The organism is Phenylobacterium sp., from assembly GCF_041919955.1.
Taxonomy (GTDB): domain Bacteria; phylum Pseudomonadota; class Alphaproteobacteria; order Caulobacterales; family Caulobacteraceae; genus Phenylobacterium.
Map to the genome: position 1 here is coordinate 53,699 of NZ_JAYRSU010000002.1, position 219,964 is coordinate 273,662.

Sequence of the window (219,964 nt, forward strand, 5' to 3'; positions counted from 1 at the left end):
CCATGGTGAAGGTCTTGCCCGAGCCGGTGACGCCCAGCAGCACCTGGTCGTTCTCGCGCCCCTCCAGACCGGCGACGAGGTCGGCGATGGCGGTCGGCTGGTCGCCGGCCGGTTGGAAGTCGCTGACCAGCTTGAACCGCTTGCCGCCTTCGGATTTCTCCGGACGGGCAGGCCGGTGCGGCTTCCACAGCATCGGCATGGCGGTTTCGTCATAGTCGAACGACGCCGACATGTCGGCGACGCCGGGACCGGGATCAGCGGAGCGGGGCATGGACGCCAAGGTAGGATCGATCATGCCCCGATGCTAGCGGCGCGGAGTGTCAGATCCTGTCAGTAGGCTGGCGGGAGGGTCATGCCAGCCGGTCAAGCGCTCCTGCGGCCAGGTCCTGGATCAGGGTTTCGACCTCGGCCGGGGTCCGGCCGGGCGCCAGGGCGGCGTAGGTCGCCGCGCCGGTCAGCATGAAGAGCGCGTCGGTCAGTTCGGCCGGGCGGCGGGCGGCCATCCGCTCGACCAGCCGGCGCAGGCCGATGCGGCGACGCTCGTTTCGGGCCCGCAGGCTCTCGGCCATCTCGGGGTCGAGGTCACCCGCCACGTTCAAGCCGCGCATGCCGGCGGCGTCCGCTCCCCAGAAGTCGCAGAAGATCGAGACGACGTGGCGCACGCCTTCGCGCGGGTCGTCCGCGCCGAACGCCGCGGGCGCCTCGGCGGAGATCCGCGAGCGGGCCGCGCGGCGGTCGAAGGCGGCTTCCAGCAGGCCGCCGCGCGAGCCGAACTGGTAGTAGACGGTCATCCGCGCCACCCCGGCGCGCCGGGCCACCGCTTCGAGCGAGAAGCCGGGGCCTCCGCCCTCCGCCAGAATGTCCGACGCCGCGTCCAGGATGCGCTCGCGGGTTCGTTCGGCGTCGGCGCGGCGTTTTCCGCCATCGTAGGGGCGCGGGCTCACTTGACTTCCTAATTTGGTCGTACAGTCTGTATAAAATACATGATCGGTCCAGCGGAGTAAGCCCCATGACCGCGCTTCTCGTCATTCTCCTGATCGTCCATGCGCTTTCGGCCCTGTTCTGGGCCGGTACCACCCTGACCCTTGCGCGGATGGGCGCGGCGGGGGCAGGCCTGTTGCAGTTCGCCAGGCCTCAGGCCGGGGCGGCAGCAGTGACCATCCTTGCCGGGATCGGCCTCTGGGGCGTGGCCCATCGCGGGCCGCCGTCCGGCGGCGAGTGGGTGCTGAGCATCGGCGCCCTCTGCGCCCTGGCGGCGGCGGGCTTGCAGCACGGCATGGCCTGGAGGGCGGCGCGGCGAGCGCCTGCGGATCCTGGAGCGGGCGCGGCCTTCGCGCGCGGCCAGCGGCTTGCGGCGGTGCTGTTGTCGCTGGCGATGATTGCGATGGTGACCTTCCGCTACGCCTGACGCCGCACGCCGAGCGCCGGCAGCCCGGCTTCGAGCGCGGCAAGGAAGGGTGCGGGCGTCATGAACACCGCGTTGTGGCCGCCCCCCGGCAAGGTCGCCCAGCGCTTGGCCGGCGCCTGGAGCTTCTCGAAATAGGCCGCGGCCAGGGAGGTCGGGGTCTGGATGTCCTCGTCGCCCTGGACGATCAGCACGGGAACCGGGATCGCCGGGCAAGGGCCGTCGTCGCTGTAGGCCATCAGATCGGCCAGCATGGCCGTCGCGCTGGATTGTCCGGCGGCCAACCAGTTGCGGATGTCGCGCAGGCCGTAGCCCGGCGCCAGCAGCAGTCGTTTCAACACCGCTCCAACCAGGCCGCGCTCGCTAGCGGGAGGGTGGGCCATCAGGATCTTCCGCTCGGCTAGAAGGGTCCGGATATCAGAATAGGGCGGGGCGCCGATCGTGCGCAGGCGGGCGAGGGCCTTGTGTTCGCCGCGGGCTTCGAGCCGCTCGGCAAGGGCCTGATAGCCGACGCGCTCATTGGCGTGCATGTCCACGACCTGACCGGCGCCGACATAGGCCTCGAAGAGGTCGGGGCGGCGCCGAGCCATCTCGACGCCGAGGACCGAACCCCAGGAGACGCCGAGCAGGATGGCGCGCTCGCGGCCCAGGCGGCGCAGGGCGCCCTCGACCACCTCGATCCCGTCGCGCGCGATACGGTCCAGGGTCAGGTCGCCGTGGCCTGCGCGGCGGTTGGCGCCGAAGGTGCGGCCCGCGCCGGGCTGGTCCCACTGGACGAGCGTGAAGCGCGCCTCCCAAGGACGAAAGGCCTCGTAGCCGAGCGGCAGGAAGGCGGTTCCCGGCCCGCCGTGCAGCAGAACCAGCACGGGGTTGGCGCGATCCTCCCCGCGGATCGACACCCACTGGTCGACGCCGCCGACGGCGACGAAGCCGGCCTCGTCGATCCCGCCCGGCGTGCGGATGGCCATGCGGGCGGCGACGGCGCGGCGCAGCAGCACGCGCCAGAGAGCCAGGCCGCCGGCGACCAGCGGCACAAGCAGGATCAGGCCCAAAGCCACGAGGCGCCTCCCATCGGTGAAGCGCCACTATGGGGCGAGGGGGAAGGCGCGGCTATCGGATATCCGGCGTCGCGCGCTCGACGCGGCCGGTCGCAATGGTCATCGTGCGGCCATGAGTGATTTGCGCGAGGTCTTCATCACCGGAACGGGCGCGTTCCTGCCCGGCGCGCCGGTGCCGTCGGCGCGGATGGAGGACCATCTGGGACGGATCGCCGGACGTGGCAGCCTGCTCGGTCGCCGGGCGCTGCGCTGGAACGGCGTGGAGACACGCCACTATGCGTTGGATCAGCAGGGGCGGGCCACCCATTCCAACGCCGGCATGTGCGCCCTGGCGGTGCGGGCGGCGCTGGAGAACGCCGGGCTGGGCGTCGAGGATCTCGGCTTCCTCGCGGCGGCGACGACTCAGGGCGATTATCTGGTGCCCGGCCATGCGGCCAATGTGCATGGCGAACTGGGCGGCCGGCCGATGGAGATCGCCAGCTTCCAGTCGGTCTGCGGATCCTCGCTGATGGCGGCCAAGGCGGCCTGGCTGTCGGTGCGGGCGCGCGAGCATGATGTGGCCGTAGCCGGCGCGAGCGAGTTCTCCTCCCGCTGGTTCCGGCCAGCCTTCTATGAAGGCACTGCGCTGGTCGACGCCAAGGGACGGCTGCGCGCCGAGGCGGACTATCTGCGCTTCACGTTGTCTGACGGCGCGGGCGCGGTGGTGATGGAGCCGGCGCCGAGGCCGGGCGGCCTGTCGCTGAAGGTCGAGTTCATCGATCTGGTCTCGCTGGCCGACCGCTTCGATCCCTGCATGTGGGCCGGCGCCTCGGTCGAGGGGCGGACCGATCCGCTCGCCACCTGGGCCTTCGAGGGGCCGGCGGCGGCTCATGCGGCCGGGGCGGTGGCGCTGCTGCAGGATTTCGAGCTGTTGAAGCGCGTGATCCGCGCCTGGGTCGGGGTCTATCTGCGTAAGGTGGACGAGGGGCGGATCGTCCCCGACCGGGTCGATCACCTGCTGTGCCACTATTCGGCGCGTTCGCTGCGCGACGAGATCGTCTCGCTGCTGGAGGCGACGGCGGGGATGATCCCCGAGGAAAAGTGGTTCTCGAACCTGCCGACCGTGGGCAATGTCGGGGCGGCCTCGATCTGGGTGATGCTCGACGCGTTCCTGGAATCCGGGGGGCTGAAACCTGGCGATAGGGTGCTGTGCGTCGTGCCGGAAAGCGGCCGGGCGTTCGTGGGGTTCATGATGCTGGAGGCGGTCGGATGAGCGCGGTGCCCGATGTGCTGCGCCAGCTGACGGTGGTGTTCACCGAGTTCGAAGGGCGGCTGGAGCAGACGCCGCTGATCCGGAGGCTGACCCGCGGGCGTTTCACCCTGGCCGATTACCACGCCTTCCTGATCGGCCTGCGCCAGCAGGTGAAGGACGGGGCGCTGTGGATGTCGCGGGCCGCCTCGAATATCGACGAGGATCACCTGGAGCTGCGCTCGCTGCTGATGCGGCATGCGGTGACCGAGCATCGCGACTTCCGCCTGCTGGAGGCCGACTTCACCGCCTCGGGCGGGGCGCTGGCCGATATCCAGGGGGCGGAGAAGAACATCGGATCCGAGGCGCTGTCGGCCTGGATGTTCCATGAGGCGTCCAAGCCCAATCCCTTCGGACTGCTGGGCGCGATGTGGATCATCGAGGGGCTGGGCTCGATCAAGGCGGCGGAGTGGGGCGCCCTCGTCCGCCAGCGGCTGGACCTGCCCGACCACGCGGTGCGCTTCCTGCTCTATCACGGCGAGAACGACGCCGAGCACATCAAGGAGTTCGAGCAGATGCTGGGCATGGTGCTGCCCGACGAGGCGGTCGCGGCCCGCATCGTCAAGACCGCGCGGGTGACCGCCCGGCTCTACGCGCTGCAGCTCGAGGAGATGGCGGGGTGAGCACGGCCGACTTCGATCTTTCGCGGTACGATCCACGCGACCCGGACCCCTGGCTGGCGCTCTATCTGGACCAGGGGCTGCCGATCGCGCCGGAGGCCAAGACGGCGCTGCTGCGCGGCAACCGCTCGTGGTCGCGGCGCTGGCTGTTCCCGATCGTACGGCCGGCGGTGTTCGCCTTCTTCATCCTGGTGAAGATCCTGCGCGGAATCTCACCGCACCATCCGAACCTGAACGGCGCGCTGCACCGGCTGATCCACTGGGGCCTGCGCAATTTCGCAAGTCCGGACGCCAACATGCTGATCTTGCGTCACTTTCATGTCGGAACGGAGTTGCTGGCCTTCATCAAGGCGAACGCCGGGCCCGTCGAGGTGGAGACCATGCCGCTGCGGCCGCGGACGCTGAAGGACCTGGAGGACAACGTCTTCCTCCAGCACGATCTCAACATCTTCAACTTCATCATCCAGCTCAACGCCAGCCTGAGGGCGCAGGGGCGCGACCTCGCGCCGGTCGAGCGGCCGGACTTCTCGATGATCTCGGACGCCCCGTTCGAGCTGGCGCCGCTGCCGGACGGGCGGTTGAACTTCGCCGACGTGCAGACGGCGATCGAGGCCTATACGCCGCTCTATGCCCTGATGCTGCCGCGGGCGGACTTCGTACGGGCGGCCCAGTCGCTGCAGCTGGACGAAACCATTGCGATCTATATCGGCAAGATACTCGGGACCGATTACCACATGTCGTTCGTCAAGAACGGCCACCCGATGGTGCCGCTCTCGACCCTGACGGCCGGGCACCGGTTGATGATGCACGGCCTGGATTGCGAGGCGTTCCACGGCTGGTTGCGGCTGCTGAAGGCGAGGCAGGCGCAGGGCCTGGGCCTCGATCCACGCAATCCGATCGGCGGCTAGCGCTGGGCCGACAGGGCCCGGCGTTCAAGCGCCTGACACTTGGCGGCGGTCACTTCGGGCCAGGGACCCGGGTCGGCGCCGATCCTGCGGAAGGCCTCTTCCTGGCTGATGCGTTCGCGCACGGCGAGCTGCTCGGCGGCGCGGTCGGCGAAGGCGCGCCCCGAGCGCATGGCGTGATCGAACTGGGCGCGGGCGGCGACGTCTTCGGCGCGATTTACGGCACGACCCTGGCCGCCCAGGGAGACATTGGCGCTCTGACCCCAATTGGCTTGGGGGAAGGCGGGCGTGGCGCGCAGATAGCGCTGCAGGGCGCATGCCTGCTGGACCCGCCATTGCGGTGCGGCCGCGAGCGCGCTCGCGGGCATGATCAGCCCGGCCGCGAGGGTCAGCAAGATGGCGTGTGTGCGCATCGGCGTCAGCTTCGCATCAGAAATGAGGCGCGCCCGTGGCGATCACGATGACCGCGACCAGCAAGGCAAGGGCGAAGGTGGCATGAACCATGGCGGCTCCGCTAGACTCCTGTTCGTCGAACGTGAGCCTGGCGGAGCGCTGGGCCGCGCGCATCGTCCAATTGGACTATGCCCTGGGTGCGCGCGATGCGGTCCCCGCGGGGACCCTGTCTCTTACTTGTCGGCCGCCTTGCTGACGACCGTGCCGGCCGCGGCGCCGGCCGCAGCGCCCACCGGACCGCCCACGACCGCGCCCGCCACCGCGCCGGTGGCGGCGCGCTGTTCGGCGTTGTGGCCGCAGGCCGCAAGCGTGACGAGCAGGCCGGCGACGGCGATCAGGCTGAAGGTCTTGCGCATCATTTTCTCCCCGCAATTCAAGCGTTGCGGTGGGAACGACGGGGCGCGGCCAAGGTTCCCCGGCGGTCGTCGGCGGTTAACGAAACCTGAAAAAATTCCATGCTGCGACGCAATATCGCCTTGCGAATCTCCTCGGTGATCGGCATAAACCAGCTCAACTTCGCCGTAGCCTGTCACTCTGCGTGTACATGACAGGCTCTCAGCCGCGACGCCGCCAGCATGAGCAGGGGCGCCCCGCGGCGACGATGTCGGGGGGCGCTGTCGCCCTCGCCACACGGGACACGAGCTTCTTGAAATTCGCATCCAAGGTTCGCGCCGATTGGCGTGCGCCCACATGCGCCGCATTGATCGGTTCAGGCATCGGCCTGGCCCTTGGCGCAGCCTATATGGCCGGCGGGATGGCCCGTGCGGCCTCTGACCACGCGCGCGCCGCGCGGATCGCCGACGCTGCCGAGGGCGGCTTCGCCGAAGAGGTGCTGACGCGCCAGGCGGCCTATGATCCCGGCGTCGCGCGCATTGCGCGCCGCCATGACCCCTTCACCGTCGCCGGCTCGGCCGAACGGGACCGCCAGAGCGCCCTGCTGGCGTCGCGCCTCGAAGGCGCGCCCCGGGGCGGCGATGCGGTGCGCCTGCCCGCCGTTGGACTGGCCGCAGCCGCGCCGTTCCGCCTGGTCGGGGCGCTGGAGAGCTCGCGAGAGCTCGAGTGCCTGACCCAGGCGGTCTATTTCGAGGCTCGTGGCGAAACGCCCTCGGGCCAGGCCGCCGTGGCCCAGGTGGTGCTGAACCGCGTGCGCCACCCGGCGTTCCCCAAAAGCGTCTGCGGCGTGGTCTTCCAGGGCGCGGGCAAGCGAGTCGGCTGCCAGTTCAGCTTCGCCTGCGACGGGTCGATGCGGGCGCGTCGCGAGTCCGCCGCCTGGAACCGCGCGCAGCGCGTGGCCACGCGGGCGTTGGGGGGCTTCGTGATGGCCTCGGTCGGCGAAGCGACCCATTTCCACACGACCAATGTCGCCCCGAATTGGGGGCCGCGCCTGATCCGCACCGCTGAGGTGGGAATGCACGTGTTCTACAAGTTCGGGCGCAGCGTCGCCGCGCCCAAGGCGCAGGACCGCGTCTACTACGCCAGCTTCACGGCTACCCCGCCCCCGGCGGTGGACGTCAGCCCCGACCTGCGCGCCGCCGTCGTGAAAGCGCCGGATGCGAGCGCGGCCGCCGAGGCCAAGCCGGCGGCGCCGGAGGTGGTCAAGGAGGCCGAAAAGGCTCCGGCCAAGTTGCTGCCGGTCGCCAATACGCCCGCCAAGCCGGTCCCGGCCCACAAGGTCGAGGTCGCGGACGCCATGGTCGGCGAGGACTGATCGGCCTGTTCTCCTGATCGCCGGCTTGGGTCATGCTCGCGATTGCGGGCGTGACCGCGCATGTCGAGCGAGACACCGAGATGACCGAAGCCGTAGCGCGTGACGAGCTGTCACACGGCCTGCTGAACTGCAGCTATGACGAGCTCAACGCCGTCCAGCGCAGCGTCATCGACCTGATGATCACCGAGGCGCCCAGCGCGGGCCCGGGCCTGGCGAAGGACGACCGCTCGTTCGGCGAGCGGTTGGCCGACCGGGTGGCCTCGTTCGGCGGATCCTGGGCTTTCATCATCGGGTTCACCGTCGCCCTGATGATCTGGATGACGTGGAACTGGGTCGGCAAGGGCCTGCACCTTGCCTTCGACCCCTATCCCTTCATCTTCCTGAACCTGTTGCTCTCGATGCTGGCGGCGCTGCAGGCGCCGGTGATCATGATGAGCCAGAACCGCCAAAGCGCCCGCGACCGCAAGGCGGCGGAGTATGACTACGTGGTGAACCTGCGGGCCGAGCTTGAGATCCTGCGGCTGCACGACAAGCTCGACGCGTTGCGCGGGGAAGAGATCATGAACCTGCTGCTGGCCCAGAACGAGCGCATCGAGCGCCTGAACCGCCAGGTCGAGGCGCTGTCGCCCCGCAGTTAGGCTCTCGCCGCGCGACGCAGCGCCTGGGGGGGCTGGCCAAAGGCGCGCAGGAAGGCGCGGCGCATCCTTTCCTGGTCGCCGAATCCGGTGGCCTGGGCTACCCGGTCGATCGGATCGGCCGAGCTTTCGACCCGTTCGCGGGCCGTCTCCAGCCGCAGCCGCTCAACCGCCTTGGCTGGCGTCATGCCGGTCTCGGCGGCGAAGGCGCGGGCGAAGTGGCGCGGGCTCATGGCGGCCTTGTCGGCCATCCGCTCGACGCTCAGCGGTTCCGCCAGGCGCTCGCGCATCCAGTCGAGCAGGGCGGCGAAGCGCCCGCCCTGGCCGCCCATCTCCAGCAGGGCCGAAAACTGCGACTGTCCGCCCGGGCGGCGGTGATAGACGACCAGTTGCTGGGCGACCGCCCGGGCGATCTCCTCGCCCAGATCCTCGGCGATCAGCGCGAGCGACAGGTCGATGCCGGCGGTGATGCCGGCTGAGGTCCAGATGTTCCCGTCCCGAACGAAGATGCGGTCCGGCTCCAGCCGCACCTGCGGGTAGCGCTTGGCGAAGTCGGGGCAGCGCTGCCAGTGGGTGGTGGCGCGGCGGCCGTCGAGCAGGCCCGCCTGCGCCAGGAGGTACGCACCTGAGCAGATGCTGGCCGTTCGGCGGGCGGCGGCCGAGGCCATGCGAACCCAAGCCAGGGTCGGCTCGTCGGCGGCGGCCGCGCGCGTGCCGTCGCCGCCAGCGATCACCAGGGTGTCCATCGGCGCATCGATCAACGGCTGGGCGAGCATCTGGGCGTGGGAAGACGAAGCCACCGGCCCGGGCTCGGTGGCCACAACCCGCAACTCGTAGGCGCCGGGCGCATACCGCTCGGCGATCTCGAACGCCCCGATCGGTCCGGCCGCATCGAGGATCTGGAAGCCCGGAAAGATGAGTACGCCGACGATGCGGGTCATGGCCTGAAACGAGGGAAGATTGTCATTTCGGACGGAAGGTAAGCCGCGCATCCTGCGATCGTCAACAGGGGAGCATCCCGCCATGAAGATCATCATTCCGCTCTATCCGAACGTCACGCACCTGGATTTCACCGGACCGCACCAAGTGCTCTCGCGCCTGCCCGGCGCCACGGTGACCGTCGCCTCGATGGGCGGCGCCGACATCGAGGCCGAGGGTCTGGTGTTCACCCGCCTGGCCGATCTTTCGAAGATCGAGGCCTGCGACATGCTCTGTGTGCCCGGCGGACTCGGGACCACCGACGCCATGCTGGACGACGACTTCATGGCGGAGATCCGGCGGTTAGGGAGCGGCGCCAAGTACCTGACCAGCGTCTGCACCGGATCGCTGATCCTGGCGGGCGCGGGCTTCCTGCGCGGCAAGCGGGCCGCCTGCCATTGGGCCTGGCGCGACCTGCTGGAGCCGTTCGGAGCGATCGTCGACGAGAGCCGCGTCGCGCGCGACGGGGACGTCATCACCGGGGGCGGCGTGACCGCGGGGCTGGACTTCGCCTTCGTGATGCTCGCCGAGCTGGCGGGCGAAACCCTGGCTCAGTCGGTGCAGCTTGGGCTCGAATACGCCCCGTCGCCGCCGTTCAATTCCGGTCGCCCCGAGCTGGCCCCGCCGCAGGTTCTGGCCGCCGTGAAGGCGAGGATGGCGCCGCTGGCGGCCGAGCGCAGAGCCGCCGTCGAGGCCATGGCTGCGCGCCTGGAGGCCGTCCAATGATCCGCAAAATCATCCTCGCGCTCGCCCTGGCCCTGACAGGAGCGGCCGCCGAAGCCCGGCCGGTGGTTGCGATCCTGGCCGATCCGTCGGGCGTGGAGACCACCGACCTGACCGCGCCCTATGCGATCATGGCCGCCTCCGGCGCGGTCGATGTGCGCGTGGTCTCGCCGAGTCTTGCGCCAGCGCCACTGATGCCCGGCATGGCCTGGGTGAAGCCCCAGGAGACCTACGCCTCGTTCGCCAAGCGCTATCCAGCCGGTCCCGACATGATCATCGTGCCGTTCCTGATGGACGCGAAGAACCCGGAGCGCGCGGCGTGGCTGAAGGCGCAGGCGGCTCGCGGGGCCCGGATCGTCTCGATCTGCGACGGGGCGATGGTGCTGGCCGAAGCGGGCCTGCTGGACGGGCGCTCGGCGACCGCGCACTGGGCCTCGCTGGGCGCGCGCGAGCGGAAGTTCGCCAAGGTGAAGTGGCGTCAGGACGCGCGCTGGGTCACCGACGGGCAGATCACCACCACGGCCGGGGTCAGCGCCTCGGTTCCCGCTTCGCTGGCGATGCTGGAGGAACTGGCGGGGCCAGCGGTGATGCAGGACACCGCGCGACGACTCCGGCTGACGCCGGAAGGGCGGCTGCACGACGCCAGCGTCTACCGGCTCAATGGTGAGGCGATGTCGACGGCGGCAGGCGCGGCCGTGGCGTTCCTGGGCCGCCAGCAGGTGGCGGTCGAACTGAAGGACGGGTTCGACGAGTTGGCCTTCGGATCGGTGCTGGACGGCTGGACGCGGACCTATCGGGCCAAGGCCTGGGCGGTGGCGCCGGCGGGTGGGGCGACCTCGCGCGGGGGACTGACCATCCTGGCGGCCGAACGCCTGCCGCGCTTCTCGCGTCAGATCCCGCTGCCGGCGACTGACCCGATGGACGCGATGCTGGGCCAGGTGCGGGCGGCCTACGGCCCGGCCAGCGCCCGTTTTGTGGCCTTGCAGCTCGAACACCCGCTCTGGCAGGCGGCGCGCTGAGGCTAGCTCAGGCGCAGGCGCGGTGCGTCTGCGCCTGCTGCCGATCCGGGATCAGGGCGGCGGAGAGGGCGCGGATCATCTCGGCCGGGTCGATCGGCTTGCTGAGATAGCCGTCAAAGCCCAGGCCCAGCAGACGCTCGCGCTCGCCGGTCATGGCGTCGGCGGTCAGGGCGACGACGGGCAGGTCCGAAAGGCCGCGGGCGCGGATCGCCGCCAGGGTCTCGATGCCGCTGATGCCCGGCATGTGGATGTCCATCAGCACCAGGTCGAACTCGGCGGCGGCCAGCATCTCCAGGCCCTCCTCGCCGCTGGAAGCGGTGCTGACGGTGACGCCGATGGCGCCGAGCAGGGCGCGGGCGACTTCCTGGTTGGTGGGATTGTCGTCCACGACCAGGACCTGGAGGCTGCGTTCCAAGGCGGCGTCGTCGCGATCATCGGCGCTCGCCTGGGCCTCGACCGCGTCCAGCGGCAGGCGAAGGGCGAAGCGGGCGCCATGGCCGAGGCGGCTTTGGACGGTCACGTCGCCGCCCATAAGCCGCGCCAGTTCGCGCGAGATCGCCAGGCCCAGGCCGGTGCCGCCGAAGCGTCGGGCGATGGTGGAATCGGCCTGGGTGAAGCCCTGGAACAGGCGGCCTTGGGTTTCCTGGTCCAGCCCCGGACCGGTGTCGATCACGGCGAACTCGACCTCGCCCTCGACCGGCGCGACCAGCAGGCGCACCGTGCCGGTCGCGGTGAACTTGACCGCGTTGGAGAGCAGGTTCTGGAGAATCTGGCGCAGGCGTGCGTCGTCGCCGCGCGCCCAGTACGGGGTGTCGGGCGCGATCTCGCACGCAAAGGCAAGGCCCTTCTCCCGGGCGGCCGGAGCCCAGAGATCGCAGGTGCGCGACAGGGTCTGACGCAGATCGAAGGCGCGGGTTTCGATGTCGAACTTGCCGGCCTCGATCTTCGCAAGGTCCAGGATGTCGTTGAGGATAGTCATCAGCCCGCCGCCGGAGCGCAGCAGGGTATCGACATAGCCGCGCTGCTGGGGCGAGAGCTCGGTGCGGTCGAGGGCGTGGGCCATGCCAAGCACGCCGTTCATCGGAGTGCGCAGTTCGTGGCTCATCATGGCCAGGAAGGCCGACTTGGCTTGGCTGGCGGCCTGGGCGGCGCGGGTTTGGGCCTCAAGGTCCCGCTGGGCGGCCGCGTACTCGTTCGAGGCCCGCATTCCGCGTTCGGCCGAGAGGATCGCATAGCCCACATAGATCACCACCCCGATCAGGACGAAGGCCTGCTGGGCGCCGTCGAAGCGAGGGAAGACGAAGGGCGTCAGCAGGATGCAGAGCGCGCTCGGCGCTCCGAACACGAGGCTGGCCAAGGGCGAGCGATAGGAATGGCTCATGCCGTTGAACAGCAGGGCCGACCACAGCAGCAGCGCGAAATAGGGCGCGCCAGCGAAGTCCTGCATCCAGTAAACGAGGCCGAGGCCCACCCAGACGAGATTGGTCGCGAGCGCCGAACCCAAATGGGATACGCGGTCGGTGCGGGTCAGCGGCCGGCCGGCGGCGTGCGGGTTGGTCGACAGCCAGGACCAGAACTCCGCCAGGACGAAGCACCCCGCCCAGAGCACCGCAATCCGCCGCGATGCGGTCGCGGCGACCAGCAGGGAATAGACGCTGACGGTGATCCAACGCGACAGCGCCATCTTGCGCGCCGATCGCGCAACGCCGTCAAAACCATCATCGAACGCGAAAACTGGGAACTTCATTGCGCCGCCGACCCACAACGGGGCGCAATGTCCATGCGATTGGGCAAAATTGGCTTAACGCCTGTAACGCACGGTAAAATTGTGCGTCAACGGTCCTGGGTTCGGGCGTGAACGGTGTCGACGTTCTGGTGGATATTGCCCTGACGGCCCTGGTTCTTGAGGTTCACGTCGCCGTCGCCGCGATCGGGCGACTGGAGGCCGGTCTTGGCGTCGCGCCGGTCCTGGGCGCCGCCCTGGATGTCGGGACGCTCGCCGCGGAACGAGCGCTGTTCCTTCGGGATCGGGGGGATCTTGGTCATCTCCTGCTCCTTTCGGGTGACAGGAGATGAACCGGCAGGCGAGCGGCTTGTTCCGGCCTCAGGCGGCGTCGAGGCCGATGTCGAGCACGGCGGCTGAGTGGGTGAGGGCGCCGACGCTGATCACCTGGACGCCGCTTTCGGCGATGCCGCGCACGGTTTGCAGGTTGACGCCGCCGGACGCCTCGAGCGTCACCTCGCCGCCGGCCATGCGGACCGCTGCGGCCAGGTCGTCGAGGTCGAAATTGTCCAGCATGATCACGTCGGGCCGGTGCGGCAGGGCTTCTTCCAGCTGGGCCAGGCTATCGACCTCGACCTCGATCTTCATCAGGTGGCCGGCGGCCGCGCGGGCGCGCTTGAGCGCCTCGCCGACCCCCCCGCAGGCGGCGACGTGGTTGTCCTTGATGAGGATGGCGTCGTCGAGGCCGAAGCGGTGGTTGAGGCCCCCGCCGCAGCGCACGGCGTACTTCTCCAGATGGCGAAGGCCAGGCGTGGTCTTGCGGGTGTCGGCGATGCGCGCCCCCGTCCCTTCTATGACGTCGACATAGGTCCGGGTCAGGCTGGCGACGCCCGAGAGACGGCCCAGCAGGTTGAGGGCGGTGCGCTCGGCCGAAAGCAGCGCGCGGGCGTTGGCCTCGACGCGGGCCAGCACCTCGCCGGCCTCGACCCGGTCGCCATCAGCGGCCAGGACCTCGAACCGCGCGGAGGGGTCGAGGGCCAGCACCGCCAGGCGCGCGCAGGCCAGGCCTGCAACGGTTCCGCTCTGCCGCACGCCGAAGGTCGCCGCGAGCCGGGCATCGGCGTCGATGCAGGCCTGGGCCGTCACGTCGCCGGCGCGCCCCAGATCCTCGGCCAGGGCGGCGGCGACGACGGGCTGGATCAGGACGTCGGGAATGGGGGCGATCATGCGGGGCGTTCCGGGACTTGATACGAGGGGGCGGCCTGTTCCGTGGGGCGGAAGCGGCAAGGAGGCTCGATTGACGGCAGGCCGGGCCGGCGTGCGTCCATCGCCCCCAGACCAAGGGGGAAACGGGGATGCGGATCGAGACGCGGACGATCGTCGTCGGCTCGGCGCTGGTCGCGGCGGGCCTGGGCCTGGCCTTCACGGCGGCGGGCGGCGGCTATACCAAGGAGGGGCTGATGGCCGGGGCGCGGATCACCGCGCGCTGGAGCTTCCTGTGGTTCATGGCCGCCTGGACCGCCTCTGCCCTGGCCGGGCTGTGGCCGGGCGGCTGGCGCACCGTGCTGCTGCGCCGTCGGCGGGCGGTGGGCATAGCTTTCGCGGCGGACCACTTCGTACATCTGGGCTTCGTGCTGGCCTGGGCGTCCCATGAGCAGATCAACCTGGTGAAGATCGGGCTGCTGGACGGCTGGATCTGCTACCTGCTGATCGGGGCGATGGCGGTGACCTCGCACAACGCCGCCCAGCGCTGGATGGGCATGGCCCGCTGGCGCTGGCTGCAGCGGATCGGCGGCTGGCTGGCGCTGTACGTCTTCTTCCACCTCTACAGCGGCCGCCTGGCCGACCAGCCCGCCACGGCTGGGCCGGCGGTGGCGCTGATCGTGGCCGCGGTCGCCCTGCGCGCGGCGGCCTGGCTGAAGAGCCGGCGGTCGCAGGCTCAGGCGGCCTGACACGCCGGCTCCCGCAGGGTGACGAAAGTCCGCTCGGGCGCGGCGTCCTGTGGCCCGTCGCTGCGGAAGTGGGCGCCCAGACTGGCGGGCCGCGCCAGAGCGGCGGCGGCGACCAGGCGCGCGGCGACCAGAGGCGGAGCCTTGCCGTGCGCAGCCTCCAAAGCGTCGATTTCGGCGAGCAGGCGGGTGAGGCCGGCGGCGTCGCGGACCACGCCGGCGTCGCGGCTCATGCCGATGCGCAGTTGCTGCAGGGCCTTGGCGGGCAGGTCGGGGGCGGGGACGCAGCGCTCGGGCCGCGTGCCGGGATCGGACGCCTGGGCCGCCGCGCGGCCGGCGCGGGCGCCGAAGACGGCCGCTTCCAGCAGCGAGTTCGAGGCCAGGCGATTAGCGCCGTGCACGCCGGTGGAGGCGCATTCTCCGGCCGCGTAGAGCCCGGGCAGGGTGGTGGCGCCGTCAACGTCGGTGACGATCCCGCCCATGTGGTAGTGGCAGGCCGGCGCGACCGGAATGGGCTGCACGCGCGGATCGACCCCGCCCGACAGGCAAGCGGCGAAGACGGCCGGGAATTCGTCGGGGAAATGCGCGCCGACCGCGGCGCGGGCGTCGAGGAAAGCCCCGTGGCCCGCCTGACGCTCGGCATGGATGGCGCGGGCGACGACGTCGCGGGGCGCCAGCTCGGCGTCGGGATGGTAGCGGGCCATGAACGCCTCGCCCTGGCCGTCGATCAGCTTGGCGCCTTCGCCGCGCAGGGCCTCGGTCGCCAGCGGGGCCGGATCGCGGCCGATGTCTATGGCGGTCGGGTGGAATTGCACGAACTCGGGATCGGCAATGGTCGCACCGGCCAGGGCCGCCAGGGCCAGGCCCTCGCCCTTCAGCTCGGGCGGGGTGGTGGTGACGGCGTAGAGGCCGCCGACGCCGCCGGTCGCCAGGATGGTGGCGGGGGCAACGAACTCGACGAGCTGGCCGTTCTCCTCGGCCAGCACGCCGCGCACCCGGCCTTGCGCGTCGCGCAGCAGGCCGCGCAGGCGGCAGTCGGTGCGGACCTTGATGTGGCGCGAAGAGAGGGCGGCCGCGATCACCGCGTCCATGATCGCACGGCCGGCCTGGTCGCCCTTTACCCGGGCGACGCGCGAGCGGGAATGGGCCGCCTCCAGGCTGGTGGCGAACTCGCCGTCGGCCCTGCGGTCGAACGGCGCGCCAAGCTCCGCCAGGCGCCGGACGGCGGCAGGACCTTCCTGCGCCAGGACCGCGGCCATGGCGGGATCGACCAGACCCGCGCCGGCCGCGACGGTGTCGGCGGCGTGCAGTTCGGGGGCGTCCTCGCCGCTCAACGCCGCGGCCATGCCGCCCTGCGCCCAGGCCGAGGAGCAACCCTGGGCCAGGGGCGCGCCGGTCAGCACCAGCGCCTTGCGCGGGGCGGCGGCGAGGGCGGCCGACAGCCCGGCCAACCCTGCGCCCACGACCAGCACGCCGTCGTGGTTGACGCGTTCCATGATCAGATCAGTTCCACATCCACATGGTGGCGCGCCTTGACTAGGTCGTAGCGAGCCGGAACGGCGGGCGGCGGCAGGTCGACCATGCGCTGGACCGCCAGGCGGGCGCGCTCGGCGATGGCCGGATCGACGGTCACCTCGTAGCGCTCGTGAAGCAGGGCCTCGTAGATGTTCTCGAGGGTGATTTTCTTCATGTGCGGGCAGAGGTTGCACGGGCGTACGAATTCGGTTTCCACCGCATCGGCCGCGACGTTGTCGGCCATCGAGCACTCGGTGATCAGCACCACCTGCTTGGGCTTGCGCTGCAACACGTAGTCGTTCATCGCCGCGGTGGAGCCGGCGAAGTCGGAGACTTCCAGCACCTCGGCCGGGCATTCCGGGTGCGCCAGGATCTCGGCGTTCGGATAGGCGGCCTTGAGGTCCAGGATGTCCTGGGCGTTGAAGCGCTCGTGCACTTCGCAGCGGCCCTTCCAGGCGATGATCTTGACGTCCGTCTGGCGTGCGACATTGCGGGCCAGGAATTCGTCCGGGATCAGGACGACCCGGTCGACGCCCCATTCCCTGGCGACATGCTCGACCACCTGCACGGCGTTGGCGCTGGTGCAGCAGACATCGGTCTCGGCCTTCACGTCTGCGGTGGTGTTGACGTAGGTCACGACCGGCAGGCCCGGATAGCGCTGCTTGATCAGGCGCACGTCGGCGCCGGTGATCGAGGAGGCGAGGGAGCAGCCCGCCGTCAGGTCCGGGATCAGGATCTTCTTCTGCGGCGAGAGAATCTTGGAGGTCTCGGCCATGAAGTGCACCCCGGCCTGGACGATGATCGCCGCATCCGACTTCGCCGCTTCCTTGGCCAGGCCCAGGCTGTCGCCGACATAGTCGCCGACCCCGTGGAAGATTTCGGGCGTCATGTAATTGTGGGCCAGGATGACCGCGTTCTTCTCGCGCTTCAGGCGATTGATCTCGGCGATCAGGGGGGCGTAGGCGCGCCATTCCATCGGCGTGACGTGATGCTTCACCTTCTCCCACATGGGCAAGGTGGCGGCCTCGACAGCGGGCGTGAACGCAAGTTGCGAACCGTCGGCCATGTATCCCTCCTTATGCTCAAATTGAGCATTTCTTCGGCCTCAAAAAACGCCGCGGGATGTCTGCAGCGCCCCGTCGGCGTCATGATTATGCTCAAAACGAGCAAAACCGATGGATTGTCATATAGACCCGCGTTCGGGGGCGCACAAGCCCACATTATCTTGAAGGAACCTCAGGCCGCCTGGATTTCGGGATCAAGCGCCGAAGCGATGGCGCGGGCGAGGGCCTCGGCCGAGTAGGGCTTGCGCAGCAGCGGCCAGGGCGCGTCGGCCACCGCGGCCAGCGCCTCGCCGGTGAAGCCGGACGACAGCACCACCGGCAGGCCCGGCCGGGCGGTGGTCGCAGCCCGCGCCAGGTCGAGGCCGGAGCGGCCGCCAGGCATGACCAGATCGGTGAGCATGAGGTCGATCCGCTTGCGGCGACCCAGCAGTGTCAGCGCACGATCGACCCCGTCCGCGCGGGCGACACGGTGGCCGAGCTCGCTCAGCATGGCCGCGATCATGTCGCCGACCGCCGGGTCGTCCTCGACCAGCAGGATGTCGAGGGCGCGGACCGGCGCGTCGGCGGGGGCGGGCGGCGGTTCGGCGTCGGCGGCGAGGCTGGCTGTGCACGGCAGGTAGATGCTGACCGAGGCGCCGGCGTGGGGCGCGGCGTCAATGGCGACTCCCCCGCCGCTCTGGCGGGCGAAGCCGTAGACCTGGGAGAGGCCAAGGCCGGTGCCCTTGCCGATGTCCTTGGTGGTGAAGAAGGGCTCGAACACCCGCGCGAGCACCTCGGCGTCCATGCCGACGCCGTTGTCGCGGACGGTGACGCGGACGTAGGGGCCCGGCGCGACGTCGGGAACCTCGCCATCGGCCAGGTCGCAGACCGCGGTCTCGATGCGGATCTCGCCGCCGGCGGGCGTGGCGTCGCGGGCGTTGACCACAAGGTTCATCACTGCGGCGTCGAACTGGCCCTGGTCCAGCATGGCGACGGCGCCGGGCGCGCCGGGGGCCAGGACCATGGCGGCGGCCTCGCCTGCCGCGCGGCGCAGCAGCGGCTCGCTCTCGGCCAGCAGGTCGTCGATCCGGAGGGGCTCGGGCTTGAGGGCCTGGCGGCGCGAGAAGGCCAGGAGCTGGTGGGTCAGGCGCTCGCCGCGCCGCGCGGCGCCGAGAGCGGCCTCGATCATGCGCTCGCGCCGGTCCTCGTCCGCTGGGCGGCGCTGGATCAGGTCGAGGGCGCCGATGATGACGGTGAGGAGATTGTTGAAGTCATGGGCGACGCCGCCGGTCAGTTGGCCGACGGCCTCCAGCTTTTGGGCGTGGTGCAGGCGGGCCTGGGCCTCGTCGCGCTCGGCCAGCGCCGCCTGCACCCGCTCGGCCAGGAGGTCGTTGATCCGCATCAGGTCGCGCTCGGCCTGCTTGGCGTCGGTGACGTCCACCCCGATGCCGATAAAACCCACGAACTCGCCGCCCGGGCCATAGCGGGGCTGGGAGACCGAGCGGATCCAGCGCCAGGCGCCGTCGGCCCGCATGTAGCGCGCCTCCAAGGTAAAGAGCTTGCGCGAGGCCTCGCCGGCGATCTGCTCCTGAAGGATGCGCGAGAGGTCCTCGCGGTGCAGGCGCTCGCGCCAGTCGAAGCTCAGCGCCTCTTCGTAGGACGCGCCGAGATAGTCGACATAGGCCTGGTTGACGAACTCTCGCCGGCCGTCGGTCTTGGAGACCCACAGGAGAACCGGGGCGCTGTCGGCCAGGGCGCGGAATCTGGCGTCGCTTTCCCGAACCTTTTCAAAGGCGTGGCGGCGTTCGGTGATGTCGATGTTGACCCCGACCGCGCGGACCACCTTTCCCGCGCCGTTCTGCAGCATCTCGCCGCGCGACAGCACCCAGCGCACCTCGCCGTCCGGACGCAGGATCCGGTACTCGATGGGCGCCATCTTGCCGGAGCGGATGGCCGCGACGTTGCTCTGGCGCACCCATTCGCGGTCGTCCGGGTGCACGGAGCGAAGCAGAGCGCGAATGCTGGCGTCGGTGTCGGGGGCCAGGCCCAGGATGCGGTAGAGGGTCGGCGACCAACGACCTTGTCCGGTCGCGACGTCCCAATCCCAGAGGCCGACTTCGCCGGCCTTCTGCGCCATTTGCAGGCGGGTCTCGCTGCGGTCGAGGGCGGCCTGGGCCTCGTCCAGGCGCAGGACGATCTCGCGCAAGGTGGACGCGACCATCACGGTCACCGCGCCGGAGAGGGCGTAGAGCAGCACGCCGGCCCGGGTGGTCGCCTCGGGCGGCAGGCCGCCGCGCGCCGCGAGCGAGCCGACCAGCGCCCCGAAGAGGCTGGCCCATCCCCAGCGCGAGCCGGCGAACAGCGTCGCGACCACGAAGGCGGGGAAGTGGGTGACCGAGAGGGCGAACGCCGTGCTCCATCCGGCCAGCAAGCCGCGAATGCAGATCGCGACGGCCATGGCGGCAAGGCTTATGGCGAGGGCCGCCAGGAACGGCGGCGATCGCCTCGGGATGAAACGCAGCGACGAGCCGGCGGGGATCATTCGCCTCGGACGCTCCCGTGGGGCCGGCCGCCGAACGGCCGGTCAGGCGAGCATGGAAGCGCGAGCCCGCGCGTGCAACACTCGATTCTCGGGCGCTTGGCCCCTATTTTGCCCGCTTGCGGCTGCATGGAGCCGAGCCGGAGCCGACGTGGGACATTGCGACTGAGCCTTTCCCAGATCTTCGCGGGCCGCGCCGTCGTCGCGGCGCTAGCGGCGACGTGCGGCCTGGCCGTCGTGCTGCTGGCCTGTGCGAACCCGCGCCATACGCCGGGGGAGGGCGGCCGTTCACAAGGCCTGGCCATGATCGCACGCTCCTTTTCGGACCGCGGCCTGGCGCGTCTGACCGCAGATATGGACCCCGCCATGCTGGCGCTGGCCAAGCGCCACGACCCGCTGCTCCGGCAGGCCGATCCGTGGGGACGGACAGTGGGCTGGACCAGCCTGGACATCAGTCAGATTCCCGACCTTGGGCTCGACACCACGCAGGTCGAGACCGCCGAGGAGATCAACGCATCGCGGGCGTTCTCGAAACTGCCGATCCGCCCGATGCGACCCTTTGTCCTGCACGCCGGCGGCCAGGACGCCTCGCGCGCTCTGAAATGCCTGAGCGAGGCGGTCTATTACGAGAGCGCGCGCGAGCCGCAGCTCGGGCAGGAGGCCGTGGCCCAGGTGGTGCTGAACCGCGTGCGACACCCGGCCTATCCGAAATCGGTCTGCGGCGTGGTCTATCAGGGCTCGGCGCGCGAGACCGGCTGCCAGTTCAGCTTCACCTGCGATGGTTCGCTGCGTTACGCGCCCGAGCCCAGTCTCTGGCGACGGGCCCAGGATGTCGCGCGCAAGGCCCTGGCCGGGCATGTCAACAAGACGGTCGGCTCGGCGACCCACTATCATGCCGAATACGTGGCGCCGTATTGGGCCCCGACCCTGGTGAAGATGAAGCAGGTCGGCCTCCACATCTTCTATCGCTGGACCGGCCCCTGGGGCGAGCCTCCGGCCTTCACGGGGCGCTATGCGGGGGGAGAGGCCTTTATCTCGCCAGCCATCCTGGGCGGGCTGGACGCGCGCACAAACGGCCTCGACCCCGAGAACCAGGGCGTCGGGCCGGGGCGGCAGGTGACGCTGGCGGTGGCCGGCGAGGTGCGGACCTACAACGTCGCCGACGCGGCTGCGGCGGGCGGCGCGCGCACCCGCGTGCTGGGCACGCTTTACGCGCCGCGCCGTAAGCCGACAGCCGAGGAGATCCGCGAGATCAACGCCTCGCTCGCGGCGATGGAGGCGGGCGAGGAGCATCACAGCGCCGCTGCGCTCAAGACCGCGCCCCTGGACGGCGCGGGCGGGGCGACGCAAGACTAGGGCCCATGGCCCAGATCCTGGCGATCCACGCGCATCCCGACGACATCGAAACCCTGGCGGCCGGAACCCTGGCGCTGCTGGCTGCGGCGGGCCACCAGATCCGGATCGCCACGGTGACTGGCGGGGATCTCGGCTCGGCCCGGACCGCGCCGGACGAGACCGCCGCCATCCGCAAGGCGGAAGCCGCGCAGGCCGCGGCGCTGATCGGGGCGGAGTACCGCTGCGGCGACGTGCCGGACCTCGGCGTCTTCAACGACGACCCGACGCGCAGGACCGTGACCGAGCTGCTGCGCTGGGCAGGGGCGGAGATCGTGCTGACCGCCTCGCCGGCCGACTATCATCCCGACCACGAGGCGGTGAGCCAACTGGTCCGCGATGCGTGTTTCGCCGCTTCGGTGCCGAACTACCGGTCGGGCCAGGCTGCGCCGCTCGCGGCGATACCGCACCTATACTTCATGGACCCGATCGGCGGACGCGACCGCGAAGGACGCTGGACGGTTCCCGACTTCGGCGCGGACGTCGGCGCTGTGTTCGAAACCAAGCGAGCGATGCTGGCCTGCCATGTCAGTCAGGACGACTGGGTCGCTCGCCAGCACGACATTCCCAATCACCTGGCGTCGATGGAGGCCTGGACGCGCCGTCGCGGGCGCGACTTCGGGATCGAGGTGGGCGAAGGGTTCCGGCAGTACCGGCATCACCCCTATCCGCGCACGCCGCTGCTGCAGGAGCTGTTAGGCGCGGCGCTGGCCAAGGTGGTCGATCAGGCGCCGCGCGCGGCGTCGTAGCGGGCCCACATCGGGGCGCAGTCCAGCATCTCGCCCAGGGTCAGGGCCTCGTCGATGGCCATGACGGTCAGGCCCGCCTCCATCGACTCGAACGGCGTGACCGGGAAGGGCGCGCCGGCCTCCAGCGTGGCCAACAGGTCGCGGGCCATGGCCTGGTCGGCGCCGTTGTGGCTGTCCTCGGTGCGCCCGCCGTAGTCGATGCGCTCGGGCTTGCCGCGGTCCATGGCGCGCCGGACCATCAGCTTGTTGCGGACGAGGTCGGCGATCAGGGTGCCGTCCGTGCAGGCGACGTACCAGCGCCGCTCAGGCAGGGCGACGTGGCTGTTGGCGTGAAAGGACAGGCGCACGCCGTTTTCGTACTGCACGAGGGCGTTCTGGTGGTCGGTGACGTCCATGTCGGAATGGAAGGCGTCGTTGGCGCTGGACCAGCCGGCGTCGCGCAAGGCGTAGGCGGGCTGGCCGTCGCTGTATGCGTATTCGCCGGCGCGGGCGGTAGTGAAGATCTCGCGGCCGCCGAAGCTGGCGACCTTGGCGGGGCGAGAACGGGCGAGGCGGCCGAAAATATCGAAATCGTGGCAGACCTTGTCGAGCAGGTACGAGCCGCCGAACTCCTGACGCCGCCGCCAGTTGCGGGCGAGGTAGCCGCCGTGCTCAGGCGGCAGGTGCTCGGTGGCGTCGATGGAGACGAGGCCGCCCAGCTCGCCGGAGTCGATCCGCGCGATGGTCTCGCGCACGATCGACATCGAGCGCATGACGAGGCCGATGAAGAGCGGCGGGCCGCCTCCGGCCGCCAGGCGTGCGGCCAGGGCGAAGGTCTCGGCCTGGGTCCGCACGATGGGCTTCTCGGCGAAGATCGGGAAACCGGCGTCGAGGGAGAGGTTCAGGTGCTCGAAATGCAGGTGGTTGGGCGAGCCGATCATCACCAGGTCGTACGGGCCGGCGGCGAGCAGGTCCTGCGGTGTCGCAAAGGCGCGGCCCATGGCGATGTCTGCGTCCGCCAGGATCGGCGCACCGACCGGGGCCGGGTCGCAGTACGCGGCGAGCTCCAGGCGCCAGCCTACCTCCTGCATGGCGGCCAGGACGTGGGCGATGCGCTGACCCAGGCCGATGACCCCGATGCGATAGGTCTTCATGGAGCTGCTCCGAACGCGTCCGGATAGGCGATCAGCACCGGCGCATCGAGGGCGCCCTCTTCCAGGGCGAGAGCCATGAAGGCGGGGCTGCCGGAGAAGGGCGACTTCACCTTGGCGGCGGCGTCCGGCCTGAAGCCGAACTTCGGGTAGTATTCCGGGTGGCCGAGCACGATGACCGCACAGGCCCCGAAGTCCTTGGCGGTCTCGAGGGAGGCGGCGACCAGCCGCTTGCCGATCCCGTCCTTCTGGCGCGCCGGCAGGACGGCCATGGGGGCGAGCGCCGCGTAGAGGCTGACGCTGTCGGCCCATAGGCGGCTGTAGAGGATGTGGCCGACGATCTCGCCCCCGTCGTCATCGACCAGCTCGAACATGACGTCGCCGTCCGCCCGAAGCCGTTCGACGAGGTCGGCTTCGTCGGCGCGGCCAAACGCCGCCGCGTTGACTGTGCGGATGGCGGCGTGGTCGCCGGGGCGGGCATGGCGGATCATGCCGACAGACTAGGCCGCCGCCTACTCCGCCGCCAGGGCGATGGGCGCCGCCTGCGGCCCGCGGATCAGCTTGCCGGGCATCTCGCCGGTCGCCTCTCCGTCTTCGAAGGTCACGACACCGCTGACCACCGTGGCGCGATAGCCGCTGGCCTTCTGGATCAGCCGACGCCCCTCGGCGGGCAGGTCGAAGATCATCTCCGGCGCCTGGATGGACAGGGCCTCGAAGTCGATGACGTTGAGGTCGGCCTTCATGCCCGGGGCGACGACGCCGCGGTCATGCAGGCCGTACAGGGCGGCGGTCTCGCGGGTCTGCATGGAGACGACCTTTTCCAGCGGCATGCGGCGGCCGCGGACCCGGTCGCGGACCCAATAGGTCAGCATGTAGGTCGGGAAGCTGGCGTCGCAGATCACTCCGCAATGGGCGCCGCCGTCCGACAGGCTGAGCACGGTGTTGGGGTCGTCCATCATCTGGGCGATGTGGTCGAAGTTGTGCTCGGCGTAGTTCAGCAGCGGCAGGTAGATGTAACCGCGGCCGTCGTTCTCCATGAGCATGTCGTAGACCACCGCTTCAGGCGTGCGGCCCTCGCGGGCGGCCTGGGCGGCCACCGAGTCCTCGACCCGTGGCTCGTAGTCGAGCTGGCCGTCGCGCTCCAGGCGGAACATGTTGCCGAAGTCCTGCAACAGGGCGCCCATGGCCGCGGCGGGCGGCGTGACCTCGCCGATGATCGCCTCGCGGACCGCGGGGTCTCGCAGATGTTCGAGGCGCTGGGCGAACGGCAGGTGGGCGATCTGGCGATAGGCGCTCTTGCGCATGAACGGATGCACAGTCGACTGCCAGCCCAGCACCATCCCGGTCGGGCGGCAGGCGATGCCGGCCTTGATGTTCGCGCCTTGCGCCTGAGCCTGCGCGGTGAGGGCCAGCATGTCGCGCCATTTGTCCGGCTGGAACGGCGACTGCAGAAGGCTGAAGTTGACCGGCAGGCCGGTCTCCTTGGCGAATTCCGCCATCCAGGCGAATTCGTCCTCGGGGATGGTCATGTCGGAGGCGAGTTCGAACACGCCGTGGCCAGCCGCACCCAGGGCGCGGCCGATGCCGATCATCTCGTCGGCCCCGGCGAAGGTGCCGGGGATGACCTCGCCGTCCTTGGTCCGGTGCAGGGCGGTGCGGGAGGTGGAGAAGCCCAGCGCGCCGGCCTGCACGGCCTCGCGGGTGATGCGCGCCATCTCGGCGATGTCCTCGGGGGTGGCGACCTCGTTGCGGGCGCCGCGCTCGTCCATGACATAGGCGCGGATGGCGCTGTGTGGAGCCTGGGCGGCGACGTCGAGCACGCGCGGCTTCTTCTCCAGGCTGTCGAGGTACTCGGGGAAGGTCTCCCAGTCCCATTTCATGCCTTCGGCGAGGGCCGAACCGGGAATGTCCTCGACCGCTTCCATGATGCCGATCAGCCATTCGTGGCGGTCGGGACGAGCGGGCGCGAAGCCGACGCCGCAATTGCCCATCACCACGGTGGTGACGCCGTGCCAGCAGGACGGGCTGAGATAAGAGTCCCAGGTCACCTGGCCGTCGTAGTGGGTATGGATGTCGACCCAGCCGGGCGTGACCAACAGGCCTTTTGCGTCGATTTCGCGCCGCCCTAGCTCGGGAACCGCGCCCACCTTGGCGATGACGCCGCCGGACACCGCCACGTCGCCCTGCTGCGCTGGCGCGCCCGTGCCATCCACCACCAAGCCACCACGAATGACCAGATCGTACATGGTTCCCTCCCAGGGATTTTTTAGAAGTCTAGGTACGCTGACCCTCCGTCATTCAAGCGGGAAATCGGGGGTGAAATGGCGCAAGCTGAACCGCGGGGGACCGGGCGCGTTCCTTTAGGGCAGCACAACTCGGGAGGAGCGCGATGTCCATCAGCAACCGCCGCGAACTGAGCCTGCTCGCCCACGACGAAGCCGAACTCGTGCGGGCCACGCACCATCCGGCTCTCGCCGGCCTAGATCTCAAGACGCTGGACGACGCGCGCAGGCGGCTGCGCGAACTGCGCGACAAGGAGCGGACCCTGAAGCGGCAGCGGGTGCGCGAAGCCCGCGGCAAAGGCGAACCGCGCGGCGGCGGGACGACGGAGCATCGTCAAGCCCGCAAGCAGGTCTTCGCGGGCGCCCTGCGGCGCGCCAACAAGCAGGCTCATCGGCTGCGGGTTCAGGAGGCCAAGGCCGCGCATGTGGGGGCGGCGCGCAAGGCCCTTGCGATGCGCATGGCGGCGCCCTCCGCTGCACGGCCCTCATCTGGCAAGACAGCGGACAAGGGAATGAACCCGGTCGAAAGCGCGAAAGCCGAGAGCAAAGTCGCGCCGGCCAAGGTCGGCAGCGTGTCCCAGGCCAATAAGAAGGCCCAGGCCAAGAAGGACAGCTAGAGGTTCAGTCGCCGGCGACCCAAGAGACGTCTGCGCCCAGGGCGTTGAGGTTTTCGACGAACTTCGGGTGAGCGCGCTGAATGGGGCTGGCGTTGAGGATGGTGCTTTCGCCCTCGATGCTGGCGGCCAGCATGAAGAGGGCGATCGCTACACGGATGATGTAGGGGCTCTCGACCTTGGCCGGCGTGAGCGGCTTGCCGCCCCAGGTGATCAGGCGGTGCGGGTCGCACAGCAGGGCGTGGGCGCCGAACTTGCCCAGTTCGGAGTGCCAGCCGAGCGCGCCGTCATAGACCTTGTTCCAGAACATCACCTGACCTTCGGCGCGCACGCCCAGGGCCACGAAGATCGGCAGCAGATCGGCCGGGACGTAAGGCCAGGGGGCCGCCTCGACTTTGGTCAGGATGTTGGAAGTGAACGGCTCGCGCACCTTCAGCTTGCCGTCGACGTGGGCGCGGCTCCAGCCGTTCTCGTGCGTCACCTCGACGCCGAACTTGGCGAATGTGCGGTCCAGTAGCGGGAACTGCTCGACCGAGCCGTTGCGCACGGCGATCTCGCCCCCGGTGATCGCGCCCATGGCCAGGAAGGTCGCGACCTCGTGGAAGTCGTCGGCAAAGGTGAATTCCAGGCCGCCGAGGCTGTCCACGCCCGCCACGGTGATCCGCGAGCCCCCGACGCCCTGGATGCGCGCGCCCATGCCGGCGAGGAATTCGCAGAACTCTTGAACGTGCGGCTCGCAGGCCGCGTTGGTCAGGCGCGAGGTCCCCTTGGCCGTGGCCGCGCAGAGCACGAAATTCTCGGTGGTGGTGACCGAGGCGTAGTCCAGCCAGTGCTGAGTGGCCGAAAAACCCTTAGGTGCGGTGATCACCGTCGCGCCCGGTTCGCTGGTCACTTCGGCCCCGAAGGCGCGGAACACTTCGATATGCGGGTCGATCTCGCGCGATCCGAGGGTGCAGCCGGTGACATCTTCCTCGAGGCTGGCGCGGCCGAACCGATGCAGCAGGGCGGGGATCAGCATGATCGACGAGCGCATGCCCAGCGGCAGGTGCGCCGATTTCGGATCGAGATCCCGGCCGTGATGCAGGGAAAGCGTGCCGGTGGCGTAGTCCATCTCCACCGACGAGCCGAGCTTTCCGAAGAAGTCCAGCAACTTGCGTACGTCGGTGATGTCCGGCACGCGGTGCAGGACGATCGGCTCGTCGCTCAGCAGCGTGGCGCAGAGCACCGGCAGGACGGCGTTCTTGTTGGCGGACGGGGTGATGGTCCCACGCAAGGCGCGACCGCCTCGCACGATCAGGTTCGTCATGGCGGCGCGCGGCCTCGTATCTCAAAGAGGAGGGCGGGGACCGCCCGGTCGTAAGTGTTGTTCGGGTTCGGTCGGCCGTAAAGCCTACCAGGCGCCGATCCGCTGGGCCTCGTGCTGGCTTATCGGATGGTGAGCCTTCTCATGGTCTTCCTCGGCCAGCAGGCGGACGGCCTCCAGCGCGGCCATGCAGCCCATGCCGGCGGCGGTGACCGCCTGGCGGTAAACGTCGTCGGTGACGTCGCCGGCCGCGTAGACGCCCTTGATCGCGGTCGCCGCGCTGCCGGGGACCACCTTCAGATAGCCCGAGCCGTCCATGTCGAGCTGGCCCTTGAAGAGCTCGGAGGCCGGCGCGTGGCCGATGGCGATGAAGACGCCATCGGCCGGGACCTGGCGGGTCTCGCCGGTCTTGACGTTCTTCAGCCGCACGCCGGACACGCCGAGCGGGTCGGTGGTTCCGACCACCTCGTCGATGGCGTTATCCCAGATCACCTCGATCTTGGGATGGGCGAAAAGGCGTTCCTGCAGGATCTTCTCGGCGCGGAACTCGTCGCGGCGGTGCACGACCGTGACCTTGGCGGCGAAGTTGGTGAGGAACAGCGCTTCTTCCACAGCGGTGTTGCCGCCGCCGACCACGATGACTTCCTTGCCGCGATAGAAGAACCCGTCGCAGGTGGCGCAGGCCGAGACGCCGAAGCCCTGGAACTTCTGCTCGCTCTCCAGGCCCAGCCACTTGGCCTGGGCGCCGGTGGCGATGATCAGGGTCTCGGCCAGCCAGACCTGGCCGCTGTCGCATTCCAGGCGGAACGGGCGCTGGGACAGGTCGGCCTTTATGACGATATCGTTGATGATTTCCGTGCCGACATGCGCGGCCTGGGCCTGCATCTGCTCCATCAGCCAGGGGCCCTGGATGACGTCGGCGAAGCCCGGATAGTTTTCGACGTCGGTGGTGATGGTCAGCTGGCCGCCCGGCTGGATGCCGGCGATCAGCACCGGTTTCAGCAGCGCGCGGGCGGCGTAGATGGCGGCGGTGTAGCCGGCCGGGCCGGAACCCAGGACAAGGCAACGGGTGGTGCGGGGAGCAGCGTCGGACATGGGGTCTATGTAGGTGAGATTCTGGCGTCTTGCGACAGGCGCGCGGCGCGGTTGGTTAACGCACGCTTCAAGACGACGCGATAGGCTGCCAGCCAAGTTTCGAGGCGCGCCATGTCCAAGTCACCCGAGATCGAGATCGCCGGCCGCAGGATCGGGGCCGAGCATGAGCCCTATGTGATCTGCGAGCTGTCGGGCAATCACAACGGCAGCCTGGACCGGGCCCTGGCCATGGTCGACGCCGCCGCCGACACCGGCTGCGACGCCATCAAGATCCAGTCGTACACCGCCGACACAATCACCATGGACGTCGACCGGCCCGAGTTTCGCATCCACGGCGGACTGTGGGACGGGCGTAGCCTCTATGAGCTGTACCAGGAGGCCTACACGCCGTTTGAATGGCATGCGGCGATCTTTGAGCGCGCCAGAAAACGGGGCGTCACGATCTTCTCCAGCCCCTTCGACGAGACGGCGGTGGATCTGCTGGCCGGGCTGGACGCGCCGGCTTACAAGATCGCCTCGTTCGAGGCGGTGGACCTGCCGCTGATCCGCTACGCCGCGGCCAAGGGCAAGCCGCTGATCATCTCCACCGGCATGGCCAACCTGGCCGAGATCACCGCGGCGCGTGACGCGGCCCTGGAGGCGGGCGCGGCGGGCGTGCTGCTGCTTCACTGCGTGTCCAGCTATCCGGCCACGTTCGAGGACGCCAATGTGCGGACTGTCGCCGACATGGCGCAGCGGTTCGGCGCGCCCATCGGCCTTTCCGATCACACGCCTGGAACCGCGGCCTCGGTCGCCGCCGTGGCGACCGGAGCCTGCGCGGTGGAGAAGCACTTCACCCTGGCGCGGGCCGACGGCGGGCCGGATGCGGCGTTCAGCCTGGAGCCGGCCGAGTTCGCCGCCCTGGTCCGCGACTGCAAGGACGCCTGGAAGTCGTTGGGCCGCGCGCACTACGACACCCTGGGGTCGGAGCGCGGCTCCCTGCAGTTCCGCCGCTCGCTCTACGTCACTGCTGACGTGAAAGCGGGCGAGCCGCTGACCCGCGCCAATGTGCGCTCGATCAGGCCCGGCAATGGCTTGCCGCCAGTTCACCTGGACGAGGTGCTGGGCAAATCCGCGACCCGCGATCTCGCTCGCGGCGAACCTCTGGCCTGGGAAATGGTGGCGAAATGAGCCTGCGCCTGCGCCTGTTGGCCCCCGAAGACAGCGCCCGGGTCCTGGCTTGGCGCAACTCGCCCCAGGTCTCGGCCTACATGTATTCCGATCACCAGATCTCCCAGGACGAGCACGACCGTTGGCTGACCGCCGCTTTGGGCGCGCCCGACCGGCGCTACTGGATCATCGAGGCGGAGGACGCGCCGGTGGGCCTGGCCAACCTGGCGCGGATCGACACGGCGGCGCAGCGTTGCGAATGGGCCTATTACCTGGGCGAGGCCTCGACGCGGGGCCAGGGTCTGGGCTCGCGGATCGAGTATATCGTACTGCGTCACGTCTTCGAGGCGCGCGGGCTCAACAAACTCTGGTGCGAGGTGCTGCTGGAGAACGAAGGCGTCTGGAAGCTGCACGAGTCCTTCGGTTTCGTACGCGAGGCGCTCTATCGGCAGCACGTGTTCAAGGGCGGGCGGTTCCAGGATGTGGTCGGGCTGGGCATGCTGCGCGGCGACTGGGAAACGGCGCGGCCGGCGATCGAGGCGCGGCTGCGCGACAAGGGCCACGACCCCGACGCCTTGCCGCCGGCGCCCTAAATCCGGCGATCGCCGCCGTAATTCGCCAGGTCCGGGCGACTGCGCACGAAGGCCCTGATGTCGTCTGAAGTGAACGCGGGGTCGACCGGATAGAGCGCGTCATAGACGGCGCTGACGAACTCGTAGTCGTCGGACCGGTCGACCGTCCAGCGTATATGACCCTGATCCAGCGGCGGCTCCAGGCGCTCGATCCTGTACAACTCGGGATGGTTCCAGACGCCCCAGGTGACGTGTTCGCGCTCTTCGGAAGTGCTGGCGGTCGCAGCGGCTCGCCGCAGGGCGGCGGCGGTGATGACTTCGACGTCCTGGCCCTTGGGGAAACCCTTGTCCGCCACGCGATTTGGCGAATAGTCGGCGCCGGTGCGCAGGTGCAGGTCGATGGTGGCGTCGATCAATTGGGGATCGATCAGCGGGCAGTCGCCAGTCAGCCGCACGACATGGTCGGCCGGGAACGCGTCCAGCGCTCCGACGAAGCGGGCAAGGACATCTTCGAGCGAGCCGCGATAGACTTCCACCCCCGCGCCGGAGAGCGCGTCGGCGAGGCGATCGTCGTCCGCCCGGTCGCTGGTGGCGACCACCAGCCGGTCGATCCGCGCAGCCCGGCGCACCCGCTCCACTTGGCGCAGAATCATCGGCGCGCCGGCGAGCGGCATCAGCACCTTGCCGGGCAAGCGGCTGGAACTGAGGCGGGCCTGGAGGATGGCAAGGATCATGGGCAGGCTTTCCGTCGTGCAGCCCCAGCTTCGCCGCTCATGGGTAATCGGAGCTTAACTCGACGCGGCCGTGCTTGCCGACGCGCACAAGGGCCTGGCCGGCTTCAACGGGCCGGCGGGTGGGAGATGGCGTCCAGGAAGGCCTCGGCCACACGCGGCGCGCCCAGGCCGTCGCAGACCTCCAGGCTGGCGGCGGTCAGGCGGGCGCGTGTCGCGGCGTCGGTCATGAGGCGCACGGCGGCTCGATCGAAGGCCCTGTCGAAATCGCCGTCTGCGGCGTCGATCACCAGGGTCGCGTTGCGCGCCGCCAGCTCGAACGCGGCCGCCCGCTGGTTTTCCGCCAGGACGATGGTGAGCGTCGGCAAGCCCAGGGTGCAGCGCTCCCACGAGGTGGAGCCGCCCGCTCCGATGGCGATGTCGGCTTGGAGGATCAGTTGCGCCATGTCCTGGGCGTCCACGTGCAGGCGCAGGCGCGGGTCGTGAGCAGCTACGCGACGCAGGCTGGGGAGGCTCGGCGCGCCGCCGCCCAGCACGACGTCCAGCACGACCTGGCCTACGCGTTGGCGCAGGCGGTCGACCACCCGCGCCGTGACGCCGCCGACGTCGGTCATGCCGAGCGCGATCAGCACCCGCTCGACCGGGCCGCCGCGACGAGCGAGCGCCGTCTCGCGCAGGTCGGCGAACTCTGGGCGCAGCGGCGCATAACGCGGCCCCAGCAGCAGGCGCGCGCCGCCCGCGAGCAGCGCGTAGTCGGCCTCGGTGCGCGCAGGCCCGGAATCGAGGATGACATCGGCGGCGAGCGGGCGATCAGCAAGATCGTCGATGACCAGCGCCGGCCTGCCGCGGGCGACGGCCTCGTGCTCCTCGCGGCCGAGGCCATAATGATCGAAGACCACGGCGTCGAACTGGACGCCGGTCGCTGCATCGGCCACAGCCTCCGGCTCCAGCGAGGTGGCGTCATCGCGGCCCATGTCCGGGGCGAAGGCGTCGAGGATGGCCGCGACCGGCGGCGGGGCGAGAAAGAGGCATTCGGCGCCGTGCTGCTCCAGCGCGCGCGCCAAGCTCAAGGAGCGCATCACATGGCCGCCGCCGACCGCCGGGCCGGCGTTGGCGATGAAGAGGATGCGAGGCCGCAGAATCATCTGGGACCCATGGGAAGCCCAAAATGGGGTTTTGGGAAGGGACGGCTCAGACAGGCAGACGTACGAAGAACAGTTCCGGATCGCCGGGGTCGAGATGGTCGACACGGCCGGCCGGCAGATAGCCGCGGGCGGGCAAGAGCGCGCGCATCAAGGTGTTGGAGGCGTTGGTCGAGACGAACAGCTTCCGGTCCGCATGAGCGGCCTCGACGGCATCCAGCAGGGCGCTGGCGACGCCGCGCCTGCGGAACGCTTCGCCGGTGACGAGCAGATCGAGGAACGGATTGCTGAAGAACGCGCCGACTACGGCGAAGCCGGCCGGCTGGCCGTCGAGGAGGGCCAGCCGGGCGATGCGGCCGTGGTCGCCTGCGAAGGCGGCGCGCAGCCACTGGGCGCGGTGAGGGCTTGTCGCGGCGACCGGGTCGATGGCGAGGGCGAGGCCGGCGTCCTGCGGGCCGGCGAGCCGGATCGCCAGCGCCATGGCTCAGGCGCTCCGGGCGTCGTAGCGGCGCAGGACCTCGGCGGCGGCGCGTTCGGTCTCGGCCAGTGGCTGGTAGGTCCAGCTGTGGAAGGCGCCCCCGAAGGGACGCGCCGCGCCGAGGCGCTCAAGATCCTCGTGGAACAGCCGCAGCTTCAGGCTGTCGCCGTCCATTTTCATGATGAAGACCGGCTTGCCGGTCGACGCGGCGTCGGTGGCGAGGTTGGTCGAGTCCTCGGTGACCAGGATGTAGTCGGCCGCCGCCAGGTAGGCGAAGTAGGGATTGTCGCCTTCGCCGTTCCAGACGACGCCGGGCAGGGTCTTCAGCCGAGCCTCCAATATGGCCTTGGCGCGTTCGGGCGTGCGGCGGGTGAACGACACCATGACGGAGCCGCCTTCCTGGACGAGCGGCAGCTCGATGTCGCGAGCCATGGCCGCGGCGCGTTCGGGCGACAGATCGTGGGCCTTGGACTTGCCGCCGATGATCACCGCCACGCGAGGCCGGGGCAGGGCGTCCAGGGCGCCGCCGAAGAGAGCCAGGTCCTGGGCCAGGCGATCGGCGTTGACGCGGCCGGGAGAGCCGGTGATCGGGAAGACGTTCTCGCCTTCCAGCCGGTCGTGCTTGGGCGGAACGACCAGGTCGAACAGCCGCGTCGGCATCCGCGGATCCTGAAGCTGGACCACGTAGGACTTGCGGGCCGACCAGCGGCGCACGCGAATGGAGAGAGGCAGGGTGGCGCGTCCCGCTGCGACCCAGATGTCGGGCCAGGGCGGGGCGATGTCGCTGTCGGGCGTAAGCAGGCGGCGCGGAACGGGAAGCAGCCACCAGGGCAGCCGCCCGAACCAGCTTTTCCAGGCGATGCGCTTGACGACGACCTGGGCGGTTCGCTGGCGGGCGATGGCGTTGGCGAGGCCGACGACCTGGGCCTCGATGCCCGCGCGCCCGTCGGACACCGCCCAGATCGTGAGCGGCCGCCCGGCGGACGACGGGTGCGAGGCGGTCAAGGCCAGGTCCGGACTAGAGCCACTCGACCTTGAGGATCTCGTAGGCCTTGCCGCCGCCGGGGGTGTTCACCTCGACGACGTCGCCGGTCTCCTTGCCGATCATGGCGCGGGCCAGCGGCGAGACGATAGAGATCTTGCCCTTCTTCACGTCGGCTTCGTGCTCGCCGACGATCTGGTAGCGAGCCTCTTCCTCGGTGTCCTCGTCGACGACCGAGACGGTGGCGCCGAATTTCACCTGGGTGCCGCTGAGCTTGGATACGTCGATGACCTGAGCGCGGGCCATCTTGTCCTCGATCTCGGCGATCTGGCCTTCGATCCAGCCCTGCCGCTCCTTGGCGGCGTGGTACTCCGCATTTTCCGAGAGGTCGCCATGCGAGCGCGCCTCAGCGATCGCAGCGATCACAGCGGGCCGCTCGACGGTCTTCAAACGCTTCAGTTCATCGTCGAGAGCTTGCCAGCCCTCGGCGGTCATCGGGACTTTTTCCATCGTGGATGAGGACTCGATTCGCCCTTTTAGGAGTTCGTTGCCGGCCGCGGGCGCAGGCGTCCGGGGGGGTAGAGATTAGATGCCGCGGCGCAAAAACTCAAGGGTGCGCTACGGAAGCACGGCCCTCGGAACGTGCGAAACCTGTTGGCGATCCCGCCGGAGCGCCGATTTTCAGGCGCTTTCGGAAACGATCGCGCCGGCAAGCTCCTGGGCGTCGGGAGCTTCGTAGACGCCTTCGATGAAGTCGAACATCTCGGGCGTGACCCCGATGGCGAAAGTCTCGCCGCGCACTTCGTTGCGCTCCAGCACGCGGGCGCGGCGCACCGCCTGCGGGGCGGTGACGAAATGGAACTGCAGGGGCAGTTCGACCGCCTGGGCGATCTCGGCCACGCGCGCGCGGTCCGAGCGGCGCATCAGGCCGAGGTCGAGCACAACCGAGGTCCCGGCGGCGATGACGCCCGCCGCCGTGGACCAGATCTGCGCCTCGCAGCGCTCCACCCGCTCCATCATCCATTCGAACTCGATGGGGTCGGGCATGTCGGCCGCGAACAGGCGCGCCATCCAGTCGTCGATGGCGAAGTGGACGGCCGGCTCGCGGCGCGCCAGTTCCTTGGCGTAGGTGGACTTGCCGGCGCCGGAGGGGCCGTAGATGACGTGGAGCGTAGCGACCATCCGCGCCCCGTAGAGCATTTCCGGGAGCTCGGAAATGCTCGAGGCGGTTATTTTCGCCGCATCTTCCCGTCGGCGAACCGTGGCCACTTCGGCGGAAGATGCGCCCGTTACTTCACCGAGAGCCCGCCGTCGATGACCAACTCGGCGCCCGTGACATAACGGCTCTCGTCCGAGGCCAGCCAGAGCACGCCGTTGGCGATGTCCTCCGGATATCCCTTCACGCCCAGGGGCACGCCCTCGGCGCTCATGGCGTCCAGCGCCGCGCCGCGGGGCGGGCGGGCGTTGTCCCCGACCTCGCCGGTGCCGACGATGGTGTCCCAGATCGGGGTCTCGATGATGCCAGGGTGGACCGAGTTCACCCGCACCCCGTCCTTGGCGGCCGCGCATTCCATGGCCACGGCCTTGGTGAAGAGGCGCACCCCGCCCTTGGTGGCGCAATAGCCAGCGAGGATGGCCGAGCCCTTCAGCCCGGCCACCGACGACATGTTGATGATCGAGCCGCCGCCGTTCTCGCGCATCAGCGGGATCGAATGCTTCACCCCCAGGAAAACGCCGTCCAGGTTCACGGCGGTCTGCTTCTGGAAGTCGGCCAGGGTCATGGTCAGGACCGAGCCGCCGATGCCGATCCCGGCGTTGTTGACCAGCACGTCAAGACGGCCGTGCTTGGCCTTGATCGCGGCGACCACGTCGATCCAGGCCTGTTCGGAGGTGACGTCGTGGTGCAGGTAGCTGGCCTGGCCGCCCATGGCCTCGATGGCGGCGACTGTCTCGGCGCCCTTCTGATCCTGCAGGTCGGTGACGACGATCGTCGCGCCTTCCTGAGCCAGGCGCTCGGCGCATCCGCGGCCGATGCCGCTCGCTCCGCCCGTGACCAGCGCCACCTTGCCCTCGACCCGTCCGGCCATGCTTCTCTCCCTGATGATCTTCTGAGTGATCGTTGTTTAGTTGGGCTACGCCTAGCTCAGGTCGGCGTTCGAGACCAGCGCTCGCACGCGCTCCACGGCGAAGCGCCGTACGCCGATGGGCCGGCGAGGCCCGATCACGTCCTGCGGGGCGGCGGAGGTGGAGGAGGAGGGTGGCGGCGCGCCGAAGACTGCTGAGCGTTCAGCGCCAAATCGCTATCAAGTTTATCCCCGGCAGAGCGACGCCGAGGCGGCGCGCGCGCACATTCACGCGGGCGCCAACGAGTACGACGACCTGATCCTGGCTAAATCTCTCTAGAGAGGCCGTCGCACCCTGATGTGGCGTTGTGACGGTCTACCAGGTGACCTTGCCGTTGGCGGTGAGAAGTCCGATCAGCATGGCCGCGCCGAGAGCGATGATCAGACCGACGACGATAAGGTCTGTGTACCCCTCGAAACGTTCAAGCAGATGTTTGTTCTTGTGGTGGTGGACCTCACCTTCGTGGTGTCCGGTTTGCATGGCGTTTCCCTTCGCACGCTGTTTTAGAGGACACGTCCTCCGCCACACCGCAACAGGCGCCCATGCGGGCCGACCGGCAGGTCATCAGGGGCCGCCGGAACGCGCCCACTACGCGCCTGCCGAAGCAAGGCGACGCTCTGAGGTTGCGCCCCGATTCCAGGGCGGTCAATCAGCAATTATACCTAAGTGGTTCAGAGACTTGAGTTTGCGAGGCGATGTCAGGCTTGAAATTCGCCCTCAGGTGGTGCTGGGCAAGGAGGCGTGGTGAAGGCGTACTTGGTGCAATGGGCGGTCGGCGGTGATGACGAGGCCGAGCGTCTGGCCGCGGCCTTGCTGGAGGAAGGCCTTGCGGCCTGCGTCCAGCTTTCCCCGATCCGCAGCCGCTATGTCTGGAAGGGCGCGGTCGAGGCCGCCGACGAGGTGATGCTGTCGATCAAGACCCGCGCCGACCTGTTCGAGACGGTGCGCATCCGCATCCGGCAATTGCACAGCTACGAAACGCCGGAGATCCTGGCGATCCCCGCCGAAGCGGTGGATGCGGACTATCTGGCCTGGCTGGAGGCGGCGACCACCGCCTCCAGCGCCTGAATCAGGCGTAGCTTTGCAGCGGGCGTACGTCGAGGGTGTCCTCGACGGTCGCCACGATGGCCTGGGCGGCGGCGAGCGCCCCGGCGGCGGTGGTGAAGTACGGGGTCTTCATCATCAGGGCGGTGCGGCGGATCTCGAAGCTGTCGGCCAGGGATTGCTTGCCTTCGGTGGTGTTGAAGACGAGCTGGATCTCGCCGTTCTTCATCGCGTCGACGATGTGCGGGCGGCCTTCCAGCACCTTCTTGACCAATTCGACTTCCAGGCCCTGTTCGGCCAGGTAGCCGCCGGTGCCGGCGGTGGCGACGATCTTGAAGCCCTGGCCGATCAGCAGCTTCACCGGTTCGAGGATCCAGGGCTTGTCCGCATCCTTCACCGAGACGAACACCTTGCCGGCCTTGGGCAGCTTCACGCCGCCGCCGAGCTGGCTCTTGGCGAAGGCGCGGGCGAAGGCGGGGGCGGCGCTCTCGCCGGGGCGGATCCAGTCGAGGCCCATGACCTCGCCGGTCGAGCGCATTTCCGGGCCCAGCACCGTATCGACGCCGGCGAAGCGGGCGAACGGGAAGACCGCTTCCTTCACCGCGATGTGGTCGTAAGGCTTTTCGGTCAGGTTGAAGCTGGCCAGCTTTTCGCCGGCCATCAGCTTGGCGGCGATGGAGGCCAGCGGCCGGCCGATCGTCTTGGCGACGAACGGGACGGTGCGGCTGGCGCGCGGGTTCACTTCCAGCACGTAGATGCGCGGGACGTCCGAGTGCGGCTCCTCGATGGCGAACTGCACGTTCATCAGGCCGCGCACTTCCAGGGCCTTGGCCATGGCTTCGGTCTGGCGCTTCAGCTCGGCGATGGTTTCGGGCTTCAGCGAGAACGGCGGCAGCGAGCAGGCGCTGTCGCCCGAGTGCACGCCGGCTTCCTCGATATGCTCCATCACCCCGGCGACGAAGACCTGGCCGGCGTCGTCGCAGAGGGCGTCGACGTCCACCTCGGTGGCGCGCGACAGGTACTGGTCGATCAGCACCGGGCTGTCGCCCGACACCTGCACGGCGGTCTTGATGTAGCGGTCGAGTTGCTCGTCGTCGCGGACGATCTCCATCGCGCGGCCGCCCAACACGTAGGACGGGCGGATGACGACCGGGTAACCGACCTTGTGGGCGGCGGCGAAGGCCTCTTCGCCCGAGCGGGCGATGGCGTTGACCGGCTGGGCGATCTTCAGCTTGTGCAGCAGTTGCTGGAAGCGTTCGCGGTCCTCGGCCAGGTCGATGGCGTCGGGCGAGGTGCCGAGGATCGGGATGCCTGCGTCCTCGAGCGGCTTGGCCAGCTTCAGCGGGGTCTGACCGCCAAACTGGACGATAACGCCCAGCAGTTCGCCGCGGGCCTGCTCGACGGCGATCAACTCCAGGACGTCCTCGGCCGTCAGCGGCTCGAAATAGAGGCGGTCGGAGGTGTCGTAGTCGGTCGAGACGGTCTCGGGGTTGCAGTTGACCATGATCGACTCGACGCCGAGGTCGTCCAGGGCGAAGGCCGCATGGCAGCAGCAGTAGTCGAACTCGATGCCCTGGCCGATCCGGTTCGGGCCGCCGCCGAGGATGATGGCCTTCTTGCGGTCGCTCGGCTCGCTTTCGCACTCGGGAATCTGGCCCAGAGCGCCAGTCTCGTAGGTCGAGTACATGTAGGGAGTGGCGGCGCGGAACTCGCCGGCGCAGCTGTCGATGCGCTTGAACACCGGGCGCACGCCGTGGGCGCGGCGCTGTTCGCGGACCTCTGCCTCGGTCGTGTGGGTGAGCTTGGCCAAGCGGGCGTCCGAGAAGCCCAGGGCCTTGATGGCGCGGAACTCGGCGGCGGTGGCCGGCAGGCCCTTGTCGCGCACATTCGCCTCGGCCTGGACCAGGGCCTGCAGCTGGCGCAGGAACCACGGCTCGTAGGCGCAGGCGGCGTTCACTTCCTCGACGCTGAGGCCGTGGCGGAAGGCTTGGGCGATGACCAGCAGGCGGTCAGGCGTCGGCCGGCCCAGGGCGCGGACCACCGCGGCCTTGCCCGTCTCTGCGTCATGCGCGCCCTCGATCTCGACCTCGTCGAGGCCGGTCAGGCCGGTCTCCAGGCCGCGCAGGGCCTTCTGCAGGCTCTCGGCGAAGGTGCGGCCGATGGCCATCACCTCGCCCACCGACTTCATGGCGGTGGTCAGGGTCGGCTCCGAGCCCGGATACTTCTCGAAGGCGAAGCGCGGGATCTTGGTGACGACGTAGTCGATGCTGGGCTCGAACGAGGCCGGTGTCGCCCCGGTGATGTCGTTCATCAGTTCGTCGAGCGTGTAGCCGACGGCCAGACGCGCGGCGACCTTGGCGATCGGGAAGCCGGTGGCCTTCGAGGCCAGGGCCGACGAGCGCGACACCCGCGGGTTCATCTCGATGACCACCATGCGGCCGTCGGCGGGGTTCATCGCGAACTGGACGTTTGAACCGCCGGTCTCGACGCCGATCTCGCGCAGCACGGCGATCGAGGCCGCCCGCATGCGCTGATATTCCTTGTCGGTCAGCGTCAGGGCCGGGGCGACGGTGATGGAGTCGCCGGTGTGCACGCCCATCGGGTCGATGTTCTCGATCGAGCAGACGATGATGCAGTTGTCCGCCTTGTCGCGGACGACCTCCATCTCGTACTCCTTCCAGCCGAGGACGCTTTCCTCGATCAGGACCTCGGTGGTCGGGGAGAGGTCGAGGCCGCGCTCGACGATCTCCTTGAACTCCTCGACGTTGTAGGCGATGCCGCCGCCGGTGCCGGCCAGGGTGAAGGACGGGCGGATGATCGCCGGAAGACCGACGAACTCCAGGCCTTCCATGGCCTCGTCCATCGAGTGGGCGGCCTTGGAACGGGGGCTTTCCAGACCCAGCTTGTCCATGGCGTCGCGGAACTTCTGGCGATCCTCGGCCTTGTCGATGACCTCGGCCTTGGCGCCGATCATCTCGACCCCGTACTTGGCCAGCACGCCGCGTTCCTCGAGGGCGAGGGCGGTGTTCAGGGCCGTCTGGCCGCCCATGGTCGGCAGCAGGGCGTCGGGGCGTTCCTTGGCGATGATCTTCTCGACCATCTCCGGGGTGATCGGCTCGACATAGGTCGCGTCGGCCACGTCCGGGTCGGTCATGATCGTGGCCGGGTTCGAATTGACCAGCACGATGCGATAGCCTTCGGCGCGCAGCGCCTTGCAGGCCTGGACGCCCGAATAGTCGAACTCGCAGGCCTGTCCGATCACGATCGGCCCGGCGCCGATGATGAGGATCGAGGAGATGTCTGTGCGTTTCGGCATGTCTACTCGCGCGCATGGGCGGTCGCACTCTTCAAGCGCGCCCGGTCCCGGTCAATCTGCAGGTTAAGCGGGCCGTTTAGAGGGGGAGTCGCCGCTGTGCAAGCGGCGTATCGCGCATACGAAAACGGGCCGGCGTTTCCGCCGGCCCGCAGCCGTTTCGATGCAAGGGTTTTGAGGCCCTTTGCGGAACTGCTTAGACCTGCAGGTTGCCGGCGGCCATCTTGCCGCTGCGACGGTCCTGCTCAAGTTCGTAGGTGATCTTCTGGCCTTCGTTCAGGCTGCGCAGTCCGGCGCGTTCAACGGCCGAGATGTGAACGAAGATGTCCGCCCCGCCATCGTCGGGTTGGATGAAGCCATAGCCCTTGGTTCCGTTGAACCATTTAACAGTGCCGGTAGCCATAGAAGTGTCGTCCTTGGGTAAGTCATTCCGCAACCCAAGCCTTTTGAGCCGCGCATCAAAGATCGGGGTGGGTCGGGGAGCAGGTTCGGTGCGCCGGAAATCTGGAGCGTCGAAAATCAGCCGAACCATACGAGTTTGACGGGCGGGACGGTATCGCGGTTCCGCGGGCTCCGCAAGGCGATCTGTGGGGCGCCGAGCGCGCTCTCGGAGGGTGATCGGACGGCCGCTCGGCGGCCGCGTCACAGGCGAATTCAAGCGGATCGGTCGCATTATGGTTGCATAAATGTCACGAGCGCCCTGCGGTCGTCCTGAGGGCCGGAACCCGGCCGGCCCCATTGCTCTTTCGCATTCGGGCGATCGGGGCGGCCTGCTCCTACGCCCCTTCGCGTCCATTTGAGGGGTGGGAACTCATGGGGTACTCCAAGGCCAAGCTCTTGGCTTCGACGCTGCTCGGCGGCGTCATCGCATTCGGTTGGGCGGCGTCGGCGGCCGCACAGACTGAAGACGGAACCGTTCAGGAACTGGTCGTCACCGGCTCGCGCATCCCGCGGCCCAATCTTGATCAGCCGACGCCGGTCTCGACCGTCACGACGGCGCTTATCCAGAACGCCGGCACGTCCAATCTGGGCGACGTGATCGCCCAACTGCCAGCGCTCAGCTATTCAGGCACCGTCCGCGGCAACGGCAACAGCTTCGGCGACGCCGGCGGCCTGAACTTCCCGGACCTGCGCGATCTCGGCACGTCGCGCACCCTGACCCTGGTCGACGGCAAGCGCCACGTCGCGGGCGACGCCGGGGACTCGGCCGTCGACCTCAACTCGATCCCGACCGCCCTGGTCGAGCGCGTCGAGGTGATCACCGGCGGCGCGTCGGCCATCTACGGTTCGGACGCGGTGTCGGGCGTCATCAACATCATCACCAAGAAGAACTTCGACGGCGTCGAGGCGCAGGTCGAGTACGGCCGGCCATGGGAAGGTGATTACGGCCGCAACACCTCGGCTTATCTGACCGTCGGCAAGAACTTCGACAACGACCGCGCCAACTTCACCTTCACCGGCTTCTGGGACCAGACCAAGGGCGTGAAGGCGACGGACATCCGCTCGCTCAAGAACTACGGGGCCATCGTCGTGTCGCCGCCGTTCGACGGCCAGCCGGATCGGCGGCTCGTGCCATACCTGCTGTCTGAATTCATCGATGAGAACAGCGTGCTGCTGGGTCTCGACCTCAATTCGGGGGCGTTGTCGCCCATCGCCGGCTTCACGACGAACGGAACTCCGGTGACCCAGCCAACGCGGCTCGGCACCAACTCGACGGCCTTTGGCGCATTCTCAGGGCCGTGCGCGACCTGCTTCCAAGGCGAGGACTGGGTTCTGCTCTCGCCGCCGACCAATCGGCGCGGGCTGGCCTCGACGTTCCGCTATGCGATCACGCCGAACCTGAACTTCACCATGGAAGGCAAGTTCGTGCAGACGAAGGTCGCCGACTACGTGCAGCCGTCGTTCTCGTTCGGCGACTATGCGCTGGAGCCGGACAACGCCTTCATCACCCCCGCGATCCAGGCGCGGCTGGATGCGGCGGGGCCGGACGTCCTGCCGCTCATTGCCCGGTTCAACGGCGACGTCGGCGCACGCACGAACAACATCACCCGCGAGACCTGGCGCTTCGTCACCGGGCTGGACGGCAAGTTCGAGACTGGCTTCGCGGACGTCACCTGGGAGTTGAGCTACAACCGCGGCCAGACCAGCAACATCATCAAGTCACGCAACAGCCTGATCCCGGGGAACTTCGAGGCGGCGCTCGACGCGGTCGTGGATCCAGCCTCCGGCCAAATCCGCTGCCGGGTCGATGTGCCCGCGGCGCAGTACGCCGGCTACGCAGCGCCGCAGAAGATGACGGACGAGACCTGCGTTCCGTTCAATCCCTTCGGACAGCAGAACAGCCAGGCCGCGCTCGAATATGTCCGGCACGAGGCCTATCGGACCCACAAGATCGACCAAGAGGTCATCAGCGCCACGTTCGGCTTCGACACGAGTAAGTTCTTCAACCTGCCCGGCGGGCCGGTCGGCTTCGCCGGTGGCTTCGAGTACCGCAAGGAAGACAGCGAGAATATCAACGACCCCTTCATCAAGGCCGGTTTCTCGGACACCGCGCCGCAGCCGGACGCCAGCGGCGGCTTCGATGTGAAGGAAGTCTTTCTCGAAACCCGGCTGCCGCTGTTCGCCGACCGGCCATTCCTCGAGGAACTGACGCTCGACGCAGCGGTCCGATATGCCGACTACTCGACGGTCGGCGACGCCACCGCCTGGAAGGCAGGCTTCGTCTATGCGCCGGTCCGCGACCTCAAGTTCCGGGGCACCTATTCCGAGGCGGTGCGCGCGCCGAACATCACCGAGGCGTTCCTGCCCTCGACCTCCGCCTTCTTCTCGGTCGAAGATCCCTGCGACGCCGCCGACATCGGGCGCGATCCCGACCGCGCCGCCAACTGCCGGGCGCTGGGCGTACCGACGGGCTTCGTCGCCAACGACAACCAGTCGATCCTGGGAACGTCGTCGGGGAACGCCAGCCTCAAGCCGGAGAAGGCGACGAGTTGGACCGTCGGTCTGGTGGTCCAGCCGCGCTGGACGCCAAACCTGTCGATCACCCTTGATTACTACAATATCGAGATTGAGGACGCGATCACCTTCATCGATCCGCAGGACATCGTGAACAATTGCGTCGACGCTTCGGGTGGACCCGATCAGTCGTTCTGCAGCCTGTTCACGCGCGATCCTGGCACGCACGACGTCGATTTCGTGGCGTCGACCTATCTGAACGCGTCCAAGCTGGCGACAAGCGGTTGGGATCTCACCGTCGCCTACCAGCGCGGCATCGACGACCTGACCGCGAGGTTCGGTCCGCTTCGCAGGCTAGACGGGAACGTGACGGTCTCAATCACGGCCAACCACCTCGACAAGCAACGGCTCTTCGCGTTCCAGGACCGTCCGGACGAAGAGCAGATCAACGAGCTGTCGCTGGGCAATCCAGAGTGGAAGCTGCTGTCGAACATCACATACGAACAAGGGCCGGTGCGGATCGGCTGGAAGAGCCGATTCGTCAGCCGTTCCGTGCGCTTCAACCGCGACCCCGAACGCGACGGGGCCGAGGCGCTGTCGCCCTCGCAGATCGAGCCGGTCTGGTATCACGACGTGATCGTGCGCTGGAAACTGCCGAGCCGCTTCGAGGCCTTCGAGCTCTACGGCGGGGTCAACAACGTCTTTGACGAGGAGCCGCCGCTGGGCGTCGTGCAGGGCCTGGGCGACGACGGAATCTATGATCTCAACGGCCGCTACGCCTTCGTCGGCCTGAAGGCGCGGTTCTAGAGAGCCAACGGGGGCGGGAGATAATCTCCCGCCCCTTTTCGCTTTCCTGGCCCGGCGCGGTAGGGCAGCTTGGCCGCCCCCTCCGCCTCGAAGGGCTCCCGTGCCGCCGACGTCTCCAGACCCGCTCGCCGAGTTGATGCCGCGCATTGCGTCAGGCGACCGTGGCGCTCTGAGGCGGCTCTACCAAGCCACCTCCGCGAAGCTATTCGGCGTCTGCCTGCGTATCCTCTCCGATCGAGACGAGAGCGAGGACGTGCTGCAGGAGGTCTACCTGACGATCTGGCGACGAGCGGACCGCTTTGAGGCGAGCCGGGCCAGCGTCATGACCTGGATCTCGACCATCGCCCGCAATCGCGCCATCGACCGGCTGCGGGCCCGCGGGCCGCTGGCCCATGCCGAGACGGTGGACGAGCTGGAGATCGAGGACGGCGCGCCGCGCGCCGAGGCGCTGCTGGAGGCCGCTCAGGACGGACGGGCTCTAGGCCGGTGTCTGGGCGAGCTCGACGAGCGCACCGAGACGGTTATTCGCATCGCGTTCTTCGAGGGTGTAACCTACGAGGCGCTGGCTCATCGGCTGGACGCGCCGCTGGGCACGGTGAAGAGCTGGATCCGGCGTGGTCTCCTGAAGCTGAAGGCATGTCTGGAACGATGAGCGACATCGGCCCCGAATTGCCCGAAGACGAAGCCCTGGCGGCCGAACACGCGCTGGGCGTGCTGAGCGAGTCCGAGCGCGCCGCGGCAGAGGCGAAGATGGCGCGCGACCCGACATTCGCGGCACAGGTCGACGCTTGGCGGCTGCGGCTGGCGCCGATGGCGCTGGCGATCGAGCCCGTGGCTCCGCCTCCGGGCCTGTGGGAACGCATCGAGCGCGTACTGGCGGCGAACGACAACGGCGCGGGCGTGCGCCGCCGGCTGCGGTTCTGGCGGGGCGCCACCCTGGCCGGCATGGCGATGACCGCAGCCAGTCTGGCCGCCGTGGTTTTGCTGGCCGTCCAGCCGCCACAGGCGCCGCCGCGTCCGCCGATGGCGCCGATGATGAACGCACGGCTTATGGGCGCGGGCGGCGAGCCGATGTTCCTGGCCGCCTACGATCCGGAGCGGAAGGCGATCATGGTCGCGTCCCTGGCGCCGCCAATGGACGATCCGGGCCATACTCACCAGCTGTGGCTGATCCCGGCCGACGGCCGCCCGCGGTCGCTGGGCGTGATCGGCGCGGGCGTCTCCAAGGCCATGCCGATCTCCGAGCCGATGGCGCAGATGACGGTCGAGGGCGTCTCGCTGGCGGTGACGGTTGAGCCGTTGGGCGGTTCGCGGCTGGACCGCCCATCGGGGCCGATGGCGGCTGTGGGCAAGCTGGCGCGGCTGTAGCGCACGGGTGGCGAAGCGCCGTAAAGTGCCGCCCTACGAGTTCAGAGGGCTGTTCATGAAATCGCTGCTGGTGGCCGCTGTCGCGGCCTGCGTCCTTGTGGGCGGGAGCGCCCAGGCCACGCCGCTGCATGCGGACGGGATGACGCTGAAGGAGGTCCAGACCTGGCTGCTGGACAGCGGCTACAAGGCCGAGAAGGCCAAGGATAAGGACGATGAGTACCTCAAGAGCGCCGCCGACGGCGTGACGTTCGAAGTGCACATGTACGACTGCAAGAAGGACCGTTGCGCGTCGATCCAGATGATCGCGGGCTTCGATCTGGACCAGAAGCTGTCGATGGAGAAGGTCAACGACTGGAACAGCGGCAAGCGCTTCGTCGATTGCTTCATCGACGAGGAGGGCGATCCCTGGTTCACCTATGACATCAATCTGAGCCCCGGCGGCACGCGCGAGGCCCTGGACGACAATTTCGGCGTCTGGCTGATGTTTCTGCCGGACATGAAGCAGCTGGCCGGCTGGGAGTAGGGGACTACTTCCGCGCCGCGTCCATGTAGCCGGCGAACCGCTCGAAGAGGTAGAGCGAGTCTGTCGGCCCTGGCGAAGCCTCGGGGTGGTGCTGGACCGAGAACACCGGGCGGTCCTTCACCGCGATGCCGGCGTTGGTGCCGTCGAACAGCGAGACGTGAGTCTCGACCACCGCCTCGGGCAGGCTGTCGCGATCGACGGTGAAGCCGTGGTTCATCGAGACGATCTCGACCTTGCCGGTGGTGACGTCCTTCACCGGATGGTTCGCGCCGTGGTGGCCCTGGTCCATCTTCACGGTCTTGGCGCCCAGGGCGAGGGCCATCATCTGGTGGCCCAGGCAGATGCCGAACACCGGCGTACCGCTGGCGACCAGCTTCTGGATTTCCGGCACGGCGTACTCGCCGGTCGCGGCGGGGTCGCCCGGACCGTTGGACAGCAGCACCCCGTCAGGCTTGCGGGCCAGTACGTCCTCGGCGCTGGTCTTGGCCGGGACCACGGTCACGCGGGCGCCGATAGAGGTGAGGGCGCGCAGGATGTTGCGCTTGACGCCGTAGTCCAGGACCACGACGTCGTACTTCGGCTCGGCCGCCGGCCCTTCGTAGCCTTCCGGCCAGTTCCAGAGGCCTTCGTCATAGACGAACGGCTGCAGGCACGAAGCGTCCTTTGCGAGGTCCGCCCCCTCGAGGCCGGCCCAGGCCTTGGCCTTTTCCAGCAGGGCGGGAATGTCGAACTTGCCGTCCGGCGAGTGGGCGATGACGCCGTGCGGCATGCCGTTCTCGCGGATCGAGCGAGTGAGGGCGCGAGTGTCGACGCCGGCGATGCCGATGACGCCGCGGCGCTGCATCCAGGTGTCGAGGTCGCCGTCGGCGCGCCAGTTGGCCGGGGCGGTCGGCACGTCGCGGAAGATCGCGCCGCGCGCCGCCGTTTCGGCCGAGCCCGACATCTGCTCGATGTCCTGCACGTTCACGCCGACATTGCCCATGTGCGGGAAGGTGAAGGCGACGATCTGGGACATGTAGGACGGGTCGGTCAGGATCTCCTGATAGCCGGTCATGGCGGTGTTGAAGCACACCTCGCCGACCGCATCGCCGGTCGCGCCGACGCCGATCCCCTGCAGGACGGTTCCGTCGGCCAACACCAGAACGCCGGTGACACCAGGGAGAAGTTCGGTGGTCATCGTTCAGGCTCCTTCGGTTGGCGCATGCTCTCACACCCGAGGCCCGGCCCCGAGTGCAAAATCCTGTCCGCATTTCGGCAAACGGCGGCGTAGGTAATGAGTCACGGCGGGCGGGTCAATGCGTCCGCTTGGACGAGGGAGGAATGAAGTATGGGCGGACACGTCGATCCCGACCGCGAGGCCTGGGCGATCTTCAAATCCCTGCCACGCGATACGCCGATCCAGATGCTCAATCTGGTCCGGCTGAAGCCCAGGGCGGAGTACCCCGCCGGCCATCCGGACCACGGCAAGGACCTGACCGGCCTGGACGCTTATCGCGCCTATGGCCGCACCACTGCGGCAATCTTCCGGCGCCTGGGCGGACGACAGGTCTGGGCCGGCCGGCCCCAGGTGATGGTGACAGGTCCGCAGGACGAGGCCTGGGACCTGGCCTTCATCGCCGAGTACCCGAACGCGGCGGCGTTCCTGGCCATGGTCTCCGATCCCGAATACCGTGAGTTCGTGCAGCACCGGACGGCCGGCGTGGCCGACAGCCGCCTGCTGCGGCTCGATCCGCTGGAGCCTGGCGAGGGCTTCGGCGAATAGGTCAGGATGCGAGCACGCCGCCGATCGCTTCGAACAGAGCCTCGGCGCGGATCGGCTTGCCGATGTGGCGATCGGCGCCGGCGGCGGCCGAAATCTCGACGTCCTGGGGCGAGGTATTGGCGCTGATCACGATGATCGGCGCGCGCGGCAGGCCGGGCGGCTCGGCCGCGCGGATGGCGCGGATCGCATCCAACCCGTCCATGACCGGCATCCGCAGGTCCATCAGCACCAGGTCAAAGCCGCCCGAGCGCCAAGCCTCGACCGCCTGGGCGCCGTTCTCTACGCTGACCACCTCGGCGCCCGCCGCCCCCAGCATGAGCTCCAGCACCCGCCGGTTGGTCGGGTTGTCGTCGGCGGCCAGGATGCGCAGGGGCGGGGCCTCGGCGTCATGGATCGGTGCGGGCGGGGCGAGGTCGGCCTCCTGCGCGGCGTCGCCGTAGTCGAGCAGGCCGCCGACCAGACGGTCGAGCTGACGGGCCGAGCCCAGAATTTCGTCGACCAGACCGCGCTGTTCCCCTGTCAGCTCGGTCCGCTCCAGGGCATGGATCAGGCCCATCACTCCGTTGAGCGGTGTGCGGAGTTCGTGGCTCATATCGGCGACGAACTCGGTCTTGGCGCGGCTTGCGACCTCGGCCCGGTGGAGCGCGTCTTCCAGCGCGGCGGCCTGGCGCTTCATCTCGGTGATGTCGACGCGCAGGCCGATGACGCCACCGTCGGCGGTGCGTCGCTCCTCGATCATCAGCCAGCGGCCGTCCGACAGTCGCTGTTCGTGCCGCTCGCCGCTGGGGTTCTTCAGCTTCTCCAGCCGTGCGGCGAGCCATTCCTCCTCCCGACCGACGGCGTCGGGATAGTCGCCGCGCGTCACGCCCATCCGCAGCGTATCGGCGAGCCGCGCCTGGGACGAGAAGAGGTCGGCCGAGCGGTGATAGATCTCGGCGTAGCGCTTGTTCCAGAGGATGTAGCGGCCGTCTGCGTCGAGAAAGACGATCCCCTCGGGCAGCAGATCGAGCGCCTCGCGCAGGCGATCGCCTGCGCGGCGCGCCTGCGCCTCCGCCTCGGCGAGCGCCCGTCCGCCCAGCCAGCGGGCCAGCCGGTCGCGAAGCCCGGATTTCGGCATGACCTTCCCCAACGAATCGCCCGCCCCACGGACGAGCGAAGGAAAGCCCGCTAAGATTGCGTGCGCTCTACCGGCGCCCGGAAAGGGCGCAGATTTTGCGAAACGCCCGCCGATTGGGCGCCAGGGCTCGCTTTTCCGGCGCCAGCGGCTATTTCAGCGGCCATGAGCATCACCACGGTCGGCCTCGATGCCGACGACACGCTTTGGCATAACGAGACGATCTTCCGGCTGACCCACGATCGGTTCTGCGACCTGTTGTCCGACGTCGCCGACAAGACCGTGCTGGAGCAGCGCCTGGCGGAGGTCGAGAAGCGCAACCTGCGGCTCTACGGCTATGGGGTGAAGGGCTTCACCCTCTCGATGATCGAGACCGCCATGGAGCTGACCGGCGGCGAGGCGCCCAGTCGGGTGATCCGCGAGATCCTCGCCGTCGGCCGCGAGATGCTGACCGAGCCGGTCGAGCCTCTGCCCGGCGTCGACGACACCCTGGCGGCGCTGTCCAAGCGCCATCGCCTGGTGCTGATCACCAAGGGCGACCTGCTGCACCAGGAGCAGAAGCTGGCGGCGTCGGGCTTGGGCGACCTGTTCGCGGCGGTCGAGATCGTCAGCGAGAAGGACGCCTCGACCTATGCCCGCGTCTTCGCCCGCTACGGCACCGGGGCGGAAGAGGCGGTGATGTGCGGCAACTCCATGCGCTCGGACATCCTGCCGGCCATCGAGGCCGGGGCCTATGCCGCGCACGTGCCCTATCCCCTGACCTGGGCGCACGAGATGGCCGACGCGCCGGAGGGGCATCCCCGCTTTGTCGAGCTGGCCTCGATCCGCGACCTGCCGGACTGGATCGCGAACCTCGGCTGATTTTTTCCACGGCGCGTGTCACAGCCGCCGGCTCCGGTCCGTCCTGCTTCCAGTTGGACCGGAGAAAGCCCATGTCGCGCATCCTCGCCGCCGCCTTGGCCCTGATTCTGGGGCTCAACGCGCTGGCCATGCTGTTCGCTTCGTTCTGGTGGTATGGCGCCGTGCCCGGCGTTACGGCCACAGGCCCCTACAATCCGCACTTCGTCCGGGACATCGGCGCGGCCTATCTGGTCGCGGCCAGCGGGCTGGGCTGGTTCGCCGCGCGGCCGGTGCAGGGCTGGCCGGCTCTGGTCGCCGGGGCGGCCTTCCTGATGCTGCACGCCGCTATCCACGTCTTCGACGCCAGCTGCTCAGCCGATCCGCTGGCCAATGCGATCCGCGACCTGCCGGGCGTCTACGCGCCGGCCCTGATCGCCGCCGTCATCGCCGTCTTCCATCGCCCGAAAGCCTGAGGGTTCGTTCCATGCTGAAAGCCATTCTCGCCCGCCAGATCGACCGGTTCGAGCGCCTGTGGGGCTACGACGCGGGCTACATGCGCCAGCTCCTGGCCGCCAGTCCGGGGAGTTTCATCCGTTTCGGCCTGGTCTCCGGAATGGTCGACGCCAAGGCCGCACCGGTTTCCGCCGTCGCCGCGGCCAAGCTGGTCGGGACCTTGGCCGAGGATTGCGGGCCTTGCACCCAGCTCGTGATCGACATGGCCGCCGCGCAAGGGGCTCCGCCGGACGTTCTGCGCGCTCTGCTGGCGGGCGAGGAGGCGGCGATGGGCGCGGACGCCATGCTGGCCTGGCGGTTCGCACGGGCGAGCTTGGCCCGCGACATGGAGGCCGCCGATCCGCTGCGCGACGAGATCGTGGCGCGGTGGGGACAAGCCGGTCTTGCCGCCCTGGGCTTGGCGCTGACGACTGGCCGGATGTACCCGACGCTGAAATACGCCCTGGGTCATGGCAAGGCCTGTTCCAAGATCACGGTCGGCGGCGTCGCCGCGCCGGTGGCTCCCGCTCCGCTGGCCGCGTAAGGATGGGCGCCATGACCGCAGACGTCGAAGCCTTCGAGGCCCAGCGCCCGCGCCTGATCCGGCTGGCCTACCGCATGCTCGGATCGGTCGCCGAGGCCGAGGACGTGGTGCAGGACGCCTGGCTGCGCTGGACGCGCACCGAGGAGGCGGTGCGCGACCCGGCCGGCTGGCTGGTGCGCACGGTCAGTCGCCTGTGCATCGACCGCTTGCGTTCGGCCAAGGTGCAGCGCGAGGCCTATCGCGGCCCCTGGCTTCCCGAGCCGCTGATCGAGGAACTGGGCGTTGATCCGCTGGAGCGCGCCGAAGACGTGTCGGTCGCCTTCCTGCTGGCGCTGCAGCGGCTCTCGCCGCTCGAGCGTGCGGTCTTCCTGCTGCACGACGTTTTCGACGAGGACTACGCCGCCATCGCCGAGACCCTGGGGCGCAACGAGGCCGCCGTGCGCCAGTTGGCTGTGCGGGCCCGCGCCCACGTGAAGGACAGCAAGCCGCGCTTCACAGTCAGCGAGGAGGAGGCGGCCAAGCTCGCAGCGGCGTTCATGGCGGCGGCCGCCCAGGGCGACATGGCGGCGCTGTCGGCGGTGCTGGCCGAGGATGCGGTGATGATGACCGACGGCGGCGGCAAGCGCATCGCCTCGCTGCGTCCGCTGATCGGGCGCGAGGACATCCTGCGGCTGCTTGAGGGCATCTCGTGGCGCTCGGGCGGCACGGCGCTCTGGCCGCTCAGCTTCCGGGCCGTGCGCATCAACGGCTATCCCGGTGTGATCATGGAGCGTGACGACGGCCCGATGACGGTCGCCTTTCAGCCGGGGGAAGGGGGCAAGCTCGCTGCGATCTACATGGTCCGTAACCCCGACAAACTGACGCGGCTGCCAGCGATCTGGACGCAGTGAAGTATCCGGCGTGAATTCGGCCGATTGTGCGGGTTCAACCCGCGCGTGTTGCGATTGGGCGCTTGATCGGCTTCGTGTTTTACTTGCCTCATGAGCGGGCTGGTCGGAAGAAGGCGGTCTGTACCTTGCGCGGCCGCTTACCGGAGCCGCCTTTCGCGCTTGCCTGACGCGGAGGTCTTCCGATGAAGCCGGAAGACCTCCTGCAGGTTCTGGCGCTGGCCGTGATCTTCACGCCGCTGGAGCAACTGCTGCCGGCCGGGACCCGCGACTGGTCGCCCCGCAGGCTGTTTACGGATGTCCTGCATCTCCTGGTCAGCGGCGCGATGATCCGCTGGGGGTGCGTCGCCGCCGCCGTCGCCGTAGGGTGGGCGATAGGCCAGGCGGCGCCCGGCGGCATGGGCCAGGCCGTGCGCTCTCAGCCGACGTGGCTGCAGTTCGCCGAGTTGTTCGTCCTGTCCGACCTTTGCTTCTATGCGGCGCATCGGCTGGTCCATTCCGTCCCCTGGCTCTGGCGCTTCCACGAGATCCATCACAGCAGCGAGCACCTGGACTGGCTGGCGACCTATCGCGTCCATCCGGTCGACCAAATCCTGAACAGCACCATCATCGCCCTGCCCAGTCTGGTGTTCGGATTTGCGCCCCTCGCTCTGCTGATCTACGCCCTGGTCTATCGCGCCCATGCCTTGCTGCTGCACGCGAACATCCGGCTCGACTTCGGGCCGCTGAAGTGGGTGATCGCCTCGCCGCACTATCACCACTGGCATCACGCCAACGAGCCAGCCGCCTATGACCGGAACTTCGGCGGGCAATTGGTGATCTTCGACTGGCTGTTCGGCACGTTGAACATGCCCGCTCATCGACCGGCGGCCTTCGGAGTGGTCGCGCCGGTGCCGGTCACATTCCTCGGCCAGTTGGCCCATCCGTTCCGCCGTGCGGAGCGGCCGAGACCTGCGATCAAGGAGACGGCATGAAGGGCTTCCTGCTCGACTGGGGGGAGCGGTTGATCCTGCTCGCGCTCTTCGGCCGCTTCGCTATCCTCAACATCGCGAGCGGCGACTGGTCGAACTACCTGCTGGTCTTTCTGGAGGGCGTCACGGCCCTCTTCGTCCTGATCCGGCGCGATGCGCGTAGCGTCAGTGAAAGTCCGATCGATTGGAGCCTGGCGGTGCTCGGGACCATGCTGCCGCTGATGGCGCGTCCGGGCGAGCCTTCAGGGCTGGGTGTGGCGACGGTGCTGATCGTGATCGGCACGGCCTTCAGTTTTGCGGCCAAAGCCAGCCTCAACCGGCGGTTCGGCATGGCGCCGGCGAACCGCGGCGTCCAGGGCGGCTGGGCCTACGCCATCGTCCGCCACCCGATGTATCTCGGCTACATCGTCGCCCAGGCCGGCTATTTGCTGCACAACCCGACCGCCTGGAACATGGCGGTGTACGCGGGCGCCTGGAGTCTGCAGATCGCCCGCATCCACCGCGAGGAGCGCCACCTCTCGCTCGACCCCGCTTATCGGCGCTATGCCGAGCGGGTCAGGTTCCGGCTGTTGCCAGGCGTCTACTAGTGCGCCTTGGCCTTCTTTTTCGGGAGCAGGTGCAGCACTCCGGCGATGACGCCGCCCACGACCATGCCGACCGCGGCTGAGGCGAGCGCCATGGCGGTCCAGCCGGTGATCGCGCCGACGCCTGGGACCTGGCCCGCCCAATGCGAGAAGGCCTCCGCCCAATGCGGGATGGGAGTGAGGCCGAAATGTTCCAGCCCATGGACGATGATGCCCCCGCCGACCCACAGCATGGCTGCGGTGCCGATGGTGGTCAGCCAATCCATCACCACCGGCATGGCGCGCACCATCAGCCGACCGAGCGCGCGGCCGCCGGCCGTCCGGGCCTTGGCCATGTGCAGGCCGATGTCATCCATCTTCACGATCAGACCGACCACGCCGTAGACGCCGATGGTGATCGCCACCCCGACCAGCACCAGGGCGCCAGCCTGGACGGCCAGCGGCTTGTCGGCGACGGTCGCCAGGGAGATGGCCATGATCTCGCCAGACAGGATGAAGTCGGTGCGGATGGCGCCGTCGACCTTCTGCTTTTCCAACTCCTTGGCGCTGAGGGCCAGTTCCTCAGGCTCGTCGACCTCGTCGTGCCCGCTGAACGCTTCGATGATCTTCTCGGCCGCCTCGAAGCAGAGGTACGAGCCGCCCAGCATCAGCAGCGGCGTGATCCCCCATGGTGCGAAGGCGCTGAGCAGCAAGGCGCCAGGCAAAAGGAACAGCATCTTGTTGCGCAGCGAGCCGATGGCGATCTTCATCACGATCGGCAGCTCGCGGTCGGGCGTGAAGCCCATGGCGTAACCGGGCGTCACCGCGGTGTCGTCGACCACCACCCCGGCGGCCTTGGCTCCGGCCTTGCCGGCCGCGCCCGCTACGTCGTCCAGCGACGCCGCGGCGATCTTCGCGATGCCGGCGACATCATCGAGCAGCGCGACAAGACCGGAAGCCATAGGTTTCTCCCCAACTCGAACCCAAGGCGTCGGTACGGGCTGCATCCCCGCTCGTAAAGCGCGATGTGGCGCTTCGCACGCGGCCCGATCCGTCGCATATGATGAAGCGTGCGCGTCGACGAACGTTTCCTGGACGAGATCAAATCCCGCCTCCGCCCTTCAGATGTGATTGGGCGGACCGTCAAGCTGCGCAAGCAGGGGCGGGAGTATGTCGGCCTGTCGCCCTTCAACAAGGAGAAGACGCCCTCGTTCTACGTGAACGACGAAAAGGGCCAGTTCTTCGATTTCTCGTCAGGCAAGAATGGCGACCTGATCACTTTCCTGCAGGAGACCGAACGGCTGACCTTCATGGAGGCGGTCGAGCGGCTGGCGGCCGAGGCCGGGGTGCCCATGCCCGCGCCCGATCCGCAGTCAGCCGAGCAGGAGCGCCAGCGCCAGGGCCTGTCCGACTGGATGGAGGCCGCCGCTCAGTGGTTCGAGGGCGCGCTGCGCCGGCCCGAGGGCAAGGAGGCGCGCGCATATCTGGACCGCCGTGGCCTGCCCGAGAGCGAATGGGCGCGCTTCCGGCTGGGCTTTTCGCCCGGCGGGCGCACCGCGCTGAAGGACTATCTGGTCACCAAGGGCGCCAAGCCCGGCGAACTGATCGAGGCCGGCCTGCTGATCGCGCCGGAGGAGGGCGGGGCGCCTTACGACCGCTTCCGAGACCGGATCATCTTCCCAATCGCCGACCACCGCGGACGCATCCTGTCGTTCGGCGGGCGGGCGATGGATCCGCAGGCGCGGGCCAAGTACCTGAACGGGCCGGAGAGCCCGCTCTTTCACAAGGGCCGCACGCTTTACGGCATCGGCGAGGCGCGGAAGATCCTGGGAGCCGCGCCGAGCGGCGAGAACCCGCCGCTGGTTGTGGTCGAGGGCTATATGGACGCCATCGCCTGTCATCGGGCCGGCGTCGCGGCGGTCGCGCCGCTGGGCACGGCCCTGACCGAAGAGCAGATGGAGATGCTGTGGCGGCTGCATCCCGAGCCGACGCTCTCGTTCGACGGCGACCGTGCGGGACGCCAGGCCGCCTCGCGGGCGATCGACCGGGCCCTGCCGCTGCTCAAGCCCGGCAAGAGCTTCCGATTCGCCATCGTCGAGGGCGGCAAGGATCCGGACGAGGTCCTGCGCGAGCAGGGCGCCCCGGCTCTGCGCGCCCAGTTGTCGCAGACGACGCCGTTCGTCGATGCGCTGTTCACCCGTGAACACGATCTGGAACCCCTCGACACGCCCGAGCGACGGGCCGGTTTCAAGAGCCGGCTGCGCCACGCCGCGGCCAGCATCGCCGACAAGGATCTGCAGCAGGCCTACAAGGAAGCCCTGCTGGAACGCTTCGACGCCAGCGGCCCGCAACCTCGGCCTGCAAACGATGGCGGCGCTCGTCCGGAGCGTGGAAGTCGTGGTGGATCAAGGGGTTGGCGCGGCGGCGGCCGCGACTGGCTCGATCCGGCGCCGACCGAGGCGGGGCGCGCCGCGGCCCGCAAGCTCGCCCAGTCGCTGGACCCGTTCGCCGCCGCCCTGTTGCAGTATGCGCTCTCGGACCCGGCGGTTCTCGACGAACATCTGGAGAACGCGTTTCTGTCCAAAGGCTTCGGCGACCAGACCCTTTCGCCCTTGACGGCCGAGATCATCCGATTCCGATTGGACGCCGATCATCTTGACACCGCGACTCTCGCACGCCATCTGGCGTCCTGCGGGTTTAATGCGCTGCTGACAGACATCGACCGGGCCGCTGCGAAATCGGGCGCGCCCATCCTGAAACCGGATGTCTCCCTCGAAGTCGCTAAATCCCAGTGGTCGCAAGCTTTCGCGGGTCTTTCCAGGCTCGCGGCGCTCGACGAGGCTATCGCGTCCGCGAAGGGAAACCTTAGCGGTCGTTCCGACATGGAAGCTCTCGAGCGTCTGAAAGGCGAACGCGACACACTGAAACGCGCGATCAGAACGGGAACGATTTGGGCGGGAGAAGGGTCGTAGAGGAGTACGACCGTCTAACCGCTATTGAAGCATCTTTCGGCGCAGTCCTTGCAGGGCTTCGCCGAAATCCGGAGACCTAGATGAGCACCAACACGGCTGAAGCGGAAAACACGGAAACGACCGGCGGCGACGGCCCGCTGCTCGACCTCACCGACGCCGGCGTAAAGAAGTTCATCAAGCAGGCCAAGGCCCGCGGCTACGTCACCATGGACGAGCTGAACAAGGTCCTTCCCTCCGAGGAAGTGACCTCGGAGGCCATCGAAGACACCCTGGCCATGCTCTCTGAGATGGGCGTCAACGTCGTCGAGGCCGAAGAAGACGCCGAGGGCGGCGAGGTGGCGGTCCGCGAGGAGACGCAGGTCGTCGAGACGGCCAAGGAGCCGGCGTACGACCGCACCGACGATCCGGTGCGCATGTACCTGCGCGAAATGGGTTCGGTGGAGCTGCTGTCGCGCGAGGGCGAAATCGCCATCGCCAAGCGCATCGAAGCCGGCCGCGACACCATGATCCGTGGCCTGTGCGAAAGCGCCCTGACCTTTGAAGCCATCATGGTTTGGCGCGAAGAACTGGGCTCGGGCCGCATTCTGTTGCGCGAGGTCATCGACCTCGAACAGACCTATGGCGGGGCCAACGCCGCGGCCGCCGAACTGGCGGGCGGCGGAGAGGCCGAAGCCGAAGAAGAGGAGACCTCGGAGGACGGCGAAGCCGTGGCCAAGGCCGAGGGCGCCGAGGACGACGACGACTTCGACGACGGCGCCGGCCCGACCATCAGCGCCATGGAAGGCGAGCTGCGCGAAGGGGTCATGGCGACCCTGGACGCCATCGCCGCCGAGTTCGACGCCTTCCGCGCCCTGCAGGAAAAGCTGGTCGGCAAGCGCCTGAAGGGCGAGGACCTGTCGGACGACGACCGCAAGGCCTATACCGCCGCCTCGCTGACCATCGTCCAGCACCTGAAGACGCTGAAGTTGAACAACAACCGCATCGAGGCGCTGGTCGAGCAGCTTTATGCGATCAACAAGCGCCTCATGGGTCTGGAAGGGCGCCTGCTGCGCCTGGCCGACAGCTACGGGATTTCGCGCAGCGAGTTCCTAAAGGCCTACTTCGGCCAGGAACTGGCCCCGAACTGGACCGATCAGGTCAAGCCGCTGGGCGTGCGCTGGACCAAGTTCGTCGAGAACGACGCCGGTCAGATCGGCGACATCCGCCATGAGATCGCCGCCCTGGCGACCGAGACCGGCGTGCCGATCGACGATTATCGCCGCATCGTGCAGACCGTGCAGAAGGGTGAGCGCGAGGCCCGTCAGGCCAAGAAGGAAATGGTCGAGGCCAACCTGCGCCTCGTGATCTCCATCGCCAAGAAGTACACCAACCGCGGCCTGCAGTTCCTGGACCTGATCCAAGAAGGCAACATCGGCCTGATGAAGGCGGTCGACAAGTTCGAATACCGTCGCGGCTACAAGTTCTCCACCTACGCCACCTGGTGGATTCGTCAGGCGATCACCCGCTCGATCGCCGACCAGGCGCGGACCATCCGTATCCCGGTGCACATGATCGAGACGATCAACAAGATCGTCCGCACCAGCCGCCAGATGCTGCACGAGATCGGCCGCGAGCCGACCCCGGAGGAACTGGCCGAAAAGCTGGCCATGCCGCTGGAGAAGGTGCGCAAGGTCCTGAAGATCGCCAAGGAGCCGATCTCTCTCGAAACCCCGATCGGGGACGAGGAAGACAGCCATCTGGGTGACTTCATCGAGGACAAGAACGCGATCCTGCCGATCGACGCGGCGATCCAGTCCAACCTCCGCGAGACGACCACCCGCGTACTGGCCTCGCTGACCCCGCGCGAAGAGCGCGTGCTGCGCATGCGCTTCGGTATCGGCATGAACACCGACCACACCCTGGAAGAGGTCGGCCAGCAGTTCAGCGTTACCCGCGAGCGGATCCGCCAGATCGAGGCGAAGGCGCTGCGCAAGCTCAAGCATCCGTCGCGGTCGCGCAAGCTGCGGTCGTTCCTCGACAGCTAAGACCGGCTGGAGCCCAGACAAAAGGAACGCCCCCGAAGCGGAGTCGCTTCGGGGGCGTTTTTCGTTGTGGCGGGGGCGCGGTCTAGGCTGCGTAGCCCCGCTGCAGGTCGAAGCGGTCGGCGTTCATGACCTTGGTCCAGGCGGCCACGAAATCCTTGACGAACTTCTCGCGCGCATCCGCCGAGGCATAGACCTCGGACAGGGCGCGGAGCTGCGAGTTGGAGCCGAACACCAGATCGGTGCGGGTGGCGGTCCAACGCTCTTCCTTGGTCGCCCGATCGGTGCCGAGGAACACCTCGTCGCCGTGGCCGTCGATCTCCTTCCAGGCGGTCTTCATGTCCAGCAGGTTGACGAAGAAGTCGTTGGTCAGCTGGCCGGGGCGCGTGGTCAGCACCCCGTGCTTGCTGCCGCCGGTGTTGGCGCCCAGCACCCGCAGGCCGCCGACCAGCACCGTCATCTGCGGCGCCGACAGGCCCAACAGCTGGGCGCGGTCGACCAGCAACTCTTCGGTCGGAACATTGAAGGTCACCTGCAGGTAGTTGCGGAAGCCGTCGACCCGCGGCTCGAGCACCGCGAAGCCCTCGACGTCCGTCTGGTCCTGCGAGGCGTCGGTCCGGCCCGGCGCGAAGGGGACCTCGATCTTGTGGCCCGCGTCGGCGGCGGCCTTTTCGACGCCCACCGAGCCGCCCAGCACGATGAGATCGGCGATCGAGACGGTCTTGGCGCCGTCGAAGCCCGCCTTGATCCCTTCATAGACCGCCAGGACGCGAGCGAGCTTGGCCGGATCGTTGACCTCCCAGTCCTTCTGCGGCGCCAGGCGAATGCGGCCGCCGTTGGCGCCGCCGCGATGATCGGAACCGCGGTAGGTCGAGGCCGATGCCCAGGCCGTCGAGACGAGTTCGGCGACGGTGAGGCCGGAGGCCGCAATCTTGCCCTTCAACGCCTGGATGTCCGCGGCGTCGATGACCGGGCCGGTCCGGGGCGGGACCGGATCCTGCCAGATCAGGTCTTCGGCCGGCACTTCCGGGCCGAGGTAGCGGATCTTGGGGCCCATGTCGCGATGGCAGAGCTTGAACCAGGCGCGGGCGAAGGCGTCGGCGAACAGGGCCGGATCGTCGCGGAAGGATTCGGAGATCTTGCGGAAACCCGGATCGATCTTCAGCGCCATATCGGCCGTGGTCATCATGGTCGGCACACGGCGCTGGGGGCTATGGGCGCCGGGGGCCATGTCCTCGGGCTTCTGGTTCACCGGCTGCCATTGCTTGGCTCCGGCCGGGCTGCGGACCAGCTCGTACTCGTAGTCGAGCAGCATGTGGAAGAAGGTGTTGTCCCACTTGATCGGCGTGGGGGTCCAGGCGCCTTCCAGGCCCGAGGTAATGGTATGGTCGCCCATGCCGCTTTCGTGGCCGCTTTGCCAGCCCAGGCCCTGCTGGGCGATGTCGGCGCCTTCCGGAGCGGCGCCGACCTTGGAGGCGTCGCCGGCGCCGTGAGCCTTGCCGAAGGTGTGACCGCCGGCCGTCAAGGCGACGGTCTCCTCGTCGGTCATGCCCATGCGGTGGAAGGTTTCGCGGATGTCGCGCGCTGACTGGAGCGCGTCGGGCACGCCGCCGGGGCCTTCCGGGTTGACGTAGATCAGGCCCATCTGGATGGCCGCCAGCGGGCTTTCCAGGACCATGTTCTTTTCCGGCTGGATGCGGGTCTCGTTGCCTTCCTGGCCGACCCACAGCTCCTCGGTGCCCCAATAGACGTCGCGCTCGGGTTCCCAGACGTCGGCGCGGCCGCCGCCAAAGCCGAACACCGGTCCGCCCATGGACTCGATCGCCACGTTGCCGGCCAGGATCATCAGGTCGGCCCAGGAGAGATTGGCGCCGTACTTCTGCTTGATCGGCCAGAGCAGGCGGCGGGCCTTGTCGAGATTGCCGTTGTCGGGCCAGGAGTTCAGCGGTGCGAACCGCTGCTGGCCGGCGCCCGCCCCGCCGCGGCCATCCCCGGTGCGATAGGTGCCGGCGCTGTGCCAGGCCATGCGGATGAAGAACGGGCCGTAGTGGCCGTAGTCGGCCGGCCACCAGGGCTGACTGTCGGTCATCAGCGCCGTCAGGTCGCGCTTCACCGCTGCGTAGTCGAGCTTCTGGAAGGCCTCGGCGTAATTGAAATCCGGGCCCATCGGGTCTTCGGTCCGAAGGATTTCCAGGGAGAGGTGGTTCGGCCACCAGTCCCGATTGGTGCGTCCGAGCAGCGAACGCAGCGCGCCGCGCTCCTTGCGCGGATCGTTGAGCGGGGTTGCGTCGTCCATGTCGTCCTCCCTGGGTTTCAGTCGATTTTTTGAACCCTAGGCCCGGCGGAAGGCCGCTGACAAAACGAAAAACCCTATTCTCCGAAGAGATAAAATCTATGAGTTCATCGAAATGATGTGGGTTCGGGCGATGGTAGGCGACATTACGTCGAAGTAATGCGCTCCCGTCTGCGGCTCTCGAATAGGCTTCCATCGGAGCTTTCCGGGGGCGTTTTCATGAGTCTTTCGAGGATTTTGGTCGCGCTGGCCCTGGCTGCGTCAGGGGTTGCGCCCGCGGGGGCGGAAACCGCCGGGTCGGCCGACAAGATCAGGGCGCATGTCACGTTCCTGGCCGACGATCTCCTGCAGGGGCGCGAAGCCGGCTCGCCGGGCCACGAAATCGCGGCGGCCTATGTCGCCTCGCAACTGCGTCAACTCGGCGTGAAGCCGGGCGCGGCTGACGGCTCCTACTTTCAGCACGTGCCGATGTCGGGCTTCCGGCCGGCCGACGAAGGCCGCTTGGTGATCACGGCCAAAGACGGCAAGGCCGCGCCGCTGGTCTTCGGCGAGGACTATCTGCCGGGGCGCAATCCCGTCGCCGCCAGGACGGAGGTCACCGCGCCGCTGGTCTTCGCCGGCTACGGCGTGGCGGCTGGCAAGCGCGATGACTATGCGGGCCTCGACGTGAAGGGAAAGGTGGTCGTCGTCCTGGCCGGCGCTCCCCAGAGCTTCCAGACCGAGGAGCGGGCCTATTACGCAAGCGGCCGCACCAAGCGGCTGACGGCCGAAGCGCGCGGTGCGGTTGGGCTCATAACGATCACCACGCCAGCCGATGAGAAGCGCCGGCCCTTCGCCAACGGCGTGCGCCAGTGGAAGACCTGGGGCATGGGCTGGCGCACGCCCGGCGGCCAGACCTTCGCGCCGGCTTCGGCTACGCCGGATCTGGCGACCCTCAGCGTCCAGGGCTCGACCAAGCTGTTCGCGGGGGCGCCGAAGTCCTACGACGAGGTCGTGAAAGCCGCTGAAGCCGGGACGCCGCCGCGCTTTCCCCTGCCATTCAAACTGGCCGCGACGATCAACACCGAGCTGAAGACGCTGGACAGCCTCAACGTAGTCGGCCGCATCGACGGGACGGACCCGGCGCTGAAGAACGAGGCGGTGGTGCTGTCGGCCCACCTGGACCACATCGGCGTCACCCCCCCGATCAATGGTGACGCCATCAACAACGGCGCCATGGACAACGCCACCGGCGTGGCGACCACACTGGAGGTCGCCAGAGCCTTCGCCGAGGGCAAGGCCCCGCGGCGGACCTTGCTGTTTCTGCTGAACACCGCCGAGGAGAAGGGGTTGGTCGGCGCGGACTACTTCGCCCGCAATCCGCCGACCAAGCTGCCGATCGTCGCGGACGTGAACCTCGACATGCCGATCCTCACCTACGACTTCGTCGATGTGGTTGCGTTCGGAGCCGAGCGCTCCAGCCTGGGGCCGACCGTGGCGCGGGCTGCCGCGCGGCTAGGTGTGAAGCTGTCGCCTGATCCGCTGCCGGAGGAGGGGCTGTTCACCCGCAGCGATCACTTTCGCTTCGTCGAGCAGGGCGTGCCTTCGGTCTTCCTGATGACGGGCTTCGAGAACGGCGGGCAGGTGGCGTTCACGGGATTCCTGCGCGACCGCTACCACAAGCCCAGCGACGACCTGAGCCAGCCGATCGACTATGCGGCCGGCGCCAAGTTCGCGGCGATCAATTACGAGATCGCGCGCGAGATCGCCGACGCCGACGCCCGGCCAGCCTGGAACAAGGGCGACTTCTTCGGGACGCTGTTCGGGAAGAAGTGACGCTATCGCGTAACGTGGGTATGTCTTTGGGGCGGGCCAGGAGGGACAAAGACATGCGGCGGACGTTACTCACGGTGATCTTGGCTGTGGCGGCCTGCGCAATCCCCGCGCTGGCGGCGGCCCAGGCGAAGCCGGTCAGCGCGGCCGACCGGAGCGCGGCCATGCGGGCGGCCGGCTTCGTCGCCAAGGGCGGCAAGTGGCTGGGCGGCGAAGGTAATTGCGAGGCCGCCGTCGACCCTAAGGACGTCCGCGACCTCAACGGCGACGGCGCCGCCGAGATCGTCATCACCGAGACCGGGACCTTCTGCTACGGCAATACCGGCCAGGGCTTCTACATCATGCAGAAGACGCCGGCCGGGGCCTGGAAGACGTTCTTCCAGTCGCAGGGGATCCCGGAATTCCAAGCGACCAAGGGTGTCGGCGGCTGGCCGGATATCGAACTGGGCGGACCGGGCTTCTGCTTCCCGATCGTCCGCTATAACGGCCGCGACTACGCGAAATTCCGCAATAAAGCCTACCAGCCTGGGGCCTGCGCCGGTCGCTAGTGCGGCCGCCAGCCCATCGCCATCTGGATCAGCACGATCACGATCTCGACGAAGATCAGTCCGACGATGATCGCCTCCAGCCGCAGCGAGCGCTCGGTGTCGATGAGGTCGGTCATGACCGTCACCGTCTCGCCGATCAGGTCGAGCTTGCGGCCCAGGGCCTCGACCCGCTCGACCAGCTCAAACTCGTCCTCCAGCCGCGCATAGAGCCGCTCGAGGTCCGGGCGGTCCCAAAGAAGGTCGGGCTTGTCGCGAACCGCCACGCGCGCGCCGACCCGGTGCTGGACCAGCAGGGCCGAGCCGATCTGCCGGGTCATGGCGCGCCGCCCGCCGGGGCTGCGGCCGGTCTCGGCCAGCCGCCGGGCCCATGGCTCGATGGTGTCGAACACCTGCGCGACCTGGCGCTCGTCGGCGGCCAGGGCCGCGCTCTTGGCCACCGCGTCGGCGGCGACCAGCAACTTGTCATAGGACGGCGCGCCGATGCGAACGATGCCGTCGGGCCGCCCGCCCTTGTCCTCGCGGGTGGCGAGTTTGATCGTCTCCTCCTCGCGCTCGGCTACCGGACCCTGCACGCGCGAGGCGAGGCTGCGCAGCACCTCGTCCTCGGCCAGCGGCGCCAGGCCGATCATCACCACCACGCCGTAGCGGAACACCACGACCAGCCCCTCGCCCTGGCGGAAGGCGATGGGGGCCGAGGAGATCGCGTCCTCGCGCTCCAGTCCGGCAGTGTCGAGGCGCTCGCCCAGCACTACCGCGCGGGCGGTCAGGCGTTCGGTCTGCAGGTTGGGAGGCAGGTCGGCCATGGGGATGGCTATAGCTCCGCTGGACGGCGGGAGCATGACGCAATCGACGGGGCAGGGCGAGCGGTCGGCGAACTACTTCCAGGCGTAGTTGAAGCTGACCGAGATGCGTTCCTTGCGCGCGGCGTTGGCCGGCACCTCGTGGCGCAGCCAGCTCTCCCACATGAGGATCGTGCCGGCCTGGGGCTGGAGATAGACGAAGCTGCGGGCGTCCTCGGGGGCGTCGGCGTCCCGCGGCGGGGCGGCCATCATCAGCGGCAGGCGCGGGTCCTCCAGCTTTAGCGCGCTCGCGCCCTTGGGGATGGAGACATAGACCGTACCCGACAGGACGCTGTGCGGGTGGATGTGGCCCGAATGGGCCGCGCCGGGCTTCAGGATGTTCACCCACAGGCTGTCGAGCTTCAGCCGTCGGCGGCCGAGGTCGAGGCGCAGGGCCTTGGCGTAGGCGGCGGCATGCTTGTCGAGCTTGCGCTTCAAGTCCTCGAAGATGCTGGCGCGCATCGGCAGGTCGTCGAGCGATGCGTAGGAGGTGTAGCCGCCATAGGCGTGCTCGCGGCACCATGCCTGGCCGGCGAGATCCTCGTCCGCCAGCATGCGACAGGCGTCCTCCAACTCGGCGTTGAAGGCGGCGAAGTCTTTCTCCCCGGCGAGGGAGGCTTCGTAGACCTGGGTGACGAAGAGTGGGCGCAGGCTCATGGCCGCGCGCTAACCCCCCGGCCGGCAAATGTCTAGGCCAGGATGTCCAGGAGCTCGCCGGTCATGTCCTGGGCGGTGCGGATCACCGACAGGTTGGCCGAGAACTGGTGCTTGGCGCTGATCTGCTCCACCACCTCCGAAGCCAAATCGACGTTCTCGCCTTCGACACCCATGCGGGCGACGCGCGAGGCCGATGCGTCGAAGCGTCGGCTGGCGGCCAGCAGGCCGTATTGAGCGGTTGCGATGGGATCCATTAGGGGCCCTCCCGACAGCATTATCGGCCCTGCGCGGTTAAACCTTCGCGCAGCGGCGTGGTGAACGCCTCGTCAACGAAATGCGCCTGAAATGCGCCACGCTTGGGGCGCGTCATGTCCCTGTTCGACAAGGAGGACGCCCCGATGATCCGCATAGCCCTCTTCGGCGCCGCGCTGTTCGCGGCCTCCGCCGGGCTCGCCGGCGCGCAGCCGCTTGGGCCGAACCCACCCACACAGACCGTGATTTGCGTCGATGTCGGCGGCCAGAGCCTGCCGGCCGTTTGCAACGTGCCGGCCAGCCGCCTCGACAAGCGCGAGGACATCTGCACCTGCCGCGTCGGGGTGCGGGTGGATGTCCCGATCTGCCCGGCCGGCGTGAAGCCGCCGGCCGAGACTCTCGCCTACGAGAAGGCCCGCAAGGCCGCGTCCCGCGACGGCAGCTTGATCGGCGACCTCTATCAAGGCCAGCCGATGTGCGTGGCGGGGCGGCTGAACTAGGCCATTAGAGCGCCTTGCCCAGGGCGCCGTAGGTCAGCTTCTGGAACACCGGCAAGGCGGCGCGGCCGCCCATGCGCTGGCCGGTGGCCAGTTGCGCTGCTGCTTCCGGCTCGAGCGGCATGGAATTCTGGATCAGGTAGATCATCACCATGTCCTCGACAGGGTCGGCTTGCCACCAGGTGCCGAAAGCGCCCGGCCAACCGAAGGAGCCTTGTGAGCCCGCGCCCATCCAGGCCTGCTTCTCAGGGTCGGTGATCACCGAGACGCCCAGGCCGAAGCCCTGGCCGAGCCAGAACGGGATGCCCATGAACGGAATTTCCCGCTGAGCCGGGGTCAGGCGGTTCTGCCGCATCAGCTCCAGCGTCTCGCGCTTCAGGTAGCGCATGCCATCCAACTCGCCGCCGTTCAGCATCATGCGCGCGAAGCGCAGATAGTCGTCGGCGGTGGAGATCAGGCCGCCGCCGCCGGCGCAGAACTCGGGCGGGCCCGGCAGGTGGGGGAAGGAGACATCCTCCATCGCGTCGGTCTTCGGATTGATCCGATAGAGCTTGGCCATGCGATCACGCTTTTCCGGCGGGCACCAGAAGTCGGTGTCGTTCATGCCGAGCGGCTTCAGGATCCGCTCCACGATGAAGTCGCGATAGCTGGTCCCGGCGACGCGGCCGACCAGGAAGCCGAGCACGTCCGTCGCGTGACTGTAGTGGAAGCGGTCGCCGGGCTGGTAGGACAGCGGCAGCGTGCCCAGCGCGGCTAGCCATTCGTCCGTCGTCAGATGGCCGCCCAGCGGCGAGCCGAGGGTCTGGTCGTACCCCCGTGCGATCGGGCCGATCGAGGTGAAGGCGTAGGCCAGGCCCGAGCGGTGCGTCATCAGGTCGTCCACCGTGATGTCACGTTCGGCTGGAACCGTCTCATCCACGGGCCCAGTGGCCGACTTCAGGACCTTCAGGTCCTTGAACTCGGGCATCCACTTAGTGATCGGGTCGTCGAGCCGCAGCTTGCCTTCCTCGACCAGCATGAGCGCTGCGACCGAGGTGATGGGCTTGGTCATGGAGGCGATGCGGAAGAGGGTGTCGCGCGTCATCGGCGCCTTGGCCTCGACGTCGCGCCAGCCGAGCGTGTTGACCTGGGCGACCTCGCCCTTGCGCCAAAGCAGGGTGACGAAGCCCGACAGGTCGCCGGCGTCGACCACCGGCTGCAGCGCCGCCGGAATGGCCGATAGGCCGTCTGAAGAAAACCCGCCGAGAGCCTGATCGCCGTCCATCTCGTTTCGTCCCTGTTCGCGCCAGCGTCGAGGCCGGCCTGACTGCGAGGCGATATGCGGCGAGTGACGCAAGGCGCGTCAACATACTTTTTCTTCGAATGCGGCGCGGTTGCGGACGTCATGAAAGGCGCTTAGCCATTTCTCCATGGAACCTGTGCAGCCCCGCCTCAGAGCCTTCGCCCTGGCCGGGCTGGCGCTCGCGCTGGCGGCCTGCACGCCGCTCGGCGTCTTCGCCACCTTCACGCCCCGCGATCCCGCCATCGTCCGGGCCAGCGGCCAGGCCTATGGCCCGGAAGCACGCCAACGTCTCGACGTCTATGCGCCGACCCGGATGACGACGCCGCGGCCTGTGGCGGTGTTCTTCTATGGCGGCGGTTGGGAACGGGGACGCAAGTGGGACTACGGCTGGGTCGCCCAGGCCCTGGCCGCGCGCGGCTACGTGGTCGTGTTGCCGGACTATAGGCTCTATCCGGAGGTGAAGTTCCCGGCGTTCCTGGAGGACGGCGCAAAGGCTGTGCGCTGGGCGGTCGACAATGCGGCCGCCTATGGCGGGGATCCTTCGCGGATCGTCCTGCTGGGGCATTCGGCCGGCGCCTACAACGCGGTGATGCTGGGGCTGGACAAGACCTACCTGAAGGCGGCCGGCGTCGATCTGGCGCGGATCCGCGGCGTGGTCGGCCTGGCTGGGCCCTACGACTTCCTGCCGCTGGCGGGCCACCGGGCCGCTGTGTTCGACGTGGCGGCCGATCCGGCGGCCACCCAGCCGCTCAGCAGGGTGCGTCGCCACGCGCCGCCGATGCTGCTGGCGACCGGTGAGGCCGACGAGGTGGTGCCGCCGCGCGAGTCCGAGGCCTTGGCCAAGGCCCTCCGCCGCGCGGGCGCTCAGGTAGAGTTCCACAGCTACCCCGGGGTGGGCCACAACGAGATCATGGCGGCGATCTCACGTCCGTTCCGCGATCGCGCGAGCGTGCTGAACGATGTCACGACCTTCCTGGACCACGTCACCGATTAGCGGTCACGCGTTTGTCACCGAACGTCCGGGACGTGCCGACACGACATTGTGTGATTGATTTTTCTGGGGAATTTCGCGCTTAGCCGACGCCGCGTGATGCGCGTCATATTGCCGTTCTCGGAGCGTTGCTGCGTCGCGGCAATTGTGGTGCGGCAATTTCGACGCTATATCCGGCGGCCCTTGAGTTTCAGGGGTTTTGTGCGCCGCACTTAAGAAGGACCGCCCATGCTGGTGACCCTGATGAAGGCCAAGCTGCACCGCGCAACCGTGACCCAGGCCGACCTTGAGTATGAAGGCTCGATCGCGATCGACCGCGACCTGCTGGACGCCTCGGGCATCCTCCCGCACGAGCAAGTGGACGTCCTGAACATCACCACCGGCGCCCGCTTCACGACCTACGCCATCGAGGCGCCGCGCGGCTCGAAGGTCATCGGCGTCAACGGCGCGGCCGCGCGTCTCGTCCAGAAGGGCGACAAGGTGATCGTGGTCACCTACGGCATGCTGCCGGCCGAGGAAGCACGTAACTACTCTCCCAGCGTCGTCCTGCTGGACGACGGCAACGAGATCAAGCAGGCCGCCTGATGCGCGGCCTTGCGGTCGCGCTGGCTGTTTGCGTAGGCCTGCTGGCGGCCTGCGCTCCCAAGGCGCCTGCCGGCGTCGACAAGAACGTCCTCGACGAGGCGATCTCTCAGGCCATCGGCGACCCGGGCACTTGCGTGCTGATCGGCGAAAACGGCCAGACGATCTATCAGTACGGCACGCACATGGTCTGCGGTCGGGTGTTGCCGAGCTGCGAGGGTGAGGGGACCCAGACACTGGCGGACTTGCTGAAGACCGCGCCCGCGTCCGGCGATCCGAAGACTGCAAGCTGCCGTAGCAACCCCGAAAGGACCCGCATCGTCGCCTGGGCGGCGGGGCCGGTGGCGGGGCGCGACTATGTCTACGCCGCGGTGATGGAGGGCGACCTGGTGCCGCCGGGGATCGTCGTGGCCGACAAGCTCAGGATCGCCTTCCAGCGCGCCGGCCTCAGCTCGAAGTAGGCCCTCCCCGCAGGAGGAGGGCCCTTCGTCGCTTAGCGCGTCAGTTCGTAGAGACCGGTGATGTCCACGCGGACCGCCAGCTCGCCGGCCGAGACCGGAGCGCCGCCGCTCGCGTCCTTTTCCATCCGCGCATAGGCCATCATCGGCACCGGCGGCGGGGCGGGCATGTAGCCGCCGCCTTCGCTCAGATTGACCAGGCGGCTGACGCGATGGCCGGTGGCGCGGGCGTATAGCTCGGCCTTGGCCTGCAGGGCTTTCACCGCGTCCTGCCGGGCGGCGTTCTCGGCCGCGCTCGGGTCCTTCAGGCCGAAGGAGATGCCGTTCACCTGGTTGGCGCCGGCCTTGACCGTGGCGTCGACCGCAGCGCCCAGCTTGGCCAGGTCGTTTACCGTGACGGTGACCTGGTTCGAGGCCTGATAGCCACGCAGCTTCGGCGGTTCGTTCTGCACGTAATCGTACTGCGCCGACAGGTTCAGGCCCGAGGTCTGGATGTCCTTGTCCGGAATGCCGCCCTTGCGCAGGGCCGCGATGACCTTGTTCATCTGCTCGCTGTTGGCGGCCAGCGCGGCGGCGGCGGTCGGGGCCTCGGTGGTCACGCCGAGGTTGATGGTGGCCTTGTCCGGCGCGACGCGGGTCTCGCCATAGGCCGAGAGGTTCAGGGTGGTGGTCTGGAACATCGAATCTGCCTGGGGCCGAGCGGTTTGAGCGAAGGCGGCGGGCGCAGCGGCGGTGGCGAGCATAATGGCCAGGGCGCCGGCGCGGACGAGGGTCTTCATCGATATCTCCTGAAACGCCCAGGGGGAGGGGGCGGATTTGATGTCTCCGAACGCCGGATGACGAGCGGAGGTTGCAGGTTCTGACAAAGCCAAGCTGAACGGCAGCTTTAAGGCGCGTGCAGGTCGTGGTAACCCGCAACCGCTGCTTCGCGGCAGGGGCCTGTAGCTCAATGGTTAGAGCCGACCGCTCATAACGGTCTGGTTGTAGGTTCGAGTCCTACCGGGCCCACCAGCGCGCTTTTCGCGCCAGAAACACCGCCCAAGAGATTGAAGGGCAGGGATAAATTAGCGGTTCGATATCCTTCGGTCCGCGAATATCGCAGACGCTCAGAAAACATCAGCCGAAGCACAATCCGACGCACCTCAAGGGGGCCAGTTTCCCAGACTTTCCAAGGACTTGCGAGGAAGGCCAAAGCGGTTCGAAGTGTGTCGCGGAAGCTGGTCGCCGGAGACGCCCCGGACGCCATCCGTTCGAGGACCAGGAACTTGCTTTCCTCAAGCTTGCGAACGCGCTCCTCATAGGCCCCGATCACGCTCGGCACACTTGCATCGACGATGCGCGTTAGCAGCGTCTCGATCTGCTTTTCGATCTTCGCCAACTCCGAAGACATCGCGCTTTCTTCCGCCGCTGCGCGTTCGGCCTTCCGGTTCCACAGCTTCTCGAACATGCCGAAGGCGACGCGGAACAGCTTCTCGGTCGGCTGCGCGCTTTTGAGGATGTCGATGAACTCTCCTTCGAGCTTGTCACGCCGGATAGACTTTCCGCGCGAGACGCAATCGCGCGACTGGCAGAGATAGTAGGGATGGTGCGCACCGTTGCGGCTCTTCGACCAGCAAGCGGTGAGAGGTGCGGAGCAATCGTCGCACAGCACATGGGATCGGAGCGGGAAATCGGCGTTGACGTTCTTGCGCGATGTCACATGGCCGACGCCATTGAGCCTGTCCTGAATGCGCTTGAACGTGGCCCAGCTTACAAGGCCTTCATGCTGGCCGGGACGGAGCGGCACGTCCCAGTCGCTGGGCGCTTCGATATAGCCGCCATAGACAGGTTGTGTGAGGAGGAGGGCGACGCGGCTGCGATGCACCCGCCCGCCTTTCTGTTTGGGGTACAGCGGCTGCGCTTCCAGATAGCGAACGACGTCGCTCTGTGTGTCGAGTTCCCCGAGCGAGAATTTCTCCAGAGCGTCCTGAATAATCGACGCGACGGGCTCATCCCGCACCAGCATCTTCCCGCGCCCGGAAACGGCCTTGTACTTAAAGCCCTGCGGCGCGTGGAAGACGAAGTAGCCGTTCAGCATGCGGGCGCGCATCCGGTTCCGCACCTGCTCGCCGTTCTTCTGGCGCTGGTGCTGGGAAACCGCCGCCAGCAGGTGTTCGACGAGCAGGGAATCCGAGTCCGTCCCGAACTCGATGGAGGGCGACTCCAGCGTGCCTCCGGCCTTGGCGATGGCGGCGCGAAGCTCGATATGCGTCTTCACGTCCCGCGCAAGGCGGCTCAGGTCATCCAGTAGGATCACGGGCCGCAGCACGCGATGCTTCCTGACATAGGCGAGCATCGCCTGCATGCCGGGGCGGTCGAACAATTTGCCCGACACGTCGTCCTTGAAGGTCTCGACGACGGTGTAACCTTTCACCCGCGCAAACTCGCGCACACGGGTGAGCTGGCTCTCTAGCCCGTCTCCTTTGGTCCGCTGTTTGACCGACGAGACCCGCGCATATGCCACGGCAATTCTTGGTTCGCTGCCGCTCATGCCCGCCCGCCGTTCTCGTCGGTGCCGCCAAGCAGGTCTTCGGCGCTAAACAGGTGGGTGCAGATATCGACGGAAAAGCCCTTGTCCACGAACGCGGCCATGATGTGCCAGAGCGTCGTCAGGAGTTGGGTTTCCGCTTCGCGGCTGAGGTTGAACTCCGCCAATTCGTGGCGGTATTCCTCGATGTCCGCTTCAAACGGGGGAAGATCGCCTCGGACGTTCTGTCTCGAATCCGCCTGAAGGCGGTTGAATTCTTCTGTAGTCACGATGCCTCCTTTTTCTTCTTATTTCGTGGCTTCAAGCCTTGTATTGTAGCAAGAATTTAAAGAACAAACAAGGAACAAAATCCTATTTGGTCGATGTTCCTTGTTGTTGAGAGTGAATACGGAAATTAATCTAGTTATTACTTGGGAGGTTTTGCGCTCTCGCAGCAGCAAGGCTCGCCGTTCGGCCAGCCCCACCAATGACAGAGGCCGCAATTCTCATCCGGTTCCTCCAGCCCCTGATGGGTGCGCCCGGCAGCTATTGCAGTGTTAATCTGAGGGCTCGGGAGATCCCCTATTGGGGTGTTGTTCCCTTCGGGCGTGAGGGCAAGGACGCGCGCTCGGATGTCGGCGAGTTCGGCCTTAAAGCCGACCTTGCGGAGCTTCTTCACCGTGGGGTTGGGTGCTGCCTTTAGGTCGGCGAGATAACGAGCGCTAGGCGCGACGATTTCAGCCCGCCAGATGGCCTTTTGGTCGGGGGTGAGGGGCGCTCTGAAAATCGAATTCATCGGCGAGTTCCTGCTGAGCGGCGCGCTTTTGCGCGCCTGATGTCAGCAGCGTCTCACACTGGCGGTTGCTAGAAAAGTCAAAAACCGAAAGATTTGATTACAGATTCGACTTTTGACCCCTACGGGCGCGATCGCGCAGAACGGCGGCCAAGCGCGCAGCTTTGTCCAATGACCCGGATGTCGCTATCTGCCGATCGATCGCCTGCGACTTGGTGGGCACCTGAAGGTCTTCTGGGAGCTTGTTGCCAAGTTTGTTGATCCAGTTGCGTAACGAGCGGTAAGCGGGCGGATCGATCCGCTTAAGGTCGGGGCGGGAGAGGAGGCCTGCCTTGATGTAGTCCGCCCAATTGTCGCGCAGGTACTTCTCGATCCCGCCTTCCATGCGCGGCTTGTACGCATACTTGGGCGGCGCATCGGGAAGGCTAGTGGGTGGGCCGCTGCTGGCGGCGCTGAAGTCGCCCGTGGGATTGGGGAGGACGCGGCTCTCCACAAATTCCTTGAAGTCATCAAGACGCTCAAAGGCAGCGCGCTCGCTGAGGCCGAGAGCTTCCATAAATTTGAGATATAGCTTGTCTCTATCGTGTATAAACGGGTCCAAGTCGTAGTATTTATAGAATACACGGACCCTGTTAACCAACAAATTTGGATTTACACTGTAGTCGTGCGTCGATCCTGGCGGATTCTCTAGTGTATTGGTGGTTTCGGTATCGGCTGATATGAGCCGAAGGCGGGAGGGAGTGGTGTTGTTATTGGCGGCGCTGGCTATCCCAGCGGCATGATCGGTAACGGGCACCGTGACGACGGCCTCGTACTGGGTCTCAAATTCGGCCAGGGCGGCGGGCATGTCGCTTAAACTCTCTACGGCTCGGACACGCCGCAGCATGCGCGCGAATGGCTTGTCGCGATCTTAAGCGGTAAACGTCGATGAGTCCGGTGACGTGGGTATGGCGGAGGCGACGTGGGCGGCGGGAAATCGCAAGAGAGCGTTCTTGTCTGCGATCTGGGGCGGTCGCGCATGCGCTTTGCCAAGGTCGATGGCGGGGCGCTTGGGGACGTCGAGGATCGTCCGACCAGTGAAGCGCTGCGCCGTCGGGACGGGCTTGTCGGTCTGATCCGTGAGGCGCTCGACATGGTTGGTCTCGTGCCGGGCGAGACCACGGTCTTTCTGTCGGTTCCGATCTATGTCAGCTCGAACACGATTGATCTCCCCCAGCCGATCATAAGCTGGAGCTTCGATGTCGCGGTCTTGCAGGAGCGACTAGGCGTCCGCGAGCTGAAGGTCGTCAACGATATGGCGGCGCTTGGCCTTGCGCTCCCCTTGGTCGTTGCGAGCCAAAGTCTTGCCCCCATCCACGATGGAAACCCGCGCCGCGTCGGGTTTCCGATGGTCATTATTGGCGTCCGCACAGGTCTGAGTGCGCTCGGCTTCGTGCTCGCGGGTGAAGGTGAGCTTCGGTGGCTGCCCGTGCAGACGGAGGCCGGGCATATCGGTCTTGTCGCGACAAATGCTGACGAGCAAGAGCTTATCGACCGTCTGCGGCTGACGCGCATTCAACAGGGCGAATGGGTGGTGCGGGCGCAGGACGCGCTCTCGAAGGGCGGCTTGTCCGATTTGCATAGGGCCGTGAATTACGACCTCGATCTGTCGTCCGTGGAGGTCACCGCTGACGGACTTGTGCGCGCGGCGGAGAAGGGCGACGGGCCTGCGATAAAGACCATGCAGGCGTGGAGCCATCTGATGGGCAATTTCGCGCGGATGATGGCGCTGGCCTATGGCGCTTGGGGCGGCCTGTTGCTCGCCGGGCAATTGCCAAGGGCGTTCCTCGCAGACGACCAGACCGAGAACAGACGCCTCTTCAATGAGGCCTTCCTCGTGCCGGGGCCGAGCAGCACATATATGGACAACATTCCCGTCGCGTGCGTCACGCACGCCGACCCATACCTGTTGGGCCTGTCGCGCTTCCTTCCCGCGCCGTAAGTGCGGCCTTCGCCCTTCGGCTCAGCGCCCGGCTCAACGTCCAGGGCGCGACATCGAGACTTCCGGCGACCGCTTGTAGCTTCTCTCCGCGCTTGAGGCGTGTCGCGGCCTTGCGGACAGCAGCGTCGGTGAGTTTCGGTGGCCTACCGAGCCGCTTCCCGCGTCTGCGCGCTGCGGCCAGGCCTTCCTTCGTGCGCTGGGAGAGCGTGCGCCGCTCGACTTCCGCCATGATGCTGGCAAAGGCATAGAACGCCCATCCCATCGGGGTCGTCGTGTCCACGTTCATATTGAGGATGCGGAACTCGACGCCCCGCGAGCGCAGCTTCTCCAGCTCGGCCAGCGCGTCGATGGCCGAGCGGTAAGCCCGGTCGAGGTCCCACACGATAAACGTGTCTCCGGGGGAAAGACTCGCGATCACGCTTTCATAAACGGGGCGGCTCCGCGACACGGCGGACAGCTTCTCGACATGGATCTCGTCGCAATGCGGCAGCAGGCCGTCCGATTGGCGGTCCACGCACTGTTCGTGCGTCGATACGCGTAGATATCCGACTTTTCTCGCCATACGCGAAACATCATCCCGTCGGTCGTACAACTCCCAACAAAAACGACCGTTTTTGTGTGTCCGCGCTGCCGAGCCCGATTGCCTCCTGTTTTCGGGGAGTTTTCTAACAAATGAGACAAAGTGACGCTAGATATAAAAGGCCTCAAAAACGGTCGTTTTTGTTGACGTTGCTGTTCAGGGTTCGCGCCGTTGCGAATGAGGATAGGAATGTCTCTGTCAGTGAAGTCCCGTAACCTCGGGATTGGCTTTCTTTTTTCCGCCGGGATGGTCGTGGGGCTTTCGCCGCTGGACCGGGCTGCAGCCGCGCCTGTCTATGAATCGTCGGCGCATTTCCAAGTCGGGAACCACTATCCCGACCTCGATGGGTGGCATGAGGAAGGGGTGCTCTACGGCCCCAATCAGCAATACTCTGTCAGCAGCACGCTCGCGCAAGCCGCCATCTCGGGGGCGGCGGCGTTTCAGGGGTTCGATCCGAACTACGACTTGGCGACCACGACGATTGGCTATGCGGCGCAGGCCCAAACGTCCCTGAGCGGTGGCCTAAAGGCCTCTGCGAGCATTTCCGGGAGCAATGGCTTCTGGAATGACGTGAACGCAGTCTACGTGAATGGCGACCGCTCGATAAATCCGGACGGCATGCCTGCGTTGTATTCGGCGGAGGGGCGTTCGCGTGTGATGGACACGCTCGCCGTAACGGGCGCGGCGGGACTCGCCAGTGTCAAATTCGTTTTTGATATCGACGGCGAACTCATGGGAACGCCGGGTCCAAACACTCTGGCGAGCATCAGCCTGATTGCGGCGCAGACTCCCAGTACCGATACGCAAGTCAATTTCTATGGGCTTGCGGGCAACTACTACGACCCCCTTGTCTCCATCAATCAGCAGGTGACGTCGGGGTTCTTCAATGTCGTCGGGGGGAATGTCTTCCTTGATATGTATTTGAGCGCCTCCGCCGCTTTCTTGACCCCTTGGGGAACGGACGCTGCGTCCGAAGGCTTTGCGGACGACGGGGTCGCCAGCTCCAATTTCTTCAGCACGGTCAAGATTGCCCAGATTCTAGGTTTTGATGCTGACGGGCGGCAAATCTCGCTGACCAGCGTCAAGGGGAGCGATGGCACTATTCTCCCCGCTATGTCGCTTCCCGTCTCCGCCGTTCCCGAACCCGCGACCTGGGCGATGATGATTACGGGCTTCGGTCTGGCCGGGACCGCGCTTCGCCGCCGCAATCGCGCCTTCGTGCCCGCGTAGCGCCAACGCTTTTCCGAGCGAAAACTTGAAGGCGGCGGAGCTTGCTCCGCCGCCTTTCTTGTCTTCCGCGCGGCTTCTTCGCTGTTATGCGTGCTGGCGGTGCCGGAGCGGTAGGGTGTGCATGGAGAACGAAGTTGTCGCCAGATTGCGCCGTGCGCTCGCGGACTGCGGCGACGATGTTGAGGTCTCCGAACTCGCCTACTTCCTCATGCAGGGCGTGCTCGACTTCCTTCCCGAAGACAAAGCGCTCGTCTACGAGCGCATTCTGGGTTGCTACGCAGCGGCGGTGGAGGAGCTCGGACCTGATGCCTCACCGCACGAAATCCGTGACCGCGCCCACCTGATCGCCAAGCGTCCGCATTAGGCCGTCTTCTCAGGTTTCCCCGCCGGGAATCTCCTCCGGCCACCCGCGCCATCCTTCTCGAAAAACCTCATCTTCGGGGATCATGGATCGGCGTGGCCGGACATCAACGCGGCTCGCTTCCGCGCGTGAACGCTTGTGCAGCTCCGCCCCGCTTTCGCGGCGCAGGGGCGGCGTTTGATCTCCGGCCTGGCCCGCCGATCCGTCCTCTCCCCGTGAGGTTTTCCGCGAATGGTCGCGGCCTCGAACAAAGGAGAAGATCCATGACAAGCAAACCTGCAAAACCCACCCACAACGTCTACGTGGTGCAAGGCGAAGGAGAGGCCAGCCGATGGGTGCGCATCGGCGCGGCCTGGCCCAACGCCGACGGCAAAGGCTTCAACGTGAAGCTCGACGCCGCGCCCGTCCTCGGGCGGATCGTGATGCGCGAGCAAGGCGCGGAAGGAAAGGGAGGTCAGCAATGACCTTCCATCACCGCTCAATCACCACCGAAACCCTCGACTGGCGTGGCTTCTTCGTCCAGGTGACGTTCGAGCGCCAACGCTTCGTCGATCATCTCCAGATCGAAACCCTTGAACCGCAGCGGGCGCCGTTGCCGATCACAGAGACGGGCTACCGCTCGCACTTCATCTCGAAGGGGGTGATCGACGACTTTGGAACTCCCGGTGACTACGTTCTCGCGTGGCTGGAACAATCTGCCGCCAACAAGGGCTGGCACGAGATCGAAGCTGGCATCCGCCAACTGTCGCTCTTCTAACCCATGACAGGCGCGGCGCGGCCGCGCCTGTTCAATAAGGCGGGTCTTCCGGCGGGCTCGCGGCGAGTTCTTCGGCGTCTGGCGGCGCATAGGTGGGCGCTTCATCGGAAACAGGTTCGGGCGGCGGCTCCGGCGCGGCGACGATGACGTCGCCGGCGGGAGCAGGCTCGGGAACCTCGTCGGAATAGAGCGCGTCGGCGGCGACTGCCTCCGTTTCACTTCCGTGCGAGGGCCGCTCGTGACCTTGAGATAGAAAGTACGCCATGAGCGCCAGGCAGCCATAGAGCATCATCGTGCAGAGAAACTCCGCACCCGGATTGCGGTAGCGCCGCGCCGAGCCCCAGACATCGCCTTTGGCCGGGAACATGTATTGCAGCCAAAGAAGCGTTGCGCCCGGCATGCGAAAGAGCAGCCAGAACAGGCCCCGCTTTGGCTGCTCGTCTTCGAATTGCTCCTGAGGCGAGGTGCGTCTGGCCACAATATTTCCCCCTTGTTTTGCGCCTGTGGCGCTTTTCTCTCACCTGCCGCGTGCGCACTATTGTCGCAAGGCCGCTCCTGACTATTCTGCGTTGCAGGGGAATGGGGCAAGCCGCCATAGGTGACGCGCGTCCCGTCCGTGTCTGGGGAGTCGGGGCATATCGTGACCACGATAGTCATTCTTGCCGTCCTGATCGGGGCGATCGTGTTCGTTCTACGGATGAAGCCTGCCGCTGCGCTGGAGGCCGCTGGAGCGGCCGGGGCTGCCGAGGGGGGCAAGAAGCCGTTCATCCTTCCCGAACGGGCGAAGACGGTCATCCTGTTCGTCGCCAGCATGCTCATCGGACTCACCGTCTCGATGTACCTGAACCCGCCCGTCGTCTTCGTTCTGCTCGGAGCCGCTGCCTTCGTCGTCTACTACCGCACCGACAAGGGAAAGCAGAAAGTCGACAAGCACCTCGGCGGCCTGAAGACGGTTGTCGCAAAATCGGCGGCCACGGCGCAGGCGGCGGGGCAAGAGCTGGCGCAAAACGTCGCGAATGCCGCCGATCGCAGCGGTGAGCCGATCTTCAATCTACCCAAGGCGGGAGCGCCGTCTGCGCAGCCCGATCAACTGCTCGACCAGCTGGTGTCGAGTGTCCGCGTCGGGCGTGCCGCGCGCAAGGCGTTGGACGGCGATCTGTTGCCCGCCCTCGCAAGCGCGAACGACATTGAGAAGAAGGCGCTGGCGACGGCAGTCAAAAGCCAGCGTGCGACCTTCTCCGAAGGCCGGAAGATCGCCGACGCCTCGATCCGCGAATTTGCTCGCCTTGCCGCTCTGGACGCTGTCGCGGTGGCGGCGGCGCTCGAGGCAGTGCTCGTCAGGGAAAACGTCGCGTCGGACGCGGGCCTCCTGGCGCTGTTCCGCCAGATGGCCGCGAGCGTCGGCATGGCGAGCTTCGATGACGTTGGATACCAGAAGCTTGTCCAGGATGCGTGGCTCCGCGCCACCGAAAATCCCGGCATGACGAATTCTCCGGTCTAAGGGGGCGATAATGGCGATGGTTCTTTCCCGCCCGGTCAAGACGCTCGCCCTTGGCGGCGCTGTCGGTCTCGCGCTCGGGGCGCTTACCAATATCGGCCTGTTGCCGCTGGGCGCGGTCACAAGTCTTCTAGGCGGCGGCCCTGTCATCATGGGTGAGGCTACCGAGGCCAACTTCGAGACGTATGAAGCGCCCGGCGCGCTGGCCGCGATCTACAACAACAGCGGCTATGAAAATGCGGGCTACAGCGACTTTCATCTCCGGGCGTATGCGGTGAACTTCGCAGACGCCGTGCGTCAGGTTTGCGGCAACGCCTCGGCCTTCAAGACCTCCGAGGTTGACGCCATGCGGAACAAGACGGCCTCGGACATGATCGACAGCATTACGCCCGAGAAGGGGATGGAGATGTTCCTGAATCAGTTGCAGGCATATGGCCGCATGGCGCAGGACCCCCGCGCCATCAAGGAGTTGATCCCCGCATACGATGCCAATGAAATCCCTGGGGATGCCCAGCAGGACGGCATGCGGTTCGTCAATGAATTCGGTTGTCAGGGCGGGACGATGAACCGCTTCTCACGCAACCTCCGCAACTACATGAAGGGCGGTGGCGGGGCGGAGTAGGTCCCCTAAGCCGCGCGAATCTCAATAGAGAGCTAGATACTGCGCAGTTTCGCAACCTTCGCTGCAAAAGCCTGCGTGTTGGCTCGATCTCCTTCGAGCCCCATATGTTGGGTTTCGATGTCCCACAAATAGGTAAAAATCTCATTCTCGCTGATCCCTGACCTAATGAGCGAGGTGAGTTCTATTGCGTAGCTGTCGTACTCATCGTGCGCTGCCTCAATCTCAGATACGCCGATGGGATCCCATTCATATAGCATAGCTCTCTTTATGTCCCTTAGCATTTCGTCTTGTCTAGAATTTTCCATTATTTCCCCCGGTAATTACCGTAATAACCCGTCCGCTTTTTGAGTTCACTATAACTGTGATGTTGTTATTTTTGTCATAGTATCCGGTTGTTCCGGGCCTTGTGCTATAAGATTTTCCCGTTTTTATAGTGTTCTCCACAACTGACGGCATTATGCCGCGGTTCTGCATTTGATCGAATGCGTGGCCGCTGTATTCTCTTTGGCCAACCTTGCCTCCTTGATTGCGGCGCGGTTGGAAGCTCGGATTTTGGAGTTCAAATCCCCGCGAACCACGAAAGCCGGTTGCTTTGCTTTTACCCTCGTATGCCTTGTTGTCGTTCGCCGCGATCTGTGCCGAGAACGGTGGGCGACGTCCCCCGTTGCCGCCATTGCTGCCGTTCCCTCCGGCCACGACCTTCGGGCCGGAAAACTTCCCCCGCCATTGAGCGAACCAGGCGCGCGCGCCGCCATTATTGCTGCCGCGCTGCGCTGTGACCGTGCGGGAGGAGAGCCAGCGCCGGGCATCGGCTGCACGGGCGCTATAGCTCGCTCGCAGGAACTGCCCGGAACGGACGGTCACGCCTCGCGCCGCGTTGAAGAAGCTACGCCGCTGGGCGGCGAGGGCGTTCTGGCTTTGGGGATTGTTGCGCCAGAGCCGCGCGGCAGGCTGCTGGCTGGGACTGCGGAAGATCGAAAAGCGGTTCTGGTTGGCGGCCTGCTGACGGGGCAGGGGGCGGCCATATTGTTGTCCCTGCTGCTGGGGGCTGCGGAAGATCCGGAATCCGCCTTGCGCCTGCTGCGGCCTCTGAACGCCCTGCTGGGGACGGAAGCCCGGCTGTGAACGTGGCTGTTGCCACGCCCTCTGCCGCTGCATCTGCATTTGACGCTGCGCCTGCTGCTGGCGCATCTGCTGGTCGCGCAGCATCTGTTGCTGGCGCATCGCCTGCTGGCGCTGCATCTCCTGCTGGCGCTGCAACTGCTGTTGCTGCTGCCATTGTTGCTGGCGGTAGAAATTGTTGTTCTGCGCCAGCGCCTCAACTGGAATGGCGAGCTGAAGCGCCATTCCGAGGACCAGCGTCAGTTTTCCCGCGCCTCGCCAGATCAATTGAGCCTCCCCGCACAGCTCCGCCTGCGGCCACGCTACAATGTTAACGCGCGCGAAACCAAGCCTCTCCCTCGCTGCGTGCAATGTCGCGGGAGGTTCTGAAGAAGGGGGAGCCCTTCTGGGGCGGAGCGGGACTACGCCACGTAGGTGGAGGTTCTTCCTATGTTCCGCTAGTTCGGTTAAGCTTGGGGCATGGCGAAGGGATTTGAGTTCAAGCTCGGTGGCCGCACCGTGAACCAGAAGCAGTTTATGGACGGCATCAAACAAAAGATGCTCGATCAGGCCTTCGCGGCGATCGAGGAAAAGGTGCGCGGCACGGCCGGGGCTATTGTCGATCCCCAAACCGGGAAGCGGCCCGCCGTATTCGTGCGTCGCAAGGGCAATGACGGGTATGTCATTCGTACCGAGGGTTCTCCCGAGTTTGCGCGGGAGCTGGAGCGGCGTCTGGGATTGGAGAAGGGCCAGGTTGAGAACGTGACTGTTGCCGCCAAGGAAGTTCCTCACGTCTATCTGGCCCATGCATCGGAAGATCACGAATCCCTTGCAAGGCCTCTTGCCGAAAAGCTCATGGCGGCGGGGATCGAAGTCTGGCTTGACGCTTGGGAAATCAGGACGGGCGACAGCCTGCGCCGCAAGATGGAGAGCGGGCTCTCAGACTGCACGCACTTCGTGGTCCTTCTGACCGAAAATTCCATCGGCAAGCCCTGGGTCGAAACTGAGATCGACGCGGGCTTCCTTCAGGCCGTCCAGGGTGAGTCACGTTTCATGGGCCTGCGTATCGGCGTGCCGATCACGCGCCTGTCGCCGTTCCTGAAAACGCTGCGTTGTCCTGAGACGGATCTGGACGATGAGGCCGAGGTCGCTGCGCTCATCGCCGACATTCACGGTGTCAGCACAAAGCCGCCGCGGGGCGAGAAGCCAACCTACGTCCAGAACGCGCCGTCAGGGATCGAAGGTTGGTCGGCGAGCGCCGTGGCGGTCGCCCGCTATCTCGTTACAAACAGCGTCAACGGCTGCAAGTTCGATCCGCAAACGACCGTCGCGAAGGTGGCCGAAGCGACCGGGCTTCCCGAGGAAGATGTCAGACTCGGTGTTCTGGATTTGTCAGACAGTGCTCTGATCGAAACCCAGCGAATGGACGATATGCGGTTCTGGCCGCTCATCGGACTCTTTGTGGAGTTCGACCGCCACTTCCTCGATTTCGATAATCAGAAGGACGCGGTGGCTGTTGCAAACCGCCTGGTGAGCGAGGGCGTCAGTCAGGCGGACATCGCCGAAGATGTGGCGTCCTGGTTCGCAGACTGGCCCGTCCGGAGGCTGAACAGCGCGCTCGCCTATCTCGAAGAGAGCAAGGTGATAGATGCGCATCATTCACTGGGTCAGCCTCCATACGTGATGTCGTTTCTCTTCGTGACGGACCGGACGCGGCGGTTCGTAAGGGATCACGGCTAAGGCAGTTTTGGCTCTTTCGTAGAGTGCAAGATGTTCGGGTAGTACCCGCAAATCTTGGCAAAGGAGGCCCGCTGCGCGCCTCCTGTTGCATTCCTCCCGGCCATTGGCGCTCTCTCAGGCCCTTCGGACCTTCGCTCACGCCACCGCAACGACTGGCCGTTGCATCACCAGTCAGGAGCGTTCCTGCTCCCGACACCCATGACCAGGCGTATGCCGCCCTGGACCTGCACCAAGGCATCGGCCTTGGGTGCGAGCAAAGGGCGTTCCTGCCCTTATGCAATCCTGACCAACCCTACGCGGATTGGATGCGCGCCACCGTTTCGCCGTTGGACCACGACCGGGAGATTTCGCTCTCCCGGACCCATCGATCGCCGCCGCCAAACTGCACGGTACGGCACTGCATTCGTGCGGAAGAAGTTGCGAATGCATCCTAGTAGGAAATTTAATGTCCTTTAATGTCGCATCGTTTGAGTGAAGAGGGCATGTCGGTGGCCGACGACGCAAAGTGGCTTGGCGAGGCAACAACCGTCCGCCGCGCTGGCGATGTGGACCGGGAAATCGGTCTTCGCTTGCGGGCCTTTCGGACACTCATCGGCGTAACGCAGGCTTCTCTTGCCGACGCGGCTGGTCTGACGTTCCAGCAGATCCAGAAGTATGAAACCGGCAAAAGTAGACTGTCGGCGAGCATGTTGTGCCGCTTCGCAGATATTCTTGGTGTGCAACCCGGCGCATTGCTTCCAGCGGGGGCATCGGACCCCGACGGGCAGGGGTGGGACGTGCTGGCGGCCAACCAGCGATTGGCCTACCTGCTGACCAGGTTGCAGGCCCTGCCGCCCGTCAAGTTCAAGAAGGTGCTTGATCGTCTGGAGCGCAACATTGAAGGACGGGCTCGAAGCGTTCCGACACCTTCAGCGCGAAGCAACGACGCATGACAGAGGTGCCGTTCCTGCGGGTCCGGGCCGCGGAGCATCTCATCCGGGCCCTTGCGCGCTGGATTGATGACGACGTGCTTGATGACGTTGCGGCAACATTGCTGGCCGAGTTGTCGGATGATCTGCCACAGGACGATCGGGCTATCCGCGAGGCCGCGCTCGATCTTTTGACGAGCATCACCGCGCAGGATGTCGCCGGACCTCTGGCGGACTGGCTGGGGCCGCGCAGAGGCGCGAAGCGCTGAGCGGCAAGCATGAAAAACGCCGCCCCGAACGAGACGGCGTTTCCCCTATACAGTGTCGATCGGAGCCCGCACGCCTCGTAAGGGCGAAGCGCTAGGCGGGCGGGCTGATCCGTCGCTTGGGTGGACCGATCAGGCCGTCGCCTGAGTCTTCCAGCGGCGCTGACGGCGAACCGCCACGCCCGCAGCGCCAAAGCCTGTAATCATAAGCGCCCAGGTTCCCGGTTCGGGAACGCCCGCAGCGACGGAATACAGGTCGATCTTGCCTTGGATATAGGCGCTGTTGACCGCGTTTTCCTTGGTCCAGAACTCGGAGGCAGGGTTGCCGCCGATCAGGAAGCCCGCGAGGTTGAGCGTGTAGACCTCGTTGCCGATCATGAAGGTGTCGGACAGGGAGTTGAAATTCATCGTCACCCGGTCAGCGCAGCCGTTCGCGTTGATCGGCGCGTTTTGCGACTGGCCATTGGCGCAGGGGTTGCTGCTGTTCGGCGTCTCCAAATGGGAGAAGTTGTAGTTGAAGGTCTTCGAGCCGAGATTCTGGCCGTTGACGATCACGTCAGCGCTGAAGGCCAGCGCAATGCCGGTGATCGAGGTGCCGCTGCCGATCGGACGGTTCACATGCTCGAACGTGCCGATCGTGAAGACACCCGAGGAGCCGGGCGGATTGACGGTGACCGGGCCGAACGCCGAGCCGACGAAGTTATAGCCGCTTTGGCCCGAGCCCTGGGAGTCGCCCCAGCGCACCTTGGCGTTGCCGGTCCCGTTACCTGTGTAGCCGACGTTCGAGCCGCCGAGGATGTTGGACCAGGTCCCCGTCACGTTTTGGAATTCGACGGTCGCGGCGCTGGCAGGTAGAGCGGAAATAGCGAGAAGAGAAAGTCCGGCAAGTGTGGCCGAGCGCATACGCGCTCCCGAGCAAGCCAACTGTTTCATTGAATAAGCCCCTTTATGAGAACGTTGTTCTGCCTCACCCAGGGTTGTCGGTAATCACCAAATTACTCGCAGGCAACCACATGTTAAGAATTGTGATCGGCGAGGCTTAAAAGTTCACCGGAGGCGGGAATTTCTCGCCTTTTGGGTGTTGCGAACCTCGGCGTCGTTGGCGGCGGCCCGTAACGTGCTGATATCGCACACATCAAAGTGGTGTGAATAAGTCATACCTTATGGTATGATGATGAAGAGAGGTGAGCCATGCCCACAGTTGAAAAGAGAACGATCAGCCTACCCAGTGACCAAGCCGCGTTTATCGATGCGAAGGTCGAGTCTGGCGACTATGCGTCGGTCAGTGAAGTCGTCCGAGCCGGTCTGCGCGCTTTGAGAGAGCGTGACGAGGCTGTCGAGCGCTGGCTGCGCGAGGAAGTGCTGCCGACCTATGAGGCGACCAAAGCGGACCCGTCGCGGGTGCTGTCGTCAAAATCCGTCTTTGCCAATATTCGTGCGCATCACGAGGAGCGCCTGAAGGACCGCAAGTGATCCGCCGCGCCGTTGTTTATACGCCCGAAGCGGAGGCCGATCTTCTCGCGCTGTACCAATGGATAGCCGATGCGGCCACGCCCGGAACAGCGTTTGCCTACGTTGATCGCATCGAGAAATTTCTCGATGGTTTTGAGGTCGCTTCCGAGCGGGGAACCCGTCGCGACGATCTCGCGCCTGGGCTGAGGACGGTCGGCTTCGAGCGGCGTCTGACCATCGCATTCACCGTGAATGATAGAAGCGTGACGATTCTTCGCATCTTCTATGGCGGTCAGGATTGGTCGGCGGCGCTGTCCGAGCGCTAGCGTCGGAGAAGGCTTGGGGCTTCGCCCCCGGCGCGCTCCAAGAGCCTTCCGCCCGGCTTCATCCGCGCTGCGCGCTCCTTGCAGCCGGGTCCCCGCGAAGGCTCCCTCCGCTTGCACCCCCATTCTCGCCGAAGGGCAAGGGTTCAGATGAACCCAATCCCAAGGAGAAAGAGAATGGAGAAAACCCGAACGAATACAAAACCCCGCATCTATGTGGCCTGCCTCGCGGCCTACAATAGCGGCACCCTGCACGGCGCATGGATCGACGCTGGCCTTGGTGAGGACGAGGTGAGGGGGGAGATCGCCCGCATGCTGGCGGCATCGCCGGAGCCGGACGCCGAAGAATACGCGATCCATGACTATGAAGGTTTTGAGGGCGCGACCATCGAGGAATATTCCGGCATCGGGCGCGTGTGCGAACTCGCCGGATTCATCGCCGAACATGGCGAACTTGGCGGCGCGGTGCTCTCGCATTTCGGGGGCGATCTGGACGAGGCGCGCGGCGCGCTGGAAGATCGTTATCTGGGACGCTACCGCAGCCTTGCCGACTACCTGGAGGGCGTGACCGAAGAGACGATCAGCGTCCCCGACGCGCTGCGCTACTACATCGACTATGAGGCGATGGCGCGGGATGCGGACATCAACGGCGATGTCTTCACCATCCAGCTCGGCCATCACGAGGTGCATGTGTTCAGCGGTCATTGAGCGCCTGATTGTCCGGCGGGTTGCAGGCCTCCCTGCAACCCTGCCCCGAGCGGCGAGCGTGCGGGGTGAATGGTCAAGGACGCAGCCATGGCCGCGCCGTGAGGCTTCCTTGACCAGAGGGGGCGCTAAAGCTCCCTTCTGGCGGCGTTCGGCGGGGGCTGATCGGGTTTAACGTCCGTCAGTTCTTCCGCGATTTCTTCTGTATGCGTGTCCAGCCGTTCGCGCTGTTTGCGTTCGAGAACGAGGGCTTCGCGATAAGCGTCGCGCTGCTTAAGTGCCTCATGAGCGACGATGGTCGTGATCTGAATCTGCAATTTGAGGGTCTCGACTTCGGAACTGTCGATTGCCTCGATGGGGGGGCGTCTGCTGTCTCTCTTTCGGCGAAGGTGATCTATCGCTCTCTGTTCGAGTAACGCTCCCACAATTTTGTCGATCGCCCACACCAACAATCCTGCCGCCGTTGTCGCCACGCCCGCAACGAGGGCGCCTTGGTCCGTAAGCGGCGGCACGATGATCCTCCCGATCAATGGAGCTGGTGCTTATCGTGAAGTCTTGCTCTGAGATCCAAGATGGTTTTCGCGGTCTCCTTGTTCAAGTCTCTGAGCTGGGATTCGCGCCTATCTTTATCTAAAAGAAGCTCGTCTATAGTCTCTTCAAGCTCTTTGGTTCGATTTTTTCGTCCGAATATACTGAATAGCTTCATCGAAATTCTCCCGTTGGTGGGGTTTAATTCTTAAATCCTATATCATGAATTGCTCCCTTCTGGCGAGTGGGACGGGGCCGCTAGGTCGTTTGGATCGGTAGAGTCGGATCGGTCCAAACCGTCGGGCCGGTTTACAAGCCCGCGTTGTATGTGACAGATTTGACAATAAAGTCGGAAAGTCGGGCGAGAATGGCGCAACGGAAGAAGCCGAGGGCGACCTGTACGGTCACCGAACAGATGAAAGCTCACATCGAAGAGCTCGCTATTGAGATCAAGCTCGGACGCGGTAATCAGGGAATGGCCTATCGCCGCCTCGTAGCGCTGGCGTGCGAGAATCCTCACCACCCCAAAAGGGACTTTGACGCCCTCGCGCAGCAAACCGCGAATGGTGCGCCTGTCGTCTATAAGAGCTGTGTGATCGACATCAAAGCGCAGGATCAGACGCTATTCCAGAGCTATGCCCGAATTCACCGGATTGGTTCGTTCGATGGGGTGTTTACCGATATGATCTATCGGGGCTTGTCCTTTCATCTGGACCAACTGGAAAAGTAACTACCCGCGCTCGTCAGGCCGCAACCGCGCCAGCATTTCCTCAATCGCAACGTCCGCGAACTCCACTTCCTCTAATGGCGGCCTTTGCGGGGCGGGCAGGGCGTGCGGCCTGTTCGACAGCCACGCATATTTGTCGGGGCGGCCTCGCACATCGCGGAGCATGCCGCCCATTTCGCGGCGCTCCCAGAAGTTGGGCATCTCCACCGTGAAGAACCCGTGGTCGCGGGATTCCAGCAATCCCATCTCGCCGCCCGTCGCGCGGCGCACGTCTTCCACCTGAAGGACGGGGCGCGATTGTTCGACCAGGTTGTCGCCCGAGCCGTTGACCTGGTTGTTCGAGACGTTGAAGCCGCGCACCATCACGCTCGTCTTCCCCGAGCGGTGCTCGATCTCCTTGAGCGTGTCGGTATCGGGGAGGCCGCGATAGACCGTATGGGCGACCGCTTTCTTCCAGATGCGGGCGGTTTCCCGGCCATACTTCGCCTCGATCTGCGCCGCCGCGTTCTGGAATACACCGAGAAAATTGATCCCGCCTTCGCGGTAGAGCGTCAGGATTTCATAGAAGTTAGAGACATAGAGCTGCCCCCATTCCTCACCGACGACGAGCGCGCGAAGCGGCCCGTGCGCGTCGGCGAAGCGTTCGATGACGGCGGCGGCCATCGCGCCGACAAAGGTGCGGCTGGTATCGCTGCGGGCCGATCCGATGATGAAAAGCGCGGTGCGCTCATGCTTCATGTCCGCCGGATCGAACGAGTTGGATTCTGTCGCGGCCCGCGCCGCCGATCCGGGCTGAAAGCCCTGCAAGCGTTCGATGATGGCCGAGGAATAAGCGTTCCACTGATCGCGCGATCCCGTGAGGCTCGCGATCTGGCGGCACATGCCCGCATCGTCCTCAAGCCGTGAATCCGACGCCCAGACGAGAAGGTCGTCCGCGATCTCCTCGCGCCCGCGTCCAAAGAAGTCCCACAAGCCTCCCGGCGAGCATCGCCAGCGCTGCGACGGGAAGAGCGCCGTGATCTTGTTGTAGAGCGCAAACGCTGTCCTCACGCCCTGACCGATCCAGCGGCTTTTCGGGTCGGGATCGATCGGCACGAGATACGAGGCCGCATCATACGCGGCCTCGCCCACGAGCCCGTGAAGCTCGGGACGCCGGGCGACCTCTAAAAGCCGCGTGTTGAAGTTATACGTCTCGCCCGGATAGCCGTAGAGACGCCCCGGATTGATGAAGCGCACGCGGTATCCCTGGCGCTCCAGCGTCTTCCATGACGCCCACGAAAGTTCGCCGTCCTTGGGGTCGGTGATGATCTTGGTCAGGTGCGCGGTGCGCGGCGAGACGAGATTGACGCCCAGGAAGCGGGTCAGCTTCCCTTTGCCCGCCTGCGCGTCGATGGCGACGGGTTCGGTACCGCCATAGACGAGCGCGCGGCCATTGAAGAAGCCAAGCTCGATCCCGCGCCGGAGCCTGCCGGAAGAGGGGGCGGGCACGCTCATAACAACCCCGATTGTTCGAGGCCGTCCGGATCGTTCAGTTGCGCATTGCCAAGTTGTCCGCTTGGGTTGGCGTCCAGCATGGCGCGAAGCTGGGCGGCGGCGAGCGCTTCGGCGCGCTCGCGTGCGATCCGCGCCTGCGCCGCGTCCTGCCATGCGAGGCGCTGCTGGGCATGGGACTCGAACATCCAGAAGAACTGGTAGATCTCCATCAGGCGGCCAAAGCTCATCGCCGCACCTCCTCATCGTCCCAATCGGCATACTGAAACTGGCGCGGCGGCGGTGCGGCGTCGGTGGGCGCATAGCCCCGCGTGGCTTCGTAGAGCGGGCAGCGCGCATGGCCGCAGGGGTGATTGGTCGCCTGTGGGACCGGACGCGGCGGCGGGGCGGGCATTGTAGACATCGGCCCGGAAGAGGTGCGCGACATGGACGAGATCATCGCCCATCTCGCCGCCCAGCCTTGGTCGAACGGCAAGGTGATCACCACGGGCGGCTCGTACAACGGCGACACCTCGGACTGGTCGACCAGCCGGCCGGCGCCGGCATTGGTTGGGGCCGTGCCGATGGCGGTGGACTTCGACGCCTATCGCAACCTGTTCTTCCCGGGCGGGGTCGCCAACGACTGGTTCCGCAACGGCTGGGCCGAGAACGCGCGCGAGATCGACCTCGGCCGCGACGGCGAAGGGCAGGGCCTGGATTGCCGGAAGCGGGTCGAGGACTGCGCCAAGCTGTTTCCGATCCTGCAGCCGGTGGACGGCGATAGCGACTTCACCCTGCTGCGCCAGGCGCTGGCCGGGAGGGGCGAGCATTGGGGGCCGGAGTCCTATGCCGGCGATCGCGGCTTTCGCGACGACAAGGGGACCAACGGCTACACGATCTTCGGCTCCTCGCCCGCAAATGCGCTCGCCGAGATCCGCCGTCAGCGCAAGCCGGTGCAGTACTGGGGATCGTGGATGGACGCCGGGACGGCGGACGCGGCCCTAGCGCGCTATCGCTCGGCGCCTGAGGTTCCGGCTGAGCTTTGGATCACCGGCAACAACCATTCCCAGCGGGTGAGCGGCGATCCCTTCGCCCCCAATCGCAAGACGCCCTTGCCGGCCGTTGACGTGCAGATCCGCATCCGCGACGAGTTCAAGCGCCGCATCATGGCCGGCGGCGAGACCCATAGGGTCATCAACTACTACGTCATGGGCGCGGACGTGTTTCGCAGGACGGCGGTCTGGCCGCCGGAGGGCGTGAAGCCGGTGCGGCTGTCCCTGGCCGAGGGGCGTCGTCTGGTCGGCAAGGCCGGGGGAGCTGGCGGCCACGACCGCTACGACATCGACTTCACCGCGACGACCGGGGACAAGACGCGCTGGTCCACTCAGGGCGGTAATCCGCCGGACTATCCCGACCGGCGCGAGGCCGACGCCAAGCTGATCGTCTATGACGGACCGGCCCAGGCCGAGGACATGGAACTGGCCGGCTATCCGGTGGTGACGCTGCACATGGCGTCCAGCCACGACGATCCGGCGGTGTTCGCGTACTTGGAGGACGTCGCGCCGGACGGACGCGTGACCTACGTCACCGAAGGGCAACTGCGCTTGGTCAGCCGCAAGATCGCCGATCCGGCCAGTCTGCCCTATGACCAGGGACCCGCGCCGCACAGCTTCAACCGCGCTGACGCCCTGCCGGTGCGGCCGGGCGAGGTGATGGAGGTGAAGTTCGCCCTGCTGCCGACGGCGGCGCTCATCCGCAAGGGCCATCGGCTGCGGCTGGCCATCGCCGGGCACGACGCCGACACCTTCCGTCGTTATCCCGCCAACGGTTCGGCCAGCTTCGACATCCACTACGGGGCCAGGACGCCCAGCGCCATCGAACTGCCGATGCGCAAGTGGAAGCCGTGAGCGCCGAGGCGCTCTTCCCCCGATGAAAGCGATCTGACGAATGCGTCTGAAGTTATTGCAAGTCCTGATGATTTCGGCTGCCGTCGCGGCGCTGCAGCCGACGGCGGCCCTCGCCCAGCCGGCGCCAGCGACTGGCGTCAAGCCGGAGGGCTGGAGCGATCGGTCGTACTATCTGACCATGCGCGACGGGGTGAAGGTGGCGATCAGCCTCTACTTCCCTGGCCGGGCCGAGCCGAAGGCCAAGACCCCCGCCATGCTGCTGCAGACCCGATATGGACGGGCCACCGAGGCGCGCTACGGCGAGCACTGGCGCAAGGCTGGCTACGTGGTGGCCATCGTCGACACCCGTGGCTCGACCGCCTCGTTCGGTCCGCGCGCAGTGGACATCGGCCCCGAAGAGGTGCGCGACACCGACGAGATTGTCGCCCACCTGGCCGCCCAGCCCTGGTCGAACGGCCAGGTCGTGGCTTCCGGCGTTTCCTATTCAGCCGACACCGCCGACCGCGCGACCAGCCGCCCGGCGCCGGCCCTGATCGCCGCCGTCCCGCGGCAGACCGACTTCGACGCCTATACGAACCTGTTCTACCCGGGCGGCGTCACCAACGACTACATGCTGAATGGCTGGGGCGGCTATACGCGCGAGATCGACCAGGGCCGCGACGGCCGCGACGGCGGCCTCGACTGCGCCAAGCGGGCGGAGGATTGCGCCAAGCTGTTCCCGACCCTCCAGCCGGTCGATGAGGACGCGGACCGCAAGCTGTTGCGCGAGGCGGTGAGCGGGCGCACGCGGTGGGGGCCGGACGACTACGCCGGCGCGCTGTTCCGCGACCAGAAGGGCCTGAACGGCTACACCATGTTCTCGTCGTCGCCGGCCGCCGACCTCGCCGGCATCCGGGCGCAGAAGAAGCCCGTGCAATATTGGGGTTCGTGGATGGACGCCGGCACAGCGGCCGCGGCCCTTGATCGCTTCCGCTCGGCGCCGGAGGTCCCGGCCGAGGTCTGGATCACCGCCAACAACCATGGCGGCAATGTCGGCGCCGATCCGTTCGATCCCACGCGCAAGACGCCTCTGCCCAGCGTCGACGAACAGTTCGCCAGCCACTTCGCATTCGTCGACCGAGTCCGCTCCGGCCAGAAAATCAAGCGGTCGGTAAACTACTATGTCCTGGGTGCAGGGACCTATCGCAAGTCGGTGAGCTGGCCCCCGGCCGGCATGAGCCCCCAGCGTCTGCTTCTGGACGCCGGCGGCAAGCTGACGAGCGGCAAGGCCGCGGCCGGCGTCGACCGCTACGACGTGGACTTCACCGCCAGCACCGGCAAGGCGACCCGCTGGACGACCAATTTCGGGGCGCCGCCGGCCTATCCCGATCGCCGCGAGGCGGACGCCAAGCTGATCGTCTATGACGGCCCGGTCATGACCCAGGACATGGAGCTGGCCGGCTATCCGGTGGTGAAGTTGAAGCTGGCGACCTTGTCGAGCGACCCGGCGGTGTTCGCCTATCTGGAGGACGTCGCGCCGGACGGACGGGTGACCTATATCACCGAGGGGCAGTTCCGCGCGATCCACCGCAAGCCCGCCGATCCGGCGAAGCTGCCCTATGACCAGGGCCCCGCGCCGCACAGCTTCGACCAGGCCGACGCCCTGCCGGTGACCCCGGGAGAGGCCTTCACCCTGGAGTTCGCGTTGGCGCCGACCGCGGCGCTGATCCGCAAGGGCCATCGCGTGCGCCTGGCCATCGGCGGGGCCGACGCCGACACCTTCCATCGCTTCCCGGCGAGCGGATCCGAGCGGTTCGAGATCCACCGGGGCGCGGACAGTTCGGTGGTCCTCCCCATGCGAGCCTGGCGTCCTTAGTGACGACGAGGCCCCCTCCGAACCTCGGAGGGGGCCTTTTTCTTGGCGACGACGAGCAGCGCCCATCAGGCGCGGGCGGCGGCCCGGGCGCGAACCTGCGGATCGACCGCCGCATCCAGGCAGCAGCGGGTTTCGAAGGTCAGCGCCCTTTCCAACCGCTCGCGCAGGTCATTGGCGCGGGCCTGCTTGAGCCGCCGACGCGAGACCGCGGGCAGGGCGAGGAGGCGGCGGGCGAGTTCTTCCGCTTCCTGGGCAAGGCGGCCGGGCGGGACAGCCGCGTGGGCTAGGCCGTGGGCGACCATCTGTTGGGCGTTCAGCCGCGCGCCGAGCCACAGCACCTGGTTGGCGACGACGGCGCCAGCCCGCTCGGGTAGCAGCACGCTGGCGGCGCCGGTCGGGAACAGCCCGTGCGAGGCCTCGGGGCAGAACAATACGGCGTCTTCGGCGACCAGGCAGAAATCGGCATTGAGCGGCCAGGCCGCGCCCCCGCCGACGATCCAGCCCTGGGCCGAGCAGATGACCGGCTTATCGCCGAACATCATGGCGCGGGTCGCATCCTGGAGATGGCCGACGAAGGCCTCGGCGCCCTTGGCGTCGATCGTGCCCGCCGCCAACTCCTCCAGGTCGTCGCCGGCGCAGAAGGCCCGGCCGGCGGCGTCGAGGATCACCACCTCGGCCGTCTCGGAGGCGACTGCGCGGGCCAGGGCGGCGGCGAGCTGGGCGGCGAGGTGGGCGTTGATGGCGTTCAGGCGGCGCGGACGGTTGAGGGTCACGCGGGCGACGCCCGCGTGTTCGGCGTAAAGGATGGGGGACATGCTCAAATCTCTTCGGCGGCGCGGCGCTTGAGGGCGACCTTGTCGATCTTGCCGATCGGCAGCAGCGGCAGGTCGGGTTCGATCACGAAGCGCTTGGGGATTTTGTAGTTGGCCAGGCGCGTGCGGCAGTGGGCTTCCAGCTCGGCGATCTCGAGCGCGCCGTTCGGCTGGACGTAGGCCACGCCCACCTCCTGCCAGACAGGATCGGGGGCGGCGACCACCGCGACCTGGGCGACGGCCGGATGGGCCTCGATCGCCGTCTCGACCTCGCGCGGATAAACGTTGTAGCCGCCGGACTTGTACATCTCCTTCAGCCGCCCGACGATCCGATAGCGGCCGTCCGGCCGGCGCGCGGCCAGGTCGCCGGTGCGAAAGAAGCCGTCGTTCGTGAAGGCCTGCGCGGTGGCCTCGGGGCGGTTCCAATAACCGATCAGATTGAAGGGCGAGCGGGTCTGGACCTCGCCGGGTTCGCCATCGGGGACCTGGCGACCATCGGCGCCCGCCAGCCGGATCTCGACCTCGGGGAAGGCCTCGCCGACCGTCCGGCTCAGCACGTCGAGGTCGCTGGTCGGGGTGACGATGGTGATGCCGAGCGCCTCGGTCATGCTGTAGTTGGTGGCCATGTTGGGCTGGACGGCCTGGAGCCGCTCGATCAGCTCGCGCGACATGGCCGCGCCTTCCCACAGGATGAACTGCACGGCGGACAGGTCGTAGTCCTCAAAGTCCGGCAGCGAGATCTGGAGCTGGAAGACGCTGGGCACCGAGCCCCACATCGTCACGCGCTCGCGTTCCATCAGGGCCAGGCATCCGGCCGGATCGAACTGCTCCATGAAGATTAGCGTCCCGCCGGCCAGCAGGCACGGCAGGCTGATGTCGATCACGCAGCCGACGTGGTTGATCGGGAAGTAGTTCACCGCTCGGAACGGCGACAGCGGCCAGAGCCGGTTCTGCGACAGGCAGAAGGCGGCGATGCCGTCGTGGGCCAGCAGCGCGCCCTTTGGCGCGCCGGTCGAGCCGGAGGTGTAGACGATCAGGCACGGATCGCGCCCGCCGCAGCCGGCGCGTGCGGCGTCCAGGGCGGCGTCCGAGATGCTGGTCCCGGCGGCGAGGAACTCGGACATCGCCATTGCGCCGACAGGCGTGCGTTCGCCGTCGAAGGCCACGACGTGGCGCAGGGTGGGCGCTGCGGCCTGCAGGGCCGCGACGTCCTCGTCATAGCGCCGGCCCTCGATGTCGCTGCGGGTGACGAGGACGCTGGGCTGGGCGTCGGTGACGACGTGCAGCATCTCGCCGCGCTGGTAGCGGGGATTAAGGCCGACCCAGATCGCGCCGATCGAGGCGGTGGCCAGGAACACCGTCAGATAGTCGGGGTGCGGCGTCTGCAGGGTCGCGACCCGGTCGCCCTTTCGCACGCCGGCCGCCAGCAGAGCGCGGGCGAGGGCGTCGACCGACGCGTTCAGCTCAGCAAAGCTGATACGCCGATCGCCCAGCACCAGCGCCTCGTCGTCTGGATGTCGTTCGGCGAGCCAGGCGGCGTAGTCGCTGATCCGGGGCAGGAGGGGCGGCTGGGTCATTCGGCGGCCTTCAGATGCGATGGAGCGGCCCGGCGGGCCGACGCGAAGAGGAGGGGCAGGGAGGCGAGCGCCATGACGCCGGGTGCGATCGCAGCCACGCGGGCCAGGCCGTCAATGTCGCCGTGCGCCAGTTGCAAGGCGACGCCGACGACGCCGGGGCCGAGCGCCAGGCCGAGCTTTTCGGTGGCGGTCCAGACGCCGGTGAAGACGCCCTCGTCGCTCGAGCCGCCGGCCTCGGCGTGAATCAGGTGGGCGACGATGGTGTAGGGCAGCACCTGCATGCCGGCGAACGGCAGGCCCGCGAGGGCGAATAGCGGCAGGGCCAGCGGCCAGGAGAGCCGGGCGCCCGCCGCCCATCCCAGGGCCGCGGCGCTGAACGCGAACAGCAGCGCCGCGCCGCTCAAGGCGCGGGCCTCCCCGATGCGGCCCCCGATAAAGGCCCAGGCCGGCACCGCCAGGGTGGTGGCGCCCAGCATTGCGATCATGGCCAGGCCGATCTCGCCCTCGGTGCGCCCGAAGGACTTGGTGACGAGATAGGGGATGGCGGCCGAGACGACGCCGACGGCGGTCAGTTGCAGCACATAGGCCAGGGCGAGGAGGCGAAAGCGCCGGTGGCGGAACGCGCGGCCGAGCTGATCGCGCAGCCGCGGCGCGGTGGCGCCTGATGGGCGCTCGGCGGCGACGTCGCGCCCGCGCAGCATCAGGATCGGGCCGAACATCGCCAGGGCGCAGGCGGCGGCGATGGCCAGGGACATCACGCCATAGCCGCCGCGCCCGCCGCCGGCCGCCTGGACAATCAGCGGCGCGACGCCGGCGCCGGCCAGCACGCCGACCATGGCTACGCCCATGCGCCAGGCGACCAGGCGCGCGCGGGTCTGCGCGGTGTCGCCGACCTCGGCCGGGATCGCCACGTAGGGCACAGCGAACAGTGAATAGAGCGTGGCCAGGGCGAAGTAGCTGAGCCCCGTCCAGGCGAGCAGGCCGGCCGGCGAGAGCGGCGGCGGGGTGAAGACCGCTACGAAGGCGAGGGCCACGCCCAGAGCTCCTGCCAGCAAGAAGGGCCGGCGGCGGCCGAACCGCCCGGCGGTCCGGTCGGACCAGGCGCCGACGAACGGATCCCAGACGATCGCCCACACCTTGGGCGCAAAGACCAGGGCCGCGGCCCAGCTCGCGGCGATCCCCAGCACCTCGGTGCAGAAGAACAGCAGCAGCACCGTGGGGACGGTGGAGAAGACGCCAGTGCCGAACGAGCCGGCCGCATAGGCCAGCAGGTCCGTACGGCGCAGTGGAACCGGGTGCGCCATGGTCGGACGGCCTAGGCCGGGACCCAGATCGACAGCCACTGGGCGATCAGGGCGGGGCGGTCGGCGCCCTCGATCTCGACCACGCAGTCGAAGGTGGTGCGGAAGCGGCCCTTCTCGTCCTCGTCCTGCCGCAGCTTGACGAAGCGGCCGCGGATGCGCGCGCCGGCCGGCACCGGGGAAACCAGGCGCAGGCGATCGAAGCCGTAGTTCAGGTAGTGGCCAAGGGCGGCGTTTTCCTTGCCGGGATGGGTGCCCATGGCCGAGTGCAGCATGTGGGTCAGCAGCGAGACAGTCAGGAAGCCGAAGGCGATGGCGCCCCCGAACGGGCCGTCCGCGGCCCACTCCGGATCGACGTGCATAGGATCCGGATCGAGCGTCACCCTGCCAAAGCCGTTGATCATCTCCTGGTCGACCACGATCCAGTCGGAGACGCCGACCTCCGCGCCCGTCGGGATGTCCAGAACCGTGTTGTGTTGCGAGGCGGGCATGGCGAACTCTCGTTGAAGAATATTTTTGAGATTGACCTCAATTTTGGAAATTCGTCAACGGCCCGATATGGTCGGGTCCAGGACAGGATTCTTCATGACGCTTTCTTTTATCGATCACCTCGAGGCCCGCCTTCAGACCGACCCGCCCAAGCAGAAGGGGCAGAGAACACGCGAGCGCCTCAAGGTGGCGACCGCCAAGGTCCTGGAACAAAAGGGCTATCACGCCATGCGCGTGACCGACGTGACCGAGACTGCGCAGGTCGCCGAAGGTTCGTTCTACGTCTATTTCAAGGATAAGACCGACGCGGCGCTGACCGTCCTGACCAGCCTGCTGGAGGACTTCTTCCCGCTGCACATCGATCCGCCGCGCGAGCGCTCGGCCTTCGATTCGATCCGGTTCGCGAACCGGCAATGGATCGCCCTGTGTCGCGGCAATCCGGGCCTGGTGCGCTGTATCCTACAACTGGGCGACGAGGCGCCGGAGTTCGCCAGGCTGGCCCAGGCCACGAACCGGGCCTGGTACCGGCGGGTCACGGCCAGCGTCATGCGCCACCGCGAGGGGCTGCAGGACGCGCCGGTCATGCTGATGGTCACGCTGCTGGGCGCGATGATGGACGAACTGGTCCGCAAGCTGGTGGTCTATCCCGACCCCGACTTCATCGAGCTCGCGGCGAAGATGGGCGCGGACGACGCCATGATCGCCGATGCGGCCAGTGTGATCTGGCTGAGGGTGCTCTATCCCGACGCCCCTCCGCCGGCCGACCTGTCGGCGAAGGTGGCGGAGGCGACGTCCTGGGTGTTCGGCGCGCGCTAGATGTCGAAGACCACGCCCTGGGCCAGCGGCAGGGCCGAGCCGTAGTTCGCCGTCTGGGTCTGGCGGCGCATATAGGCCTTCCAGGCGTCGGAGCCGGACTCGCGCCCGCCGCCGGTCTCCTTTTCGCCGCCGAACGCGCCGCCGATCTCCGCGCCCGAGGTGCCCAGGTTGATGTTGGCGATGCCTGTGTCGGCCCCCAGCGCCGAGGTGAATAGCTCGGCCTCGCGCAGGTCGTTGGTGAAGATCGAGGCCGAGAGGCCCTGGGGCGCGGCGTTGTTGCGCGCGATCGCGTCCTCGATGTCGCGATAGGGCATGACGTAGAGGATCGGCGCGAAGGTCTCGGTCATGACGTTGGCGTCTGGCGCGTCGAACTCGACCAGGGCCGGGCGCGCATAGAAGGCGTCTGGATGACTTTCGGCGAGAGCGCGCTCGCCCCCGGCGACCTTGGCGCCCGCTTCCCGCGCCGCGTCCAGCGCCGACTGCATCGCCTCGAAGGCGGCGCGGTCGATCAGCGGGCCGACCAGGGTCGAGGCCTCGAATGGGTCGCCGATCCGCAGCGAGGCGTAGGCGCGTTTGATGCGGTCGGTCAGGTCGGCGTGCAGCGACTCGTGCACGAAGAGGCGGCGGGTGGTGGTGCAGCGCTGGCCGGCGGTGCCGGCGGCGCCGAACACGATGGCGCGCAGGGCGAGGTCGAGGTTGGCGGTCGGCGCGACGATGACGGCGTTGTTGCCGCCAAGCTCCAGGATCGCCTTGCCGAAGCGGGCGGCGACACGAGGAGCGACCTCGCGGCCCATGCGGGTCGAACCCGTAGCGCTGATCACCGCGAGGCGGCGGTCGTCGGCCAGGATCTCGCCGGCCTCGCGCTGGCCGATCACGACCTCCAGCAGGCCGGCCGGCGCCTCGGGGAAGCCCTTGGCCGCCTCGGCGAACAGGGCCTGGCAGGCGAGCGCGGTGAGGGGGGTCTTCTCGGACGGCTTCCAGACGACGCTGTCGCCGCAGACGAAGGCGAGCGCCGCGTTCCACGCCCAGACGGCGACGGGGAAGTTGAAGGCGCTGATCACCCCGACCGGCCCGGCCGGGTGCCAGGTCTCGGCCATGCGGTGGTCCGGTCGCTCGGAAGCGATGGTCAGGCCGTAGAGCTGGCGCGACAGCCCGACCGCAAAGTCGCAGATGTCGATCATCTCCTGCACTTCGCCGAGGCTCTCGCTCAACACCTTGCCGCATTCGAGAGTGACAAGCTGGGCCAGATCGGCCTTGGCCGCCCGCAGAACCTCGCCGAACCGCCGAACCAGTTCGCCGCGGCGGGGGGCGGGGACCTTGCGCCAGGCCAGAAAAGCGGCGTCGGCGCTGGCGATCTTGGCCTCGATCTGCGCCGGCGAGTCGGTCTTCAGGCGCGCCAGCAGCGAGCCGTCGATCGGGCTGGTGACCGGCAGGTCGCCGTCGGGCTGGTCCCCCAGGAACGCCTGCAGGAACGCCGCGCGCGCGGCGGGCCGGGCGATATCGACATTGGCGGGGAGAGGGGCGTAAAGGGCTTGCGACGCGCCGTTGGACATGAACTCGACGATCCGGGATGCGGCGCGGACGGCGCCTCTGCTTATCAGATTGCTTCTACATGCGGCGATCTGCTTTGCAAATTGCAAAAGTTTTGACCAAATCGTCACATCTGGCGGATCATGCTTTTCCGTGATGGAAATGGCGGACTAGAACTGCCGCGCGCCGAGACGGCATGCGGCGATCAGGGAACCCGGGACTTGATGGCGACTCTCACCAAGCGCGAGCAAGAGCTGCTTCAGCTTCTTCGCGAAGACGCGCGCAAGAGCGTGACCGATCTGGCCAAGGAACTGGGCGTCAGTCGCCCGACCTTGCAGAACATGATGAAGAAGCTCGAGGAAGTGGCGATCAACCGCTACACTGTCGAGCTGAAGCCGACCTTCGCCAACGCGCCGATCCGCGCCTACGTCCTGCTCAACCGCGAGCCGCGCAAGTCGGTCGATATTCTCGAAGTCATCAAGCAGTTCCCGACGGTGCGCTACGTCTGCACCATCACCGGCGAGTTCGACGTGATCGTAGAGCTGGAGGCCGGTCACTACGAGGACCTGGAGGCGATTCTTCACGGCATCGAGCTGATCGACGGCGTGGTCCGCACCCAGACCTACATGGTCCTGTCCGAGAATTTCTCCCAGAAGGATATGCCCTTCATCCCGACTTCCGCGCCCGAACCGGTCGAACGTTAGGTTGCAGATTGGCAGATTTTGGCTGCCAATTTTTACATTTATGCATTCCGCACTTGCCAAAATCGAAAGTCGTCGTTCTAATATGTAAAGGAAGGCGGGGCGCTCAGCTTACAGATTGCCGCACACACCGCCGGTAGGGGCGCGCTGCGCGCGCCCTAGGGGAGGGTGCGATGGCGACGAGACGGGCTTTGTTGCAGGCGGCCATGGCGGGCGCCGCGCTCGCCGCCGCCCCGCGGGCCTTCGCCGCCGAGGCTCCGGTGGTGTTCGATGCGCTGGGCGAGATGCGCACGATCTACACCCCGCAACTGATCGAGGAGATCCTGGCCAGCGGCACGCGCGCCATCGCCGTGACTGTCACCGACCCGAAGGTCGAGGCGGAGAAGGCCCTGGCCCAGACCCTGGCAGACATCGAGATCTACGATCGCTACTACGACGCCAATGCGGCGCAGTTCATCCGCACGATCAAGGCCGCCGACGTCGACCGCGCCCTGGCCGCGCGCAAGATCGCGGTGTTTTACAACCTTCAGAACTCGACGCCGGTGGAGGCCGACCTCGGCCAGATCGCCAGGCTGCGCGAGCGTGGCGTCACCAGCATCCAGCTGACCTACAACGACCTTAACCGGTCAGGAGCGGGTTGCTTCGTCGACGACGATCCGGGCATCACCGAGTTCGGCCGCGAAATGGTGGCGCGCCTGGAAGCCGAGCGCGTGCTGGTCGACCTGTCGCATGGCGGCATGAAGACCATCGCCGGCGCCGTGGCGGCTTCGAGGCGCCCGCTGATCATCTCCCACACCGCCTGCAAGGCGTTGTGGGATCACCGTCGCAACACTACCGACGAGAACATCCGCGCCGTCGCTCAGAAGGGAGGTCTGGTCGGGATCACCCAGATCCGCACCTTCCTGACCAGCGCCAAGACCAAGAACCGCCATTTCTATTTCGACCACATCGACCATGCGGTGAAGGTCGCCGGGATCGACCACGTCTGCATTGGCAGCGACCGGGACCACCGGGTCATTCCCGACACCGAGGAAGAGCTGAAGATCCTGCTCAAGGAAGAAGGATCGCAGATCAAGCCGGACGACTGGCCGCTCTATCTCGACGGCATGAACGGGCCGCATCGCATGGACGTGGTGCGCGATGAGCTGCGCAAGCGCCGCTACAGCCAGGCGCAGATCGACAAGCTGATGGGGAACAACGTCCGCCGCCTCTACCGCGACGTGATCGGGTGAGGCTGCGGATGCGTGCTGAGTATTTGGGAGGGATTTCGATGAACGGCTTGAAGTTTGCGCTGGTTGGCGCCGTGGCGGCGATGGCCCTGGGCGCGGCGGGGGCGGCGGGCGCTCAGACCCCGCCCGACAGCTATCAGGGCAAGGATCTGTTCGGCCAGGCGTTGTACGCCAAGGGCCGCAATCCGGTGAACGTTGGGACCGGCGACGAGCTGGAGAAGGCTGCAGAGGCTGCCAAGGCGGCCTATCAGTCCAACATGACCGTCGACAGCGCGACGTGGTACGCGCGCCTGCTCGGCTATCAGGGCCTGCCCAAGGACGCCATCGAGGTCCTGACCGTCGCCCTGAAGAAGTACCCCGACGCGCCGAAGCTGCTTCGCCACCGCGCCCACCGCTATTTCAGCATCCGCGAGTTCGACAAGTCGATCGAGGACGGCTTGCGTGCGGCCAAGCTCTACGAAAACAAGCCGCTTGAGCGCGAGAAGCTCGGCCCGTTCCCGGCCAGCCCGGACGTCGTGCAATTCTATACCTACTACCACCTGGGCCAGGCCTATTTCGCCAAGCACGACTTCGACGCCGCGGCCAAGTGGTTCCACCGCGCCGGCGAGATCGGCGAGGGAACCGGCGGTCCGCCGGACGTCACCGCTTCGCTATACTGGGAATATCTGTCGCTGGCCCGCGGCACCCATTACGCGGCGGCCAAGGAGCTGCTGAAGAACTACGACATCGACCTCTATGACCTGCGGGACAATTCCGAGGGCAACAACTATTTCGACGGGATCCAGCTGTTCAAGAAGCTACGCGACCCGCTCGATTTCTATTCCGAGCGCGACACCGGCAAGGCGTTCAGCACCTCGGACGGCATCAAGTCGTCCACCAGCTACACGCTGGCCCAGTACTACATCCTTCGCGCCGAGTACGACAAAGCCAAGCCGCACCTGCGCAAGGCGATGGAGATCCCGACCTGGAGCTACTTCGCCCGCATCCAGGCCGAGGCCGACTGGATCCTGCTGTTCGGCAACGAAAAGCCCTAAGCGGCGCGCCCCGGCGCCGGGGCTGACAGACAAAACAAGATACGGGGAATATACAGATGCAAAATCAAAGGCTTGCTACCTTGCTTAAAAGCAGTGTCGCCGCCGTCGCCCTGATGGCGGCGGCGACGCCCGCCTTCGCCCAGAGCGGCGAAGTCGAAGAAGTCGTCGTCACCGGCTCGCGCATCGCGCGCCAGGACCTGGTCTCCTCCAGCCCGGTGACCACCGTCACCAGCGACGACATCAAGGTCGTGGGCGCGACCAACGTCGAGGAATACCTCAACACCCTGCCGCAGCTTATCGCCGGCGCGACCAAGTCGACAAACGTCACGGGCCAGGCGGACGCGACCGCCAACCTCAACCTGCGCGGCCTGGGGGCCAAGCGGACCCTGGTGCTGGTCAACGGCAAGCGGTTCATGGCCTCGAACCAGCAGGGCATCGTCGACGTCAACAACATCCCGGCGTCGCTGGTCGACCGGGTGGAAGTCGTCACCGGCGGCGCCTCGGCCGTCTACGGTTCGGACGCCATGGCCGGCGTCGTGAACTTCATCCTGAAGGACAAGTTCGACGGCCTGATGGTCGAGGGCCAGTATGGCCTGTCCGGCAAGGGCGACGCCCAGGACTGGAGCACCTCGCTCACCCTCGGCACATCCAGCGACAAGGCCAGCGTGTGGCTGCACGTGAACTACGAGGACCGCTCGACCCTGCGCGGGACCGAGCGCGAACTGTCGCGCTATTCGACCATCGACTCCAACGGGACCTTTATCCGCAGCGGCACCGCCGGCCGCGTCGGCGGCGCCCTGATCGGCGTGCCGACCCCGAACGGCTCGGGCGGCTTCACCAACCGCGACTACGCGCTCGACAATCTGGTGCCGCGTCCGTTCATCACCGCGACCGACACCAACTACGAGCTGCAGCAGGACTACGCGATCCAGATCCCGCTGAAGCGCACCAACGTCTACGGCCGCGGGACCTACGAGTTCACCGACGACATCAAGGGCTACGTCGAGTTCGCCTACAACAACGTCGACTCCCGCGCGATCCTGGCCCGCACGGCGCCGAACATCCGCGAGACCACCAACGTCCCCGGCCTGCCCTATAACGCCTCGTTCGTCAGCCCGTCGATGGCCGCGCTGCTGGCCGCCCGGTCAAACCCGACCGCGCCGTTCGCCTTGCGCTTCGAGGCGCCGAGCCAGTTCCCGAAACGCGAGATCGCCTTCACCCGCGACCTCTATCGCGTCATCGGCGGCTTCGAAGGCCACCTCGGCGACTGGAAGTGGGACGCCAGCTACAGCTACAGCCATCTGGCCACCACCGAGGTCCAGAAGGGCGACATTTCCCGCCGCACCTTCGTCGAGGCCTCGACGCCGAGCGCCACCGACCCGACCAAGTGCGCCAGCGGCAACCCGCGCTGCGTGCTGGTGACCAACCTCACCAACTGGTCGCCGGAGCTGGTCAAGTTCCTGCGCGTGGACAACCTGTCGACCACCGAGCTGACCGAGAAGATCCTGCAGGCCAACATCTCCGGCTCGCCGTTCTCGCTGCCGGCCGGCGCCGTCGGCGTCGCGGTCGGGGCCGAGCGCCGCACGGTCTCCAGCGCCGACAATCCCGCGCCGACTCTGCTGGACTTCGCCTCGGCGGGCTTCGGCGAGCGTAACGCGACGGCCGGCGAGTACGACGTCACCGAGCTCTATGCCGAAGCCATCGTGCCGCTGCTGTCGGACCTGCCGTTCGTCGACTATCTCGGCCTCGAACTGGCGGCCCGCTACTCCGACTACTCCACCGCGGGCGAGGTGAAGACCTACAAGGCCGGCGGCGAGTGGCGGATCAACAGCGACGTGCGCCTGCGCGCCCTGTACCAGCGCGCCGCCCGCGCCCCGAACATCGCCGAACTGTTCGGCGGCCTGGTGAACACCTATCCGTCGATGACCGACCCCTGCTCGCGCAGCGCCAATCCGACCGGCCAGGTCGCGGCGCTCTGCATCGCCCAGGGCGTGCCGGCCTCGGCGATCGGCTCGTACCAGCAGAACGGCGCGGCCATCGAGGCCCGCCTGGTGTCGAACGCCAACCTGAAGGTGGAGACCTCGGACACCATCACCCTGGGCGCGGTCTGGACCCCGTCGTTCCTGCCGGGCTTCAACCTCACCCTCGACTATTTCGACATCAAGATCGACGACGCGATCGAGCGGATGGGCGGCGGCCCGCAAGGGACGCTGGCGGCCTGCTTCGCCAGCAACGACGTCAACAGCCCGTTCTGCAAGACCTTCACCCGTTCGCGCTCGACCTACGAGATCATCGACTGGGGCGTGCCGCTGGCCAACGTGGCGACGCTGCGGACCTCGGGCGTCGACATCGCCGCCAACTACGGCTGGACGATGGACAACTGGGGCTTCGGCGGCGAGCCGGCGCGCATGCGCGCCTCGCTGGTCGGCACCTGGGTCGACAAGAACACCGTGAAGGCCAATCAGAGCGCGCCGGAAGTTGACCGCGTCGGAACTGTCGGCGGCGACACGCCGGCGATCCCGGAATGGCGCTGGACCGGCCAGCTGGCCTATTCCAGCGGCGGGCTGGAACTGGCCTGGCAGACCGAGTTCCTGTCGAAGGTGAAGGACCGCAAGTACGCCAACGCCCTGGCGGCCGGCGCGGCCAACCCGAAGGCCGGTATCGCCGCGCCCGAGGTCGACGCCTACTGGTACCACAACGTGCGCGCGGCCTATTCCTTCGACCGCTACACGGTCTCCGGCGGGGTGCGGAACCTCTTCGACAAGCAGGCTCCGCGTCTGTCGTCGCCGATCGAGGGCAATACCGACCCGAACACCTACGACGTCATCGGCCGCTACTTCTTCATGGGCGTGTCGGCGAAGTTCTGATCCTCGACCACAAAGGCGTTCCCAAGGGCTCCTCGGGAACGTCGTTGGCGGCGACCTCCCCCGGCCGCCCCAGAGAGCGACCGGCGCGCCCCACGCGCCGGTCGTTTCTTCTTGTCAGATGAGACCGAGCCAGCGGCCGGCGACGATCACCGCCGTCCAGAGGAACAGCGAGGCGGCCGCCAGCGTGCGCCAGCCACCATGGGCGGCTTCGCCGCTCGCGCCGGCCAGGCCCCGTTGCAGCCAGGCTTGGAGCGTGACGGCGAGGGCCAGCAAGCCGAGCTTCACTGGGAATAGGGGATTGCTGAGGTACTTGATGGGCCCGGCGGCGACCAGCAGCACTCCGGAGACCACGACCATGCCGAGCGCGCCGCGGAACACCGGGCGCAGGCTGCGCACCGTGTCGGCGACGGCCGCACCGCGCAGCACGAGCCGCAGGGCGGCGAGATCGACGATCAGCACGACGCCGCCGACCACCGCAAGCGACAAGAGGTGCAGCGACTCCGTGGCCGCGAACGCCGCAGTCGATTGGCGCAGATAGACACCGGGCGCGGTCGCGCCCAGCCAGTTGAAGGCGTCTTCGATGGACATGGCGGGACGCTCCGGCGTCAGTAGTAGGCGATGTAGCGGCCGGTCACGATGACGGCGGCCCAGAGCGCCAGGGAGGCGGCGGCCGAGGCCCGGGCGCGGGCCGGGGCAGGGGCCTCGCCCCAGCCGGCGATGCTGGCGCGCGTGGCCAGGTGGAACAGCACGACGTTCAGGCCGGCGATGACGAGCAGCGCCAGCTTCACCTGCAGGAAGATGTTGCCGTAGATCTTGGCCGATTGAGCGGCGAACAGGATCCCGCCGCTCAGCACCATGATTCCGAAGCCGATCCAGGTGATCGGCAACAGGCTGGAGGCGACGGCCGCGGCCGACTGGCGCTTCAGCGTCACGCCGAGAATCCGTAGATCGACCAGCGAGATCGTGCCGGCCATCAGTACGATGCCCAGCACGTGGAAGGTCTGGATGACGGGAAAGGCGTAGTCGGACTCGCGCACGGCCGTCGGCAGCGGGGAGTCGTAGAGCGCCTGGATCAGGGAAGAGAGCACGGCCATGTGGAAGTGCGCGCCAGCCGAGCCGGCGCGCCTGCCGATCAGTTGGCGCGCGCGGCGTTGGCCGGGTCGCCCGGACCGCCGTCGCCGGGCGTGCCGCCGTTGACCACGCGGCCATCTGGCAGGGTCACCCGGCGTGCATCGACGATCTTGGCGCCGCTCTTGGCAAGGTAGCCGTCGACCACCACCGTGTCGCCAATCTTGATGTCGCCCTTCTTGAAGCCGCGGCGCGACAGGGCGCCCGGGCCCGCGCCTTCGCAGGCCCAGGTCGAGACCTTGCCGCTGGGGCTGGTGACGTCGACGTAGAAGTAGGAGTGGGGATTGGTCCACTCGATCTTGCTGAGCTTGCCGACCAGGCGGACGGGCTTGGCTGCGTCGAACATCGCCGAGAACGAATGGTGCGCCTGGGCGGGCGCGGCCAATGCGAACGCGGCGACGCTGAGCAACCACAGACCATAACGAGATTTCATCGCCACTCCTCGGGGAACTGTAGGGCGACGGCAAGGCGCCGCCCGATGCATCTGCAATGGTTCTAGCGACGCTTGCGTGCGGCGATTAATGGCGGGTCGTTATATTCATATGAGGCGGCGTTCCTTGCGGTGAGGCCGGCGATTGTTCTGGCCGGCGCAGGATATCGAACTCCGCCGCGTTTCGGAGAAAATATCAGTTAAATCAGAAGATTATGATCTTCTCCTGATTTCGTCCGAAAGCTCGTCCTAGCAGCCGACCGCGAGGCGGCGCGGCTCCACGAACGCCTCGACGTCGGTGGCGGCGCGGGCCGCAGCGGCGCGGATCTTCGGCAGGTTGCGCCAGTGCGGGGCGAGGGTGGCGACCGAGCGGTCGCCCGGCTGGGCCAGCCGGTGCAGGTCGCGGGCGCGGATGTGCGGAGCGACGGCGACCACCAGCTCGGCGACATAGTCGCGCAAGACCCGGTCGCCGGGCAGGACCGCCCAGGTCGTGCTGGTCGGCAGCAGGCCGTCGATGTCGAGAATCGTCAGGTCCGCAGTCGGCCCGCCCGCCGCCATTTCGGGGATCACCCCGACGCCCAGACCGGAGCGGACATAGGTCTTGATGACCTCGGAGTCCTCGGCGACGTAGGCGAACTCGGCTGCATGTCCGGCCCGGGCGAACGCCCGTGACATCAGGGCTTCGGACGCCGGCGAGGTGTCGTAGCCGATCAGCGGATAGGCGGCGAGATCGGCGAGCGTGAGCGGGCGCCCCAGCATGGCCAGTGGATGGTCGGTCGGCGCCAGCGCCACCCGGTTCCAGCGGTAGAGCGGAACGGCGTTCCGGTCGGCCGGCGGCTCTCCACCGGTGCTGACGATGGCGAGGTCGTGATCCCCCGGCTCGCGGCCGCCCTCGGTGAAGGACAGCCGCACCCGCACGTCCGGAAAGCGTTCGCGCAGCTCGGTCAGGGCCGATGGCAGGACGAACTGGGCCTGGGTCTGGGACGTCAGGAGGCGCAGCTCTCCCCGCGCCTCCTGACGGTGGTTCGCGGCCAGGGCGCGGATGGCGCCGGCCTGGTCCAGGATGAGCCTGGCATGGTCGACGACTTCCACGCCTGCCGGGCTCAGCCTCTCGAGGCTCTTGCCCTTGCGCACGAAGATCTGGAAGCCGAGCTCCTCTTCGAGGAGCTTCAACTGCTTGGACAGCCCCGGCTGGGTCGCATGGACCCGGTCGGCGGCGAGGGTGATGTTCAGGCCTGAATCGATGATGGCGATGAGGTAGCGGAGCTGGGCCAAGGTCACGCCGCACCCCCCGCGATCAGGATCGTCCGTTGCATCTGTAGTCCCCCGAAGCGGTCCGTCCGTGTGGCCGCGAATTAATTCCTATCTATTGAGTGGGAATTTTAGCTCAAGTTAGATTTTCTCCGTGGAGCGATAGGCGGGGCGGTCTGGTCGCCGCATCACGCGGGCTCATATCCATATAACGACATGTCGTGAGACGGCCGGGCGACATGCCCGCATTGGTGGACCGCGACGCAAGGGCCCGGCCCGGCGCCGCGCCGCCCATCACCAGCCATCAAGAGTCATGACCCTTTCGTACGCTTCCGGCCGCCGCACTCTCATCGCCGCAGGCGCCGTCCTGGCGGTGCTCGCCTTGCAGGCACCCGCCTTCGCTCAAACGGCCCTGGCCCAGGCGCGTCAGCCAGCCCCACCGAGCAGCGACCTGACCGCCTCCAGCATCATCGGTCAGGAGCCGACCGGCCCTTCGAAGCCGACGCCGCGCGGGCTGGACGGCCACCCCGACCTCACCGGCTATTGGAAGCCGCTGCGCAACAAGGGCAAGCCGGGCGGGAACATCGGCAAGGACCAGCCGGGCTTCAAGCTGCCGTTCACGCCCGCGGGGGAGAAGGCGCTGCAGTACAACCTGACCCAGACGGTCGATCCGGAAGCGGTCTGCATCCTGGGCGGCATTCCGCGCCATAACGCCAGCGGCCTGCCGTTCGAGATCCTGCACACGCCCAAGCGGTTGGCGACGCTGTACGTCTACAACACCCATCGCTGGGTCTGGATCGACGGGCGCAAGCAGGACGAGGACCCCGAGCCGCGCTACTTCGGCAACGCCGTCGGCCATTGGGAGGGCGACACGCTGGTGATCGAGTCCGCTGGCTTCAAGGACAGCAAGGACGGCAAGCTCTGGATTGACGAGAACGCCAACCCCCAGAGCGAGAAGACCCGCGTGGTCGAGCGCTGGAGCCGGCCGGACTTCGACCACATCAGCCTGCACATGACCATCGACGATCCGGTCTACTACACCAAGCCCTTCACCTTCGAGCGGACCTGGGTGCACGGCAAGCCGGGCGAGGGGCTGACCGAGTACGCCTGCAACGAGAACAATATCGACGCTCATCACATCGGGCCGGGACCGGGGCCGATCGGTCCGGACGGTAATCGCGGCGCCGGCTATGACGGCAAACCCTTGCCAGACGTTCCGCCTCCGCCAGAGTTCTATGATAAATAGTCATATGTAATGATCGCCGCCTCGTAAGAGGCGGCGTTTTCATGTTCGGTCATGGTTGCATGGTTATAAGGTTATTCCGAAATAACATGGCTATCTCGGATTGATGATTCAGTCCGCGTGATTGATGTCTTCGTCATCGAGTTACACTCAAGGTGGCGGTTTCGCTCATGGCTTTCCAGTATCGTTTCCGGCGTCAGGCGCTTTCGGTCGCCAGCATCGCCGCGCTTCTTTCGGCGGCGCCTGTCGCCGCCCTTGCTGACGAGATCGGCGACGCCGCAGCGACGGAGGTCGACCAGATCGTCGTGACCGGGTCCCGCGTCGCCCGCACCGTCGAGAGCAGCCCCGCCCCGATCGACGTGCTGGGCGAGGTGGCGCTCGAGAAGACCAACAAGGGCAATCTGCTCGAGACGCTCAACACCCTGCTGCCGTCGTTCAACCTGCCGAACGTCGCCACCCCAAATGTCGGCAGCATGATCCGCGCGGGCCAGCTGCGCGGCCTCAATCCCAGCCACACCCTGGTGCTGGTCAACGGCAAGCGCCGGCACGGCACGGCTTTTCTGGGGGCGGGCGGCTTTGCAGCCTCGGCGCCGGCCGATCTCTCCCTGATCGCCAGCGGCTCCATCGAGCGGATCGAGGTGCTGCGCGACGGCGCGTCGGCGATCTACGGCTCGGACGCCATCGCCGGGGTGATCAACATCATCACCAATAAGGACGACCAGGGCGGCAGCGCCTCGGCGCGCGTCGGCCAGTTCTACGAGGGCGACGGCTTCACCCGGGTGTTCAAGGCCGACGCCGGCTTCAAGCTCGGCGACAAGGGCGGCTATCTCCACCTGGCCGGCCAGGTCGACGACCAGGAGATCGTGATCCGCAACAGCCCGATCCCGTCGAGCTTCCTGTTCTACTTCCCGCTGAACGCAGCGGGGAAGGAGATCCTGCCGGCCGGGGTGCTCTCGACCAATCCCAGCCTGCCGGCCGGGGCGACGCCGAACCCGAAGGAGGCGAGCCGCAACAACAACGCCTGGATCAACCAGGGCGCGGCGCCCTACCGGCTGGAGACGCTGTCCCTGGACGTCGGCCTGCCGCTGACCGACACGGTCGAGGCCTACGGTTTCGCCACCTACGCGCGGCGCGAATCCTCCGCGCCGCAGAACTTCCGCCATCCGAGCCGCGACGAGGTGGTGCGGGCGATCTTCCCGAACGGCTTCACCCCGGTCGAGGCGATCGAAGAGAAGGACTATGAGGTGACCGCCGGCCTGAAAGGCAAGGCGTTCGACTGGGACTGGGACCTGTCGACCAGCTACGGCAGGGACCAGGTGGACGTCCATGTCCACAACTCGCTGAACCCCACCTTCGGCCTGCAGAGCCAGACCGACTTCTATATCGGCCGTCATGAGTACTCGGCCTGGACGACCAATCTCGACTTCCGCCGCTCGGTGGAATGGGGCGTGCCGGTCGACCTGGCCTTCGGCCTCGAGCACCGGCGCGAGACCTACGCCCTCTCGAAGGGCGACTTCCAGTCCTACAGCTATGGCGGCGCGACGGTGCTGGACGGGCCGAACGCCGGCAAGGTGCTTGGCAAGTCGCTCGGGGGCTCGCAGGCCTTGCCGGGCTACCGGCCAGAGGACGAGACCGACGTCTCACGCGACAGCACCTCGGTCTATGTCGGCGCGGCGGTCAACCTGACGCCGGACTGGGTGATCGACGTCGCCGGCCGCTACGAGGACTATTCAGACTTCGGCGACACCAGCACCTGGCGGATCACCAGCCGCTACGATTTCGGCAAATGGCTGGCGGTGCGCGGCACGGTCAGCACCGGTTTCAACGCCCCTGCGCTCGCAGCCCAGGGCTACAAGAACACCGGCAACCAGAACACCTTCGTCAACCACGTGCTGCAGGTCGGCTCGCCCGAGGCCCGGGCGCTCGGCGCCCAGCCGCTCAAGCCCGAGACCTCGACCAGCTATAGCATCGGCGTGGTCTCCAGCCCGACGGCCTGGCTGAACCTGGCGCTCGACCTCTACCAGATCGACGTAGAGGATCGGATCGCCCAGTCGACCACCATCCGCCAGGACCTGTTCCCAGCCTCGGCCGCGGCGGTCAAGGCGCTGGTGGCGGCGGCCGGCTTCGATCCCAACGACGGCATCAGCTACTTCATCAACGCCGCCAACTCGCGGACCAAGGGCTTCGACCTGACCATTGATGCGACCACCGACACCGAGCGGTTCGGCCGCTTCCGCTGGTCGGCGGCAATCAACCGCAACGAGGCCCGGGTCACCAAAATCGCGCCGACCCCCGCCGTCCTGGCGGCCTTCAACGTCCCGGTCTTCAACGCTGCGGCCCAGACCAACATCCGCTACCAGGCCCCGCTGGGTAAGGAGATCCTGGGCGTCGTCTGGACCTACGGGCCGTGGACCGTGAACCTGCGTGAGACCCATTACGGCAAGATCAAGCGCAACGTGACGGTGACGACGCCGGTGACTACCGGCCCCTATGCCGGCGTGGTCGGCGAGATTCCTTACGATGTCGGCAAGCTGTGGGTCACCGACCTGGACGTGACCTTCGACGTCAACGAGCAGTTCAGTGTGGCGGTCAGCGCCAACAACCTGTTCGACAAGAAGCCGCCCCAGGTTCCGGCGCCGGCGCTGGCCGCGTATCAGGCCTATTCCTACACCAACAGCGGGCCGGTCGGGGTCGGCGGCGGCTTCTATTCGGCGACGCTGCGATACAAGTGGTGACGGGCGCGGCGCGCCGGGGGGCGGTGCCCAGCGCGCGTTCCTGGGCCTGAATGGCGCCGATCAATCAGGGAGCGGCGCATGGGTGCGGGAAGATTCGCCTTCGGCTGGGGCGCGATGGCCAGCCTCGCCCTGGTCGCGGGCTCCAGCGCCTGCGCGCAGTCCAAGCCCCAGGACACCGAGGCCTGGGAGCCGGTCCCGCCGGTGGTGACGCCGGCCGCGCAGGCGGGCGGGCCGCCATCCGACGCGGTCGTCCTGTTCGACGGGCGCGATCTCGACCAGTGGGTTTCGGTGCGCGACAAATCGCCGGCCGCCTGGAAGGTCGAGGGCGGGCTGCTGACCGTCGACAAGTCACGCGGCAACATCGAGACGCGGCGCAGCTTCGGCGACTACCAGCTCCATCTGGAATGGCGCATTCCCGAGGGGATCACCGGCTCAGGCCAGGGTAGGGGCAACAGCGGCGTCTTCCTTGCCTCGACCGGCGCGGGCGACCGCGGCTACGAGGTGCAGATCCTCGATTCCTTCGAGAACGAGACCTACGTCAACGGCCAGACCGGAGCGGTCTACAAGCAGCATCCGCCCCTCGCCAACGCGGCCCGCAAGCCGGGGGAATGGCAGACCTACGACATCGTCTGGCGCGCGCCGGTCTTCAAGACCGACGGGACGCTAGCCGAGCCCGCGCGCGTCAGCGTCGTCCACAACGGCGTGCTGGTGCAGGACGACGTGGCCCTGGCCGGCGAGACGGTGTTCATCGGCAAGCCCAGCTACAAGGCGCACGGCCGCTTGCCGATCAAACTGCAGGCGCACGGCGATCCCAGCGCACCGATCAGCTTCCGTAATATCTGGGTGCGTGAGCTGCCGCCCCGGCTCTAGATGGTCGGAGCAGGTCCGGTGCTGGCCCGCACCACCAGCTTGTGGGGCAGGGTGACGTGCTGCAGGCCGCCGGCGCGGCCGCTCAGGATGTCGAGCAGCAGGCGCACGACCTCGTGGCCGATCTTGTCCATCGGCTGGCTGACCGTGGTCAACTGCGGGTCGAGATACTGGGCGAAGCGGATGTCGTCGAAGCCGACCAGCGAGACATCCTGCGGGCAGGAGAGGCCGCGGCGGCGGATCGCCTCCAGCGCGCCCATCGCCATCTCGTCGCTGAAGCAGAAGATCGCCGTCGGCCGCTGGTCCTCGTCGAGCAGGGCCAGGGTCTCGCGCACGCCGGACTCGATCGAGAAGTCGCCCACGACCGTCTTCAGCCCCGCGTCCTGGCCGCGCGCGGCGGCGGCCGCGCGTACGCCGCGCAGGCGGTCGCTGCTGATCGGGCTGGCCAGCGGGCCGGTGATCACGCCGATGCGGTTGTGGCCAAGGCCGTAGAGCAACTCCATGACCTCGACCGCGGCCTGCTCGTTGTCGATGTGGGCGCTGGAAACGCCGAGATCGGGCCGGAACTCGCAGCCGTTGACGATGGGCGTGCGGGGGCCGAGGGTCTCGACCATGTCGGACAGGGCCCCCGGCAGGCGATGGCCGAGGAAGATCAGGCCGTCGGCCTCCTTGCGCCTCAGCATGGTGGCATACTGCTCTTCGCGCTCTTCCTCGTGGCGGGTGTCACCCAGCAGCACCGAATAGCCGGCCGCGTGGGCGGCTTCCTCGACCCCACGGATGACCTGCGAGAAGAACGGGTTGGAGATGTCGGGCACCGTCACCAGGATCTTCTCGGTGCGCAGGGTGCGCAGGCTCTTGGCGGCGAAATTCGGCTGGTAGCCGAGCTTGGCGACCGACTCCATGACCTTCTGGCGGGTCGGCTCCAGCACCAGCTCGGGCGCGCTGAACACCCGCGAAACCGTGGCCGTGGAAACCCCCGCGTCACGCGCGACATCTTGGATAGTAGGCATCGGCGCAGACCCTGGGGCCAAGCCGCCTTTAATTCAAGGCGAAGCTGGATGCGTTTCGCCCCCGACAATGCTGTTGCCGCCCGTTCTGGCGCCTGATATCCATGATTTCGATTACATCTAGGTGAGCGGCGGGGCCTTGTGCGCCCTAAACGCCGTCGCCCAGCCGCCTGGGGAGGGGCAGGAAGATGACGGCGAGCGTGCGGCTTTTCCTGATGATGGTGCTTCAGCTCGCCATCTGGGGCGCTTGGGCGCCCAAGCTATTCCCCTATATGGGCATGCTGGGCTTCGAGGCCTGGCAGCAGTCGCTGGTCGGCAGCTCCTGGGGCGTGGCCGCCTTGGTCGGGATCTTCTTTTCCAACCAGTTCGCCGACCGCAATTTCTCGGCCGAGCGGTTTCTGGCCGGCAGCTACCTGATCGGGGGCCTTGCGCTGGTCGGCGTGGCCTTCTCGACCAGCTTCTGGCCGTTCTTCGCCTGCTACCTGATCTACAGCCTGGTCTATGTCCCGACCCTGTCGGTCTCCAATTCCATCGCCTTCGCCAATCTGCGCGACCCGGCCGCCGACTTCGGCGCGGTCCGGATGGGCGGCACGGTCGGCTGGGTGCTGGTGAGCTGGCCGTTCGTGTTCCTGCTGGGCGCGCACGCCACGGCCGACCAGGTGCGCTGGATCTTCCTTGTCGCCGCCGCGGTCTCGTTCGCTGCGGCCGCCTACGCCCTGACGCTGCCGCACACCCCGCCGCGCAAGGACGCGCCGGGCATCGACAAGCTGGCCTGGCGCCGCGCGTTGAAACTGTTGGGCACGCCGTTCGTGCTGGTGCTGTTCGCCGTCACCTTCATCGATTCGGTGATCCACAACGGCTACTTCGTGGTCTCGGACGCCTTCCTGACCGACCGGGTCGGCATCGCCGGCAACCTCTCCATGGTGGTGCTGAGCCTGGGCCAGGTGGCCGAGATCGCCACCATGTTCGTGCTGGGCCGCGTGCTGGCCAAGCTCGGCTGGAAGATCACCATGATCGTGGGCATCCTCGGCCACGCGGCCCGGTTCGCGGTCTTCGCCTTCTTCGCCGACAGCATTCCGGTGATCGTCGCCGTCCAGCTGCTGCACGGCATCTGCTACGCCTTCTTCTTCGCCACCGTGTACATCTTCGTCGACGCGGTGTTCCCCAAGGACGTGCGCTCCAGCGCGCAGGGACTGTTCAACCTGCTGATCCTCGGGGTCGGCAACGTGGTGGCCAGCTTCGTCTTCCCGGCCCTGTCCAGCCGCCTGACCGATCCGGCGACCGGCGGGGTCGACTATCCCGCCCTGTTCATGGTCCCGACCGGCATGGCGCTGGCCGCAGTGCTGCTGCTGGCGCTGTTTTTCCGCCCCCCGACCCGCGGTCCCGTGGCCGTCGACCAGGCCGGCGAGGACCAAGCCCTGACCCGCGAACCCAGCGTGGCCGCGCCGCACTGACACGCGGGCCTCGACCAAGGAGACCAAGATGGATCTATCATCGCCTGCGGCGCCCGCCGCGACCGGACGTGTCGGTCTTCCGCGGCGCGGCGTTCTTGCGGGCCTGGCCGGGTTAGGAGCAGCCATGACGGGATATAGCGCGAACGCGGCGGGCAAGCCGTTCTTCCAGCAGCACGGCCTGCCGCTGGGCCTGCAGCTCTACACCCTGGGTCCGGACGCCCAGAAGGACCTCGACGGCACGCTCGCCGCCGTGGCCAAGATCGGCTACCGCAACATCGAGCTGGCGGGGCTCTACGGGCGCTCCGCCGCCGAGATGAAGGCCGCCCTCGACCGCGCGGGCCTCACCTGCACCAGCGCTCACATCCAGGGCCGGCCGATGGGCTCGCAGAGCTTCAGCGGCGACCTTTCAAAGCTGGCCGAGGACCTGAACGTCATCGGCGTGAAGTCGGCGGTGATGCCGCTGTTCTACATTCCCGACCGCTTCGAGCTGAAGCCGAATGCGGGCGAGGACGGCCCGGCCTTCCTCAGCCGCCTGGCCGGGGAAATGACCCTCGACGACTGGAAATGGAACGCCGACTTCCTGAACAAGAAGGGCGAGGCGCTGAAGTCCGCCGGGATCGCCGTCGGCTATCACAACCATAACAACGAGTTCGCCCCGGTCGGCGGCGCTACGCCGATGGAGGTCCTGCTGAAGGAGACCGACCCGGCGCTGGTGACCTTCGAGATGGACGCCGGCTGGGTCACGGCCGCTGGCCAGGACCCCTTCGCCCTGCTGAAGCAGCACAAGGGCCGCTTCACCCTGATGCACGTCAAGGACATTAAGGCGACCACCAAGGCGAACTTCGGCCTCAAGCAGGATCCGACCGAGGTCGGTTCGGGCATGATCGACTGGAAGAAGCTGCTGCCCGCCGCCTACGCCTCGGGCGTGCGCCACTTCTTCGTCGAGCAGGAGCCGCCGTTCCCCGGCGCGCGCATCGACTCGGTAAAGATCAGCCACGACTATCTGGCGAGCGTCACCGCCTGATGAGTGACGTTTCGCCCTTGCGGCTCGCCCTCGTCGGGGGCGGGCCGGGCTCCTTCATCGGTCCCGTCCACCGGATGGCCGCCGAGCTCGACAGCGCCATCCGCTTGACCGCCGGCGCCTTCAGCCGCGACCCGGCCAAGAACGCCCAGGCCGCGGCGGCCTGGGGCGTGGCGCCCGATCGCGCCTATGGCGACTACCGCACTATGATCGCCGCCGAGGCCGCCCGCGAGGATGGCGCCCGTCTGGTCGCGGTGGTGACCCCGAACCACCTGCACTTCGAGGTCTCCAAAGCGGCGCTCGAGGCCGGGCTGCACGTGATGAGCGACAAGCCCGCGACCCTGAACCTCGCCGAGGCTCTGGAGCTCGAGAAGATCGTCGTTGCGTCCGGCCGCCGGTACGGCCTGACCTACGTCTATACGGGCTATCCGATGGTCCGCGAGGCGCGCGAGATCGTCGCCCGCGGCGATTTGGGCGCGGTGCGCAAGGTCATCGTCGAGTACTCCCAAGGCTGGCTCTCCCGCCCGATCGAGCGCGAGGACAACAAGCAGGCCGGCTGGCGCGCCGACCCGGCCCAGTCGGGCGTGGGCGGTTGCATCGGCGATATCGGGGTGCACGCCTTCAACCTCGCCGAGTTCGTGGTCGGGGCTCCGGTGGAGCGGCTCTGCGCCGACGTCGCCGCGGTGGTGCCGGGCCGGACCCTGGACGACGACTGCAACATCCTGCTGCGGTTCGCGGGCGGCGCGCGCGGCGTGCTGATCGCCTCGCAGATTTCGGCCGGGGCCCGGAACGGTCTGACCATCAAGGTCTATGGCGAGAAGGGTGGTCTTATCTGGTCGCACGAGCGGCACACCGAACTGACCCTCGATTGGCTGGACGGGCCGAGCCAGGTGCTGCATGCCGGCTCACCCTATCTGAGCGCAGCGGCGCAAGCGGCCTCGCGTATCCCCACCGGTCATCCGGAAGGCTTCATCGAGGCCTTCGCCAACATCTATCGCGACTTCGCCGCGGCGATCGCCGGCAGCGGAGACGGCGGGCTCGTGCCCGGCATCGCCCATGGCGCGCGCGGCATGGCCTTCGTCGAAACGGCTGTGGCCGCCAGCGGGGCCGGCTGGGTGGCGCTTCAGGGAGACGGACGATGAAGACCCTCAAGGGACCGGGAATCTTCCTGGCCCAGTTCATCGGCGCCGAGCCGCCGTTCGACCGGCTGGAGACCATGGCGCAGTGGGTGGCCGGCCTCGGCTATGTCGGGGTGCAGATGCCCACCGGCGGCGCGGACTCGTTCTTCAACCTCGAACTGGCGGCCGAGAGCCAGACCTATTGCGACGAGATCGCCGGGGTGCTGGCCGAGCACGGCCTGCAGATCACCGAGCTCTCGACCCATCTTCAGGGTCAGTTGGTCGCCGTCCATCCGGCCTATGACGAGCTGTTCGACGCCTTCGCCCCGGCCGTCCTTCGCGGCAAGCCGGCCGAGCGCCAGGCCTGGGCGGTAGAGCAGGTGAAGGCCGGCGCCATCGCCAGCCGCCGGCTGGGGCTCTCGGCCCACGCCACCTTCTCGGGCGCGCTCGCCTGGCCTTATCTCTATCCGTGGCCGCAGCGCCCGGCGGGCCTGGTCGAGGAAGCCTTCGCCGAGCTGGGCCGCCGCTGGCGCCCGATCCTCGATGTGTTCGAAGATCAGGGCGTCGACGTCTGCTACGAGATCCATCCGGGCGAGGACCTGCACGACGGCGCCAGCTTCGAGCGGTTCCTGGATGAGGTGGGCGGCCATGCCCGCGCCAACATCCTCTATGACCCCAGCCACCTGCTGCTGCAGCAGCTCGACTATCTCGGCTACATCGACCGCTATCACGAGCGCATCCGCGCCTTCCACGTGAAGGACGCCGAGTTCCGGCCGAACGCCGCCAGCGGCGTTTACGGCGGCTACCAGGGCTGGGTCGAGCGGCCGGGCCGCTTCCGCTCGCTCGGCGACGGTCAGGTCGACTTCAAGGCGATCTTCTCCAAGCTGGCCCAGTACGACTATCCGGGCTGGGCGGTGCTGGAGTGGGAGTGTGCGCTGAAACATCCCGAGCAGGGAGCGGCCGAAGGCGCGCCCTTCATCCGCGACCACATCATCCGCGTCACCGACCGGGCGTTCGACGACTTCGCCGGCGTCGAGACCGATGCAGCCCGCAATCGCCGCCTGCTGGGGCTCTGAGGATGAGCACGCGCCTGCTGCTGGCCGCCTGGCTGCTGGCCGCGGGCGCAGCCCACGCCGCCGAGCCGGTCGGTATGGTCGCTGATCCCTGCGCGCCGCGCGCACCCGATCCGCTGGGCGCCGAGATCTCGCGCGCCATGGTCGCCGACGAGCCGTTCCCGCCGGCTCTGCTGGCCAAGGTGATGGACCCGGCCAGGGGCGCGGCCGCTGAGAAGGTCAAGGCCGAGCAGGCCGCCCGCGACTGGGCCGACCTCTGCCGCTACCGCGCCGACAATCTGGCGGCCGGGCCGGTCGACGTGGTGTTCATGGGCGACTCGATCACCGAGCTCTGGCAGGTCGCTGATCTGGGCTTCTTCGGTCCGAAGGCGCTCGACCGCGGCATCAGCGGCCAGACCAGCGCCCAGATGCTGCTGCGCTTCCCGGCCGACGTCCTGGCCCTGCGGCCCAAGGTGGTCCACATCCTGGCCGGCACCAACGATGTGGCCGGCAACACCGGCCCCAGCCGTCCCGAGGACTTAAAGAACAACATCCGCGCCATGGCCGACCTCGCGGACGTGGCGGGCATCGCCGTTGTAATCGGGGCGATCCCGCCGGCCGACCTCTTCCTGTGGCGCGCCGGCCTGCGTCCCGCCGGTCAGATCGTCGAGTTGAACGCCTGGCTCAAGGATTTCGCGCGCCAGCGCGGCTACGTCTTCGCTGACTATCACGCCGCCATGGCCCGCACGGACGGCGCCATGCTACCGGAGCTCAGCAAGGACCACGTCCATCCCAATCGCAAGGGCTACGCCCTGATGCGTCCTATCGCCGAGCGGGCGGTGGTCCAGGCCGCCAAGCGCGGCGCGCAACGCCGCCGCTGACCGACATCTCCGGAGTATCATCGTGAAGCTTCTCATCGCCCTCGCGGTCGCCATGACCGCGACCGCCGTCCAGGCCGCGCCCTCGGGCGAGGACATCTTCAAGCAGCGCTGCGCCGTCTGCCACGCCGTACAACCGGGTCCGGGCAAGATGGGGCCGCCCATGGCGGGCCTCGCCGGACGCAAGGCCGGGGCCGTTCCTGGGTTCGCCTACAGCACCGCCCTGAAGAATTCGAAGCTGGCTTGGACGCCGACGACGCTCGACACCTTCCTGGCCGCACCGGGCAAGATGGTTCCTGGAACCAAGATGCTGATCGGCGTGCCGGACGCCCAGCAACGCGCGGTCCTGGTGCAGTACCTGGGCACGCTGAAGAAGTAGGGTCTAGCGTAGCGGCTGCATCTCGATGTCCTTGAACTCGATGGGCCAGCCCTCGCTCTGCAGGGCGATATAGCCTTCGGTCAGCGGGACGGGGCCCGGCAGGCGGGACATGTAGTCCTTCGCCGCCGCCGCGAACGGGTCTTTCGGATCGAGCTCCACGGCGCTGTAGCGATGCACCAGGACGCCGTCGATCTTCTGGGTGACCTCGCCGCTGGGCAGCACCTCCAGTTCCAGCTTCACCCAGGTTCCGTTCGCCACGGTCGGGGCGTCGTGAGGCGCGATGCAGTGGGCCTTGGAGCGCACGCCGTCGAAGGCGACGGTGGTGCCGGGCGTGCAGACCGCGCCGGTCGGGCGCGGCGCGTCGCCATCGCGTCCCAGCACCTGGAACTCGACCGACATCGGGAACGGCTGGTCCAGCGTCATGCTCTGGGGGCTTTGACTGTGGAACATGACGCCGCTGTTGCTGCGCGCCCAGGCCGGCGTGTCGGGCAGACCCGGATCGAGGAAGCGGTAGCTCAGCCGCAGCCGATAGGCCTTGAACGGGGTCTTGTAGAAGAGATGGCCGAACTGGCCCTTGAAGCGGTCGTAGTTCGCATAGGAGACCGCGATCGCGCCGTCCCGGACGACGAAGGTCTGCAGGTGGTTGTCGCCCGCCGGATGGCCGACGACCTTCGGCGCCCAGCCATTCAGCGAGCGACCGTCAAACAGCGGGCGCCACGGACCGGCATGCACCTCTGCGGCCTGGGCGGGGGCCGCGGCCAGCAAGGCGCCGGCGAGGGCGACGACGGTGGCGGCGGTGTGGGGCATCATGGTCCTTTTCCCCCGGATTTTCATCGAGGCCTTTGGTCCAGCCCCTTGTAGGCTTGCAATGTAACCCATTTCATGAAACCTGGGAGCAGGCAAAGCGACGGGCGACGGCGGGCCTTGATTCCGCCGTGGCTCGAAGCGCAAGACCGGCGGATCGCGCCGCCGAAGCTAGAGGGGGGACCATGGCCAATCTCAATGGTCGTGCGCGCCAGGAAAACACCTACGACGCCATCGTGGTCGGCAGTGGCATCAGCGGCGGCTGGGCCGCCAAGGAACTTACCCAGAAAGGCCTGAAGACGCTCGTGCTCGAGCGCGGCCCAATGGTCCGCCACCTCGAGGATTACCCGACCGCGGTCATGGACCCGTGGCAGGCGCAGTATCCGCAGGGCAAACTGCCGGCGGACGAGCTGAAGAGCCGCTATCCGGTCCAGAGCCGTACTGGCTACACCGTCACCGAATACACCAAGCACTTCTTCGTCCGGGACGACGAGAACCCCTACAGCGAAGAAGCGCCGTTCGACTGGATCCGCAGCTATCAGGTCGGCGGCCGCTCGCTGACCTGGGGACGCCAGAGTTATCGCCACAGCCCGATGGACTTCGAGGCCAACGCCCGCGACGGCGTCGGCGTCGACTGGCCGATCCGCTACGCCGACCTCGCGCCCTGGTATGATTATGTGGAGCGCTACATCGGTGTCTCGGGCCAGAACGAGGGCCTGGCGCATCTGCCCGATGGCCAGTTTCAGCCGCCGATGGAGATGAACTGTGTCGAGACCGCCTTCAAGTCGCGGGTCGAGTCGCGCTTTCCGGAACGGCGGATCACCATGGGCCGCGCGGCCCACCTGACCGAACCGACCGAGGAGCAGCTAAGCCTCGGTCGCACCAAGTGCCAGCACCGCAACATGTGCATGCGCGGCTGTCCGTTTGGCGGCTACTTCAGCTCGAACTCGGCGACCCTCGTGTCCGCCGAGCGCACCGGCAATCTGCGCATGCGCCCGAACGCCATCGTCACCTCGTTGATCTATGACGAGAAGGCGGGCAAGGCGAGCGGAGTGCGCATCCTCGACACTCAGACCGGCAAGGACGAGGAGTTCTATGCCGAGGTGGTGTTCCTTTGCTCCTCGGCCCTGAACTCGACCTGGATCATGCTGAACTCGACCAGTTCGCGGTTCCCGAACGGCTTCGGCAACGGCAGCGACCAGCTGGGCCGCAACGTCATGGACCACCACTTCCGGGTGGGGGCCAAGGCGCTCGTCGAGGAGTTCTCCGACAAGTACTATTCGGGCCGCCGCCCGAACGGCATCTACGTCCCGCGCTTCCGCAACCTCGGCGACGCCGCCACGGCGCGGAAGGACTACATCCGTGGCTTCGGCTACCAGGGCGGCGCCGGCCGGCCGGGCTGGGACCGCGACCTGACCGGCGAGGGCTTCGGCGCGGCGCGCAAGGCCGCGCTCAGCCAGCCGGGCCCCTGGTACATGCAACTCGGCGCGTTCGGGGAAATCCTCCCCTACGAGGACAACCGCGTCACCCTGAACCACGATCGCAAGGACAAGTACGGTCTGCCGACTCTGTCGGCCAAGGTGACCATCCGCGAGAACGAAAAGGCCATGCGCAAGGACATGCAGGCCGCCGCGGTCGAGATGCTGGAAGCCGCCGGCTTCAAGAACGTCGTCTCAGCCGACATGGGGTACTCGCCGGGGCTCGGCATCCACGAGATGGGCACCGCCCGCATGGGCCGCGACCCGAAGACCTCGGTGCTCAACGCGCATAACCAGGTGCACGAGTGCACGAACGTCTATGTGACCGACGGGGCGGCCATGACCTCGGCCTCCTGCGTGAACCCGTCGCTGACCTATATGGCGTTGACCGCGCGGGCCGTCGACCACGCCGTCCGCGCCAAGAAGAAGGGCGACCTGTGATGCTGAACAGAAGAGACGCGTTCCGCGGCCTGGCCCTGACCCTGGGCGTCGCCGCCGCCGGATTCGCCGGCCCGGTCGCTGCAGCCCTGCCGCCCCTGGGGTGGACGCCCAAGGCCCTCACGCCCGAGCAGGCCCGCCTGGTCGATGTGGTCGCCGAGTTGATTGTGCCAGCCACCGACACGCCCGGCGCGCGCCAGGCCGGCGTGCCCCAGTTCATCGACCGCACCCTGGGCGGCTGGTGCGACCAGAAGCAGGCTGCGCTGCTGCGGGGCGGGCTGGAGCGGATGGACGCCGACGCCCGGGCCGCGCATGGCGTCGCCTTCGTCGCGCTCAGCGCCCAGCAGCAGGCGGACCAGCTGGCCGCCTACGACAAGGAGGCCAAGGCCGCCTGGGGGCAGCCGCACTTCTTCAAGTCGCTGAAGGAGCTGGTCACCATCGGCTACTTCACGTCCGAGCCGGGCGCGACGCTCGCTCTGCGCTACGACCCGGTGCCGGGCGCCTATCGCGGCTGCATCCCGCTGTCGGAGATCGGGCGCGCCTGGGCGACCTGACGCCTCGCATCAGGATTGACGCGGCGCAGCCTGCGTTCGATTTTAGAACCTTCCGCTGCGGGAGGTGGCCATGCGCTGGAACGAACTCGAGGGGGAAGCCTGTTCGCTGGCGCGGACGGTGGGCGTCATCGGCGATCGCTGGACGCTGCTGATCCTGCGCGACTGCTTCCTCCGCGTCCGCAGGTTCGAGGACTTCCAGGCGCGCCTCGGGGTCTCGCGCGCCATCCTGGCCGACCGGTTGGACAAGCTGACCGCCAACTTCGTTCTGACCAGGGTCGCCTATCGGCAGCGGCCGACGCGCTACGAGTATCGCCTTACCGACAAGGGCATGGCGCTGCATCCTGTCATCATGGCCATGGTCCACTGGGGCGACGAGCACTTGGCCGGGAAGAAGGGGCGTCCGGTCCTGCATCGACACCTCGCCTGCGGCTGTCAGTTCGATCCGGTGATGGTCTGCTCGGAATGCCGCGAGGAGGTGGCCCCTCGGGAGGTCCAGGTCCTGGTCGGGCCGGGCGGGGTCGATCCGCATCACCTGCCGCCCGGCGCCGATCGCGCCGGTTGAGCTCGCTATGGCGCCTTGCCACGCCCGCAGCGGGGGTATTAAGTTCAATTTCAGAACTTAGTGGCGACACGGGGAGGCCGACATGCCGCAGGTGAAGTTCCTTTTCGATTTCGGCAGCCCGAACGCCTATCTCAGCCACAAGGTGATCCCGGGGATCGAGGTGCGCACGGGCGCGCGCTTCGAGTACACGCCGATCCTGCTGGGCGGAGTGTTCAAGCTGACCGGCAACCAGTCGCCGGCCACCGCCTTCGCCGGCATCCGCAACAAGATGGCCTACGAGAACCTGGAGACGCGCCGCTTCGTCGAGCGCCACGGGCTGTCCGCCTACCGCATGAACCCGCACTTTCCCGTCAACACCCTGCAACTCATGCGCGGGGCGGTGGCCGCCCAGGCCTTGGGCGTGTTCGAGGCTTACGTCGACCGGATGTTCGACGACATGTGGGAGCGCGGCCTGAAGATGGACGATCCGGAGGTGATCCGCGCGGCCTTCGCCGAGGCTGGCCTGCCGGCCGACGAGCTGATCGCGCTCAGCGCGACGGATGAGATCAAGGGGCGGCTGGTCGCTGAAACCCAGGCCGCGGTCGACGCCGGCGCCTTCGGTGCGCCCAGCTTCCTGGTCGGCGACGAGCTCTTCTTCGGCAAGGACCGCCTCCATGCGGTGGAGGAGGAAATCCAGCGCCAGTCGCGCGCGGCTTGAACGGGAGCGGGGCCATGACGGAAAAGCAGACCAAGGGCGCTTGCCTGGTGATCGGAGCCGGCGACGGAGTCGGCGGCGCTATCGCGCGCGCTTTCGCCCTCGACGGCTATGAGGCGGTGATCACCCGCCGCGCCCGCAACCTCGACCAGCTGGAGGCGCTGGCCGCCGAAATCCGCGCCGAGGGCGGGATCGTCCACGCCCGCGGCGTCGATGCGCGGCTGGAGGATGAGACGGTTGCGCTGTTCGGGGAGATCGAGCGCGATATCGGTCCGCTCGAAGTCGTGGTCTTCAACATCGGAGCTAACGTGCGCTTCGGTATCGAGGAGACGACGGCGCGGGTGTTCACCAAGGTCTGGGAGATGGCCTGCTTCGCCGGCTTCCTAGCCGGCCGCGAGGCGGCCAAGGTCATGGTCCCGCGCGGCCGCGGCACGATCCTGTTCACCGGCGCGACCGCCAGCGTTCGGGGGCGGGAGGGGTTCGCCGCCTTCGCCGCCGCCAAGGCCGGACTTCGCGCCGTGGCTCAGAGTGCGGCGCGCGAGCTGGGCCCGAAGGGGATTCACGTCGCCCACGTGATCTGCGACGGCTCGATCGACGGAGTGTTCTCGCGCCAGAACATTCCGGACCTGGAGCGTCGGCTGGCCGAGGATCGCGTCCTCAAGCCGGCCGATATCGCCCAGACCTATCTCGACCTGCACCGACAGAAGCGGTCGGCCTGGACCCACGAACTGGACCTGCGGCCCTGGAGCGAGAGCTGGTAGGCGTTCCTAGCGGGCCGCAGCCACGGGCTGGCGGCCTGGCCGCGACTGGCGCAGGATCGCCGCCGCCGAGCGGGGCGTATCGGCCGCCGCCGGGGCGGCGCGATCCTGGCGGCCGGCCTGCAGCAGACCAAGCGCCTCTTCAAGTTGCTGCCGCTCGCTTTCGATCACGGCCAGCCGTTCCTGCAGCCGCGCGACCGCGCAGTCCACATAGCCTTCCGAGGCGTCGCCCTGTTCGCGGCGCTCCAGGATCAGGCGGATGTCCCGAACGTCGAGGCCGGCGCGCCGGAACTGAGCGATCAGCCGCAGCCGGTCCATGGCCCGTTCGTCGTAACGGCGGCAGTTGAGGCGATCGCGATCGGCTTCGATCAGCCCGACCTCCTCGTAGTAGCGCAGCGCCCGCGCCGTCAGGCCGAACTCTCGCATCGCCGCGCCAAGCGAGGCGTAGGAACCCTTGCGCGGCACGAGCCGCAACCGCCGGAAACCGGCGTCTTCCGAAAGACTGGTCATGGCTTTTGCAAAACTGCGTTGAACGATGGCGCCTTGGTAGCGCAGGTCTGGCCATCGATCTGCGCAAAAACTTTGGAAATGGCCCCGAATTCGTGCCAAATCTTCGCCGTTCACACGGCGGGATTTGTGAAATTGCGAAAGCCACAGAAGCTGTTTGTCGGCCCGAAGGTGCGCGCGTTGCGCGAGGCGCGGGCCTGGACCCTGGAGGCCTGCGCGCGCCGGCTCGGCGTCTCGATCAGCTACCTTTCCCAGATCGAATCCAACCAGCGGCCGGTGACGTCGCGGGTGCTCGTCGCCCTGATGGACGCCTTCGAGATTTCCGCGCTGGAGCTGGACGCGGCCGACGACGATCGCGTGGTGGCCGATCTCCGCGAGGCGCTTGCCGACTTCGGCGGACGCGATGCGCCCGTGGCGATGTCCGAGCTGCGCGCGGCCGCGCTCCAAGCCCCGAACCTGGCGCACCGCTATCTCGAACTGCACCGCGCCTATCGCCGGCTGGACGAGCGCTTGCGCCAGACCGAGGAAGCCGTTGCGCTCGACGAGGCCGCCGCCGCCAGCTCGCTGCTCCCTTACGAGGAGGTGCGCGACTTCTTCCATTATAAGGACAACTACCTGCACGACCTGGACGCGGCGGCCGAGGCGCTGGGGGAGGCGGCGGGAGGGGCTCCTATCGAGGCGGCCGCCGCCGAGTTGGGCGTTTCGGTCAGGCTGGCGGACCTGGGCGAAGTGATGCGCCGCTACGACGCCGACGCGCACGTGCTCTGGCTGAATGCGGCCTTGGCGGAGGAAACCCGGCGGTTCCAGACCGCCTTCCACATCGTTTCCACCCGTCTCGGCGACCTCATAGAGCGGGAACTGGCGGCTGCGGGGCTGAAGAGCCGTGAGGCCGCCGATATCTGCCGGATCGGCCTGGGCAACTACGCCGCAGGCGCCTTCCTCATGCCTTATCGCCGTTTCTCCGCCGCGGCGCGCGCGCTGCGGCACGATATCGACGAGCTGGCTCGTGGCTTCGGCGTCAGTCTGGAGCAGGTCTGCCACCGCCTGAGCAATCTGCAGCGGCCTGGCGAGCGCGGCGTGCCGATCTATTTCGTGCGCATGGACCACGCCGGCAACATCACCAAACGTCACAGCGCCACGCGGTTCCGCTTCGCCCGGTTCGGCGGCACCTGTCCGCTGTGGAACGTCCACGACGCGGCCGGCGCGCCCGACCGCTATCATGTCCAAGTCGCCGAAATGCCCGATGGGGCGCGCTATCTCTGCGTGGCGCGCGGCATCGCCAAGCGCTCGGGCGGCTATCTGGCGCCCGTCCGCCGCTATATTCTGGGGTTCGGCTGCGAACTGCAGCATGCTGGCGAGATGGTCTACGCGGCGGGCCTCGACCTGAAGGCCTCTCCGGTCCGCATCGGCGTCAGCTGCCGGATCTGCGAGCGAAACGACTGTTCCCAGCGGGCTTTTCCGCCGGTGGATCGCCGCCTCGTGGTGCCGGGCGATCAGCGGGCGATCGTGCCGTTTCAGCTCGGGGGATAGTGCAGAAAGCCGCCGGCTCTGGGGTCAAGAGCCGGCGGCTGCCCGACCGAGGTGGCTCGGTTCACGGACGGTCAGGTTCTGCTCAGGCCAGGGTAGGTTCCGGCCGCGCCAGTTGTCTTTTGCTCCGACTAAGCGGAGGTGCGTCCACCGCCACCGACGGCGGCCTCTTCGCAGGTATGGCCATGCCGGTGGAGCGCCAGACATCTGGCGGTTCCATTCTCTTCTTTGTTTAACCAATGTCCATTAAGGATCCAGTTAACCTTTTCCAAGTCATTGCGACAACGAGTTTTTTACAATCCTGAAGCGACGCGCTGGCGGGTGCGACCATTTACCTGTGTTAGCGGTTCGTAAACCTCAGGTACCCACGCTCGCATCATGTTCCCCGAACACGCGAGCACACCGCCCGTTCTAGCCGTCCAAGGCCTGGTCAAGGACCATGGCGGCGGCCGCGGGGTGCGCGACGTCTCCTTCACCGTCGCGCGCGGGTCGATCACCGGATTCATCGGCGTCAATGGAGCGGGCAAGAGCACGACCCTCAACGCTATCGTTGGCCTGCTTGAGCCCGATGCAGGGCGCATCGAGCTGTTCGGCGCGCCAGCCGACTTCCAAGCCCGCCGCCGCGTGGGCTTCCTGCCGGAGGAGCGTGGCCTGGCTCCACGCGAGCGCGCCGCCGAGGTTGTCGCCTTCTATGCCCGGCTGAAGGGCATGGAGCGCAGGGCGGCCATGGCGAGGGCGCAGGAACTGCTCTCGCGCATCGGCCTGGGCGAGCACCTGCGTGCACGCGTCGGGCAACTTTCCAAGGGCAACGCGCAGCGCGTCCAGTTCCTCTGCGCCATCGCCCATTCGCCAGAACTGCTGATCCTCGACGAGCCGTTCAGCGGCCTCGATCCCCTGGGTCAGGCCGAGCTCCAGTCGTTGCTGCTGGAGCATCGGGCGGCTGGCGGGGCGGTGCTGTTTTCTACGCACTCGCTGGCCCTGGCCGAGCGGCTCTGCGATCGGGTCGTGGTGCTCTCGCACGGACGCACCGTGTTCGAAGGCGCGGTTCGCGATGCGGCCGCCCACGCGCCCAACGGCGCCTATGTCACCCTGGAGGACGACGCAGCGCTGCTGGACGTGGTCGCGGCCATGGGAGGCGAGGCTAATCCATTCCCCAGCAAGATCGGCAGCGCGCTGCGCTGGCGCGTGCTGCTGCCGGCGCATGTTCCCTATGTTTCTCTGATGCGCGCCCTGGCCGAGCGCGAACTCGAGGTCCACGGCTTCGAGCCGATCGAGCCGGGTCTGGAGGGCGCGCTCTGGGCGTTCAGCGAGCGGAAGGTCGCCTGATGGACCGCGCCGCGCTCATCGCCTGGCGTGAGATCAAGGCCTATGCGGGTACGCTCAGCTTCTGGCTGGCCTTGGTCGCCGGTCCGGTGCTGATGATCCTGGCCGGGCTGATGGTCGGTCCGATGATGTCTGTGCGGCCCGCCGAGCGGCTGGTCGCCATCTCCGCGCCCGACCCGCAACTGCGCCGCATCGCTGGCGAAAGCCTGGCCGAGGCTGCGCAGCTTGATGGCCGTCCCCTGCGGATCGTCGCTCCGGGGGAGGCGCAGACGCGGCTGGCCGTCGCCGCTGGGCGAAATGGCGCGGTCGTGGTCGACAGCCAGGGCGCGCCGCTCTCGCGCCTCGCCTGGGCGCTGTTGCGCCGCGACCTTGCCGGAGAGGGTAAGGGGACCGTGACCTTGCGCCAGGCGCCGCCGCCGCGGGCCGGGGCGGCCGACCACCTCCAGGCCGGCGCAGGCCGCTTCGCCCTGGTGGTGCTGCTCTGGATGAATCTGGTGGGCGCGCTGGGCATGCTGTTGCAGGCGATCGTTCGCGAGCGCGCCAATCGGGCGCTGGAGATCCTGCTGACATCGGCGCGTCCGCTGGAGATTCTGGCCGGCAAGCTGGCGGGCGTCGCCGCGCTGTCGGTGGTCGTGGTCGCCGGCTGGATGGCGATCGGCGCCGTCGTGGCCGCCGCCAGCGGCGCGATGAGCGGGCGGGGCGCCGGCCCTATCCTTGCCGCCGCGCTGGGGGATCCTGCGCGCATGGTTCTGGCCGCCACGACCTACGCGCTGGCCTTTGCGATGTACGGGGGCGCGATCCTGGGCCTCAGCGCGCTGTCCAAGGACATGCCCGCCGCCCAGAACGCCTCGCGACCGGTCTTCGGCCTGCTGTTGCTCGCGTTCTTCGCCGCCATCGGAATGATTTCCGGGCCTGGCCAGTTCGGCTGGCTGCTGTGGGTCCCACCGCTGACGCCGTTCGTGCTGCTGATGCAGGACCCGGCCGAGCTCGGCGCCCTTCGCGTCGCGGCGGCGCTTGCCCTGATGGCGGCGTCCAGCGCTGGGGTCTTCCTGCTCGCCGCTCGCAGCGTGGGGGCGCGTCCGGCTTGGCGCGGCGCCTTCGTGCGCAAGCATCGCGCGGAACCAGAACGGCTCAGTTTGGGTTAACCATTCAGATCGTCGCTATCTGGCGGAGTGGTCGCCATGACCAGCCGTTCACGCGTACTGCTGATGAGCCTGTTCGCCGCCTTCTGGGCGTGGGGTGCGATGTCGGCCAGTATCGAGCAGCAGGAGCACCTCGGGCGCCTTCTTCGCGAACTGGCGCATCGCGCGCCTGAACTGCCGAGCCTGCTGGGGCAGTACGCCAGCTCCCTCCTGAACGGGCTCTTGCAATAGTCGTCCGAAGGTTAATCTTAGCCGCAGGCGCATTCAGGCGCCGGCCCGGCGTCCAGGAGGCGCGCGCCCATGAAGAAGGCCCTGGTCCGCGTCGCACCCTTCCTGATCGCCGGCCCGATCACCGGTCCCTTCCTCGCCGGGGTCTACTATAATTGGCGGGAAGGGCGGCGTGTCCTGGCTTTCCTCTACGCCCTGGCCGTGGTGGAGGCGTTGATCCTCGCACCCTGGTTCGCGGCTCAGTTGGCCGACAAGTTGGGATTCAACCTGACGCCGTAAAGTCTGGCGCGTCCCAAGCCTAGGTCTATCGTGTCGGTCGAGGGGGACTGACCGGATGGATTTTTCCCGTATTCGAGACGTCGCCAAGACGTCGCTTCGCGCCAACTGGCTGCTGTTCTTGCTCGTGGCGCTTCATGCCGCCGCGGCTTTGCTGCTGGCGAGGATATACGGCTTCAAGGTCGATCTCAGCCTGAATTGGCAGCTGGGTTTCTTCGCCGCCAGCTATACGCTCATCGCCAGCGTCTTCCTGTTGATGCGGTTGGCCAAGCGGCCCGCCAACCCCGTCCAGGACCTGCTACGCGAGGCGAGGGGCTGGAGGCTGGGCGAGCGACTCGCCGTTACGGCGCCCGCGCTGCTGGCCCTGAGCCTCTTCGGCTCGAGCTTCGGGGCGTTGAAGTCGGCGATCCCGTCCATGCACCCCTATACGTGGGATGCGACCTTCGCGGCCTGGGACGTCGCCGTCCACGGCGACGATGTCTGGCGGATCATCCAGCCGCTGGTCGGCGCGCCGCCGATCTCCTCGGCGATCAACCTCGTCTATCATTTGTGGATGCTGCTCTTCAACATCGCGTTGGCGGTCGCCTGCGCGATGGAGCCGCGCTCGGTGCTCCGCAAACAGTTCCTAGCAGCCTTCGTGCTTTGCTGGGGGCTGATCGGCAATCTGGCCGCCACCTTGATGGCGTCGGTCGGGCCGTGCTTCGCGCTGCCCATGCTGGGCGATCCCCGTTACGTCGACCTAATGGCCTATCTGCATCGGGTCGCAGAGCGCTATCCAATGCCGGCGCTGAAGGTTCAGGACATGCTGCTCTATGACACGCAGCATGGGACGGGTGGTCTCGGGTTCGGCATTTCCGCCATGCCCAGCATGCACGTCTCCATCGCCATGCTCGTCGCCCTGGGGGTGCGGCGCTTATGGCCGCGCTGGCAGTGGGCCGGTTGGCTGTTCCTCGCCGTGATCATGATCGGCTCGGTCCACCTGGGTTATCACTACGCTGTCGACGGCTATGTGGCTCTGGTCATGACCTTGGCGGTCTGGATGCTCAGCGGCCGGCTTGCCCAGCCCACGGCCGCGCGGCGCCGGCTCACCGTTGCGAGCGGGGCCGGGGTGCTCGACCGGTAATAGAGTCTAGCTTCGGGTTCGCTAGGGGCGACGCGTGCGAGCCGCAGTTGTCGGCGCTCGCCTGATGGGCGATTTCTCAGCGAAATGCGCGATCTTCTGTAGTCGCTGAGGTTTTCTTTATGCGCCGGACGTGTTGCATCTTTGCCACGACTGACTTTCCGCGATGGTCGCGATGCACGCCCTGGTAGCGATTTCGCGATTCTAGTGGCACGGGTGCTGCCTGAAAGTGATTCGCAAGGGGCAGTCTACCCATCCTTAATGCCCCTTAATGATCAATCCAGCGGCTCGCAGGCCTGTGGATAGTTTGTCTATTTTGAAATAATGCATGAAGTCGATTAACTGAAATCTATTCCGAGTGTATCGAAGAAATCTCCTTAATGGTTTGTTAATTGCAGGTTATCGTTTCAAAAATCTTCTTGATTCGTGCGCTTCATATGTCGCTACGATTGATAAACATCTGACGTATTGGCGATGTGAACTGCGGCATTCGGAATACACAACTTGCCCGAACTGATAGAAATCATGGTTAATCTTTCGTCGACGAATTTACAAAATCTTAATGCGGCGCTTAAGGTTGCGGTCAAGGTGTCGGGGCGCAAGCGCTCGGGCCCTTTCCAAGCCGCCTATCGCGGTGAGGGTCACTGCAATTTGGGAAGGGTGTTCCATGACCAAGTTTGTTCAGTTTCTCAAAGATGAGTCCGGCGCCTCGGCGGCCGAATACGCGCTGATCCTGGCGATCGTCGGGGTCGGCATTGTTCTTGCGGCGCAAGCTCTGCAAGGCGCCATCTCGAATGCGATGTCGACTGCGGCGAGCACCATCAACACCGCCGCTACGCCTGCTCCGTAGTTGGCGGTTTCTTTGACCTGATCTTGGCGCGGCGGTCCGCCGTCGCGCCATTTCAGGCCAATGTGGGGGCGGCCACAGTTCAGGGTCGCGCCTGTCCCATTTTTTGAAGTGAATGGGTGTGGCGATGAATATTCGTAATATTGCGACCATTGCCTTTGCGCTGCTCTTCGGGCTGGTCGCTGTACTGCTCACGCAATTCTGGCTCGGACGGCAAAGGGTCGCCGACCGTCAGACGGCGGCGATCGAGGGCACGACCCCCGTGGTGGTGGCGGCCCAGCCGATCGCACGCGGCATGGCGCTCGAGCCCAGCCTGCTCAAGGTCGTGCGGTTCCCGCAGGGGTCCGTCCCGGCCGGCGCGCTCAGCTCGGTCGAACAGGCCACGGTCGGCGGCCAGCGCCTGGTGCTGCGCCCGATCGCGGCGAACGAGCCGATCTTGAGCACCAAGATCACGACGCCGGGCGGCAAGGTGAACCTTTCCGCCGCCATGACCGCGGGCATGCGGGCCGTGACGTTCAGGTCGAACGACGTGGCGGGCGTCGCGGGTTTCGTCCTTCCGGGCGATCGCGTGGACGTGCTGTTGACCCGGGACGCTGCGGCCGGCAGCGAGAACAGCGCCCTGCTGGCCCAGGTCGTCGCCGACAACCTCAAGGTTCTGGCTGTCGACCAGGTCGATGACGACGCCGCCGGCAAGCCGGTGGTCGCCAAGGCCATCACCTTGGAAGTCACGCCCGATCAGGCCCAGACCATCGCCCTGGCCCAGGCGGCCGGCACCGTCTCCCTGGCGCTGCGCCAGGTGGGGGACTCCGAGCCGGTCGGACGCCGCATGACCACCGTCGCCGATCTCGGCGGCTACCGGACCGGCGCGCCCGTCTCCCGGCCGGTGGTGACGCGGAAGGCCGAGGCGACATCGTATCGGCCCGCCGCGCCGACCGGCCCGCGCGTGGTCGTCACCCGCGGCGTGGAGGCCACGTCCTACACCCTGCTGCGCTGAACAATTCCTGCCGCCCGACGCAGGCGGCCAGGCAAGGACATTGGGGAAGCAAAGATGACCCAGTTCAAGAAACCCGTCAGGAGAGGGCTCGCCGCCGCTGCGGCGGCGCTGATGGCCTTCACCGGCCTGACGGCGCCGGCCCTGGCCCAGGACCGCCGCTACGAGGTGGTGGTGCCGACCGGCAAGTCGGAAGTGCTGCAGACGCCCGGCGCCTACAGCGAGCTGATGATCGCCAATCCCGAGATCGCCGACGTCCTGCCGCTGTCGTCCCGCTCGGTCTATGTCGTGGGCAAGAAGCTCGGCTCGACGGTGCTCAGCGTCTACGGACCGGGCAAGACCCTGATCTCCTCGGTCAACGTCGTGGTCTCGGCCGACGTCAACGGCATGAAGACCCGGCTCTACGAGCTGATGCCCAACGAAAGCGGGGTGTCGGTCAGCGCCGCCAACGAATCCATCGTCCTGTCCGGCTCGGTCAGCAGCGCCCCGCGCGCCCAGCAGATCGTCGCCCTGGCCGAGAGCTACGCGCCCGGCAAGGTCGTCAACATGATGTCGGTGCAGGGCGTCCAGCAGGTGATGCTGTCGGTGCGCTTCGTTGAGATGGAGCGTTCGGTCGCCAAGCAACTGCGGGTCAACACCGCTTCGCCCTCGGCCGGTCGCCCCGGTCAACCGTTCCCGGTGATCCCACACGAGCCCTATATCACCACCGGCGACACCATCGTCGGCTCCGGGGCCCTGGACCGCTTCGGCATCTTCCAGACCCTGATCAGGTCCGGCGACGTCAATCTCGACATCATGTTCGACGCGCTCGAGACCAAGGGGCTGGTCAAGACCCTCGCCGAGCCGACCCTGGTCGCCATGTCGGGGGACACCGCCAACTTCCTGGCCGGCGGTGAATTCCCGATCCCGGTGGCTCAGAACCAGAACAACGGCGTGACCACCATCACCGTCGAGTTCAAGCAGTTCGGGATCTCGCTGGCCTTCACTCCGACGGTGATGGACGACGGCGTCATCAACCTGCTCGTCGCGCCCGAGGTGTCCTCGATCGATCCCAGCGCCTCGGTCGTCACCAGCGGCCTGACCATCCCCGGCATCAAGGTGCGCCGCGCCAAGACCACGGTCGAACTGCGCGACGGCGAGTCCTTCACCATCGCCGGCCTGCTCAAGGACGATTACCGCAACGACGTGCGGCAGTACCCCTTCCTGGGCGACCTGCCGGTGATCGGTACGCTGTTCCGCTCGACGGGCTACCAGAAGAACGAGACCGAGCTGGTGCTGGTGGTGACTCCGCACCTGGCCACGCCGATCCGCGGCCGCGCCGCGACGCCGGCGGACCGTTTCGTGCCGCCCTCGGATTTCGAGCTCTTCGTCTTCGGGGCGCAGCGCGCCGCCGCCAAGGCCCGCACGCCCGAGGAACGGGCGCTGATGTCGGTCGACCCCAGCAAGGGCGGCCTGGAAGGGGAGTACGGCCATGTCCTGCACTAAGACCGCGATCTCACTGCTCGCCGCGGCCTCGACGCTTCTGCCGCTGGCTGGCTGCGTCCAGGCCCAGGGCCACATGCAGCCTGACTTCGGCCAGGCCTTGCGCCAGGACTTCGCCGCCCAGGTGGCCGATCCCGACGCGGCCTACGCCCGTAAGACCCTGCCGGCCAACAGCGGCGCCCGCGCCGCGCTTGCTCAGCAGCGGTACGTCAAGGACCAGGTCCTGCAGCCCTCCTCGCAAGGCACGGGCGCCATGTCGACCGGCCCGGCTTCCTCCGGTCCGCCCGCCGCCGGACGCAACTGAGGTGTGAGATGTCCGGCCGCCGATCATTCTGGGGGAACGAAAGCGGAGCCACCGCTCCACTCTTCGCCTTGGCCCTGGTCGCCCTGGTCGCTTCGGGCGGCGTCGCCTGGGACATCAGCCGCGGCTACGCCCTGCGCGGCGAACTCGATGCGGCGGCGGACGCGGCCGCGCTCGCCGGCGCGACCCAGCTCGACGGCGCCAGCGGCGCGCAGGCCCGTGCGCTGACCGCCGCCCAGGGCGGGCTGGTGGCCAACTCCCAGCGGCTGGCCGATGCGGCCGAGGCGAACGTCGCAGCCGGCGGCGCCTCGATCACCTTCCTGTCCAGCATCTCGCCCCACACGGCCGCTACCGGCGACGCCGATGCTCGGTTCGTCCAGGTGGACGTCACGCCGCGCGACCTCGGCTTCATCTTCGGCGCCTGGGCCCAGGTGACGGGCGCGCAGGTCGTGGCCCACGCCGTCGCCGGCTACGGCTCGGGGATCTGCAAGGTCCCGCCGTTGATGATCTGCAATCCGAACGAGACGGCCAGCCTTTCGTTCGACGGCGACCAGTATATCGGCAAGGTCTTCATGCTGACCCCGCCGCCCGGCGGCAACGCAGCCTGGGGGCCGGGCAACTTCGGCTTCCTGCGGGTCGGCAACGGCGCAAGCGCCATCCAGGAGGCGATGGGCCGCAACCCGCCCCTGGCCGAATGCTTCGGCAACGTCGCCGAAACCGAACCCGGCAACATCGCCAACGCCGACGACTGGTTCAACACGCGGTTCGACATCTATCGGGCGGGCGCCGGGGGCAGAAAGAACGACCCGCTCTACGCGCCCGCGCTGAACACCATCATCGGCACTCAGACCAATTCCGGAAACCCGGCCTGCACGCCCACAGTCAACGCGCCGAGCAACAACTGTGCGAGTGGGGCGGCGATCGCAGGCGGCACGGGACTGCCGCGCGATTGCGGGCAGACCAGCACTGTCGGCAGCGGCGTGTGGAACGCCGCCCAGTACTTCAACACCAATCACAACGGCATCAACCCGGCGACCTACACGCCGGCGACGCCCAGCAATGCGGCCTTCGCCGGGGCCGGCTGGTCCGCCTACGGCCCGGCCCCCGTCGCGGGTGCGACCACGCCGACCCGCTTCCAGGTCTACAACTGGGAACTGGCGATGCTGAACGCCGCGGGCGGCAACGGCCGACCCTCGACGCCGATGGCGCCGAACGCCTTCAGCCAGGGCCAGGCCCTGAGCTCCGGCTCGCGCGACTATGCCCGGCCGACCTGCAACACCACCAACGCCAATCCTCCCGCGCCCGACCGGCGGACCATCTCGGCGGTGATCGTCAACTGCCGCGCCGACAATGTCCGCGGCCGCTCGACCGTGCACGTCATCGCCTATCTCGATCTTTTCCTGATCGCGCCGGCGGTGAGCCAGACGATCTACGGCGAGGCCATCGGCGCCACCACCGACGTCTCGGCCGTGGGCAAGGAGACCCGCAAGTACTCGGTGCGGCTCTATGAATAGGTCTCACCATCCCTTGGGCCTGGTCTGCGACCGCGGCGGCGCCGCGGCGGTGGAGTTCGCGCTGATCCTGCCGCTGATGAGCGTGCTGCTGTTCGGCTTCTTCGAGACCGGGCGGATGTTCTACACCTTCAACATCGCCTCCGCCGCCGCGCGCGACGCGGCGCGCTTCGGCGCCCGCCTGCCCATGACCTGCGCCGGCTTCGTCAACGGAACCGACGAGACGCGGGTGAAGACCCTGGCCGCGACGGGCGACGCCAACGTCGGCGCCGACCCGCTGATCAAGGGCATGACGACCGCGAACATCGCCGTCACCTACGCCTGCGTCTCCAACGCCGGAAGTCCGCGGCCCTATGCGGGAATCTACGAGGACGCCACTGGCGTCCCGACCCTGACGGTGACGGTTAACGCGCCTTTCCAGACCGTGTTCGGCAGTCTGCTGCCAGCGCTGGACGTGAACGGGATGAGCGTCAGCCATTCCGAGACCTGGACGGAATAGCCATGCGCCCGCTCGGCCTCATCCGCGACGAACGCGCCTCCACCGCCGCCGAGTTCGGCCTGGTCGCCATGATCTTCGTCGGCTGCATGCTGGGCATCATCGACATGGCGCGCCTGGCCTTCGAGATCAATTCGGCGAAGGCTGCGGCCCGGCACGGCGCGCGGACGGCGATCGTGTCCTCGCCCGTGGTGGCCCAACTGGCCGACTTCGACGCCATCGCCATCGGCATTCCCGGCGGCCAGCCGGTGCCGGAAGGCACCGCGGGCACCGGTCCGTTCGTCTGCGACTCCACGTCCTGCACCAACGGCGGGACGTTCGTGCCCGCCAATTTCACCGCGGTCCTGACCGAGATGCGACGCTACTACGGCCGCCTGCAGCCGGCCAACGTTGTGATCGAATACCGCCACCGGGGCCTGGGCACCTCCGGCTTCATCGGCTCGGACGTCGAGCCGCTCGTCACGGTCCGCCTGACCGGTCTCACCTTCCAACCCGTCTCACTGCAGATCTTTGGCGTGGGGTCACTGCCAATCCCGTCCGTCGCGACCACGCTGACGGCCGAAAGCCTCGGAGCGACCAGTGCAACCATTTAGGAACCTCATCAGCGTGCGCGACATGACCTCGCCGGAGCCGCCGGCGGCCTCGATCGCCCTTGCGTATGACGTGCGGGCGCTGGGCAAGACCGAGGCGGTGGGCCGCCTCCAGGAGCAGTTCCGTCACGTCCGCTTCCGGCCCTTGCACGAGTCATGGTTCGGCGACGCGCTGAAGCAGGTCGAACTGGTCATCGGCGCGCTCGATGCGAGCTCGCCCGCCGAGGTCGACCGCTTCTGCGTCAACCTGCGCGAAAGCGGCAGGCCGGACGCGGTCATCGCCGTGGTGTTCAACGCCGGGATCGAGGTCACCCGGCGACTGATGCAGGACGGCGTCGGGGACGTGCTGGTGGCGCCGGTCAACGAGGCGGCCCTGGCGGTGTCGCTGGAACGCGCCCTGGCCAACCTGGCCCATCGCGGCCGCCGGGGCGGCGCCAACGGGGAGATCGTCTCGATCCTGAAGAGCGGCGGCGGGGTAGGGGCCACCGCGCTCGGAACCCAGCTTGCGGCCCTGCTGGCGCAGGGCGGCGTCAAGGTCTGCCTGGTCGATCTCGATATCCAGTTCGGCCTGGCCGCCATGTACCTCGATCTGCGCAACAGCGTGACCATGGGCGAGGTGCTGGCCTCCGGCGCCAGCCCGGCCGAGGTCGGCTTTTCCAGCAACCTGGCGTCCCATGCCAGCGGGGCGAAGGTGCTCGCCGCACCGCCTGAATTCATGCCTCTGGAGGCGCTGACCCCCAAGCTGATCGACGATCTGGTCAGCGCCCTGCGGCGCGACTTCGAGGTGGTGCTGCTGGACCTGCCCAGCGCCTGGACGGCCTGGACCAACCGTGTCCTGCGCCTGTCGGACCGGATTCTGCTGGTCAGCCAGCTGTCGGTGCCGCACGCGCACCTGACCAAGCGCCAGCTTTCGCTGCTGGCGACCCAGCGGTTGGACGACGTGCCGCTGACGCTCGTCTGCAACCGCTTCGGCGGCGATACGCCCGCCGGCGTCAGCCGCCGCTCGGTCGAGGCGGCGGTCGGCCGGCCCTTCGACGTGCTGGTGCCCGACGACGGCCGGCTGATGAACGAGGCCATCAACCAGGGGGTGGCCCTGAACGCCCTGCGCCGGGGAACCAAGCTCGGCAAGGCGCTGGAACAACTGGCCGCGAGCCTCTCGCCCGCCCGCGTCGCCACTCAGGCGGGAGGTCGCTGACCATGGCGTTCTGGAACGAGGAAAAGATGGCCGCCAACGATCCGGGGCTGGCCCGCTCGGCGGTGGACGACAGCCTGGCCCTGCGGGTGCGCCTGCACCAGCGGCTGCTCGACGTGCTGAACCTTTCGGCCATGGAGCAGACGCCGCGCGACACCCTGCGCATGGAGATCCGCAAGACCGTGGTTGGCTTTATCGCCGAGGAAAAGCGTCTGCTGACCCCGGCCCAGCTCGACCACCTGGTCGACGAGCTCCTGGACGAACTGCTGGGCCTCGGCCCGCTCGAGCCGCTGCTCAAGGACGAGACGATCACCGATATCCTGATCAACACGCACGAGACGGTCTATGTCGAGCGGCGCGGCCGGCTGGAACGCTCTGACGTCCGCTTCGAGGACACGCGCCACCTGCTGCGCATCCTCAACAAGATCGTCGCGGCGGTCGGCCGGCGGGTCGATGAGTCCCAGCCCATGGTCGATGCGCGCCTCGCCGACGGCTCGCGCGTCAACGCCATCATTCCGCCGCTGGCGGTCGACGGCCCTCTGGTCTCGATCCGCAAGTTCGCCAAGACGCCTATCAACATGGCCAAGCTGATCGACTACGGCAGCATCACCGGCGAAATGGCCGCGGTGCTCCAGGGCGTGGTCGTCGGGCGGCGCAACGTGCTCATCTCTGGCGGCACCGGGTCCGGCAAGACGACCATGCTGAATGCGCTGTCGTCGTTCATCGATCCACTGGAGCGGATCGTCACCATCGAGGATTCGGCCGAGCTGCAGTTGCAGCAACCGCACGTCGGACGCCTGGAAACCCGTCCCGCCAACATTGAGGGCAAGGGCGAAGTCACCCAGCGCGAACTGGTCAAGAACGCCCTGCGGATGCGCCCGGATCGGATCATCGTCGGCGAAGTCCGGGCCGGCGAGGCCTTCGACATGCTGCAGGCGATGAACACCGGGCACGACGGGTCGATGACCACGGTTCACGCTAACTCCCCACGCGACTCGCTGTCCCGCCTCGAGCAGATGATCGGTATGGCCGGCCTGGAGATCTCCACCCGTTCGATCCGCGGCCAGATCGCCTCGGCGATCCATGTCGTCGTTCAGGTCGAACGTGGCGAGGACGGTCGTCGCCGGGTCGTGTCCATCCAGGAGATCGTCGGCATGGAAGAGGACGTGATCTCCATGCAGGAAATCTTCCGTTTCCGCCGTCGCGGCCGCGGGCCGCAGGGGGAGGTGCTCGGCGACTACGAGTCGACCGGCGTGCGGCCGCGCTTCATCGAACACCTGACGGCGCGCGGGCTCGAACTGCCGCTGGAAATCTTCGCCCCTGGGCGCCGGTCGGCGTGACGTCATGCAACAGCTGATCCTGCCTGTCGCGCTCGTCCTGGCCTTCGTCGCCGCCGCCGCCCTGCTGCAGGGCGTCGCCGGCGCCTTCCTCGGCGCGCGTGAGCGTCATCAGCGGATCAACCGCCGTCTGACCATGCTGAACTCGGGCATGGAGCAGAAGGAGGTGTACGAGGCGCTGGTCCGCCGGCCGGCGACGCCGGCGCTCAACTCGCCGTTCCTGCTGTCAATCTTTGAAAACCTCTCGCGCCGCCTGCAACAGGCCGACATCCGCACGCCGCTGCCGATGCTCGTGGGCTACACGCTCGGGGCCTCTCTGGCGGTGGGGCTGCTCTCGGTTCTGGTGCGGCGCTCCCTGGGGGCGACCGTCGGCGGCGAGGATGCGGTCCTCAGCTTCGTCGGCGCTGTCCTGCTTGGCTTCATGGGGTTGTGGGTCTGGGTCAGCAACCGCCAAGCCAAGCGGCTGAAGCAGATCGAAGCCCAACTGCCGCTGGCGCTCGACATCATCATTCGCGGCCTGCGAGCCGGGCACCCGGTGGTCACCGCCGTGCAGCTCGTGGTCGAGGAAATGGGCGACCCCATCGGCACCGAGTTCGGCCTGATCGTCGATGAGACGACCTACGGCTACGAATTCCGCGAAGCCCTGGCCAATTTCGCGCGCCGCACCGGCTCGGAAGACGCGCACTTCTTCGCCGTCAGCATGGCTATCCAGTCGAGCACCGGCGGCAACCTCGCTGAAATCCTCAGCAACCTGGCCACCGTGATCCGCAGCCGCGCGTCGCTCGGGAAGCGTATTCGCTCCCTGGGCAGCGAGGGACGCATGTCAGCCCTGCTGCTCAGCGTTCTGCCGGTCTTCCTGATCGGGTTCATGTTCCTGACCCAGCCGAAATTCTACACGACCAAGTTCGCGGACCCGCTGTTCTTCCCGATCGTCGGCTTGGTCGTCGTCCTCTACTGCATCGGCCAGTACGCCATGCACCGGATCGTCAACTTCAAGTACTGAGGGGGTTTGAAATGCCAGGTGTCGTCGAACTTGCAGTGCTTGGCCTGGTCTTTGTCGGCGTCGTGGTGGGCGTGCTGGCGGCGGCGCGCCGCGGCGAGGCCTACCTGCGCGTCCAACGCCGTCTGCACGCCAGCGGAGAAGCCGCAAGCCCGGTCTTCGAGGCCTCGAACATCATCAAGCCGCAGGCCGTGAAGAACCCCATCCTGGCTTGGGTCCAGTCGGCGACGTCGTTGAAGGACGCGGCCGACCGCGACCGCATTTCCAAGCTGCTGTTCCAGGCCGGCTTCGAGCATCCGGCCGCGCCGATCTGGTTCGTCATCGCGCGCTTCGGCGCGGCCATCGGCCTGCCCATGGTGTTCCTGTTCACCCAGGCCTCCAGCGAAAAGCCGCTGAACTCGACGGCCCTTGCAGCCTTCGCTCTGGCGGCTTGCGCCGTGGGCTTCATCGCCCCGCGCGCGGTGGTCGATCGGCTGGCCGAGAACCGGCGCAAGCAGCTCGAACGCGAGTTCCCCGACGCCCTCGACCTCATGGTCGTCTGTGTCGAAGCGGGACTCGGGCTGGAAGCGGCCTTCGTGCGGGTCAGCGAGGAGGTGCGTGAGTCCCATCCGCGGATCGCCCACGAGTTCGCCTTGTTGTCGCAGGAGATGCGCGCCGGCCGAACTCGCGCAGAGGCCCTGCGCGGCTTCGCGGGCCGCACCGATGTCCCGGCCGTGCGCTCGTTCGCGGCCTTGCTGATCCAGACCGATAAGCTCGGCACCAGCATCGGCCAGACGCTGCGGACCTACTCCCAGGAGATGCGCGAGGACCGCTTCATGAAGGCCGAGGAGAAGGCCATGCGGATCCCCGTGCTCATGACCGTTCCGCTGGTGGCCTGCATCTTGCCGGTCATCGTCACGGCCCTGCTTCTGCCGGGCATCATCGATATGGTCCGCCATGGCTTGCCGGCCCTGAGCGGTACGGGGGGGTGAGGCCATGCGCGCTCGTCTTCTACTGGTTCCGCTCCTGCTCCCGCTGGCCGGTTGCAGCACGCTCGGCGGCCATCTGGCCCGGCTGTTCCATGTTGAGCATCCGGCCAAGCTCGAGGTCCGCGCCGTCGCCGCCAACGCCCAGGCCCAGGAGATGGCCCGCCCGCCGAGCCTGATCGACCGGCTCTACAGTCAGGCCCGTTTCAAGATCGAGCTGCGCGACTATGCCGACGCGCTCGATCTGCTGCAGCTCGCCCGGGACGGGGCGCCGGACGACGCCCGCGTGCTCAACGCCATGGGCGTGATCTACGACAAGATCGGCCGGCTCGACCTCAGCAAGCGCTATTACGAGATGGCTCTGGCGCAGGAGCCGGGCTCGCCGGTGGTGCTGGCCAACATGCGCTATTCGGGACAGCTCGGCGCCAGGTTCGCGGCCATCGAGGCCGCCCGCGCCGCGCCGCCCGACGCCATGCCGGCCCAGGCTCCTCCGCCGGTGACGCTCGCCGCCGCCGCGCCGGCGCAGCGGGAGCCTGTCCGCACCGCCGAGGGCGCTATCGTCCTGGCCGCCGCGCCGCCCGATGTCGCGGTGATGCGGCTGGGCAGCCCGGTCATGCTGGTCGACGCCAGCGGCCGCGAGAACGGCCCCGAGCCCGTGCGCGCTTATCTCGCGTCCGCCGGCTGGAGCGTCGCAGACGGCGCCGGCCGCGCCGCTGCGCCCGGCCCGTCCGAAATCCGCTTTCCCAGCGAGCATCGCGCCCTGGCCCAGGCCCTGGCGCGGACTCTGCCCTTCAAGGTCGCGCTCAGCGACTGCGGCGCCAGGTGCGCCGGTCTCGAACTGGTGGTCGGCCAGGATGCGCCGAGCCGCCTGAAGACGTTCGCAAAGGAGCATTCCTGATGTCGTCGAAGCAGATGGTCGTCGCGCGTGGGGCGTGCGCGGCCATGGCCCTGTGCGTCTTCGCCGCGGCCGGCCCATCCTTCGCCCTCGACCTCTGGCCCAAGAAGGCGGCGGTCGCCGACACCGCCCGCGCCGACTACGCCGTCGCCGCCCTGGACCGGGCGCTCGCCGAGGATCGCACCCTCGACGCCGGGCGGATGCTCGACCAGGCCATCGCCGCCGGCGTCAGCGATCCGCGGCTCAGCCTGCGGGCCGGTGAGTTGCACCTGAAGCGCGGCCGGTACGAGGAGGCCGTGCGCGCCTTCACCGAGGCCGAGGGCACGCCGGCCCTGCGCCCCGCCGCCCTGCAGGGCAGGGGGTTGGCGCTGTCCAATCTCGGCCGTTCCGCCGAGGCCGTCGCCGTGCTGAACCAGGCCGTGGCGGCCGATCCGGCCCAATGGCGCGCTTGGAACGGGCTCGGGGTCGAGCACGACCGCCGCCGCGCGTGGCCCGAGGCCGAAGCCGCCTACGCGAAGGCCGCCGCCGCCAGCGGCGACGCCGCGCCGGTGCTGAACAACCGCGGCTATTCCCGAATGCTCCAGGGACGCTACGCCGAGGCCTCGCGCGACATCGTCGCGGCGCTCGACAAGGATCCGCAACTGGCGACCGCGCGGGCCAACCTGCGGCTGCTGCTCGCCATGCAGGGCGATTACGATCGCGCCACGACCGTGGTCTCCAACCAGCAGAAGGCCGAGGTCTACAACAACGCCGTCTTCGTCGCCCTGATGCGCAGCGATCTCCCCGAGGCCGAGCGCCTGCTGCGGGAGTCCATCGACGCGCGGGGCGACACCTCCGGGCGGGCCATGGAGAACCTCCAGTTGGTCAAGGCGCTGCAATCGCCTGCGCCGGTCGCCAAGGCTTCGCAATGACCGATGTCGCCCATTGGGTCGTCGTGGCCCTGTTCGTCCTGCTGCTGGCGGCGGCGGCGGGCGTCGACGTCGTGCGGCGCAAGATTCCGAACTGGTCCGTCGGGGGCCTGATCCTCACCAGTGCGGTCGCCTGGGTCGCCGGAGTGTCGGCCGTGCCATGGCTCAGCGGCCTCGCCGCAGGTCTCCTCGCCCTGGTGTCGGCCTACGGGCTCTATCATTTCGGCATGGTCGGGGCGGGCGACGTCAAGCTGCTCGCCGCCGCCGCTCTGTTCGTCGGGCTTGGGCATCTGTGGCAGCTCGCGGCTCTGACGGCCCTGGCCGGCGGGATCATCGCCGTCGGCTTCCTGGTCGCCCGTCCGCGCCGTGTGATGCGCGGTCTGACCGCCCGTGGGCGGGCGGAGAACACCAGCCGGGGCATTCCCTACGGCCTGGCGATCGCCATCGGAGCGCTGGCCACGGCGCTAACCATCGAGGGGTTCCTGCCCCATGCGCTCGTCTAGTCCCATGGCGCGTTGGATACGGCTGGTCGCGCCGCTGGCCTGGACCGTGGCGATCACCGCTGCGGCCGCCGGGCTGGCGGCATGGATGTTCCACGATCTCGGCGTCGAGCGCGTCGCCGGCGTGCTGCTGGCCGCCGTCTTCGTGACCGCCGCCCTGTGGGGCGTGATCCCCGGCTTGTTGTCGGCGGCGCTGGGCGCGGTCGCATTCAACATGCTGATCGGAGCCGCGGCCCTGGAACATCAGCTCCAGTCGCCGGTCGATGTCTTGCTGCTTGCAGCCCTGATCGCCGGCTCCTGCGTGGCCGGCGTGTTGTCGGATCTTTCCCGCCGCGCGCCGCCGCAAGAGCGCGAGCGCTCACCCGAACCGCCGCAGGCCACGCCCGTCGAGCCCGCCCCGGTCATCGCCGGCGGACGCGGACTGAACACCGATACCCGTCGGCTTGTCGCCACCGTCGCCCTGCTGGGCGTCGCCGTGCTCGCCGCCCTGGTCATCCGGCCGGGCCTCGACGGCGGCTCGCCCGCGCTCGCCTTCGCCGCGGTCGTCGCGGCTCTGGGCGTCCTGCACGGCGCCCGGGTCGGGGCGGTCAGCGGGGTGGTCGCGACCATCGCGCTCAACATCCTGGTCGGCCCACACCACGGCGGCTGGCTTTCCGAGCTGATCGACTTCGCCATAATCGTCGGCCTCGGCTGGGGCATCGGCCGGGTGTCCGACCAAGTCTCGCGGGAGCGGGCGATCCTGCGAGCCATGACCGCCGCCACCCGCCAGTTCTCTTCCGCGTCCGATGAAGCCACGGTCTGGACCGCCCTGCTGGAGACCATGGTGACCCTTTCGCCCGGCGCCTCTGTGCGCCTGGTGGATGAGACCGGAGCCACCCTGCATGAGCGCCTGTCGCCTGGTCGCGGCGCATGGCGCACCCGCCAGGTGACCAGCGACGGGCGCCCGTTCGGCGTCGTCTACTGGGCGCCTCGCGACAGCCTGCTGGAGGGGGACGGGCAGGACGAGCTGATGGCCTCGATCGTCGATCTGGCCGCCTCGGGAGTGGCGCGCACGCGTCTCGGCGTCGAGAAGGCGGAGATGGAGTTCATCGCCCGCACCGAGCAGCTGCGCACCATCCTGCTGGACGCCGTGTCGCATCACTTCCGCACGCCGCTTGCAGGCATCATCGGTTCGGTGACCAGCGTTCTGAGCCTGCCTGAGCCGCACGACCGCGCTGCGCGGCGCGACCTGCTGCTGATCATCAAGGAGCAGGCCAACCGCCTGCATCGCTACGTCGAGAACTTCCTCAGCGTCGCCCGCCTGGAATCCGGCGCAATAGAGATGAAGCTCCAGGAAGTCGTGGTCGAGCCGCTGCTCTACGACGTTTGGGAGTCGTTCGGCGAGGCCGGGGGCGCTCGCCGCTTCCTGCATGTGAAGGTCGACGATGACAGCGTGCGCGCGGATCCGGACCTGCTAAGTCAGGTATTCGGCAACGTGCTCGAAAACGCGATCAAGTTCAGCGCCGAAGGATCGGTGGTCGACATCCGCAGCCGGCGTGTAGGGGACAAGTTGGTATTCGATGTGACCGATCAGGGGTGCGGCGTCCCGCCGGCCGCTGAAGCCCGAATCTTCGAACGCTTCGTCCGGGGGCGGGGGGCGGTGGCGCCCGGCCTCGGGCTCGGGCTCTACATCACCCGCAGCCTCGTCGAGATGCAGGGCGGCGAGGTCGAGGCGCATAATCGCGACGACGGCGCCCAGGGCCTCGTCGTCTCCATCGCCTTGCCGCTCGCGGAGGCCGCATGAGCGCCGACGCCAAGATCCTGATCGTAGAGGACGAGGAGCAGCTGGTGCGCATGCTGCGTTCGTCCCTGGTCTATGCCGGTTACGAGGTCAGCGCCGCTCGCACCGGGCGCGAAGCGATCTCCAGCCTGCGCACCGAGCCGTTCGACGTGGTGTTGCTGGACCTCGGTCTGCCCGACATCGACGGCCAGGAGGTCATCGAAACCACCCGCGCGTTTTCCAACGCGCCGATCATCGTCGTGTCGGCGCGCAGCTCAGAGAAGGAGAAGATCACCGCGCTCGACCACGGCGCGAACGACTATGTCGCCAAGCCCTTCGACATGGGCGAGCTCCTGGCCCGCATTCGCGTAGCACTGCGGGTCGGACAGAGCACCGGCTCGGCGGCGACCCGGTCGGGGCGGCTCGAGATCGACTTCAAGCGCCGGCAGGCCATCGTCGACGGCGAGATCATCCGGCTCTCGGGCAAGGAGGCTCAGCTGCTGCAGCTGCTGGCGGCCGCCGAGGGGGCGGTGGTGGGCCACGACGAGATCATCGAGACCATCTGGGGCCGTGGCAGCGAGGCCGACGTCATGCACCTGCGCGTCCTCACTTGGCAGGCCCGTCGGAAGATCGAGCCGAACCCCAGCAGTCCGCGCTACCTGATCGCCGAGCCCGGAGTCGGATATCGGCTCAATCTGGATTGAGTTTCGTCGGGCGTCCGACAGACGCGCCGCTCGCGGCGTGGCCGAATTGAGCCTGCGGGTCGAGAGCAGGGGAGAGCGATCGACCGATTTGCGCGGTGAGCCCGGCTCCGGCGCAGTGGGAGGACGGCGACGGCCGTCCCGACCCGGAGGGCGCGCGCCAGGCTCGGTGCGCGCGCCCGACCGGAGCGCTAGCGCAGAGCCGCGTTGATCTTCGCCAGGGCGGCCGAACCGGGCGTCAGCTCCCCGTCGCTGAGCGCGTTGAGCGGCGTGTCCACCGTGCCGAGGTTCTCGTGCAGATCCCGAGCCTCGGGGTCGAGGAACAGTAGGCCGGTGACGATCTCTCCCAGCGCCTGGCGCGCCTGCAGATAGGCCAAAGCCCCGACCCGGTCCGACGGATCGTAGTGCTCGGCCAGCTTGTGCAGGTGCAGGATCGAACCGTCGTGCTGGGCCACCGGCACGGTCTCGCCGGGCGCGTAGTCGACGGTGATCGTCTCGCGCGCCGGGATCAGGTCCATCCGGTTCACCGCCTCGTTGTGCTCGCGCACATAGTCGTAGGACTTGGTCGAACCGGCGTGGTTGTTGAACTGCACGCACGGGCTGATGCAGTCGATGAACGCCGGACCCTTGTGCGACAGGGCGGCCTTGATCAGCGGAACGAGCTGGGCCTTGTCGCCCGAGAACGAACGGGCCACGAAGGTCGCGCCCATCTGCAGGGCCAGGCTGACAAGGTCGATGCCGGCGTCGTGGTTGATCACGCCCTTCTTCGACTTCGAGCCCTTGTCCGAGGTGGCCGAGAACTGACCCTTGGTCAGGCCGTACACGCCATTGTTCTCGACGATGTAGAGCATGTTCACGCCGCGGCGGATCGAGTGGGCGAACTGTCCGAGCCCGATGGAGGCGCTGTCGCCGTCGCCTGAGACGCCCAGATAGATCAGGTCGCGGTTGGCCAGGTTCGCGCCGGTCAGCACAGAAGGCATGCGCCCGTGCACGGTGTTGAAGCCGTGGGAGTTGCCGAGGAAATAGTCCGGCGTCTTCGATGAGCAGCCGATCCCCGACAGCTTGGCGATCCGGTGCGGCGGCAGGTCCAGCTCGTAGCAGGCCTGGATGATCGAGGCGGAGATCGAGTCGTGCCCGCAGCCGGCGCAGAGTGTCGAGACCGAGCCCTCATAGTCGCGGCGGGTGTAGCCCAGGGCGTTGGGCTTCAGCTGCGGGTGATGCAGTTGCGGCTTGGTGATGTAGGTCATTCGGCTGCCTCCGGCAGGCGGCCGGCCATCAGGTCCTGCACGGCGCCGGCGATGAAGCGGGCGGTGATCGGCGTGCCGTCATAATGCAGCACCGCGGTCAGCCGCGACGGGTCGATCTCGCCCTCGTTGATCAGCAGCGTGCGCAGCTGGCCGTCTCGGTTCTGCTCGATCACGAACACCCGGTCGTGCGCCTCCACGAAGTCGTAGATTTCCTGGGCGAAGGGGAAGCCGCGCACGCGCAGCGCGTCCAGGTGCAGGCCGCGCGCCTCCAGCGTCTCCAGCGCCTCATGCACGGCGGGGGTGGAGGAGCCGAAATAGATCACTCCCTCGCGTGTCGGCCGCGCGGCGCTGCGGGTGATCGGGCCTGGGACCAGCTGGCGCGCGGTGTCGAACTTGCGCAGCAGCCGCTCCATGTTGCCGACATAGACGCTGCCTTCCTCGCTGTAGCGGGCATAGGGATTGCGCGAGGTGCCGCGGGTGAAATAGCCGCCCTTGGTCGGGTGCGTGCCCGGATAGGTGCGATAGGGAATGCCGTCGCCGTCGACCTCGAGGTAGCGGCCGAAGTCGCGGCCGGCCTCCAGGTCCTCGTAGGTCATCACCTTGCCGCGGTCGAGCTGGCGCGCGTCGTCCCACTCGAAGGGCGCGGTCAGCCACTCGTTCATGCCGATGTCGAGGTCGAGCATGACGAAGACCGTGGTCTGCAGCCGGTCGGCCAGGTCGAAGGCGGCCGCGCCCATCTCGAAGCACTCGCCCGGATCGGCCGGCAACAGCAGCGGATGCTTGGTGTCGCCGTGTCCGGCATAGGCGGCGGCCAGCAGGTCGGCCTGCTGGGTGCGGGTCGGCATGCCGGTCGAGGGGCCGCCGCGCTGCACGTCGAATATCACCGCCGGGATCTCGGCGAAGTAGGAGAGGCCGATGAACTCGGTCATCAGCGAGACGCCCGGCCCGGAGGTGGCGGTGAAGGCCCGCGCCCCGTTCCAGCCGGCGCCCACCACCACGCCGATCGAGGCGATCTCGTCCTCGGCCTGAACGATGGCGTAGCGCGCCTTTCCCGTCTCCGGATCGATCCGCAGCTGGTGGCAGTAGTCGGTGAAGGCTTCGGCCAGCGAGGTCGACGGCGTGATCGGATACCAGGCGCAGACGCTGGCCCCGCCATAGACCGCGCCCAGGGCGGCGGCCGAATTGCCCTCGACGAAGATCCGCTCGCCCACCCTGTCGGCGCGCCGCACCCTCAGTCGCAGGGGCGAAAGGTTCTGCGCCACATAGTCCCTGCCCATGTGCAGGGCCGCCACATTGGCCGCGATCAGCCGCTCCTTGCCGGCGAACTGCTCGGCCAGCAGCTGCTCGATCACCGCGATCTCGATGTCCAGCAGGGCCGCCAGGGCGCCGACATAGATGATGTTCTTGAACAGCTGCCGCTCGCGCGGGATCTGGTAGGCGACGTTGCACATCGCCGTCAGCGGCACGCCCACCACAGTGATGTCGCTGCGGAATTTCGAGGGGGGCAGCGGCTTGGTGGAGTCGTAGAAGAGATAGCCGCCCGGCTCGATCTCGGCGACGTCGCGGTCCCAGGTCTGCGGGTTCATGGCGACCATCAGGTCGACCCCGCCGCGCCGCCCCAGGTGGCCCGCCTCCGTGATCCGCACCTCGAACCAGGTCGGCAGGCCCTGGATGTTGGACGGGAAGATGTTGCGCGCCGCCACCGGCACGCCCATCCGCAGGATCGACTTGGCGAACATGCCGTTGGCGCTGGCCGAGCCGGATCCGTTGACGTTCGCGAACTTCACGACGAAGTCGTTGACCGCTTCGAGGGCGCCGCTCTTCATCGTCTACCCCCAGAGACCGCGCGTTCCTTCTCCCCTCGTGGGAGAAGGTGGCCCCGCGAAGCGGGGTCGGATGAGGGGGGCGAGGCGTCAGCGGGCAAGCGGCTGGCGAGCGGGGCGAAGGAGAGGCCGTCACCCCTCATCCGTCGGGCTTCGCCTGCCACCTTCTCCCGCAAGGGGAGAAGGACGATCTGCGCGGCTTTCATCGGCATCCCCCCGCATGGGTCATTTCCAGCAGGAACTTCTGCATGTCCCAGGCGCCGGTCGGGCAGCGCTCGGCGCAGAGGCCGCAGTGCAGGCAGACGTCCTCGTCCTTGACCATCACCCGCCCGGTCGGCAGGTCGCCGGAAACGTAGAGCGCCTGTTCGAGATTGAGGGCAGGGGCCTTCAGCCGCTCGCGCAGGTCGGCTTCCTCGCCGTTGTCGGTGAAGGTGATGCAGTCGGTCGGGCAGATGTCGACGCACGCGTCGCATTCGATGCACGCCGCCTCGGCGAACACCGTCTGGACGTCGCAGTTCAGGCAGCGCTGGGTTTCGCGGTAGGCGGTCTCCCGGTCGAAGCCGAGCTCGACCTCCAGCCTCACGTCCTTCAGCGCCTGGTCCTTCTCGCGCATCGGCACTTTGAACCGCAGGTCGTTGGCCGGAGCGTTGTCATAGCTCCACTCGTGAATGCCCATCTTCTGGCTGACCAGGCTGGTTCCTGGCGCCGGGCGCTCGGCCAGGTCCTCGCCCTTGCAGAACCGGTCGATGGAGATCGCCGCCTCGTGGCCGTGCGCGACGGCCCAGATGATGTTCTTGGGGCCGAACGCGGCGTCGCCGCCGAAGAACACCTTCGGCGCGGTCGACTGGAAGGTCGCCGGATCGACTTTCGGCATGTCCCATTCGTCGAACGAAAGACCCAGGTCGCGCTCGATCCAGGGGAAGGCGTTCTCCTGGCCGACCGCCACCAACACGTCGTCGCATTCGTAATGCTCGTCTGGTTCGCCGGACGGGACCAGCGTGCGGCGGCCGCGTTCGTCGTATTCGGGGCGGACCTTCTCGAAGGTCACGCCGGTCAGCCTGCCGCCCTCGTGGGTGAAGGCCTTGGGGACGAGGTAGTTGAGGATCGGAATGTCCTCGTGGATTGCGTCTTCCTTTTCCCAGGGGCTGGCCTTCATCTCCTCGAAGCCGGACCGGACGATCACCTTCACGTCGCTCCCGCCCAGGCGTCGCGCGGTGCGGCAGCAGTCCATGGCCGTGTTGCCGCCGCCCAGCACGATCACCCGGGCGCCGATCTTGTCGATGTGACCGAACGAGACGTTGCTCAGCCAGTCGATGCCGATGTGGATGTTGGCCGCGCCTTCCTGGCGGCCGGGAAGATCGAGGTCGCGCCCGCGCGGGGCGCCCGATCCGATGAAGACTGCATCGTAGCCCTCGGCCAGCAGCGCCTTCAGGCTGTCGATCCGCTGACCCAGGCGAAGCTCCATGCCCAGTCCGGTGATATAGCCCACCTCCTCGTCGATGACTTCCTCGGGCAGGCGGAAGCGGGGGATCTGGCTGCGGATCATGCCGCCGGATTTGGTCTCCCCGTCGAACAGGGTCAGCTCGTAGCCGAGCGGGGCCAGGTCGCGCGCCACGGTCAGCGAGGCCGGTCCCGCCCCGACCAGCGCTACGCGCTTGCCGTTGGACACCGCGACCTGAGCGGGCAGCCGGCCCGATATATCCTCCTTGTTGTCGGCGGCGACGCGTTTGAGGCGGCAGATGGCGACCGGCTCCTCCTCGACCCGCCCGCGCCGGCACGCCGGCTCGCAGGGGCGGTCGCACGTCCGCCCGAGAATCCCGGGAAAGACGTTGGACTTCCAGTTCACCATGTAGGCGTCGGTGTATCGGCCTTCGGCGATCAGCCGGATATATTCCGGCACGGGCGTGTGGGCCGGGCAGGCCCACTGGCAATCGACGACTTTATGAAAGTAGTCAGGCCCCTCGGTACTCGTGCGCTGCACAATCGTTTCCTTCCACGACGCCGTTCTCCCGCAGGTAAAAGACGAAGGTCAGTGAAAGCAGACTCGCCTACCGCGACGCAGCGTTCGAGGGGATCGTATGACCCTATCGGACCGTCAGCCAATACCTTTCTTGCAAAAAGAACGGCGGGCGATTTGGCTCGGCGCAGAACGCGAACTCTTGTTGCGACGCAAAAAGTTCATAAGGACAAGCGCGCTCAACATGCTGTGATACCTGGCGAAAAGCGATGTTTGCGCTGCATGAGGGGCTTGGCGGCGGCTTAAGCGTTGCTTAACACTTTGCGCGCGCCAGCCAGGGAGTGTGCTCCGATGCCGAACCCGTTCGAAGTCGCGTCCCCGTTCGATGAAGCCGAGGCTTTCGAGGCGCTCATCGACGTCATCGCCGACGAAGTCGTCGACGCCCAGTCGACCGAGATCAACGCCCGGCGGGCCGCCGCCGAGCACGCCGAAAACCTTCGTCTGGCCCGCGCCCTCTAGGCGCGCGGCTGGGCCGTCCCCACATCACGGCGCCGGGTTCCTGAAGGAGCGCAGCGCCGCATGACCACCGCCCCGCCGATCGGCGTGTCCGACGACGCCTATGAGACGTGGGCGCGCGGCGAGGTCGCAGCCTGGCGCGCTCTGGTCCTGCGCCCGGCCGGTCTGGCTGCGCGCGCCGCGCGCGGCGTGCAGCAGAAGATCAACCAGGTCATTCCCGAACAGGTCCACGCCGCCGTAACCGCGGTGGTGGAGCAGATGACACGCGGCATCCTCACCGGCTCCAACCTGGTCGCGCCCGCGCCCCTGGCCGGGGCGAGCCTGGCGCAGCGCGACGCCCGCGCCCGCGAGGTGATCGCAAGCTATCGCACCACCGCGGCGGTGGAGGGCGGCGTGGCCGGGGCAGGGGGCTTCTGGCTGGCCATGGCCGACTTCCCGGCCCTGGTCGCCATCAAGCTGAAGCTGCTGTTCGATCTGGCGGCGGTCTACGGAAAGTCGGGCGACGATTTCGCCGAGCGCCTGTTCCTGCTGCAGGTTTTCCAACTCGCCTTCTCCTCGGCCGAGCATCGCGCCCAGGTCTTCGCCGCCATGCAGGACTGGGATGCTCGCAGCCACCCGGCGACGTTCGAGGCCTTCGACTGGCGCAAGTTTCAGCAGGAGTATCGGGACCACATCGACCTGGCCAAGCTCGCCCAGCTCATCCCCCTGATCGGGGCGCCGATCGGCGCGGTGGTGAACTGGCGCCTGACCGAGAAGCTGGGCGAGACCGCGATCAACGCCTACCGGATGCGCTGGCTGGCCGCAGGCGACGGAACGCCTGGCTAAGGTCGTGGCGCGTCCGTCGCCAGGCCAGGACGACGCCGGCGCCGATCCCGACCAGGCATAGGGCCAGGAGGGCGGTCATGGCCGCCGCCCAGCCGCCGCCGCGGTCGAAGCCGGGAATGAAGTCCAGCCGATGCAGGCCCAGGTGCAGCCAGCGGAAGCTCCGCGCCGAGGCGTCGAAGCTGCGCAGCAGGTCGCCGGTCGCCGGATCGAAATAGTAGCGGGTCCCATCCTGCGCGATCACCCGCCAGATCGGCAGGCGGGCAGGCTCGTGGTGGCCGTACCAATAGGCGTCCTCGGCGCTCAGCAGCCGCTGGTCGCCGCCCAGCCGCCGCGTCGCGGCGGCCAGATCGGATGGGGGCAGGGTGGCCGGGCGCATGGCGCTGTCGTGGCGCACGCCGTCGACCATCAGATAGGTCTCGCCTTCGAACGGGGCGACGACAACCTGACGGGCCTGTGGCGCGGCGGCCTTGAGGGCGGCAAGGATCGGCCCAGCCTCGACCTGGAGCTCCTGGGCGGAGCGATAGGCCTTGGCGCGCGGGTCGGGCGCGCTGTCCAGCAGGCCGAAGGGCTGCATCGAAAGCAGGCCGCTGGCGGTCCAGGTCAGGGTCAGCGCGCCGGCGCCAAGGCCGAACAGGTGATGCCAGCGCATCATGCCGCGGAATGGCGTCAGCCGCTCGTCGCGCCACGGCCGCCAGGCGACGATCCCCAGATAGAAGCCGGTGACGATCAGGAACACGCCGGCCAGCGAGGTCCAGATCACCACCTGGGTCCAAAGCTGGGTGTCCTGGCGCAGCACCTGCGGATAGAGCCAGTGCGGGATCGGCCCGAGCCAGTTCAGCACCCGCTGGGCGCGGTCGGTGTGCTGGGCCACCTCGCCGTTGACCTGCGAGACATAGATGTCGCTGGCCAGCGGATCGTCGAACCGCACCTTCCAGAACGGCCGGCGCTTGTTGAAATAGCCGGTCACCGTCCACTGGTCGCGCTCGACGGCGGCGATCTGGGCCGGGCGCGCGGTCAGGCCGTGGGCGCGGGCGTAGGCGGCGGCGACCCACCGCGCCTCTTCCGGGCTGACGGCGTCCAGCGTCCGTCCGGTGGTCAGGTCGAAGACCTCGCCGCCCGATCGCAGGATCGGGCGGCCTGCCAGGTCTTCGATAAGGTCACCGGCCGAGAGGGGGATCGCAGCAGGCGCCTGGCAGCACTGGGCCCAGGTCAGCAGCGGCAGGCCGGCGGCCCGCTCCTCTCGGCTGACTTCCGGCCAATGGATGAACAGCATGCCGATGCCGCTGGCGAACCAGATCAGCATCAGCACCCCCAGCGTCACGCCCATGTAGCGGTGCGTCAGCACCAGCCATTTCGGCGCGAACGGCTTGCGGGGCTTGCGGCCCTTAGAAGGACTGGGTGAACGAGACATGCAGGGTCCGGGGCGGGCCGAGGCTGCGGAACATGAACCGCTGAGTGGAGAGGTCGATCAGGCCGGAGCTGACCCGGGTCGCGTATTCCTCGTCGAAGGCGTTCTCCAGCCGCGCGGTGAGCCGGCGGCTGCGCTTCTCGTCGAGATAGACGTGGCCAGACAGGTCGACGATCACGAAGCCGCCGTAGTTCTGCCGGCCGAAGCCGCTGACCGTCTGGTAGACGTCGCCGGTCCAGGCCGCCGAGACCGACAGGCCATAGGGCTTGTCTTGCGGCGAATAGGTGAGGCCGCCCTTGGCGTAGTATTCCGGCGTGCGGTCGAACTGCTGGCTGGAACCTGCCGCCCGCGAGCGGGTGTAGGTGAACGAGGCCTGGGCCGTCAGCTCGGGCGTCACGGCGAAGGTCGCCTGGACCTCGGCCCCGCGCACCTTCACCTGGCGGTCGGCGTTCATGTAGACGCCGTCCGGATAGGCGCTCTGGCTGTAGTCGGCGGTGATCAGGTTGTCGATCTTGCGGGCGAAGCCGGTGACCTGCCAGACCAGCCGCCGGTCCAGCGCAAAGCCGCCCACCGAGCCGTTGAAGTTGAGGCTCTCCTCGGGGCCGAGGTTCGGATTGCCGATCGCGCAGCAGGGATCGACCCCGAACAGCTGCTCGGCGCTGGGCAGGATGAAGGACGTGCCGCCGACCGCCTCGACATAAAGGTTTTCGCTAGGCTCCCAGCGGCCGCTGAGGTTCCAGACCGTCGACTCCGCGCCGCCGGTCTTGTTGTAGCGGACGCCGGCCGAGAAGCGGGCGTTGCGGATCAGGTCGTCGGTGGTCAGGATCTGGCCGACGAAGGCGTGAACCTTTTCGGTGCGCTGGGCGATCAGCAGCACGTCGTCGCGGCCGTTGAAGTTCTGGAAGTCGTAGCCGAGCTGGTACTCGAAGCCCTTGTGGAAGTTCAGCCGAGCCAGGGCGCTGACGCCGAAGTCCTCGAAACCCCAGTAGGTCTTGTCATCGACCACCACCGTCTGGCCCGGCTTGCCCGGCACGTTGTTGATGGTCGTGTAGACCGTGTCCCAGTCGTGATAGTAGCCCTTGACCGAGACCTGGGCCTCTTCGCTCGGTTTCCAGTCTAGGCTGACGCTGGCGATTTCCTCGTCGCGGTCGTTGAACTTGGTGTTCACCAGCCGCGCGCCCGGGTTGTCCACCTTGGCTTCGGTGTGCTGGTAGTAAAGGTTCAGCGACAGGTCCTCGTTGAACTGCAGCCCATACTTGCCGCCGAAGCTCAGCACGTCATAGGCGCGCTTGCGCGCCGTGGTGCTGGGCTGGAACACGTCGTAGGTGGTGTAGCCGTCGGCCTTGTCCTTCGACAGCCAGGCGACGAACCTGTGGGCGCCCACGCTGGCGCGGGCGTAGCCGTCCGCGTGCAGCCCGCCGTTGGTGTGGCCGCCGACCGTGACCCCGCCGTCCACCCCTTCGTCGCCATAGGGGCGGGTCACGATGTTGATCACCCCGGCCGCCGCCTGTGAGCCGTAGAGCAATCCCTGGCCGCCCTTCAGCACCTCGATGCGCTCGATCATGCTGGCGGGCAGGGTGTCGGTCGGGCTGGTCGAGGTGTAGAGGCGGTTGTTGATCCGCACCCCGTCCACGACCCACAGCACGTCGCCTGTGCGCGAGCCCTGCAGCGACAGGTCCACATACGAGAACGGGCCGTTGCCCGGCATGATGTAGAGGCCCGGCGTCTGCATCTGCAACGCCTGGGTGACGTCGATATAGGCGTTGTCGCGCAGGACCTCGGGGCTGACCACCGCCAGGTCCGAGCCGTAGCGGGCGACCTTCTGCGGCAGGGTGTCCTCCAGCCGCGGCGCCGTGACGATCAGCGCGTCGAGTTCGGCTTCGTCGGCCGTGGCCAGTCCAGGCAGGCAGAGCGCGCACGCGCCCGCCAGCAACCACAGCTTGATGGAACCTTGCATCCGTAAACCCCCGACAGGCCCGGACGTTTGCGTCCGTGGCGAGAACGAGGAAGATGCTGGCCGATCGCGCCGGGCCGGGGTCGTACTTTACGGTTTCGGGCTCCGTTACAGCCCGTTACTGAAACCCCGCGCGGCGCTCGCCGCGCGGGGCCAGGCCTCGTCAGTCGCGCAGGCTGGCGGGCACCACGCCGCCGTTCTGGGCCAGCGCCGCCCACACCGCCTTGCTGAGGGCGATGTTCTGTTCGGCGCTGCCGTGCGGCCCGGCGTTCACACCCAGCTCTCCGGCCAGTTCCTTGCGCGCATCCAGGCTGGAATCGAGGTCGAGCAGCTTGAGCAGGTCGACGATCGAGGTCCGCCAATTGCCGCCGCCGCCTTTCAGCGTGGCGATCTGGGTCAGCACCGCCTCGACGTCCACCGGTTCGGGCGGGGCCGCAGGCGCAGCGGCCGGGGTGGGCGCGGCGGCGGCCGGCGCGGCAGCGGGCGCGGCCGGGGCCTCCGCCGGCTTCTTGTGGAAGATCTTGTTCATGATCGAGCTGAAGATGCCCATGCGCCTGGTCTCCGTGATGGCTGGCATCGCTAGAAAGGCGCAGCTTGGCCGCATGGTTCCCGGCGCTGCGGAAGGTTTACAACTGCAGCGCCAATCTTCATCGGCTCGTCATGGAACCGGTCAGCCGAACGGCTTTTCCAGGCTCGGCTGCGGCTGGGTGAACCAGGCCGCTCCATCCTCGGTGACGTGGAAGTGGTCCTCGAGCCGCACGCCGAAGTCGTCGGGAATGACGATCATCGGCTCGTTCGAGAAGCACATGCCCGGCGCCAGGGGCGTCTTGTCCCCCCGCACCAGATAGGGCGCCTCGTGGATCGACAGACCGATGCCGTGGCCGGTCCGGTGCGGCAGGCCGGGCAGCTCGTAGTCGGCCGAGAGCCCGGCGGCGGCCAGCACCCGGCGCGCCACCGCGTCGATCTCCTCGCACGGCACGCCCGGCTTCACGGCGGCGAAGGCTGCGGCCTGGGCCTTCTTCTCCAGCTCCCAGACGCGGCGCTGTTCGGGGCTCGGTTCGCCGAACACATAGGTGCGGGTGATATCGGAGTTGTAGCCCTGCACCTGGCAGCCGGTGTCGATCAGCACGATCTGGCCGTCCTCCAGCGTCTGGTCGCCGGGCAGGCCGTGCGGATAGGCGCTGGCCTGGCCGAACTGCACCGCGCAGAACGTCGAGCCGTTGTCCGCGCCGATCGTCCGGTGCGCCTCGTCGATGAAGCGGCGCACGGCGCTGGCTGTGATCCCCGGCGCCAGGATCTTCGCCGCCCGGCGGTGGACCTCCAGCGTCATGGCCTTCGCCTGGGCCATCAGGGCCAGTTCGGCCGGCGACTTGATCGAGCGGCAGCCGTCGACGACCGGCGCGCCGTCCAGCAGCTCCAGCCCAGGGCCGGCCTTGGCGACGCCATTGAACACGAAGAAGGGCAGGGCGGGGTCGATGGCCAGGCGCGTCGCGCCGGCCAGGCCGCGCACGGTCAGCTCGTAGGGGCTCTCATGCTCTTCCCAGAGCAGCATCTCGGCCTCGATCCCCATCGAGGCTGCCAGCGAGCCGAGCTCGAAGCGCGGGCAGATCATCTTCGGCGTCCCGTCCAGCGGCAGCAGCATCGCCACCAGCCGCTCGGTCGCGCCCCAGGCCACGCCCGTGAAGTAGCGCAGGCTGGCGCCGGCGCCGATGATCAGCGCGTCGGCCCCGATCTCCTTCATCAAGGTCCGCGCCTTGGCGATGCGCGCCTCGCGCTCGGCCCGCCCGATCGGCGCGGCCGGGTCAGGCCAGGGAACGATCCCCGCCAGTTCGGTTTCCGCCGTCGAACCGCCGATGCCGCTGGTCATGGAACTCTCCGATTGGGTCCGCCGACTCCTGGCGGGAAAGCTGGGGCGCCCGTATATAGCCGCCCATGGCCGAAGCCTTCAACGAACTGACCCTGCCGGCCGCCAAGGCCGAGCGCTACGCGACCGTCGCGCAGGAGATCGCCGCGGTCCTCGACGGCGAGCCGAACCTGACCGCGCGCATGGCCACCGTCGCCTCGATGCTGGCCGCCAGCTTCGAGACCTTCTTCTGGACCGGTTTCTACGTGGTCGATCCGGCCAGGGAGCGTGAGCTGGTGGTCGGCCCCTACCAGGGCACGCTCGGCTGCCTGCGCATCGCCTTCGGTCGCGGCGTCTGCGGCGCCGCGGCGGCCAGCGGCCAGACCCAGCTCGTCCCGGACGTGCATGCCTTTCCGGGACACATCGCCTGCGACGGCCGCTCCCAGAGCGAGGTGGTCGTGCCGGTGTTCGACGCCGCCGGCGCGCTGATCGCAGTGCTGGATGTCGATTCCGACCGTCTGGCCGCCTTCGACGCGGTCGACGTCGAATGGCTGGAGAAAATCCTGCGGGACACTTTCGCGGCCTGAGACTTGCAACCTCCACGGCAAACTTTCCCTAACCGGGAGACGCTACCGTGTTCGAGATGCTGCGACTGGAAGTCATCCACCCCGCCGAGCTGTCGGAGGCCGACGCCGCCGAGTGGCGTTGGCTGTGCGCCGCACGGCCCGAGTTCGCCAACCCGCTCCTCGGCCCCGACTTCGCGCGCGCCGTCGGCGCCGTCCGCCCCGACGCCCGGGTCGCGATCTGGCGCGAGGGCCAGCGGCCGGTCGGCTTCTTCGCCTATCACCATCGCCCTGGCGGCATGGCCCGCCCGATCGGCGCTCCGCTGTCGGATTATCACGGCCTGGTCTCGGACCGCCCGCTGGACATCCGCCAGGACCTGGCCGAGTTCGGTCTCTCGGCCTACCGCTACACCGGCCTGGTCGATCCGCATGGCGACTTCGCCTCGCCGACCGCCGAGTCCCGCGAGGCCTTCGTCATCGAGCTGAAAAGCTCGGCCGCCGACTATCTGGAAGCTGTCCGCGCCGGCAGCGCCAAGCGCTTCAAGAACTACCGCCGCCTCGACGGCAAGCTCGACCGCGAGGTCGGGCCGATCGCCGTCCGCGCCCCCGACCACGACCGCGCCGCCTTCGAGCAGCTGCTGGCCTGGAAGCGCGACCAGCTGGCCCGCACCGGCGGCCACGATTTCCTCGCCGCCCCCTGGACCCGCAGCCTGCTGGACGCCTTCTTCGAGATGCGCGAGGGGCCGCTCCAGGGCCTGATGATCAACCTCTATGTCGGCGACCGGCTGATGGCAGGGCACTTCGGCGTGCGCGCCGGCGACACCTATCACCCCTGGATCGCCTCGACCGATCCGGAAATGGCCGCCTGGTCGCCGGGCCAGCTCTTCCTGCTGCGCGCCATCGCCGCCATGCCGGACCTCGGCCTCCGGGTCTACGATCTCGGCCCGGGCCACGAGCACTACAAGCGGCCCTATGCGCTTTCGACCAGGATGATCGGCGAGGGCATGGCCGCCGCCGCCGGCAGCCGCGGCCGCGCCGCCGACGCGGCCGAGAAGGCCTGGAGCCTGGCCGGCGCCCACGGCGCGGGGCCGGTCGGACGCCTGCGCCGGCGCCTGGATATCATCGCCATCAGCGAACTGTCGCTCGGCGGCCGGGCCAAGGGCTTCGCCGCCGCGCTGGCCGCCCGCGCCCTGCGTCCCGGCGGTTCCTCGGCGGAGGCCGCCTAGTCGATGGCGACCCCGCGCGTCAGCCTGGTCATCCCGACCCAGCGGCGGCCCCATGGGCTCGCCGTGGCTGCGCGCTCGACGTTCCGCCAGACTGGCGTGGACGTCTCTGATCTCGAGCTGGTCGTGGTCGACAACGATCAGGCGCCGTCGGCCCAGGCCCTGACCCAGGACCTGGCGGCCGAGGCGCCGTTCCCCGTCGTCTATGTCCACGAGCCGGAGCCCGGCGTCGCCAACGCCCGCAACACGGCCCTGTCGCGCGCCCGCGGCGCCTTCATCGCCTTCCTCGACGACGACGAGGAAGCGCCGGAGGGCTGGCTCGCCGCCCTGCTGGCCGCCCAGGCCAAGTACGCCGCCGACGTGGTCTTCGGCCCGGTTCGCGGCCGCGCGCCCGGCGAGATCGTCCGCCACAGGCCCTATCTGGAACGCTTCTTCTCGCGCGAAGGCCCGGACGACGCCGGCGTCATCGACCATCACTACGGCTGCGGCGACAGCCTGATCCGCCGCGCCGCCATGCCGGACCCGGATCGCCCCTTCGCCGCCTTCCGCAACTATATCGGCGGCGAGGACGACTACCTGTTCGCCCAGATGCGCGAGGCTGGCGCCGTCTTCGCCTGGGAGCCCGCCGCCTGGGTGTGGGAGGATCCCGTCCCCTCGCGCCTGACCCTGCGCTATACGATCCCGCGCGCCTTCGCCTATGGCCAGGGACCCTCGGCCGCCTGCGCCGCCGCCAGCCCGCCCGACCGCCTCGGCGTCGCCGGCTGGATGGCCCAGGGCCTGGTCCAGGCGGGCCTGTTCGGCGCCCTGGCCGGCTTCAAGTGGCTGGTCCGCGCCCCCGATTTCGCCTTCACCCTCGACCGGGCCGCCCGCGGCCTCGGCAAGACCCTGTGGTGGGGGCCGTTCAAGATTCAGTTCTATGGCTTGAGGGCCGGAGCATGAGCATCATCACCGACTGGACGCCGGAAAAGGCCAAGGCCTTCACCCGCGAAAACCTCTTCTTCCAGCACGGCCTGCACGAGCGGCCTATGTTCGACGACGCCGGTCTCGAACAGCTGCTCGACCGCTACCCGCGCGAGAAGCTGGGCGTCTTCACCATGGGCGAGGACCCCGTCGCCTGGACCACCTGGCGCAAGGGCTCGGCCGGCGCCATGACCGGCTCCAAGCTGTTGGAGGCCGCCCAGGCCGGCCGCATCTGGCTGAACCTGCGCGCCACCAACCACTACCTCCCGGAATATGCGGCGCTGGGCGATGAGATCTTCGCCGACAAGCTGGCCCATTCCGGCCGCAAGACGTTCAAGCACGACCTCGGCATGCTGATCTCGTCGGCCAACGCCCAGGTCTTCTACCACCTCGACGTCGCCCTGGTGTCGCTGTGGCAGCTCCGCGGCCAGAAGCGGGTCTGGGTCTATCCGGTCGACGATCCCTATGTCGGCCAGGAGACCCTGGAGCGGATCGTCCTGCGCGAGACCGCCGAGCAGTTCACCTTCGACCCGACCTGGGACAGGGGGGCGGAGGTCTACGACCTGACGCCGGGCACGATGGTCACCTGGGCCCAGAACGCGCCGCACCGGATCGAGAACGGACCGATGCTCAATGTCTCGCTGTCCATCGAGTTCATGACCCCGGCCGCCCTGATGCGCGCCAACGTCATCTACGCCAACGGCGTCCTGCGCCGCCGGGCCGGGATGCGGCCCAGGGTGCAGGACGGCTTCACGCCGGCCGGCCTCGGCAAGGTCGCGCTCGCCCGCGCCGCCAAGGCCTTGAAGCTCCAGACCCCGCACGAGCGGGTCCTGCCCGTGACCTTCCAGCTCGACGCCCGCCGTCCCGGCGCGCTGCTGCCGGCGGCCTAGGCCGTCGTCACCCTCCGGCCCGACCTGCGCGCGCTGACACCCGCCGCAGCCAGGGCCAGCAAGGCCCCTAGCCACAGCGCCGCGCAGTCTGGCCAAGCATTGCGGCGACGACGACGGCGCCTGCCGACTGCCCGGTCAGGCGGGCGAGGCCCTGCATGGCGCCTGCCGCACCGCTTCGCGCGGCGGGGGCGGCCAGCAGCATGTTGCGATTGTTGGGTGTCTGGAAGAGACCGAAGCCCGCGCCGGACAGGGCCAGCGCTAGGATGAGAAGCCCAGCGTTCGCGCCGGCCGTCAGGGCCGTCGCGGCGAGTCCAGCGGCCAGGAGGGCGGCTCCCCAGGCACAGACCACGCGATTGGAGAAGTGATCCGCGAGGCGGCCGCTGACCGCTGCGGCCGCCGCGACACCCAGCGGCCAGATCGTCAGGTAGAGCCCGGCCCGGCGGGCCGCCAGGCCGAGGCTGTCTTGGAGCAGGAAGGGCAGGGCCACCAAGCCGGCCGTCTGTCCCGAGAAGCACAGTATGGAGGCAAGCACCGCCCCGCCGAAGCGCCGATCTTCGAACAGATCGAAGGGCGCCATGGGAGCTGCCTTCGGCCGTTCACGACAGACCAGCGCGATCAGGCAGGCGACCCCCACCAGGGCGGCCAGCGCCGAGAACCCAGCATCGCGCCTGATCGCGCCGGCTGCGATCACCACCAGCGAGAAGGCGCCGCCGTTCAGGAGAATGCTGATCGGATCGACCGGCTGGGCGGACTTGCCGCCTTTCGGCAAAGCCGCCGCCAGGCCCATGACCGCGACCGACACCGGCAGGTTGGCCGCGAACAACCACCGCCAGCCGGCTTGGTCCAGCATCAAGGCCGCCAGACCCGGCGCGGCGGCGGCGGAAAAGGCGACCGTCAGCGCGTTCCAGCCGATCGCTCGCGAGAGCCGTTCCGGCGCCAGCACCATGCGCAGCAGCGCGATCCCAAGCGCCATGACCGCGCCGGCTCCCAGGCCCTGCAGGCACCGCGCGACGACCAGCCAAGCCAGGGCCGGCGCCAGCATTGCGCCAGCCGAGCCAAGGGCGAACAAGGCGACGCCGACGACGAAGACCCGTCGGTGGCCGAACCGTGCGCCCATCGCTCCGCTCGGCAGCAGGGCGACGGCGACGGCGGCCTGATAGGCGGTGACGACGAGAAGGCTCTGGGCCGCTGTGACCCCCAGCGCCCTGGCGAGGGCGGGCGCGGCGAAGCCGGCGCGGCCCGCGTCCATCACGACCATGCTCATCGCCGTCAATACCGCCGCGACGGGCAGGGCGCCGGCAGCGGGGCGCTCGCTGGCGGCCGCGGCGCTCATCGCCGCGGCGCGGTCCACGCGCCCCCCCCCACGACAAAGCGGGTCATCCGCCCGGCTTCCCTGTCCTCGACCTTCAGGTCGCGCTCGGTGAAGCGGAACAGAAGGGTGCGTGGGGCGCTGCATCGAGTATCGTGGACGTCTCCAGGCAGATAGGCCTGCGCCTGCCCGGCCGCGAGTTGGGTCGCGTCCCGCTTCACCAGCCGCAACTCGTCGTCGGAGGCGGCGATGGCGGCATAGGTTCCGACTTCGATCGCCCCGCTCTGGGTTCCATAGACGACCCAGCTTCGCCCATGATCGTGGGGCGGGCGGTACAGACCGTTGTGCTCGGTATGCGCCAGCAGGATGAAGCCATGGTCGGGATCGCGATACAGTTCGCGCGAGGCCGGCCCGCTCTCAAGCAGTTCCGCTAGCCAGGGTTCGGCCGGATCGGCGGCCAGCAAGGCGGTCATGTGGTCGCGGCATTGCGCCACGACGCTACTGGAGATGGGGGCCCAGCATGCCCGCACGCGGGCGATGAAGGTTTCCAAGGCGTTGGGCTGGGTCATGGGACGTCGGGCTCCTTGATCATTGGAGCCAGGCTAAGATTCGTATCGGCATGGCGGAACGCGCAGGGTTTGCATTCTATTCGTGCGCCTGACGCCATATATCGGCAGGAGAGAAGGAGCGCGCATGTCCCGGCCGGACCTGAACCTGCTGACGACGCTGGCCGTCTTGCTCGACGAGGGGAGCGTCGCTGCGGCGTCTCGTCGCCTCAGGCTCAGCCCGTCGGCGATGAGCCGCGCCCTCGCCCGTCTTCGCGAAACGACCGGCGACCCGCTGCTCGTCCGTGCAGGGCGCGGCCTGGTTCCCACGCCCCGCGCTATCGCCTTGCGCGACGAGGTGCGCCGCATCGCTGAGGAGGCCGAGGCGGTGCTGCGTCCCGAGCGCGTGCTGGACGTGTCCGCCCTTGACCGCGCCTTCACCCTGCGGACCAGCGACGGTTTCGTGGAGCGCTTCGGCCCTGCGCTGCTGGCCAAGGTTCGTTCCGAGGCGCCCGGCGTGCGCCTCAACTTTCTACAGAAGGCGGACAAGGACAGCACGCCGCTGCGCGACGGCCGCATCGACCTTGAAACCGGGGTCGTGGAGGCCTCGCTCGGCCCGGAGGTGCGCACCCAGGCCCTGTTCGGCGACAGGCTGTTGGGCGTGGTGCGCGCAGGGCATCGACTGTCGCAAGGCAAGGTCGATGTCGCCGGTTATGTCGAAGCGAGTCACGTCGTGGTTTCCCGCAGCGGGTTCGAGGAACACGCCGTCGATCTTCCTTTTCTGCCGCCGATGCCGGCGCGCCGGATCGCCAGTCTGGTCGGGGGCTTCGCCGCGGCGCTGGCCCTGGCGCGATCCTCCGATCTCGTCGCCACCGTGCCCGATCTGCACACGCGCGGCCTGCGGGACGGCCTCGCCAGTTTCCCGATCCCCGGCGCGGCAGGCTTCACCGTCTCGATGCTCTGGCACCCGCGCCAGGACGCCGACCCCGCGCACCGCTGGCTGCGGGGCTGCGTTCGCGCCGCCTGCGCCGGCGCCGCGGGCGCCTGAGGCGAGGCCTCACACGGCGTCAGTCGCCCCCTTCACGCGCACGTAAACCCCATTGGCTTACGCTGCGTCGCGCTCCTAAATGACTCCCCGACGCGCGACGGACGCGCAGGACAACGGGAGCGAAACCATGGGCGAAGCCTATATCGTCGCAGCGACGCGCACCGCCGGCGGGCGCAAGGGCGGCAAGCTGAAAGACTGGCATCCGGTCGATCTGGGCGCGGTCGTTCTCAACGACATCATCGCCCGCACCGGCGCCGATCCGGCCCTGGTCGAGGACGTGGTCATGGGCTGCGTCGGTCAGGTCGGCGAGCAGGCGATCAACGTCGCGCGCAACGCCGTGCTCGCCTCCAAGTTGCCGGAAAGCGTGCCGGCCACCAGCGTCGACCGCCAGTGCGGCTCCTCGCAACAGGCCCTGCAGTTTGCCGCCCAGGCGGTGATGAGCGGCACCATGGACGTAGTGATCGCCGCGGGCGTCGAGAGCATGACCCGCGTGCCGATGGGCCTGTCGGCCGCCCTGCCGGCCCAGAACGGCTTCGGCAACTACATGAGCCCGCGGATGAAGGAGCGCTATCCGAACATCCAGTTCAGCCAGTTCATGGGCGCCGAGATGGTCGCCAAGAAGTACGGCCTGACCAAGGACGAGATCGACCAGTACAGCTACGAGTCCCACCAGCGCGCGATCGCCGCGACGCAAGCCGGCCATTTCAAGAACGAGATCGTCGGGGTCGAGGTCGTCGACGCCGAGGGTAACAAGGTCCTGCACACCGTCGATGAAGGCATCCGCTTCGACGCCAGCCTCGACGGCATCAAGGGCGTGAAGCTGCTGGCCGAGGGCGGCGCCCTGACCGCCGCCTCGTCCAGCCAGATCTGCGACGGCGCCTCGGCGGTGATGGTCGTCTCGGAAAAAGGCCTGAAGGAACTGGGCGTGAAGCCGCTGGCCCGCATCCACCACCTGTCGCTGCTGGGCCACGACCCGGTGATCATGCTGGAAGCCCCGCTGCCGGCGTCTGAACGCGCCCTGAAGCGCGCCGGCATGAGCGTCGACGACATCGACCTGTTCGAAGTCAACGAAGCCTTCGGTTCGGTCCCGGTCGCCTACATGAAGCAACTGGGCGTCAGCCGCGACAAGATCAACGTCAACGGCGGCGCCATCGCGCTCGGCCACCCGCTCGGCGCCTCGGGCACCAAGCTGATGGCGACCCTGCTGAACGCCCTCGAACAGCGCGGCGGCCGCTACGGATTGCAGACGATGTGCGAAGGCGGTGGTATGGCCAACGTCACCATCGTCGAGCGACTCTGAAACCGTAAGGACTGCCCATGGCCGGACGCATCTTCGCAATCACAGGTGCGTCCGGGATCTTGGGAACGGCGGTGGCCAGGGCCGCCGCCGCCTCCGGAGCGCGCGTCGCCCTGATCGACTACGCGCCCAGCGCCGCCGTCGCCGCCGAGCTGGGCGGCGAGACTTTCTTCCAAGGTAATGTCGACCTGACCGACGCCGTCGCCGCGGGCGCGGCGATCGACGCCGTCGCCGAACGTTTCGGCGGCCTCGACGCCTTGGTCAACGTGGCCGGCGGCTTCCGCTGGGAGACGCTGGAGGCCGGGTCCTGGGAAACCTGGCACGCCATGTTCCGGATGAACGTGCTGACCGCGACCAACGCCAGCCGCTCGGCCATCCCGCATCTGAAGCGCAGCGGCTCGGGCCGCATCGTCAACATCGGCGCCAATGGCGCGGTGAAGGCTTCGGCCGGCATGGGCGCCTATGCGGCCTCGAAAGCCGGGGTCCACAAGCTGACCGAAGCCCTGTCGGACGAACTCAAGGCCGACGGCGTGACCGTCAACGCCGTCCTGCCCTCGATCATCGACACCCCGACCAACCGGGCCGACATGCCGAAGGCCGACTTCGCCGCCTGGGTGTCGCCGCAGGACCTGGCCGCCGCCATCCTCTTCCTGGCCTCGGAAGAGGCGAGGGCGATCACCGGCGCGCTGCTGCCGGTGACGGGCCGCGTCTGAGGCTCTCGAACCCCCGGCGCCTCACGACAATCTGAGCCGCCGCCCGGCCAAGCTTCATGACTCCGTCACCGACGCTGGCTACGCGCGGAGCCAGCGCGCCGCTCCCAGGCGCCAGGGGATAGTCATGCATAAGTTCACGACGCGGCTGCTGGCCGCGGCGAGCGCCTTTGCGCTCATCGGCGGGGCCGCTCACGCCCAGGACGCCGTCATCGAGGAGATCGTCGTCACCGCCCAGAAGCGCGAGCAGCAGGCGCTGGACGTGCCGATGTCGCTCAGCGCCTATTCGGCCCAGCGGCTGGAGGACCTGGGCGTCCAGGACTTCGCCGACCTGTCGCTGTTCACCCCCGGCTTCGAGGTGCAGGAGCAGTCGCCGAACAATCCGGGCTTCGTGGTCCGCGGCGTGACCTCGGACGAGACCAACGCCTATTCCGAAGCCCGCGTCTCGGTGTTCCAGGACGGTGTGTCGATCTCCAAGGCCCAGGGCTCCTATGTCGAACTATTCGACCTGGAGCGCGTAGAGGTCGCCAAGGGGCCGCAGTCGACCCTGTTCGGCCGCGGCGCGCTGATCGGCGGCGTCAACATTATCCAGAAGAAGGCCGATCCTTCGGCTTTTGGCGGCTACCTCAAGGGCGAGGCCGGCAACTTCGGCAGCTTCCTGGGCGAGGGGGCGGTAAACCTGCCGATGAGCGAGGCTTTCGCCCTCAGGGTCGCGGGGCGCTTCAGGCAGCGCGAAGGCTATGTGGACAACGCTTTGGGCGGCGACGCCTTCCAATCGGTGGACAGCTGGGCGGGCCGCATCGCCGCCCATTTCAGCCCCAGCGAGCGCCTGAGCGCCGATTTCATCGTGAATTATCAACATGATGAGCCTACCGGCACGGCGTTCAGATCCGGCCGATTGGCGCCGACCGATCCGACGACCGCCAAGGTGCTGGCCGGCATGGGCGCGCGCGATCCGGCGGCGCTGAAGGCTTCGCTGGGCTTCCAGAACGGCCGCGCCCTGGGCGTCGACCGCACGGTCTGGGGCGTCACGGGCCTGGTGAACTACGACCTGACCGAGGACCTCACGCTTTCGTCGATCACCGCCTTCCGCCGCTTCGAGAGCGACGAAGTCTTTGATCCCGATGGGATTTCCCTGCCGCTGCTGACCGGCCTCAACAGCGCGGTCGGCAAGCAGTGGAGCCAGGAGTTCCGCCTGAACTACGACGCCGGCGGCCGGGTCCGCGGCTTCGTCGGCGCCGGCTTCTTCCACGAGAAGGGCCGCCAGCGCCTGCCGCTGCAGTTCGACGAGCGCATCGCCCTGGCCCAGGTGGCCGGCCAGATCAACGGCGCGGCCGCGGGCCTCGGCCTGCCCGTCACGACCCCGGCGCCGCTCGCCCTGTTCGACAACACCGCCTTCACCGGCGCGCTGATCCGCGGCCTCGTCGCCCAGCAGAGCGGCAACCGCCTCATCCTCTCGCCGGCCCAGGCCCAGGCCATCGCGGCGAACCTGCGCGCAAGCCACGTCGAGGAAGCTTTCAACACCAACAGCCTGGATTCGTTCGACATCTTCGCCGACGTCTCCTTCGATGTGACTGAGAATTTCGAGGTCTCGGCCGGCCTGCGCTACACCCGCGACGACAAGTCGACCGGTTTCGCCTCGCGCGTCGTCGGCGGCCGCAGCGTGCTGGGCGGCGCCATCGGCGCAGCGGGCCTGGCGGCGACCGGTACGGCCCAGGGCCTGGCCCAGGCCAACGCGATCATCGCGGCCCTGCAGAGCCCGCTGGTCCAGTTCATCCCCGACAGCCAGCTCCCGATGTTCGGGCTGACCTTCCAGCCGACCTCGGCCAACGCGACCATCGTGGAACGCGACCTGGAGGACTCCGGCTTCACCTGGCGTTTGGTCGGTCGCTACAAGCTCTCGGACGACGCCAACGTCTATGCGTCCTATGCCAGGGGGCGTCTGCCCGAGGTGCTGGCCGCGTCCAGCCCCGGCGCGCCCTATGGTGCGGCCCGCTTCGCCGCCGTCGAATCCGAGACCGTCGACAGCTACGAGATCGGCGCCAAGGCGGCCCTGTTCGAGCGCCGTCTGCGCCTCGACGGTTCAGTTTATTTCTATGATTACAGCAACTTCCAGACCGTCGAGCAGCAGGGCACGCTGTTCGTCGTGACCAACGCCGGCAAGGCCAAGGCCTATGGCTTCGAGGGCCAGGCCGAGCTGGCGGTGATGCGCGGCCTCGACCTCTACGCGACCTACGCCTACAGCCACGCCCGCTTCGACGGCGGGGCCTATGACGGTAACCGCTTCCGCCTCTCGCCCGACCACAGCCTCTCGATCGCCGCGAACTGGAGCTTCGATGCTGCCGGCGGCCGGGTCTCGGTCCGGCCCAGCTACACCTGGCAGAGCAAGGTGTTCTTCGGCAACGACAACGACCGCGCGGTCTTCCAGCAGCCGCCGGCCGCTCTGGTCGCCGACAACATCCAGGACGAGGTCCAGAAGGCCTATGGCCTGGCCAACCTGCGCGTCTCCTGGAGCGCCGACAGCCAGCCGCTGACGCTGGAAGCCTTCGTGAGCAACATCACCGACGAGGACTATCTGATCGATGCGGGCAACACCGGCGACAACCTCGGCCTGCCGACCTTCGTCGCCGGCCCGCCGCGGATGTGGGGCGTCGGCCTGACCTGGAAGTTCGACTAGCGGGGCGCCGGCGCCGGCGGGGCTTCCGCCGGCGTCACCCGCCAGACCGCCTTGCCGACGTCGTCTGCGACCAGCAGGGCGCCGGCCCGGTCGACGGCGACGCCGACCGGGCGGCCCTGCGCCTCGTCCTTCGCATTCAGGAAGCCGCTCAGGAAAACCTCGGGCTGGCCGCTGGGCTTGCCGTTGGCGAACGGCACGAACACCACGCGATAGCCGCTGGGCGGACGGCGGTTCCATGAGCCGTGCTGGCCGATGAAGACCCCGCCCTTGTAGCGGGCCGGGAACAGGTCGCCCCGGTAGAAGACCAGACCCAGCGAGGCGGTATGCGCCCCCAGCGCATAGTCCGGCTTGATCGCCTTGGCGACCATGTCCGGCCGCTGCGGCTTGACCCGTTCGTCCACGTTCTGGCCGAAATAGCTGTAGGGCCAGCCGTAGAAGGCCCCGTCCTGCAGGCCGGTCATGTAGTCGGGCACGAGGTCGTCGCCCAGCATGTCCCGCTCGTTCACCGCCGTCCAAGGCGTTCCCGTCGCCGGTTCGAAGTCGAGGCCGTTCGGGTTGCGCAGGCCGGAGGCGTAAACCCGCAGCGGGCCCGACGGCAGGGGATAGACCATCACCGCGGCGCGGTTCGTCTCGTTCTCAATGCCGTTCTCGGCGGCGTTGGAGTTCGAGCCCACTGTCGCGAACAATCGCGTGCCGTCGGGGCTCGCCACCACGTTCTTGGTCCAGTGGTGATTGATCGGACCACCCGGCAGGTCGAATACCTTCGCGCCCGTCCCGGCGACGCTGGTCTGGCCGTCGGAGTAGGGAAAGGCGACCACCCCGTCGTCATTGGCGACATAGAGCTTGCCGCCGGCCAGGGTCATGCCGAACGGCCGCGTCAGGCCCTGGGCGAAAGTGGTCCTGGTCTCGGCCACGCCGTCGCCGTCGGCATCGCGCAGCAGGGTGATGCGGTTCGGGCTGGGCATGGCCGCCCCGGCCTTCTTCTGTAGCATGTTGGCGATCCAGTCCTGGATCCCCTTGGCGGGCTTGGCCTCCGACGAGGCTTCCGAGACCAGCACGTCGCCGTTCGGCAGCACCAGCAGCCAGCGGGGATGGGCCAGGCCTCCCGCGTACCGCGTGACCTTGAAGCCGGGGGGCGCGACAGGCGCGCCCCCCGGGGGCCAGCCCACCGCCTGGCGCGCGTTGAGCGTCGGGATCAGGCTCGATTTCGGCGAGGGCAGTTCAGGGCTCTCGCCGAAGCCGGCGAACGGCTGCGGAGACCCCTGCGCGCAGGCCGTCAGCAGCAGCGTGGCGGCGGTCGCAAAGACCAGGTTGGAACGCATCGAAGCTCTCCTTGCCGAGGGGAAACGCATGAGGCGCCTGAAGCGACGACTGCGGCTGCGCGGGCGGTCGGCAGCCTAGAGCGTTTGACGCGACGTCACATACGGTTCTCCGATCAAGATGATTGACAACGTTATCAGGGCGCGCCAACCATCCGCCAACAACGATGGGGGAAACCATGGTGGAAGGTCGTCTGCGCCGACGCGGTGCAATGCTTGCGGCCGCTTCGGCGCTTGTCCTGGCCGGATCGGCGGGAGCGCAGGACCCGTCCGCCGACCGGCGGGCGGCGCAGACCGTCGGGGCCATGACCCTCGATGAGAAGCTGACCCTGGTGCACGGCTATTTCGGCGCCTCGATCAAGGGCGCGCCGCCGCCGCTCAACACCGCGCCTCCGAAGGAAGCGATCGGCTCGGCCGGCTATGTACCCGGCGTTCCACGGCTGGGCGTGCCGGCGCTGCAGGAGAGCGACGCGAGCCTCGGTGTCGCCAACGGCGGCCAGTTGCGACCCGGCGACCAGGCGACCGCGCTGCCCTCGGGCCTGGCCACCGCCTCGACCTGGAATCCAGATCTTGCCCGCGTCGGCGGCGCGATGATCGGCGAGGAGGCGCACGCCAAGGGGTTCAACGTCCTGCTGGCGGGCGGCGTGAACCTGGCCCGCGACCCCCGCAATGGCCGCAACTTCGAGTATCTGGGCGAAGACACCCTGCTGGCCGGCGTCATGGCCGGGGAGTCGATCGCCGGGGTCCAGAGCCGCCACGTCATCTCGACGGTCAAGCACTTCGCGGTCAACGACCAGGAGACCGGCCGCATGACGCTCTCCTCGGACATCTCCGAGAAGGCCATGCGCGAGACCGACCTGCTGGCCTTCCAGATCGCCATCGAGCGCGGCCAACCCGGTTCGGTCATGTGCGCCTACAACCGCATCAACGGCGACTACGCCTGCGAGCATGATTTCCTGCTGAACAAGGTGCTGAAGGGCGACTGGGGCTATCGCGGCTGGGTGATGAGCGACTGGGGCGGGGTGCATTCCACCGTCAAGGCGGCGCTCGGCGGCCTGGACCAGCAGTCGGCCCACACCCTCGACAAGGCCGACTATTTCGGCGCGCCGCTGAAGGCCGCGGTCGAGAAGGGCGAGGTGCCGATGGCGCGCCTGGACGACATGGCCCGTCGTATCGTGCGCAGCATGTACGCCGCGGGGATCGACCAGCATCCACCGGTCAAGCGCGACATCGACCGCCAGACGCACGCCGCCGTCGCCCAGCAGGTGGCTGAGGAGGGGATCGTCCTCCTGAAGAACCAGGGCGGCCTGCTGCCGCTGGCTGCAGAAGCCAAGTCGATCGCCGTGATCGGCGCCCACGCTGATGTCGGCGTTCTGTCGGGCGCTGGTTCTTCCCAGGTGATCTCGTACGGCGGCTCGGGCCACGAGGAGCCTGGGACGGGGCCGTTCGGCGGTCTCTTCAAGATCGTCTACCACGGCTCTTCGCCGCTGAAGGCCATCGCGGCTGCTGCGCCGGCGGCGAAGGTCAGCTTCTCGAGCGGCCAGGATGTGGCCGCCGCGGTCGCCGCCGCCAAGGACGCGGACGTCGCCATCGTCTTCGCCCAGCAGTGGCAGACGGAAATCCAGGACGCCCCGAGCCTGTCGTTGCCCGATGGTCAGGACGCCTTGATCGCCGCCGTGGCCGCCGCCAACCCGCGGACTATCGTGGTGCTGGAGACCGGCAACCCGGTGCTGATGCCGTGGCTTGACGAGGTCGGGGCCGTGCTGGAGGCCTGGTATCCTGGTCAGCGCGGCGGCGAGGCCGTCGCGAACGTACTGTTTGGAAAGGTCAATCCGTCCGGCAAGCTGCCGATCTCCTTTCCGGCAGGCGAGGATCAGCTGCCGCGTCCGAGGATCCCCGGCTCGGACCTGAAGCTCAGCCTCTTCGGCGGGAACGACCCGCTGTTCAGCGTGGCCTATCCCGAGGGTTCGGAGGTCGGCTATCGCGGCTTTGCGGCCCGCGGCCAGACCCCGCTGTTCCCGTTCGGCCACGGGCTCTCCTACACCACCTTCGGCTATGGCGATTTGCGGGTCGGTGGCGGCGAGACATTGAAGGTCAGTTTCACCCTGACCAACACCGGCCAGCGCGCCGGCCAGGAAATCGCCCAGGTCTATGCGACCCCGCCTGGCGGCCAGCGGCGTCTGGTCGGATGGAAAAAGGTGGCCTTGAAGCCGGGCGAGAGCGCGCGCGTCGAGGTCGCCGCCGACCGCCGGCTGCTGGCCCAGTACGATGTCACCGCGCCCGGCTGGCGGCTCGCGGCCGGCGACTATGTTGTCGAGGCCGGGGCCAGTTCGGCGGACCTGAAGCTCAAGGGCGGGGCGAAGGTGAGCGCCGCCCAGCTCAAGCCCTAGATCACAATCATAAAATCCGCCCAGCCATGCGCCGGGCAGGGGAGGAAAGACCATGAACGGTAAGATCGGCGCGCTCGGCGCGGCCCTGGCCCTGGGACTGTCGGGCGCGGCCCACGCGGGCGACGTGGTGAAGGTCGAAAGCGGCCAACTCCAGGGCGTGGCCAAGGACGGAGTGATGGCCTTCAAGGGCGTGCCCTACGCGGCCGCGCCGGTCGGTGATCTGCGCTGGCGTCCGCCCCAGCCCGCGGCCAGGTGGTCTGGGATCCGTTCGGCCGCGGAATATGGCCATGACTGTGCGCAGAAGCCGTTCCCCAGCGATGCGGCCCCGCTCGGCACGGCCCCGGCCGAGGACTGCCTGGTGCTCAACGTCTGGCGGCCCGCCGATGCGCCCGTGAACGCCAAGCTGCCGGTGATGGTCTGGATCTACGGCGGCGGCTTCGTGAACGGCGGCTCCTCGCCCGACGTCTATTCCGGCCACCAGTTCGCCAGGCAGGGCGTAGTCCTGGTCAGCTTCAACTACCGGCTGGGCCGCTTCGGCTTTTTCGCCCACCCAGCGCTGAGCAAGGAAAGCCCGAAGGGGCCGCTCGGCAACTATGGCTTTATGGATCAGATCGCGGCGCTGAAGTGGGTGCAGCGGAACATCGCGGCCTTCGGCGGCGATCCTGGCAATGTCACGATCTTCGGCGAGTCGGCGGGCGGCTTCTCGGTGCATACGCTGATGACGACACCGGCCGCCAAGGGACTGTTCCACAAGGCGATCGTCGAGTCCGGCGGTGGACGCGGCAACATCACGCCCGGGCGGCGCGTCAGCGGTCAGGCGCCGGGCGGCCCGCCCTCGGGCGAGCAGGTGGGCCTGGCCTTCGCCAAGAGCGTCGGGATCGAGGGCGAGGACGCGGCCGCCCTGGCCGCGCTGCGCAAGCTGCCGGCTGACACGATCGTCTCTGGCCTCAACATGATGACCATGTTCACCCCGACCTATGCCGGCCCTATGGTCGACGGCCAGATCGTGGTGGACGAGCCGGGCCGGATCTACGCGGCCGGCGGCGGGGCCGCCGTGCCGCTGATGGTCGGCGCCAACAGCATGGACATCGGCTTCTCGACGGCCAAGACGCTGGACGAAGTCTACGCCCCGTTCGGGCCGGAGCGCCGAGCCCAGGCCGAGCAGGCGTTTGACCCCAGGGGCGGCAAGGATGTCCGCGCCGTCGGCGCCCTGGTGGCCAGCGACACCATGATGGTCGAGCCGGCCCGGTTTGCAGCCAAGGCCTGGTCCAAGGCCGGACGGCCGGTCTACGCTTTCCGCTTCTCCTACGTCGCCGAGTCCATGCGCAGCCAGTGGCCGGGCGCGCCGCACGCGACCGAAATCCCGTTCGTCTTCGACACCGTTGCGGCCAAGTACGGAACCGCCCTGACGCCGGCGGACGCCCGGACGGCCGCTCTCGCCAACGCCTATTGGGCCGCCTTCGCCAAGACGGGGAACCCGAACGGCGCCGGCCGGCCGGACTGGCCGCTCTACGAGCCGGCGGGGGACCAGATCCTCGACTTCGCCAACGACGGCGCTCAGGCGGGAGCCGATCCGTGGAAGGCGCGGCTCGACCTGGTCGAGCAAGCGGCGGGCGGAAAGTAGAGAATCCGCGCTATATCTGCCCCTTAGAGCCGCCGGTTGAGATGGCTTGCCGGCGGACGGAGGACGCGAGCGCGTGACGACGACGATCAAGGACGTGGCCGCCCGCGCGGGACTGTCGGTCATGACGGTCTCGCGCGTGCTGAACGGCGAGCGTCACGTCAGTGCGGAGGCCAAGGCCAAGGTCGAGGCTGCGATTGAGGCGCTGGGCTATCGGCGCAATGTCTTCGCTCGCGGTCTGCCGGGCTCGCGCTCCTTCCTGCTCTGCATGCTGATCCCTGAGATGATTCCGGCCTATGCGGCCGAGTTCCAGCAGGGGGCGGTCGAGTACTGCCGAGCCAAGGGCTACCATCTGGTGGTCCAGCCCTATCGCGCCAACGACGAGGCGGCGGCTGACGCCGTGGCCACCGCCCTCGCCAGCGTACGCCCGGACGGCTTCCTGTTGACCCCGCCGCTGACGGACCACGCGCCGGTGCTCGAGGCCCTGGAGCGGGCGAAGGTCGCCTATGTGCGGCTGGCGCCGACATTTGACGTGGAGCGGACCTCGTCGATCGCCCTCGACGAGGTGGAGGCCGCGCGCCAGATGACCCTGGCTCTCCTCGATCTCGGCCACCGGCGGATCGGCTTCATCGGTGGGCCGGCGGATCACGGCGCCTCGCAATGGCGCCTGGCCGGCTATCGGAAGGCCCTGGAGGAGCGGGAACTCGCCCTCGATCCTGCCCTGGTCGTGGAGGGCCTCTTCCTGTTCGAAAGCGGGGAGGCGGGGGGCGCGTCGCTGCTTCGCCTGCCGGATCGGCCTACGGCGATCTTCGCCGGCAATGACGAAACGGCGCTGGGCGTCATGGCCGCCGCCCATCGGCTTGGTCTCTCCATTCCTGGCGATCTGTCGGTGGCCGGTTTCGACGACAGCGAGATCGCCCAGCTCGCATGGCCTCAACTGACCACGGTGCGCCAACCGATCCAGGCCATGGCCGCGGCTGCGGCGGAGCTGGTCATCGCCATGGCCGCCGCCCGGATGCCGAAGATCGAGCATCGGCGCCTGCCCTTCGAACTGGTGTTCCGCGGCTCCACTGCGCCGCCGAAGGTGCTCGCCTAGGCGGCGATGCGCGCCGTCGAGGCGCGGACCCGGATCTCGAAGGCCAGCTTGCGGGCGCGATCTTCCACGACCTCCCCAGCGGCCATGGCGATCAGCATGTCGGCGGCGACCGCGCACATCTCGTCGATCGGCTGGCGTGCGGTGGTGAGCTGCGGCCAGCTCATCTGGGCTGCGCGCGTGTCGTCGAAGCCGGCCACCGACAGATCGCCGGGGATGGAGAGGTCGAACTCTCGGGCTGCGGCCATGACGCCCAACGCCATCTTGTCGTTGGCCGCGAAGATCGCCGTCGGCCGGGCCGGCGCCGACAGCAGGCGGCGGCCCGCTTCGATGCCCGACTCGAAGGTGAAGTAGCCCTGGGCGATCGCCGTCGCCGGCTGGCCGGCTTCGCGCATAGCCGCCTCGAACCCGGACAGCCGCATGTGCGAGGCGCCGTGGTCCGGATGGCCCTGCACGAAGCCGATGGCGTGGTGGCCCAGGTCGAGCAGATGGCGCGTCAGGGCGTGCGCCGCCTCGGTGTCGTCGATATAGACGCAGGGGCCCTGGTCGCGGGCCGCGACCGGCGCGATGCGGACATGCGGCACGCCCAGCCGGTCGAGCGCCTCCAGAGCCTCGGCGTCGTCGCTGATCGGCGGGGTGAGGATCACCCCGTCCAGGCGCAGGCTGGCGATGATCTGCTCGATCTGGCGGCCGATGCCCGCTTGGCTGTCCACCGGCTCGATCGCCAGATGGTAGCCCACGTCTCGGCAGCGGAGCAGAGCGCCGATTTCGCCTTCAGTGACATAGCTGTAGTTCGGATTGTCGTAGAGGAAGCCGATCAGTCGCGAGCGCGCGCCGATCAGTCCGCGGGCCGCGATATTGGGGCGGTAGTCCAGCTCGGCGGCGGCGGCCAGCACGCGGTCGCGGACCTCCTTGCGGACATGCGGCTCGCCGTTCAGCACGCGCGACACCGTCTTGAACGAGACCTCGGCTCGCGTGGCTACGTCCTTGATCGTCGGCTGGCGGGTCAATCTCGGCTCCAGGGGGCGGTGGAAGGTTCCGCGCTTCGTCGGCCGCCGCAAGCGCCGCGATCCGTCTTGAGCGGCCTCGATCAGATGTAATTGATTTCAATCGGGGCCGATAACGTTGTCAGATTCATGTTGACAACGTTACCTGTCGTTGTCCACCGTGACGGTCGATCCGGGGAATCCCGGGCGTAACAAGATCGGCCGGCGCTACAGATCCGGCCGCGGAGGGGGAAACGATGGCCACCAGGTCGCTTCTGGTTGCGAGCGCGGCTGCGCAGGTCCTGCTCTTCGCAGGCGCCGCCCACGCCCAGTCCAATATCGAGATCGAGGAAGTCGTGGTCACCGCGCAAAGGCGCGAGGAGACAGCCCAGCGCACGCCGCTCGCGATCACTGCGCTGTCGTCCGACCAACTCGTCAAGCAGGGGGTGCGCACGGTCACTGACCTGACCAACGTGGTCCCGGGCGTGCAGATCGGTTCGACCGGCGGCTCGGTCGAGATCGCCGTCCGCGGCATCGGCAGCACCAACAACACCGAGGTCGGCGATCCGGCGGTGGCCTTCAACGTCGACGGCGTCTACCTGGCGCGGCCACGTTCGGCGGCGGGCCTGTTCTTCGACCTCGACCGGATGGAAGTGCTGCGCGGGCCACAGGGCACGCTCTACGGCCGCAACGCCACCGCCGGCAGCATCAACGTCATCACCAAGAAGCCGACCAGCGAATACGAGGCCAACGCCCAGCTCGAGCTCGGCAACTTCCAGCTCGTACGCACCAGCGGCGCGGTCAACCTGCCGATCTCGGAGAAGGTGAGAGTGCGCGCCGCCTTTCAGGCCTCCAAGCGCGACGGCTACACCTCCAACGGCCTCAGCGACTACAACGACGAGGACGCCAAGGCGGTGCGCCTGCACGTCCAGCTGCGGCCGACCGAGGACTTCGTCCTGACGCTCAGCGGCGACTACTTCCGAAACGACTATACCGGCACGGCCAATGCGCCGCTGGGCCAGTACGCCGGGCCGGGCGATCCCTACACCTTCCCGATCTCGGTCGCCGGGCGCAGCAAGCAGCAGAATTACGGCGTCACCGCCCAGGCCGACTGGAACGTTCCGTTCGGGGTGCTGACCTATCTGGGGGCGATCCGCAACGACACCGTCCGCACCCTGGCCGGTTCTGGCCGCAACTACGCCTACGGAACGCCGCGCCCGGCGAGCCGCTGCGAGCCGACCCTCGGCGTCCAGTGCAACACCGTCTACTTCACCTCCGACGAGCGCCAGGAGACGCACGAACTGCGGCTGGGCGACTCCGAAGGCGCCTTCAAGTGGGTGGCCGGGCTCTACTACTTCGAAGAGAAGAACGACGTCTACGCCAACGTCTTCCCGGCGGTGGCCTTCGTTCAGCCCAACACCTACGCCGACTCCAAGGCGGTGTTCGCGCAAGGCACCTACAGCTTTAACGAGGCTCTGCGCGCCACGGTCGGTCTGCGCTACACCCGCGACCACAAGGGGCGCACCGGCGGCACATATGTCGGGCTGAACAGCGACGGCGTGTGCCAGCTGCCTGGCGGCGTCAACAAGCCGTTCTTCGGCGCGCCTCCCGGATGCCTGCTGTACGGCAACGTCGCCGATTTCGAGTGGGAGTCCACCGACTACAAGTTCGGCGTCGAGTACGACCTGACCCCGACTTCGCTGCTCTACGCCTCGGTCGCCTCGGGCTACAAGGCCGGCGGCTACGGCGACGGCCTGCCGCCACTGAACAACAAGTACGAGCCCGAGAAGCTGCGCTCGTTCGAGGTCGGCGCGAAGAACCGCCTGTTCGACAACCGTGCACAGCTCAACGCCTCGGCCTTCTACTACGACTACCGGGACTTCCAGGTGACGGGCACCGGCGTCGTGGCGGGCCAACCCTCGGCGGTCACCGTCAACGCCGAGAAGGCCACGCTCTATGGCGTGGAGCTGGAAGGTACGTTCCTGCTGAGCCAGGCCGATCGCATCGACGCCTCGCTGGCCTATCTGCACGCCGAGTACGAGGACTTCACCCTGCCGGCGGGCGATGCGTTCTTTCCAGGGTTCGCCAACTATTCGGGCCTGACGCTGGCCAAGTCGCCCGAGTGGACCTTCAACCTCGGCTACCAGCACACCTGGGACCTGGCCGAGCACGGCCGCCTGACCGCCCGCATCCAGACCCACTACGAGAGCAGCAAGAACCTCGACTACCACAACTTCGCGGTCACCGATCAGGACGCCTACACCAAGACCGACATCATGCTGACCTACGATGCGCCGGGCGATCGCTGGAGCGCGATGGTCTACGGCCGCAACCTCGAGGACGAGGAGGTGCTGGTCCAGGCCAGCCCGGACGCCCAGAACGCCAACCGGTTGGGGGGCAGCGGCGCCTATGCGCCGCCGCGCCTCTACGGCGTGCAACTTTCGGCTCGCTTCTAGGAAGCCAGGCGAGGCTCTCGTCCTTCGGGGCGGGGGCGCTTCAAGGCCGCGCGTACCGGCGGCTCTCCTTCAACAACCAATGGACGGTCCGGACCGACGTAGTCCGGGTCGCGGGGGAAGACGACTATGATGCGTAAGCTTTCGTGGATGGCCGGGGCCGCGGTCCTGGTCATGGCCGGCGCCGCCCAGGCGCAGTCCGACGTCCAGGTCGAGGAGGTGGTGGTCACCGCGCAGAAGCGCGAGGGCACCGTCCAGGACACGCCCCTGGCCGTCAGCGCCATCAGCGGCGACGTGCTGCAGCAGCAGAACGTGGTCGACGCCGGCGACCTGACCGGCAAGGTGCCCAACCTCAACATCGGCCAGGCCGGCAACGAGGTGATCATCTCGATCCGCGGGGTCAGCTCGGCTGGCGTGGTGCCCCAGCGCGACCCCTCGGTGGCCTTCCACCTCGATGGCGTCTACCTGCCGCGTCCCTCGGGCGCCAACTCGGTGTTCTACGACGTAGAGCGGGTCGAGGTGCTGCGCGGGCCCCAGGGCACGCTCTGGGGTCGCAACGCCACCGCCGGCAGCCTGAACATCATCACCCGCAAGCCCGTCGACCGGTTCGAGGCGGCCGGCGAACTGCTGGTCGGCGACTATTCGCGCGTCACCGCCCAGGGCATGTACAACTTCCCGATCGCCGAGGGCCTGATGGCTGCGCGCGCGGCCTTCATCGTCAACCGCCGCGATGGCTACCAGGAGAACGCGACCCCCGGCATGCCGGACCTCGGCGACGCGAAGGAAGTCGCCGGCCGCGTGCACCTGCTGATCACCCCGGGCGAGCGCCTGCGCCTGTTGTTGTCGGCCGACTACTACCACGCCGGCGGGGCAGGGACCGGCAGCGTGCTGATCGGCAATGGCCCGGTCAGCTACATCGCCTCGGGCCGCAGTTTACCCTATCGCGCCGAGACCAACACCCCCGGCCACGTGAACAACAAGATCTGGGGCTTCACCGCCGAGACCACCTATTCGCTGGATGCGCTCGACCTGGTGGCGGTCACCTCGTACCGCGGCGATGACCAGGAGGTGACCAGCGACAGCGACGGCACCGCCACCGGAACCCAGACCACCTACTACTTCAACAACAACCGCACCTTCTCGCAGGAGCTGCGGGCCGCTTCGTCGGGCGACGGGCCGCTGAAGTACATTCTGGGCGCCTACTACATCAAGGAAACCAACGACGATAACCTCTACCAGTACACCAACGTCGCGCGGACCACGGGCGTCATGCTGGTGCGGCCCGACCGCTTCGCCGAGTCCTGGGCCGCGTTCGGGCAGGTCGATTTCGACGTCACCGACAGCCTGACCGTCTTCGCCGGTCTTCGCTATTCCGAGGATCGCAAGGGCAACCCGGTCGGCATCACCCGGCCGATCGGCACGACCGTGAACACCTTCCGTCCGGACGCCGGCTCCTGGGCCAAGACCACCTGGCGGCTCGGGGCCGACTGGGAGATCACCCCTGACAACATGATCTACGGAAGCGTCAGCACCGGCTACAAGGCCGGCGGCTTCTCCAGCAACCGCAACTTCGGCCCCGAGACCCTCACGGCCTACGAAATCGGGTCCAAGAACTACTTCTTCGGCCGCCGCCTGCTCGCCAACCTCTCGGCGTTCTCCTACGACTACAAGGACCTGCAGGTCGTCTCGCTGGCTCCGGACGAGGCCGGGGTTGTCCGCGCCCTGACCACCAACGCCGGTGTCTCGACCGTCTGGGGGATCGAGTTCGAAGGCCGCGCGCGGATCACCGAGGCGCTCAGCATCGACGCTTCGTTCGGCTACCTGGACGCCAAGTTCGACAAGTATGTCGGCGCCATCGACCCGCTTTACGGGACCGCCCACGACCTGTCGGGCAACACCCTGCCGCGGGCGCCGAAGTGGAACGGCAACCTCGGCGTCAGCTATTCCATGCAGCTGGCGTCGGGCTCGCTGACCGCGCGCGCCTCGGTCCGCTACCAGTCCAAGGTCTACTTCACCGAATTCAACGACCGGCGGGTCACGGTCGGCGGGGTGGCGCTCAATCCCTACGCCCAGGCCAGCCAGGACGCCTACACCTCCACCGACCTCAGCCTGCGCTACCAGGCCGATGACGGCTGGTACGTCGAGGCCTTCGCCGACAACCTCGAGGACGAAGCCGTGCTGCTCTCGGTCAGCACCGACTCCGCCCGCAACTTCTTCGGCAGTTACGGCCCGCCCCGCACCGTCGGGATCAAGGCCGGCTTCAAGCTGCACTGAGGGGAGGAGCCGTCATGTCGAACCTGAACAAGTCACTGCGCGCGGGGGCGGTCGTCGCCGGGATCTCGGTCCTGGCCGGCGTCGCCCTGGCGGCCGGACCCGAGCCGGTCAAGTTTCCGACCCTGCCGAAGGGCTATCTGGCTCCCGGCGCCATCGACGCGGCGCGGATCGTCCCGCCGGCGCCCGTCGACGGCGATCCGCGCGACCAGATGGACCGGCGCGTGTTCCAGTCCACGCGCGCCCTGCAGGACGGTGACCGCTGGAAGCTGGCCACCCGCGACGTGGACATGTTTCCCGCCGGCATGATGGCCGCCTTCTCCTGTTCGGTAGGGGTGAAGCTCACCCCCGACAACGCGCCCAAGCTCGCGGGGATCATGACCCGCGTGCTGGGCGACTCGATGATCGCCAACGAGAGCGCCAAGCATCACTTCAAGCGCCTGCGGCCGTTCCAGATGGCTGAGGGCAAGATCTGCCAGCCCACCGCCCAGGTGGAGACCAGCTTCGACTATCCCTCAGGCCACACGGTCTGGGGCTGGTCCTGGGCGCTGATCCTGGCTGAACTGGCCCCCGACCGGGCCAGCGACATCCTGGCCCGCGGCCGCGCCTACGGGCAGAGCCGCGCCGTCTGCGGCGCGCACAACGCCAGCGCGGTCGAGGCGGGGGCCATCGTCGCCGCCAGCACCTTTGCGACCTTGCACGGTTCGCCCGAGTTCCGCGCCGACATGGACAGCGCCCGCGCCGAACTGGCCGAGTTGCGGGCCAAGGGCGAGGCGCCGGCGGCCTGCGACGCCGAGGCCGCCCTGGTCGCTCAATCGCCTTACTGACGAGCATCCATGCGCAGAGATCCCAGTTTCGCCCTTGTGGGCGACATCGGCGGCACCAATGCGCGGTTCGCCGTCGCCGACCTGCAGGGAGAGCGCCCGGCCGTCGTCCTGACCGGGGCCGTGCTCTGCCGCGATCACCCTAGCCTGCCGGACGCCGCTCAGGCGTTTCTGCAGCGCGCCGGGCTGGCTGCGCTGCCGGCTGTGGCGACCATGGCGGTCGCCGGACCCGTGGCCGACGGCGCCGCGCGCCTGACCAACGCAGCCTGGCATGTGTCCGAGGCCGAGCTCTTGTGTATGGGCTTTTCTCACGCCCGCCTCGTCAACGACTTCGAGGCGCTCGCGGTGGGGGTGGCCGACCTCGACGCAGGCGACAGCCGCGCGCTCGGCCCGGAGCTGCGCGGGCTTCCACAGGCGCCGGTCGCCATCACCGGCGCCGGGACGGGCTTCGGTCTGGCCGCCCTGGTCTGGGGGGACGGGGCGCGGCCGCAGGTCGTCTCCACCGAGGGGGGGCATGTCGGCTTCGCGCCGATCGACGAGACCGAGATCGAGATCCTGCGCGCCTTTGCCCGCCGCCACGGCCGGGTGTCGGTCGAGCGGCTGCTGTCGGGGCCGGGGCTCGTCGCGCTGCACCAGATCCTCGGCGACCTGATGGGGCGGAGCGTCGAGCCGGGCCTGACGCCCGAGGAGATCGTCGCGCTGGCGGGGCAGGGGGAAGGCCTCTGCAGCCAGGCCGTCGAGCGGTTCTGCGGTGTGTTCGGCTCAGTGGCCGGCGACATCGCGCTTACGCTCGGCGCGCGGGGCGGCGTCTATCTGGCCGGCGGTCTGACCGACGGCTTGGCAGACTGGCTGGTTCGCGGGCCGTTCCGCGAGCGGTTCGAGGCCAAGGGACGGCTCTCGCCCTATGTCGAGGCCATTCCTACGCGCCTGGTCGTGCAGCCGCATACGGCCCTGTTGGGCGCAGCCCGACTGGCTATGGCGCTCCAACCGCAAATGATTGTTTGACAACGTTACCAGGATCATGCGCTTTGCCCATGCGCCTTACCCGCGCAACTGGCGGGTCCCGGATCATGCCCCCGGGGCCCGCCGCCTTTGCGGGCGCACAACAACAAGAACGGGGAGGACGCCGATGAAGGCATATGGATGGACCCTGGCCGCCTTGGCCCTGGCCGCGGCGACGGCCGCACAGGGCGCCCAGCCGGAACTGGGCGCGCGCACCGCCCCGAAGCTGACGATCGACGGCCTGGCCTTCAAGGACCTCGACCGCAACGGCAAGCTCGACCCCTACGAGGACTGGCGGCTGACGCCCGCCGCCCGCGCCGACGACCTGATCGGCAGGATGACCTTGGAGGAGAAGGCCGGGGTCATGATGCACGGCACCTTGCCGGCGCCCGGCAACACCTTCGGATCGGGCGCGGCCTACGACCTGGCCGGCGCCGGCAAGCTGATTTCCGAAAACCACGTCTCGAGTTTCATCACGCGCCTGTCCGGCAGCGGGGCGGCCATCGCCGAGGAGAACAACAAGGTCCAAGCCTTGGCCGAGGCCAGCCGCCTGGGCGTGCCGGCGACCATCAGCACCGACCCGCGCAACCACTTCCAGCACACGGCCGGGGCTGGCGTCGATTCCAGCGGCTTCTCGCAATGGCCCGAGAGCCTCGGCTTCGCGGCCGTCGGCGACGACGCCCTGATGCGCCGCTTCGGCGAGGTCGCCCGCGCGGAGTATCGCGCCGCCGGCATCCACGTCGCCCTGTCGCCCCAGGCGGACCTGGCCACCGAGCCGCGCTGGTCGCGGATCACCGGCACCTTCGGCGAGGACGCCGACCTGGCCGGCCGCATGGTGCGGGCTTATGTCGCCGGCTTCCAGGCCGGGGAGACCGGCCTCACCAAGGACAGCGTCGTCGCGGTGGTGAAGCACTGGGTCGGTTACGGCGCGGCCAAGGACGGCTGGGACAGCCACAATCCCTACGGCCGCTACGCGACCTTCCCGGGCGGGAACTTCGCCTATCACGTCAAGCCGTTCGAGGGCGCGTTCGCGGCCAAGGCGGCCGGGATCATGCCGACCTATTCGATTCTCGAAGGCCTCAGCATCGACGGAAAGCCGGTCGAGCAGGTCGGGGCGGGATTCAACAAGTTCCTGCTGACCGACCTGCTGCGCGGCAAGTACGGCTTCACCGGGGTGATCGTCTCGGACTGGGCCATCACCAACGACTGCCCGGCCGCCTGCCGCGGCGAGTGGAAGCCCGGCCAGCCGCCGGTGATCGGCATGCCCTGGGGCGTCGACGACCTGACCGAGACCCAGCGCTTCGCCAAGGCGCTCGACGCTGGGGTCGACCAGTTCGGCGGCACCGAGAACAGCCGGCTGCTGGTCGATATCGTCAAGGCGGGCCAGGCGAGCGAGGCGCGCCTGGACCAGTCGGTCCGCCGCATCCTGATCCAGAAGTTCGAGCAGGGCCTGTTCGAGAACCCCTATGTCGATCCGGCCGCCGCCGCCCGCATCGTCGGCTCGCCGGCCTTCCGGGCCGAGGGCCGCGCCGCCCAGGCCCGTTCGCTGGTGCTGCTGGAGCGCAAGCCCGCCGCGCCGAAGTTCGCCGCGGGAACCCGCGTCTACCTGCACGGCGTCGACGCCGCTGCGGCCCGCGCCCACGGCCTGGTCGTGGTCGATGCGCCCGAGAGGGCGCAGGCCGCCATCATGCGCACCGGCGCGCCACACCAAGTCCTGCACCCGACCTACCTGTTCGGCCTGATGCAGCACGAGGGCGACCTCGACTTCAAGGACGGCGACAAGGACTACGAGGCGATCAAGGCGATCAGCGCCAAGGTTCCGACCGTGGTCAGCGTCTTCCTCGACCGGCCGGCCATCCTGACCGGCATCAAGGACCGCGCCGCCCTGCTGATCGGCGATTTCGGCGTCAGCGACGAGGCGCTGCTCGACGTGCTGACCGGAAAGGCCAGGGCCGAAGGCCGCCTGCCGTTCGAATTGCCGTCCTCGATGCTGGCGGTGAACGCCCAGGCGAGCGACAAACCTTATGACAGCAAGGAACCGCTCTATCGGTTCGGCTACCGGCTGGAGCCCTGACAATGGCGGGCGGAGGACATGACGTGGCGCAGCAGATGAACATCTCGGGAGCGCAGGCCGCCCCGGTCTCGGCCGGCGGGCGGGTGGTCGCCCTGGTGGTCTCGCTGTTCTTCGCCTGGGGGTTTGCGACCGTCCTGATCGACACCCTGATCCCGAAGCTGAAAGGGCTGTTCCAGCTCAACTACGCCGAGGCGATGCTGACTCAGTTCGCCTTCTTCCTCGGCTATCTGGTGTTCTCGATCCCGGCCAGCCTGCTGCTGGCGCGCATCGGCTACTTCCGCCAGATCGTCGTCGGTCTGGGCGTGATGGCGCTCGGCTGCCTGATGTTCGCCCCGGCCGCCCAGCTCGGGATCTATCCGGCCTTCCTGCTGGCCCTGTTCGTCATGGCCGCCGGCATCACCACCCTGCAGGTGGCGGCTAACCCGCTGATCGCCCTCCTGGGCACGGCCGAGACCTCGCACTCGCGCCTGAACCTGGCCCAGGCGTTCAATTCGCTGGGCACCACGGTGGGGCCGCTGTTCGGTGCGGCCCTGATCCTGAAAGGCGGGGTCGAGCATCCCGACGCCGCCAAGCTGGCGCCCGAGGTGCTCGAAGCCTATCGCAAGGCCGAGGCCCACGCCGTCCAGGCGCCGTTCGTCGGCATCGCCGCGGCTCTGCTTCTGCTGGCCTTGGTGTTCTGGTTTCTCCGCCGTTCGGCCGCCGCGCCCTCCGCAGCTCAGCAAGGGGCCGCCTTCAAGCTCTCGCTGCTGCGCCGGCCGCGGCTGGCGCTGGGGGCGGTGTCGATCTTCGTCTATGTCGGCGCGGAGGTCTCCATCGGCTCCCTGCTGGTCAGTTACCTGATGCAGGAAAAGACGTTGGGCGTCGTGGCCGCCACGGCCGGCCAACTGGTGGCCCTCTATTGGGGCGGGGCGATGGTCGGGCGCTTCATCGGCTCGGCGGTGATGCGCAAAGTTCCGGCAGGTCTGGTCCTCGCCGCCTGCGCGGTCGGGGCGGGCCTGCTGGCCTGTCTCTCGGCCGGGACGGTCGGGTTGGTCTCGGCGGTCGCAGTGCTGGCCATCGGCCTCTGCAACTCAGTGATGTTTCCGACCATTTTCACCCTGGCCATCGAAGGCCTGGGCGAGGACACGCCGCAGGGTTCGGGTCTGCTCTGCCTGGCCATCGTCGGCGGGGCGGTGGTGCCGGTGATCACCGGCATGGTCGCAGACCGCGCGGGTCTCAGCGTCGCCCTGCTGGCGCCCGCGCTCTGCTATGTCTGGATCGCCATCTACGGCGTCATCTCGCGTCGTTCGCCGGCCTAGCTCGGCGCGGCCGGGCTGCGGCGATGCTCCGAGGGGGAGACGCCATAGCGGTCGCGGAACGCGCGGGCGAAATAGGTCGTGTTGTTGAAGCCCCGCTCGTAGGCGATGGTCGAGATGGTCTTGGGAGCCTGGCGCGGATCGGCCAGGGCGGCGCGGCACGCCTCCAGGCGTTTGCGCAGGATCAGTTTGCCGATGGACTCTTCTTCGGCCGAAAAGATGCGGTGAAGATAGCGCGGCGATATCCGCAGTTCGGCCGCCAGCGAGGCCGGTGTGAGGTCGGGATCGAACAGCCGCGCCTCTATGTGGCGCTGGATGCGCAGCCGGTGCAGCACTTGGGCGCTTGAGCCCTCCGCCTGCGGACGCGCCTCCTGGAAAGCCGCCGAGATGAGGTCGCACAGCGCCTCGGCCGCCTTGGCCGTAGCGGTGGGGCCGGCTTCGGCCTCGCGGCTGTCCCACAGCAGGGCTGCGAAGCGCGAGGCCAGGCTGCTGGCCCCGCGGTCGCCGCGCATGTGCAGGTTGGTGAAGAGCTCGGGATTGGCCATCCGGCGACGCAGGCTCGCGGCCGGAATGCGCAGCACCAGCATGGTGTTGTCGTCGCTGAGGTCCAGGGCGCAGGGCTGAGCCAGATCACACAGCACGAAGTCCCCGGGGCGCAGCGTCACCTCGCGCCCCGCCTGGCGGTTCAGGCTGGTCCCGGTGCGCTGCAGGTGGATCAGATAGGCGGGGTCGGCGCCGCAGACGGGCAGGTGGGTGACATGGGCGCGGGTCGAGCGCGCCTCGACGAAGCCGACCTCCTGCATTTGAGCGGCTTCATAGGCGGCGTCGAACTCGGTCAGGCGGGGCGGCTCGACGCGCAATCCGGTCATGGCGCGCGACGCGTGCTCGTTCCAGAGAGCGACCCGGCGGTGGGCGGGCGCGTCCGAGGTGGAGAAGCGCGACAGCTCCGGGCCCGCATGGGCGCCGGCCTTGGCGAACCTCCTGGACTCCCTCATCGGCCGCGTCTCCGGCGTATCGTTGTGCAAGGCGTAGCACGCCGAACGCCGGTCGCAAGTATTTTAGTTTGGGTTCAAACCAGTCACACAGGCTCCACGTCCGGATAGAAGGTCTGCGACATCCGCTGCAGCGTGGCGCCGGCCGGATTGTTGGCGATGGCGCCGTCCCCGGTGATCCCCAGGAACTTGCCGGTCGACATCCTGTCCTCGAAGTTCAGGAAGAACACCGAGGCCACCGGGATCTTGAACTCGCGGAAGGTGAAGACATAGCGCCCTTCGGCGATCTTGTAGACGCTGGCCAGGTCGACGTCGCCATGGCCGCGCTGCTCGCCCTCCAGGCACTGCCAGCAATAGCGTTCCGAACTGAGATAGGTGTGCTCGTAAAGATGGTTGGGGCTGTAGCGGTAGTGGGCGCGCAGGCCGATCAGGTCGCGCGACGGCGCCGGCTCGGTCCCGCCCAGGGCGCCTTCGCCCAGGACGCCGGGCGAGAAGATCTGCGAAACCTGAGGCTGGCCCGGCGTCGGCTCCGGCGCGACGATCGACAGCACCGACAGGCTGCGCCGGTTGGCGAGGTCGAGGACCAGGGTGAGGGCCTCGCGCGGCCGGGAGCGGAAGGTGATATCGACCAGATAGGTGTCCGGCGCGACCAGGATCGCCTCGCCCCAGTCGGTGTCGCTGCCGTCCTCGCAGCGCCAGCGCACCTGGTCGCCGGCCACGAACTCCAGCTCCAGCACGTCGTCGGCGGTGGTGATCGTCAACGGCCGGCCGACCAGGGCGAAGGTGGTCGGCAGGCGGTTGGTGTCGATGCCGGCGGCGAAGTCCTCGTAGCGCTTCCAGCCGGTGGGCGTGCTCATGACGGGCGTTCCTGCGAAAGGGTCAGTGGGCGAAGGCCAGGGTGGGCAGGTCGACGGCCGAGGCTCCGCCGTCGATGACGACGGTCGATCCGGTCATCATCGAGGCCTCCTCGCTGGCCAGGAAGGCGATGACGTTGGCCACTTCTTCGGGCGTCGCCGGACGGCCCAGCGGCACGTCGGCGGTGACCATGGCGTAGGCGTCGGCGATGCTGGAGAGGCCATTGGCTGTAGCCAGGGCCTCCATCTGCTCGTCGGCCATGGCGGTGGCGACCCAGCCCGGGCAGACCGCGTTGGCCCGCACGCCCAGGCGGCCATAGTCGCGGGCGATCGAGCGGGTCAGGCCGATCAGGGCGTGCTTGGTGGTGACGTAGCCGGCCACGCCCGGCCCCGCGAACAGGCCCGCGATCGACGAGACCACCACGACCGCGCCGCGTCGAGCGATCAGCTCGGGCAGGCATTCGCGGGCGCTGACGAAGGCGGTGTTGAGGTTGGCGTGCAGGCTGTCGGCCCAGGCCGCGTCGGTGGTGTCCGCGGCCGGCCCCAGCCCATGGCCCCCCGCATTGGCGATCAGGATGTCGAGCCCGCCATAGGTCTCGCGCGCCAGGGCGACCGCGTCACGCATGCACGCCCCGTCCGCCGCGTCGCCGACGTGCGCCAGGGCGCCGATCGGGCCTGCAACCTCGTCCAGCAGCGCGCGGCGGCGGCCGATCAGGATCGCCTTGCCGCCCTCGCGCACGAGGCGCTGGGCGACCGCCGCCCCGATGCCGGTGCCGCCGCCGGTGATGATCGCGACCTTGTTCTCAAATCTCATGCGTACTGGTCTCCGGGTGAAGCGTCGCGCCGCGGCGGCGCAGGGCGGCGGGCGCGGTCTCGTCAAGGAATAGCGACAGAGCGCCGGCGACCGCGGCCCCGACGGTGCAGATCCAGAAGGGCGAGGCCGGGCCATAGGCGTCCGCCGCCACCCCGGCCAGGGTCGGAGCCAGAACGCCGCCGGCCAGCTCGCCTATGCCCATCACCAATCCCATGGCGGTGGCGAGGTAGCGGGCCGGCACGGTCTCGGCCGGGATGGTCGCCATGAACAGGGTGAAGCAGCCGGGGCCGGCGAAGGTCAGGGCCACGCCCGCCGCCAGGCTGATCGGGTCGTCCAGCAGGATCACCGACAGCGGCGTGCCCAGCGACAACAGGCAGAAGACCACCATCGCCGGCTTGCGGCCGATCCTGTCCGACAGCGCCGGGACCACGAAACCCCACACCACCTGGGCCGCGCCGATCACCGTCAGCACCATGGCCATCTGCTCGGGGCGGAAGCCCTTGCCTTGGACGAGATAGGTCGGGACGAAGGTGATGAAGACGATGAACCAGCTGACGAAGAAGCAGCTGATCGCCACCCCCAGCCAGACGTTCTTGAACTTCAGCGGTTCCAGGATGCGGTGGCGCTCACCGGCCGGGGAAGGGGCAGGGCGCGGCGCCTTGGGCTCGCGCACATAGCGCCAGATCAGCGCCGCCAGGATCAGGCCCGGAATGCACGAGACGTAGAACGAGGTGCGCCAGCCAAAGTGCTCGGCCACGCCCACGATCACCGGCGGGCCCAGCAGGCCGCCGATCAGGCCCACCGCCGAGCTTTGCAGCAGGCCCATGTTCATGCCGCGGCGGCTCTCGCTGGACTCGCTGACCATCAGCGCCTGGGCCAGCGGCAGCACCGGCCCCTCGGCCACGCCCATCAGCAGGCGGCAGGCCATCATGGTCGCAAAGCCGCCCGCCAGCCCGGACAGCAGCGAGGCGACCGAGAAGACGATCACCGTCGCCACCAGCAGCGGCTTGCGCGATCCCATGCGGTCGGACAGCGCCCCGATCGCCAGACCCGACAGCGCCCAGGTCAGGGCCAGCGCCGAGGCCAGCATCCCCAGGTGCGTATTGGTCAGGCCGAAGTCCCTGGCGATGAACGGGAACAGGAAGTTCAGCGCCTGGCGGTCGAAGAAGACGAAGCCGAAGGTGAAGAACAGCAGAACCAGCAGGCGGTTCTCGTAGCTGGCGATCCCGCGGGGGCTCATGGCTGGTTCCCCGCCTTGGTCGGCGCCGCGCCGCCGCGCGACGGGCACTTGGGCCAGGTGGTCTCAGCCAACGCCTTGGCGTTCAGGGCGCTGACGTCCACCGGCTTGCCGGTTACGGGGTTCGGATAGTGGAACGGCGGGTAGTAGATATTCGGATAGACGCCGGCCTTGTCGGTCGAGGGACGGTCCGCGCCAGGGCTCGTCCCGCTGCCGTCGCCGTTGATGCAGTCCAGCTGGCGGCCGCTCCAGCCCTCGTGGAAGGGCGTGTAGTAGGTCGGCCAGAACTTCAGCTTGCTGAACTTCCAGACCCCATCTTCCTTGACGTACTCGTTCTCGTAGACCCCGTCGGACCAGAAGCCCTCCAGCCCGCCGAAATTCTGCACCTGGACGATGGTGCGGTAGCGGGCCTTGGCGGTCTTGCCGTCGGGCGCCACGTCGACCACGCCCTGCACCTGGATGTGGTTGAACAGCACGCCTTTCTTCAGCCCGACCTTTCCGCCGCCCATCTGCTCCAGGAACATCCGGCGCACGCCGGCCTTGCCCTCGAACACGCCGCGCTGGTCCAGTTCGACGCTGGATGTCTCCGCGAACAGGTCGACGACCTGATCCCAGAGGTTCTTGTCGACATAGAACCCGTAGGCCCGCTGCAGGCGCTCGATGGCCTGGATGTCCTCCAGCCGCTGCAGGCGCGCCTCCTGGGCGGCGACCTGCTTGCGCAACTCGGCGTCGCCGCAGCCCGTGAGCGAGATGGCGGCCAGGGCGAGCGCGCCGAACGCGGCGGCGTGGGTCGTGGCGGGGCGGGACATCGGCGGCTCTCCTCGGCGACGGGCCGGCCCGGCGCGGGACGGGCGCACGGGCGACCTCCGGCGCGAGCGCCGGCCCTCCCTCGTTCCCCCTTCGCCCGAACGGGTGCCCCGTGCAGACGCCGCGCCGCCGCCTGAACTGAGCGTCCGGCTGGCTGGCGATTTCGGCGACGATAGAAGGCGGGTTCGCCGCTCGTGCGACCTGGAGCGACCTAATCATCCACCGGGACGGGCCGCCCGCCCCGAGCGGCGCACAACCGACGCCTGCATCTCCTCTTGAGCGCCGCGCCGGGCGCCTTAAGACAAGACGTCATGCGAGCTTCGGCATGGGACCCGCCGCGACCGGCGTGGACCGCCGGGGCGTCTTTGTCCTTTGGGGGCGTCATGACCATCATTCGAACGGCTGCATTCGTGGCCATGCTGGCGATCGCCGGCGCTGCGCAGGCTCAAGCCTCTGGCGACGCCGCCAAGGCCGAGAAGACCGAGAAGGGGGAAAAGGCCGCGCCGGCGGCTGAGCCGGTTCCGATCGTGTCGGTGACCCAGCACAGCGGCCGCTTCGGCGGGACCGCGATCAATTACACCGCCACCACCGGCGAGACCTTCCTTCGCGACAAGGACGGCGTGGCCAAGGCCGCCATCTTCTCCACAGCCTACGTCAAGTCCGGCCCGGTGGATCCCAACCGGCCGGTGACCTTCCTCTTCAACGGCGGGCCGGGCTCGGGCTCGGTTTGGCTGCACATGGGCGCGTTCGGACCCAAGCGGGTGGTCGTGCCGTCCGACGCCAAGGACGACGCCGCGCCGCCTTATCCGATCGTCGACAATCCGATGAGCCTGCTCGACGTCACCGACATCGTCTTCATCGATCCGGTCGGCACCGGCTTCAGCCGGGCGCTGGGCAAGACCGATCCGAAGGATTTCTGGGGCGTCACCGCCGACGCCAAGTCGGTGGCCCAGTTCATCCGCATCTGGCTGCGCGAAAACGGCCGCTGGAACGCGCCCAAGTACCTCGGCGGCGAAAGCTACGGCACCACCCGCAGCGCCGCGGTCGTGAACGAACTGGAGGGCGAATACAACGACGTCGCCCTGAACGGCGTGCTGCTGATCTCCACCATCCTCGACTTCGGCCTGCAGGCCGAGGTGCAGGGCAACGAGATGGCCTATGTCATCAACGTCCCCAGCATGGCCGCCACCGCCTGGTATCACAACCGCGTCGCCGACCGGCCGCAGGACGTGGCGGCCTTCGTGGAGGAGGCGCGCCTCTTCGCCACCACCGAATATACTTCGGCCCTGATCAAGGGCTCGAAGCTGCCGGCGGCCGAACGCGCGGCCGTCCGCAAGCGCCTGGCGCGCTTCACCGGCCTCTCCGAAGCCTTCCTCGATCGCGCCGACCTGCGCGTCAGCCCGGGCCGCTTCTACAAGGAGCTGCTGCGCGACAAGGGCCTGACCATCGGCCGCCTCGACAGCCGCTACACCGGCGTCGATTACGACACAGCGGGCGAGGAGCCGGACAACGACCCCAGCTTCTACGGCATCGACGGCGCCTACACCGCGGCCATGAACGCCTATGTGCGCGGCGACCTGAAGCTGAAGATCGACCGAGAATACGTCACCATCGGCGGCGTCGGCGACTGGGACTGGCGGATCGGCGGGCGCGATCAGAACGCCTATCTGAACGTCACCCCCTACCTCGCCAAGGCGATGCGCGAGAACAGCGGCCTGCGGGTCTTCGTCGGTCAGGGCTATTACGATTTCGCCACGCCGTTCTTCGGCGCCGAGTACGCCCTCAGCCGAACCGGCGTGCCGACCGACCGGATAACCTATTCGTACTACGACGCCGGTCACATGATGTACGTGCGCGAGGCCGACCTGGCCAAGCTGTCGGGCGACCTGCGCGCCTTCATCCGCGCCGGGGCGACCAAGCCGGCGGCGCGCTGACGGCGATGCGCCAGACGCGCCCCGCCTGGGGCGCGTCTGGCGTTGGGCTCGGACTTCGCCTACATACCCCGCGGCCGCGAAGGGCGCGCCGCGACCCGTAGGACATTGCGAAGAAGTGCAGCCGTTCCAATCCCATAGGCTCTCCGTAGCCCCCATGATGGACTGGACGGACCGGCATTGCCGCGTCCTGCACCGGACGCTGTCGTCGCGCGCGCTGCTCTATACCGAGATGCTGACCACCGGCGCGGTGCTGCACGGCGACCGCGCGCGGCTGCTCGCCTTCGACGCCGCCGAACATCCGGTGGCGCTGCAGCTGGGTGGCTCCGATCCCGCCGACCTGGCCGCTGCGGCCCGCATCGGCGAGGCCGAGGGCTATGATGAGATCAACCTCAATGTCGGCTGCCCCTCGGACCGGGTGCAGAGCGGCCGTTTCGGCGCCTGCCTGATGCGCGAGCCCGAACTGGTGGCCGAGTGCATGGCCGCCATCGGTGCGGCGGTGACGGTTCCGGCCACGGTCAAGTGCCGGATCGGCGTCGACGACCAGGATCCGGAGGAGAGCCTCTTCCGTCTCGTGGACCTCTGCGCCGCGGCCGGGGTGAAGACCTTCGTAGTCCATGCGCGCAAGGCCTGGCTGAAGGGCCTGTCGCCGAAGGAGAACCGTGACGTCCCGCCGCTCGACTATCCGCTGGTCCACCGTCTGAAGCGCGAGCGGCCGGACCTGACCATCGCCATCAACGGCGGACTCGGCTCGCTTGACGAGGCGCTGCCGCATCTTGAGGTCATGGACGGGGTCATGCTGGGCCGCGCCGCCTATCATACCCCGGCCCTGCTGGGTCAGGTCGATCGCCGGGTGTTCGGGGCGGGCGAGGACGTCAGTCCGTTCGAGGCGGTCGAGCGCTACAAGCCCTACATCCTGGCCGAACTGGCGCGCGGCACGCACCTGGCGGCCATGACCCGGCACATGCTGGGCCTGTTCCACGGCCTGCCGGGTGCGCGGGCCTGGCGGCGGGTGCTGACGGTCGAGGGCGTGAAGGCGGGCGCGGGGATCGAGGTGGTCGACGCCGCCCTCGGTGAGGTCCTAAGGGCGCAGGATGAGCGCCGTGCGCGTGGCCTCGAAGCTGGCCAGGCGGCCTAGATAGGTCATTCCCAGTAGCGAGGAGTCGAGGCCCTTCTCGATGACCAGGGCCTGGACGTCCGCCATGTGGGTGCCGGCGACGGAGACCTTGCCGAGGGTCACGGCCGCGGCGCGCGCTTCGCCCGAGGCGGTCATCACCTTGTAGGTGTAGGCCAGCTTGTCGGTGGCGATGCCCAGGCGCCGGGCGTCAGCGAGCGTCAGGGCCACGGCGCTGGCGCCGGTGTCGACCAGGAAGCGCACCCGCTCGCCGTTGACCTCGGCCTCGGCCCAGTAATGGCCGTCGCTGGCCTTGGCGATCGAAGCGGCTTGGCTGGGTGCGATCTGCGGGGCGACTGCGATCGCCGCGCGCAGCTGCGGCGTCTCTTCGCCGACTTGGAACGTCGAAACGGCTTGCGCTACGCCGACCGCCGAAACCGCGCCCATCAGCGCCAGAACCGCCAGCTTCAGCATGTCCACACCTCGTCGCCGGGCCGCGTACGGCCGAATTCGCCGTGGACCTTAGGCTCGGCTCGGTTTGCAAGCCGTGAATCAGAAATTGCTCAAACCCTAACTACGGCAAAGGTTTGTGGTTAAAACATCGCCAATTTTTCGGGGCGGATCCGGCTGCGGCGCGAGGGCAGTTCGGCCATGATCGCCTCGCGCTCGGCCTCGCTCAACCGCGCCCAGCCGGCGACCTCGGAGAGCTGCCGGTAGCAGCCCATGCACAGCCCGCTCTCGCCATCGACCACGCACACCTTCACGCAGGGCGTCTTGATCGGGGGCGGGGGGCGGCGAGGAGCGTCGGTCATGTCAGGGGATAGCGTAGGTGACGGTCGCCTGCGCCGCCAGCCGCTCGGGGCTTTCGGTCCAGAGCCGAACGTCGCAGACCGCGTTGCGCCGGCCCAGCCGTAGCATCTGCGCCTCGGCGTGGATGTCGCCGGGCTTGGCGCCCCGCAGGAAGTTCATGACCAGCGAACTGGTCACCGCCATCAACTGCTCGCCAACATGCGAGAGCACCAGGGCGTAGGCGGCCGTGTCGGCCAGTCCCATCAGCGTCGGCCCGGACACCAGTTCGCCGGGGCGCAGCATGGCCGGATGGTACTGACGGACCACCACCACGCGGCCGGGCTCCACGGTGGTGACGACCGGAAAGAGCACGTCCGAGCCTTCGGGGAAGGCGCGGCGAAGGAGGCTGTTGACGCCGTCGGCGTCCATCTGAAGCGTAAGCGACATGCTGGCCAAACTTGCTGTTTCGCGGGAACATTACAAGACGTTTATGTTCGTGAAGTAACAGCTATGTATCATGACTTTATTTTAATGCGCCAATACTGATTATTGCCGGGAATTCATTTGAGAATTGGAGGTGCGGCGAGCAGGTTTCGCACACTGATTGCGAGGGAGTAACGCCATGAAACTGATCGCCATTGCACTGACCGCCACGGGTCTGCTGGCCACTGCGGGAACCGCCGCCGCCGCCGTCAGCGATGTTGAGTTCCTGCGCGCCAGCCGCTGCCGCGGGTTGGCGGAGTCGGGCGTCGCGCAGGTCGACACCGCCGCCATGGACGCCTTCCTGAAGGCAGAGCAGCGCACCCGCACCACCTTCGTCGCCGATCGCGGCAAGGCCGAGTTCGACAAAGCCCGCCGCGAGGGCAAGACCGACAACGCCGAACGCAAGGCGCGCCTGACCGCCGAACTCAACGGGCCGTGCCAAGCCTACAAGGGATAAGTTTCGAGCCGCCTGTCTCTCAGGTCCGCCTTGGGCGTCCGGCTTTGCCGGGCGCCCTTTCTTTTTCGGTTTTGGGAGCGCGTCCGGCTTTGCCGGGCGCCCTTTTCTTTTCGCCGGCCACTCCCAAGGAACCCGGCTTGACCATAGGCTTTTGAGTCACGGGTTGTGGTTTGGGGCCAGTCGGCGATGGACTTGTTGAGGCCGGGCGAGACGTGCTGGCGAAAGGCCCATGCCGACAGGGCGGCGTTCCTGGTCGACACCGAGGCCTATTTCACCGCGGTCTTCGAGGCGCTGCGCAAGGCGCGCCATTCGGTGCTGCTGCTGGGTTGGGGTTTCGATCCTCGCGCGCGGCTGTTCCCCGATGGCTTCGACGGGCCGGCCGATCCGGACGAGGTCGGCCGCATCCTGGTGGCGCTGTCGCGGGCGCGGCCCGACCTCGACATCCGCTTGCTGATCTGGAAGTCGGCCCTGCCGATCGCAGCCAGCCAGCAGTTCTTCCCGCACAAGGCTCGCGCCTGGTTCCGAGGCACGGGCGTGAAGTTCTGGCTCGACGATCATGTGCCTTTCGGCGCCTGCCATCACCAGAAGGTGCTGGTGATCGACGACGCCGTGGCTTTCTGCGGCGGCGGCGACATCAGCGTCGACCGCTGGGACACGCCGGGCCACCTGGAACACGACCCACGGCGCATCATGCCCGACCAGCATCACCACGCCCCGCGCCACGAGGTGATGATGATGGTCGACGGGGAAGCCGCCGCTCGCCTGGGCGATCTGGCGCGCGAGCGTTGGCGGCGCGCGACGGGCGAGGCTCTGCCGGTCCCCCCGCCGGTCAGCGAAGACCCCTGGCCGGCCCATATTCCGGCCCATCTCCAGAACCTGGATGTCGCTATCGCCCGCACCGAGCCCGAGTGGGACAAGCGCCCCGGCGTGCACGAAATCCGACGCCTGACGCTGGACTCCATCATGGCCGCGCGCTCGACGATCTATCTGGAGAACCAGTATTTCGCCTCGCCGCTCTACGCCGCGGCCCTGGCCCAGCGCCTGGGCGAGCCTGACGGCCCCGAAGTGGTGCTGATCTCCACCGGGCAGAGCCCCAGCTGGTTCGACCAACTGACCATGGATCGGGCGCGTTCCAACATGCTCTGGCGGCTGCGCTCGGCGGACATCTTCGGGCGGTTCAGGGCCTGGTATCCGACGACGCCCAAGGGCACGAAGATCATCGTCCATTCCAAGGTCACCGTGATCGACGACAAGATCGCCCGCGTCGGCTCGGCCAATCTCAACAACCGTTCGGGCGGCTTCGATACTGAGGCGGAACTGGCGGTCGAGGCCCGCGACGAAGTCGAGGAGATGGCTGTCGCGGCCTTGCGCGACCGGCTGATCGGCCACTTCGTCGGCTGCACCGGCGACGCCGTCGCCAAGGCCCGCGCCGAGCGCGGCGGCCTGATCGCCGCCATCGACTTCCTCAATCGCGAGGGGCGGCTGTCACCGATCCTGCCGATGAAGCAGACGCCGCTGGGGGAGATCATCGCCACCTATCATCTGGGCGACCCTTATGGCGTCGGCGACTCCTGGCGCGCCAACCGCCGCCGCGACCTGCTCTATCCGGGCAATCCGCTCCAGACCCGCTTCAGGCCACGCTGAAGTCCATCACCAGCGGCAGATGGTCGGACGCTACCCGCGTCAGCGGATCGAAGGGGGTGAACACGTCCTCGACCACGATCTCGGGGCTGACGAAGATGTGGTCGATGCGCAGCACCGGCAGGGCCGAAGGAAAGGTCGAGGTCGGCGACTTGACCGGCGCCAGCCGCCGCGCCGCCTCCAGCCGCGTGTTCAAGGTGCGATAGACCACCGAGCTGCCGGTGGCGTTGAAGTCGCCGAGCAGGATCGTCGGTCCGTGCCGCATCGGGTGCTGCAGCCAGGCTGGGCCGGCCAGGCAGGACGCCTGGAGCTGCTGCTCCTTCGGCACGAGGCCCAGATGGGTGTTCATCACCTGCACCGGTCGTCCCTCGATTTCGACCGAGATCCAAAGGGCGCCGCGCGGCTCCAGCTTCGGGATCGGCGCGTAGCCGGGCAGGGGCCCGGTCTGAATGATCCGCTCGGGATAGGCGGTCAGGATGGCGTCGCCATAGAGCTCCTCCTCGACCCGCAGGGCCGGGTGGAAGTGGAAGGCCATCTTCAGGCGCTGGGCGATCTGGTGGGCCTGGTCGACCCCGCCGGTCCGCGCGCGGCCGACGTCCAGCTCCTGCAGGGCCACGATGTCCGGCTCGAGCCTGGCGATGACCTCGGCGACCCGTCCGACGTCCAGCCTGCGGTCCGTGCCGACGCAGCGATGGACGTTGTAGGTGAGGATGCGAGGCATGGGGTTCAGCGATGCACGCCGCACGCTTGCGGCGCAACAGGGCCAACGCTGGCGCACGGCGAAGGTTCGTCCCTTCCGGCCACGACTCGCATATATGAACCGCGATAAGTTGAAGTGACGCGAACGTAAACGTCATCTTCACATCGGGCGCGCGCTCGCCTATGGTCCGCGCCAACGAAATACGCTGTAAATGCTCGCACCAGGGAGCCGCTCCATGAACCTCGACTTTGCGCCCGAAGACGCCGCCTTCCGCGAGGAGGCCCGCACCTTCATCGCCCAGAACTATCCCAAGGAGCTGCGCGAGAAGCAGAACCGTGGCGAGGAGCTGAACAAGGAGGACTATCTCTCCTGGCACCGCATCCTGGCCAAGAAGGGCTGGTCGACGCCGTCGTGGCCGGTCGAGTTCGGCGGCACCGGCTGGACGCCCACCCAGAAGTACATCTGGTCGGAGGAGCAGGCCCGCGCCGACACCATCGGCATCTTGCCCTTCGGCGTCTCCATGCTGGCCCCGGTGATCTACACCTTTGGCACCCAAGAGCAGAAAGAGAAGTTCCTGCCGGGCATCCGCGACGGCCTCGTCTGGTGGTGCCAGGGCTATTCCGAGCCGGGCGCCGGCTCCGACCTCGCCTCGCTGAAGACCAAGGCCGAGCGCGTCACCGGCGACGACGGCAAGGAGTACTACATCGTCAACGGCCAGAAGACCTGGACCACGCTCGGTCAGCACGCCGACTGGGGCTTCTTCCTGGTCCGCACCGACCCGGACGCCAAGCCGCAGTCGGGCATCTCCTTCCTGCTGATCGATATGAAGACCCCGGGCATCGAGGTCCGCCGCATCACCACCCTGGAGGGCGGTCATGAGGTCAACGACGTCTTCCTCGACAACGTGAAGGTGCCGGTCGAGAACCGCGTATTCCACGAAAACCAGGGCTGGACCTGCGCCAAGGCGCTGCTCGCCCACGAGCGCACCGGCATCGCCGGCGTCGCCCGCTCCAAGCGCGGCCTGGAGAAGGTGCGCGAGATCGCCTCCACCGAGCTGTCGGACGCGGGCGGCAAGCTGCTGGCGGACCCGTTCTTCAAGCGCAAGGTCGCCGAGCTCGAGATCGACCTGACCGCGCTGGAGTTCACCGAACTGCGCACCCTGGCCGGTGAAAGCAGCGGCAAGGGCCCGGGCCCGGAAAGCTCGATCCTCAAGATCAAGGGCACCGAGATCCAGCAGCGCCTGACCGAGCTGGTGCTCGAAGCGGTGGGCCATTACGGCGCGCCCTACCTGCGCGACCTCGGGCACAACACCAACATCGGCCCGGACTACGCCGACGGGGCCGCGGGCCATTACTTCAACGTCCGCAAGACCTCGATCTACGGCGGGTCCAACGAGATCCAGCGCAACATCATCGCCAAGATGGTGCTGGGCCTCTAAGCCGCTATCGTCTTAAGTCATAACAAGTCTGTTTCCCGCTCCGGCTCTGGCGGCCGGGGTGGGGCATTGCACGGGGAAACCAGATGGATTTCAGCTTCACCGAAGAACAGTCGATGCTGCGCGACACGGTCGCGAGCTATCTGGCCGACCACTACAGCTTCGAACAGCGCCGCGACGCTCTGAAGGCCGAGCCGGGCTGGCGTCCGAACGTCTGGAAGGCCTTTGCGGAAGAGCTGGGCATCCTGGGCGCGCCGTTCGCCGAGGATCTGGGCGGTCTGGGCGGCGGCTCGACCGAGAACATGGTCATCATGGAAGAGCTGGGTAAGTCCCTGGTGGTCGAGCCCTATCTCGGCACCGTGGTGATCGGCGGCGGCTTCCTGAAGCATTCGGGCTACGCTGGCGCGGCCGACCTGATCGGCGGCATCATCGGCGGCGAGACGATCATCGCTTTCGCCTACGCCGAACCGCAGGGCCGCTACACGTGGCAGGACCTGAAGACCACGGCGAAGAAGGAAGGCTCCGGCTACGTGATCAACGGCCACAAGGCCGTGGTGATCGGCGCGCCCTACGCCACCCACCTGATCGTCACCGCCCGCACCGGCGGCGGACAGCGTGACGCCCAGGGCGTCTCGGTGTTCATCGTGCCGAAGAACGCGCCGGGCGTGACCACCCGCGACTATCCGACGGTCGACGGCTTCCGCGCTTCGGAAGTGACCTTCGAGAACGTCTCGGTCGGCGCCGACGCCCTGATCGGCGACGAAGGCGGCGGTCTGCCGCTGGTCGAGAAGGTGATCGACGAAGCCGTCGTCGCCACCTGCGCCGAGGCCTGCGGCGTGTTCCGCAAGCTGCACGAAGGCACGCTGGAATACACCAAGCAGCGCAAGCAGTTCGGCCAGCCGATCAGTCAGTTCCAGGTTCTGCAGCACCGCATGGTCGACATGTTCATCAACCTCGAGCAGTCGATCTCGATGACCTACATGGCCAACATCAAGCTGGCCGATAGCGACATCGAGCGGGCGAAGGGCGCCTCGGCGGCCAAGGTGCAGATCGGCAAGGCGGCCAAGTTCATCGGCCAGAACGCCATCCAACTGCACGGCGGCATGGGGATGACCGATGAAATGGCCATCGGTCACTACTTCAAGCGCGCCACCATGATCGAAAGCGCCTTCGGCTCGGTCGATCACCATCTGGCCCGTTACGAGAACCTCAGCCTGGGCGCCGCCGCCTGATCTGAATCTCGCTCGTTCCCGCGAAAGCCGGGACTTGGAATGGCGCTCCGGCCACGCTGGAGCGCCGTTTTTTCGCTACACTGTGCCCATCAGGCACAGATCCTTGTCCACCCTCACCCCTAATTCCCAAGTCTCGCAGCCGCCATCTTCATGCCTCACCGGCAAGGAGAGCCAGACATGGAATACCGCAATCTCGGCGCATCGGGTCTGAAGGTCCCGGCCCTCAGCTTCGGAGCGGGCACGTTCGGCGGCCAGGGACCGCTGTTCAGCGCCTGGGGCGACACCGACACCGCGGCGGCGCGCCGTTTGATCGAGATCTGCCTCGAGGCGGGGGTGAATCTGTTCGACACCGCCGACGTCTATTCGAGCGGGGCGTCGGAAGAGATCCTCGGGGCGGCGCTGCAGGGCCTGCGCGATCAGGCGCTGATTTCGACCAAGCTGGGGCTGCCGATGGGCGAGGGGGCCAACGAGGCAGGCTCCTCGCGCTTTCGTCTGGTCCGCGGCGTCGAGGCGGCGCTGAAGCGGCTGAAGACCGACCGCATCGACCTCTTGCAACTGCACGCCTTCGATGCGGCGACGCCGGTCGAGGAGACCCTGGCCGTGCTCGACGATCTCATGCGGGCGGGGAAGGTGCTCTATGTCGGCGCCTCGAATTTCTCGGGCTGGCAGTTGATGAAGTCGCTGGCCGCCGCCGACCGCCATGGTTGGCCGCGCTATGTCGCCAATCAGGCCTACTATTCGCTGATCGGCCGCGACTACGAATGGGAGTTGATGCCGCTGGGCCTCGACCAGGGCGTCGGCGCCATGGTCTGGAGCCCGCTCGGCTGGGGGCGCCTGACCGGCAAAATCCGCCGCGGCCAGCCGCTGCCTCAGGTCAGCCGCCTGCACGAAAGCGCCGACTTCGGCCCGCCGGTGGACGACGAGCGGTTGTTCGACGTGGTCGACGCCCTGGACGTGGTCGCCGCCGAAATCGGCAAGACCATCCCGCAGGTCGCCATCGCCTGGTTGCTGTCACGCCCGACCGTATCCAGCGTCATCATCGGCGCGCGCAACGAGAGCCAGCTGCGCGACAACCTCGGCGCGGTCGGCTGGTCGCTGACGCCGGATCAGGTCGCCCGGCTCGATGCGGCCAGCGCCGTCACGCCGGCCTATCCTTACTATCCGTACTGGCGCGAGGGCGGCTTCAAGACGGTGAACCCGCCGTCGGTGTGAGCGTCGCGATAAATTCGCATGGGGTTGTCGGGACGGCGGGAGGCTCTTCGTCCTAGGATCACGCAACCCTGGAGGACCACCCCATGCGAATGATCTTCGTGAACCTGCCTGTGAAGGATATCCCCGCCTCACGCCGCTTCTTCGGCGCCCTGGGCTACGCGTTCAACGAGCAGTTCTCCAACGAGAGCGCCGCCTGCATGGTGGTCGATCAGAATATCTTCGTCATGCTGCTGGCCCACGAGCGCTTCAAGGACTTTATCAATGGCGAAATCAGCGACGCCAGCAAGGCGACCGAGGTGCTGACCTGCCTGTCGGCCGACAGCCGCGCCGAGATCGACGACGTCCTCGCCAAGGCCCTGGCCGCCGGCGCCAAGCCTTGGAAGCCCAATACGGACATGGGGCCGATGTACGGCTGCAGCTTCCAGGATCTCGACGGCCACGTCTGGGAATACATGTACATGGACATGGCCGCGATCGGCGACGCCATGCCGGAGGCGGCCACCGCCTAGTCGACATCTTTCCGTCCGCTCATCCTGGCCTTCGCCGGGATGAGCGGGGCGCTGGGGAGGGCGGCCTATGGGCAAGGATGCGGAGGTTCGGGCGAAGTTCGCTGACGGCCCGGACGAGGGCCGGCTGCAGTACGAGCCGGGTAAACTGCTGTTCCGCGGCGCTCAGCGGCGCGCCTTCCGGGGCGACGAGCTCAATGGCGTCCGCGCTGAGGGCGGAGACCTCGTCCTCGCCGACGGCTCGCGGTTCGCGCTGGGCGAAAAGGCGGCGGCCAGTTGGGCCGCAGCGATCCTCAATCCCAGGGGGCGGCTCGACAAGCTGGGCGTGAAGGCCGGCATGCGCGTCGCGGTCCTGGGCGTTGTCGACGATGCCTTCACGGGCGAGCTAGCCGGCCGCGGGGTCAAGCCCGTCACCGACCTGGCCGATCTCGATCTGCTCTTCTATGCGGCCGACAGCGCCGGCGAGCTCGCGCGCATCGGCGATCTCGTCCCAGCTCTCGCCGACAAAGGCGCGCTATGGGTCGTCTCGCGCAAGGGCAAGGCGGCGAGCCTCAAGGACGTCGAGGTCATGGCCGCGGCCAAGCTCGTCGGTCTGGTCGACAGCAAGGTGGTCGGTTTCTCCGAGACCCTGACCGCGCTTCGCTTCACCCGCCGGAGGTAAGCCGCGCGTGCTCGGCGGCCATCTCGGCCCGGAAGCTCTCCTTGGACCACAGCCGATAGTCGCCCTGCGCATAGGCCTGGGCGTTGCGCCAGTAGAGGAAGGCGTTCATCCGGTTGGCGATGGCGTTGTCGCGCGTCTTCGTCACCGCGCCAGGTGCGCCCATTACGATGGAGTTCGGCGGGATCACCGTACCTTCCTTCAGGAAGGCGCCGCCCGCCACGATCGAGCCGGCCCCGATCACGCAACCGTCCATGATCGTCGCTCCGATGCCGATCAGGCAGTCATCGCCGATGTCGCAGCCGTGCAGCGTCACGTGGTGGGTGATCGAGCAGTTGGCGCCGACGAGGGTCGGAGTGCTTGAGCCGACGTGGATCATCACGAAGTCCTGGATGTTGGTCCGTCGCCCGATCGCCACCTTCTGGCTTTCGGCGCGCACCACCACGTTGCACCAGACCGAGGCCTCCTCGGCGATCTCCACCGCTCCGAATATCCGCGCCGATGGATCGATCCACGCCGACCCGCGGTCGACGACCTCGGGGCCGAGGAAGGGGGCGGCGGTCATGCACAGGCTCCTACTGGTGACGGGCGGCCACAATCGGGGATTTCCCAAGCGTCAGACAAGGCATGGGGTTGCCAAACCCGTCCGACCGCGCCTAACCCCTGCCATGGCGCTTCGCGACTTCGCCTTGCTGGTCTTTGTCTGCCTGCTCTGGGCGGCCAACAACATCGTCTCGAAGTTCGTCGTCGCCTATCTCCATGCCCCGCCGCTTATCTATGCCGCTCTGCGCTTCGCTCTCGTCGCGCTGGCGGTCTTCCCCTGGCTACGGCCTGCGCCGCGTCCGCTCTGGCGGCTGCTGATAATTGCGGTCTGCATGGGCGCCGGCTCCTTCGCCTTTATGTTCATCGCGCTGAAGACCATCAGCCCTTCGTCCTCGGCGATCGTCGCCCAGCTGATGGTGCCGACCACGACCCTGCTGTCCTTCCTGATGCTCGGCGAGCGGCTCAGCCGCCGGCGGCTGCTGGGCATGGGCATGACGCTGGCCGGCGCCCTGTTGGTGATGTGGGATCCGCACGGCCTGACCATCGCCACTGGGCTGCTGTTCGCCCTGGCCTCGGTGATCGCCGGGTCGCTGGGGGCGGTGATGATGAAGCAGATGGAAGGGGTGAAGCCCCTGACCTTCCAGGCCTGGGTCGGGCTCGCCTCGTTCGCCGTCCTGGCGCCGCTGTCGGCCCTGACCGAACCGGGCGCGGTCAGCAAGGTGATCGAGATCGGCTGGCCGTTCTGGGGCGCGGTGGTTTTCTCGGCCCTGGTGGTGTCGGTGTTCGGCCACACTGCCTACTACTGGCTGATCCAACGCTACGAGGCCAACCTGATCTCGCCGTTGACCCTGATGACCCCCCTGGCCACCATCGGCCTCGGAGTCGTCATCACCAACGACCCCTTCGACGCCCGCATGGCCGTCGGCGCCGCGGTGGCGCTGGCGGGCGTGCTGATCATCGCCATGAGGCCCAACCAGATCATGCTCGTGCTGCTCAACCTCCGGAACCGGGCGCGATGACCTATATCGAGGCGCCGTCTCCGAACTTCGATGAGCGCAAGGTTCCGCCGGACATCGTCGTCCTGCATTACACCGGCATGCGCACCGGCGAGGAGGCGCTGGCGCGCCTGCGCGATCCGGAGGCCAAGGTCTCGTCCCACTACCTGGTCGAAGAAGACGGCCGCGTCTTCCGCCTGGTGCCGGAGGAGCGCCGCGCCTGGCACGCCGGCAGATCGTTCTGGAAGGGCGAAACCGACATCAACGGCCGCTCGATCGGCGTCGAGATCGTCAATCCGGGCCACGAGTTCGGCTACCGGCCGTTCCCGAAGGCGCAGATCGCGGCGGTGATCGCCCTGTTGGCCGACATCCGCAGCCGCTGGATGATCGACGACTCCCGCGTTCTCGGCCATTCCGACGTCGCGCCTGAGCGCAAGGACGACCCGGGCGAACTCTTTCCCTGGAAGGATCTCGCCGCCGCCGGCCACGGCCTTTGGGTTGAACCGGACGCTGCGCCTGGCTTGCCGCTGAAGGAAGGCGAGGAGGGAGCCGGGGTGTTCGCCCTCCAGGCGGGCCTGACCCGACTGGGCTATGACAGCGCCCCGTCCGGCAAGTACGACGCTGCCACCGCCGCCATCGTGCGCGCGTTCCAGCGTCATTGGCGCCCGGAGAAGGTCGACGGGATCGCCGACGGCATGACCCGCGCCCGCCTCATCGCCCTGCTTCGCGCGGCCGCGGGCGCTTGACGTAGCGCCTCCGCGCCGTCAGCACTCGCCCCGACGATTTTTACTTTTCCGCATACCCAGATTTCGAAAAAGGACATTCCCATGCGCAACCTGTTCAGCGTCGAGGGCAAGGTGGCCCTGGTCACCGGCGGCAGCCGGGGCATCGGTGAGATGATCGCCCGCGGCTATGTCGAGAACGGCGCCAAGGTCTATATTTCCTCGCGCAAGGCCAATGTCTGCGACGGGCTGGCCGAGGAGCTTTCGCAGTACGGGACCTGCATCTCGCTGCCCTTCGATCTGTCGAACATGGACGGGATCACCGGCCTCGCCGCCGCCCTGGCCGAGCGCGAGGACAAGCTCGATATCCTGGTCAACAATGCTGGCGCCACCTGGGGCGCGCCGATCGACGAGTATCCTGAGGACGGCTGGGACAAGACCGTCGATCTGAACACCAAGTCGATCTTCTTCCTGACCCAGAAGCTGCTGCCGCAGCTGCGCGCGGCCGCGACGCATGAAAATCCCTCGCGCGTGATCAACATCGCCTCGGTCAACGGCATCCAGCCGCCGGCGCTCGAGACCTACGCCTATTCGACCTCCAAGGCCGGCTGCATCATGCTGACCCGCCACCTCGCCAAGCGTTTGGCTCCCGAGCACATCCTGGTTAACGCGATCGCGCCCGGCCCCTTCCAGAGCCACATGATGGCTGCGACCCTGGCCCGCGCGGGCGACGCCATCGCCAAATCGAACCCGCGCGGCCGCATCGGCACGCCCGAGGACATCGCCGGCGTCGCCATCTTCCTGGCCAGCCGCGCCAGCGCCTACACTACCGGCGCCGTGGTGCCCTGCGACGGCGGCTCGGCGGAGTTCTAAAGGGACGTGCTCCCCCTCTGGGGGAGCTGTCAGCGAAGCTGACTGAGGGGGACTTTGACTCCTGCTGCGTGAGGGCAGTCCCCCTCCGTCTCCATGCTGCGCATGGATCCACCTCCCCCAGAGGGGGGGGATTGTTCCGGCGCTACCCCCGTCTACCCCGTCCACCGGGGCGGATGGGGGCGGGAGACCAGCCGCCCTTGCCGGGCTTGTGCACGCCGCCAGGCTTGCCGCCGGAGAGGCCCTGGTGGCCGTGCTGCTTCTTGGCCAAGTGCTGATCGATGATCGCGCGCGCGCGTTCGGCGGCGGTCGGCTCGTGGGCGGACTCCGGGTGATGCGCCGGCGCGCGCGGTTCTTTTGATTTCGGCATGATGTGTCCAGTCGAGATGAGGCGCCCGCGCCGGGCAGGCGCGGCGGTGACGTGCGGGGTTCAGCCCTGCGGTCTCACGGCCTCAATCGATCACAGCACACACGTAGGCATCCTCTTTGGGACAGTCCGCTTCAGCTAGGAACCGTCCTGCCCGAGTTCAAGGCGTCGCCCGATGGGACGAATTGGGATGGAGCTGCTCGCCAGGGGCTCTTGACCCTGACGCCCTGGGCCGTCAGGTTCCGCGCGGACCAGACGGCCGGGCGATCGCGGCTGCTTTTGCAGTCGAGGAAAGTCCGGGCTCCACTATGACATGGCGGCGGGTAACGCCCGCCGGGGGCGACCCCAGGGATAGCGCCACAGAGAGCAGACCGCCTCGGTTTCGACCGGGGCAAGGGTGAAAGGGTGGGGTAAGAGCCCACCGCGGACCTGGCGACAGGGACGGCATGGCAAGCCCCGCCAGGAGCAAGACCGAATAGGGACTCCGCGCCCCGCAGGGGGTAGGGCCGTCATAGGCCTGAGGCGTCCGGGTAGGTCGCGAGAACCGTCCAGCAATGGGCGGTCCAGAGGAATGATCGTCGCGCCCGCTCGCGGGCGGCACAGAACCCGGCTTACAGGCCGTCTGGTCCCCAGCTTCCCTCGGATCGACTGCAACCGCAGCCCGGTCGGCGGTTATACTTAATGAGTTCGCTGTATGTTCTGTGGATTGTCTGTGACCAATAGTTGCAGTGAGGCGGAACACCTTTGAAATTCCCCGAAATCAACGCTCGGAGTCATTGTATCCCAATTGATCCCATGTTAACCCAATCAGCATCCGTTAAGGATGAGTGGAGCCTCGCCTTGGCGGGTTCCGCCGGTTCGAAACGGAGTTGGTTTGGCGGCTCGCTCGGAGTCGCCGTCTGGGGCGCGGCGGGATGTTTCTCTCGACCTTCGAGAAACAGGTGGACGCCAAGCGGCGCATTGTCGTGCCGCTGGAATTTCGCGCGCTCCTGTCGGGGCCGTTCGACGGCGTCGTCGTTTTTCCCTCGATCGAGGCGGACTGCATCGAAGGCGGCGGGAAGGCGCTGTTCGACCGCTACATGGGCCTGATCGAAGAGCTGCCGTTCGGCGACCCGGTCCGCTCGGCCATCGAGCTGTCGGTCCTGGGCGGCCAGGCCAAGATGAGCTTCGACACCGCCGGCCGCATCACCCTGCCGGAACAGCTCTGCGACCAGTTCGGCCTCTCCGACTGGGTCGTGCTGGTCGGGCTCGGCGACCGCTTCCAGATCTGGAACCGAGAGGCGTTCCAGGCGCACCGCGCCGCGCAGCGCGACATGGCTCGCGCGGGCCTTGCCGAGCTGCGCGCCCAACAGCGCGCCGCCAAGTTGGGAGCGGCCTAGGTGAGCGCGCCGCACACCTCCGTCCTGCTGACCGAAGTGCTCGAGGCGCTCGAGCCTGGCCCCGGCAAGCTGATCGTCGACGGCACCTTCGGCGCCGGCGGCTATTCGCGCGCCTTCCTCGCCGCCGGCGCCCGCGTCGTCGCCTTCGATCGCGACCCCAGCGCTCGTCGCTTCGCCGAGGGGCTGGGCGAGAACTTCCGCCTGATCGACGCCCGGTTCTCGGAAATGGCTCAGGAGCTGGGGGAGGGGGCGGCCGATGGCGTGGCCCTGGATCTCGGCGTCTCGTCCATGCAGCTCGACCAGGCAGAGCGCGGCTTCTCCTTCATGCGCGACGGTCCGCTCGACATGCGGATGGGCGTCGACGGCCCGACCGCCGCCGACATCGTCAACACCGCCGAACCGCAGGAGCTGGCGCGCATCTTTTTCGTCTACGGCGAGGAGCGGCAGTCGCGCCGCGTCGCGTCCTTCATCGCCCGCCGCCGGGTCGAGCAGCCCTTCACCCGCACCCTCGACCTGGCCGAGGTGATCGAGCGGGCCCTGGGCGGGCGTCGCGGCGCGAAGGTGCATCCGGCCACCCGCTCGTTCCAGGGCCTGCGCATCGCCGTCAATGAAGAGCTCAGCGAGCTCGAGGCCGGTCTGGTCGCCGCCGAGAAGACGCTCAAGCCGGGCGGTCGCCTGGCCGTCGTCACCTTCCATTCGCTGGAGGACCGCATCGCCAAGGCGTTTTTCGCCGAGCGCGCGGGCAAGACCCCTGGCGGGTCGCGCCATGCTCCGCCGGTCGAGGCCGGCGCGCCGCCCAGCTTCAAGCTGCTGTTCAACGGCGCTCAGGCGCCGGGCGAGGCTGAAACCGCGGCCAATCCGCGCGCGCGGTCGGCCAAGCTGCGCGTAGGGGTTCGCACTGAAGCGCCGGTGTGGAAGGAGGCGGCATGAGCCTGCTCAACCGTAAGATTCGCGGATTTCGACTGGTCGACGTCATCGCCCTGGGCGTGCTGGTGGCCGTCATTCTCGGCGTCTACCTGGCCAAGACCATCGCTGGGCGCGAACGCGCCGACATCGCCGCTGTCGAAAAGCAGATCGACGCGGAGAAGGCCCGTATCCGCCTGCTGCAGGCCGAAGTCGCCCACCTCGAGCAGCCCTCGCGGATCGAGGCGCTGTCCACCGCCCATCTCGGCATGGCCCCGGTCCAGGCCAAGAACGAAACCACCCTCGACAAGCTGGGCGAAGTCGCCCTCGGGAAGAAGACGCCGTGAGCCTTGCCCATCCCTCCTTTGAAGCGCCCGGCTGGCGCTGGCTGAAAGCCAAGGTCTGGGGCCTGGAGCACGCCTTCGAACGGGCCAAGGCTGCGGGCAAGGCGGAAGACGACACCCGTATCCGCATCTTCTTCGTGCTGGCGCTGTTCGCCACCGCGTTCTCGGTGCTGGCGGTGGGCGCCACGCGCGCGGCGCTGTTCTCGGACGCCGGCCGCGGCAACGGCTATGTCGGGCCAGTGGGGGCGGCGCGCGCCGACCTCGTCGACCGCAACGGCGCCATGCTCGCCGCCGACCTGCTGCACTACGGCCTCTATGTCGACCCGCGCGAGATCTGGGACGCCGACGAGGTGCGCCGCGCCCTGCGCGCGGCTCTGCCGGAGCTCAATCGCAGCCGACTGGAAAAGGCGCTGCGCAGCGAGCGCCGCGGCTTCGTCGCCTCGGGCCTGACGCCCGAGCAGCGCGCCCGTATCCATGCGCTTGGCCTGCCGGGCGTCAGCTTCGAGCCGGAAGAGCGCCGCGTCTATCCGCTGGGCCACACCGCCGCCCACCTGATCGGCTTCGCCGACACCGGCGGGGTCGGCCTGGCCGGCGCCGAGCGCGCGCTCAACGACACCATCCGCGCCGGCGCGCCGGGCAAGGTCGCCGTGCCGCTGTCGATCGACCTGCGCGTTCAGGCCGCCCTTGAGGACGAGCTCTACAAGGCCGCCGCCGAGTATCAGCCGCGCGGGGCCGTGGGCATCGTCACCAACGTGCACACCGGCGAAATCCTCGGGATGGCCAGCTATCCCACCTTCGACCCGAACCAGGTCGCCCGCGCCAGCGACGATCAGAAGCTGAACCGCGCCGCTGCTTCGATCTATGAGATGGGCTCGACCTTCAAGGCGTTCACCGTCGCCATCGGCCTCGACACCGGCGTCGCCACGCCGTCCTCGACCTTCGATGCACGCGAGCCCTTCCAGCTCGGCTACCGGACCATCAAGGACTATCACGCCGCGCGGAAGATCCTGACCCTGGTCGAGGTGTTCCAGCACTCGTCCAACATCGGCACCGCCAAGCTGGCCGAAAGCGTCGGGGGCGAGCGCCTCAGCAAGTACTTCACCGCGCTCGGCCTGACCAAGCCGGCCAAGGTCGAGCTGATGGAGTCGGCCCGCCCGCTGACCCCGCGCAAGTGGGATATGGACGCGGTGGCCTCCACCTCGTTCGGCCACGGCATGAACGTCAGCCCGCTGGCGGTGACCAGCGCCATGGGCGCGCTGCTGAACGGCGGCTATCTGGTGCCCCTGACCATCAAGAAGCTCGAACCCGGCCAGCGCCCGCAGGGCCAGCGGGTGATCTCGGAGCAGACCTCGCTGCAGATGCTGCAGATTATGCGCGCCAACGTCATCGGCGGCAGCGGCAAGTCGGCCAACGCCCCCGGCCTCAGCGTCGGCGGCAAGACAGGAACCGGCGAGAAGTACGACCCGGCGATCCGCGGCTACTCGACCCAGCGCCAGGTCTCGTCTTTCGCCGCCGTCTTCCCGACCTCGGGGCCGGTCGAGGCCGACCGCTACTTCGTGCTGATCCTGTTGGACGAGCCGCACGGCACGGCCAAGACCTATGGCTTCTCGACGGGCGGCTGGGTCGCCGCGCCGGCCGCCGGTCGGGTCATCGACCGCATCGCCCCCTTCCTGCACGTGAAGCGCGAACCGGACCTCATCAAGGTCGTCGGCGAAGGCTCGCTCGCGGCCGCTCCGCTCGGCGACGGTCACTGATGGGCAAGCCGCTTTCAGAGCTCGTCCAGCGCCGGCTGGACGTCGATCCCACCATTGAGGGCGTCACCGCCGACAGCCGCAAGGCGAAGCCGGGCTTCCTGTTCGCCGCCCTGCCGGGCTCCAAGGTCGACGGCGGCGAGTTCGCGGCCAAGGCCGTGGCCGCCGGCGCCGTCGCGGTGATCTCGGGCCAGGACCTGCCGGATCTCGGCGTCCCCGTCGTCGTCACCCCCGATCCGCGCCGCATGTACGCCCTGGCCGCCCGCGCCTTCTGGGGCGCCCAGCCGCCGGTGGTGGTCGCGGTCACCGGCACCAATGGCAAGACCTCGGTCGCGGCCTTCTGCCGCCAGATCTTCAACAGCCTGGGCCACAAGGCCGCCAGCATGGGCACGCTCGGGGTGCGCGCCACGGGTCCGGGTCTGGACGAGCAACTGACCCCGCCGGGTCTGACCACGCCCGACGCCGCCGACGTCGCCGAGCTGATGTCGATCCTGGCCGCCAAGGGCGTGACCCACATGGCCATGGAGGCCTCGTCCCACGGCGTGGACCAGCGGCGCCTGGACGGGGTGGCGCTCAAGGCCGCCGGCTTCCTGAACCTCACCCAGGATCACCTCGACTACCACCACACCATGGAAGCCTATCGCCAGGCCAAGCTGCGGCTGTTCGAGGACCTGCTGCCGCGCGGCGGAGTGGCCGTGCTGAACGCCGACTCCGACGCCTACGGCGCCTTCGCCGCCGCGGCCGTCGCGACCGGCAAGAGCGTCTTGCCGGTCGGCGAGAGCGGGCAGGGGCTGAAACTGCTCGAACGCACGCCCACCCCGGAAGGGCAGGATCTGAAGATCGAGGCCATGGGCCAGGTCTACGCCGTCCGCCTGCCGCTGGCGGGCGCCTTCCAGGCCTCCAACGCGCTGGTCGCGGCCGGTCTGTGCATCGCCGCGGGCGAGCCGGTCGCCGGGGTCATGGCTGCGCTGGAGACGCTGCAGGGCGCGCCAGGCCGCCTGCAGCGCGTCGGGACCGGCAGGAATGGCGGCGAGGCCTATGTCGACTACGCCCACACGCCCGACGGCCTGGAGACCGTGCTCCAATCGCTGCGCCCGCACGTCTCGGGCAGGCTGATCGTGGTGTTCGGCGCCGGCGGGGACCGCGACAACACCAAGCGCCCGCTGATGGGCAAGGCGGCGGCCGCCTACGCAGACGTCGCCATCGTCACCGACGACAATCCGCGCAGTGAAGACCCGGCCTCGATCCGCGCCCAGGTCCTGGCCGGCGCCCCCGGTGCGCGTGAGGTCGGCGACCGCCGAGCGGCCATCGCCGCAGGCGTCGCCCTGCTGGGACCGGGCGATGTGCTGGTCGTGGCCGGCAAAGGGCACGAGCAGGGCCAGACCGTGGGTTCGACCGTTCTTCCCTTCGACGACGTCGCCGAGGTGGCGACGGCGCTGGAGGCCGCCGATGTCTGATCCCCTCTGGACCTCTGACGAGATCGCCGCCGCGACCGGCGGCAAGGCCGCCGGCCCCGCCTTCGCCGTGAACGGCGTCTCCATCGACACCCGCAGCATCGAGCCGGGCGACCTCTTCGTCGCCCTGGCCGGCGTGCGCGACGGTCATGAATTTGTGCCCCAGGCCTTGGCGGCCGGCGCTGCGGCCAGCCTCGCCTCCAAGCCCGTCGAAGGCGCCAGCATCGTCGTCGCCGACACCTTCACGGCCCTCGAAAGGCTGGGGGAAGCGGCGCGCGAGCGCGCGCCGCAGGTGCGCCGCGGGGCGGTCACCGGCTCGGTCGGCAAGACCAGCGTCACCCAGGCGATCCGCGCCGGCCTCGCCCGCGCCGGCCGCGCCCACTCGTCGGTGAAGAGCTACAACAACCACATCGGCGTACCGCTGACGCTCGCCCGTATGCCCCGCGACACCGAGCGGGCGATCTTCGAAATCGGCATGAACCACGCCGACGAGATCACGCCGCTGTCGCGGTTCGTGCGCCCCCACGCCGTGGCCATCACCACGGTCGGCCCGGTGCATACCGAGAACTTCCCGGACGGGGAGGCGGGCGTCGCCCGCGCCAAGGCCGAGATCTTCGCCGGGTTCGAGCCGGGCGGCGTCGCTGTGCTCAATGCCGACAATCGCTGGTTCGGCTTCCTCAGCGAGGAGGCGCACAAGGCGGGCGCGGTGGTCCGCAGCTTCGGTCGCGACCTGAGCTGTGATGCCCAACTCGTCGATTTTATTCCCGAACCCGGCCGCGCGGTCGTCCGCGCGCGCCTGCATGGCAAGGCGCTGGACTTCCCGATCCTGCAGACCGGCTTCCACTGGGGACCCAACAGCATGGCCGTGCTGCTGATGCTGGAGGCGCTCGGCGTCGGGCTGGACGACAGCCTTGCCGCCCTCGGCGAGTTCGAGCCCCTGGCGGGCCGCGGCGCAGAGAAGAGCGTCCGCCTGCCGGGCGGCGCCTTCACCCTTGTGGACGAAAGCTACAACGCCAATCCGGTCTCGATGGCGGCGGCCTTCGCAAGTCTTGGCGCGCGCAAAGCGGCGGGGCGGCGCATCGTCGCGCTCACCGACATGCTGGAGCTGGGCTCCGAAGGCCCGGCTTTCCACGCGGGCCTTGCCGCGCCTCTGGATGCGGCGGGCGTCGACCTGGTCTTCGCCGCCGGCCCCCTCATGAAATCCCTCTGGGACGCCCTTCCGCCGACTCGGCGGGGCGGGTACGCCGGAACAGCGGCGGAGCTGGCGCCGCTGATCAGCGCGGCCGTAGAGCCGGGCGATCTGGTGATGGTGAAGGGGTCCAACGGCTCGAGGGCCGGCGCGGTCGCTGCTGCGCTGGCGGCCCTCGACGCGCGTTCGGGGGAGAGGGGCTGATGCTCTACTGGCTGTATCAACAGCTGGCCGCGGACGGCTATGTGCCGTTCCTCAACCTGCTGAAGTACCAGACCTTCCGCACCGGCATGGCGCTGTTCACCGCCCAACTCGTGGTCGTGGCCATGGGCTCGCGCTTCATCCGCTGGATGCAAGCCAAGCAGGGCAAGGGCCAGCCGATCCGCACCGACGGCATCGAACGCCACGTGGTCGAGAAGGCCGGCACCCCCACCATGGGCGGGGTGATGATTCTGGCCGGGCTGCTGGTCGGGACCCTGCTGTGGTCGGACCTCAGCAACGTCTATGTCTGGGCTGTGATCCTGGTCACGGCCGGCTACGGCGTGCTCGGCTTCACCGACGACTACGCCAAGGTCACCAAGCAGTCGACGGCCGGGGTCTCGGGCAAGCTGCGGCTGGCCATGGAGGCTCTGATCGCGCTCGCCGCCGTCGCCCTGATGGTGGTGTTCGGGACCAGCCCGCCGGAAACGCCGGAGCTGTCGACCTCGGTCGCCTTCCCGGTGTTCAAGCAGCTGCTGCTGCCGCTGGGCTGGTTCTATCTGGCCTTCGGCGCCTTCATCATCGTCGGCGCGGCCAATGCGGTGAACTTCACCGACGGCCTCGACGGCCTGGCCACCGTGCCGGTGATGATCGCCGCCGCGGCCTTCGGCTTCATCGCCTACCTCGTCGGCAACTACGTCTTCGCCCAGTATCTGAAGCTGCACTTCGTGCCCGGCGTGGGCGAGGTCGCGGTCTACTGCGGGGCGATGATCGGCGCCGGTCTCGGCTTCCTCTGGTACAACGCGCCTCCGGCCAAGATCTTCATGGGCGACACCGGCTCGCTCGCCCTTGGCGGCGGCATCGGCGCCGTGGCCGTGGCCACCAAGCACGAGATCGTGCTCGGCATCATCGGCGGTCTCTTCGTCATGGAGACTCTCTCGGTGATGATCCAGGTCGCCTCGTTCAAGCTGACGGGCAAGCGGGTGTTCCGCATGGCCCCCATCCATCACCACTTCGAGAAGCTGGGCTGGTCGGAGTCGACCGTGGTCATCCGCTTCTGGATCATCGCGGTGGTCCTGGCCCTCCTGGGCCTGGCCACCCTGAAGCTGCGATAGGGAGGGCAGGGCAGGCGCCATGATCCCGGTCCGCGGCTTCGAAGGCAGGACGGTCGCCGTGTTTGGCCTGGCCCGCACGGGCCTGACGGCTGCGCGCGCCCTGCTGCTCGGCGGCGCCAAGGTCGTGGTCTGGGACGAGAAGGAAGCCAGCCGCGAGGCCGCCAAGGCCGAGGGTTTCGACCTGCTGGACCTCTCCACCGCCGACTGGTCGCAGTTCGCGGCCCTGATGCTGTCGCCGGGCGTGCCGCTGACCCATCCCAAGCCGCACTGGACGGTGGAAAAGGCCAAGGCGGCGGGCGTCGAGATCCTCGGCGACATCGAGCTCTTCGCCCGCACGGTCAACGCCGCGCCCGAGCATAAGCGCCCGAAGATCGTCGCCATCACCGGCACCAACGGCAAGTCGACCACCACGGCCCTGATCGGCCATATCTGCGCCGCCGCGGGGCGCGATGTCCGCGTCGGCGGCAACATCGGCCTGGGCGTGCTGGGACTGGAGGACATGCACGGCGGCGCCGTCTACGTGCTGGAGCTGTCCTCCTACCAGCTCGACCTGACGTCCAGCCTCAAGCCCGACGTCGCGGTCCTTCTCAATGTTTCGCCCGACCATCTCGATCGGCACGGCGGCATGGAAGGCTACGTCGCGGCCAAGCGGCGCATCCTGCTCAACCAGGGCAAGGGCGACACCGCCGTCATTGGGGTGGACGATCCGTGGGGACAGCGGATCTGCACCGAGATCACCGCCGCCAACCGCCGGACCATCGTGCCGATCTCGGCCTCCAAGGCCATGGGGCGCGGCGTCTATGTGCTTCAGGGGCTGCTCTACGACGCGACCGGCGAGCGCGCCGCCGAGGTGACCGACCTGCTTCGCGCTCGCTCCCTGCCCGGGCGCCACAACTGGCAGAACGCGGCAGCGGCCTACGCCGCGGTGCGGGGCATCGGCCTCACCGCCCAGGAAGCGGCCGACGGCCTGCTCAGTTTTCCTGGCCTGGCCCACCGCATGGAGACGGTCGGCACGGTCGGCAAGGTGCGCTTCGTCAATGACAGCAAGGCGACCAACGCCGACGCAGCTCGTCAGGCGATGTCCAGCTATCCGAAGTTCTACTGGATCGCCGGCGGGGTGCCCAAGGCCGGCGGCATCGACAGTCTGACGGACCTCTTCCCGCGTATCGAGAAGGCCTATCTGATCGGCGAGGCCGCGCCCGCCTTCGCCGAGGCCCTCAAGGGCAAGGCAAAGGTCGCCGACTGCGGAACCCTCGCCGGCGCAGTCGCAGCGGCCTATGCAGACGCGGCCGCCTCGGGCCAGGACGCCATCGTCCTGCTCTCGCCGGCCTGCGCGTCCTTCGATCAGTTCCCGGATTTCGAGGCCCGCGGTGAAGCCTTCCGGGCCGCTGTCGGCGGCCTCTCACGCCCCGCCGCCAAGGGCGCCCGGGCCTAGAGGGAGGGCGGCGGCGTCCTGAGGGGAGGAATTGAGGCTCAAGCCCGCGCCGTCACCAGCCAGCATCCGGCGACCATCGGGATGATCCCGTCCTCGACATAGGGCTCCAGCGCCCGGACCACCGCCTCGCGCACCTTCGCGCCCGTCGCCTCATCCTGCTCGCGCAGGGCGTTGGCCAGCGGGCCCATCCGCAGGCTGAGCGTGGTCAGGTCCTCCAGGCTGATCGGCGTCGGCGCGTCGAGCGGCTCGACGGCGATGTCGCTCCAGCCGCTGCGCTCCAGGATGCCGCGCACCCGCGCCGCATCGGCGAAGGCGAAGCGTCCCGGCGCGTCCGGATCCGGCGTGGGCTGCGGCGGCAACAGGTGGGCGACGGCCTTCATCGGCGCGCCGGCCAGAGGATTGTCGGCGGGCCTGCGCCAGCAGGCGAAGGCCAGCTTGCCGCCGGGCTTCACGCTGCGGCGGATATTGGCGAAGGCCGCATCGAAATCGGAAAAGAACATCACCCCGAACCGGGACATCGCCGCATCGAACCGGTGTTCGCCCATGTCCAGGCTCTGGGCGTCGCCCACGGCGAAGCGGGCGCCCTCCAGTCCCTCGTGCTCGGAGCGGCCCCGGGCCAGGTCCAGCAGGGCCTCGGACACATCGACGCCCAAGCTCTCGCCGCCGACGCCCAATCGCCGCGCCATGGCCAGGGTCGTCGCGCCCGCGCCGCAGCCGACGTCGACCACCGCCTTGCCGGCCCCGGGGAACGCCGCCTCGACCAGCACGTCCTCGATCGATTTATTCAGGCCGTCCATGAGCCCCTGCAACTCGACCCAGGCCTGTCCGCCGGTCTGGTTCCAGTAGGCGGCCGAATAGGTCGCGGCGGGCGGGGAGGCGGTCATCGCAGGTCCTTTCCGGTGGCTCCCGTCGATGTCTCCCTCCGCGGGCGGGATTTCAAGTCGCAGGGACGGGTTCGAGTGAGCTTGGTTAAGATATCTTAAGCATGACGCGGGCATCTCAAGGAGACGGGCCGGTGCGCCCGCGGAGAGGTTCATGAGCTACGCCCAACGTCACCAGCAGGCGCACGCCTTCGCCCGCAGCGACCGCTCGGCGCTGGGCATCTGGTGGTGGACGACCGACCGCTGGATGCTGGGTGCCGTGGGCGCGCTGATCGCCATCGGCGTGATGATGTCCTTCGCGGCCAGCCCAGCCGCCGCGGCGCGGATGAACGTCGGCGACCCCTTCCACTTCGCGGTCCGCCAGTGCCTGTTCGCGGGCGCGGGGGCGGCGATCCTGGTCGGCGTCTCGATGCTCGACGCGCGCGGAATCCGGCGCGCGGCGTTCTTCATCTATCTGGCCGCCATCGCCATCATGATCGCCCTGCCGTTCCTCGGCCACACGGCCAAGGGCGCGACGCGATGGGTTCAGCTCGGCGGCTTCACCCTCCAGCCGTCAGAATTCATGAAGCCGGCGCTGATCGTGCTGGTCTCGTGGATGTTCTCCGAAGGCCAGAAGGGGCAGGGGGTGCCGGGCGTCTCCATCGCCTTCGGCCTTTATTTCCTCTCGGTCGGCCTGCTGCTGATTCAGCCGGACGTCGGCCAGACGGTGCTGATCACCGTCGCCTTCGGCGCCGCCTTCTGGATGGCCGGGGTGCCGCTGTCCTGGGTCATGCTGCTGGGCGGGGTGGCGGTGACGGGGCTCTCGTCGACCTATTTCCTGTTCCCCCACGTGGCCAGCCGCGTCGACCGCTTCCTCAGCCCCGACAAGGCCGACACCCATCAGGTCGACCGCGCCGCGGAGGCCATCGCCGCCGGCGGCTTCTTTGGCCGCGGCCCGGGCGAGGGCGTCATGAAGCGCCACGTGCCCGACCTGCACACCGACTTCATCTATTCGGTCGGCGCCGAGGAGTACGGCCTGATCTTCTCGCTGCTGCTGATCACCCTGTTCGGCTTCATCGTCACCCGCGGCCTCTATCGCGCCATGAAGCTGACCGATCCCTTCGAGCAGGTGGCTGCGGCCGGACTGTTCGTCCTGGTCGGCCAGCAGGCCTTCATCAACGTGGCGGTGAACCTGAACATGATCCCGACCAAGGGCATGACCCTTCCGTTCATTTCCTATGGCGGCTCGTCCATGCTGGCCATCTGCCTGACCTTCGGCATGGCCCTGGCCCTGACCCGTCGCAGGCCGGGGGCCTATTCCCAGGGCGAGGGCCTCGCCAAGGCCGGCGCGTTCGCCTAAAGCCTTCCGATGCGTAAGATCGCTGTCGTCGCCGCCGGGGGAACCGGCGGCCACCTGTTTCCGGCACAGGCGCTCGCCGAAGCCCTGATCGCGCGCGGATGGCGCATCGTGCTCGCTTCCGACGAGCGCGCCGCCGCTTTCGCCGAGAGCTTCCCGGCCGAGGAGCGGATCGGCCTGTCGGCCCGCACCTTCCGCCGCGGCGACCCCGTCAGCATGGCCCAGGCCGGGATCGCCATCGTTCGGGGGGTGATGCAGGCCCGCGCGGCCTTCACTCGCCTGGACCCCGCCGTCGTCATCGGCTTCGGGGGCTATCCGTCGGTGCCCGGCCTGCTGGCCGCGATCACCCAGCGCCGCCCGACGCTGCTGCACGAGCAGAACGCGGTCATGGGCCGCGCCAACCGGCGGCTGGCTGGCCACGTCAACGCTGTCGCCTGCGCCTTTCCGGTGCTGCAGAAGGCGCCGGGCCGCGTGGCCGAGAACGCCGTGGTCGTCGGCAACCCGGTGCGCCCCGACATCCGCGCCCTGGCCGACCTTCCCTATATTCCGCCGGTCGAAGGCGGCCCGATCCGCATCCTCGTCACCGGCGGCAGCCAGGGCGCGCGCCTGCTCTCCGAACTGATGCCCGAGGCGATCGCCAAGCTGCCGGAGGACCTGCGCGTGCGCCTGAAGGTCCAGCAGCAGACCCGCAAGGAGTCCATGGACGGCGCGCGCCGCATCTACGCCAACGCCATGGTCGAGGCCGAGATCGCCCCGTTCTTCCGCGACATGGCCGGCCGGCTGAAGGACGCCCACTTGGTGATCGGCCGCTCCGGCGCAGGCTCGGTGTGCGAGTTCGCCGTGGCCGGCAAGCCCGCCATCCTGGTGCCGCTCGCCATCGCCCTCGACGACGACCAGGGCCAGAACGCCCGCGTCATGGCCGAGGCCGGCGGCGCGGAGATCGCCCGCGAGAGCCAACTCACCGTCGACGCCATGGCCGGCGCCCTCCAGAAGCTGCTCACCAACCCCGAGCGCCTGGCGCGCATGGCCGCCGGCGCTCGCTCCATCGCCAAGCCCGACGCGGCCGAACGCCTGGCCGACCTGGTCGAGAGAACCGCCGCCCAAACATGAACAAGCGCCCCGTCCCCTTCTTCGCCCGCGGCCCGGTCCACTTCATCGGCATCGGCGGCATCGGCATGAGCGGCATCGCCGAGATCATGCTCCGCATCGGCTATACGGTGCAGGGCTCCGACGCCAAGGCCAGCGCCAACACCGAGCGGCTGGAGAAGCTGGGCGCGAAGATCTTCATCGGTCACGACCCGGCCCATGTCGAAGGCGCCTACGCCATCGTCTATTCGACCGCAGTGAAGGCGGACAATCCCGAGATGGTCGCCGGCCGCGAGAAGCGTCTGCCGCTGGTCCACCGCGGCGAGATGCTCGCCGAGCTGACCCGTCTGCAATACACCGTCGCCATCGGCGGCACCCACGGCAAGACCACCACCACGTCGATGGTCGCGGCTCTGCTCGACGCCGGCGGCATGGACCCCACCGTCATCAATGGCGGCATTATCAACGCCTACGGCACCAACGCGAAGGTGGGCGAGGGCGACTGGATGGTGGTCGAGGCCGACGAGAGCGACGGCACGTTCCTGCGGGTCAAGTCGACCTGCGCCATCGTCACCAACATCGACCCCGAGCACCTCGACCACTACGGCGACTTCGACGCGGTGAAGAAGGCCTTCCAGTCCTTCGTCGAGAACATGCCCTTCTACGGCTTCGCGGCCGTCTGCACCGATCATCCCGAGGTTCAGGCCATGGCTGCGCGCGTGCAGAACCGTCGGCTGATCCCGTACGGGACCAATCCTCAGGCCGAGGCCCGCGCCGACAAGATCAGCATGGGGCCTGACGGCTCGCGCTTCGACGTGATCTTCACGCCCCAGGACGGCGCGACCAGCCGCCTGGAGGGCCTGCATTTGCCGATGGCGGGCCTGCACAACGTGCTGAACGCAACCGGCGCGATCGTCATCGCCCGCGAGCTCGGCGTTTCCGACGACGACATCCGCAAGGGGCTGGCCGGCTTCGGCGGGGTCAAGCGCCGCTTCACCACGACGGGCGTCGCGAACGGCGTGCGCATCATCGACGATTACGGCCACCATCCGGTGGAGATCGCCTCGGTGCTGAAGGCCGCCCGTGCGGTGACGCAGGGCAAGGTGATCGCGGTCGTCCAGCCGCACCGTTACACGCGCCTGCGCGACCTGTTCGACGAGTTCTGCGGCTGCTTCAACGACGCCGACACGGTGATCGTCGCCGACGTCTACACCGCCGGCGAGAGCCCGATCCCCGGCGCCGACCGCGACGGCCTGGTCGATGGCCTGCGCCGCTTCGGCCACCGTCGCGCCCTGTCCCTGGGAAGCCCGGCCGAGTTGGCGAACCTGATCTATCAGGAGGCGGCGTCCGGCGACCTCGTGGTCTGCCTGGGGGCTGGCGACATCACCGCCTGGGCCCACGCCCTGCCGGCCCAGCTGGAAGAGCTGGCCAAATGAGCTGGCGCGAGGCGCTTCCCGCCGTCCGCGGCCGGCTGCTGAGGGACGAGCCGCTCGGCCCCTTCACCTGGTTCCGTGTCGGCGGGGCGGCGGAGGTCCTGTTCCTCCCGGCCGACCACGAGGATCTCGGCGCCTTTCTGCAAGGCCTGCCGGAAAACGTGCCGGTGAC

Annotated in this window: 216 protein-coding genes, 1 tRNA gene, 1 other RNA gene and 1 pseudogene (2 of these 219 cut by a window edge); 136 read left to right on the top strand and 83 right to left on the bottom strand. The window is 67.9% G+C overall.

Features of this window, described 5'->3' with window-relative positions; genetic code table 11:
- Together uvrB and ACE3T2_RS02010 are read right to left on the bottom strand one after the other, a co-directional pair.
- Positions 1–271, bottom strand: the 5' portion of a protein-coding gene (uvrB, locus tag ACE3T2_RS02005) for an excinuclease ABC subunit UvrB (RefSeq protein WP_374654162.1). The gene continues 1,973 nt to the left of window position 1, outside the view; only the first 271 of its 2,244 coding nucleotides appear in the window; it begins with the start codon at positions 269–271; its stop codon lies off the left edge, out of view.
- 79 nt (positions 272–350) lie between these two features.
- The gene (locus ACE3T2_RS02010; protein ID WP_374654164.1) at positions 351–944 is read right to left on the bottom strand and encodes a TetR/AcrR family transcriptional regulator; all 594 of its coding nucleotides are present in this window, start codon (positions 942–944) and stop codon (positions 351–353) included.
- 65 nt (positions 945–1,009) lie between these two features.
- Here ACE3T2_RS02010 and ACE3T2_RS02015 point away from each other — a divergent pair, with 65 nt between their 5' ends.
- Positions 1,010–1,408: a hypothetical protein gene (locus ACE3T2_RS02015; protein WP_374654166.1), complete on the top strand. Its 399-nt coding sequence runs from the start codon at positions 1,010–1,012 to the stop codon at positions 1,406–1,408.
- Here ACE3T2_RS02015 and ACE3T2_RS02020 read toward each other — a convergent pair.
- A complete protein-coding gene (locus ACE3T2_RS02020; RefSeq protein WP_374654168.1) occupies positions 1,399–2,463 on the bottom strand; it encodes an alpha/beta fold hydrolase in 1,065 nt (354 codons plus the stop codon). The two genes, ACE3T2_RS02015 and ACE3T2_RS02020, sit on opposite strands and share 10 nt — an antisense overlap.
- Positions 2,464–2,575: 112 nt before the next feature.
- On the opposite strand from ACE3T2_RS02020, the gene ACE3T2_RS02025 reads away from it, so the two are divergent.
- The 3 genes from ACE3T2_RS02025 to ACE3T2_RS02035 are packed head-to-tail and all read left to right on the top strand — an operon-like array spanning position 2,576 to position 5,279.
- On the top strand, positions 2,576–3,715 hold the full coding sequence (locus ACE3T2_RS02025) for a beta-ketoacyl-ACP synthase III (RefSeq protein WP_374654170.1): 1,140 nt from the start codon (positions 2,576–2,578) through the stop codon (positions 3,713–3,715).
- Entirely contained in the window at positions 3,652–4,374 is a 723-nt protein-coding gene (locus tag ACE3T2_RS02030; RefSeq protein WP_374654172.1) for an iron-containing redox enzyme family protein, read from the top strand. Before ACE3T2_RS02025 ends, ACE3T2_RS02030 begins: the two co-directional genes overlap by 64 nt.
- The gene (locus ACE3T2_RS02035) at positions 4,371–5,279 is read left to right on the top strand and encodes a hypothetical protein (RefSeq protein ID WP_374654174.1); all 909 of its coding nucleotides are present in this window, start codon (positions 4,371–4,373) and stop codon (positions 5,277–5,279) included. The genes ACE3T2_RS02030 and ACE3T2_RS02035 overlap by 4 nt, the downstream gene beginning before the upstream one ends.
- Here ACE3T2_RS02035 and ACE3T2_RS02040 read toward each other — a convergent pair.
- Positions 5,276–5,689, bottom strand: coding sequence for a hypothetical protein (locus tag ACE3T2_RS02040; protein WP_374654176.1), 414 nt, complete (start codon positions 5,687–5,689; stop codon positions 5,276–5,278). The two genes, ACE3T2_RS02035 and ACE3T2_RS02040, sit on opposite strands and share 4 nt — an antisense overlap.
- Positions 5,690–5,902: 213 nt before the next feature.
- Complete coding sequence (locus tag ACE3T2_RS02045) at positions 5,903–6,085, bottom strand: hypothetical protein (RefSeq protein ID WP_374654178.1); 183 nt, start codon at positions 6,083–6,085, stop codon at positions 5,903–5,905.
- Positions 6,086–6,429: 344 nt separating this feature from the next.
- Here ACE3T2_RS02045 and ACE3T2_RS02050 point away from each other — a divergent pair, with 344 nt between their 5' ends.
- A complete protein-coding gene (locus ACE3T2_RS02050; RefSeq protein ID WP_374654180.1) occupies positions 6,430–7,437 on the top strand; it encodes a cell wall hydrolase in 1,008 nt (335 codons plus the stop codon).
- Positions 7,438–7,469: 32 nt separating this feature from the next.
- Positions 7,470–8,075, top strand: coding sequence for a DUF1003 domain-containing protein (locus tag ACE3T2_RS02055; protein WP_374654182.1), 606 nt, complete (start codon positions 7,470–7,472; stop codon positions 8,073–8,075).
- Here ACE3T2_RS02055 and ACE3T2_RS02060 read toward each other — a convergent pair.
- Entirely contained in the window at positions 8,072–9,013 is a 942-nt protein-coding gene (locus ACE3T2_RS02060; RefSeq protein ID WP_374654184.1) for a GlxA family transcriptional regulator, read from the bottom strand. The two genes, ACE3T2_RS02055 and ACE3T2_RS02060, sit on opposite strands and share 4 nt — an antisense overlap.
- 82 nt (positions 9,014–9,095) lie before the next feature.
- On the opposite strand from ACE3T2_RS02060, the gene ACE3T2_RS02065 reads away from it, so the two are divergent.
- Both ACE3T2_RS02065 and ACE3T2_RS02070 read left to right on the top strand, forming a co-directional pair.
- Positions 9,096–9,776 (top strand): DJ-1/PfpI family protein, encoded by a 681-nt coding sequence (locus ACE3T2_RS02065; protein WP_374654186.1) that lies wholly within the window; start codon positions 9,096–9,098, stop codon positions 9,774–9,776.
- Positions 9,773–10,792 carry a DJ-1/PfpI family protein gene (locus ACE3T2_RS02070; RefSeq protein WP_374654188.1) on the top strand — a complete coding sequence of 340 codons (1,020 nt, stop codon included), beginning with the start codon at positions 9,773–9,775 and terminating at the stop codon, positions 10,790–10,792. The genes ACE3T2_RS02065 and ACE3T2_RS02070 overlap by 4 nt, the downstream gene beginning before the upstream one ends.
- Before the next feature lie 7 nt (positions 10,793–10,799).
- Here ACE3T2_RS02070 and ACE3T2_RS02075 read toward each other — a convergent pair whose 3' ends face one another.
- From ACE3T2_RS02075 to nadC, 3 genes are all read right to left on the bottom strand, one after another.
- On the bottom strand, positions 10,800–12,476 hold the full coding sequence (locus ACE3T2_RS02075; protein ID WP_374654190.1) for an ATP-binding protein: 1,677 nt from the start codon (positions 12,474–12,476) through the stop codon (positions 10,800–10,802).
- Between the two features lie 149 nt (positions 12,477–12,625).
- Positions 12,626–12,838, bottom strand: a complete 213-nt coding sequence (locus ACE3T2_RS02080; RefSeq protein WP_374654192.1) for a hypothetical protein — start codon at positions 12,836–12,838, stop codon at positions 12,626–12,628.
- Between the two features lie 58 nt (positions 12,839–12,896).
- Positions 12,897–13,742: a carboxylating nicotinate-nucleotide diphosphorylase gene (nadC, locus tag ACE3T2_RS02085; protein ID WP_374654194.1), complete on the bottom strand. Its 846-nt coding sequence runs from the start codon at positions 13,740–13,742 to the stop codon at positions 12,897–12,899.
- A gap of 128 nt (positions 13,743–13,870) precedes the next feature.
- Between nadC and ACE3T2_RS02090 the strand changes: the two genes are divergently transcribed.
- Entirely contained in the window at positions 13,871–14,467 is a 597-nt protein-coding gene (locus tag ACE3T2_RS02090) for a hypothetical protein (RefSeq protein ID WP_374654196.1), read from the top strand.
- Here the strand turns inward: ACE3T2_RS02090 and ACE3T2_RS02095 are convergent.
- From ACE3T2_RS02095 to ACE3T2_RS02105, 3 genes are all read right to left on the bottom strand, one after another.
- Positions 14,455–15,960, bottom strand: coding sequence for an L-aspartate oxidase (locus ACE3T2_RS02095; RefSeq protein WP_374654198.1), 1,506 nt, complete (start codon positions 15,958–15,960; stop codon positions 14,455–14,457). The two genes, ACE3T2_RS02090 and ACE3T2_RS02095, sit on opposite strands and share 13 nt — an antisense overlap.
- Before the next feature lie 2 nt (positions 15,961–15,962).
- On the bottom strand, positions 15,963–17,045 hold the full coding sequence (nadA, locus tag ACE3T2_RS02100) for a quinolinate synthase NadA (protein WP_374654200.1): 1,083 nt from the start codon (positions 17,043–17,045) through the stop codon (positions 15,963–15,965).
- Between the two features lie 170 nt (positions 17,046–17,215).
- Positions 17,216–19,564, bottom strand: coding sequence for a PAS domain-containing protein (locus ACE3T2_RS02105; protein WP_374654202.1), 2,349 nt, complete (start codon positions 19,562–19,564; stop codon positions 17,216–17,218).
- Positions 19,565–19,720: 156 nt separating this feature from the next.
- On the opposite strand from ACE3T2_RS02105, the gene ACE3T2_RS02110 reads away from it, so the two are divergent.
- Together ACE3T2_RS02110 and ACE3T2_RS02115 are read left to right on the top strand one after the other, a co-directional pair.
- On the top strand, positions 19,721–20,917 hold the full coding sequence (locus tag ACE3T2_RS02110; protein WP_374654204.1) for a cell wall hydrolase: 1,197 nt from the start codon (positions 19,721–19,723) through the stop codon (positions 20,915–20,917).
- A gap of 5 nt (positions 20,918–20,922) precedes the next feature.
- Positions 20,923–21,702 (top strand): PIG-L deacetylase family protein, encoded by a 780-nt coding sequence (locus tag ACE3T2_RS02115; protein WP_374654206.1) that lies wholly within the window; start codon positions 20,923–20,925, stop codon positions 21,700–21,702.
- Here the strand turns inward: ACE3T2_RS02115 and ACE3T2_RS02120 are convergent.
- The 3 genes from ACE3T2_RS02120 to ACE3T2_RS02130 are packed head-to-tail and all read right to left on the bottom strand — an operon-like array spanning position 21,678 to position 25,078.
- Entirely contained in the window at positions 21,678–22,835 is a 1,158-nt protein-coding gene (locus ACE3T2_RS02120) for a Gfo/Idh/MocA family protein (RefSeq protein WP_374654208.1), read from the bottom strand. The genes ACE3T2_RS02115 and ACE3T2_RS02120 overlap by 25 nt on opposite strands.
- Positions 22,832–23,323, bottom strand: a complete 492-nt coding sequence (locus ACE3T2_RS02125; protein ID WP_374654210.1) for a GNAT family N-acetyltransferase — start codon at positions 23,321–23,323, stop codon at positions 22,832–22,834. The genes ACE3T2_RS02120 and ACE3T2_RS02125 overlap by 4 nt, the downstream gene beginning before the upstream one ends.
- Before the next feature lie 21 nt (positions 23,324–23,344).
- Positions 23,345–25,078, bottom strand: coding sequence for an amidohydrolase family protein (locus ACE3T2_RS02130; RefSeq protein ID WP_374654212.1), 1,734 nt, complete (start codon positions 25,076–25,078; stop codon positions 23,345–23,347).
- Positions 25,079–25,221: 143 nt separating this feature from the next.
- Here ACE3T2_RS02130 and ACE3T2_RS02135 point away from each other — a divergent pair, with 143 nt between their 5' ends.
- Positions 25,222–25,731: a hypothetical protein gene (locus ACE3T2_RS02135; RefSeq protein WP_374654214.1), complete on the top strand. Its 510-nt coding sequence runs from the start codon at positions 25,222–25,224 to the stop codon at positions 25,729–25,731.
- A 4-nt stretch (positions 25,732–25,735) separates the two neighbouring features.
- On the opposite strand, the gene ACE3T2_RS02140 is transcribed toward ACE3T2_RS02135, so the two are convergent.
- A complete protein-coding gene (locus ACE3T2_RS02140; protein WP_374654216.1) occupies positions 25,736–27,034 on the bottom strand; it encodes a UDP-N-acetylglucosamine 1-carboxyvinyltransferase in 1,299 nt (432 codons plus the stop codon).
- Between the two features lie 84 nt (positions 27,035–27,118).
- Complete coding sequence (gene trxB, locus ACE3T2_RS02145) at positions 27,119–28,126, bottom strand: thioredoxin-disulfide reductase (RefSeq protein WP_374654218.1); 1,008 nt, start codon at positions 28,124–28,126, stop codon at positions 27,119–27,121.
- Positions 28,127–28,237: 111 nt separating this feature from the next.
- Here trxB and pseI point away from each other — a divergent pair, with 111 nt between their 5' ends.
- Positions 28,238–29,296, top strand: coding sequence for a pseudaminic acid synthase (gene pseI, locus ACE3T2_RS02150; protein WP_374654220.1), 1,059 nt, complete (start codon positions 28,238–28,240; stop codon positions 29,294–29,296).
- Positions 29,293–29,868, top strand: a complete 576-nt coding sequence (gene pseH / locus ACE3T2_RS02155) for a UDP-4-amino-4,6-dideoxy-N-acetyl-beta-L-altrosamine N-acetyltransferase (protein ID WP_374654222.1) — start codon at positions 29,293–29,295, stop codon at positions 29,866–29,868. Before pseI ends, pseH begins: the two co-directional genes overlap by 4 nt.
- Here the strand turns inward: pseH and ACE3T2_RS02160 are convergent.
- The 8 genes from ACE3T2_RS02160 to ACE3T2_RS02195 form a co-directional block, all read right to left on the bottom strand.
- On the bottom strand, positions 29,865–30,581 hold the full coding sequence (locus tag ACE3T2_RS02160) for a cytidylyltransferase domain-containing protein (protein ID WP_374654224.1): 717 nt from the start codon (positions 30,579–30,581) through the stop codon (positions 29,865–29,867). The genes pseH and ACE3T2_RS02160 overlap by 4 nt on opposite strands.
- A gap of 104 nt (positions 30,582–30,685) precedes the next feature.
- Positions 30,686–31,723, bottom strand: a complete 1,038-nt coding sequence (gene pseG, locus ACE3T2_RS02165; RefSeq protein ID WP_374654226.1) for a UDP-2,4-diacetamido-2,4,6-trideoxy-beta-L-altropyranose hydrolase — start codon at positions 31,721–31,723, stop codon at positions 30,686–30,688.
- Between the two features lie 46 nt (positions 31,724–31,769).
- The gene (locus ACE3T2_RS02170) at positions 31,770–32,201 is read right to left on the bottom strand and encodes an N-acetyltransferase family protein (RefSeq protein ID WP_374654228.1); all 432 of its coding nucleotides are present in this window, start codon (positions 32,199–32,201) and stop codon (positions 31,770–31,772) included.
- A gap of 3 nt (positions 32,202–32,204) precedes the next feature.
- The gene (locus tag ACE3T2_RS02175; RefSeq protein WP_374654230.1) at positions 32,205–33,203 is read right to left on the bottom strand and encodes a mitochondrial fission ELM1 family protein; all 999 of its coding nucleotides are present in this window, start codon (positions 33,201–33,203) and stop codon (positions 32,205–32,207) included.
- Between the two features lie 13 nt (positions 33,204–33,216).
- A complete protein-coding gene (gene greA, locus ACE3T2_RS02180) occupies positions 33,217–33,690 on the bottom strand; it encodes a transcription elongation factor GreA (RefSeq protein ID WP_374654232.1) in 474 nt (157 codons plus the stop codon).
- Between the two features lie 171 nt (positions 33,691–33,861).
- A complete protein-coding gene (locus ACE3T2_RS02185; protein WP_374654234.1) occupies positions 33,862–34,362 on the bottom strand; it encodes an AAA family ATPase in 501 nt (166 codons plus the stop codon).
- A 107-nt stretch (positions 34,363–34,469) separates the two neighbouring features.
- Complete coding sequence (locus ACE3T2_RS02190; protein ID WP_374654236.1) at positions 34,470–35,267, bottom strand: SDR family NAD(P)-dependent oxidoreductase; 798 nt, start codon at positions 35,265–35,267, stop codon at positions 34,470–34,472.
- Between the two features lie 352 nt (positions 35,268–35,619).
- The gene (locus tag ACE3T2_RS02195; RefSeq protein ID WP_183774108.1) at positions 35,620–35,784 is read right to left on the bottom strand and encodes a hypothetical protein; all 165 of its coding nucleotides are present in this window, start codon (positions 35,782–35,784) and stop codon (positions 35,620–35,622) included.
- A gap of 264 nt (positions 35,785–36,048) precedes the next feature.
- Here ACE3T2_RS02195 and cutA point away from each other — a divergent pair, with 264 nt between their 5' ends.
- Complete coding sequence (cutA, locus tag ACE3T2_RS02200; RefSeq protein WP_374654239.1) at positions 36,049–36,372, top strand: divalent-cation tolerance protein CutA; 324 nt, start codon at positions 36,049–36,051, stop codon at positions 36,370–36,372.
- 1 nt (position 36,373) lies between these two features.
- Here the strand turns inward: cutA and carB are convergent, their stop codons facing one another.
- Both carB and ACE3T2_RS02210 read right to left on the bottom strand, forming a co-directional pair.
- Positions 36,374–39,664, bottom strand: a complete 3,291-nt coding sequence (gene carB, locus ACE3T2_RS02205; RefSeq protein WP_374654241.1) for a carbamoyl-phosphate synthase large subunit — start codon at positions 39,662–39,664, stop codon at positions 36,374–36,376.
- 193 nt (positions 39,665–39,857) lie between these two features.
- A complete protein-coding gene (locus ACE3T2_RS02210; protein WP_183774102.1) occupies positions 39,858–40,064 on the bottom strand; it encodes a cold-shock protein in 207 nt (68 codons plus the stop codon).
- Between the two features lie 410 nt (positions 40,065–40,474).
- Here ACE3T2_RS02210 and ACE3T2_RS02215 point away from each other — a divergent pair, with 410 nt between their 5' ends.
- The 4 genes from ACE3T2_RS02215 (at position 40,475) to ACE3T2_RS02230 (ending at position 45,314) form a co-directional block, all read left to right on the top strand.
- Positions 40,475–43,423 carry a TonB-dependent receptor domain-containing protein gene (locus tag ACE3T2_RS02215; RefSeq protein WP_374654243.1) on the top strand — a complete coding sequence of 983 codons (2,949 nt, stop codon included), beginning with the start codon at positions 40,475–40,477 and terminating at the stop codon, positions 43,421–43,423.
- Between the two features lie 100 nt (positions 43,424–43,523).
- A complete protein-coding gene (locus ACE3T2_RS02220) occupies positions 43,524–44,075 on the top strand; it encodes a sigma-70 family RNA polymerase sigma factor (protein ID WP_374654245.1) in 552 nt (183 codons plus the stop codon).
- Complete coding sequence (locus ACE3T2_RS02225; RefSeq protein ID WP_374654247.1) at positions 44,060–44,791, top strand: anti-sigma factor domain-containing protein; 732 nt, start codon at positions 44,060–44,062, stop codon at positions 44,789–44,791. Before ACE3T2_RS02220 ends, ACE3T2_RS02225 begins: the two co-directional genes overlap by 16 nt.
- Positions 44,792–44,846: 55 nt before the next feature.
- Entirely contained in the window at positions 44,847–45,314 is a 468-nt protein-coding gene (locus ACE3T2_RS02230; RefSeq protein WP_374654250.1) for a YbjN domain-containing protein, read from the top strand.
- Positions 45,315–45,318: 4 nt separating this feature from the next.
- On the opposite strand, the gene carA is transcribed toward ACE3T2_RS02230, so the two are convergent.
- Positions 45,319–46,491 carry a glutamine-hydrolyzing carbamoyl-phosphate synthase small subunit gene (gene carA, locus ACE3T2_RS02235; RefSeq protein ID WP_374654252.1) on the bottom strand — a complete coding sequence of 391 codons (1,173 nt, stop codon included), beginning with the start codon at positions 46,489–46,491 and terminating at the stop codon, positions 45,319–45,321.
- A 150-nt stretch (positions 46,492–46,641) separates the two neighbouring features.
- On the opposite strand from carA, the gene ACE3T2_RS02240 reads away from it, so the two are divergent.
- On the top strand, positions 46,642–47,076 hold the full coding sequence (locus ACE3T2_RS02240) for a DUF1330 domain-containing protein (protein WP_374654254.1): 435 nt from the start codon (positions 46,642–46,644) through the stop codon (positions 47,074–47,076).
- A gap of 1 nt (position 47,077) precedes the next feature.
- On the opposite strand, the gene ACE3T2_RS02245 is transcribed toward ACE3T2_RS02240, so the two are convergent.
- Positions 47,078–48,193, bottom strand: a complete 1,116-nt coding sequence (locus tag ACE3T2_RS02245; protein WP_374654256.1) for a response regulator — start codon at positions 48,191–48,193, stop codon at positions 47,078–47,080.
- 162 nt (positions 48,194–48,355) lie between these two features.
- Here ACE3T2_RS02245 and ACE3T2_RS02250 point away from each other — a divergent pair, with 162 nt between their 5' ends.
- From ACE3T2_RS02250 to ACE3T2_RS02275, 6 genes are all read left to right on the top strand, one after another.
- Positions 48,356–49,051, top strand: a complete 696-nt coding sequence (locus ACE3T2_RS02250; RefSeq protein ID WP_374654258.1) for an HAD family hydrolase — start codon at positions 48,356–48,358, stop codon at positions 49,049–49,051.
- Positions 49,052–49,122: 71 nt separating this feature from the next.
- Positions 49,123–49,503 (top strand): hypothetical protein, encoded by a 381-nt coding sequence (locus ACE3T2_RS02255; protein WP_374654260.1) that lies wholly within the window; start codon positions 49,123–49,125, stop codon positions 49,501–49,503.
- Positions 49,504–49,514: 11 nt separating this feature from the next.
- Positions 49,515–50,066 (top strand): hypothetical protein, encoded by a 552-nt coding sequence (locus tag ACE3T2_RS02260; protein WP_374654262.1) that lies wholly within the window; start codon positions 49,515–49,517, stop codon positions 50,064–50,066.
- Positions 50,067–50,077: 11 nt separating this feature from the next.
- Positions 50,078–50,956, top strand: coding sequence for an RNA polymerase sigma factor SigJ (gene sigJ, locus ACE3T2_RS02265; protein WP_374654264.1), 879 nt, complete (start codon positions 50,078–50,080; stop codon positions 50,954–50,956).
- A gap of 182 nt (positions 50,957–51,138) precedes the next feature.
- Positions 51,139–51,927, top strand: a complete 789-nt coding sequence (locus ACE3T2_RS02270; protein ID WP_374654266.1) for a sterol desaturase family protein — start codon at positions 51,139–51,141, stop codon at positions 51,925–51,927.
- Positions 51,924–52,511, top strand: a complete 588-nt coding sequence (locus ACE3T2_RS02275) for an isoprenylcysteine carboxylmethyltransferase family protein (protein ID WP_374654268.1) — start codon at positions 51,924–51,926, stop codon at positions 52,509–52,511. The genes ACE3T2_RS02270 and ACE3T2_RS02275 overlap by 4 nt, the downstream gene beginning before the upstream one ends.
- Here the strand turns inward: ACE3T2_RS02275 and ACE3T2_RS02280 are convergent.
- Positions 52,508–53,449 carry a DUF808 domain-containing protein gene (locus ACE3T2_RS02280; protein ID WP_374654270.1) on the bottom strand — a complete coding sequence of 314 codons (942 nt, stop codon included), beginning with the start codon at positions 53,447–53,449 and terminating at the stop codon, positions 52,508–52,510. The two genes, ACE3T2_RS02275 and ACE3T2_RS02280, sit on opposite strands and share 4 nt — an antisense overlap.
- A gap of 108 nt (positions 53,450–53,557) precedes the next feature.
- Between ACE3T2_RS02280 and dnaG the strand changes: the two genes are divergently transcribed.
- Positions 53,558–55,459 (top strand): DNA primase, encoded by a 1,902-nt coding sequence (gene dnaG, locus ACE3T2_RS02285; protein WP_374654272.1) that lies wholly within the window; start codon positions 53,558–53,560, stop codon positions 55,457–55,459.
- A gap of 80 nt (positions 55,460–55,539) precedes the next feature.
- Entirely contained in the window at positions 55,540–57,483 is a 1,944-nt protein-coding gene (gene rpoD / locus ACE3T2_RS02290; RefSeq protein ID WP_374654274.1) for an RNA polymerase sigma factor RpoD, read from the top strand.
- Between the two features lie 82 nt (positions 57,484–57,565).
- On the opposite strand, the gene katG is transcribed toward rpoD, so the two are convergent.
- The gene (katG, locus tag ACE3T2_RS02295) at positions 57,566–59,776 is read right to left on the bottom strand and encodes a catalase/peroxidase HPI (RefSeq protein WP_374654276.1); all 2,211 of its coding nucleotides are present in this window, start codon (positions 59,774–59,776) and stop codon (positions 57,566–57,568) included.
- A 216-nt stretch (positions 59,777–59,992) separates the two neighbouring features.
- Here katG and ACE3T2_RS02300 point away from each other — a divergent pair, with 216 nt between their 5' ends.
- Together ACE3T2_RS02300 and ACE3T2_RS02305 are read left to right on the top strand one after the other, a co-directional pair.
- Positions 59,993–61,588 carry a M28 family metallopeptidase gene (locus tag ACE3T2_RS02300; RefSeq protein WP_374654278.1) on the top strand — a complete coding sequence of 532 codons (1,596 nt, stop codon included), beginning with the start codon at positions 59,993–59,995 and terminating at the stop codon, positions 61,586–61,588.
- A gap of 53 nt (positions 61,589–61,641) precedes the next feature.
- Positions 61,642–62,133, top strand: coding sequence for a hypothetical protein (locus ACE3T2_RS02305; RefSeq protein ID WP_374654280.1), 492 nt, complete (start codon positions 61,642–61,644; stop codon positions 62,131–62,133).
- On the opposite strand, the gene ACE3T2_RS02310 is transcribed toward ACE3T2_RS02305, so the two are convergent.
- The 3 genes from ACE3T2_RS02310 to ACE3T2_RS02320 all read right to left on the bottom strand — a co-directional run bounded on the left by ACE3T2_RS02310 (position 62,130) and on the right by ACE3T2_RS02320 (position 63,883).
- Positions 62,130–62,936, bottom strand: a complete 807-nt coding sequence (locus tag ACE3T2_RS02310) for an RMD1 family protein (RefSeq protein WP_374654282.1) — start codon at positions 62,934–62,936, stop codon at positions 62,130–62,132. The genes ACE3T2_RS02305 and ACE3T2_RS02310 overlap by 4 nt on opposite strands.
- A 72-nt stretch (positions 62,937–63,008) precedes the next feature.
- Positions 63,009–63,629 carry a TIGR02466 family protein gene (locus ACE3T2_RS02315; protein WP_374654284.1) on the bottom strand — a complete coding sequence of 207 codons (621 nt, stop codon included), beginning with the start codon at positions 63,627–63,629 and terminating at the stop codon, positions 63,009–63,011.
- Positions 63,630–63,661: 32 nt separating this feature from the next.
- On the bottom strand, positions 63,662–63,883 hold the full coding sequence (locus ACE3T2_RS02320) for a flagellar basal body rod C-terminal domain-containing protein (protein ID WP_374654286.1): 222 nt from the start codon (positions 63,881–63,883) through the stop codon (positions 63,662–63,664).
- 114 nt (positions 63,884–63,997) lie between these two features.
- Here ACE3T2_RS02320 and ACE3T2_RS02325 point away from each other — a divergent pair, with 114 nt between their 5' ends.
- Positions 63,998–64,381 (top strand): hypothetical protein, encoded by a 384-nt coding sequence (locus tag ACE3T2_RS02325; protein WP_374654288.1) that lies wholly within the window; start codon positions 63,998–64,000, stop codon positions 64,379–64,381.
- A gap of 4 nt (positions 64,382–64,385) precedes the next feature.
- Here the strand turns inward: ACE3T2_RS02325 and ACE3T2_RS02330 are convergent, their stop codons facing one another.
- Positions 64,386–65,642, bottom strand: coding sequence for a serine hydrolase domain-containing protein (locus ACE3T2_RS02330; RefSeq protein WP_374654290.1), 1,257 nt, complete (start codon positions 65,640–65,642; stop codon positions 64,386–64,388).
- A 154-nt stretch (positions 65,643–65,796) separates the two neighbouring features.
- Between ACE3T2_RS02330 and ACE3T2_RS02335 the strand changes: the two genes are divergently transcribed.
- The 3 genes from ACE3T2_RS02335 to ACE3T2_RS02345 all read left to right on the top strand — a co-directional run bounded on the left by ACE3T2_RS02335 (position 65,797) and on the right by ACE3T2_RS02345 (position 67,694).
- A complete protein-coding gene (locus ACE3T2_RS02335) occupies positions 65,797–66,654 on the top strand; it encodes an alpha/beta hydrolase (RefSeq protein WP_374654292.1) in 858 nt (285 codons plus the stop codon).
- Positions 66,655–66,879: 225 nt separating this feature from the next.
- Positions 66,880–67,236, top strand: a complete 357-nt coding sequence (gene panD, locus ACE3T2_RS02340) for an aspartate 1-decarboxylase (protein ID WP_056025476.1) — start codon at positions 66,880–66,882, stop codon at positions 67,234–67,236.
- Entirely contained in the window at positions 67,236–67,694 is a 459-nt protein-coding gene (locus ACE3T2_RS02345; RefSeq protein WP_374654295.1) for a hypothetical protein, read from the top strand. The genes panD and ACE3T2_RS02345 overlap by 1 nt, the downstream gene beginning before the upstream one ends.
- Before the next feature lie 32 nt (positions 67,695–67,726).
- On the opposite strand, the gene ACE3T2_RS02350 is transcribed toward ACE3T2_RS02345, so the two are convergent.
- Complete coding sequence (locus ACE3T2_RS02350) at positions 67,727–68,470, bottom strand: SIMPL domain-containing protein (RefSeq protein WP_374654297.1); 744 nt, start codon at positions 68,468–68,470, stop codon at positions 67,727–67,729.
- Positions 68,471–68,626: 156 nt separating this feature from the next.
- On the opposite strand from ACE3T2_RS02350, the gene ACE3T2_RS02355 reads away from it, so the two are divergent.
- A tRNA-Ile gene (locus ACE3T2_RS02355) sits at positions 68,627–68,702 on the top strand.
- Here the strand turns inward: ACE3T2_RS02355 and ACE3T2_RS02360 are convergent.
- From ACE3T2_RS02360 to ACE3T2_RS02375, 4 genes are all read right to left on the bottom strand, one after another.
- A complete protein-coding gene (locus tag ACE3T2_RS02360) occupies positions 68,659–70,221 on the bottom strand; it encodes a recombinase family protein (protein ID WP_374654669.1) in 1,563 nt (520 codons plus the stop codon). The genes ACE3T2_RS02355 and ACE3T2_RS02360 overlap by 44 nt on opposite strands.
- Entirely contained in the window at positions 70,218–70,487 is a 270-nt protein-coding gene (locus tag ACE3T2_RS02365; RefSeq protein ID WP_374654299.1) for a hypothetical protein, read from the bottom strand. Before ACE3T2_RS02365 ends, ACE3T2_RS02360 begins: the two co-directional genes overlap by 4 nt.
- A 137-nt stretch (positions 70,488–70,624) precedes the next feature.
- Positions 70,625–70,993 (bottom strand): hypothetical protein, encoded by a 369-nt coding sequence (locus ACE3T2_RS02370; RefSeq protein ID WP_374654301.1) that lies wholly within the window; start codon positions 70,991–70,993, stop codon positions 70,625–70,627.
- A gap of 97 nt (positions 70,994–71,090) precedes the next feature.
- Positions 71,091–71,837 carry a hypothetical protein gene (locus ACE3T2_RS02375; RefSeq protein ID WP_374654303.1) on the bottom strand — a complete coding sequence of 249 codons (747 nt, stop codon included), beginning with the start codon at positions 71,835–71,837 and terminating at the stop codon, positions 71,091–71,093.
- Positions 71,838–72,008: 171 nt separating this feature from the next.
- On the opposite strand from ACE3T2_RS02375, the gene ACE3T2_RS02380 reads away from it, so the two are divergent.
- Positions 72,009–72,971, top strand: a complete 963-nt coding sequence (locus tag ACE3T2_RS02380; protein ID WP_374654305.1) for a glucokinase — start codon at positions 72,009–72,011, stop codon at positions 72,969–72,971.
- Here the strand turns inward: ACE3T2_RS02380 and ACE3T2_RS02385 are convergent.
- Entirely contained in the window at positions 72,916–73,533 is a 618-nt protein-coding gene (locus tag ACE3T2_RS02385) for a recombinase family protein (RefSeq protein ID WP_374654307.1), read from the bottom strand. The genes ACE3T2_RS02380 and ACE3T2_RS02385 overlap by 56 nt on opposite strands.
- Before the next feature lie 1,143 nt (positions 73,534–74,676).
- Here ACE3T2_RS02385 and ACE3T2_RS02390 point away from each other — a divergent pair.
- From ACE3T2_RS02390 to ACE3T2_RS02405, 4 genes and pseudogenes are all read left to right on the top strand, one after another.
- Positions 74,677–74,781 (top strand): annotated as a pseudogene (locus ACE3T2_RS02390) (PEPxxWA-CTERM sorting domain-containing protein); the annotation flags it as partial.
- A 121-nt stretch (positions 74,782–74,902) separates the two neighbouring features.
- Positions 74,903–75,145, top strand: a complete 243-nt coding sequence (locus ACE3T2_RS02395) for a hypothetical protein (protein ID WP_374654309.1) — start codon at positions 74,903–74,905, stop codon at positions 75,143–75,145.
- A 260-nt stretch (positions 75,146–75,405) separates the two neighbouring features.
- On the top strand, positions 75,406–75,606 hold the full coding sequence (locus ACE3T2_RS02400; protein WP_374654311.1) for a hypothetical protein: 201 nt from the start codon (positions 75,406–75,408) through the stop codon (positions 75,604–75,606).
- Positions 75,603–75,899, top strand: a complete 297-nt coding sequence (locus tag ACE3T2_RS02405; RefSeq protein WP_374654313.1) for a hypothetical protein — start codon at positions 75,603–75,605, stop codon at positions 75,897–75,899. The genes ACE3T2_RS02400 and ACE3T2_RS02405 overlap by 4 nt, the downstream gene beginning before the upstream one ends.
- 31 nt (positions 75,900–75,930) lie before the next feature.
- Here ACE3T2_RS02405 and ACE3T2_RS02410 read toward each other — a convergent pair whose 3' ends face one another.
- Positions 75,931–76,377, bottom strand: a complete 447-nt coding sequence (locus tag ACE3T2_RS02410) for a hypothetical protein (RefSeq protein WP_374654315.1) — start codon at positions 76,375–76,377, stop codon at positions 75,931–75,933.
- A 162-nt stretch (positions 76,378–76,539) separates the two neighbouring features.
- Between ACE3T2_RS02410 and ACE3T2_RS02415 the strand changes: the two genes are divergently transcribed.
- Both ACE3T2_RS02415 and ACE3T2_RS02420 read left to right on the top strand, forming a co-directional pair.
- Positions 76,540–77,400, top strand: a complete 861-nt coding sequence (locus ACE3T2_RS02415; RefSeq protein WP_374654317.1) for a hypothetical protein — start codon at positions 76,540–76,542, stop codon at positions 77,398–77,400.
- A 10-nt stretch (positions 77,401–77,410) separates the two neighbouring features.
- A complete protein-coding gene (locus tag ACE3T2_RS02420; protein WP_374654319.1) occupies positions 77,411–78,019 on the top strand; it encodes a hypothetical protein in 609 nt (202 codons plus the stop codon).
- Between the two features lie 32 nt (positions 78,020–78,051).
- Here the strand turns inward: ACE3T2_RS02420 and ACE3T2_RS02425 are convergent, their stop codons facing one another.
- On the bottom strand, positions 78,052–78,276 hold the full coding sequence (locus ACE3T2_RS02425) for a hypothetical protein (RefSeq protein ID WP_374654321.1): 225 nt from the start codon (positions 78,274–78,276) through the stop codon (positions 78,052–78,054).
- Between the two features lie 34 nt (positions 78,277–78,310).
- Complete coding sequence (locus ACE3T2_RS02430; RefSeq protein WP_374654323.1) at positions 78,311–79,408, bottom strand: DUF4258 domain-containing protein; 1,098 nt, start codon at positions 79,406–79,408, stop codon at positions 78,311–78,313.
- Positions 79,409–79,600: 192 nt separating this feature from the next.
- On the opposite strand from ACE3T2_RS02430, the gene ACE3T2_RS02435 reads away from it, so the two are divergent.
- The 3 genes from ACE3T2_RS02435 to ACE3T2_RS02445 all read left to right on the top strand — a co-directional run bounded on the left by ACE3T2_RS02435 (position 79,601) and on the right by ACE3T2_RS02445 (position 82,037).
- Positions 79,601–80,860: a toll/interleukin-1 receptor domain-containing protein gene (locus tag ACE3T2_RS02435; protein ID WP_374654325.1), complete on the top strand. Its 1,260-nt coding sequence runs from the start codon at positions 79,601–79,603 to the stop codon at positions 80,858–80,860.
- A gap of 482 nt (positions 80,861–81,342) precedes the next feature.
- A complete protein-coding gene (locus ACE3T2_RS02440) occupies positions 81,343–81,792 on the top strand; it encodes a helix-turn-helix domain-containing protein (RefSeq protein WP_374654327.1) in 450 nt (149 codons plus the stop codon).
- Entirely contained in the window at positions 81,789–82,037 is a 249-nt protein-coding gene (locus ACE3T2_RS02445) for a hypothetical protein (protein WP_374654329.1), read from the top strand. The genes ACE3T2_RS02440 and ACE3T2_RS02445 overlap by 4 nt, the downstream gene beginning before the upstream one ends.
- 129 nt (positions 82,038–82,166) lie before the next feature.
- On the opposite strand, the gene ACE3T2_RS02450 is transcribed toward ACE3T2_RS02445, so the two are convergent.
- Positions 82,167–82,967 (bottom strand): THxN family PEP-CTERM protein, encoded by an 801-nt coding sequence (locus ACE3T2_RS02450; protein ID WP_374654331.1) that lies wholly within the window; start codon positions 82,965–82,967, stop codon positions 82,167–82,169.
- Positions 82,968–83,225: 258 nt separating this feature from the next.
- Here ACE3T2_RS02450 and ACE3T2_RS02455 point away from each other — a divergent pair, with 258 nt between their 5' ends.
- The 3 genes from ACE3T2_RS02455 to ACE3T2_RS02465 all read left to right on the top strand — a co-directional run bounded on the left by ACE3T2_RS02455 (position 83,226) and on the right by ACE3T2_RS02465 (position 84,517).
- Positions 83,226–83,507, top strand: a complete 282-nt coding sequence (locus ACE3T2_RS02455) for a type II toxin-antitoxin system ParD family antitoxin (protein ID WP_374654333.1) — start codon at positions 83,226–83,228, stop codon at positions 83,505–83,507.
- Complete coding sequence (locus ACE3T2_RS02460) at positions 83,504–83,812, top strand: type II toxin-antitoxin system RelE/ParE family toxin (protein WP_374654335.1); 309 nt, start codon at positions 83,504–83,506, stop codon at positions 83,810–83,812. The genes ACE3T2_RS02455 and ACE3T2_RS02460 overlap by 4 nt, the downstream gene beginning before the upstream one ends.
- A 174-nt stretch (positions 83,813–83,986) precedes the next feature.
- Positions 83,987–84,517, top strand: a complete 531-nt coding sequence (locus tag ACE3T2_RS02465) for an antirestriction protein ArdA (protein ID WP_374654337.1) — start codon at positions 83,987–83,989, stop codon at positions 84,515–84,517.
- 125 nt (positions 84,518–84,642) lie between these two features.
- Here the strand turns inward: ACE3T2_RS02465 and ACE3T2_RS02470 are convergent, their stop codons facing one another.
- Positions 84,643–85,026 carry a hypothetical protein gene (locus tag ACE3T2_RS02470; protein ID WP_374654339.1) on the bottom strand — a complete coding sequence of 128 codons (384 nt, stop codon included), beginning with the start codon at positions 85,024–85,026 and terminating at the stop codon, positions 84,643–84,645.
- Between the two features lie 383 nt (positions 85,027–85,409).
- Here ACE3T2_RS02470 and ACE3T2_RS02475 point away from each other — a divergent pair, with 383 nt between their 5' ends.
- Positions 85,410–85,772: a hypothetical protein gene (locus ACE3T2_RS02475; protein ID WP_374654341.1), complete on the top strand. Its 363-nt coding sequence runs from the start codon at positions 85,410–85,412 to the stop codon at positions 85,770–85,772.
- Here the strand turns inward: ACE3T2_RS02475 and ACE3T2_RS02480 are convergent, their stop codons facing one another.
- Both ACE3T2_RS02480 and ACE3T2_RS02485 read right to left on the bottom strand, forming a co-directional pair.
- Complete coding sequence (locus tag ACE3T2_RS02480; RefSeq protein WP_374654343.1) at positions 85,773–87,263, bottom strand: type IV secretory system conjugative DNA transfer family protein; 1,491 nt, start codon at positions 87,261–87,263, stop codon at positions 85,773–85,775.
- On the bottom strand, positions 87,260–87,490 hold the full coding sequence (locus ACE3T2_RS02485; RefSeq protein WP_374654345.1) for a hypothetical protein: 231 nt from the start codon (positions 87,488–87,490) through the stop codon (positions 87,260–87,262). Before ACE3T2_RS02485 ends, ACE3T2_RS02480 begins: the two co-directional genes overlap by 4 nt.
- A gap of 123 nt (positions 87,491–87,613) precedes the next feature.
- Between ACE3T2_RS02485 and ACE3T2_RS02490 the strand changes: the two genes are divergently transcribed.
- Positions 87,614–89,146 carry a CocE/NonD family hydrolase gene (locus ACE3T2_RS02490; protein ID WP_374654347.1) on the top strand — a complete coding sequence of 511 codons (1,533 nt, stop codon included), beginning with the start codon at positions 87,614–87,616 and terminating at the stop codon, positions 89,144–89,146.
- 67 nt (positions 89,147–89,213) lie between these two features.
- Positions 89,214–91,001 carry a CocE/NonD family hydrolase gene (locus tag ACE3T2_RS02495; RefSeq protein WP_374654349.1) on the top strand — a complete coding sequence of 596 codons (1,788 nt, stop codon included), beginning with the start codon at positions 89,214–89,216 and terminating at the stop codon, positions 90,999–91,001.
- A gap of 65 nt (positions 91,002–91,066) precedes the next feature.
- Here the strand turns inward: ACE3T2_RS02495 and ACE3T2_RS02500 are convergent, their stop codons facing one another.
- From ACE3T2_RS02500 to ACE3T2_RS02515, 4 genes are read right to left on the bottom strand one after another with little or no spacing between them, the layout of a single operon-like run.
- Entirely contained in the window at positions 91,067–91,816 is a 750-nt protein-coding gene (locus ACE3T2_RS02500) for an enoyl-CoA hydratase/isomerase family protein (protein WP_374654351.1), read from the bottom strand.
- 2 nt (positions 91,817–91,818) lie between these two features.
- Positions 91,819–93,390, bottom strand: coding sequence for a class I adenylate-forming enzyme family protein (locus ACE3T2_RS02505; protein ID WP_374654353.1), 1,572 nt, complete (start codon positions 93,388–93,390; stop codon positions 91,819–91,821).
- Positions 93,387–94,733 carry an MFS transporter gene (locus ACE3T2_RS02510; RefSeq protein ID WP_374654355.1) on the bottom strand — a complete coding sequence of 449 codons (1,347 nt, stop codon included), beginning with the start codon at positions 94,731–94,733 and terminating at the stop codon, positions 93,387–93,389. Before ACE3T2_RS02510 ends, ACE3T2_RS02505 begins: the two co-directional genes overlap by 4 nt.
- Positions 94,706–95,182: a MaoC family dehydratase gene (locus ACE3T2_RS02515; RefSeq protein WP_374654357.1), complete on the bottom strand. Its 477-nt coding sequence runs from the start codon at positions 95,180–95,182 to the stop codon at positions 94,706–94,708. Before ACE3T2_RS02515 ends, ACE3T2_RS02510 begins: the two co-directional genes overlap by 28 nt.
- Before the next feature lie 94 nt (positions 95,183–95,276).
- Between ACE3T2_RS02515 and ACE3T2_RS02520 the strand changes: the two genes are divergently transcribed.
- A complete protein-coding gene (locus tag ACE3T2_RS02520; RefSeq protein ID WP_374654359.1) occupies positions 95,277–95,996 on the top strand; it encodes a TetR/AcrR family transcriptional regulator in 720 nt (239 codons plus the stop codon).
- On the opposite strand, the gene ACE3T2_RS02525 is transcribed toward ACE3T2_RS02520, so the two are convergent.
- A complete protein-coding gene (locus ACE3T2_RS02525; protein ID WP_374654361.1) occupies positions 95,993–97,549 on the bottom strand; it encodes an aldehyde dehydrogenase family protein in 1,557 nt (518 codons plus the stop codon). The genes ACE3T2_RS02520 and ACE3T2_RS02525 overlap by 4 nt on opposite strands.
- Positions 97,550–97,750: 201 nt before the next feature.
- On the opposite strand from ACE3T2_RS02525, the gene ACE3T2_RS02530 reads away from it, so the two are divergent.
- From ACE3T2_RS02530 to ACE3T2_RS02545, 4 genes are all read left to right on the top strand, one after another.
- A complete protein-coding gene (locus ACE3T2_RS02530) occupies positions 97,751–98,230 on the top strand; it encodes an Lrp/AsnC family transcriptional regulator (protein WP_374654363.1) in 480 nt (159 codons plus the stop codon).
- Positions 98,231–98,400: 170 nt separating this feature from the next.
- A complete protein-coding gene (locus ACE3T2_RS02535) occupies positions 98,401–99,459 on the top strand; it encodes a dipeptidase (RefSeq protein ID WP_374654365.1) in 1,059 nt (352 codons plus the stop codon).
- Positions 99,460–99,497: 38 nt separating this feature from the next.
- A complete protein-coding gene (locus ACE3T2_RS02540) occupies positions 99,498–100,490 on the top strand; it encodes a hypothetical protein (protein ID WP_374654367.1) in 993 nt (330 codons plus the stop codon).
- Positions 100,491–100,570: 80 nt separating this feature from the next.
- Positions 100,571–103,357, top strand: coding sequence for a TonB-dependent receptor domain-containing protein (locus ACE3T2_RS02545; protein ID WP_374654369.1), 2,787 nt, complete (start codon positions 100,571–100,573; stop codon positions 103,355–103,357).
- Positions 103,358–103,471: 114 nt separating this feature from the next.
- On the opposite strand, the gene ACE3T2_RS02550 is transcribed toward ACE3T2_RS02545, so the two are convergent.
- The 4 genes from ACE3T2_RS02550 to ACE3T2_RS02565 form a co-directional block, all read right to left on the bottom strand.
- Positions 103,472–103,945 (bottom strand): DUF6644 family protein, encoded by a 474-nt coding sequence (locus ACE3T2_RS02550; protein WP_374654371.1) that lies wholly within the window; start codon positions 103,943–103,945, stop codon positions 103,472–103,474.
- A 17-nt stretch (positions 103,946–103,962) separates the two neighbouring features.
- Complete coding sequence (locus tag ACE3T2_RS02555; protein ID WP_374654373.1) at positions 103,963–104,451, bottom strand: DUF6644 family protein; 489 nt, start codon at positions 104,449–104,451, stop codon at positions 103,963–103,965.
- Positions 104,452–104,489: 38 nt separating this feature from the next.
- Positions 104,490–104,918: a DUF6152 family protein gene (locus ACE3T2_RS02560; protein ID WP_374654375.1), complete on the bottom strand. Its 429-nt coding sequence runs from the start codon at positions 104,916–104,918 to the stop codon at positions 104,490–104,492.
- A gap of 246 nt (positions 104,919–105,164) precedes the next feature.
- On the bottom strand, positions 105,165–106,196 hold the full coding sequence (locus tag ACE3T2_RS02565) for a LysR substrate-binding domain-containing protein (RefSeq protein WP_374654377.1): 1,032 nt from the start codon (positions 106,194–106,196) through the stop codon (positions 105,165–105,167).
- Positions 106,197–106,479: 283 nt separating this feature from the next.
- Here ACE3T2_RS02565 and ACE3T2_RS02570 point away from each other — a divergent pair, with 283 nt between their 5' ends.
- The 3 genes from ACE3T2_RS02570 to ACE3T2_RS02580 all read left to right on the top strand — a co-directional run bounded on the left by ACE3T2_RS02570 (position 106,480) and on the right by ACE3T2_RS02580 (position 111,014).
- Positions 106,480–107,412, top strand: coding sequence for a hypothetical protein (locus tag ACE3T2_RS02570; RefSeq protein ID WP_374654379.1), 933 nt, complete (start codon positions 106,480–106,482; stop codon positions 107,410–107,412).
- 167 nt (positions 107,413–107,579) lie between these two features.
- Entirely contained in the window at positions 107,580–110,144 is a 2,565-nt protein-coding gene (locus ACE3T2_RS02575) for a TonB-dependent receptor plug domain-containing protein (RefSeq protein ID WP_374654381.1), read from the top strand.
- Positions 110,145–110,222: 78 nt separating this feature from the next.
- Complete coding sequence (locus ACE3T2_RS02580; RefSeq protein WP_374654383.1) at positions 110,223–111,014, top strand: DUF1080 domain-containing protein; 792 nt, start codon at positions 110,223–110,225, stop codon at positions 111,012–111,014.
- On the opposite strand, the gene ACE3T2_RS02585 is transcribed toward ACE3T2_RS02580, so the two are convergent.
- Complete coding sequence (locus ACE3T2_RS02585; protein WP_374654385.1) at positions 111,011–112,021, bottom strand: LacI family DNA-binding transcriptional regulator; 1,011 nt, start codon at positions 112,019–112,021, stop codon at positions 111,011–111,013. The two genes, ACE3T2_RS02580 and ACE3T2_RS02585, sit on opposite strands and share 4 nt — an antisense overlap.
- Positions 112,022–112,206: 185 nt before the next feature.
- On the opposite strand from ACE3T2_RS02585, the gene ACE3T2_RS02590 reads away from it, so the two are divergent.
- From ACE3T2_RS02590 to ACE3T2_RS02615, 6 genes are all read left to right on the top strand, one after another.
- Complete coding sequence (locus ACE3T2_RS02590) at positions 112,207–113,472, top strand: MFS transporter (protein ID WP_374654387.1); 1,266 nt, start codon at positions 112,207–112,209, stop codon at positions 113,470–113,472.
- A gap of 124 nt (positions 113,473–113,596) precedes the next feature.
- Positions 113,597–114,496, top strand: coding sequence for a sugar phosphate isomerase/epimerase family protein (locus tag ACE3T2_RS02595; protein ID WP_374654389.1), 900 nt, complete (start codon positions 113,597–113,599; stop codon positions 114,494–114,496).
- Complete coding sequence (locus tag ACE3T2_RS02600) at positions 114,496–115,635, top strand: Gfo/Idh/MocA family protein (RefSeq protein ID WP_374654391.1); 1,140 nt, start codon at positions 114,496–114,498, stop codon at positions 115,633–115,635. The genes ACE3T2_RS02595 and ACE3T2_RS02600 overlap by 1 nt, the downstream gene beginning before the upstream one ends.
- Positions 115,632–116,687, top strand: a complete 1,056-nt coding sequence (locus tag ACE3T2_RS02605; RefSeq protein ID WP_374654393.1) for a sugar phosphate isomerase/epimerase family protein — start codon at positions 115,632–115,634, stop codon at positions 116,685–116,687. Before ACE3T2_RS02600 ends, ACE3T2_RS02605 begins: the two co-directional genes overlap by 4 nt.
- A 2-nt stretch (positions 116,688–116,689) precedes the next feature.
- Positions 116,690–117,544 (top strand): GDSL-type esterase/lipase family protein, encoded by an 855-nt coding sequence (locus ACE3T2_RS02610; RefSeq protein ID WP_374654394.1) that lies wholly within the window; start codon positions 116,690–116,692, stop codon positions 117,542–117,544.
- Between the two features lie 22 nt (positions 117,545–117,566).
- Positions 117,567–117,920, top strand: coding sequence for a cytochrome c family protein (locus tag ACE3T2_RS02615; protein WP_374654396.1), 354 nt, complete (start codon positions 117,567–117,569; stop codon positions 117,918–117,920).
- A 3-nt stretch (positions 117,921–117,923) separates the two neighbouring features.
- Here ACE3T2_RS02615 and ACE3T2_RS02620 read toward each other — a convergent pair whose 3' ends face one another.
- Positions 117,924–118,730: a DUF1080 domain-containing protein gene (locus ACE3T2_RS02620; RefSeq protein WP_374654398.1), complete on the bottom strand. Its 807-nt coding sequence runs from the start codon at positions 118,728–118,730 to the stop codon at positions 117,924–117,926.
- Between the two features lie 179 nt (positions 118,731–118,909).
- Between ACE3T2_RS02620 and ACE3T2_RS02625 the strand changes: the two genes are divergently transcribed.
- From ACE3T2_RS02625 to ACE3T2_RS02645, 5 genes are all read left to right on the top strand, one after another.
- The gene (locus tag ACE3T2_RS02625) at positions 118,910–120,643 is read left to right on the top strand and encodes a GMC oxidoreductase (protein WP_374654400.1); all 1,734 of its coding nucleotides are present in this window, start codon (positions 118,910–118,912) and stop codon (positions 120,641–120,643) included.
- The gene (locus ACE3T2_RS02630; protein ID WP_374654402.1) at positions 120,643–121,194 is read left to right on the top strand and encodes a gluconate 2-dehydrogenase subunit 3 family protein; all 552 of its coding nucleotides are present in this window, start codon (positions 120,643–120,645) and stop codon (positions 121,192–121,194) included. The genes ACE3T2_RS02625 and ACE3T2_RS02630 overlap by 1 nt, the downstream gene beginning before the upstream one ends.
- 70 nt (positions 121,195–121,264) lie before the next feature.
- Positions 121,265–121,756, top strand: a complete 492-nt coding sequence (locus tag ACE3T2_RS02635; protein WP_374654404.1) for a winged helix-turn-helix transcriptional regulator — start codon at positions 121,265–121,267, stop codon at positions 121,754–121,756.
- An 82-nt stretch (positions 121,757–121,838) separates the two neighbouring features.
- Positions 121,839–122,453: a 2-hydroxychromene-2-carboxylate isomerase gene (locus ACE3T2_RS02640; RefSeq protein WP_374654406.1), complete on the top strand. Its 615-nt coding sequence runs from the start codon at positions 121,839–121,841 to the stop codon at positions 122,451–122,453.
- Positions 122,454–122,467: 14 nt separating this feature from the next.
- A complete protein-coding gene (locus ACE3T2_RS02645) occupies positions 122,468–123,211 on the top strand; it encodes an SDR family NAD(P)-dependent oxidoreductase (RefSeq protein ID WP_374654408.1) in 744 nt (247 codons plus the stop codon).
- A gap of 6 nt (positions 123,212–123,217) precedes the next feature.
- Here ACE3T2_RS02645 and ACE3T2_RS02650 read toward each other — a convergent pair whose 3' ends face one another.
- Positions 123,218–123,718 carry a MerR family transcriptional regulator gene (locus ACE3T2_RS02650; protein WP_374654410.1) on the bottom strand — a complete coding sequence of 167 codons (501 nt, stop codon included), beginning with the start codon at positions 123,716–123,718 and terminating at the stop codon, positions 123,218–123,220.
- 132 nt (positions 123,719–123,850) lie between these two features.
- On the opposite strand from ACE3T2_RS02650, the gene ACE3T2_RS02655 reads away from it, so the two are divergent.
- The 22 genes from ACE3T2_RS02655 to ACE3T2_RS02760 all read left to right on the top strand — a co-directional run bounded on the left by ACE3T2_RS02655 (position 123,851) and on the right by ACE3T2_RS02760 (position 144,809).
- Positions 123,851–125,245 (top strand): short-chain fatty acyl-CoA regulator family protein, encoded by a 1,395-nt coding sequence (locus ACE3T2_RS02655; RefSeq protein ID WP_374654412.1) that lies wholly within the window; start codon positions 123,851–123,853, stop codon positions 125,243–125,245.
- 375 nt (positions 125,246–125,620) lie between these two features.
- Positions 125,621–126,568, top strand: coding sequence for an ABC transporter ATP-binding protein (locus ACE3T2_RS02660; RefSeq protein ID WP_374654414.1), 948 nt, complete (start codon positions 125,621–125,623; stop codon positions 126,566–126,568).
- Complete coding sequence (locus ACE3T2_RS02665; RefSeq protein WP_374654416.1) at positions 126,568–127,710, top strand: ABC transporter permease; 1,143 nt, start codon at positions 126,568–126,570, stop codon at positions 127,708–127,710. The genes ACE3T2_RS02660 and ACE3T2_RS02665 overlap by 1 nt, the downstream gene beginning before the upstream one ends.
- 36 nt (positions 127,711–127,746) lie before the next feature.
- Positions 127,747–127,938: a hypothetical protein gene (locus tag ACE3T2_RS02670; protein ID WP_374654418.1), complete on the top strand. Its 192-nt coding sequence runs from the start codon at positions 127,747–127,749 to the stop codon at positions 127,936–127,938.
- Between the two features lie 69 nt (positions 127,939–128,007).
- On the top strand, positions 128,008–128,214 hold the full coding sequence (locus ACE3T2_RS02675) for a hypothetical protein (RefSeq protein ID WP_374654420.1): 207 nt from the start codon (positions 128,008–128,010) through the stop codon (positions 128,212–128,214).
- Positions 128,215–128,269: 55 nt separating this feature from the next.
- Positions 128,270–129,334 carry a phosphatase PAP2 family protein gene (locus ACE3T2_RS02680; protein ID WP_374654422.1) on the top strand — a complete coding sequence of 355 codons (1,065 nt, stop codon included), beginning with the start codon at positions 128,270–128,272 and terminating at the stop codon, positions 129,332–129,334.
- A 664-nt stretch (positions 129,335–129,998) separates the two neighbouring features.
- A complete protein-coding gene (locus ACE3T2_RS02685; protein ID WP_374654424.1) occupies positions 129,999–130,181 on the top strand; it encodes a Flp family type IVb pilin in 183 nt (60 codons plus the stop codon).
- Positions 130,182–130,305: 124 nt separating this feature from the next.
- A complete protein-coding gene (gene cpaB / locus ACE3T2_RS02690) occupies positions 130,306–131,172 on the top strand; it encodes a Flp pilus assembly protein CpaB (RefSeq protein WP_374654426.1) in 867 nt (288 codons plus the stop codon).
- 54 nt (positions 131,173–131,226) lie between these two features.
- Positions 131,227–132,654: a type II and III secretion system protein family protein gene (locus tag ACE3T2_RS02695; protein ID WP_374654428.1), complete on the top strand. Its 1,428-nt coding sequence runs from the start codon at positions 131,227–131,229 to the stop codon at positions 132,652–132,654.
- On the top strand, positions 132,641–132,955 hold the full coding sequence (locus ACE3T2_RS02700; protein ID WP_374654430.1) for a hypothetical protein: 315 nt from the start codon (positions 132,641–132,643) through the stop codon (positions 132,953–132,955). Before ACE3T2_RS02695 ends, ACE3T2_RS02700 begins: the two co-directional genes overlap by 14 nt.
- Before the next feature lie 8 nt (positions 132,956–132,963).
- Positions 132,964–134,466, top strand: coding sequence for a pilus assembly protein TadG-related protein (locus tag ACE3T2_RS02705; protein ID WP_374654432.1), 1,503 nt, complete (start codon positions 132,964–132,966; stop codon positions 134,464–134,466).
- Entirely contained in the window at positions 134,459–134,962 is a 504-nt protein-coding gene (locus ACE3T2_RS02710) for a TadE family protein (protein ID WP_374654434.1), read from the top strand. Before ACE3T2_RS02705 ends, ACE3T2_RS02710 begins: the two co-directional genes overlap by 8 nt.
- A 2-nt stretch (positions 134,963–134,964) precedes the next feature.
- The gene (locus tag ACE3T2_RS02715) at positions 134,965–135,552 is read left to right on the top strand and encodes a TadE/TadG family type IV pilus assembly protein (RefSeq protein WP_374654436.1); all 588 of its coding nucleotides are present in this window, start codon (positions 134,965–134,967) and stop codon (positions 135,550–135,552) included.
- Entirely contained in the window at positions 135,539–136,744 is a 1,206-nt protein-coding gene (locus tag ACE3T2_RS02720; protein ID WP_374654438.1) for a CpaE family protein, read from the top strand. The genes ACE3T2_RS02715 and ACE3T2_RS02720 overlap by 14 nt, the downstream gene beginning before the upstream one ends.
- A gap of 2 nt (positions 136,745–136,746) precedes the next feature.
- The gene (locus tag ACE3T2_RS02725) at positions 136,747–138,081 is read left to right on the top strand and encodes a CpaF family protein (RefSeq protein WP_374654440.1); all 1,335 of its coding nucleotides are present in this window, start codon (positions 136,747–136,749) and stop codon (positions 138,079–138,081) included.
- Positions 138,082–138,085: 4 nt separating this feature from the next.
- Positions 138,086–139,081 carry a type II secretion system F family protein gene (locus ACE3T2_RS02730; protein ID WP_374654442.1) on the top strand — a complete coding sequence of 332 codons (996 nt, stop codon included), beginning with the start codon at positions 138,086–138,088 and terminating at the stop codon, positions 139,079–139,081.
- Between the two features lie 11 nt (positions 139,082–139,092).
- A complete protein-coding gene (locus ACE3T2_RS02735; RefSeq protein WP_374654444.1) occupies positions 139,093–140,049 on the top strand; it encodes a type II secretion system F family protein in 957 nt (318 codons plus the stop codon).
- 4 nt (positions 140,050–140,053) lie between these two features.
- Entirely contained in the window at positions 140,054–140,941 is an 888-nt protein-coding gene (locus tag ACE3T2_RS02740; protein WP_374654446.1) for a LytR C-terminal domain-containing protein, read from the top strand.
- Positions 140,941–141,849 (top strand): tetratricopeptide repeat protein, encoded by a 909-nt coding sequence (locus ACE3T2_RS02745; RefSeq protein ID WP_374654448.1) that lies wholly within the window; start codon positions 140,941–140,943, stop codon positions 141,847–141,849. Before ACE3T2_RS02740 ends, ACE3T2_RS02745 begins: the two co-directional genes overlap by 1 nt.
- A complete protein-coding gene (locus ACE3T2_RS02750; RefSeq protein WP_374654450.1) occupies positions 141,846–142,349 on the top strand; it encodes a prepilin peptidase in 504 nt (167 codons plus the stop codon). Before ACE3T2_RS02745 ends, ACE3T2_RS02750 begins: the two co-directional genes overlap by 4 nt.
- A 4-nt stretch (positions 142,350–142,353) precedes the next feature.
- Positions 142,354–144,129, top strand: a complete 1,776-nt coding sequence (locus ACE3T2_RS02755) for an ATP-binding protein (protein WP_374654452.1) — start codon at positions 142,354–142,356, stop codon at positions 144,127–144,129.
- On the top strand, positions 144,126–144,809 hold the full coding sequence (locus tag ACE3T2_RS02760) for a response regulator transcription factor (RefSeq protein WP_374654454.1): 684 nt from the start codon (positions 144,126–144,128) through the stop codon (positions 144,807–144,809). The genes ACE3T2_RS02755 and ACE3T2_RS02760 overlap by 4 nt, the downstream gene beginning before the upstream one ends.
- A gap of 188 nt (positions 144,810–144,997) precedes the next feature.
- Here ACE3T2_RS02760 and ACE3T2_RS02765 read toward each other — a convergent pair whose 3' ends face one another.
- From ACE3T2_RS02765 to ACE3T2_RS02775, 3 genes are all read right to left on the bottom strand, one after another.
- Positions 144,998–146,053: a 2-oxoacid:ferredoxin oxidoreductase subunit beta gene (locus tag ACE3T2_RS02765; RefSeq protein WP_374654456.1), complete on the bottom strand. Its 1,056-nt coding sequence runs from the start codon at positions 146,051–146,053 to the stop codon at positions 144,998–145,000.
- A complete protein-coding gene (locus ACE3T2_RS02770; RefSeq protein WP_374654458.1) occupies positions 146,050–147,879 on the bottom strand; it encodes a 2-oxoacid:acceptor oxidoreductase subunit alpha in 1,830 nt (609 codons plus the stop codon). Before ACE3T2_RS02770 ends, ACE3T2_RS02765 begins: the two co-directional genes overlap by 4 nt.
- Positions 147,880–148,078: 199 nt before the next feature.
- Entirely contained in the window at positions 148,079–149,857 is a 1,779-nt protein-coding gene (locus tag ACE3T2_RS02775; RefSeq protein ID WP_374654460.1) for an FAD-dependent oxidoreductase, read from the bottom strand.
- Between the two features lie 327 nt (positions 149,858–150,184).
- On the opposite strand from ACE3T2_RS02775, the gene ACE3T2_RS02780 reads away from it, so the two are divergent.
- Together ACE3T2_RS02780 and ACE3T2_RS02785 are read left to right on the top strand one after the other, a co-directional pair.
- On the top strand, positions 150,185–150,352 hold the full coding sequence (locus ACE3T2_RS02780; protein ID WP_374654462.1) for a hypothetical protein: 168 nt from the start codon (positions 150,185–150,187) through the stop codon (positions 150,350–150,352).
- Positions 150,353–150,412: 60 nt separating this feature from the next.
- Positions 150,413–151,174: an EcsC family protein gene (locus ACE3T2_RS02785; RefSeq protein ID WP_374654464.1), complete on the top strand. Its 762-nt coding sequence runs from the start codon at positions 150,413–150,415 to the stop codon at positions 151,172–151,174.
- Here the strand turns inward: ACE3T2_RS02785 and ACE3T2_RS02790 are convergent.
- The 4 genes from ACE3T2_RS02790 to ACE3T2_RS02805 all read right to left on the bottom strand — a co-directional run bounded on the left by ACE3T2_RS02790 (position 151,122) and on the right by ACE3T2_RS02805 (position 156,403).
- A complete protein-coding gene (locus tag ACE3T2_RS02790; RefSeq protein ID WP_374654466.1) occupies positions 151,122–152,585 on the bottom strand; it encodes a hypothetical protein in 1,464 nt (487 codons plus the stop codon). The genes ACE3T2_RS02785 and ACE3T2_RS02790 overlap by 53 nt on opposite strands.
- A complete protein-coding gene (locus tag ACE3T2_RS02795) occupies positions 152,560–154,539 on the bottom strand; it encodes a TonB-dependent receptor plug domain-containing protein (RefSeq protein WP_374654468.1) in 1,980 nt (659 codons plus the stop codon). The genes ACE3T2_RS02790 and ACE3T2_RS02795 overlap by 26 nt, the downstream gene beginning before the upstream one ends.
- Before the next feature lie 160 nt (positions 154,540–154,699).
- Complete coding sequence (locus tag ACE3T2_RS02800) at positions 154,700–155,086, bottom strand: DUF3597 family protein (protein ID WP_374654470.1); 387 nt, start codon at positions 155,084–155,086, stop codon at positions 154,700–154,702.
- 120 nt (positions 155,087–155,206) lie between these two features.
- Positions 155,207–156,403 (bottom strand): M24 family metallopeptidase, encoded by a 1,197-nt coding sequence (locus ACE3T2_RS02805; protein ID WP_374654472.1) that lies wholly within the window; start codon positions 156,401–156,403, stop codon positions 155,207–155,209.
- 65 nt (positions 156,404–156,468) lie between these two features.
- Between ACE3T2_RS02805 and ACE3T2_RS02810 the strand changes: the two genes are divergently transcribed.
- The 4 genes from ACE3T2_RS02810 to ACE3T2_RS02825 are packed head-to-tail and all read left to right on the top strand — an operon-like array spanning position 156,469 to position 160,015.
- Positions 156,469–156,966: a GAF domain-containing protein gene (locus tag ACE3T2_RS02810; protein WP_374654474.1), complete on the top strand. Its 498-nt coding sequence runs from the start codon at positions 156,469–156,471 to the stop codon at positions 156,964–156,966.
- Between the two features lie 56 nt (positions 156,967–157,022).
- On the top strand, positions 157,023–158,168 hold the full coding sequence (locus ACE3T2_RS02815; RefSeq protein ID WP_374654670.1) for a GNAT family N-acetyltransferase: 1,146 nt from the start codon (positions 157,023–157,025) through the stop codon (positions 158,166–158,168).
- A 3-nt stretch (positions 158,169–158,171) separates the two neighbouring features.
- Entirely contained in the window at positions 158,172–159,104 is a 933-nt protein-coding gene (locus tag ACE3T2_RS02820; RefSeq protein WP_374654476.1) for a glycosyltransferase family 2 protein, read from the top strand.
- On the top strand, positions 159,101–160,015 hold the full coding sequence (locus ACE3T2_RS02825; RefSeq protein ID WP_374654478.1) for a hypothetical protein: 915 nt from the start codon (positions 159,101–159,103) through the stop codon (positions 160,013–160,015). The genes ACE3T2_RS02820 and ACE3T2_RS02825 overlap by 4 nt, the downstream gene beginning before the upstream one ends.
- 67 nt (positions 160,016–160,082) lie before the next feature.
- Here ACE3T2_RS02825 and ACE3T2_RS02830 read toward each other — a convergent pair whose 3' ends face one another.
- On the bottom strand, positions 160,083–161,366 hold the full coding sequence (locus ACE3T2_RS02830; protein WP_374654480.1) for an MFS transporter: 1,284 nt from the start codon (positions 161,364–161,366) through the stop codon (positions 160,083–160,085).
- Positions 161,345–161,893: a hypothetical protein gene (locus tag ACE3T2_RS02835; RefSeq protein WP_374654482.1), complete on the bottom strand. Its 549-nt coding sequence runs from the start codon at positions 161,891–161,893 to the stop codon at positions 161,345–161,347. Before ACE3T2_RS02835 ends, ACE3T2_RS02830 begins: the two co-directional genes overlap by 22 nt.
- A gap of 124 nt (positions 161,894–162,017) precedes the next feature.
- Here ACE3T2_RS02835 and ACE3T2_RS02840 point away from each other — a divergent pair, with 124 nt between their 5' ends.
- The 4 genes from ACE3T2_RS02840 (at position 162,018) to ACE3T2_RS02855 (ending at position 167,601) form a co-directional block, all read left to right on the top strand.
- A complete protein-coding gene (locus ACE3T2_RS02840) occupies positions 162,018–162,917 on the top strand; it encodes a LysR family transcriptional regulator (protein WP_374654484.1) in 900 nt (299 codons plus the stop codon).
- 127 nt (positions 162,918–163,044) lie between these two features.
- Positions 163,045–164,217: an acetyl-CoA C-acetyltransferase gene (locus tag ACE3T2_RS02845; protein WP_374654486.1), complete on the top strand. Its 1,173-nt coding sequence runs from the start codon at positions 163,045–163,047 to the stop codon at positions 164,215–164,217.
- A gap of 17 nt (positions 164,218–164,234) precedes the next feature.
- Positions 164,235–164,927: an SDR family NAD(P)-dependent oxidoreductase gene (locus ACE3T2_RS02850; protein WP_374654488.1), complete on the top strand. Its 693-nt coding sequence runs from the start codon at positions 164,235–164,237 to the stop codon at positions 164,925–164,927.
- A gap of 124 nt (positions 164,928–165,051) precedes the next feature.
- Positions 165,052–167,601 carry a TonB-dependent receptor gene (locus ACE3T2_RS02855; RefSeq protein ID WP_374654490.1) on the top strand — a complete coding sequence of 850 codons (2,550 nt, stop codon included), beginning with the start codon at positions 165,052–165,054 and terminating at the stop codon, positions 167,599–167,601.
- On the opposite strand, the gene ACE3T2_RS02860 is transcribed toward ACE3T2_RS02855, so the two are convergent.
- Positions 167,598–168,923 (bottom strand): sorbosone dehydrogenase family protein, encoded by a 1,326-nt coding sequence (locus ACE3T2_RS02860; protein ID WP_374654492.1) that lies wholly within the window; start codon positions 168,921–168,923, stop codon positions 167,598–167,600. The genes ACE3T2_RS02855 and ACE3T2_RS02860 overlap by 4 nt on opposite strands.
- A 176-nt stretch (positions 168,924–169,099) precedes the next feature.
- On the opposite strand from ACE3T2_RS02860, the gene ACE3T2_RS02865 reads away from it, so the two are divergent.
- The 3 genes from ACE3T2_RS02865 (at position 169,100) to ACE3T2_RS02875 (ending at position 174,027) form a co-directional block, all read left to right on the top strand.
- Positions 169,100–171,310, top strand: a complete 2,211-nt coding sequence (locus ACE3T2_RS02865) for a beta-glucosidase (protein ID WP_374654494.1) — start codon at positions 169,100–169,102, stop codon at positions 171,308–171,310.
- A 52-nt stretch (positions 171,311–171,362) separates the two neighbouring features.
- Positions 171,363–172,934 (top strand): carboxylesterase/lipase family protein, encoded by a 1,572-nt coding sequence (locus ACE3T2_RS02870; protein ID WP_374654496.1) that lies wholly within the window; start codon positions 171,363–171,365, stop codon positions 172,932–172,934.
- A gap of 73 nt (positions 172,935–173,007) precedes the next feature.
- Positions 173,008–174,027 carry a LacI family DNA-binding transcriptional regulator gene (locus ACE3T2_RS02875; RefSeq protein ID WP_374654498.1) on the top strand — a complete coding sequence of 340 codons (1,020 nt, stop codon included), beginning with the start codon at positions 173,008–173,010 and terminating at the stop codon, positions 174,025–174,027.
- On the opposite strand, the gene ACE3T2_RS02880 is transcribed toward ACE3T2_RS02875, so the two are convergent.
- Positions 174,024–175,034 carry a LacI family DNA-binding transcriptional regulator gene (locus tag ACE3T2_RS02880; RefSeq protein ID WP_374654500.1) on the bottom strand — a complete coding sequence of 337 codons (1,011 nt, stop codon included), beginning with the start codon at positions 175,032–175,034 and terminating at the stop codon, positions 174,024–174,026. The genes ACE3T2_RS02875 and ACE3T2_RS02880 overlap by 4 nt on opposite strands.
- 233 nt (positions 175,035–175,267) lie before the next feature.
- Between ACE3T2_RS02880 and ACE3T2_RS02885 the strand changes: the two genes are divergently transcribed.
- From ACE3T2_RS02885 to ACE3T2_RS02910, 6 genes are all read left to right on the top strand, one after another.
- The gene (locus ACE3T2_RS02885) at positions 175,268–177,466 is read left to right on the top strand and encodes a TonB-dependent receptor (protein ID WP_374654502.1); all 2,199 of its coding nucleotides are present in this window, start codon (positions 175,268–175,270) and stop codon (positions 177,464–177,466) included.
- 129 nt (positions 177,467–177,595) lie between these two features.
- Complete coding sequence (locus ACE3T2_RS02890; RefSeq protein WP_374654504.1) at positions 177,596–179,737, top strand: TonB-dependent receptor; 2,142 nt, start codon at positions 177,596–177,598, stop codon at positions 179,735–179,737.
- Between the two features lie 14 nt (positions 179,738–179,751).
- On the top strand, positions 179,752–180,561 hold the full coding sequence (locus ACE3T2_RS02895; RefSeq protein ID WP_374654506.1) for a phosphatase PAP2 family protein: 810 nt from the start codon (positions 179,752–179,754) through the stop codon (positions 180,559–180,561).
- 9 nt (positions 180,562–180,570) lie between these two features.
- Positions 180,571–181,563 carry a glucokinase gene (gene glk / locus ACE3T2_RS02900; RefSeq protein ID WP_374654508.1) on the top strand — a complete coding sequence of 331 codons (993 nt, stop codon included), beginning with the start codon at positions 180,571–180,573 and terminating at the stop codon, positions 181,561–181,563.
- Positions 181,564–181,687: 124 nt separating this feature from the next.
- Positions 181,688–183,634: a glycoside hydrolase family 3 protein gene (locus ACE3T2_RS02905; protein ID WP_374654510.1), complete on the top strand. Its 1,947-nt coding sequence runs from the start codon at positions 181,688–181,690 to the stop codon at positions 183,632–183,634.
- 23 nt (positions 183,635–183,657) lie between these two features.
- Positions 183,658–184,932, top strand: a complete 1,275-nt coding sequence (locus ACE3T2_RS02910) for a sugar MFS transporter (RefSeq protein WP_374654512.1) — start codon at positions 183,658–183,660, stop codon at positions 184,930–184,932.
- Here ACE3T2_RS02910 and ACE3T2_RS02915 read toward each other — a convergent pair.
- The 5 genes from ACE3T2_RS02915 to ACE3T2_RS02935 all read right to left on the bottom strand — a co-directional run bounded on the left by ACE3T2_RS02915 (position 184,929) and on the right by ACE3T2_RS02935 (position 189,635).
- A complete protein-coding gene (locus tag ACE3T2_RS02915) occupies positions 184,929–185,924 on the bottom strand; it encodes a helix-turn-helix domain-containing protein (RefSeq protein ID WP_374654514.1) in 996 nt (331 codons plus the stop codon). The genes ACE3T2_RS02910 and ACE3T2_RS02915 overlap by 4 nt on opposite strands.
- A gap of 83 nt (positions 185,925–186,007) precedes the next feature.
- Positions 186,008–186,778 carry a MoaF C-terminal domain-containing protein gene (locus ACE3T2_RS02920; RefSeq protein WP_374654516.1) on the bottom strand — a complete coding sequence of 257 codons (771 nt, stop codon included), beginning with the start codon at positions 186,776–186,778 and terminating at the stop codon, positions 186,008–186,010.
- Between the two features lie 22 nt (positions 186,779–186,800).
- On the bottom strand, positions 186,801–187,589 hold the full coding sequence (locus tag ACE3T2_RS02925; RefSeq protein ID WP_374654518.1) for an SDR family NAD(P)-dependent oxidoreductase: 789 nt from the start codon (positions 187,587–187,589) through the stop codon (positions 186,801–186,803).
- The gene (locus ACE3T2_RS02930) at positions 187,579–188,829 is read right to left on the bottom strand and encodes an MFS transporter (protein ID WP_374654520.1); all 1,251 of its coding nucleotides are present in this window, start codon (positions 188,827–188,829) and stop codon (positions 187,579–187,581) included. Before ACE3T2_RS02930 ends, ACE3T2_RS02925 begins: the two co-directional genes overlap by 11 nt.
- Complete coding sequence (locus ACE3T2_RS02935; RefSeq protein ID WP_374654522.1) at positions 188,826–189,635, bottom strand: nuclear transport factor 2 family protein; 810 nt, start codon at positions 189,633–189,635, stop codon at positions 188,826–188,828. Before ACE3T2_RS02935 ends, ACE3T2_RS02930 begins: the two co-directional genes overlap by 4 nt.
- Before the next feature lie 381 nt (positions 189,636–190,016).
- Here ACE3T2_RS02935 and ACE3T2_RS02940 point away from each other — a divergent pair, with 381 nt between their 5' ends.
- Together ACE3T2_RS02940 and dusA are read left to right on the top strand one after the other, a co-directional pair.
- Positions 190,017–191,567 (top strand): S10 family peptidase, encoded by a 1,551-nt coding sequence (locus ACE3T2_RS02940; protein ID WP_374654524.1) that lies wholly within the window; start codon positions 190,017–190,019, stop codon positions 191,565–191,567.
- Positions 191,568–191,682: 115 nt separating this feature from the next.
- Positions 191,683–192,702 (top strand): tRNA dihydrouridine(20/20a) synthase DusA, encoded by a 1,020-nt coding sequence (dusA, locus tag ACE3T2_RS02945; RefSeq protein WP_374654526.1) that lies wholly within the window; start codon positions 191,683–191,685, stop codon positions 192,700–192,702.
- Here the strand turns inward: dusA and ACE3T2_RS02950 are convergent.
- From ACE3T2_RS02950 to ACE3T2_RS02960, 3 genes are all read right to left on the bottom strand, one after another.
- Complete coding sequence (locus tag ACE3T2_RS02950; RefSeq protein WP_374654528.1) at positions 192,646–193,152, bottom strand: TIGR02281 family clan AA aspartic protease; 507 nt, start codon at positions 193,150–193,152, stop codon at positions 192,646–192,648. The two genes, dusA and ACE3T2_RS02950, sit on opposite strands and share 57 nt — an antisense overlap.
- A 119-nt stretch (positions 193,153–193,271) precedes the next feature.
- On the bottom strand, positions 193,272–193,490 hold the full coding sequence (locus ACE3T2_RS02955; protein WP_374654530.1) for a DUF1289 domain-containing protein: 219 nt from the start codon (positions 193,488–193,490) through the stop codon (positions 193,272–193,274).
- 1 nt (position 193,491) lies between these two features.
- Entirely contained in the window at positions 193,492–193,914 is a 423-nt protein-coding gene (locus ACE3T2_RS02960) for a PaaI family thioesterase (RefSeq protein ID WP_374654532.1), read from the bottom strand.
- A gap of 175 nt (positions 193,915–194,089) precedes the next feature.
- Between ACE3T2_RS02960 and ACE3T2_RS02965 the strand changes: the two genes are divergently transcribed.
- The gene (locus ACE3T2_RS02965; protein WP_374654534.1) at positions 194,090–194,407 is read left to right on the top strand and encodes a hypothetical protein; all 318 of its coding nucleotides are present in this window, start codon (positions 194,090–194,092) and stop codon (positions 194,405–194,407) included.
- Between the two features lie 186 nt (positions 194,408–194,593).
- Complete coding sequence (locus ACE3T2_RS02970) at positions 194,594–196,051, top strand: phospholipase D-like domain-containing protein (RefSeq protein ID WP_374654536.1); 1,458 nt, start codon at positions 194,594–194,596, stop codon at positions 196,049–196,051.
- Here ACE3T2_RS02970 and ACE3T2_RS02975 read toward each other — a convergent pair.
- Positions 196,038–196,769: an endonuclease/exonuclease/phosphatase family protein gene (locus ACE3T2_RS02975; RefSeq protein WP_374654538.1), complete on the bottom strand. Its 732-nt coding sequence runs from the start codon at positions 196,767–196,769 to the stop codon at positions 196,038–196,040. The two genes, ACE3T2_RS02970 and ACE3T2_RS02975, sit on opposite strands and share 14 nt — an antisense overlap.
- Before the next feature lie 214 nt (positions 196,770–196,983).
- Here ACE3T2_RS02975 and ACE3T2_RS02980 point away from each other — a divergent pair, with 214 nt between their 5' ends.
- From ACE3T2_RS02980 to ACE3T2_RS03000, 5 genes are all read left to right on the top strand, one after another.
- Positions 196,984–198,186, top strand: coding sequence for an acyl-CoA dehydrogenase family protein (locus ACE3T2_RS02980; RefSeq protein ID WP_374654540.1), 1,203 nt, complete (start codon positions 196,984–196,986; stop codon positions 198,184–198,186).
- A gap of 83 nt (positions 198,187–198,269) precedes the next feature.
- Entirely contained in the window at positions 198,270–199,415 is a 1,146-nt protein-coding gene (locus tag ACE3T2_RS02985; RefSeq protein ID WP_374654542.1) for an acyl-CoA dehydrogenase family protein, read from the top strand.
- 177 nt (positions 199,416–199,592) lie between these two features.
- Positions 199,593–200,627 carry an aldo/keto reductase gene (locus ACE3T2_RS02990; RefSeq protein WP_374654544.1) on the top strand — a complete coding sequence of 345 codons (1,035 nt, stop codon included), beginning with the start codon at positions 199,593–199,595 and terminating at the stop codon, positions 200,625–200,627.
- 83 nt (positions 200,628–200,710) lie between these two features.
- A complete protein-coding gene (locus ACE3T2_RS02995) occupies positions 200,711–201,136 on the top strand; it encodes a VOC family protein (protein ID WP_374654546.1) in 426 nt (141 codons plus the stop codon).
- Positions 201,137–201,203: 67 nt separating this feature from the next.
- Positions 201,204–201,794 carry a DUF3052 family protein gene (locus tag ACE3T2_RS03000; RefSeq protein ID WP_374654548.1) on the top strand — a complete coding sequence of 197 codons (591 nt, stop codon included), beginning with the start codon at positions 201,204–201,206 and terminating at the stop codon, positions 201,792–201,794.
- Here ACE3T2_RS03000 and ACE3T2_RS03005 read toward each other — a convergent pair.
- The gene (locus tag ACE3T2_RS03005; RefSeq protein WP_374654550.1) at positions 201,778–202,356 is read right to left on the bottom strand and encodes a gamma carbonic anhydrase family protein; all 579 of its coding nucleotides are present in this window, start codon (positions 202,354–202,356) and stop codon (positions 201,778–201,780) included. The genes ACE3T2_RS03000 and ACE3T2_RS03005 overlap by 17 nt on opposite strands.
- Positions 202,357–202,459: 103 nt before the next feature.
- Here ACE3T2_RS03005 and ACE3T2_RS03010 point away from each other — a divergent pair, with 103 nt between their 5' ends.
- From ACE3T2_RS03010 to ACE3T2_RS03020, 3 genes are all read left to right on the top strand, one after another.
- A complete protein-coding gene (locus ACE3T2_RS03010; protein ID WP_374654552.1) occupies positions 202,460–203,353 on the top strand; it encodes a DMT family transporter in 894 nt (297 codons plus the stop codon).
- On the top strand, positions 203,350–204,075 hold the full coding sequence (locus ACE3T2_RS03015) for an N-acetylmuramoyl-L-alanine amidase (RefSeq protein WP_374654554.1): 726 nt from the start codon (positions 203,350–203,352) through the stop codon (positions 204,073–204,075). Before ACE3T2_RS03010 ends, ACE3T2_RS03015 begins: the two co-directional genes overlap by 4 nt.
- 81 nt (positions 204,076–204,156) lie before the next feature.
- Positions 204,157–204,924 carry an SDR family oxidoreductase gene (locus ACE3T2_RS03020; protein ID WP_374654556.1) on the top strand — a complete coding sequence of 256 codons (768 nt, stop codon included), beginning with the start codon at positions 204,157–204,159 and terminating at the stop codon, positions 204,922–204,924.
- Between the two features lie 142 nt (positions 204,925–205,066).
- Here ACE3T2_RS03020 and ACE3T2_RS03025 read toward each other — a convergent pair whose 3' ends face one another.
- Positions 205,067–205,291, bottom strand: coding sequence for a hypothetical protein (locus ACE3T2_RS03025; protein ID WP_374654558.1), 225 nt, complete (start codon positions 205,289–205,291; stop codon positions 205,067–205,069).
- A gap of 248 nt (positions 205,292–205,539) precedes the next feature.
- Between ACE3T2_RS03025 and rnpB the strand changes: the two genes are divergently transcribed.
- The 9 genes from rnpB to murD all read left to right on the top strand — a co-directional run bounded on the left by rnpB (position 205,540) and on the right by murD (position 215,056).
- Positions 205,540–205,918, top strand: an RNA gene (rnpB, locus tag ACE3T2_RS03030) — RNase P RNA component class A.
- A 284-nt stretch (positions 205,919–206,202) separates the two neighbouring features.
- Positions 206,203–206,667 (top strand): division/cell wall cluster transcriptional repressor MraZ, encoded by a 465-nt coding sequence (locus tag ACE3T2_RS03035; protein WP_374654560.1) that lies wholly within the window; start codon positions 206,203–206,205, stop codon positions 206,665–206,667.
- Positions 206,668–207,597, top strand: coding sequence for a 16S rRNA (cytosine(1402)-N(4))-methyltransferase RsmH (gene rsmH / locus ACE3T2_RS03040; protein WP_374654562.1), 930 nt, complete (start codon positions 206,668–206,670; stop codon positions 207,595–207,597).
- Positions 207,594–207,917 (top strand): cell division protein, encoded by a 324-nt coding sequence (locus ACE3T2_RS03045; RefSeq protein WP_374654564.1) that lies wholly within the window; start codon positions 207,594–207,596, stop codon positions 207,915–207,917. The genes rsmH and ACE3T2_RS03045 overlap by 4 nt, the downstream gene beginning before the upstream one ends.
- Positions 207,914–209,668, top strand: a complete 1,755-nt coding sequence (locus tag ACE3T2_RS03050) for a peptidoglycan D,D-transpeptidase FtsI family protein (protein ID WP_374654567.1) — start codon at positions 207,914–207,916, stop codon at positions 209,666–209,668. The genes ACE3T2_RS03045 and ACE3T2_RS03050 overlap by 4 nt, the downstream gene beginning before the upstream one ends.
- Positions 209,668–211,122, top strand: coding sequence for a UDP-N-acetylmuramoyl-L-alanyl-D-glutamate--2,6-diaminopimelate ligase (locus ACE3T2_RS03055; RefSeq protein WP_374654569.1), 1,455 nt, complete (start codon positions 209,668–209,670; stop codon positions 211,120–211,122). Before ACE3T2_RS03050 ends, ACE3T2_RS03055 begins: the two co-directional genes overlap by 1 nt.
- A complete protein-coding gene (murF, locus tag ACE3T2_RS03060; protein ID WP_374654571.1) occupies positions 211,115–212,512 on the top strand; it encodes a UDP-N-acetylmuramoyl-tripeptide--D-alanyl-D-alanine ligase in 1,398 nt (465 codons plus the stop codon). The genes ACE3T2_RS03055 and murF overlap by 8 nt, the downstream gene beginning before the upstream one ends.
- Complete coding sequence (gene mraY / locus ACE3T2_RS03065; RefSeq protein ID WP_374654573.1) at positions 212,512–213,621, top strand: phospho-N-acetylmuramoyl-pentapeptide-transferase; 1,110 nt, start codon at positions 212,512–212,514, stop codon at positions 213,619–213,621. The genes murF and mraY overlap by 1 nt, the downstream gene beginning before the upstream one ends.
- A gap of 19 nt (positions 213,622–213,640) precedes the next feature.
- Complete coding sequence (gene murD / locus ACE3T2_RS03070; RefSeq protein ID WP_374654575.1) at positions 213,641–215,056, top strand: UDP-N-acetylmuramoyl-L-alanine--D-glutamate ligase; 1,416 nt, start codon at positions 213,641–213,643, stop codon at positions 215,054–215,056.
- Between the two features lie 38 nt (positions 215,057–215,094).
- On the opposite strand, the gene ACE3T2_RS03075 is transcribed toward murD, so the two are convergent.
- Positions 215,095–215,940 carry a class I SAM-dependent methyltransferase gene (locus tag ACE3T2_RS03075; protein WP_374654577.1) on the bottom strand — a complete coding sequence of 282 codons (846 nt, stop codon included), beginning with the start codon at positions 215,938–215,940 and terminating at the stop codon, positions 215,095–215,097.
- Between the two features lie 151 nt (positions 215,941–216,091).
- Between ACE3T2_RS03075 and ftsW the strand changes: the two genes are divergently transcribed.
- The 4 genes in view from ftsW to murB are tightly spaced (at most 9 nt apart) and all read left to right on the top strand, a layout consistent with a single transcriptional unit that may run on beyond the window.
- A complete protein-coding gene (gene ftsW / locus ACE3T2_RS03080) occupies positions 216,092–217,276 on the top strand; it encodes a putative lipid II flippase FtsW (RefSeq protein ID WP_374654579.1) in 1,185 nt (394 codons plus the stop codon).
- A 9-nt stretch (positions 217,277–217,285) separates the two neighbouring features.
- On the top strand, positions 217,286–218,383 hold the full coding sequence (gene murG, locus ACE3T2_RS03085) for an undecaprenyldiphospho-muramoylpentapeptide beta-N-acetylglucosaminyltransferase (RefSeq protein ID WP_374654581.1): 1,098 nt from the start codon (positions 217,286–217,288) through the stop codon (positions 218,381–218,383).
- Complete coding sequence (gene murC / locus ACE3T2_RS03090) at positions 218,380–219,795, top strand: UDP-N-acetylmuramate--L-alanine ligase (protein WP_374654583.1); 1,416 nt, start codon at positions 218,380–218,382, stop codon at positions 219,793–219,795. The genes murG and murC overlap by 4 nt, the downstream gene beginning before the upstream one ends.
- Positions 219,792–219,964 carry the 5' end (the start) of a UDP-N-acetylmuramate dehydrogenase gene (gene murB, locus ACE3T2_RS03095; RefSeq protein ID WP_374654585.1) on the top strand. The gene runs 730 nt beyond the window's last position, so 173 of the gene's 903 nt are visible here — the first part of the coding sequence; it begins with the start codon at positions 219,792–219,794; its stop codon lies beyond the right edge, outside the window. Before murC ends, murB begins: the two co-directional genes overlap by 4 nt.

What these genes read in the sequence shown, in the direction of transcription:
- ACE3T2_RS02015 (WP_374654166.1), top strand. Translation starts at nt 1,010, where the DNA reads ATGACCGCGCTTCTCGTCATTCTCCTGATCGTCCATGCGCTTTCGGCC.
- ACE3T2_RS02025 (WP_374654170.1), top strand. Translation starts at nt 2,576, where the DNA reads ATGAGTGATTTGCGCGAGGTCTTCATCACCGGAACGGGCGCGTTCCTG.
- ACE3T2_RS02040 (WP_374654176.1), bottom strand. Translation starts at nt 5,689, where the DNA reads ATGCGCACACACGCCATCTTGCTGACCCTCGCGGCCGGGCTGATCATG.
- ACE3T2_RS02045 (WP_374654178.1), bottom strand. Translation starts at nt 6,085, where the DNA reads ATGCGCAAGACCTTCAGCCTGATCGCCGTCGCCGGCCTGCTCGTCACG.
- ACE3T2_RS02055 (WP_374654182.1), top strand. Translation starts at nt 7,470, where the DNA reads ATGCTCGCGATTGCGGGCGTGACCGCGCATGTCGAGCGAGACACCGAG.
- ACE3T2_RS02060 (WP_374654184.1), bottom strand. Translation starts at nt 9,013, where the DNA reads ATGACCCGCATCGTCGGCGTACTCATCTTTCCGGGCTTCCAGATCCTC.
- ACE3T2_RS02065 (WP_374654186.1), top strand. Translation starts at nt 9,096, where the DNA reads ATGAAGATCATCATTCCGCTCTATCCGAACGTCACGCACCTGGATTTC.
- ACE3T2_RS02070 (WP_374654188.1), top strand. Translation starts at nt 9,773, where the DNA reads ATGATCCGCAAAATCATCCTCGCGCTCGCCCTGGCCCTGACAGGAGCG.
- ACE3T2_RS02075 (WP_374654190.1), bottom strand. Translation starts at nt 12,476, where the DNA reads ATGGCGCTGTCGCGTTGGATCACCGTCAGCGTCTATTCCCTGCTGGTC.
- ACE3T2_RS02080 (WP_374654192.1), bottom strand. Translation starts at nt 12,838, where the DNA reads ATGACCAAGATCCCCCCGATCCCGAAGGAACAGCGCTCGTTCCGCGGC.
- nadC (WP_374654194.1), bottom strand. Translation starts at nt 13,742, where the DNA reads ATGATCGCCCCCATTCCCGACGTCCTGATCCAGCCCGTCGTCGCCGCC.
- ACE3T2_RS02090 (WP_374654196.1), top strand. Translation starts at nt 13,871, where the DNA reads ATGCGGATCGAGACGCGGACGATCGTCGTCGGCTCGGCGCTGGTCGCG.
- ACE3T2_RS02095 (WP_374654198.1), bottom strand. Translation starts at nt 15,960, where the DNA reads ATGGAACGCGTCAACCACGACGGCGTGCTGGTCGTGGGCGCAGGGTTG.
- nadA (WP_374654200.1), bottom strand. Translation starts at nt 17,045, where the DNA reads ATGGCCGACGGTTCGCAACTTGCGTTCACGCCCGCTGTCGAGGCCGCC.
- ACE3T2_RS02105 (WP_374654202.1), bottom strand. Translation starts at nt 19,564, where the DNA reads ATGATCCCCGCCGGCTCGTCGCTGCGTTTCATCCCGAGGCGATCGCCG.
- ACE3T2_RS02115 (WP_374654206.1), top strand. Translation starts at nt 20,923, where the DNA reads ATGGCCCAGATCCTGGCGATCCACGCGCATCCCGACGACATCGAAACC.
- ACE3T2_RS02120 (WP_374654208.1), bottom strand. Translation starts at nt 22,835, where the DNA reads ATGAAGACCTATCGCATCGGGGTCATCGGCCTGGGTCAGCGCATCGCC.
- ACE3T2_RS02125 (WP_374654210.1), bottom strand. Translation starts at nt 23,323, where the DNA reads ATGATCCGCCATGCCCGCCCCGGCGACCACGCCGCCATCCGCACAGTC.
- ACE3T2_RS02130 (WP_374654212.1), bottom strand. Translation starts at nt 25,078, where the DNA reads ATGTACGATCTGGTCATTCGTGGTGGCTTGGTGGTGGATGGCACGGGC.
- ACE3T2_RS02135 (WP_374654214.1), top strand. Translation starts at nt 25,222, where the DNA reads ATGTCCATCAGCAACCGCCGCGAACTGAGCCTGCTCGCCCACGACGAA.
- ACE3T2_RS02140 (WP_374654216.1), bottom strand. Translation starts at nt 27,034, where the DNA reads ATGACGAACCTGATCGTGCGAGGCGGTCGCGCCTTGCGTGGGACCATC.
- trxB (WP_374654218.1), bottom strand. Translation starts at nt 28,126, where the DNA reads ATGTCCGACGCTGCTCCCCGCACCACCCGTTGCCTTGTCCTGGGTTCC.
- pseI (WP_374654220.1), top strand. Translation starts at nt 28,238, where the DNA reads ATGTCCAAGTCACCCGAGATCGAGATCGCCGGCCGCAGGATCGGGGCC.
- pseH (WP_374654222.1), top strand. Translation starts at nt 29,293, where the DNA reads ATGAGCCTGCGCCTGCGCCTGTTGGCCCCCGAAGACAGCGCCCGGGTC.
- ACE3T2_RS02160 (WP_374654224.1), bottom strand. Translation starts at nt 30,581, where the DNA reads ATGATCCTTGCCATCCTCCAGGCCCGCCTCAGTTCCAGCCGCTTGCCC.
- pseG (WP_374654226.1), bottom strand. Translation starts at nt 31,723, where the DNA reads ATGATTCTGCGGCCTCGCATCCTCTTCATCGCCAACGCCGGCCCGGCG.
- ACE3T2_RS02170 (WP_374654228.1), bottom strand. Translation starts at nt 32,201, where the DNA reads ATGGCGCTGGCGATCCGGCTCGCCGGCCCGCAGGACGCCGGCCTCGCC.
- greA (WP_374654232.1), bottom strand. Translation starts at nt 33,690, where the DNA reads ATGGAAAAAGTCCCGATGACCGCCGAGGGCTGGCAAGCTCTCGACGAT.
- ACE3T2_RS02185 (WP_374654234.1), bottom strand. Translation starts at nt 34,362, where the DNA reads ATGGTCGCTACGCTCCACGTCATCTACGGCCCCTCCGGCGCCGGCAAG.
- ACE3T2_RS02190 (WP_374654236.1), bottom strand. Translation starts at nt 35,267, where the DNA reads ATGGCCGGACGGGTCGAGGGCAAGGTGGCGCTGGTCACGGGCGGAGCG.
- ACE3T2_RS02195 (WP_183774108.1), bottom strand. Translation starts at nt 35,784, where the DNA reads ATGCAAACCGGACACCACGAAGGTGAGGTCCACCACCACAAGAACAAA.
- carB (WP_374654241.1), bottom strand. Translation starts at nt 39,664, where the DNA reads ATGCCGAAACGCACAGACATCTCCTCGATCCTCATCATCGGCGCCGGG.
- ACE3T2_RS02210 (WP_183774102.1), bottom strand. Translation starts at nt 40,064, where the DNA reads ATGGCTACCGGCACTGTTAAATGGTTCAACGGAACCAAGGGCTATGGC.
- ACE3T2_RS02215 (WP_374654243.1), top strand. Translation starts at nt 40,475, where the DNA reads ATGGGGTACTCCAAGGCCAAGCTCTTGGCTTCGACGCTGCTCGGCGGC.
- ACE3T2_RS02225 (WP_374654247.1), top strand. Translation starts at nt 44,060, where the DNA reads ATGTCTGGAACGATGAGCGACATCGGCCCCGAATTGCCCGAAGACGAA.
- ACE3T2_RS02230 (WP_374654250.1), top strand. Translation starts at nt 44,847, where the DNA reads ATGAAATCGCTGCTGGTGGCCGCTGTCGCGGCCTGCGTCCTTGTGGGC.
- carA (WP_374654252.1), bottom strand. Translation starts at nt 46,491, where the DNA reads ATGACCACCGAACTTCTCCCTGGTGTCACCGGCGTTCTGGTGTTGGCC.
- ACE3T2_RS02240 (WP_374654254.1), top strand. Translation starts at nt 46,642, where the DNA reads ATGGGCGGACACGTCGATCCCGACCGCGAGGCCTGGGCGATCTTCAAA.
- ACE3T2_RS02245 (WP_374654256.1), bottom strand. Translation starts at nt 48,193, where the DNA reads ATGCCGAAATCCGGGCTTCGCGACCGGCTGGCCCGCTGGCTGGGCGGA.
- ACE3T2_RS02250 (WP_374654258.1), top strand. Translation starts at nt 48,356, where the DNA reads ATGAGCATCACCACGGTCGGCCTCGATGCCGACGACACGCTTTGGCAT.
- ACE3T2_RS02255 (WP_374654260.1), top strand. Translation starts at nt 49,123, where the DNA reads ATGTCGCGCATCCTCGCCGCCGCCTTGGCCCTGATTCTGGGGCTCAAC.
- ACE3T2_RS02260 (WP_374654262.1), top strand. Translation starts at nt 49,515, where the DNA reads ATGCTGAAAGCCATTCTCGCCCGCCAGATCGACCGGTTCGAGCGCCTG.
- sigJ (WP_374654264.1), top strand. Translation starts at nt 50,078, where the DNA reads ATGACCGCAGACGTCGAAGCCTTCGAGGCCCAGCGCCCGCGCCTGATC.
- ACE3T2_RS02270 (WP_374654266.1), top strand. Translation starts at nt 51,139, where the DNA reads ATGAAGCCGGAAGACCTCCTGCAGGTTCTGGCGCTGGCCGTGATCTTC.
- ACE3T2_RS02275 (WP_374654268.1), top strand. Translation starts at nt 51,924, where the DNA reads ATGAAGGGCTTCCTGCTCGACTGGGGGGAGCGGTTGATCCTGCTCGCG.
- ACE3T2_RS02280 (WP_374654270.1), bottom strand. Translation starts at nt 53,449, where the DNA reads ATGGCTTCCGGTCTTGTCGCGCTGCTCGATGATGTCGCCGGCATCGCG.
- rpoD (WP_374654274.1), top strand. Translation starts at nt 55,540, where the DNA reads ATGAGCACCAACACGGCTGAAGCGGAAAACACGGAAACGACCGGCGGC.
- katG (WP_374654276.1), bottom strand. Translation starts at nt 59,776, where the DNA reads ATGGACGACGCAACCCCGCTCAACGATCCGCGCAAGGAGCGCGGCGCG.
- ACE3T2_RS02300 (WP_374654278.1), top strand. Translation starts at nt 59,993, where the DNA reads ATGAGTCTTTCGAGGATTTTGGTCGCGCTGGCCCTGGCTGCGTCAGGG.
- ACE3T2_RS02305 (WP_374654280.1), top strand. Translation starts at nt 61,642, where the DNA reads ATGCGGCGGACGTTACTCACGGTGATCTTGGCTGTGGCGGCCTGCGCA.
- ACE3T2_RS02310 (WP_374654282.1), bottom strand. Translation starts at nt 62,936, where the DNA reads ATGGCCGACCTGCCTCCCAACCTGCAGACCGAACGCCTGACCGCCCGC.
- ACE3T2_RS02315 (WP_374654284.1), bottom strand. Translation starts at nt 63,629, where the DNA reads ATGAGCCTGCGCCCACTCTTCGTCACCCAGGTCTACGAAGCCTCCCTC.
- ACE3T2_RS02320 (WP_374654286.1), bottom strand. Translation starts at nt 63,883, where the DNA reads ATGGATCCCATCGCAACCGCTCAATACGGCCTGCTGGCCGCCAGCCGA.
- ACE3T2_RS02325 (WP_374654288.1), top strand. Translation starts at nt 63,998, where the DNA reads ATGTCCCTGTTCGACAAGGAGGACGCCCCGATGATCCGCATAGCCCTC.
- ACE3T2_RS02330 (WP_374654290.1), bottom strand. Translation starts at nt 65,642, where the DNA reads ATGGACGGCGATCAGGCTCTCGGCGGGTTTTCTTCAGACGGCCTATCG.
- panD (WP_056025476.1), top strand. Translation starts at nt 66,880, where the DNA reads ATGCTGGTGACCCTGATGAAGGCCAAGCTGCACCGCGCAACCGTGACC.
- ACE3T2_RS02345 (WP_374654295.1), top strand. Translation starts at nt 67,236, where the DNA reads ATGCGCGGCCTTGCGGTCGCGCTGGCTGTTTGCGTAGGCCTGCTGGCG.
- ACE3T2_RS02350 (WP_374654297.1), bottom strand. Translation starts at nt 68,470, where the DNA reads ATGAAGACCCTCGTCCGCGCCGGCGCCCTGGCCATTATGCTCGCCACC.
- ACE3T2_RS02360 (WP_374654669.1), bottom strand. Translation starts at nt 70,221, where the DNA reads ATGAGCGGCAGCGAACCAAGAATTGCCGTGGCATATGCGCGGGTCTCG.
- ACE3T2_RS02370 (WP_374654301.1), bottom strand. Translation starts at nt 70,993, where the DNA reads ATGAATTCGATTTTCAGAGCGCCCCTCACCCCCGACCAAAAGGCCATC.
- ACE3T2_RS02375 (WP_374654303.1), bottom strand. Translation starts at nt 71,837, where the DNA reads ATGCCCGCCGCCCTGGCCGAATTTGAGACCCAGTACGAGGCCGTCGTC.
- ACE3T2_RS02380 (WP_374654305.1), top strand. Translation starts at nt 72,009, where the DNA reads ATGCGCTTTGCCAAGGTCGATGGCGGGGCGCTTGGGGACGTCGAGGAT.
- ACE3T2_RS02385 (WP_374654307.1), bottom strand. Translation starts at nt 73,533, where the DNA reads ATGGCGAGAAAAGTCGGATATCTACGCGTATCGACGCACGAACAGTGC.
- ACE3T2_RS02395 (WP_374654309.1), top strand. Translation starts at nt 74,903, where the DNA reads ATGGAGAACGAAGTTGTCGCCAGATTGCGCCGTGCGCTCGCGGACTGC.
- ACE3T2_RS02400 (WP_374654311.1), top strand. Translation starts at nt 75,406, where the DNA reads ATGACAAGCAAACCTGCAAAACCCACCCACAACGTCTACGTGGTGCAA.
- ACE3T2_RS02405 (WP_374654313.1), top strand. Translation starts at nt 75,603, where the DNA reads ATGACCTTCCATCACCGCTCAATCACCACCGAAACCCTCGACTGGCGT.
- ACE3T2_RS02420 (WP_374654319.1), top strand. Translation starts at nt 77,411, where the DNA reads ATGGCGATGGTTCTTTCCCGCCCGGTCAAGACGCTCGCCCTTGGCGGC.
- ACE3T2_RS02425 (WP_374654321.1), bottom strand. Translation starts at nt 78,276, where the DNA reads ATGCTATATGAATGGGATCCCATCGGCGTATCTGAGATTGAGGCAGCG.
- ACE3T2_RS02435 (WP_374654325.1), top strand. Translation starts at nt 79,601, where the DNA reads ATGGCGAAGGGATTTGAGTTCAAGCTCGGTGGCCGCACCGTGAACCAG.
- ACE3T2_RS02440 (WP_374654327.1), top strand. Translation starts at nt 81,343, where the DNA reads ATGTCGGTGGCCGACGACGCAAAGTGGCTTGGCGAGGCAACAACCGTC.
- ACE3T2_RS02445 (WP_374654329.1), top strand. Translation starts at nt 81,789, where the DNA reads ATGACAGAGGTGCCGTTCCTGCGGGTCCGGGCCGCGGAGCATCTCATC.
- ACE3T2_RS02450 (WP_374654331.1), bottom strand. Translation starts at nt 82,967, where the DNA reads ATGAAACAGTTGGCTTGCTCGGGAGCGCGTATGCGCTCGGCCACACTT.
- ACE3T2_RS02455 (WP_374654333.1), top strand. Translation starts at nt 83,226, where the DNA reads ATGCCCACAGTTGAAAAGAGAACGATCAGCCTACCCAGTGACCAAGCC.
- ACE3T2_RS02465 (WP_374654337.1), top strand. Translation starts at nt 83,987, where the DNA reads ATGGAGAAAACCCGAACGAATACAAAACCCCGCATCTATGTGGCCTGC.
- ACE3T2_RS02475 (WP_374654341.1), top strand. Translation starts at nt 85,410, where the DNA reads ATGGCGCAACGGAAGAAGCCGAGGGCGACCTGTACGGTCACCGAACAG.
- ACE3T2_RS02480 (WP_374654343.1), bottom strand. Translation starts at nt 87,263, where the DNA reads ATGAGCGTGCCCGCCCCCTCTTCCGGCAGGCTCCGGCGCGGGATCGAG.
- ACE3T2_RS02485 (WP_374654345.1), bottom strand. Translation starts at nt 87,490, where the DNA reads ATGAGCTTTGGCCGCCTGATGGAGATCTACCAGTTCTTCTGGATGTTC.
- ACE3T2_RS02495 (WP_374654349.1), top strand. Translation starts at nt 89,214, where the DNA reads ATGATTTCGGCTGCCGTCGCGGCGCTGCAGCCGACGGCGGCCCTCGCC.
- ACE3T2_RS02500 (WP_374654351.1), bottom strand. Translation starts at nt 91,816, where the DNA reads ATGTCCCCCATCCTTTACGCCGAACACGCGGGCGTCGCCCGCGTGACC.
- ACE3T2_RS02505 (WP_374654353.1), bottom strand. Translation starts at nt 93,390, where the DNA reads ATGACCCAGCCGCCCCTCCTGCCCCGGATCAGCGACTACGCCGCCTGG.
- ACE3T2_RS02515 (WP_374654357.1), bottom strand. Translation starts at nt 95,182, where the DNA reads ATGCCCGCCTCGCAACACAACACGGTTCTGGACATCCCGACGGGCGCG.
- ACE3T2_RS02520 (WP_374654359.1), top strand. Translation starts at nt 95,277, where the DNA reads ATGACGCTTTCTTTTATCGATCACCTCGAGGCCCGCCTTCAGACCGAC.
- ACE3T2_RS02525 (WP_374654361.1), bottom strand. Translation starts at nt 97,549, where the DNA reads ATGTCCAACGGCGCGTCGCAAGCCCTTTACGCCCCTCTCCCCGCCAAT.
- ACE3T2_RS02530 (WP_374654363.1), top strand. Translation starts at nt 97,751, where the DNA reads ATGGCGACTCTCACCAAGCGCGAGCAAGAGCTGCTTCAGCTTCTTCGC.
- ACE3T2_RS02535 (WP_374654365.1), top strand. Translation starts at nt 98,401, where the DNA reads ATGGCGACGAGACGGGCTTTGTTGCAGGCGGCCATGGCGGGCGCCGCG.
- ACE3T2_RS02540 (WP_374654367.1), top strand. Translation starts at nt 99,498, where the DNA reads ATGAACGGCTTGAAGTTTGCGCTGGTTGGCGCCGTGGCGGCGATGGCC.
- ACE3T2_RS02550 (WP_374654371.1), bottom strand. Translation starts at nt 103,945, where the DNA reads ATGTCCATCGAAGACGCCTTCAACTGGCTGGGCGCGACCGCGCCCGGT.
- ACE3T2_RS02555 (WP_374654373.1), bottom strand. Translation starts at nt 104,451, where the DNA reads ATGGCCGTGCTCTCTTCCCTGATCCAGGCGCTCTACGACTCCCCGCTG.
- ACE3T2_RS02560 (WP_374654375.1), bottom strand. Translation starts at nt 104,918, where the DNA reads ATGAAATCTCGTTATGGTCTGTGGTTGCTCAGCGTCGCCGCGTTCGCA.
- ACE3T2_RS02570 (WP_374654379.1), top strand. Translation starts at nt 106,480, where the DNA reads ATGACCCTTTCGTACGCTTCCGGCCGCCGCACTCTCATCGCCGCAGGC.
- ACE3T2_RS02575 (WP_374654381.1), top strand. Translation starts at nt 107,580, where the DNA reads ATGGCTTTCCAGTATCGTTTCCGGCGTCAGGCGCTTTCGGTCGCCAGC.
- ACE3T2_RS02580 (WP_374654383.1), top strand. Translation starts at nt 110,223, where the DNA reads ATGGGTGCGGGAAGATTCGCCTTCGGCTGGGGCGCGATGGCCAGCCTC.
- ACE3T2_RS02585 (WP_374654385.1), bottom strand. Translation starts at nt 112,021, where the DNA reads ATGCCTACTATCCAAGATGTCGCGCGTGACGCGGGGGTTTCCACGGCC.
- ACE3T2_RS02590 (WP_374654387.1), top strand. Translation starts at nt 112,207, where the DNA reads ATGACGGCGAGCGTGCGGCTTTTCCTGATGATGGTGCTTCAGCTCGCC.
- ACE3T2_RS02595 (WP_374654389.1), top strand. Translation starts at nt 113,597, where the DNA reads ATGACGGGATATAGCGCGAACGCGGCGGGCAAGCCGTTCTTCCAGCAG.
- ACE3T2_RS02600 (WP_374654391.1), top strand. Translation starts at nt 114,496, where the DNA reads ATGAGTGACGTTTCGCCCTTGCGGCTCGCCCTCGTCGGGGGCGGGCCG.
- ACE3T2_RS02605 (WP_374654393.1), top strand. Translation starts at nt 115,632, where the DNA reads ATGAAGACCCTCAAGGGACCGGGAATCTTCCTGGCCCAGTTCATCGGC.
- ACE3T2_RS02610 (WP_374654394.1), top strand. Translation starts at nt 116,690, where the DNA reads ATGAGCACGCGCCTGCTGCTGGCCGCCTGGCTGCTGGCCGCGGGCGCA.
- ACE3T2_RS02620 (WP_374654398.1), bottom strand. Translation starts at nt 118,730, where the DNA reads ATGATGCCCCACACCGCCGCCACCGTCGTCGCCCTCGCCGGCGCCTTG.
- ACE3T2_RS02625 (WP_374654400.1), top strand. Translation starts at nt 118,910, where the DNA reads ATGGCCAATCTCAATGGTCGTGCGCGCCAGGAAAACACCTACGACGCC.
- ACE3T2_RS02630 (WP_374654402.1), top strand. Translation starts at nt 120,643, where the DNA reads ATGCTGAACAGAAGAGACGCGTTCCGCGGCCTGGCCCTGACCCTGGGC.
- ACE3T2_RS02635 (WP_374654404.1), top strand. Translation starts at nt 121,265, where the DNA reads ATGCGCTGGAACGAACTCGAGGGGGAAGCCTGTTCGCTGGCGCGGACG.
- ACE3T2_RS02640 (WP_374654406.1), top strand. Translation starts at nt 121,839, where the DNA reads ATGCCGCAGGTGAAGTTCCTTTTCGATTTCGGCAGCCCGAACGCCTAT.
- ACE3T2_RS02645 (WP_374654408.1), top strand. Translation starts at nt 122,468, where the DNA reads ATGACGGAAAAGCAGACCAAGGGCGCTTGCCTGGTGATCGGAGCCGGC.
- ACE3T2_RS02650 (WP_374654410.1), bottom strand. Translation starts at nt 123,718, where the DNA reads ATGACCAGTCTTTCGGAAGACGCCGGTTTCCGGCGGTTGCGGCTCGTG.
- ACE3T2_RS02660 (WP_374654414.1), top strand. Translation starts at nt 125,621, where the DNA reads ATGTTCCCCGAACACGCGAGCACACCGCCCGTTCTAGCCGTCCAAGGC.
- ACE3T2_RS02665 (WP_374654416.1), top strand. Translation starts at nt 126,568, where the DNA reads ATGGACCGCGCCGCGCTCATCGCCTGGCGTGAGATCAAGGCCTATGCG.
- ACE3T2_RS02670 (WP_374654418.1), top strand. Translation starts at nt 127,747, where the DNA reads ATGACCAGCCGTTCACGCGTACTGCTGATGAGCCTGTTCGCCGCCTTC.
- ACE3T2_RS02675 (WP_374654420.1), top strand. Translation starts at nt 128,008, where the DNA reads ATGAAGAAGGCCCTGGTCCGCGTCGCACCCTTCCTGATCGCCGGCCCG.
- ACE3T2_RS02680 (WP_374654422.1), top strand. Translation starts at nt 128,270, where the DNA reads ATGGATTTTTCCCGTATTCGAGACGTCGCCAAGACGTCGCTTCGCGCC.
- ACE3T2_RS02685 (WP_374654424.1), top strand. Translation starts at nt 129,999, where the DNA reads ATGACCAAGTTTGTTCAGTTTCTCAAAGATGAGTCCGGCGCCTCGGCG.
- cpaB (WP_374654426.1), top strand. Translation starts at nt 130,306, where the DNA reads ATGAATATTCGTAATATTGCGACCATTGCCTTTGCGCTGCTCTTCGGG.
- ACE3T2_RS02695 (WP_374654428.1), top strand. Translation starts at nt 131,227, where the DNA reads ATGACCCAGTTCAAGAAACCCGTCAGGAGAGGGCTCGCCGCCGCTGCG.
- ACE3T2_RS02700 (WP_374654430.1), top strand. Translation starts at nt 132,641, where the DNA reads ATGTCCTGCACTAAGACCGCGATCTCACTGCTCGCCGCGGCCTCGACG.
- ACE3T2_RS02705 (WP_374654432.1), top strand. Translation starts at nt 132,964, where the DNA reads ATGTCCGGCCGCCGATCATTCTGGGGGAACGAAAGCGGAGCCACCGCT.
- ACE3T2_RS02710 (WP_374654434.1), top strand. Translation starts at nt 134,459, where the DNA reads ATGAATAGGTCTCACCATCCCTTGGGCCTGGTCTGCGACCGCGGCGGC.
- ACE3T2_RS02715 (WP_374654436.1), top strand. Translation starts at nt 134,965, where the DNA reads ATGCGCCCGCTCGGCCTCATCCGCGACGAACGCGCCTCCACCGCCGCC.
- ACE3T2_RS02725 (WP_374654440.1), top strand. Translation starts at nt 136,747, where the DNA reads ATGGCGTTCTGGAACGAGGAAAAGATGGCCGCCAACGATCCGGGGCTG.
- ACE3T2_RS02730 (WP_374654442.1), top strand. Translation starts at nt 138,086, where the DNA reads ATGCAACAGCTGATCCTGCCTGTCGCGCTCGTCCTGGCCTTCGTCGCC.
- ACE3T2_RS02735 (WP_374654444.1), top strand. Translation starts at nt 139,093, where the DNA reads ATGCCAGGTGTCGTCGAACTTGCAGTGCTTGGCCTGGTCTTTGTCGGC.
- ACE3T2_RS02740 (WP_374654446.1), top strand. Translation starts at nt 140,054, where the DNA reads ATGCGCGCTCGTCTTCTACTGGTTCCGCTCCTGCTCCCGCTGGCCGGT.
- ACE3T2_RS02745 (WP_374654448.1), top strand. Translation starts at nt 140,941, where the DNA reads ATGTCGTCGAAGCAGATGGTCGTCGCGCGTGGGGCGTGCGCGGCCATG.
- ACE3T2_RS02750 (WP_374654450.1), top strand. Translation starts at nt 141,846, where the DNA reads ATGACCGATGTCGCCCATTGGGTCGTCGTGGCCCTGTTCGTCCTGCTG.
- ACE3T2_RS02755 (WP_374654452.1), top strand. Translation starts at nt 142,354, where the DNA reads ATGGCGCGTTGGATACGGCTGGTCGCGCCGCTGGCCTGGACCGTGGCG.
- ACE3T2_RS02760 (WP_374654454.1), top strand. Translation starts at nt 144,126, where the DNA reads ATGAGCGCCGACGCCAAGATCCTGATCGTAGAGGACGAGGAGCAGCTG.
- ACE3T2_RS02765 (WP_374654456.1), bottom strand. Translation starts at nt 146,053, where the DNA reads ATGACCTACATCACCAAGCCGCAACTGCATCACCCGCAGCTGAAGCCC.
- ACE3T2_RS02770 (WP_374654458.1), bottom strand. Translation starts at nt 147,879, where the DNA reads ATGAAGAGCGGCGCCCTCGAAGCGGTCAACGACTTCGTCGTGAAGTTC.
- ACE3T2_RS02780 (WP_374654462.1), top strand. Translation starts at nt 150,185, where the DNA reads ATGCCGAACCCGTTCGAAGTCGCGTCCCCGTTCGATGAAGCCGAGGCT.
- ACE3T2_RS02785 (WP_374654464.1), top strand. Translation starts at nt 150,413, where the DNA reads ATGACCACCGCCCCGCCGATCGGCGTGTCCGACGACGCCTATGAGACG.
- ACE3T2_RS02790 (WP_374654466.1), bottom strand. Translation starts at nt 152,585, where the DNA reads ATGTCTCGTTCACCCAGTCCTTCTAAGGGCCGCAAGCCCCGCAAGCCG.
- ACE3T2_RS02795 (WP_374654468.1), bottom strand. Translation starts at nt 154,539, where the DNA reads ATGCAAGGTTCCATCAAGCTGTGGTTGCTGGCGGGCGCGTGCGCGCTC.
- ACE3T2_RS02800 (WP_374654470.1), bottom strand. Translation starts at nt 155,086, where the DNA reads ATGGGCATCTTCAGCTCGATCATGAACAAGATCTTCCACAAGAAGCCG.
- ACE3T2_RS02805 (WP_374654472.1), bottom strand. Translation starts at nt 156,403, where the DNA reads ATGACCAGCGGCATCGGCGGTTCGACGGCGGAAACCGAACTGGCGGGG.
- ACE3T2_RS02810 (WP_374654474.1), top strand. Translation starts at nt 156,469, where the DNA reads ATGGCCGAAGCCTTCAACGAACTGACCCTGCCGGCCGCCAAGGCCGAG.
- ACE3T2_RS02815 (WP_374654670.1), top strand. Translation starts at nt 157,023, where the DNA reads ATGCTGCGACTGGAAGTCATCCACCCCGCCGAGCTGTCGGAGGCCGAC.
- ACE3T2_RS02820 (WP_374654476.1), top strand. Translation starts at nt 158,172, where the DNA reads ATGGCGACCCCGCGCGTCAGCCTGGTCATCCCGACCCAGCGGCGGCCC.
- ACE3T2_RS02825 (WP_374654478.1), top strand. Translation starts at nt 159,101, where the DNA reads ATGAGCATCATCACCGACTGGACGCCGGAAAAGGCCAAGGCCTTCACC.
- ACE3T2_RS02835 (WP_374654482.1), bottom strand. Translation starts at nt 161,893, where the DNA reads ATGACCCAGCCCAACGCCTTGGAAACCTTCATCGCCCGCGTGCGGGCA.
- ACE3T2_RS02840 (WP_374654484.1), top strand. Translation starts at nt 162,018, where the DNA reads ATGTCCCGGCCGGACCTGAACCTGCTGACGACGCTGGCCGTCTTGCTC.
- ACE3T2_RS02845 (WP_374654486.1), top strand. Translation starts at nt 163,045, where the DNA reads ATGGGCGAAGCCTATATCGTCGCAGCGACGCGCACCGCCGGCGGGCGC.
- ACE3T2_RS02850 (WP_374654488.1), top strand. Translation starts at nt 164,235, where the DNA reads ATGGCCGGACGCATCTTCGCAATCACAGGTGCGTCCGGGATCTTGGGA.
- ACE3T2_RS02855 (WP_374654490.1), top strand. Translation starts at nt 165,052, where the DNA reads ATGCATAAGTTCACGACGCGGCTGCTGGCCGCGGCGAGCGCCTTTGCG.
- ACE3T2_RS02860 (WP_374654492.1), bottom strand. Translation starts at nt 168,923, where the DNA reads ATGCGTTCCAACCTGGTCTTTGCGACCGCCGCCACGCTGCTGCTGACG.
- ACE3T2_RS02865 (WP_374654494.1), top strand. Translation starts at nt 169,100, where the DNA reads ATGGTGGAAGGTCGTCTGCGCCGACGCGGTGCAATGCTTGCGGCCGCT.
- ACE3T2_RS02870 (WP_374654496.1), top strand. Translation starts at nt 171,363, where the DNA reads ATGAACGGTAAGATCGGCGCGCTCGGCGCGGCCCTGGCCCTGGGACTG.
- ACE3T2_RS02885 (WP_374654502.1), top strand. Translation starts at nt 175,268, where the DNA reads ATGGCCACCAGGTCGCTTCTGGTTGCGAGCGCGGCTGCGCAGGTCCTG.
- ACE3T2_RS02890 (WP_374654504.1), top strand. Translation starts at nt 177,596, where the DNA reads ATGCGTAAGCTTTCGTGGATGGCCGGGGCCGCGGTCCTGGTCATGGCC.
- ACE3T2_RS02895 (WP_374654506.1), top strand. Translation starts at nt 179,752, where the DNA reads ATGTCGAACCTGAACAAGTCACTGCGCGCGGGGGCGGTCGTCGCCGGG.
- glk (WP_374654508.1), top strand. Translation starts at nt 180,571, where the DNA reads ATGCGCAGAGATCCCAGTTTCGCCCTTGTGGGCGACATCGGCGGCACC.
- ACE3T2_RS02905 (WP_374654510.1), top strand. Translation starts at nt 181,688, where the DNA reads ATGAAGGCATATGGATGGACCCTGGCCGCCTTGGCCCTGGCCGCGGCG.
- ACE3T2_RS02915 (WP_374654514.1), bottom strand. Translation starts at nt 185,924, where the DNA reads ATGAGGGAGTCCAGGAGGTTCGCCAAGGCCGGCGCCCATGCGGGCCCG.
- ACE3T2_RS02920 (WP_374654516.1), bottom strand. Translation starts at nt 186,778, where the DNA reads ATGAGCACGCCCACCGGCTGGAAGCGCTACGAGGACTTCGCCGCCGGC.
- ACE3T2_RS02925 (WP_374654518.1), bottom strand. Translation starts at nt 187,589, where the DNA reads ATGAGATTTGAGAACAAGGTCGCGATCATCACCGGCGGCGGCACCGGC.
- ACE3T2_RS02930 (WP_374654520.1), bottom strand. Translation starts at nt 188,829, where the DNA reads ATGAGCCCCCGCGGGATCGCCAGCTACGAGAACCGCCTGCTGGTTCTG.
- ACE3T2_RS02935 (WP_374654522.1), bottom strand. Translation starts at nt 189,635, where the DNA reads ATGTCCCGCCCCGCCACGACCCACGCCGCCGCGTTCGGCGCGCTCGCC.
- ACE3T2_RS02940 (WP_374654524.1), top strand. Translation starts at nt 190,017, where the DNA reads ATGACCATCATTCGAACGGCTGCATTCGTGGCCATGCTGGCGATCGCC.
- ACE3T2_RS02950 (WP_374654528.1), bottom strand. Translation starts at nt 193,152, where the DNA reads ATGCTGAAGCTGGCGGTTCTGGCGCTGATGGGCGCGGTTTCGGCGGTC.
- ACE3T2_RS02955 (WP_374654530.1), bottom strand. Translation starts at nt 193,490, where the DNA reads ATGACCGACGCTCCTCGCCGCCCCCCGCCCCCGATCAAGACGCCCTGC.
- ACE3T2_RS02960 (WP_374654532.1), bottom strand. Translation starts at nt 193,914, where the DNA reads ATGTCGCTTACGCTTCAGATGGACGCCGACGGCGTCAACAGCCTCCTT.
- ACE3T2_RS02965 (WP_374654534.1), top strand. Translation starts at nt 194,090, where the DNA reads ATGAAACTGATCGCCATTGCACTGACCGCCACGGGTCTGCTGGCCACT.
- ACE3T2_RS02970 (WP_374654536.1), top strand. Translation starts at nt 194,594, where the DNA reads ATGGACTTGTTGAGGCCGGGCGAGACGTGCTGGCGAAAGGCCCATGCC.
- ACE3T2_RS02975 (WP_374654538.1), bottom strand. Translation starts at nt 196,769, where the DNA reads ATGCCTCGCATCCTCACCTACAACGTCCATCGCTGCGTCGGCACGGAC.
- ACE3T2_RS02980 (WP_374654540.1), top strand. Translation starts at nt 196,984, where the DNA reads ATGAACCTCGACTTTGCGCCCGAAGACGCCGCCTTCCGCGAGGAGGCC.
- ACE3T2_RS02985 (WP_374654542.1), top strand. Translation starts at nt 198,270, where the DNA reads ATGGATTTCAGCTTCACCGAAGAACAGTCGATGCTGCGCGACACGGTC.
- ACE3T2_RS02990 (WP_374654544.1), top strand. Translation starts at nt 199,593, where the DNA reads ATGGAATACCGCAATCTCGGCGCATCGGGTCTGAAGGTCCCGGCCCTC.
- ACE3T2_RS02995 (WP_374654546.1), top strand. Translation starts at nt 200,711, where the DNA reads ATGCGAATGATCTTCGTGAACCTGCCTGTGAAGGATATCCCCGCCTCA.
- ACE3T2_RS03000 (WP_374654548.1), top strand. Translation starts at nt 201,204, where the DNA reads ATGGGCAAGGATGCGGAGGTTCGGGCGAAGTTCGCTGACGGCCCGGAC.
- ACE3T2_RS03005 (WP_374654550.1), bottom strand. Translation starts at nt 202,356, where the DNA reads ATGACCGCCGCCCCCTTCCTCGGCCCCGAGGTCGTCGACCGCGGGTCG.
- ACE3T2_RS03010 (WP_374654552.1), top strand. Translation starts at nt 202,460, where the DNA reads ATGGCGCTTCGCGACTTCGCCTTGCTGGTCTTTGTCTGCCTGCTCTGG.
- ACE3T2_RS03015 (WP_374654554.1), top strand. Translation starts at nt 203,350, where the DNA reads ATGACCTATATCGAGGCGCCGTCTCCGAACTTCGATGAGCGCAAGGTT.
- ACE3T2_RS03020 (WP_374654556.1), top strand. Translation starts at nt 204,157, where the DNA reads ATGCGCAACCTGTTCAGCGTCGAGGGCAAGGTGGCCCTGGTCACCGGC.
- ACE3T2_RS03025 (WP_374654558.1), bottom strand. Translation starts at nt 205,291, where the DNA reads ATGCCGAAATCAAAAGAACCGCGCGCGCCGGCGCATCACCCGGAGTCC.
- ACE3T2_RS03035 (WP_374654560.1), top strand. Translation starts at nt 206,203, where the DNA reads ATGTTTCTCTCGACCTTCGAGAAACAGGTGGACGCCAAGCGGCGCATT.
- ACE3T2_RS03045 (WP_374654564.1), top strand. Translation starts at nt 207,594, where the DNA reads ATGAGCCTGCTCAACCGTAAGATTCGCGGATTTCGACTGGTCGACGTC.
- ACE3T2_RS03055 (WP_374654569.1), top strand. Translation starts at nt 209,668, where the DNA reads ATGGGCAAGCCGCTTTCAGAGCTCGTCCAGCGCCGGCTGGACGTCGAT.
- murF (WP_374654571.1), top strand. Translation starts at nt 211,115, where the DNA reads ATGTCTGATCCCCTCTGGACCTCTGACGAGATCGCCGCCGCGACCGGC.
- mraY (WP_374654573.1), top strand. Translation starts at nt 212,512, where the DNA reads ATGCTCTACTGGCTGTATCAACAGCTGGCCGCGGACGGCTATGTGCCG.
- murD (WP_374654575.1), top strand. Translation starts at nt 213,641, where the DNA reads ATGATCCCGGTCCGCGGCTTCGAAGGCAGGACGGTCGCCGTGTTTGGC.
- ACE3T2_RS03075 (WP_374654577.1), bottom strand. Translation starts at nt 215,940, where the DNA reads ATGACCGCCTCCCCGCCCGCCGCGACCTATTCGGCCGCCTACTGGAAC.
- ftsW (WP_374654579.1), top strand. Translation starts at nt 216,092, where the DNA reads ATGAGCTACGCCCAACGTCACCAGCAGGCGCACGCCTTCGCCCGCAGC.
- murG (WP_374654581.1), top strand. Translation starts at nt 217,286, where the DNA reads ATGCGTAAGATCGCTGTCGTCGCCGCCGGGGGAACCGGCGGCCACCTG.
- murC (WP_374654583.1), top strand. Translation starts at nt 218,380, where the DNA reads ATGAACAAGCGCCCCGTCCCCTTCTTCGCCCGCGGCCCGGTCCACTTC.